The following is a 227,813-nucleotide window of genomic DNA, read 5'->3' as shown; positions in this document are numbered from 1 at the left end:
CCACTCCATGCCGTCGACGATGCCGCTGAGGGTGCCGGAGCCGTCGTCGCCGAGCACCTTGCCGACGAGGAGGTCCGCGCCCGGGGCCATGCCCGCGTACCGGCCGGCGGAGGCGGCGCCCGTTCCGGCGATCGTGGACGCGGTGTGGGTGCCGTGGCCGGTGCGGTCCTGGGCGTCCTGGTTGAGGACGAACACCTTGCTCTGCTTGATCCGGCCCGCGAGGTCGGGGTGGCCGGCGTCCACACCGGTGTCCAGGACGGCAACCTTGACGCCGGCCCCGTCGAGCCCCGCCTTGTACGCGGTGGCGGCTCCGGTGAGGGGGACGGTCGGGGTACCGAGTGCGTCGACGGCGTTCCCCCGGACCTTGGCGTCGAGCCAGATCCTGGTGACGCCGCCGGCCGCACGGGCCGAGTCCTTCGCCGGGGCCAGGTCCTTCCAGGCGTCGGCGGCCGACGTCTTGGTGACGGCCAGTCCGGCGCCGCCGATGGAGTCGAGCGCGGCGGTCGTCCTGACGCCGGGGCGGGCGGTGCGGGGCACGCGGCCCCCGGCGTACTCCACGATCACCGGCATGGTGGCGGAGTGGGCGTCGTCGTAGCCGTCGGCGACGAGCCGGCCGATGTCGAAGAGGCGCACGTCGACGAGTCCGGCGTCGACGAGCTTCTCGACGCCCTGCGGGAACACGTAGGTGCGGTTGCCGTCCTGCCACACGGCGGCGGGGTGGTCGGTGCCGTCCACGGGGCGGGGCGATGCCGAGAGGACCCGGCCGTCGTGGCCGACCCGGGCGTCGACGACGTCACCGGTGACGAGGGTGACGGTCACGGTGCGGGCGGTGTCGGTGCCGCCTGTGACGGGTGCGGTGGCGGCGGGTCCGGCCTGGGCCGCGGGTATGCCGACGCCCAGCAGGGCAACGGCCGCGAGCCCGGCGGCGGTGGTCCGCCATGGTCTGATGCGTCTCACAGGGAACAACTCCTGGTCGAATGGGCGCTGAACCAGAAGCGTCACCAATTCCGTTGCCTCATGGGGGCGTTCGGGCTGGCGAGAGGCCGCCATGGCGTAATCACGACAGGGCGGGCACCGCGGACCCGTACGCCGCTGACGTGCCACGACGGGGGTCCCTGGCCGGTTGTGTACGGGAGCGGCGAGAATGGGCGCATGTCGCCCGTCCCAGGAACACCCTCCCAGCGGCCCGCCGACTCCGCGTCGTCCGGTCCTGCCCTGCGCGCGTCGCTCACCGAGTTGCAGGACCATCTGCGGGGCGCGGACGCCGCGCTGGCCCGGCTGCTCGGACAGTGGGGATCCGGCGCCGGCGGGAGCGACGACCATATCGTCCGGGTCCTGGAGAGCCGGGAGGAACAGGCACGGCGCGTCTACGACATCGAGTACGCCGCCCGCACCACGTTGTGGGGCTTCCAGTCGGGGGCGAACACGGTGGCGCCCGTACCGACGACCCTGCCGGACGGACCGGACGGACCGGACGGTCGGCGGACAGACGGAAGTGGACCGCCGATGCGCAAGGACGGCAATCCGGACGCGTCGTACCGCATCGTCGTGGACCGCGACTTCCTCTCCGAGCCGGCCGCGCTGCGCGCGCTGGACCTGCGGGTGGAACGGGGCCACCAAGTCCGGGTCGTCGACCAGCCGTTGATCAAACTGCTCATCGCGGACGGTGAGACGGCCATGGTCCAGGTGGAGCCGGGGCGGTCGCTGGAGCTGCGGCCGCCGCTCGTCGTGCTGGCGATCGAGCTGTTCGAGTCGGTGTGGCGCCGCTCGCGCCCGTATCTGCGCGAGGACGGCGACCTGAGTCCCACCGACCGCCGCATTCTGCAGCTGATGCTGTCCGGACTCACGGACGCGGCGACGGCCCATCAGCTGGGCACGTCGCCGCGTACGGTGCAGCGCCGGGTCCGGGCGCTGATGGATCTGGCCGCCGTGGCCTCACGCGTCCAGCTGGGCTGGTACGCGATGCGCAACAACTGGGTGTGAGCCCCCGTTGCGACGGCCGTCCGTCTACATCAGGTCCAGGTAGTCCTCCAGCGACTTGCCGCGCAGGCGCTTGACCGGGTCGGTGTACCGGTCGGACCTGCTGTTCTGCGCCAGGTAGTTGTCCTTCACCCAGGCGAGGTCCCTGGCTCCGACGGTGCCGTCGTGGTCGATGTCGGCGGCGCGGTCGGCCGTCCCGCGCGCCGCGTACACGGCGGCCGCGTCCCGGACGTCGACGACGTCGTCGCCGTTCACGTCACCTGCGACGAGGGCGGCCGCCGAACTGGCGGTGTTGCCTGCCACACCCCAGGTGCCGTCCAGGCCGAGGTCGATGTCCTCGGTCCACGTGAAGTGGCCGGGTACCGCCACCCGGAACCGGTACGGCTTGTCGGACGGGGTCAGCCCGCTGACGGAGATCCGGCCGGTCTTGTCCAGGGCCACCTCACGGACGGTGCCGTCGGGTGCGGTGAGGGTCGCCTCGATGCCGTCGGCGGTGTGGTCGCGGACGTTGTCGAACGCGCCTTCCCGGGTCAGCAGGGCCTGGACGGCCGGGCGGGCGACGAAGGTCGAGGTCGGGTTGAGCATCCGCACCGCACCGTAGAACAGGATGTTCAGGTTCGTCTTGGTGCCCGCCGTGTCGACGGCCGAGGTGCTGCCCGTACTCAGGCCCGCGTTCGCCGTCACCGTGCCACCGGTCACCTCGTACGTGACCTTCACCAAAGGCATCGAATCGCCGCTGAGGCCCGCACTGTCGGCGACATCGAAGGAGAGCGTGCTGTACGACGACGATCCGGCCGACACGTCGGTGCGCCGGATCGTGGAGGGGCCGTGGGCCTTCAGTTCTGCGGTCGGTTCGATGGAGACGAGCTTGACGTTCCGGTCGTCGTAGCGGATCTGCGAGGTGAACGTCTTCCAGTTCTTCAGCTCGTGTGCGGTCAGCGTGTACGTGACACGGTCCCCGGCCCGCGCCGAGGACGCGCTCGCGTCGCCGACCACGTAGGGCGTGCCCTTCCTCATGATGTTGATCTGGCGGATGCCGCTGATGTTGCCTGCCGCGTCCGTGGGCCACAGCTTGAGACGCGTGACGGGCGGGCCGACGGGGGTCTTGACCTGCCCGTCCACGGCCCCGTCGGACGCCACCGGCAAGCTGCCCTCGGGTGCGTTCGGGCTGTAGAGCGAGTAGTACAGGCGGTTGTCGCTCTGGCCGATGTCGAGGCCCGCGGCATGGATGGCGTCGGCCTGCGCGTCCAGCAGGGTGCCGGTCACGTTGAACGACGTGGCGTCGGCAGGCTGTTCGACGACGGTGGGGTGGGCCGGGTCCCAGGCTCCGTAGGCATCCTCGTACGCGGGCAGTTCGGAGTCCACGTACACGTCGCGCAGCTCGCTGTCGGTGCCGCCGGCGGCGTCCGTGCCGACGATGCGCAGCTTGTAGTGGCCGTCGTCGATGAAGCGGCCGCGCGGGTCGAACGGGGTGGCCTTGTCACCGGTCGACGGGAAGTACCAGGGACCGACCGTCGCGGGGCCGTAGAGGACGCCCTCGGTGAGACCGACGGTGTTGATGCCGCCGACGTAGCCGAGGTCCTTGCCGTCGGCGTCGGTGAGGAAGATGTCGATGCTGCGCAGCTGTCCGGCCATCCGCAGGTTGAAGGTGGCCGCCCCGGACCCGACGGCTCCATCCTCGGAGCCCCGTCCGGTCGACATGACGGACTTGGTCATGTCGACCTCCTCGAACCCGGACTTGGCGACCCGCAGCCCGAACGGGACGTGCAGCGCGGGCATCCCGCCACTCCGCGGGGTCAGCGTGACCGTGCCCTCGTAGTAGCCGGCCGCGGCACCTGCGGGCACGCGCAGGGCGGTGGCGACGGACTTCCTGCCGCGGGCCCCGACCGTGATCCGGTCGCTGGTGGTCAGGGTGATGTGCGCGGCGTCGGCGTCCGCCGAACTGCCGGAGCCGCGGCTGAAGGCCGTGCGCACGTCGTACGTGACGGGCCTGCCGCTGTCGTTGACCACACGCAGGGTGCGCTTGAGGCTCGTGGCGCGGCCCACCGGCAGCACGCCGAGGTCCAGCGCGCCGGTGACGGCGTCCACCTCGGTCTTCGTGCCGTCGACCGTGATGTGAGGGGTGGTCTCCGGGACCTGAACGGCGGCGGTGGCGTGCACCGCCGCGTACGGGTCGACCGCGCCTGCGCCGGCTTCGAACACGCTGACGTCGCCGGGCAGGGCCGTCGCCGTGTTCATCAGCGCCGTCTTGATGTCGTCGGGGCTCAGGCCGCGGTCGTGCTGGAGCATGAGCGCCGCGGTGCCGGCGACGTACGGGGCCGCCATGGAGGTGCCGCTGAGGCGGGCGTAGGCGTAGGTGTAGTCACCGCCTTCCGGGTCGACGATGTCGGCGGGTACGGACGACAGGACGCTGACGCCGGGTGCGGTGACCTCGGGCTTGATGGCGGAGGTGCCGTAGACGGGGCCGCGCGAGCTGAAGTCGGCCAGCGCGCCGTCGCCGAGCCGGAAGGTTCCGGCCGGGCTGAACGAGACCTCGGCGCCGGATGCCGTCAGTGCGGCGCCGTCGGCGGCGGTCACCGAGAACGTGGGGACGTACCGCGGGTTCTCACCGATGTAGAACGGGATGTGGCCCTCGTCGGCGTTGTCGTTGACGAGGAGGACGGCCGCGGCGCCCTTGTCCTGCGCGCGCCGCACCTTCTCGTCCAGCGGAATGCCGCCGCGCCGGACCAGGGCGGCCTTGCCCGTGACGTCCTTGCCGGTGTAGCCGGCGGCCGTGCCGGTGCCGACGTCGACGACGCCGAGGGAGCCGTCCGCCAGCTTGTCCAGGGCGTCGCCGTAGGGCTGGGCGAGCAGGCGGCCCTCCGCCGTCACCGATCCGGCGCTCAGCTTGTACGCGGGCAGGGTCAGCGGTTCGGAGTGGGCGCCGACCGTCAGCGGGAGGGCGGCGGCGGCCGGCGTGGCGACGGTGCCCGCATTGGGGCCGCTGTTGCCGGCTGCGATGACTGTGGTGACGCCCGCGAGGACCAGGTTGTCGGCGGCTATGGACTGCGGGCTGAGCGGGTCGTTGATGGCGGCGCCCAGCGACATGTTGACGACGTCCATGCCGTCGTCGGCCGCCTTGTCCATGGCGGCGAGGATGTTGCTGGTACTGCCGCTGCCGTAGGGACCGAGAACGCGGTAGGCGTGCACGGAGGCGTCGGGGGCGACGCCGTGCGCGGCGCGCGCCTTCGCGTCGGCGCCCTGCCCGGCGATGATGCCGGCGACGTGGGTGCCGTGCTCGGTGTAGTACGTGGAACCGGCGTTGGTCTCGGCCTGGCCGGAGGCCTTCCAGTCCTCGTACGTGGTCTCCATCGGGTCGGCGTCGTCGTCGACGAAGTCGTAGCCGCCCTTGTACACGCCCTTGAGGTCGGGGTGCCGGTAGTCGATGCCGGTGTCGATGATGCCCACCTTGACGCCCTTGCCGGTGATGCCCTCGGCGTGCAGGCGGGCCACGCCGTCCTCGGCGCCGGCTGCCTCCGGGCCGCCGGATCCCGTCGCCTCCGGGTCCGAGAGCGCCTTCACCGTGCTGTCGGGCCACACCGAGGCGACCTCCGCGTGGTCGAGCAGCTCCGCGACCCGGTCACCGGGCAGGCTGAGGCTGACGCCGTCGAAGCTGTGGGTGTAGCTGCGGTGCAACCGTGGCCGGGGCGCCCGGGACTGCCGGCCGGACTTCCCCGAAGTCGCACCCTTCTCGGTGAACATGCCCTTCAGCACGTCGCGGAAGGCGCCCTGTGCGTCGGTGACCGCGTCGCGCGCGTCCGTCTCGCTGAGGCTGCGTCCCTCCGCGGCGGCGAGCAGGCGGGCGGTCCGGGCCGGCGGCGTCCGCAGTTGCACGATGACGTCGACGGGGTCGGCGGAGTTCAGCGCCGCCTTGTCCGTGACGTGGAGTCCGCCCACGTCCAGCGTCGCCATCCGGTGCAGTGCCTCTCGCTCCTGGGAATCGAGGGAGGCGAGCACGCTGGCGGCGCTCGGCGAGGTGTCCGGGGCCGGTGCGGCGACCGCCGCGGGCGCCACGCCCGCCACTGCGGCAAGGACGGCTCCCGCCATCACCAGGGAAAGGCGTCTCTGTTCCGGGTCACGTGTCATCTTCTGTCTCGCTCCGCTCTGCACAGCGCCGGGGACGTTCGCACGATCATCAGCGCGTGACGGAGCGACGCGGAAGAGCGGCCGGTGGCGGCTTCACGACGTGTCGTCAAACCGCCATCGCGGCCGGGGATCTCGAAGCGGGAGACAGAACGACAGACAGAACGACAGACAGACCGAAGGATCGCCCGCACCGGACGACGCCCCCGGCTGCCCGTACGCCAGAGGGAGTTGCTCGGCCATGCGGCAGTCTTCCCGGCGGGAGGCAGGCTCGGACCGCCCGACGTGGTGGGAGGGTTCGGTGCCGGGCGTGGTGACGCCCCCACTGTCGGGGGGATCTCGCGGCCGCACAGACTCCGCTCGCCCGGGCCGGGACCTGTCGGCACCGGCCCGGTGTGGAGGCCGTGCGCATGCCCTCGACAGCTCCGGTTCGCCTCAGGTGCAGCGCACTTCGGACATGAGTGGTGACACATCACGAAGGGGACCGAACCATGGCATCAGCACTCCCGACGATCATTGTCGTGTTCTTCCTCGTCGCACTGGCGGCGTGGATCATTTCCGCGTTGGCGGGCGGCCGGAAGGACAACGACGGCGGCGGCAGCTGACAGCCGAGGCGGTACGTGCCGAGGCGGGCTCTGCACGACACCTCGGACGTACACGGCCGGCGCAGCCCGCGCGGGGTGCGGGGACGTGGTGTGGCGCCGGGCGGCCCCGGATCGGCAGGCCATCGGCCGGTCCCTGCCTCCCTGGACCCGCTCCTGGGGGCGTTCGAGTGCCGGGACGGGGCCCCGGGCCGGTCCCACCGGCCGGACCCCTTGGCCGGCCCCAGGCACCGCCGGGGTGCCCGCCCGCACCCTGGCCGACGACGCTCCGACGCAGGTCACCAGGACGACCGGGTAGTGTGCGCGCCGGCAGTCCGGTTAGCTGAGGAGGGAAAGCGTGGCCGATACCAGCGAAGCACGGTCCGCGGAGGATGCGGCGCAGGCGGACCAGCAGAGTCGGATGCGTCGCCTCATGCGCTACATCCCGTTGATCGCCCCCGTCCTGCTGTGGGCTGTGCCCTGCTGGGTGCTGCTGCACGCCGGCCAGCACTGGCCGCTCCCCGTGGCAGTGGGCGGCACCGCCCTGTCCGTCCTCGGCCTGGTCGTCATGCCGCTCGCCATGATGCGCGGTCACGGCAGGCGGCAGCAGGACTGGGCGGCGATCATCGGAGACTCCCTCCTCGGGGCAGCGTGGGTGCTGTTCACCTGGTCCGTCCTGCTCGGCGTCCTGCTGCGCGCCGCTCTGACGGTGGCCGGCGTGGGTGACGGACAGAGCCGGGCCCGGATCGTCACCTGGGCCGTCCTCGGCGTAGCCGCCGTGCTGCTCGGATGGGGGTACGCCGAGGCGCGCCGGGTACCGCGGGTGCGCCGGCTCGACGTGCAACTACCGCGGCTGGGAAGCGGCTTGGACGGCACCCGGGTCGTCCTCATCACCGACACCCACTACGGTCCGCTCGACCGCGCCCGCTGGTCGGAACGGGTCTGCGCGAAGGTCAACGCCCTGGAGGCCGACCTGGTCTGCCACACCGGCGACATCGCGGACGGCACGGCCGAACGCCGCCGCGCCCAGGCCGCTCCCCTCGGCACCGTGACAGCCACCCGGGCCCGGGTCTACGTCACCGGGAACCACGAGTACTACAGCGAGGCCCAGGGCTGGGTCGACCTGATGGACGAGCTGGGCTGGGAGCCGCTGCGCAACCGTCACCTGCTGCTCGAACGCGGCGGCGACACCCTCGTGGTCGCCGGCGTGGACGACGTCACCGCCGAGTCCTCCGGTCTGGCCGGCCACCGCGCCCACCTCGCCGGAGCGCTGAACGGCGCCGACCCCGACCTGCCTGTCCTGCTCCTGGCCCACCAGCCCAAGTTCATCGACCGGGCCGCAGCGGGCGGCGTCGACCTCCAGCTCTCGGGCCACACCCACGGCGGCCAGATCTGGCCCTTCCACCACCTCGTCCGGCTCGACCAGCCCGCCCTCGCCGGCCTCAGTCGCCACGGCGACGGCACCCTCCTCTACACCAGCCGCGGCACCGGATTCTGGGGTCCGCCGTTCCGCGTCTTCGCCCCGAGCGAGATCACCCTGCTGGTGCTCCGCTCCCCGCAGCGGCCTTCCGCTCAGCCTCTGTGAGGGGCCCGAGTCCGGCAGGCAGCTGAAGGCGCGCACCCTCGTGCGCGTGTGATCGGCCGGTCGGAACGCGGTCGGCCGTGAGCCGGCCGGCCGCCGGGGTGGCCGCCCCCAGTCCCGACTGACCGGGTGCGGTCTCCGCGTTTGCGGTCCCGGAACCCGCCTCCGGAGCCCAGCGGCCGGATCGCGGGCAACGTCGGTGCGTCCTCCTCCGGACGTCACCGAGCCGGTTCACCGGGCCTCGACGCCCCTTGCCGACAGCGGCGCCCAGGTGTACCGGACGCGGACCCCCCGATCGCGCAGCCAGGCGGCCTCGCGATGCCGGAGTTCGCGCGCGGACTCCGGGGCGATGGCGCTGGGCCAGCGCACCAGTACCGCGGTGACATGGCCCGTCTGCGCCAGCTGACGCACCCGCCGCCACCCTCGGCGCCGGGCCGGGTCGGGCTCACCGAAGGTGTCGGTGACGACCTCGGCGATCGTCAGCCCGCGCTCCCTCGCGAACGCCCGGCCTTCCGTCTGCGCGCGCTGTGTGGCTTCCCCGGGCACGCCGCGAGCTCGGTCGGCGCATACGTACAACACGACGGGAGAAGCGGTTTCACCGTGGGGGGTCATGGGCGCCTTCTGTTGAGGGACCGAGGAAGAGGGGTTCCTCGCCGCGCGAAGGGGATGCAGCGACCCCGTGCGGTCACCGCGGGGAAGGACGGCGTGCTCGGCGTCGCTTCCCGTGCCATGCGTGGCGCGTTCGACGTCATGCGTGGGGCGTTCGGTGCCATGCGCGATGTCGCGTCCGGCAGCATGCGCGGGGCGCTCGGTGACGCATTCGGTATCATGCGTGGCGCTTTCGACGCCATGCGCGGTGTCGCCGGAGGCCGGGGACATCAGGAGTGGGCCGTCAACTCGGCCCAGACGAACTTTCCTTCACTGCGCGTCGAGCGTGCGCAGCCCCATCGGTCCGCGAGTTGCTGAACGAGAAGCAGCCCTCGCCCGCTCTCCTCGTCCGGACCGACATGACGCCCGGGCGGGCGGACCTGCGCGCTGTCCTCGTCGTGGAGCTCGATGCGCAGGCGCCGCTCGTCGTCGGTCAGCGTGAGGCCGCACAGGACCTGACCGCTGCCGGTGTGGAGCACGGCGTTGGTGGTCAACTCGGATACCAGCAGCACCGCGTCGCAGCAGGTGTCGCCGGGCAGCCCCCAGGCGCGGAGCCGGTGGCGCACGGTGTCGCGGGCGGATCTCGCGCTGGTCCGCAGGGCAGGCAGGCCGAACCAGTACTCCCGGTGCGGCGCCGTCCCGGCTAAGGCGGGGAGGGATGCCGGTGCTGAGGGCGTGGACAACGTCACGGATGTCGCCTTCCAGCGCCTACCGGAGGGACGGGCGCGGTGTGGGGGTGCGGGCTGCAACGCGAGCGGTGAGAGGCGCATGCCGAGACAGGCGTCCGGCGGCGGGGTGCCGTCGACGCCATCGGCGTCACACGCCCCCTCCGGGGCCTGATCCTGCGCAGGAAAGGTGGCTTGACCACTCACACCACCACTATGCGCGTGATCGGACGCACGCTGCAACCGACTCCCTGATAATTACAGCAGCGCATGTATCACCCTGGCCTCAACATCAAGTCGGTGTCAGAATGGTTCTGTTGAAGGACCATCAGGAGGTTGGGCGTGAGCGAAGCCCGTTCCGGCACCAGCGCGCCGACAGTCCTGCGCATGATCCTCGGCCGTCGGCTGCAGGAGATGCGGATCGGCTCCGGCGCCTCGCTGGAGGACGCGGCCAAGGCTCTGCGCGTAACGTCCCTGACGATCCGTCGGCTGGAGAAGGCCGAGGTGGCGCTGAAGCCTCTCTACGTCGAGAAGCTCCTGGAGACCTTCGGCGCGGACCGCCAGGAGATCGACGAGTTCGTCGACCTGGCCGAGCAGGCCAACAAGCCCGGATGGTGGCACTCCTATCGCGACGCCGTCCCCAGCTGGTTCACCGCCTACGTCAGCCTGGAGACCGGCGCCAAGACCCTCCGCACGTACGAGCCCCAGTACGTCACGGGGCTTCTGCAGACCCGCGAATACGCGCACGCCGTGCTGCGCGGCGGCCTGCCGAACGGCAGCGAGGAGGAGCTCGCACGCCGTGTGGAGCTGAGGCTGCGCCGCCAGAGCCTGCTGGAACGGGAGAACGCCCCGACGTTGTGGGTGGTGATGGAGGAGGCCGTTCTGCACCGGACGGTCGGCGGCCCTCGGGTCATGCGGGAGCAGGTCGAGCGGCTCCTGGAGGTCTCCGAGCTCGCGCACGTCAGCCTCGACATCGTGCCCTTCACGGCAGGCGCGCACATCGGAGCATGTGCCCCGTTCACGTATTTCCGCTTCGAGGAACCCGAGTTGCCGGACATCGTCTACAGCGAGCTCCTGTCCGCCGCCGTCTACCTCGATCAGCGCGCGGACGTCGTCTCCCACCTCGAAGCACATACCCGTATGGCGTTGCAGACGTCGTCCGAGGACAGCAGGGCGCTCTTGAACCGCATGCGCAAGGAGTACTCATGACGATCACCGACGGGACCATCTACAACGGCATGCCGGCCCGCGACCTCGGGGAGCAGGGCTGGGAACGCCCCTGGAGCGGGCCGAACGGCGGCCAGTGCGTCGAGACGAAGCAGCTCACCGACGGCCGTGTGGCCATCCGGCAGTCGACCGATCCGGCCGGTCCTGCGCTGATCTACGCGCCGGAGGAGATCGCCGCGTTCGTCCGCGGCGTCAAGGAGGGACTGGCCGACCACCTGGCCGCCGGATGACCCGGGGGTGAGCGGAAGAGGCAGCGACGCCGGTCCCGTATCCGCGTTCCGGGCCGACAGACACACAGATGAAGGGGAGAACATGACCACCAGCCAGGCCGGCCGGGATCTCGACACGAGCAGGCCGCACTCGGCCCGGATGTACGACTACTTCCTCGGCGGCAAGGACCACTTCGAAGTCGACAAGGAAGCCGCCCTGGTCGCGGCCGAGGCACACCCCGGTCTCTACCTGACCGCCCGCGAGAACCGGGCGTTCATGCAGCGGGCCACCCGTGTGCTGGCTCAGGAGCACGGCATCCGCCAGTGGCTCGACATCGGCACGGGCATCCCGACCGAGCCCAACCTGCACCAGATCGCCCAGTCCGTGGTGCCCGAGGCCCGCGTCGTGTACGCCGACAACGACCCCCTCGTCCTCAAGTACGCCGAACGCCTCATGCGCAGTACGACGCAGGGCCGTACGGCCTACATCGAGGCCGACGCCACCGACCCCGACGCCCTGATGAGCGCCGTCAAGGACTCGGGGGTCCTGGACTTCGACCGGCCCATCGCGCTCTCGCTCAACGCGCTGATGCACTTCATCACCGACCCGCACGACCCGTACAGCATCGTCCGCCGGCTGCTCGACCCGCTCCCGGCGGGCAGCGCCCTCGCCATGAACCACTGCACGCCCGACTTCGACCCCGACACCTGGAACCAGGTCGCGGAGGTCTACACCAACTCCGGGACTCCGGTGACCTTCCGTTCGCACGCCGACGTCGCCCGTTTCTTCGACGGACTCGACCTGATCGCCCCCGGCATCTGCTGCTGCCACCGCTGGCGGGCCGCCGAACCCGCCGCGGGCGAGCCGGAGATCGCCGACGCCGAGATCAGCCTTCTGGCGGGCGTGGGCATCAAGCGCTAGCGGGCGCAGGGCTGTCGGTCACGGAGGCGGGGAGAGGGAGGGAGGCCGACCTGTCCGGCAGGTCACCGGGCCGGGAACCTGCGGGACCGGACGGCGCGTTCCTCCGCCCGCCGGTCGTCGCCCGTCACTGCGACCCCGCGGCCACGAGCTTCGCGGAAATGGGTTCGAGCAGAGCGACCAGCTCGTCCAGCTCGGCAGGAGACAGGGCTTCGTACGGCGCGGCGGCGAGCTCGTCGGTCAGGTCCTCGATGCGTTGCTTGGTCGCGCGGCCGGCCTCGGTGAACCGGCCGTCGGTGTCGACGAGCCCGCGCTCGCGCAAGCCGTCCATGACCGCGGCCAGCCGCTCCTTCGGCAGATGATGGATGCGCCCGAACGACTCCGGCGGGTGGATGCCCTGCGCCAGCGCGTCGAGCACGTGGGCCTCCGTGCCGCCGACGCGCGCGCCGACGAGGGCGGCGACGTGTCCGTCGCCTCGGTGTTCCCGCAGCATGGTCGCGCAATGCCACAACCGGGCGACCGGTTCGCCCGGCACCGGAAGGCCGCGCATCCCGGCGTACATCACCCGGCCCTCCGTGGGCGCGTTCGTCGCGGCTTTGGCGGTCAGGTAGGCGGCGCGCACCAGGCCCGGCGAGCCGGCCGGCCCGTCCCCGAGAATCCGTCGTACGGAGGCCGCACTGCCGCGCTCCCGCGCGGCGACGGACGCCTCGGGCGGGATCGTCTCCCACGCGCTCGGGATGTGCCGCGCGGCCTCTCCGTCGGCGAAGCTGTAGAAGGCCGCGTGCACGACCTGAGCCGGCACCCGCCCCAACGGCGCGGCGCGGCTCGCGAAGTACCCGTCCCAGTAGGTGCGGTGGCCGAGGGCGGCCAGCTCCTCGTTGCTCTCGCCGGCGAGGAAGGTGACCAGGCAGATCGGCTCCAGGAGCTCGAACATGCGGCGGGCGATGTGCGTCATGGCCTCCATCATGCCTGCGGCCACGCCTCATGCGGGTGTACGAGCCGCCAGGGTCTCGCGTTCGGATCAGCCCCACGTACTTCGACGGGGAACATGCACCGGGTTGCGGCAGGGACTTCGGGGTCTGCGGAAATCCGTTCCGAGCGTTGCCCCGGTGCCTCTACTGTGACGCCGTGATGACTCAGGTGATCGTCCTCAACGGTGGTTCCAGCTCCGGGAAGTCCGGGATCGTCCGGTGTCTGCAGGCAGTCCTGCCCGATCCCTGGCTGGCCCTGGGGACGGACACGCTGGTGGAGGCGATGCCGGTGTCCATGCAGTCGTCGGACGGCGGGATCGGGTTCGCACCGGACGGCGAGGTGATCGTCGGGCAGGAGTTCCGCACGCTCGAAGCGGCGTGGATCGAAGGCGTCGCGGCGATGGCCCGTGCCGGCGCACGGGTCGTCGTCGACGAGGTCTTCCTGGGCGGAGCGGACTCACAGCAGCGATGGCGGAAGGCGCTGGGCACCCTGCGGGTGTTGTGGGTCGGCGTCCGGTGCGACGGTGCGGTTGCCGCGGGCCGCGAGGTCGCACGAGGGGATCGGACGACCGGGATGGCCGCGTCTCAGGCGGACGTGGTTCACCAGGGCGTGGACTACGACCTGGAGGTGGACACCGCGCACACCGAGTCGATGGAGTGCGCGCGAACGATCGCCGCACACGTCACATGAACCGCACCCGTCGAAGCGTGTCGGAACGCCGACGAGCCCCTGCCGGTGGTTCCCGGGCAGGGGCTCCGCACGCCGGATCGCCGGCCGGTCCTCGCCGAGGGCGTCGCCGGGTTCGCCGCGGGTGACGTGGAGAAGCGCTGCCTGATCTCCCGACTCGACGGCGGCACGGGCCCCGTGGCGCCGTCAGCGGCTCGAAGGAAGCGGGCACCACAGCGGCGCCCGCTCGCTCCTGGTGCCTGGTCGTTCCCGGCCCCGGTCGTTCCCGGCCCGGGTCCTTACCGGCCTCGGCCGGACGAGTGGATCAGCGCAGTCCGGCGAAGAGATCCGTCTCGGGTACGGCTGCGCCGGTGGTGTCCTTGACGCGTACGAAGGTCTCCATGCCCATCAGCTCCCCGAACCGCTCCTTGCCCATCTTGAGGAAGAAGATGTTCTCGCCCTGACTGGCGTGCGCGGCCAGCGCATCGAACTTCTGGCCGCTGAACGCGGTGGTCTCCACCCACGTGGTGATCTCGTCGTCGGGGAGGCCGATCTCGGCCATCGCGGCGGCCTCGGCGGGATCCGGCTCCGGCATGTCCTCCTGGAACTCGTGCATGGTCTCCCCGAACCTCTGCATCATCGAGCGGGGCATCGTCGTCCAGTACACCTTCGGCGTCAGCCCGGTCATCTCCAGCGCGGCCGTGGTGATGCGGTTGGCCTGGATGTGGTCGGGGTGACCGTAGAAGCCGTTCTCGTCGTACGTGACGACCACATCGGGCCGGTAGTGCCGCATGAGTTCCGCGAGTCGGGCAGCGCCTTCCTCGACGGGGGTCCGCCAGAAGGATCCGGGGGCGTCGTTGCTCGGCCAGCCCATCATCCCGGAGTCGGCGTAGTCCAGCATCTCCAGATCGCTGATCTTCAGGACATCGCAGCTCTCCTGGAGTTCTTGACGCCGCATCATGGCGACGGCCGCCGGGTCGTGCCCGGGATCGCCCGGCTTGACTCCCCCCGGCCCGTCACCGCAACCGCCGTCGGTACACGTCACAAGAACGGTGCGGATTCCTTCCGCCGCGTACCGCGCGAGGACCCCTCCCGTTCCGGTGGCCTCGTCGTCGGGGTGGGCGTGTACTGCCATCAGCGTCAACGGCCGGTCAGTCATGGGTGGGTCCTCCTGCGGAAAGAAATACGTCTTGATTCGGGTGCGCGGCGGGCTCACAGCGGTCCTGGGGCCTGATCCTGGGGGGCCGGACGACCGTGTGGTCTCCGTGTTCCCCGCCCGCGCGGCACCGGTCCCCCGGTCGGTGCAACGGTGACGGACGGACCGGCTGTTCCCGGCGCGGACAATTGGTCATCCGGGCGCGGCGGGTGCATCGACCACGCGCACGACGGTGGCGGAGCCGCCCACGCGTCCTGTCCCGTCCGGCAGCGTCCCCCTGGACTCCGCCAGAACGGCACACGCCCTCGGCTCCCGCGTGCCGCGCCCGGTCGCGATCACGCGCCCGCCCACCCGTCGCACACACTCTCTCCACACTTGTACGATTTTGAGTCGACGGACGAGGAGAACACGCCCGGCAGTCATCGAGCTCGAATAAGGATTGATCATGGCGCGTGTACAGACCGGCTGCCCGGACTGCAAACGGTGCACCAACAGTGCCATCGGCGAAGGTGCGCGCAAGGCGGGCCGCTGGACCGCGGGCATCGCGACCATGGGTCTCAGCGAAGCAGGCATGGCCTTCACGCGTAACTGCCGAGGCTGCGGGCACGCCATGTCCCTCCATGACCGCAAGGACAACGGCGCGCTCACGCGGGACCCCGGTCACCGGGGCACCCCGGTCGTCCCCGGGCAGGCAGCCCCCTACCCGCCCGCCCCCACCCCCGCATGGGGAGCACCCGCACCCGCATCCGCCGCTCCGGCCTGGGGAGCGCCTGCCCCGGCACCCGCACCCGCCGCTGCCGCACCTGCTCCGACCGTGCCCGCCCAGAGCCCGCAGGAGATCATGGATCTCCTGCGGCAGCTCGGCGAACTCCGTGACGCGGGCGTCATCTCCACCGACGAGTTCGAGGCGAAGAAGGCCGACTTCCTCCGACGGCTCTGACCGGGACCGGCACAGGAACGTGGGCGCGCCACCCGAACCAGGGCACCGGCCGGGCGCGCCACGCGGCCGGACCGGCCGTCAGGGAGGGGACGCCGCCTCACATGGCGGGGCGGGCGTGCACGCTGACGGCGTAGCCGCAGCCCTCTTCGTAGGGATCGCGGCTCCACGTGGCGTAGCGCTGTCGCAGGGTCAGTCCGGCCTGGTCACACCAGTGGTCGAACTCTGCGAGGGTCACCGGCGGTTCCGGCAGCGGCAGATGTGCCGCGTCCAGGCCCATGCCCGTGATCAGCAGGCCGCCGGGGCGCAGGAGGGCGGCCAGTTGCCGGACGACGGCCGGTTCCGTGCCGGAGGCCAGCAGCGGGATGACGTTCCCGGCGGCGAGCACCAGGTCGTAGCCCGGATCCAGGCCGAGAGCGTCCAGGCGGGTCAGGTCGCCGAGGACCCACTCCTGCGCGGGGGCCTCGCGGCGGGCGACGGCGAGCATCGAGGAGTCGACGTCCACGCCGGTGCAGGCGTGGCCCAGTTCGGCCAGCCGGATCGCGATCCGCCCGGTGCCGCATCCGGCGTCGAGCACCCGGGCGGCGGGCTTCAGCAGTGCGGCGCAGAACGCGGCCTCGCCGTGGATGTCGTGGCCCGACTCGGCGAGCCGCGCGAAACGCTCGGCGTATTCCTCTCCCGCCTCTCCCCCGGTCAGTTCCGCCCAGCGGTCGCGTTGCCCAGTCATGTTCCGCATGCCTTCCGGTCGGCCTCGCCCCTGAGGGGCGAAACGAAGAGGTCGCGGGTGGCGCCCTCGTGGGTGCACACCGCGCAGTCCGCTCCGAAGATACGCAGCGCGGGGCGGTGGTGCTCGCCGGGCGGCCTCGTCTCCTGCTCCGGAACAGGCGATGCCATGGGACCGCCGGGCGACCGGTGACCTCGTGTATCCGTCGCGCTGCCGGGTACGGATGCGGCCCCTCCGCGGCCGCCGCCGCTTTGTCGATCATGGTTGGTAGCCTCGAACGATGACTGCGACTTTCGACGAAGCCGTCCGCGCGCGACTGCGGGCCGCCCACATCTGGTACGTCGGCACGGTGTTCGCCGACGGAGCGCCGCAGGTCAGCCCGATGTGGGTGGATCTGGAGGGTGAAGACCACCTGTCGTTCAACACCTCGGTGGGCCGGGTGAAGGAGGAGAACCTGCGCCGCGACCCCCGCGTCTACCTCTCGCACGCGGACGCCGTCGATCCCTTCGACCGCGTGCAGATCAGTGGCGAGGTGACCCGTTTCATCGAGGGCGCGGAGGCACATGAGCGGATGGACCGTCTGGCCCGGAAGTATCTGGGCAGCGAACGGTTCGAGTGGATCATGCCGGAGGAGGAACGGGTCGCCGTGATCGTGCGCCCGGTCAAGGTACGGCACATCCGCGGGGTGGAGCGGTTCCGGCCCGGCGGACCCACACCTTCTCCCTGACCGGCTGCGCGCGCTCCGGCGACGGCCTGGCGGGCGGACCGGGCGCCGGCGCGACGGCCGTACGGTTCCCGGGTGGGGCGAGGCCGGGGGGGCGGGCCTTCGGCACGGCGGCCGTGGCCTCCTGGCCCGGCCAGGTCAACTCCCGTAGCGGGTCGCGAGGGTGCGTACGGTCGCGGCGATACGGTCCCGCAGTTCGGCCGGGGCCACCACCTCGACGTCGGCGCCCAGCCGGAGGAACTCCCCGTGGGCGTGGTCGATCGACTCGATGGGCACCCGGGCTTGCGTGGATCCGCCGTCCGCGGGCGCCACACCGAGACGGCGGGCGCCTTCCGGGGTCAGCCGCACCAGCGCCTCTCCGGTGTGCAGGCGGTCCCGGAAGTCGGCCAGATAGCCGGCCCAGTACGCGGCGAGGTCGAAGCTCTCCGGCATGACGAACTCCTCCAGTGACCGCAGGGCGAGGATCTGGTCGACCCGGTAGGTGCGGGTCCCGGCCGCTCCGCCCGCGACCAGGTACCAGCGGCCGGCCTTCAGTACGAGCCCGTACGGCTCCACACGCCGCTCGATCTCCTCCGGCGCCCGCCACCGCCGGTACCTCAGCGACACCGCCCGCCGCGTCCACACGGCGGCGGCGGCCGCGGCCAGGTGCGGCGTACGGTCGGCGTCGCCGTACCAGCCCGGGGCGTCGAGCAGGAAGCGTTCCTGGATCCGCCCGGCGTGCTCGCGCAGTTCGGCCGGAAGCGCGGCCCGCAGCTTGAGCTGGGCGGTGGCCAGCGCCTCGCCGAGACCGAGGTCGGCTGCGGCACCGGGGAGTGCGGCGAGGAACGCGGCCTGCGCCTCGTCCGCGGTCAGCCCGGTGAGTCTGGTGCGGTAGCCGTCGACCAGGCGGTAGCCGCCCGCGTGCCCGGCGTCGCCGTACAACGGGATGCCCGCGGCGGCGAGCGCCTCGGCGTCCCGGTAGACGGTGCGCACCGAGACCTCCAGCTCTTCCGCCAGTTGCCGGGCCGTCATCCGGCCCCGGTTCTGGAGCAGCAGAAGCAGAGTGACCAGTCGGCTCGCGCGCATGCTGCTCAGTATCCACTGACAGTGGATGTCAGTGGAGTGCCCCTAGCTTGGGGCGCATGAACGACTTCGACTTCCTGCACGGCTCCTGGGACGTGGCCAACCGGCGCCTCACCGCACCGCTCGGACCGGGCCCCGCCACCTGGACGGAGTTCCCCGGTCACGCGGTGGTCCGGCCGCTGTTCGAGGGTGCCGGCAACATCGACGAGATCACGTTCCCCACGCTCGGCCGCCAAGGAGTGACACTGCGCCTGTTCGACCGTGCGACGGGGCGCTGGGCGATCCACTGGTCCGACAGCCGGACGGGACGGCTGGATCCGCCCGTCGTCGGCGCGTTCACCGGCGACCGCGGTGACTTCTTCGGCGACGACACCTACGACGGCCGTCCGGTCCGGGTGCACTTCACCTGGCATCGTCTCGGCCCGGACGCGGCACGCTGGGAGCAGGAGTTCTCCGCGGACGACGGCCGCACCTGGGAGCTCAACTGGACCATGGAGCTCACGCGCACCGGAGGCTCCGGAGCATGAGCATCGTCGAACTCCGGCAGTACACCCTGCACCCCGGAGCCCGGGAGACGCTGATCGAGCTGTTCGAGCGCGAGTTCGTGAGCGGCCAGCAGTCGGCCGGTATCAGCGTCGGGGGCCGGTTCCGCGACCTCGATGACCCGGACCGTTTCGTCTGGCTGCGCGCGTTCCCCGACATGCGTCACCGCCGACGCTCGCTGGAGGCCTTCTACGGTGGCCCCGTCTGGCGGAAACACCGTGCCGCGGCCAACGCCACCATGATCGACAGCGACGACGTCCTGCTGCTGCGCGGCCCGGGGTTCGCGGCGGCGCCGGGCACGCGTGAGGTGGCCGCGACGGTCTGCCATCCGTCCGGTACGGCCTCCTTCGGCGCGTACGCGACCCGGCACCTGCGCCCGGCCCATGCGCTGCACCGCACCGAGCACGTCGCGAACGACTATCCCCTTCTGCCGGTCCGCACCGGAGAGGACGTCCGGGTCTGGTTCGGCCAGGCGGAGCCACCACCCGGGGAGGCCCGGCGGATTCGGCTCGAACCGGTGGCGGGCCCCGCGGGCTTCACTCCGTGACCGGGGATCCGACCGCGTCGAACCGTGAAGAACGCGGGTCGGCCGCAGACCGGTGACCGAGTGGACGGTGCGCGGCCGTCAGGAGGCAGGCCTGCCGGCCAGCGTCCTCTCCCAGAACACTTCATCGCGCCATGCTCCGTCGGCGTAGAAGTGGTCGTGCGCGATGCCCCAGGACCTGAACCCGTGTTTGCGCAGGATCGCCTGGGACGCGAGGTTCTCCAGCTGGGTGTGTGCCTCCAGCCGGTGGAGGTTCAGCTCATCCTCGGCGATCCGCAGCGCGAGGCCGACGGCACGGCTCGTGTGCCCGAGTCCCTGGTGGAGGGAGGAGACCCAGTAGCCGAGGAATCCCTTCTGGAAGGGGCCGCGCAGGATCGAGCTGATGCCGACCTGGCCGATGACGGTCTCGTCGGAGATCACGACGCCGGGCCAGGCGAGCCCGTCGGCATGGGCCGCCAGAAGGGATGCGATGACCGGGGCCTGCCCCTCGGGCGTGAAGAAGTCCGCAGGTCTCGCGGGCAGCCAGCGCGCGTAGGCCTGCCTGTCCCGGGAGAGCAGTGCGGCCAGGGCGGGGCCGTCGGAGGGTTCGATCAGGCGAATCAGCGTGGAGCTCACAGGTGTGCTGCCGTCTCGTCGGCCGGGGACGTCAGCCCGGGCATCGGTCGGGGACGCCGGCCGGTCGCGCGGGAGTCCCGAGGAAGTCTGCGGGCGTTGAGCTCGATGACCGGCTCAAGCGTACGCCGCCCGGTCCGGGACGCGCCCGGCCTCCTCGCCGCCGCCTTCGACGGCGGTTCGGTCAGGGCGTCGCGGCGGAGACGACGTACACGACCGGCGACACCGGGTCGGTCATGTCGACAGTGATGTCCTGGGTGGGCCGCGGGTCCTTGTTGGTGTGGGTGGTGCCCGCCCACGCGACACCGTCGCCGAAGTACCAGCCCGCGATCTTGGTGTCGCGCTCACCGACGGTGACCCGACCGGCCTCCAGTGCGGCGCGCCCCGTGCCCACCTGGGTCAGGAACCGGTCGAGGCCATTGGACGTCGTGCGGAACTGCACGTACATCCGGCTGGCCTTCCAGTTGTTGGTCTCGTAGTACTGGACTTCCTTGGCGTCCCCGGGGATCGGTACCTCGAAGATCCGGCGGAGCATGCGCGACGGCCAGCCCTCGCGGAGTCCCTGCGCCGCCGCCTCGGCGGCCTTGTCCTGGCCGGAGCGCCGGCTCTGTCCTGCGGAGATCAGCAGATAGCCGGCCGGGATGCCGATGAGCAGCACGATGATGGTCGCCGTGATCAGGCGCCGGCGGATGGTCCGGCGCCGCTCCTCGGGCGCCGGTCCCTCGCCGGGCGGCGGGGACTGGCGCGGCACGACGGGGTGCTCGGCTGCGGTCATGGGTGTGGGGATCCCTAGGAAGTGCGGGTGTTGCGCGTGTTACGGATGGTGCTGGCGGCCTGGTCGTAGATCTGGGCGTACCGCTCGTACCGCTCCACGCGTCGGCGGTTGGTACGCCGGAAGCGGCGGGCCACCAGCCTGGCGAGGTCGGCCGCGCCGACCATACCTGCCTCGGGGCCGAGCTGCGCCTTCGCGATCCGGGCCTCGGGGCGGTAGCCGCGGCCGGTGAGGTGCCGTTTGAAGGCGTCCCTGGCCGGTCCGATCAGCAGGTCGTCGGCGGCGCTGACACCGCCGCCGATGACGAAGCAGGAGGGGTCGAGCGCGGCCGCCAGATTGGCGATGCCGACGCCGAGCCACTGACCGATGTCCTGGAGGAGCTCGATGCACATCGCATCGCCCTCGCGGGCGAGTTCGGTGATGAGCGGTCCGGTGATGTCGGGGATATTGCCCTTGACCCGCTCGATGAGTCCGTGGGCCACCGGGGAGTCCGCGGCAGCCAGTTCCCTGGCCTCGCGGACGAGTGCGTTGCCTGAGCTGTACTGCTCCCAGCAGCCGCGGTTGCCGCAGGGGCAGCGGTGGCCGCCGGGCACCACCTGCATGTGGCCGAACTCACCGGCGACGCCGTACTTGCCGCGCTTGACCTGACCGTCCTCCAGGATCGCGCCGCCGATGCCGGTGCCGAGCGTGATCATGACGAGGTGGTCCTCGCCGCGTCCGGCGCCGAAGCGCCATTCGGCCCAGGCCGCGGTGTTGGCATCGTTGTCCACCATGACCGGGACCACGAGCCGGGAGGCGATGGCGTCGCGCAGGGGTTCGTCGCGCCAGGCCAGGTGCGGGGCGAACAGGACCTTCGAGCGGTCGGCGTCGACCCAGCCGGCCGCACCGATGCCCACCGCGTGCACGTCGTGGCGGTCCGAGAGGTCCAGTACCAGCTCGACGATGGTGTCCTCGACGACCTTGGGGCTCTTGGACTTGTCGGGCGTCTCGGTGCGCAGGGTCTCCAGGATGTTGCCGTCGGCGTCGACGACGCCGGCCATCACCTTGGTCCCGCCGATGTCGATCCCGACCGTGGGGACCCGTGGCGCGGTGAGGTGCGAGCGCCGCTCCCTGGTGCCGACGGTCCGCAGGACGGTGGCGCGGGCGGAGCCGCGGTGCGTGAAGTCGCGGTACGTGCTCATCGTCCCTGCGGGGTCTGGGGGGCCGGATCGTCGTGCTTCCGGCGGCGGACGGTGCCCGCCGGACTCGATTCTGCCACTGACGGCCGGGGTCCGTGCCGCGACCCGTCTGCCGCAGCCCGCCCGGCGGGCCCGGAGACCGGGCCCGCCGGGCGGGCTGTACCAGCCGTGGACCGCCTCACGCGGAGGTGTCGTCCTCGTCCCGTCGGCCGGCCGACGGGCCGGGGGCGGCCCGCTCCAGCTCGTGGCTGAGCTCCTCCAGCTCGCTGCCGCCCGCCATCTGGCGGGTCAGCTCGTCCAGCGTGACGCCGTCCTTCGTGTGGCTGCCCGCCATGGCGCCCCGCTTGAGCAGGACGAAGCGGTCACCGACGAGGTAGGCGTGGTGCGGGTTGTGCGTGATGAGGACCACGCCGAGTCCCGCGTCCCGGGCGGCGGCGACGTACTTGAGCACCACCCCGGACTGCTTGACGCCCAGCGCCGCGGTCGGCTCGTCCAGGACGAGGACCTTGGCACCGAAGTGGACGGCCCGCGCGATGGCCACACACTGGCGCTCGCCGCCGGACAGGGTGCCGATGGGCTGGTCGACGTCGCGCAGGTCGATGCCCATCCGCAGCAGCGCGGAGCGTGTCGTCTCCCGCATCAGCCGGACGTCGAGGCGCTTGAAGGGGCCGGCGCCGGTCGTCGGCTCGGAGCCGAGGAAGAAGTTGCGCCAGACCGGCATCAGGGGCACGACGGCGAGGTCCTGGTAGACCGTGGCGATGCCCCGGTTCAGGGCGTCGCGCGGGTTGGCGAGCGTGGTCTCCTCGCCGTCGATCAGGAAACTGCCGGCGTCGTGCCGGTGCAGCCCCGCGATGATCTTGATCAGGGTGGACTTGCCGGCGCCGTTGTCACCGAGGACGCAGGAGATCTCCCCCGCGTGTACCTCCAGTGAGACGTCCTGGAGCGCCTTGATGTTGCCGTAGTACTTGCTGACGTGGTCGAGCTCGACCAGCGCCCGCCGGTCGGTGTCCGCCGGCCCGCTCGATGCCTGGGGGGCCGTCATTTGGTCGCCTCCGCGCGCTTGCGTACCCATGCGTTGAGCAGGGTGGCCAGGAGCAGCATGGCTCCGAGGAAGAACTTGAACCAGTCCGGGTTCCACTCCGCATACACGATGCCCTTGCTGGTCATGCCGAAGATGAAGGCACCGACCGCCGAGCCGATCGCGGAGCCGTAGCCGCCGGTGATCAGGCAGCCGCCGATGACGGCCGCGATGATGTAGATCAGCTCGTTGCCGACGCCCTCGCCGGACTGCACCACGTCGTAGCTGAACAGCAGGTGCTGTCCGGAGACCCAGGCGGCGAAGGCCACCCCGAGGTAGAGCCCGATCTTGGTCCGGATCACCGGGACGCCGACCGCGCGGGCGGCGTCGGCCCCGCCGCCGACGGCGAAGATCCAGTTGCCGAAGCGGGTCCGCAGCAGGATCCAGGTGGCGACGGCGACGAGGACGGCCCACCACAGGATGGTCACCTTCAGCTCGACGCCGCCGACCGTCCAGTACGAGGCGAAGAGCTTGCGGGCCGACTCGAAGCCCTCCATGTTCCCGATCGTCTTCGTCGAGACGGTCCCGCTGATCAGCTTGGTGAATCCCAGGTTGAGACCCGTCAGCATCAGGAACGTACCGAGCGTGATGATGAAGCTCGGAAGTTTGGTGCGCGTCAGCATGAAGCCGTTGAACGCGCCGATGGCGAGCGTGACCAGCAGGGACACGAAGACGCCGACCCAGACGTTGGCCGTCATCTGGTAGCTGAACATCGACGAGATCAGCGCGGAGCTGGTGACCATCACGCCCGCGGAGAGGTCGAACTCTCCGCCGATCATCAGCAGGGCCACCGGCGCCGCCATGATCCCGATGGTGGAGGCCGCGTACAGCACCGTGCCGAAGCTGGTGGCGCGCAGGAAGCTGTCCGCGACGATCGCGAAGAAGAGGAAGACCGCCAGCGCGCCGACGACCGATCCGAGCTCGGGGCGGCCGAGCAGCTTGCGCAGTGGTGAGGTGCGTACCAGCCGCTCGTCCACCGCGGCGGAGGAGGTACCGGGCCCCGCGGTCATCGGGTTCCCCGGTCGGCGTACTCGGCCAGCTGCGCGGCGTCGTCGGAGGTGATGACCTGCGGGCCGGTCAGGACCGGCAGGCCGCCGCCGAGCACGTTGCGGTTGTAGCGGTAGAGCCAGAGCAGGTCGACGGCCTCGTACCCCTGGAGGTAGGGCTGCTGGTCGACGGCGAAGCCGAGGGTCTTGGCCTGGAGCTCGGCCGCGACCTTGGCGTTCAGGTCGAAGGTGTCGATCTCGGCCTTGCTGCCCGCGGTCTGCTTCGCCTTGACGGCGGCGTCCGCGAACGGCGCGCCGAGGGTGACGACCGCGTCGATGTCCTTGTCGGCCTGGAGCTTCGCCTCGATGGAGGCCTGGACGTCCGGCATGTTGGTGCCCTCGACGTACAGGTTCTGCATCTGGCCGTCGAAGGTCTTCTTCGCCCCGGCGCAGCGCTGCTCGTGACCGACGTTGCCCTGCTCGTGCAGGATGCACAGGGCCTTCTTGCGGCCGCGCTTGTTCAGCTCGTCGCCGACGGCCTCGCCCGCGATGGACTCGTCCTGGCCGATGTGGGTGAGCGCGCCGTAGCTCTTGGACTCGGCGGAGCCCGAGTTCACCGTGATCACCGGGATGCCGGCCTTGACGGCCTTGGCGACGACGGCCTTCATGGCGTCGGGCTTGGCGAGCGTGACGATCAGCCCGTCGACCTTCTTGTCGATGGCGGCCTGGACCAGCTGGGCCTGCTGCTGCGCCTCGTCGTTGTGCGAGTACAGGAAGTTGATGTTGTCCTTCTTGGCCGCCATGTCGGCGCCCTTCTGGACGATGTCCCAGAAGGTGTCGCCGTCACCCGAGTGCGTGACCATGGCGAAGGTCCAGCGGGGCGTGTTCACCGCGGACCGGCCCTCGGATGCGGCCTGCGCCGCACGCTCCTCCGCCCGCTTGCCGCCGGTGCTGCTGCATCCCATGAGGGAAGCACCGAGCACCGCCGCAAGCACGGCGCCCATCGCACGTACCCCTGTCCGAACCCTTGCCACGACGCCGTGCCCTTCTTGTGCTGCTCGCTGTGCTGCTGGTGGAGCCGGGGCCCTGTGGTCCCGGCCCGGCTGGGCAAGTATCCCCGAGCCCGCGCCGCCGTCGCCCGGAGGGGCGCGGCGCGTGTGTCGGACCGGGGCGTGTACGGCGGCAGGGCGGCCGGGTGCGGCCGTCGTCACCGTACGAGTAGCCGAGAAGCCTGTGACACCGTACGAGAGCCGGGGCCCCGTGTCACCGTACGAGGAGCTGGAAATCGAAGGCGTAGCGCGAGGCGCGGTAGAGGTGGGAGCCGAATTCCACCGCGCGCCCGGTGGCGTCGAAGGTGGTGCGCTCCATCGTGAGCAGGGCGGCGCCCTCGCTCTCGCCGAGCCGGCCGGCTTCCTCGGCGGTGGCGAGGCGGGCGCCGACCGTCTGGCGGGCGCTGTGCAGGGTGATGCCGGCGCCGCGCATCATCCGGTAGAGGCCGGAGGCGGCGGGCCGGTCGCCGGAGAGGTCGAGGAGTCCGGCGGGCAGGTGGTTGCGCAGGAGGGCGAGGGGCTCGCCGTCCGCGTGGCGCAGCCGCTCGACGTACTGGACCTCGGTGCCCTCCGTGACGCCCAGCGCCGCGGCGACCGCGGCCGTCGCGGGCTGCGGGGCGTTGGCCAGCACGGTGGTCGAGGGGTGCCGGCCGGCGGCCTCCAGATCGTCGTAGAGGCTGCTGAGTTCGAGCGGGCGCCCGACCCTGGTGTGCAGCACCTGGGTGCCGACGCCGCGACGGCGGACCAGCAGGCCCTTGTCCACCAGGGACTGGATGGCCTGGCGGACGGTGGGCCGGGACAGCCCGAGCCGGGCGGCGAGGCCGATCTCGTTGCCGAGGAGCCCACCGGGGGCGAGCCGGCCGTCCTCGATGGCCGCCTCCAGCTGCTGGGCGAGCTGGTAGTAGAGCGGGACGGGGCTGGAGCGGTCCACGTCGAGGGGGAGGACGGAGGCGTCGGCGGTGGATTTCGGCACGCCGGGAGCCTAACGCGCACGTCCGTATCTCCGGAAGTCCGTTCGTCCTGTTGTCCGGACAGCGGAAACCCTGGACCGGAGAGGGGCGGCGCGGGACCGCCGAGGGCCGCCCGGGCCGGAGAGAGTCACCCCCGGCACCGGAGGAGGCCACTCGGGGGCGGACAGGCTCACCCCCGGGAGCGGGCGGGGGGGGCCGACCTGGGACCAGCGCTCCGGAGAGGAACTCGTTTTGTCAGGACATTCGGTTGACATCGTTACGGACGGACGGCACGTTGTAACCATGCGCATCGGACTCCTCGGCACCGGCCGGATCGGTTCCTTCCACGCGGGCGTCCTCGCCCGTCACCCCGGAGTGCGGTCGCTGGTGGTGGCGGACATCGACCCGGCCCGCGCGGCCGCCGTCGCCGGCCGGACCGGGGCGCACGCCGTGGCCACGGCGGCGGAGCTGTTCGGCGCCGGAGTGGACGCCGTGGTGATCACCTCCGCCACCTCCGCCCACGCCGAGCTGATCGGCCGGGCCGCCCGCGCCGGGCTGCCGGCCTTCTGCGAGAAGCCCGTCGCCCTGGACCTGGCGGGCACCCTCGGGGCGCTGCGCGAGACGGAGCGTGCGCACAGCGTGCTCCAGCTCGGCTTCATGCGCCGTTTCGACGCCGGGTACGCGGCGGCACGCGCCGCTGTGCGCAAGGGAGCGCTCGGCCGGCTGCACACCGTACGCACGGTGACCTCCGATCCCGCGCCGCCGCCGGCCGCGTATCTTCCGCTCTCCGGCGGGCTGTTCCGGGACTGTCTGATCCATGACTTCGACATGGTGCGCTGGGTGACGGGCCGTGAGGTGGCGCGGGTGTACGCCGCCGGGTCGGACGCGGGTCCCGGGATGTTCCGGGCGGCCGGCGACATGGACACGGCGGCGGCGCTGCTGACGCTCGACGACGGCACGCTGGTCACCGCGACGGCGACCCGCTGCAACGGCGCCGGGTACGACGTGCGGATGGAGCTCGCGGGCGAGCGCGACCAGTTCGCGGTCGGCCTCGACGACCGCACCCCGCTCACCTCCGCCGAACCGGACGGCCCCGGCGCCCCGGCGAAGCCCTGGCCGGGGTTCCTCGAACGCTTCGGCCCCGCGTACGAGGCCGAACTGGACGCCTTCGTGCGGCTGGTGCGCGGCGAGGCGGCCAATCCGTGCGACGGCCGGGAGGCGCTGCACGCGCTGCGGGTCGCGGAGGCCTGCGAGGTCTCGCGCCGCGAGCGGCGCCCGGTGGAGCTGACGGAGATCCCGTCCGCCTGACCCGGGCGCGCCGGCCGCGGTTCACCAGGTGACGGGCAGTCCCTCCGGGCCCCGGATGAGCATCCCCGTACGCCAGGTCAGCTCCGCCGGGTCCACGTCGAGTGCCAGGCCGGGGCAGCGATCCAGCAGGGACCTGATGGCCACCGCCGCCTCGATGCGGGCCAGCGGCGCGCCCAGGCAGTAGTGGATGCCGTGACCGAAGGCCACGTGCCCGCGGGCGTCCCGGGTGATGTCGAAGCGGTCCGCCTCCGGATAGCGGTCCGGATCGCGGTTGGCGTCGGACATCGCGACCAGGACGAGCTCGCCGCCGCCCGGGATCACCGTGCCGCCGATGTCGATCGCTTCGGTGGTGAATCGGTACGTGGGCGTCTCGACCGGCCCCGCGAAACGCAGCATCTCCTCCACGGCGTTGTCGATGAGACCGAAGTCGGCTCGCAGTGCGGCCAGTTGGTCCGGGTGCGTGAGCAGGGCCAGCACACCGTTGGAGATCAGGTTCACCGTGGTCTCGTGGCCGGCGACGAGCAGCAGCCAGGCCATGCCCATCAGTTCACCTGCCGAGAGCCGGTCGCCCTCCTCGTCGGCGGTGTGGATCAGTGCGCTCATCAGGTCGTCGCCGGGCTGTTCGCGCTTGTCGTCGAGGAGTGCGGCGAGAAAGCCGGACATCTCGGCGGTCGCGGCCCGGCGCGCCCCGGCGTCGACCGAGGACACCGCGATGTTGGACCACTCGCGAAAGCTGCGGCGGTCCAGGAACGGCACGCCGAGCAGTTCACAGATGACGGACATGGGCAGCGGGAAGGACAGCGACTCGACGAGATCGGCCCTGCGGTCCGGGCCCGCCAGCATGGCGTCGAGCAGTTCGTCCGTCATCTGCTGGATGCGCGGGACGAGTTCCTGCATCCGGCGGGCGGTGAACTCCCGGGCCACGAGCTTGCGCAGCCGGGTGTGCGCAGGTGCGTCCGAGCTGAGCATGGAGGTCCCCGCGGAGACCTGGCTGACGCCGAGGGAGGGCGAGGCGTTGCTCCACTGCTTGGAGAACCGCTGGTCCGCGAGCGCGGCCCGGCCCTCCTCGTACCCGACGACCAGCCAGGCGTCCGTGCCCTCCGGGATCCGGACCCGGTGGACGGGGCCGCGGGCCCGTAAGTCCGCGTAGACGGGGTACGGATCGCGGGTGAAGCGCTCACCGAGCGCCCCGAGGTCGAATACGGCTTCGGTGGTCAAGCGGGGCTCCTTCAGGACGAGGCGGCGCTCAGCACCGTGCCTTGGGCGACGGCGCAGAGACTCTCGGTACCGTCCTCCCCCACAACGGACAGATCACAACGCGCGACGGCCTGCCGACGCCCGGTGTGGACGACTTCGGCGCGCGCGACGAGTGTGGCGCCGATGGCCGGACGGAGGTACTGGATCGAGAAGCCGCCGGTCAGCACGGCCGGGCCGAGCGTCGTCCCGGCTGCGAAGGTGAGAGCGTTGTCGGCGGCGTAGGCGAGGACACCGCCGTGCAGGAATCCGTTCTGCTGGCGCAACTCCTCGCGGCTGTCGATCTCCAGCGTCGCCGAGCCGTCGCCGAAGGCGGTGATCCGTGCGCCGACGAGGGCGCTGAACGGCTGGCTGTCGAGCACCTTCTGTGCCATCTGCAGGTCGAGTGCGGTCATCGCGGAGTCCTCTCTGTCTCACTGACGTTTTCTTCTCACCGACGAGTCCCTCGCACCAGCGAGCTTTTCTCACCAGCGAATCCGAGCCGATCAGTGAGTCCTTCTCGGCACGGTGACAGTGACAGGGGTGGGGGCGCCCTCAGTTCTGTGGTGCCAGGGAACGCAGGACACAGAACTCGTTGCCCTCGGGATCGGCCAGGACCACCCAGTTCCGCCCCGGGCCCTGGCCCACATCCGCCCTGGTGGCACCGAGGGCGATCAGCCTGGTCACCTCGTCCTCGGTACTGGCGTCGATCGGGCTGACGTCGAGGTGGAGCCGGTTCTTCACGGTCTTGCCCTCCGGTACCTGCACGAACACCAGGGTGGTCGGCATCTGACGGGCCCGGACCTCCTCGATGGTGGGCTCCCAGGAGCCGATCTCGACGCTGCCCTCGCCCCGGTCGATCACCTTGAAGTCCAGGACCTCGCACCAGAAGGCCGCGAGCCTCTCCGGATCCCGGCAGTCCACGGACAACTCGGTGAACCTACTCGTCATGACTCTCCCAGGCAGTGCGGACGGGTCCCACAGTATGGCGCCCGATCGAACAGAGCGGTGCTGATCCCCTGCCGGGACCCGGACTTCACCTTCCGGTCAGGGAGCCGGAGGGCGGCGCACTCATCGACGACGCCGAGGCGTGCGACTCCGTCGGCCGAGACGTCCACGGCGCGGCCGAATCGGTTCAGGACCGGCCGGTGTCCGCGTCGTCGTCGAGGAGTCCCGCGTCATGGACCAGCAGCGCGATCTGGACCCGGTTGTTGAAGTCGAACTTGGCGAGAATGCGTGACACCTGGGTCTTCACCGTGGCCACGCTCAGATAGAGGGCGGCGCCGATCTCCGCGTTGGAGCGGCCCTGCCCCACGGCGACCGCCACCTCGCGCTCCCGGTCGGCCAGCAGGGCGATGCGCTGCCGCGCGCGTTCGGCGCGGCCCGCCCGCTCCTCGTGGCCGGACCCCGCGGCGCGGCTCATCAGCTGACGGGTGACCGCGGGCGACAGGACGGGGTCGCCGGCCGCCACCCGCCGTACGGAGTCCACGATCTGCGCGGGCGGGGTGTCCTTGAGGACGAAGCCTGCGGCTCCGGCGCGGATGGCTCGGAGCACCTGCTCGTCGGCGTGGAACGTCGTCAGGACGACGATCTCGGGTGCGTCCGGGCGGCTGCGCAGCGCCTCGGTGGCCGTCAGCCCGTCCATGACCGGCATCCGGATGTCCATCAGGACGACGTCCGGCCTGAGCCGGTCGACGAGTTCGGCCACCTCGCTGCCGTCGGCCCCCTCCCCCACGATGTCGATGTCGTCGGCGCCGCCGAGCATGAGGGCGAGCCCGGCCCGTACGAGCGGGTCGTCGTCGACGATGAGCAGCCGGACGGGCCGGGGCGGGGAGGCGGGAGCCGGGGTGGTCATGAGGACCACGGTAGCCAGGCCCGTACCCCGAACCCACCGTCCGGTTCCGGTCCGTGGTCGAGTCGGCCGCCTGCGAGGGTGGCGCGTTCGGTCAGGCCGATGAGGCCCTGGCCGGATCCCGGTACGTGCTCGAAGGGTTCGGTGGGGGCCGGATTGCGCACCTCGACGGTGATCCCCCGACCGGGTCCGCCGGTGACCTCGACGGTGACCTCGGTGCCGGGCGCGTGCTTGCGGGCGTTGGTCAGGCCCTCCTGGGCGATGCGGTAGACCGTGCGGCCGGTGGCGGCGGGTGCGGCGTCCGGGTCGTCGATGCGGTTGTCGAGTGCGACCTTCATGCCGGCCAGCCGGGATTCGGCGACGAGGGTGTCCAGCGTGGCGAGGGTGGGCTGCGGACGGTCGCCGTCGCCGTCGCGGGGGCTGCGCAGGACGCCGATGATCTCGCGGAGGTCCTGGAGCGCCTCGTGGGCACTGTCCCGGATGACTCCGGCGGCGCGGCCGACTTCGGCCGGGGGTGCGTCGGGGCGGAATTCGAGGGCGCCCGCGTGGACGCTGAGCAGCGTGAGCCGGTGGGCGAGGACGTCGTGCATCTCGCGGGCGATGTCCTCGCGGGCCAGCCGCTGCGCCTGCTCCGCCCGGAGTCCGGCTTCGGTCTCGGCCCGTCGGGCGCGCTCGCGCAGCGTGACGACGAGCTGGCGGCGGGACCGTACGACCATGCCCCAGCTGAGCACGAGCAGGACCAGCAGCAGCCCGATGATGGTGGACGCGATGAACGAGGTGGACGGGTCGGGGCGCAGATACGGCTGGACGGGGGCGACCAGCAGGGCCCCCGCACCGACGAGGGCCACGGGGCGGAACGGCCGGTGGACCGCCACGCTGAACAGCGCGACCAGCAGGGCTCCCGCCGCGACGGGCTCCACGGTGGACAGGAGGGTCAGGACGACGGCGAGGCCGACCGGCCATCGCCGCCGGACCCACAGCGCGCAGCAGGCCGCGGCGCCGATGAGCGAGTCGGCGAGCACCACCCCGTCGGGGGTGGTGTGGTCGGCTTCGATCGTGGCGAGGGTCAGCATCCCGATGCCCGCCGCGCAGAGGAAGGCGAGGATGTCGACGGCCCAGTCCCGCACGGTGCGGCGCGACCTGCCGCCCCGGTCCCCGGGCAGCTCGGGGTCGGCCATCGCCGAGGGCAGCAGCCAGGGGTATTCGGTACGCGTCATATCGACAAAGCTACGCAGCCGGGACACGGCTTCCGGTGGTTCCGGGCCGCGCAGCGACCAAAGTCGCGGAAGCGGAGACTTTCGGACCGGCCGCGCAGACGACCGGCCGACGCGGCATCGGCGTACCGCCCGCGAGGCTCGTGACCATGAAGAAACTCTGCGAGACGGTCGGCTTCCTGCTCTTCGTCCAGGGCGCCGCGGGACTGCTCCACGAATGGCTCGACTGGTTCCGGTTCTTCAGCGTGGTGCACCGGCTGCCGTTCGTCGGCGGCCACTCGCTGTTCGTCTGCATCGTGCTGGTGGTGACGGGGGTCGCCGTCATGGTGGCGTCGGACTCGCTCAAGGAGTGACGTGGCGGGAGCGACCGGTTCAAGGAGTGCGGTGGCCGACGGTCACGGGCTCAAGGAGTGACGTGGCAGGCCGCCACCGGCTCAAGGAGTGACCGCGTCCGCGCTGCGGCGCCCCCACGCCGTTCCGGCCAGCACGAGCACCGCGCCCACGACCCCGGGGAAGCCCAGCCGCTCACCGCCGATCGCGATGCCGACGGCGGCGGCCCAGAGCGGCTCCGTACCGAGGAGCAGGCTGACCCGGGACGGTGAGGTGCGGCGTACGGACCACATCTGCACGAAGAACGCGAAGAGCGTGCAGAAGACCGACAGGAACAGCAGCCCGCCCCACTCCCGGACGCCGAACCCGGCAGCGACCGACCAGGGTGACTCCCCCGTGCCGGGGGCGGCGGCCAGCAGGGCGAAGACGGCGACGGCGCTGCCGAGCTGGACCGTCGTCAACGACAGCGAGTCCGCCGACTGGACGGACTTGATCCGCGCCATCAGGAGGACGTGGAGCGTACGCGCGAGGGCGGCGACCAGCATCAGCAGATCGCCCGCCGAGGGGCTGGTGAATCCCCCGCCCTGGGTCAGGAGCACCACTCCGGCGACGGAGAGCCCGGCGGCCGAGAGGAAGGCCCCGGTCGGCCGGGTCCGCGTCACGGCGGCCTCGGCGAGCGGGGTGAAGATCATGGTGAGGCTGATGATGAGCCCGGCGTTGGTCGCCGAGGTGTGCACGATGCCGTACGTCTCCACCAGGAAGATTCCGCTGAGCACCAGGCCCAGCAGCCCCGCCCCCCGCCACTGGGCCGCGCTCAGCGCCCGCAGCCGGGACCTTCCGGCGATCACCAGGACGGGCAGCACGACGGCGAACCGCAGCACCAGGACGGCGATGACGGTCTGCGCCGTGGTGATGCCCTTGGCGGCGAGATAGCTGGACCCCCACACCACCGCGACGAGCAGGACGGGCAGATCGGTCAGCCACGCCCGGCGGGGCGGGGCGAGGGCGGGCACGGCGACAGAGGACACCCGTAACTCCTGGTTCTCCACAGGCCTGATGTGGAGACCTCACTGGCTCGCACGCGGAGCGATCACGCTACCGGGCCCACTCCTACAATGGCGAGCCCCGGGACCGGTCCGACGACAGCCGCCCGCACCTCACGGAGTACGGAGTCGCCAGATGGCGGGAGAACGCCAGGACGGAAGGGTCGAACGGGGCAACCGCACGCGGCAGCTGGTCCTCGCGCGGGCGGCGGTGGTCGCCTCCGTGGAGGGCCTGGAGGGCCTGTCCCTCGGCCGGCTGGCCACCGACCTCCGGCTGAGCAAGAGCGGCGTGTTCGCGCTGTTCGGCTCCAAGGAGGAGCTCCAGCTGGCGACCGTGCGGGCCGCCGTCGCGGTGTACGACGAGCATGTCGTGCAGCCGACCCGCGCCACGCCCGCGGGGCTCGGACGGATCCGGCGGATGTGCGAGTGCTGGATCGCCTACTCGCAGGGCCGGGTCTTCCCTGGAGGCTGCTTCTTCTATGCGGCCATCGCCGAGTTCGATGCCCGCGAGGGCGCGGTGCACGACGCGATCGCGGCCGCGCAGGCGAGCTGGGTCGGCTACGTGGAGCGGCGGATCGAGGAGGCGCGGACGCTGGGCGAGATCCGCGAGGACTGCGACGCCGCGCAGCTCGCCTTCGAGATCATCGCCTTCCTTGAGCTGGCCAACGGCGACTCCGTCCTCCGTGACAGCTCCGAGGGCTACACGAGGGCGGCTCGCGCGATCCTGGGGCGCCTGCGGGCGGTGGCGGTGGACGCCTCCTCGCTGCCTGCCGCGCCGTAAGAGCGGGCACCACCCGGATTCGGCGGGGACGGCGTGCGCTGCCCGGCCGTCCACGTACCCGACCGCGCAACAAGCAGCACGGACGAAACAAACAGCACGACCGTTCGTCTAGTTGTTGTAGGGTGACGAGCACCCGGCGCGGACGGCTGTGCCGGACCATGGAAGGGGTCACGCGTGCCGCACACCCTCTGGAGCACGGCCTGGCAGGACGGCCCGGCCGGCGAGCCACCCGGCCGCGGCACCGACGTGGTCGTCTCCGTCACCGAATTCGTCACGCACCGCCCCTGGACCACCCTCTCCGTCGGGGCGGCCGGCCTGCGGCTGCGCCGCACCTGGCCGCAGACACCCGGCGCGGTCGGCATGTGGCTGTGGGCGGACGTCCGCCCCCGGATGGACCGCTCGGGGTCGATCACGGTCTGGACGACCCGAGAACACCTGCTGGGGTTCGTCGCGCGACCCGACCACCGGCGCATCGTGGACGCGTACCGGGGCCGGGGCACGCTGCGCTCGGCCACCTGGCAGATCCCGTTCGCCGGCCGCGCCGCGCTGCGCGAATCCGCCCGGCGGCTGCTCTCCGGCGCCGACCCGTGGCCCGCGTCCGGCTCCTGAGCCCGCTCGCGCCCCCACCACCCCGGGTACACCTCGCGAAAGGAAACCGGACGATGGACATCGTGCAGCTCGACCGGGCCGCAGTGCTGGAATCGATCCGCGTCGTGGAAAGCGCGGGCCCGGGCGACTGGGACCGGCCGACCCCCTGCGACCGCTGGACCCTGCGGCTCCTCGTCGAGCACATGGGCACCCAGCACATCGGCTTCGCCGCCGCCGCACGGGGCGAGGGGGCCGATCCGGCCGTCTGGCAGACAAGGCCGGCCGGGGACGATCCGGTCGAGTGGTACCGCGGGACGGCCCACGCCCTTCTGGACAGCTTCGCCCGCCCGGACACGCTGGAGAGGCGGTTCACGCTCCCGGAGATCGCCCCCGAGGCGTCGTTCGCCCCGACCACCGCGATCGGGTTCCATTTCATCGACTACGTCGTGCACTCCTGGGACGTGGCGGCCGCACTGGGCGTGCCCACCGTGCTCCCGCCGGCCGTCGTCGAGGCCGCCCTGCCCATCGCCCTGAACGTCCCCGGCGGGGCGTCGCGCGAACGGCCGGACGCGGCCTTCCGACCGGCCCTGGACCCCGCCCTGGACACGGGAGCCGCTACCGACGGACTACGGCTCGTCCTGTCGACGCTCGGCCGCCCGCCGGACTGGAAGCCGCCGCAGGGCAGCTGACGGGCCCCTGACGGGCCGCCGGAATCCGGCGCCGGCGGCCTGCGTCCCGTATCGGATTGAGTGTCCGTTTCCCGCCGGTATCCGGCGTACCGAAGAGCTTTGCTTGTTCCTGCCAGCACGACCGGCAACGGACAGGAGCCCCCTGATGAACAGCACCATCAGCCCGAACACCGGCGTCGGCCGGAACCGCGCCGCGCTCGTCACCGGCGGCAGCCGCGGCATCGGCGCGGCGACCGCCCTGCGGCTCGCCGAGGACGGCGCCGACGTGGCGCTGACCTATGTACGGGACGAGGAGGCAGCCCACGAGGTCGTACGGAAGATCGAGGCGAGCGGCCGCCGCGCCGTCGCCCTGCGCGCGGACTCGGCCGACCCGGAGGCCGTCCCCGCCGCCGTGCACCGGGCGGCGGAGACCTTCGGCCGGCTCGACATCCTGGTCAACAACGCGGGTATCGGCGTTCTCGGCCCGATCGGTGAGCTCACCGACGCCGATGTCGACCGCGTGCTCGCCGTCAACGTGCGGGCGGTCTTCCTGACCTGCAGGGCGGCGGCCGGCGTCCTGGAGCACGGCGGCCGCATCATCTCCGTCGGTACGGCCCTGAGCCGGTACGCGGGCGGTCCCGGCGCCACGCTCTACGCCATGAGCAAGTCGGCGCTGTCCGGACTGACCAAGCCGCTCGCCCGTGAGCTCGGCCCGCGCGGCATCACGGTCAATCTGGTCCAGGCCGGTGCGGTCGACACCGACATGAACCCGGCCGACGGCCCGTTCGCCGCCGGTCAGCGGGCCGCCACCGCGCTGGACCGGTTCGGGACGACCGGTGAAGTGGCCGCGATGATCGCCTACTTGGCCAGCGACGAGGCGGCCTACATCACCGGTGCGGAAATGGTCGTGGACGGTGGCCACGCGGCCTGAACCTGGCAGGGTGAGGACAACGTGCCGTCCGAGAGGCCCTCGTGTCCGCGCCGGGTGAACCGGGTGAACGGGACGACCCGAGGCCGTCAGGGCTGTCCCGTCCGCCCTGGCGGCGCACCACGACAGCCACGCCACCGTGCCGCGTTGCCGGAGCGCCCGGCCGCATCCATCATGCGGCCGTCCCGTCCTCCCCGCGAAGCGCAGCATCCGACGCGGTGCGCTGATCCACCGGGGACGACCGGGCAGCCCTTAGCCTGGGCAGTGATCCAGTACGAAGGGAACATCATGCCCACGCCCCCGGTGCACACCCTCAACGACGGCCGCACGATCCCGGCAGTCGGACTCGGCACCTGGCCACTGGACGACGACGCGGCCGAGGAAGCCGTGGCCGGGGCGCTGGGGCTCGGCTACCGGCTCGTCGACACCGCGCTCAACTACGGCAACGAGACCGGCACGGGACGCGGCATCGCCCGCAGCGGCGTACCGCGGGAGGACGTCTTCGTCACGACGAAGGTGCCGGGCCGGCACCAGGGCTACGAGAGGACCCTCGCCTCGTTCGAGGAGTCCCGCCGCAACCTCGGCCTGGCCTGTCTGGACCTGTATCTCATCCACTGGCCGCTGCCCGGCGTCGGTCTGTACGTGGACACCTGGCGGGCAATGATCCGGCTGCGCGAGGACGGGCTCGTGCGGTCGATCGGGGTCTCCAACTTCACCGCGGAGCACCTCGCACGGCTGGAGGAGGAGACGGGGGTGGTGCCCGCCGTCAACCAGATCGAGATGCATCCCCGGCTGCCGCAGGAGGAACTGCGGGCCGTCCACGCCGCCAAGGGCATCGTCACGGAGAGCTGGAGCCCGCTGGGGCGCGGCCGCGGTCTGCTGGCCGACCCGGAGCTCGTCGCGATCGCCGCGGCGCACGGGGTGACGCCCGGCCAGGCCCTGCTGCGCTGGCACACGCAGCTCGGGGCCGTCCCGATTCCGAAATCGGCCGATCCGGGGCGCCAGAGTGAGAACCTCGATCTGTCCGGCTTCGAGCTGACGCCGCAGGAGCTGGCCCGCATCTCGGCCGGACCGCGGCAGCGCTTCGGCGGGGACCCCGAGGTGCACGAGGAGTTCTGAGCGGTGGCGGCGAACCGCCCCTCGCACCCTACGACCGCGGCTGCACCTCGGCCATGCGGGACCAGCCCTCGCCCGGCACCTCGACGTTGATGATCTCGGGCACCTCGGCCACCAGGTCCGCCATCGTCTCCATCGCCGCCTTGAAGTGCGCCGACTGCACGTGCGCCGCCCCGGCCTCGGGGGAGGCGAACGCCTCCAGCAGCACGAACTGGTCCGGGTTCTCGACACTGTAGGACCAGTCGAAGAACACGTTGCCGGGCTCCTGCCGGGTGGCGAGGGTGAAGTCCTCGACGGCGGGCAGCCAGTTGTCGCGCTCGGCGGTGCGTACGGTGAACCTGACGGCGATGAAGATCATGGCGACTCCTGTGGGGATGTGCGGGAACCCGGGCAGGGTCCCGCATCCCTACGGTATCGCCCGAATACGGACAGCCCCCGGAAGGGGTGTTCAGCCGCCCAGTTCGACGTGGCGGGCGCTCAGCCGCGCGGCACCCTGTCCGGTCAGCGAACCGAACAGGCGCAGGCGCGAGATACCGCCGTCCGGATAGATGTCGATGCGGACCTCGGCGGCACGTACGGCCTCCGGCAGGACGAAGCGGTGAGCGGTGTCGGGTTGCAGCCGGGTCCTGGGCAGCACCTCCGTCCAGTCGCCGCTGCCCGTGTCCCGGGCCGAAAGGCTGGCCCAGCCCGCCGAGTTGCCCTTCAGGTAGGCGGTGTCGATCTCGACGGCACGGATCTCCGCCTCCTCGACGAGGTGGTAGTGGATCCAGTCGTTGCCCTTGTCGCGCCGGCGCCGGGTCTCCCAGCCGTCGTCCATCTTCCGGGAGCGGCCGGGCTGGATGGTGTTCGTCGCCGGGGAGTAGAAGCGGTCGGACGCGTCCTCGACCCGGCCGCCGTTCTCCAGGGCGACGAGGTCGAAGGTGCCGAGCGCCGTCAGCCACGCGGGGTCCGGGGCGACTTCGCCGTACACCCGGAGCCTGGCTATGCCTCCGTCGGGGTGCTGGTTGACCCGCAGGTGGGTGAAGCGCTGCGCGGCGTCGACGGGGAAGCCGTTGGCCGCGTGGCCGCCGACGGCCGTACGGGGGACGAGCGTCGTCCACTTGACGTCGGGGGCGAGGAGGTCCTCGGGGGACGGCGAGCCCGGCACCGAGACGGCTTCCACGGAGACCGCCTGGGGGTAGTTGCCGCGGAAGTGTGCGGTGTCGACGACGATGCCGCGTACGACACCGGGTGCGCCGAGACGGACCAGGGCCCAGTCGTGGTCCTCGTCCACCGGGTGGGGCTGTGCGGCGCTCACGCCGCGGCGGCGGCGGGTCTCCCAGCCGTCCATGATCTTGCCCTTGTGCCCGAAGTGCTCCGGGTCGAAGTGAGCGGGCTCCGGCTTCAGGAGGTTCTCGCGTTCCGCGAAGAACTCGTCGTTGGCGGCGATGACTCCGGCGCCGAGCCGCCGGTCCGCGAGGTCGACGAGATGGGTGAAGGGGAAGTCGGTGGTGCGGTAGTCGGCGTAGGGGTCGCCGCCGCCGTACGGGTTCGCGTCGCCGGTGAAGTGTGCGGTCGCCGTCATCGTGAGGTGTTCCTTTCGAGGAGCCGGCCGACGGGCTCGGCGAGGGTGCCTTCGGCGGCGATCCGTACGCCGCGCAGCCAGGTCGAGCGCACGACACCGTGCAGGGTGCGGCCGGCGTACGCGGTGACCTGGTTGCGGTGGAAGAGCTCGGCCGGGTCGACGGTGAAGGTGGCGTCGGGTGACAGGACGGCGAAGTCGGCGTCACGGCCGGCCTCGATCGCGCCCTTGGCGGTCAGTCCGGCCAGCGCGGCGGGGGCGGCCGACATCCAGCGGGCGACGTCGTCGAGCGAGTGGCCGCGCCTGCGGGCCTCGGTCCAGATGGCGGGCAGTCCGAGCTGGAGGGAGGAGATGCCGCCCCAGGCGGAGGCGAAGTCCGGCGTCTTGAGGTCGGTGGTGCAGGGCGAGTGGTCGGAGACGATGCAGTCGATGGTGCCGTCCGCGAGCCCCTGCCACAGCGCGTCCTGGTTGGCGGCCTCGCGGATGGGCGGGCAGCACTTGAACTCGGTCGCCCCGTCGGGGACTTCCTCGGCGGTCAGGGTGAGGAAGTGCGGACAGGACTCGACGGTGACGCGGACGCCCCTGCGCTTGGCGGCGGCGATCAGCGGCAGCGCGTCACTGGAGGACAGGTGGAGCACGTGGACGCGGGCGTTCAGCCGCTCGGCGTGGGCGATGAGGCCCTCGATCGCGGTGTTCTCGGCGTCGCGCGGGCGGGAGGCGAGGAAGTCCGCGTAGGCGGGGCCGCTGCGCTGCGGGGCGGACGCCAGGTGGTGCGGGTCCTCGGCGTGCACGATCAGGAGGCCGCCGAAGCCGGCGATCTCGGCCATCGACCGGGCCAGCTGCTCCTGGTCCAGCTCGGGGAACTCCTCGACGCCGGAGGGCGAGAGGAAGCACTTGAAGCCGAAGACCCCCGCCTCGTACAGCGGGCGCAGATCCTTGACGTTCGAGGGGATGGCACCGCCCCAGAAGCCGGTGTCGATGTGTGCCTTGGGAGCCGCCACCTGCTGCTTGATCCTCAGGTGCTCGACGGTGGTGGTCGGCGGGAGGGAGTTGAGCGGCATGTCGAGCAGAGTGGTGATCCCGCCGGCCGCCGCGGCGCGGGTGGCCGTGTAGAACCCCTCCCACTCGGTGCGGCCGGGGTCGTTCACATGGACGTGCGTGTCCACGAGTCCGGGCAGCAGGACGTCGTCGCCGAAGTCCTCCACCCGGGCGCCGTCCGGCACCTCGGCGTCGTAGGGCAGGACGGCGTCGATCGTCCCGCCCGCGACGTGGACCGCGGCGGGCCGCGTGCCCCCGGGAGTGACGACGCGCGTCGAGCGCAGTACCAGCTTCACGTCCGTACCGGACACCCGTGCTCCCCACTTCATGAATTCAACGAACTGTTGAAGGAGTCTTCACTCGGGATCGCACCCCGTCAAGACCCCCATCCTCCGCCCGCCCCGGTCAGCCCACCACGCGTGACCACCCCTGGATATTTCCACAAAGTAAAAGACTAATTTCGGAGTACGGAATGTAGAATGGCCCATGAGCGGCACCGTACGGAGCGTCGAACCCGCCCCGGACACCCGGACAAACGAGTCCTGACCGGCCAGGACCGCACCCCTGCGACTGTGGGCCGATCGGAAAGCGCCCGGTAGGCTGCTGCCTTGCTCTTCCGCTTCGAAAGGACCGTTGACGTGCCGCCGTCCCACGCCAGCACTTCCGACTCCAAGCCCGCCGGTTCCAGCGGCGGTGTGCAGTCACTTGAGCGCGCCTTCGATCTGCTGGAGCGGATGGCCGACGCGGGGGGCGAGGTCGGCCTGAGCGAGCTCTCCGCGAGCAGCGGCCTCCCGCTGCCCACCATTCACCGCCTGATGCGCACGCTCGTGGTGTGCGGCTACGTACGCCAGCAGCCCAACCGGCGCTACGCGCTCGGCCCGCGCCTGATCCGGCTCGGTGAGTCCGCCGCGCGGCTGCTCGGCACCTGGGCCCGCCCGTATCTGGCCCGGCTGGTCGAGGAGACCGGCGAGACGGCCAACATGGCGCTGCTCGACGGCGACGAGATCGTGTACGTGGCGCAGGTGCCGTCCAAGCACTCGATGCGGATGTTCACCGAGGTGGGACGCCGGGTGCTGCCGCACTCCACCGGCGTCGGCAAGGCGCTGCTGGCGCACACCCCGCCGGACGAGGTGCGGGCCCTGCTCGCGCGGACCGGGATGCCGGCCGCCACCGAGAAGACGATCACCACGCCGGACGGCTTCCTGGACGCCCTGGAGCAGGTCCGCCGGGTCGGCTACGCGGTGGACGACAACGAGCAGGAGATAGGGGTCCGCTGCCTGGCGGTCTCCGTTCCCAACTCCCCGACCTCCGCGGCGATCTCGATCTCCGGCCCGGCCGGCCGGGTGACCGAGGCGGCCACCGAGCGCATCGTGCCGATCCTCCAGCAGGCGGCCAAGGAGCTGTCCGAGGTGCTGGCCAGCAGCGGGTCGACCGGCTGAGACACGGCGAAGGTGAAGGGGCGGTCCGGGGCGTTCGTTCCCCGTGACCGCCCCTTCACCATGTCCGTACCCCCTGGTCGTCATGCGCCGCGTCCGCGCCCGTCGTCACCCTGCGCCGGGGCCCCGCTCCCCGTCGTCATGCGCCGCGTCCGCGCCCCAGTCGTCAGGTGAGGGCCGGGGCGGTCAGTCTGCCGTCCTCCATCGTGACGGTCCGGTCCATCCGGTCCAGATGGGTCCGGTCGTGGGTGACCATGACGGTCGCCGTGGACCGCTGCCGGGTCAGCGAGACGAGGAGATCGAGCACCGCCGCTCCCCGCTCGTGGTCCAGCGCGCTCGTCGGCTCGTCGACGAGCAGGACCGCCGGATCGTTCATCAGGGCCCGCGCGATGTTGATCCGCTGGCGCTGACCGCCCGAGAGCTGGTGGGGCCTGCGGTCGGCCTGGTCCGCGAGGCCGACCGCGTCGAGGAGCTCCAGCGCCCGGCGCCGGGCGGTCCGGGCCGCGCGGCCCGACAGATGCGTCATGACCTGGAGCTGCTCGGCGGCGGTCAGCGACGGCAGCAGATTGGGCTGCTGGAAGACGATGCCGATCCGCTCGCGGCGCAGCGCCGCCTTGTCCGCGCGGCCGAGCCCGGCGGTATCCGTACCGGCGACGACGACGGCACCCTCGTCCGGGGTGACCAGGGTGGCCGCCACGGCGAGCAGACTCGACTTGCCGGAGCCGGACGGCCCCACGACGGCGGTGAGGGTGCCCGCGGGGACGTCGAGCGCGATGCGGTCCAGTGCCGTGAGGCGTCCGTCGCCGTCGGGGTAGGTGAGGGTGACATCGGTGAGCGTGAGGGTCATCGGGCACTCCGGGGTGTGGTGCGCGGGGTGAGGGGCGGGGTGCTGGTCATCGGGCGCTCCCGAGCGCGGTGAGCGGGTCGACGGCGGTGATCCGCCGGATGGACAGGGCCGCCCCGACCGCGCCGAGGGCGATCATCACGGCCGCCGGGACGAGGACGGTCGACGCCTCCAGGACGAAGGGCACGGCCCCGCCGCTGACCAGTGCGCCGATGCCGGAGGCGAGCGCGGTGCCCAGTCCCGTACCGATCGCGAGCATCACCACGGCCTGCCCGAGCGCGTCCCGCAGCAGATACGGGGTGGAGGCACCGAGTGCCTTGAGGACGGCGACGTCGCCGCTGCGCTGGATCGTCCAGACCGTGAAGAAGGCGCCGATGACCAGGGCGGAGATGGCGAAGAGGAAGCCGCGCATCAGCTGGAGGGAGCCGTTCTCGGCCTGGTAGGAGCCGATGGCGGTGAGGGATCCGTCGAGCGAGAGCGTGCTGGTGCCCGCCGCCCGGTCGCCGGCGGCCAGGTCGGCCCCGCCGGTGGTGGTCAGGGCGATCACGGTGGCGTGCTCCGGGGCACCCTCGCCGTCGGCCCCGAGCCGCTGCCAGTCGGCGAGAGACGTCCACACGACCGGCGTATGGCTGTAGGAGGCGTCGCCGGCGACGGCGGCCACGGTGACTTCGTCGCCGCCGAGCCGCAGCCGGTCCCCGGCGCCGGCCGCCAGGTCCTCGGCCGCCTGTTCGGAGAGCACGACGGTGCCCGGCCCTACCGGCGTGCCCGAGGGTGCCAGGCCGCTGCCGGGCCCGACGCCGAACGCCGAGACGGCCGCCGTCCGCTCCCCCGCCACCGCGGCGGCGTTCAGCGTGCGGATGCCGAGCGGCCGGGCCGCCTCGACCCCCGGCTGCTTCGCCCAGCTCCGCCAGGCGGCCTCGCGGACGCTGGAATCGGTGAAGGACACCGACTGGCCGCCGGGCGGGGCGGCGAACGCGAGGTGGTCGGCGTTCAGCCCCGTGACGGCCGAGGTGTTCTCCCGGGCCAGTCCGGCCGTGAGGCCGGACAGCAGGCCCACGAGCAGCGTGATCAGCACCACGACCGTGCCCATGAGCGCGAACCGGCCCTTGGCGAACCGAAGATCTCTCCATGCGACGAACATGACTCCAGCCTGGGATCCGCCGGCTTCGGAAACATCGCCCGCGGGCCGGTCGAGACATCAACCTTTCGATTGACCGGCCCCGCGCACCCCGCGTCTACGCTGGACGAATCATGGAAAAACGTGTCCATCCCCCGGTCGCCGCAGCGCTGCGGCTGTGTCTGCACGCGCTGCTGCTGGGGCTGCTGGCGCTCGCCGCGGTGAAGGCCGTGAGCAACGACGTCCCGCACGCCGGGGCCGCCGTCGCCGTCGCGGGCGTACTGGCCGCGGTGTACGCGGCGGGGGCACTGATGCCGGCCGTGCAGCCCCGGACCCGGGCGGGGGCGCTCTGGCTCGGGGCGCTGGGGGCGCTCTGGCTGGTGCTGCTGGTGCTCTCGCCGGACGCGCTGTGGCTGGCCTTCCCGCTCTACTTCCTCCAGCTGCACCTGCTGCCGATGCCCTGGAGCCTGCCGGTCGTGGCGGTGACGGCCGCGGCCGCCATCACCAGTTTCCTGCTGCACGGCGAGCCGGTCTCCCTCGGCACGTTCATCGGCCCGCTGCTCGGGGCGGCGGTCTCGGTCGCCACGGTCCTCGGGTACGACGCGCTGTTCCGCGAGAGCGAGCGGCGCCGCGAGCTCATCGAGGAGCTCGTGTCGACCCGTGCGGAGCTGGCGGACGCCGAGCGCACCGCCGGAACGCTCGCCGAGCGCGAACGGCTGGCCCGCGAGATCCACGACACCCTCGCCCAGGGCCTCTCCAGCATCCAGTTGCTGCTGCGCGCCGCGGAACGCACCCTTCCGGCGGACGCTCCCGCCTCGGTCCATGTCCGCCGCGCCCGCGAAGCCGCCCAGGACAATCTCGCCGAGGCCCGTCGGTTCGTACGCGCCCTGACCCCGCCCGATCTGGAGAACGGCTCTCTGGCCGCCGCCCTGGAGCGGCTCTCGGCCCGCACCACGACTCCGTCGCTCACGGTGAGCTTCGCCGTCAGCGGGGCCCCGGTGGAGCTGCCCACGCCGTACGAGGTGGCGTTGCTGCGTACCGCGCAGTCGGCGCTGGCCAACACGGTGCAGCACGCCGGGGCGCGGCGTGCGGAGATCACCCTGAGCTTCATGGACACCTCGGTGGCGGTCGACGTCGTCGACGACGGTCACGGCTTCACCGACGGCTCCGCCGCGAGCACGGGAACGGGGACGGGCGGCTTCGGCCTGCCGGCCATGCGGTCCCGGGCGCGTTCGCTGGGCGGCACGCTGAGTGTCGAATCGGCGCCCGGTCAGGGCACCGCGGTCGCCCTGACCCTGCCGCTGCCGCTGCCGCTGCCCACCGACCGGACCGGACAGGACGCCGCATGAACGGGACCACTCCGATCAGACTGCTGCTCGCCGACGACCACCCGGTGGTACGGGCGGGCCTGCGGGCCGTCCTGGACACCGAGCCGGACTTCCGCGTCGTCGCCGAGGCCGCGACCGCCGAACGGGCCGTGGCCCTGGCAGCGACGGGCGCGTTCGACGTCGTCCTGATGGACCTGCAGTTCGGTGCGGGCCTGCACGGCTCGGAGGCCACCGCCGCGATCACCGCGGCGCCGGACGCGCCCCGGGTACTGATCCTGACGACGTACGACAGCGACGCCGACATCCTGGCGGCGGTGGAGGCGGGAGCGGCGGGCTATCTGCTCAAGGACGCCCCACCGGAGGAACTGGCCGCGGCGGTCCGTACGGCGGCGGCAGGCCGCTCCGCGCTCGCCCCGGCCGTGGCGCACCGGCTGATGGACCGCATGCGGACGCCGGCCCAGGCGCTCACCAAGCGCGAGCTGGAGGTGCTTCAACTGGTCGGCGAGGGACTGTCGAACCTCCAGATCAGCAAGAAGCTCTTCCTCAGCCAGGCGACGGTGAAGTCCCATCTGGTGCACATCTACGCCAAGCTGGGCGTGGACTCGCGCACGGCGGCCGTGGCGGCGGCGACGGCCCGCAGGCTGATCCGCCGCTGATGCCTGGGACCACCGGAGCTTCAGACCGCTGAAGTCCGAAGCCGCCGGAGGCGGGCCCCCGCCCCGCTCCAGCGGCTTCGGATCAGAGCCTTCACCGCCGCGGCGGCTCGCCGAACAGATCGACCGCGATCCGTACGTCCCTGAGCGCCGACGCCAGGGCGCTGACCGAGCCGACCGCCCCCGCGATCAGCAGCAGCGACCGGCGGAGCCGAGGAATCTCGGGCGCGCCGCCGGCCGCCATCGCGTCCAGCGATGCCAGCTCGTCCTCGGCGATCGCGCGGTCCGGGAACTCCGCGGGATGTCCTGCCAGCTCCCGGCGGAGCCGGGAGACAGCCGTACGCAGCTCCGTGACTCTCGGGTCCTCACCACTGCTGGTCACCCGCGCCTGCCCCACGCTCTTCAACAAAGCACTCCCCCTCGCACATCTTTGTGCCGGTGTTTCGACCAAGCCCCGAACCGTGGTCAAGTGTCCGGGGGTGCGGGCAAGTTAACGCCATGACAGGTGTCGGGCGCCACTCCGCGGACGTAACTCGGAGTGTCCCGCACATGGACGCGGACCGGGAGACCGGCCGGGTCCGTGCGGGAACGGCCGGTCCGGTGTATCCAGGCGGGATGACAAGCACACCGCGCACCCCCTCATCACCCTCCCCGTCCGCCTCCCCCGTCGTCGCCGGACTGCTGCTCGCCGCGGGCGGCGGGCGGCGGCTCGGCGGCCGCCCGAAGGCCTTGCTGGCGCACCGCGGCCGCCTCCTGGCGGACCACGCGGTGGGCACCCTCCGGGAGGGCGGCTGCGGCCCGGTCCATGTGGTGCTCGGTGCGGCGGCCGACGAGGTGCGGGCGCGCGCCGACCTGTCGGACTGCACGGTGAGCGTCAACCCGGAGTGGACCGAGGGCATGGGTTCCTCGCTGCGGGCGGGACTCGCCGCCCTCACCGGCACGGACGCGGACGCGGTGGTTGTCCTGCTGGTCGACCAGCCCGGCATCGGCGCCGAAGCGGTGGCCCGGGTGCGGGCGGCGTACCGCTCGCGGACGAGCCTGGCGGCCGCTTCGTACGGCGGGGAGCGCGGCCACCCGGTGCTGTTCGGGGCCGGCCTGTGGACGGACATCGCGGCAGGCGCGGTGGGCGATCAGGGCGCTCGGGCGTATCTGCGGGCGCACCGCGATGCGATCACGCTCATCGAGTGTTCGGATGTGGCTCAGGCCTACGACATCGACACGACGGAGGACCTGGCGCACCTTGAGTGAACACACTGGCACGCTGCGCCAGCGGGGCCCCACTTCTGTCGACCCGGAGAATCTCGACATCAACAAACCATTGAACTTCCACCATGAGGAAACTACTATCCACTGGTCAGAAGCCCTCTGTACCTCGGACGGCGACCACGGCCGTATCCCGGAGCCCTGGCACGCCGTGCCATTTCAGGCGACCCGGCGGCCGTGAGACGTCGCCCGCACCGCCCGCTGAAGGAGTGACAGCTCATGTCCGCACCAGCGCCGTCCTCGCTGGACATCGTCGATGCCGAGCCCCTGCCCCGGCAGGACGAGGTCCTCACCCCCGCGGCCCTCGCGTTCGTGGCCGAGCTGCACCGCCGGTTCACGCCCCGGCGCGGCGAGCTGCTCGCCCGGCGCGGCGAGCGCCGCGCGGAGATCGCCCGCACCTCCACGCTGGACTTCCTGCCGGAGACCGCCGCGATCCGCGCGGACGACTCCTGGAAGGTCGCACCGGCCCCGGCGGCGCTGAACGACCGCCGGGTGGAGATCACCGGTCCGACCGACCGCAAGATGACCATCAACGCCCTGAACTCGGGCGCGAAGGTCTGGCTCGCCGACTTCGAGGACGCCTCCGCCCCGACGTGGGAGAACGTCGTCCTCGGCCAGCTCAACCTGATGGACGCGTACGACCGCGCCATCGACTTCACGGACCCGAAGTCCGGCAAGTCGTACGCCCTGAAGCCCGCCGACGAGCTCGCGACCGTCGTCACCCGCCCCCGCGGCTGGCACCTGGACGAGCGCCACCTCCAGCTCGACGGCACCCCGGTGCCCGGCGCCCTGGTCGACTTCGGCCTCTACTTCTTCCACAACGCCCAGCGCCTGATCGACCTCGGCAAGGGACCGTACTTCTACCTGCCGAAGACGGAGTCGCACCTGGAGGCGCGCCTCTGGAACGACATCTTCGTCTTCGCCCAGGACGAGCTCGGGATTCCGCAGGGCACCGTCCGCGCCACGGTCCTGATCGAGACGATCACCGCCGCGTACGAGATGGAGGAGATTCTCTACGAGCTCCGCGACCACGCCTCCGGGCTGAACGCGGGCCGCTGGGACTACCTCTTCTCCATCGTCAAGAACTTCCGCGACGGCGGCTCGAAGTTCGTCCTGCCGGACCGCAACGCGGTGACGATGACCGCCCCCTTCATGCGGGCGTACACCGAACTCCTCGTCCGCACCTGCCACAAGCGCGGGGCCCACGCGATCGGCGGCATGGCGGCGTTCATCCCGTCCCGCCGGGACGCCGAGGTCAACAAGGTCGCGTTCGAGAAGGTCAAGGCCGACAAGGACCGCGAGGCGAACGACGGCTTCGACGGCTCCTGGGTCGCCCACCCCGACCTGGTCCCGATCGCCATGGCCTCCTTCGACGCGGTCCTCGGCGAGAAGCCGAACCAGAAGGAGCGCCTGCGCGAGGACGTCTCGGTGGCTCCGGGCGACCTGATCGCCATCGACACCCTGCATGCCAAGCCCACCTACGACGGTCTGCGCAACGCCGTCGCGGTCGGCATCCGCTACATCGAGGCGTGGCTGCGCGGCATGGGCGCGGTGGCCATCTTCAACCTGATGGAGGACGCGGCCACCGCCGAGATCTCGCGCTCGCAGATCTGGCAGTGGATCAACGCGGACGTGGTCTTCGAGAACGGCGAGCACGCCACGGCGGAACTCGCCCGCAAGGTCGCCGCCGAGGAACTGGGCGCGATCCGCGAGGAGGTCGGCGAGGAGACCTTCACCACCGGCAAGTGGCAGCAGGCCCACGACCTCCTGCTCCAGGTCTCCCTGGATCAGGACTATGCGGACTTCCTGACCCTTCCGGCGTACGAGCAGCTGCGCTGACACCGCTCGCGCACGCGAGACGACGACGCCCCACCGCCGAGCGTTCCGGCGGTGGGGCGTCGTCGTGCCGCGGTGCGGTCAGCCCCGCGCGGCGGGGACGGGTCAGGAACGGCGCAGCACCGCCCCGCCCGCGTAGCGCGCCGATGCGCCCAGTTCCTCCTCGATCCTGATGAGCTGGTTGTACTTCGCCGTGCGGTCGGACCGGGACAGCGATCCGGTCTTGATCTGGCCGCAGCCCGTCGCGACCGCCAGGTCCGCGATCGTGGTGTCCTCCGTCTCGCCGGAGCGGTGCGACATGACGACGGTCCAGCCCGCGCGCTGCGCGGTGGCGACCGTGGCGAGGGCCTCGGTCAGGGTGCCGATCTGGTTGACCTTGACCAGGACGGAGTTGCCGACGCCCGTGCGGATGCCCTCGCGCAGCAGGGCCTCGTCGGTGCAGAACACGTCGTCGCCGGTGAGCTGGCAGCGGTCGCCGACTCCGGCGGTCAGCTCGCGCCAGCCGTCCAGGTCGTCCTCGGCCATCGGGTCCTCGATGGAGACGATCGGGTAGGCGTCGATCAGCCCGGTCAGGTAGGCGGCGTGCTCGGAGGGGGTGCGGCGCACGCCTTCGCCCGCGTAGACGTACGCGCCGTCCCGGAAGAACTCCGACGAGGCGGGATCCATCACCAGTCCGATGTCCGTGCCGGGCCGGTAGCCGGTGCGTTCGATGGCCGCCATGACGAAGTCGAGCGCCTCCTCCGCGGTGCGCAGCGCGGGAGCGAACCCGCCCTCGTCACCGACGCCCGTGGCGTGTCCGGCGGACAGCAGGTCGCGGCGGAGCGTGTGGAAGACCTCGGAGCCCATGCGGACGGCTTCCGCGAAGTTCTCCGCACCCACCGGAGCGATCATGAACTCCTGGAAGTCCAACGGATTGTCGGCATGGGCGCCGCCGTTGACGATGTTCATCATGGGGAGCGGGAGCAGGCGGGCGTCGACGCCGCCGAGGTAGCGGTAGAGAGGCTGGCGGTGGGCCGCCGCGGCGGCCTTGGCAGCGGCCAGGGAGACGCCGAGCAGCGCGTTGGCGCCGAGGCGGGACTTGTCCGCCGTGCCGTCGAGTGCGACGAGTGCGGCATCGAGGCCCGCCTGGTCGCCGGCGTCGCGCCCCGTGACCGCCGAGGCGATGTCGCCGTTGACGTGGGCGACCGCTCGGTCGACGCCCTTGCCGTGCCAGCGACGGGGGTCCCCGTCCCGCAGCTCCACGGCTTCCCGCGCACCGGTCGAAGCCCCGGACGGGACCGCGGCGCGGCCGAGGGACCCGTCGGCGAGGAGGACATCGGCCTCGACCGTGGGATTGCCCCGGCTGTCGATGATCCGGCGGGCGGTGACGGACTGGATGACAGTGGACTCGACTGCCGTGAAAACCATGGGACGTCCTTCGCGTTGACGCGTGTCGCGGCCTTGCTGCGACAGCGCTGGCGCGTGCCGCGACGACAGCGACTCTACAGCAATGCTGTTCAGTTTGGCTGTTCAGCTCAGCTGCTCAGTTCTGCTGTTCAGTTGCGCTGTTCAGTTCTGCTGTTGAATTCGCGGCATCCACAGGGCGCGCGCTCCCGCTGGTGATCACCGGTTAAAGTGCCTTATGCCCACCCCGGACCCCGCCGCCGTCGCCACCGAACTGCGTAACGCGATGGGCAAGCTCACGCGACGCGTGAAGCACGAGGACCGGATCCCGCACGGCCAGGTCTCCGTCCTCGGCACCCTCGACCGCGACGGCGCCATGACCACCAGCGACCTCGCCGCGGACCAGCGGGTACGCCCCCAGTCCATGGCCCGGGCGGTCGGGCTGCTCATGGAGCAGGGCCTGATCGTCCGCCGGGCGCATCCGACGGACGGCCGCAAGACCCTGGTCGAGCTCTCCCCAGCCGGCCACGCCGCGCTCGACGCGGAGCGCGGGCGCAGGGCGGGCTGGCTCGCCCAGGTCATCGAGGCCGAGCTCACCGGCGAGGAGCGGGAAGTGCTGGCGCGCAGCGCCGCCCTGATGGAGCGGCTCGCCTCGCGCTGACAAGCGGGCGTTCGCCCACCGTCCGGCACGGCGCCACCCCGACGAGCAAGGGCGTTTGCCCACCGTCCGGCACGGCGCCACCCCGACCGGGCTCGCGGAGCCCACAGGACTCCGCGAGCCCGTATCCGATGTCCGCCCGGCCCGGCCTACTTCAGCCCGGTGTCCAGCGCGCCCATCAGCGTTCCCTGCGGAGTGTCCCCCGACATCTCCCAGACCATGACGCCCAGCAGCCCCTTGTCCTTGACGTACGCGGTCTTCCTGCCGATGGACCAGGTGTCGTCGAAGGACCACCATTGGTTGCCGGTATATCCGTATGTCGACACGGACTGCTCATCGTGGTGGACCGCCATCGTCGGGTACGCGCCGATGAGGTTGGAGTAGCCCCGGGTGCCGGCCTCCTCGGCGAACTGGCCGGGGGCGGCTCCGCCCGCGGGCTGCCATTCGCCTGCCGCTCCGCCGTCGGTGACGCTCTGCCAGCCCCGGCCGTAGAACGGGATGCCGAGGGTCAGCTTGCGGGGTTCGACTCCCGCATCCGTGTACGCCTTGATCGCGGTGTCCGCGCTGAAGTGGAAGCCGTACGGGTCCTGTTGGTCGTTGTACAGGTTGGCCTGGTGGCCGGTGCGGTTCGGTTCCCAGGAGTTGTCGCTGCCCGAGCCGTGGAAGTCGTAGCCCTGGACGTTGGCCACGTCGAGGGAGTCGAACACCTTGGACAGGTCCCAGCCCTCGCCGATCTTCTGCGGGTCGGCGGGGGTGAAGGCGGTGAGGAGGCGGTGGCCGCCGCCGAGGGCGTCCAGCTGCTTGCGGAACTCGGCGAGCAGCAGGGTGAGGTTGCCCTTGTCGTTCGCCGAGTAGTGGTTGCCGGGGTGTCCGGTGCCGGTTCCGGGCCACTCCCAGTCGATGTCGAATCCGTCGAAGATGCCTGCCGCGGTGCCGGGGCCGCCCGCTCCGCCGTACTCGGGCAGGTTGCCCTTGATGTACATGTCGATGCAGGAGGAGACGAACTTCTTGCGGGCGGCGTCGGTGGCGGCGACGTCGGAGAAGTACTTCGAGTACGTCCAGCCGCCGAGCGATACCACGATCTTGAGGTCCGGATGGAGCTTCTTCAGCTTCTTCAGCTGGTTGAAGTTGCCGCGGAGTTTGCCCCAGCCGTCGTCGGCGACCCCGTCCACGGACTGGGCGGCGCTGAACGGGCGGGCGTAGTCGGCGTCCGCGTCACCGGCGCCGGTGCCCTGCTCGGGGTCCTGGGGGTCGGCCGTGGTGCCCTTGGTGACGCCGTTCAGGCAGGTGAGGTTGTTGGGGTCGATGTTGGCGAAGGCGTAGTTGACGATGTCGAGCTTCCCGGCGGCGCCGGAGTCGTGGAGGTTCTTGACGAAGTACTGGCGTCCGTAGATCCCCCACTGGACGAAGTAGCCGACCTTCGCGTAGTTGCCCGCGCCGACGATGTCGTCGGTCTTCACGGTGAGGGTGTTGCTCGCGGGCGAGGCGTTGTCGGCGGCGTCCCGGGCCTTGACCGTGAAGGAGTACGAGGTCGAGGGAGACAGGCCGCCGATGGTGGCGGTGCCCGTGGTGCCGGAGACCGTCGTGGCCAGGGTGGTCCCGCGGTAGATGTCGTACGCGGCGACCCGCTGGTTGTCCGTCGCGGCGGTCCAGGCCAGCGTGACGGACGAGGAGTCGGTCGCGGTGGCGTGCAGGGCGCCGGGGGCCGTGGGCGGCGCGGTGTCGGTGGCCGGGTCGACGGTGGTGACGGCCAGCGGGGCGCTCTCGGCGGAGGTGTTCCCTCGGGTGTCCTTGGCCCGGACGGTGAAGGAGTAGGCGGTGGCGGGAGTCAGGCCGGTGACGGTGGCGGTGGTCGCCGCGGTGGCCGAGCCGACCACCTTGCCGCCCGCCAGGATGTCGTACGAGGCCACGGGGAAGTCCCCGGCCGCGGAGGCCGTCCAGGACAGCGAGGCGGTGCGGGCGGTGACGTCGGTCCGCTTCAGGCCGCCGGGCGCGCCGGGCGGTGCGTCAGCGGATCCGTCGCACTTGTCGCCGTTGATCCGGCAGCCGGTCGGCGCGGTGATGGGACCGGTGGCGACGAACCAGAAGCTGTACGGCTCGGTGGTGCTGTGCGCGGCGACGGTCCCGTTGTAGTGGGCGTTGACCGCCGTGATGTGGCTGCCCTGCGTGGTGACGGTGCCGTTGTACGAGGAGCTGATCGCGACCCCGGCGGGCAGGTCGAACGCGAGGCTCCAGCCGGTGACGGCCGTGTCGGTGTCGTTGCGCAGGATGTAGGTCCCCTTCCACCATGGGCCGTTGTCGGCCGAGGTGAAGGTCGCCGTGAGCTTGCCCGCCGCGTGCGCGGGGCCGGCCTGGAGGGACAGCAGGGCGAGGAGGAGGGTGAGGACGGCGAGCAGTGCGGTCGCCGTTCTCCGTCTGAGGGGCATGTGCTCGAACATGGTTCTCCCTTGCGGCTGGGACCGGTGAGGCGGTCCTCGGGGGGAGCGGTTTCGTCGTTCCATGGAGCACAGGGGAAAGTAATTGGTCTGGACCAACTCGTCAATAGGTACAGACCATTTGATGCCACCGGGGCTCACCGCCCGCAGCGCGGGGAGCCCCGGAAGTGCCGCTCAGCCGCCGAGCACGACGGTGCGCGCCGCCGAGAAGTCACCCCACTTGCCGTCCGGAAGCTTGGCGCGGATCTTCATCGAATGACGGGTGCCGCGCGGCTCACCGACGGTGAGCCGGTAGCTCGCCCGGCCCTCGGGCGGTTCGCCGCCCCAGACGATGGTGGTGGTGAGCCGGCCGTCCAGATAGAGCTGGTAGGCGGGTATCTTCCCGCCCGTCTCCGGCTGCTTCCAGTCCAGGTCCACGGCGTACTCCTTGCCCTGGGCGCTGCTCGTGATCCGCAGGTCCGTGGGGGCGGTACTGGCTGGTGCGCCGGGGGCGGTCGCGGTGGTGAGGTCGAAGGTGTTGCTGTCGGGCGACGAGGTGTCGGCCGCGTCGCGGGCGCGGACCGTGAAGGTGTAGATGGTCCCGGGGCGCAGCCCGGTCAGGCGGGCCGTGGTCCGCGTGCCGGGAACGCTGTGGATGCGGGAGCCCTCCTGGTAGATGTCGTACGAGGTGACGCCGACATCGTCCGTCGAGCCGCCCCAGGACAGGGTCGCGGCCTTGCCGCCGTCGGCCTTGCCGCGCAGTTTCACCGGCCGGGTGGGGGCCTCGTGGTCGGCGGGGGTGGGGGCGGGGGTCGTGACGGCCGCGGCGGCGCTCGGCGCGGAGAGGTTCCCGGCGGCATCCCGGGCCCGGACCGTGAAGGTGTACGCGGTCGAGGCCGTCAGCCCGTCGACGTCGATCATCACCTTGGCCGCCGCGACGGACTTGACCTTCCTCCCCTGGCGGTAGACCTCGTACCCGGTGACAGCCGTGTCGTCGGTGGCCGGCTCCCACATGACATGCGCGGAGGTGGCGCTGCTCGCCTGGACGGTCACCCCGCGGGGTGCGGTCGGCTTCCCGGTGTCGGCCTCGGCCTCCGAGCCGCAGGCGGTGAGCGCGGCGAGGAGCAGGGCGGCGGAACAGGCCAACGCGGCGGTTGCGTGGGGGCGTTGCACGGTGGAACCTTCCATCCGGGAGCAATGGTCCAGACCTGTATCGCATGGTGCGGGGGTCGCCGACAAGAGGACGGAGCGGAACGTTCCGCAATGTGCCGGTGTGCACCTCCCGCCGCGCTCCGTACCACCTGACGGGCTGTCGCCCATGCCGTACGTGAGAGGCGTGGTGCCGACCCGGCGCCCCCTTCGCCGCCGGTCCGCCCGCCGGACCGGCGGGATCCGGTCGGCCCGGCCGGATCATTCTGCCGGGACGCGTGGAGCGCCGAGCGATGATTCCGGGGCTCTCGGGCAGTCTGCACAGGTATGGATACGCAGACGAATTCCGCACCCCTCCTCGACCTCGAACCCGCGGTCCGGCAGATCGCCGGCCTGCTCGACGGCATCGACGACACCCGCCTGACCGCACCGACTCCGTGCCCCGACGTGACGGTGGGCGCCCTGCTCGCTCACGTCGAAGGGCTGGCCGTGGCCTTTCGCGATGCCGCGCGCAAGGAGCTCGGCGCGACGACCGACACGGCGCCCTCCGTGGAATCGGGGGTGCTGACGGACGGGTGGCGCGGCACCCTGCCCGTGGCGCTCGACGAGATGGCGGCGGCCTGGCGCGCTCCCGATGCCTGGCAGGGCATGACCCGGGCGGGCAGCGTGGACCTGCCGGGCCAGGTGGCCGGCATGGTCGCGCTCAACGAGCTGGTGCTGCACGGCTGGGACCTGGCGCGGTCGACCGGGCAGCCGTACGGGGCCGAGGAGGCTCATCTGCGCAACACGCTGGCGCTGCTGGCCGACCTGGGTGACAACCCGCCGGCCACGTCCCCCTTCGGCCCGCCGGTTCCGGTCGCGGACGACGCACCCCTGCTGGACCGGGCCGTCGCCCGGAGCGGCAGGCGCCCGGACTGGCACCCGGAGAGCTGAGCCCGGGTGCCACCGCCACCCGTCGGCCGGTGACGAACTCAGCTGGTGAAGAACTCCGTGATCTGGTGGGCGACCTGGTCGGCGTGGACCTGGTGCACCTGGTGGCCGCCTCCGAGGGTGAGGAGGTGGCAGTCCGGGATCAGGGTGGCCATGTCCTGGAGGCGGCCCTGCGGCATGGTGCTGGCCGGGCCGCCGGCGAGCATGAGCGTCGGGGCGACGATCTCGCCGAGGCCCTCCTCCCATGCCGGGTCGGGGTCGGCCAGTTGGTTGCGCACGGCCTCGATCACGGCCTCGTCGTAGTCGACCGGCCCGTCGGACCGCACGTCCGGCCCGACCGTCCCCGGGAAGGGCGGCGGGGTCTCCACCAGCACCAGCCGCTCCACCCGGTCCGCGTGCTGCTGGGCGAACAGGTGGGCGACGACACCGCCCACCCCGTGGCCGACCAGGCCGACGCGGTCGAGCTCGCACGCGTCGAGGAAGCCGAAGAGGTCGTCGAGCATCAGCTCGAAGTCGTACTCGTCGGGCCAGTCGCTCTCCCCGTGACCGCGCAGGTCGAGGCCGTACACCCGCCATTCCTGACCGAGCAGACTCCCGGCCGCCTCCCAGCTCGCGGCGGAATCGCCGAGGCCGTGCAGCAGCACGACGGGCGAGCCGAACGGGTCGCCCCAGGTCCGGTACGCCAGACGTACATCGCCGACATCCACAACAGACTGATCATCCATACCCCTGACGCTACAGCCGAATGAGGGAAGATCACTCCCGCGGCCTGGCAGGCTGGACAGGTGAAGCCCACCCCGCGTTCCCTGGTCAGCCCCCTCGCCGCTCTCGTCATCGCCCTCGCCGCACTGTCCGGCTGTACGGGGGCGGAGCCCGGCGACTCCTCCGGCAAGGGGGCCGCCGATGCCGGGCTCGACGATCCGGCGAAGAAGGACATCGCCATGAAGCTGGTCTCCAGCGCGGAGAACTCGACCCTGGACTGGAAGGCCCAGTACACGTACATCCAGGACATCGGCGACGGCCGCGGCTACACGGCCGGCATCATCGGCTTCTGCTCCGGCACCGGCGACATGCTGAGCGTGGTGGAGCGGTACGCGAAGGCCCGGCCCGGGAACGCACTGGAGCGGTTCCTGCCCGCCCTGCGGGCAGTCAGGGGGACCGACGCGCACACGGGACTCGGCCGTCCGTTCACGGAGGCATGGGCCGAGGCCGCCGATGACGCGGCTTTCCGCAGGGCCCAGGACACCGAGCGGGACCGGTCGTACTTCGACCCCGCGGTCAGGCAGGCGAAGGAGGACGGGCTGAGCGCGCTGGGCCAGTTCATCTACTACGACGCCTACGTGATGCACGGGGCCGGTGACACGGAGGGCACCGTCGGCTTCCGTACGATGCGCCGCGAGGCGCTCGCCGAGGAACCGTCACCGGCCGACGGCGGCGACGAGGAGGCGTACCTCGACGCCTTCCTCGACGCCCGGGTCGCGGCGATCCGCAAGGAGCCCTCGCACACCGACACCAGCCGGGTCGAGACGGAGCAGCGGGTGTTCGTACGTCAGGGCAGGCTCGATCTGGAGACACCGCTGCGGTGGAAGGTGTACGACGACAGCTACCTGATCAAGGATCCGGACGGTTCGTAAACCCATGATCCAAGGGCGCGCGAAGCGTTGACCCATGCGTCCGTGTGCGCCGGTGCGCACCGCATGTGACCTGCGCTTTCACTTCCGGGGGACCCTGTGTCCCCGGCCGTGTCCGGGGCGCCCGCCGACCCGTTGAGGCGGGCGAACGGCACACGCTTCGTGGGCCGGATCACCGAGGAGTTTGCGACATGATGAAGAAGATTCTGCTGGCCGCGGCCATGCTGACCGCAGGCCTGGGACTGGCCGTATCGCCCGCCGCCCAGGCCGCCCCGAGCGCGGTCGCCGCACAAGGCGTCGAGGCGGCACCGACCCTCGTCTGCACGGTCAACGACAACGGGGTGAACTTCCGCGGCGGGCCGGGGACGGACTACCCCGTGCTGGGCCAGGTGAACCGTGGACAGAACCTCGACTACCGCGGCCAGCAGGGCAACTGGGTGATGGGCGACCTGTGGGGCGGCCCCACGGGCGTCTGGATCCATGTGGCCTACCTGAACTGCTGAGCCGGAGTTCCGCCGCCCCGTACCGACCGCTCCGGCGGCCGGTGCGGGGCCCTCGCGATTCCGGGACTCGCCCAACTCGTCGGCGTCGAAGGGGTGTACGACCGTCGTTCGACTCTGATAGGAAAGCTTCCTAACAGAATCATCGGAACGACGAACTCCCTTGGAGGACTGGTGCACGCTCCCCACAAGCGCACCGCACGTCGCAACAACCGATCCGTGCGCGTCGCACTCGTCGCGCTCGGCCTGACCCTCACGGCGATTCCCGCCACGGCCTTCGCCGGCACCGACCCCGCCCCCACGGCGGTTCACCACCAGGAGGCAGCCGCGACCGGGCTCGACGATCCGGCGAAGAAGGACATCGCCATGCAGCTGGTCTCCAGTGCGGAGAACTCCTCACTGGACTGGAAGGGCCAGTACGGCTACATCGAGGACATCGGCGACGGCCGCGGCTACACCGCGGGCATCATCGGCTTCTGTTCGGGCACCGGGGACATGCTCGACCTGGTGGAGCTGTACACGCAGCGGGAGCCGGACAACGCCCTCGCGGAGTACTTGCCGGCGCTGCGCGAGGTGGACGGCACCGATTCGCACGAGGGCCTCGACCCCGGCTTCGACGACGCCTGGGAGACGGCCGCCCAGGATCCGGCGTTCCAGCAGGCTCAGAACGACGAGCGCGACCGGGTGTACTTCGACCCGGCGGTCAGCCGGGGCAAGAGCGACGGACTGGGCACGCTCGGCCAGTTCGCGTACTACGACGCCATCGTGATGCACGGCGACGGCGGCGACAGCACGAGTTTCGGTGCCATTCGCAAGCGTGCCCTCGCGAAGGCGAAGCCGCCGGCCCAGGGCGGCAACGAGGTCACCTACCTCAACGCCTTCATGGACGCGCGGGTCTGGGCCATGCAGCAGGAGGAGGCCCACTCGGACACCAGCCGGGTGGACACCGCCCAGCGGGTCTTCCTGAACAAAGGCAATCTGAACCTGGATCCGCCGCTCGACTGGAAGGTCTACGGCGACAGCTTCCACATCGGCTGACGCCCCCGGGCAGGAAACAGCTGCGGCGCGTACGGCCGCCCTCGCGGGCGATTCCGTACGCGCCACAGTGCTATGACGATCACTCAGTGGACGCCCACCGGAGCCGCGTTGACCGGTTCGTGGTCCTGATGCTCCGGTCCGACCCCCTCGTCCGGCTTGCGGCCCAGGTGGTTGAAGGCCAGGTTGAGGACGATCGCCACGACGCATCCGGTCGAGATCCCCGAGTCGAGGACGACGAGCAGATCCTTCGGGAAGGCGTGGTAGAACTCCGGCGCCGCGATCGGGATCAGCCCTATGCCCACGGCCGCTGCCACGATCAGCGCGTTCTCGCCCTTCTCCAGTGCGGCGCCGGCCAGCGTCTGGATGCCGCTGGCGGCGACCGAGCCGAAGAGCACGATGCCCGCGCCGCCCAGCACCGGAAGCGGCACCAGCGCGATGACGGACGCGGCCACCGGACACAGGCCGAGCAGGATGAGGATGCCGCCGCCCGCGGCGACGACGAAGCGGCTGCGGACCTTCGTCATCGCCACCAGCCCGATGTTCTGCGCGAAGGCGCTGCACATGAAGCCGTTGAACAGCGGGCTGATGGCGCTGCCCAGGGTGTCGGCGCGCAGGCCGCCCTCGATGGTCCGCTCGTCGGCCGGCCGGTCGACGATCTTGCCGAGGGCCAGCATGTCCGCCGTCGACTCGGTCATGCAGACCAGCATCACGATGCACATCGAGACGATCGCGGCGATCTCGAACTGCGGTGCTCCGAAGTGGAACGGGGTGGGGAAGCCGACGACATCGGCGTCCTTGATGGCGCCGAAGTCGGTGATGCCGACCGGAATCGCGATGAGTGTGCCGACGACGAGTCCGAGCAGGATCGCGATCTGCTGGAGGAAGCCGCGCAGCAGCTTCCGCAGGGCGAGGACGATCACCAGGGTGACTGCCGCCATCGTGATGTTGGTGGTGGAACCGTAGTCGTCGGCCGTGGCGTTGCCGCCCTGGGACCAGTTGAAGGCGACCGGCAGCAGGGAGACACCGATCAGGGTGATGACCGTGCCCGTGACGACGGGCGGGAAGAAGCGGACCAGCTTGCCGAAATAGGGGGCGAGGACGAATCCGAGGAGGCTGGCGACGATGATCGCGCCGAAGATCACGGCGATGCCGTCGTCTCCGCGGTCCTTGCCGATCGCCACCATCGGCGTCACCCCGGCGAACGAGACGCCGTTGACGAACGGGAGCCGGGCGCCTATGCGCCAGAAGCCGAGCGTCTGGAGCAGGGTGGCTATCCCCGCGGTGAACAGGCTCGCCCCCATCAGGAAGGCGGTCTCCTTGGCGGTGAGACCCACGGCGGGTCCCACGATCATGGGCGGGGCCACCACGCCCGCGTACATCGCGGCCACGTGCTGGAGGCCGCTGGTGAACATCTTCAGTGGGGGGAGCGTCTCGTCGACCGGATGCTTGCGGTCGGACCGATTCGGTTCCGGGTCGGGTGCTGCACTTGCGTCGTTGCGAAACCTGGGCGTAGCTGCCACGGCGGTTCCTCCGGTCGGGTACACATCTGCGGCGACGTGGGTGTCAGGGAGGTGGTGCCGGGTCCGGCCGCCGGGACATGCGCCAGAGATGTCCGTCGGACCGGGTCCCGTGTGGTGCGTTGATGCAGGTGGGGCAGGTCGTGCAGCTGGTGCGGGCAGCTTGGGTCACCGGTACGGGAGGCGCGTACGTCTGAGGTACGCGCCTCCCCTACCGGTTGCCGTGGACCCCGCTCGGGTCCACGGCGGCCGGCCGAGGGCCGTCCCCCTCGGCCGGCCTGTATCGGGGGGTGCCGGACCGGCGGCCTCTCAGGCTCCGGCGGCGATCTGCGCGAGGCGGCGGGCCTCGTCGCGGGTGGCGCGGGCGATGGCGTCCTCGTCCACGGTGACGAGGCTGCTGGACTCGACGACCGGCTTGCCGTCGACGAGCGAGAGGGTGACGGGGGCGGCGGCGCCGAAGACCAGGGCGGTCACCGGGTCGGCGATGGAGGCGTGGGCGAGCGTGTCCAGCTTCCACAGCACGAGGTCGGCGAGCTTTCCGGGCTCCAGGGAGCCGATCTGGTCCGCGCGTCCGAGGACCTGGGCGCCACCGTACGTACCCAGGCGCAGGGCCTGACGGGCATTCAGGGCGCGTTCGCGGTGCGGGCCGAGGCGGTTGATGAGGAGGGCGTTGCGCAGCTCGGTGTGGAGTTCGCCGGACTCGTTGGAGGCCGTGCCGTCGACGCCGAGGCCGACCGGGACGCCGGCGGCGAGCATGTCCGGGACCCGGGCGATGCCCGCGGCGAGGCGGGCGTTGGAGGACGGGCAGTGCGCGACGCCGGTTCCGGTGCGGGCGAAGGCGGCGATGTCGGAGTCGTTCATGTGGACGCAGTGCGCCATCCACACGTCGGCGCCGAGCCAGCCGGTCGACTCGAAGTAGTCGGTCGGGCCCATGCCGAACAGCTCGTGGCAGAACTTCTCCTCCTCCACGGTCTCCGAGCCGTGGGTGTGCAGCCTGACCCCGCGCCGGCGGGCCAGCTCGGCTCCCTCACGCATCAGTTCGGTCGATACGGAGAACGGCGAGCAGGGCGCGACGGCGATCTGGGTCATCGCGTCGAAGGAGGCGTCGTGATGGGCGTCGATGGTCGCCTCGGTAGCGGCCAGGGCACCTTCGAGCGTCTCCACGGCGAAGTCCGGCGGCAGCCCGCCGTCCTTCTCGCTGCGGTCCATGGACCCGCGGGCGAGGGTGAACCGTACGCCCATGTCGCGGGCGGCGCCGATGATCGCGCCGGACAGGTCGCCGGAGCCCTTCGGGTAGACGTAGTGGTGGTCCATCGCGGTGGTGACACCGCCGCGGGCCATCATGGCGAGCGAGCCCTGCGCGGCGGTGCGGGCCATCGGCTCTTCGATGCGCGCCCACGTCGGGTACAGCGCGACCAGCCACTCGAAGAGGTTGTGGTCCGTGGCCAGGCCGCGGGTGATCCACTGGTAGAAGTGGTGGTGCGTGTTGATCAGACCGGGCGTGACGAGGTGTCCGGTGGCGTCGATCCTGCGAACGACGTTCTCCAGGCCCTCCGGTGCCCGGCCGGCGCCGACGGACTCGATGCGGTTGCCCGCGACGACCACATGACCCGAGGCGTACTCGGTGTCGTCGGCGTCGACGGTCGCGATCGAGCAGTTCTCGATGACGATGCGTTCCACTCGGTCGGACGCTGCCGGTGCTGCCATGGTGCTTCCTTCTCTCATCAGCGATGTGGGCACGGCAGGACCCTAGGAGGATTTGAGTGCCACAGCCGTGCGGCTGTGGGTGCCGAGATGGTGGAAGAACAGGTTGAGCAGGACCGCGACGAGCGCGCCGGCGCTGATGCCGGAGCCGAGCACGGTCTGTGCCCAGGACGGGAATCCCGCGTAGAAGCCGGGCGCGGCGAGCGGGATGATGCCCGCGCCGAGCGCCACGGCGACCAGGATGATGTTGGAGCTGTCGTCGAGCCCAGCCTCGGAGAGCGTCCGGATGCCGCTGACGGCGATCGAGCCGAACAGGACGATGCCTGCGCCGCCGAGCACGGGCATGGGCACGAGCGAGACGACCGCGCCGAGGACCGGGAAGACGCCGAGGACCAGCAGGGCGCCTCCGGCGGCCGCGACCACGTATCGGCTGCGCACCTTCGTCAGCGACACCACGCCGACGTTCTGGGCGAAGGCGCTGGTGGGGAAGCCGCCGAAGACCGGTCCTACGAGGGTGGCGATGCCGTCCGTGCGCAGTCCGCGGGTGATGGTCCGGCCGTCGGTGCGCCGGCCGCAGATCTCGCCGAGCGCGAGCATGCCCGCGGACGACTCGGTCATCAGGACGAGCATCACGATGCAGAGCGAGAGGATGGCGGCGGGCTGGAACTCGGGGGCACCGAAGGCGAAGGGGCTGGGCAGGGCGGCGACCGGCGCGGACCCGATCGCGGAGAAGTCCGCGAGCCCGAACGGCACGGCGGCCAGTGTTCCGACCAACAGGCCGATGAGCAGGGCTACTTGTTTGAGGAACCCACGCCCGAAACGCTGGACGATCAGGATGACGGTGAGCGTGAAGGCGGCGAGGGCGAGGTACTTCATGGCGCCGAAGTCGGCTGCCGTCCTGTCGCCGCCCTGCGCCCAGGCGACCGGGACCGGCATCAGGGTGACGCCGATGAGTGTGATGACGACGCCCGTGACGAGGGGCGGGAAGAACCGCAGCAGTCTGCCGAAGAACGGTCCGACGGCCAGGCAGAACACCCCGGCGACGAGCACCGCCCCGTAGATCGCGGGCAGTTGGTGCCCCGGGGCGCTGGTCTCGGCGATGGCGAGCATCGGGGCGATGCCCGCGGACGAGGCGGCGTTGACGAACGGCAGCCGGTTGCCGGCGAAGCCTCCGATGCCGAGCGTCTGGAGGAGGGTGGCGCAGCCGGCGATCAGAAGGCTCGCCGCGATCAGCCGGGTCATACCGGCCTGGTCGAGGCCGACGGCCTGTCCGATGATGAGAGGTGGGGTGACGACGCCCGCGTACATGGCGGCGATGTGCTGGAGCGCGGCGGGGACGAGCCGCGAGGGGGCGGGCTTCTCGTCCACCGGGTGGACCGGGCTCTCCAGCGGGGTGGGACACGGGCCTTCTGCTTCTGCGGGCCCAAGTGCAGGCTGTGCCATGGGAATTCCCTCCGGGCCGGCCGGCTCCCGTCCGCTGTGGACGGACGGGAGCCGGCGCGGCACCGCGTCAGAGGTTGGTCATGTCGACCGGGATCTGCGGCTCGACGCCGTCCCGCAGCACGGTGGCCTCGATGAGCCCGTACGGACGGTCGGCCGCGAAGTAGACCTCGTTGTCGTTCTTGAGGCCGAACGGCTCCAGGTCCACCAGGAAGTGGTGGTTGTTCGGGAGCGAGAAGCGGATCTCGTCGATCTCGCTGCGGCTGTTGATGATCCGCGATCCCATCTGGTACAGCGTCTGCTGGAGCGACAGGGAGTACGTCTCGGCGAAGGCCTGGAGCATGTGCTTGCGCGCCTGCTCGTAGGACTTCTCCCAGTTCGGCATCCGCTGCTCGTCGCTGGTCCAGTTGTAGCGCCAGCGGGCGGAGACGTCGGTGGCCAGGATGCGGTCGTACGCCTCCTTGAGCGTCGTGTACTTGTCCTTGACGTAGCCCCAGAACTCGGAGTTGGTCGAGTTCATCACCGTCAGGTCCTTGAGACCGGAGATGACCTGCCACTTCTCACCGTCGAAGGTGATCTGGCTGGTGCGGATCTCCTGGTTCTTGCGGACGAAGGAGTGATTGACCTCGTCGGAGCCGATGAACCGCGAGTTGCCGTCGGAGGTGGCGATGCGCTCCCAGGCGTACTCCTCGATCCGGATCCGCGCGGTCTTGATCGGCTCCTGCGACGTCACGAAGTGACGGGCGAGGTGGATGCCGAACTGTTCGGCGGACTCGATGCCGTGCTCCTTGGCGAACGCGAACACCGTGTTCTTGGTGGTGTCCGTGGGCAGGACGTTCGCGTTGGAGCCGGAGTAGTGGACGTCGTCCATGTCGCCGGACAGGGCGACCGAGACGTTCAGGTCCTTGATGTGGTGGGTGTCGCCGTCCCGCGTGATCTTGACGACGCGGTTCTCTGCTTTGCCGTACTGGTTCTGGCCGAGAATCGTGGGCATGTGTCTGCTAGCTCCCTCGGTATACGGAGTAGCCGAACGGGTTGAGCAGCAGCGGTACGTGATAGTGCTCGCCCGGGGTGACGGCGAACGTGATCGCCACCTCCGGGAAGAACGCGCCGCTGTCCCTTACGCGGGGGGCGTCCTGCTGCGCCTCGGCTTGCTTCTTGGCGGTGAAGTACGACTCGGTCTCGAAGTCGAGCCGTACGTGGGTGGTGCCTTCCGGCAGGGCCGGCAGGTCCTTGCAGCGCCCGTCCGCATCGGTCGCGGATCCGCCCAGTGCCGCCCAGGGCGCGTCGCTGCCCGAGCGGGCGGCGAGCGAGACGGCTACGGCTGCGGCGGGGCGGCCGATGCTGGTGTCCAGGATGTGGGTGGACACCGATGCGGTGGCGAAGGTGCTCAAGACCTTCACTCTCCTTCTGTTGCGAGCTCTTACGAGTCGTCCGTGACGAGACGGGTGAGGCGGATGCGGTTGATCTTGCCCAGTTCGGTGCGCACGATCGCTCGCTCCTGCTCCGGCGTGTTCCCGGTCCGGGACTTCACCGCGTCACGCATCTGCTCACCGGTGGCCCCGGTGGCGCAGATCAGGAAGACATGTCCGAACCGCTCCTGGTAGGCCAGGTTGAGTGCGAGCATCTCGGCCTTGAGCTCCTCGGTGGCGCCGGCCATCCCCCGCTGTTCGCGGGAGGAGGTCGGGTCCCCGGGCTTCGGGCGGCCGATCGGCGGGTGACCGGCCATGGCCTCGGCCAGGTCCTGCGCGTCGAGTGCCGCCGTGGCGGTGTCGCTCGCGGAGAACAGGGCTTCGGCGGTGGCGTACGGACGGCGGGAGAGGATCGCTCTTCCCCAGGCCGCACTGGCACAGATCTCGTGCAGCGCGGTGGCCGCCTCGTCGTCCGCCAGGGTGTTGAACCGGGCGAGGCCCGGCGTGGAGCTCGAAGTCACGGGAGCCTCCGTGGCTGTATTTCGCTGTGCGTTGGTCGGGCTGCGGATAGCTAACGCCCTCCACAACACCACGTCAACACTTTGTTGAAATTCCGTTCATGTAAAAAACCGTCGCCCGGTGGTCCGGACGACGGCTCGCGTGTTCATGTGCTGTTTACATCCACCCGGGGGCCCAACTACTCACCTTTGGATTCCCTGTTCAGGTAGTTGTAGACGGTGAAGCGGGAGACCCCCAGGGCCCCCGCCACCGTCTCGACGCCGTGCCGCACCGAGAAGGCACCGCGTGCCTCCAGAGTCCGTACGGCCTCCTGCTTGGCCCTGCGGTCCAGTTCGGCGAGCGGCTTGCCGTGCCGGCGTTCCATCGCGGCCAGGATGTGGTCCAGCGAGTCGGAGAGCTGCGGCAGCCGGACCGCTATGACGTCCTCGCCCTCCCAGGCCAGGACGACATCGTCGGCCTGCGCCTGGTCGGGTCCGAGCAGCTCGGCGCCCATGGCGTCGACGAGCGGCTTCACGGCGGCGACGAGGGGGTGATCCGCGGCCTCGGTCACTTCGGGTCCTCCCCGATGACGTTGACCTGGAGCGAGACCCGGGTGGCACCCGATGCCAGGGCCTTGCGCAGCAGGGAGTCCACCGCGGTGAGCACCTCGTCGGCGCCGCCCTCCGCCGTGTTGCCGAAGGGGCCGACATCGACCGCGTCCAGCTCGGCCGACTGGATCACCTCGCGGGCCACGACCGCGTGGGCCGGTGCCTCGTCGAGATCGAAGGGCTCGGTGGTGAACTCCACTCTCAAGCGCACTGTGTCTCCCTCATGCGTCGCACCGCGTCCGGGGCGACCCGCGGCTCGGGCACGACCCTAACCCGCTCGCGGTCTACAGCGGCAGCACGCAGACCGCGGCCGGGGCGGGGAACGGGGTCCCGGACGGCGTCAGGGCGCCGGTGTCCCCGTCGACCCGGAAGGCGGTGACCGTGCCGGAGCGCTGGTTGGCGGCGAAGAGGAGGGTGCCGTCCGGGGAGAAGGCCGTGTGCCGGGGGAAGTCGCCGCCCACCGGCACGGTGTCCAGCAGCCTCAGCGCCGCCCCGCCGTCCTCGACGGCGTACCGGGTGAGGCTGTTGTGTCCCCGGTTGGCGAGGTAGGCGAAGCGGCCGTCGCCGGTGACCAGGAGCTGGGCGGGGTAGCTGGTGCCCTCGCCCGTTCCGGTGGACTGCGGGGTACCGGGGGTCAGGGTGCCGGTGGCGGGGTCGTAGCCGCAGACCACCACCGTGTTGTCGAGCTCGCACGCGAGGTAGGCGTGGCGGCCGCCCGGATGGAAGGTGAGATGGCGCGGTCCGGCGCCCGGACGCAGTGCGGCGTACGAGAGCTGCTCAAGGGTGCCGCGGTCCTCGTCGAGGCGGTAGGTGTACACCGTGTCGTTGCCCAGGTCGACGGCGAGGACGTGACCGCCGTCGGGGGCGGTGACGATCTGGTGGGCGTGGGGTCCGTCCTGACCGGGGCCGGGCGCGGGCGCGGTGTGGGCGACCAGGTCCGTGCGCTCCCCCACCGATCCGTCGGCGGCGAGCGGGTGCACGGCGACGCTGCCGGAGGTGTAGTTGGCACTGAGCAGCCACCGCCCGCCCGGGTGGACCGAGAGGTGGCAGGGGCCGGCGCCGCCGGTGGACCGCGTCCCCAGCACCCGGAACGTCCCGTCCTCGGCGAGCGACACGGCCGTGACACCGCCGTCGTCCTGCTCGTCGACGGCGTACAGGGTGCTGCCGGTGGGGTGCAGCGCGAGGTACGAGGGGTTCTCGACGCCGGTGACGGAGGTTCGGGAGGTGAGGGAGCCGGTCGCGGTGTCGTACGCGGCGACGCCGACACCCGTGCCTCCCGGGGTGGTCGAGGTGTAGGTGCCCAGGAAGAGCGTTCCGGTCCGGCGCACCGCCCCGTGCCTCACGGGGCGGTGCGCCGGACCGGGGCGGTGTTCGCTGCGGGGAAGCCCGGGGGCGAGGGCGAGGGCGCCGCCCGTCAGGAGTGCTCCGAGGACGGTGCGGCGGCTGGTGGGGGGTGTCATGCGAGGCACCTCGTGGGGGTCGATGGCGTCGGATGTGTCAGACACAGTGGCCTTCCCCGGTGGTCCGCGCAAGAGACGCACCGGCCATTGCGCAGGGCGCAACGGATCGGGGACCGGGCCCGGGGAGCACGGATCAGCCGCCGGACTGGATGTCACCGCGGGTGGACGACGTGATCGGGTCCCCCTGGGCGAAGTCCCCCGGCGGGATCCCCGGATGGTGTCCGCCCTCCACCGGCTCCACGGCGGCCGCCGGGCCGAGGGCCAGCCGGGAGACGATCCGGTAGCGGTCACCGCGGTAGAGCGAGTGCACGTACTCCACGGGGCAGCCGGTCGTGTCCGAGGTCAGGCGCTCGAAGAGGAGGGCCGGGGAGAGCTCCGGTACGTCCAGGAGCCGGGCCTCGGCCCGGGTCACCACGGTGGGCTCGATGGCCTGGACCGCTTCGTGGACGTGCACGTCGTGGCGCTCGCGCAGATGCTCGTACAGGTCGCCGTGCTCCAGTTCCTGGGCGGACAGGCCCGGAACCAGCTCGGCCCGGATGTGCAGGTGCTCGATCGCCATCGGGGTGCCGTCGACCAGCCGCAGCCGGGCCACGTACACGATCTCCGCCGCGGGCGACATGCGCAGCTTGCGGCCGACCCGGGCGCCCGCCTGGAGGGTGGTGAACTCCAGCAGCCGGCTCGACCAGGCCCCCGCCGCCTGCGGGACCGTCAGGGCCAGGTCGGCCGAGATGAGCTCCTGGGTGATCTTCGCAGGTGCGACGAACATGCCGCGGCCGTGCTCGCGCACCAGTAGCCCGACGGCCACCAGCTCGTCGATCGCCGCGCGCAGGGTGGGCCTCGAGACGCCGAGCGTGGCGCACAGCGCGCGCTCCGAAGGGATGGCGTCACCCGGGCGGCGTGACTCGATCAGCTCCAGTACGGCGTCGCGGGCCCGTTCCCGTTTGAGCACCGTTCCCGATGCGTCGGCGTCCATGTGCTGCCCCTCCTGACCTTTCTCTCACTTACCAGTTGAGCAACCAGTGAAGCGAACTCACGCACTGGTCAGGTGAAGTGTAACCGGCCATCGGTGAATCATCCCGGACCGGATTTCCGAGAGATCAATAAAATCCTTGTCCACCAAGGGGGTTGACGGCCCCATTGGTCTATGCCACCTTCATCCACCATCAAGAGGTGAGCTGTCCAGTGGGCTTCACTGGTCAGGTGGTCAGGTCCTTGTCTTCCAGAGGTGAACCGTGAAGTACCGCTTGCTTGCCGGTGGGTCCGCGCTCGTGATGGCCGCCGTTCTCAGTGCCTGCAGCTCGTCGTCCGACTCGGCCGACGCGTCCGGTGACGGACCGACGGACATCGACGTGTGGCTGATGCGCGACAGCGTCTCCGCCCAGTTCCAGAAGGAGTTCGTGAAGGGCTTCGAGGCCGCACACCCCACGATCAAGGTCCGGGTGCAGATACAGGAGTGGGACGGCATCGGTGAGAAGATCACCGCCGCGCTGGCCAGCAACGACGCACCCGACGTGATCGAGAGCGGCAACACGCAGGTCGCCCAGTTCGCCCAGAGCGGCGGCCTGCTCGACCTGAGCGACAAGGTCGACGAGCTGAACGGCAAGGACTGGCTCAAGGGGCTCGCCGAGCCGGGGGCGTACGAGGGCAAGCAGTACGGCATCCCGTACTACGCGGCCAACCGCGTCGTCATCTACCGCACCGACCTGTTCGAGAAGGCGGGAGTCGACGCGTCCGCCATCAAGACGCGCGAGCAGTGGACCGAGGCCACCGCAAAGCTCAACAGGGGGGGCACGCAGGGCATCTACCTGCCCGGTCAGATGTGGTACGCGCTGGCGGGCTTCGTCTGGGACGAGGGCGGCGACCTCGCCACCGAGTCCGGCGGCAAGTGGAAGGGCACCCTGGACACTCCCGAGGCGCTGCGCGGGATGGAGTTCTACGAGCAGCTCCAGGCACTCGGCAAGGGGCCGAAGGACTCCGACGAGGACTCCCCGCCGCAGGCCGACGTGATGGCCCAGGGCAAGACGGCCCAGGTGATCTCCACGCCGGGCGGCGCCAACGTCGTCATGGAGAAGAACCCGGACCTGAAGGGCAAGCTCGGCTTCTTCCCGATCCCGGGCAAGAGCGCGGACACCCCGGGCGCCGTCTTCACCGGCGGCTCCGACCTGGTCATCCCCACGGCTTCCAGGCACCAGGAGGCGGCACTGACCTTCATCAAGGAGCTCACCGGTGACGCCTGGCAGAAGAAGCTGGCCGTGGCCATGAGCTACGTACCGAACCGAACGACGCTCGCCTCCGCCGTGGCGGGCGATCCGGGGGCCGCGGCGATGGCGGTCGGCGCGGCGAACGGGCACGCGACGCCCAACACCCCCGGCTGGGCCGCCGTCGAGGCGGAGAACCCGATCAAGGACTACATGGCCGCCGTGCTGACCGGCGGCGATCCGGCGAAGGAGGCCGCCAAGGCCTCCGCGGACATCACCCGGGCCATGAACACCTCTTCCTGATCCCTCGCCCATCCGCCCGACCACCGAGAGGAGGCGTGCCGTGTCGGTCATCCGGGAACGGACCGCACCCCCCAGCCGCCCGCTCCGCCCGGCGACCGGCACGGCACCGCCGCCGCGCCGCCGGCGCCAGCGGTCCGGAGAGCCGCGCGGCCTCTGGCCGTACGTCCTGATCGCCCCCGCCGTCGGCGGCATGCTCTATCTGCTGCTCTACCCGCTCCTGCGGGCCGTACTGATCTCGCTCCAGGACTTCCGGCTGCGCCAGCTCATCGTGGGCGACGCCGAGTTCGTCGGCCTGCGCAACTACCGGACGCTGCTGTCCGACCCCCGGTTCTGGGAGGTGGTCCGGCGCACCTTCCTGTTCATGGCCGTCAACGTGGCCCTGATCATGGTGATCGCGACCCTGGTCGCGCTGATGACCGAGCGGCTGGGCCGGTTCGGCCGCACCGTGGTGCTCAGTTCGCTGGTGCTGGCCTGGGCGATGCCGGTGGTCGCGGCCACCACGGTCTTCCAGTGGCTCTTCCACTCCGAGTTCGGCATCGTCAACAGCTTGCTGACCGAGGCCGGCTTCTCCTCCTTCGACCGGTATCCGTGGTTCGCGCACGGCACCGCCGCCTTCTCGATCCTCGTCCTGCTGATCGTCTGGCAGTCGGTGCCGTTCGCGGCGATCACCATCTACTCGGCGCTCACCACGGTCCCCGCGGAGCTGTACGAGTCCGCGCGGCTGGACGGGGCGACCGGCTCCCGGATCTTCCGTTCGGTCACCTTCCCGATGCTCCGGCCGATCTTCCTGCTGGTCTTCTCGCTCGAAGTGATCTGGACGTTCAAGGCGTTCGTCCAGATCTGGGTGATGACCCGCGGGGGGCCGGGCGACGCCACGACGATCCTGCCCGTCTACGCCGTGCAGAAGGCACTCGCGGGGCAGCGCTACGACCTGGGCTCGGCCGCCTCGATGATCACCGTGGTCCTGATGTCCGGGGTGCTCGTCCTCTACTTCCGCCAGATGCTCCGACAGGAGGACGCGTCCTGATGACCCTGCTGCGCCCGAGAGTCCGGCGGATCCCGCTGAACGCCGCCGCCGTACTCACCGTGCTGGTCTGTCTGTTCCCCGTCTACTGGATGGTCTCGACCGCGTTCAAGCCGTCGCGGGACATCCAGTCCACCGATCCGAAGCTCTTCCCGCACACCTGGACGCTCGACCACTTCCGTACCGCCGTGCAGGCCGACGGGTTCGAGCTGTTCTGGCGCAACAGCATCCTGGTGACGCTCAGCTCGATCCTGCTGGCGCTGCTGGTCGCCATCGGCTCCGCGTACGCCGTGGCCCGGATGCGGTGGAAGGGCCGGCGGCAGTTCATGCTCATGGTCTTCATCGCCCAGATGGCACCCTGGGAGTCGCTGATCATCCCGATCTACATCATCTCCCGCGACACGGACATGCTCGACCGGCTGCCGACCCTCACGCTCGTCTACTTCATGGTCACGCTGCCGTTCTCGATCGTGGTGCTGCGCGGCTTCATCGCCACCATTCCGCCGGAGCTGGAGGAGGCGGCACAGGTCGACGGGTGCACCCGGACCGGTGCGTTCCGGCGGGTGGCGCTGCCCCTGCTCGCACCGGGGCTGATGGCGACGTCGCTGTTCGGCTTCATCACCGCGTGGAACGAGTTCGCGTACGCCAACTTCCTGATCATCAAACACCAGGACAGCCGCACCCTGCCGGTCTGGCTGTCGTCGTTCCAGAACACCTTCGGCACCGACTGGGGCGCCACCATGGCCGCCTCGACCCTCTTCGCCCTGCCCGCGCTGGTCGTCTTCCTGCTGCTCCAGCGCCATGTCACCTCCGGCTTCGCGGCCGGCGCCGTCAAGGGCTGACGCCCGAGATCCGAACCCGGAGGCTCCTCGTGCCCGCATCACGCCCCGAACAGTCCCTCGTCCCCCGCCCGCGCAAGGTCTCGGCCCGCCCCGGCCGGTTCACCCTCGACCAGGACACCTCGGTGCGGGCCTATCCCGGCGCGGAGGGCGCCGCCGACCTGCTGCGCACCCTGCTCGCCCCGGCCACCGGTCTGCCTCTCCCGCCCTCCGCCACCGGCCGCATCGTGCTGGCACTCGACCCTCAGCTCGGCGGCCTCGGCGAGGAGGGCTACGGACTCACCATCAGCCCGGACGCCATTCTGCTGCGCGCCGCGCGGCTGCCGGGCCTGCTCTGCGGTGTCCAGACGATCCGTCAGCTGCTGCCCGCCGAGGCCCTGTCGGGCACGGCGCAGCGGGACGCCCCGTGGATGCTGCCCTGCGTCGAGATCAGCGACGTGCCCGCGTACCCGTGGCGGGGGTCGATGCTCGACGTCGCCCGGCACTTCCAGCCGGTGTCCTACCTGCGCCGGTACGTGGACCTGATGGCGCTGCACAAGCTCAACACACTCCACCTGCACCTCACCGACGACCAGGGGTGGCGGATGCCCGTCCCCGCCTACCCCCGGCTGACCGGGATCGGTGGTCACCGCAGGCAGTCGATGTCCGGGCCGCCGGGGCGCGGCGACGAGTCCTTCGACGGGATTCCGCACTCGGGGGCGTACACCCGGCAGGAGCTGCGGGACCTGGTCCGGTACGCGGCGGCGCGCGGGGTGCGCGTGGTGCCGGAGATCGAGATGCCGGGCCATGTGCGCGCGGCGCTCGCCGCCCACCCCGAGCTGGGGAACGACCCCGCGCGGCGGCTGGACGTGTGGACCCGCTGGGGGGTCTGCGACACGGTGTTCGGCGTCCACGAGGAGGTCTTCGACTTCTGCCGGACGGTGCTGGAGGAGGTCATGGACGTCTTCCCGTCCCCGTACATCCACATCGGCGGCGAGGAGTGCCCGACCACCGAGTGGGAGACGAGCCCGGCGGCGCGGGCGCGGGCCGCCGCCGAGGGACTGCCCGACGCCCGGTCGCTGCACGGCTGGTTCATGGGCCGGATCGGCTCGTTCCTGGCCGAGCAGGGCAGGCGCCCGGTCGGCTGGGCCGAGACGGGCACCGAACTCCCCCTCGAATTCACGGTGATGACCTGGCGCGACCCGGCCCACGCGCTGGCGGCGGCCCGCCGAGGCCACCAGGTGGTCGCCGCGCATTACCGGGCCACCTACCTCGACTACGCCCAGTCCACGGACCCCGGCGAGCCGGCCACGCAGCCGGGACCGGCCGTCGACCTGCGGGCCGTCCACGGCAACCGGCCGGTGCCGGACGGCTGGGACCCGGCGGACGCGTCCCGCGTGCTGGGCACCCAGGCCCAGTTGTGGACCGAGTACGCGAGCACGCAGGACCGGATCGAGTATCTGACGTACCCGCGGCTGTGCGCCCTCGCGGACCGCGCCTGGTCGGGCGGTCGCAGCGACTGGCCCGGCTTCATGTCCCGCCTCGGCCGGCACACGGCACGGCTCGACGCCCTGGGCGTCGGCTACCGCCCTCTGAACCCCCGGTCGCTCCAGACCACTTCCCCAGGAGCAGCGCCACCCCGGTAGGAACCACTCCCCCACGACCGTTCCGGAGAGGAACAGGTTCATGAAGTCACTCGCGAAGAGCCGGATCCGCGCGGCGGCGGCAGCCGCCGCCACCGTGGCCCTGGGCTGTACGGCCCTGGCCGCCGTCCCGTCGTCGGCGAGCGCCGCCGACGGACCGCTCGCCGTGCAGTACCGCACCAGCGCGTCCGGAGCCACCGCCGACCAGAGCGAACCCTGGCTGAAGGTGCGCAACACCGGCAGTGCCGCCGTACAGCTCAGCTCCGTCAAGATCCGCTACTACTTCAAGGGCGAGGCGGCGGGCGACGCCTACCGGTTCGCCTGCTCCTGGGCGGTGAAGGGCTGCGCGAACATCACCGGCACGTTCGGCACGCTCGCCTCCCCGACCGCCACCGCCGACCGCTACCTGGAGATCGGCTTCACCGCCGGTGCGGGATCGCTCGCGCCGGGCGCCGACACCGGCGACATGCAACTGCGCTTCTACCGGTCGAACTGGCAGACCCTGGTGCAGAGCGACGACTACTCCTTCGACGCGGGCCGGACGGCGTACGGGGACTGGTCGAAGGTGACCGCGCAGCTCGGCGGCGCCACGGTCTGGGGCCAGGCCCCGGCGGGTAACGGCCCGACGGATCCCACCGACCCGACGGATCCGACCGAACCGCCGGAGGGCGCGCCCACGCTCTTCGACGACTTCAACTACAGCGGTCACGCGGACCCGCAGATCGCCGCGCACGGCTGGAGCGTCCGCTCCAACTCCGGCGGACCGGGCGTGCCCGGCGCCACCTGGGCGCCGGAGAACGTGACGTTCGCCGCCCAGGGCGGGAACTCGGTGATGAACCTGGCGACATCCACCGCGGGCAGCGGTGAGTCGACGAAGCAGACCGAGATCCTGACCCAGTCGATGAAGTTCCGCAACGGCACCTACGCGGCGCGGGTGAAGTTCAACGACGCACCGGTCTCCGGCCCCGACGGCGACCATCTCGTCCAGACGTTCTTCACCATCAACGACCTCAAGGCGCCGATGGCGGACGACTACGCGGAGTACGACTTCGAGTACCTGCCGAACGGCGGCTGGGGCGAGAGCGGCAACATCCTCTACACGACCTCGTGGGAGACGTACCGCCCCGACCCGTGGGAGGCCGTCAACCAGCACACCGAGTCGCGGCAGAGCTACGCCGGCTGGCACGACCTGGTCGTGACGATCGACAACAGCGCGATCACGTACTACATCGACGGCCAGCTGTTCGGCACGCACGGTGCGGCGTATCTGCCGGAGCGGGGGATGTCGATCAACTTCAACCAGTGGCTGATCGACCTGGCCGGGCAGACGAGCACGACGCCCCGCTCGTACGACCAGCAGGTGGACTACGTCCTGCATGTGAAGGACCAGGTCCTGACCCCGGCGCAGGTCAATGCCCGGGTGAACGCGTACCGCACGGCGGGGACGACGTTCCAGGACACGGTGCCGGCCGGGTGAGCCGGTAGCGGATGCGGAGGGCGGGGCGGAGGGACGGTGTTCCTCCGCCCCGCCTTCGTCATGTCCGGAGCCCGAATTCCGGGCACCCCCTTGACAGCCCGCCCACCTCCCATGCAATCTTCCGTTAAGCAGAAACTAACTTCCGCAATACGGAAGGAGCGCCGAAACCCTCATGGGCTACCCGGACCAGCGCTTCGATGTGAACCTTTCGATCCTCTTCACGGAACTCCCGCTTCTGGAGCGACCCGCGGCAGCCGCCGCGGCGGGCTTCACGGCGGTCGAGCTGTGGTGGCCATGGACCGAGACCCCCACCCCTCCGCAGGCCGAACTCGACGCGCTGAAGAAGGCGCTCGACGACGCCGGCACCCAACTGGTGGGACTGAACTTCTACGCCGGACAGCTGCCCGGCCCCGACCGAGGCGCGCTCTCCGTGCCCGGCACGGAGTCGGACCGCTTCCGGGCCAACATCGAGGTGGTGGCAGACTTCGCCGCCTCGGTCGGCTGCAAGGCGCTCAACGCGCTCTACGGCAACCGGGTCGACGGCGTCGACCCCGCCACGCAGGACGCGCTCGCCCTGGAGAACCTGGTCCTCGCCGCCCGCGCGGCGGACCGGATCGGGGCCGTCCTGCTGATCGAGACCCTGAACGAGCCGGAGTCGCCGCGCTACCCGCTGGTCAGCGCACCGGCCGGCATCGAGGTCGTCGACCGGGTCAACGCGGCGACGGGCCTCGGCAACGCGAAGTTCCTCCTGGACCTGTACCACCTGTCGATGAACGGCGAGGACCTCAGCGAGGTCATCACCGCGTACGCCGACCGGACCGGTCACGTCCAGATCGCGGACAACCCGGGCCGCGGCGCGCCGGGCACCGGCTCGCTCCCGCTGGAGCAGCTCCTCGACGAGCTGACGAAGGCCGGTTACGACGGCTGGGTCGGCCTGGAGTACAAGCCGGGCGACCGGCCGAGCGCCGAGTCCTTCGCGTGGCTCCCGGCCACCGCGCGGGCCGCCCGCCGCTAGCGGCGGACCGTCACTCGTACACACGCTTATCGGAAGGCACCCTCATGAGCAACAACCTCCCCAAGGTTGCGTGGATCGGGCTCGGCATCATGGGCTCGCCCATGTCCGAGAACCTGATCAAGGCCGGTTACGACGTCACCGGCTACACCCTGGAGCAGGACAAGGTCGACCGGCTGGCGGCGGCCGGCGGCACCGGCGCCTCCTCGATCGCCGAGGCGGTCAAGGACGCGGACGTGGTCATCACGATGGTGCCCGCCTCCCCGCAGGTCGAGGCGATCGCGTACGGCCCCGAGGGCATCCTGGAGAACGCGAGGCGCGGCGCCCTGCTGATCGACATGTCCTCGATCACCCCGCAGACCTCCGTGGACCTCGCGAAGAACGCCGCCGAGAAGGGCATCCGCGTCCTGGACGCCCCGGTCTCGGGCGGCGAGGCCGGTGCCATCGAGGCCGTGCTGTCCATCATGGTGGGCGGCGAGCAGGCCGACTTCGACGCCGCGAAGCCGGTGCTCGACGCGCTGGGCAGGACCATCGTGCTCTGCGGTCCGCACGGCTCCGGCCAGACGGTGAAGGCGGCCAACCAGCTGATCGTCGCGGTCAACATCCAGGCCTGCGCCGAGGCCGTCGTCTTCCTGGAGAAGTCCGGGGTCGACCTCGCCGCCGCCCTCGACGTCCTCAACGGCGGACTGGCCGGCTCGACCGTGCTGACCCGCAAGAAGGACAACTTCCTGAACCGGGACTTCGCCCCGGGCTTCCGGATCGACCTGCACCACAAGGACATGGGCATCGTCACGGACGCCGCCCGCAACGTCGGTGCCGCACTGCCCGTCGGCGGCGTGGTCGCCCAGCTCGTCGCCTCGCTGCGTGCGCAGGGCGACGGGGGCCTGGACCACTCCGCCCTGCTGCGCTCGGTCGAGCGTCTCTCCGGCCAGCCCGTCCGGGACTGATCCGAAGCGGCCGGGCCCTTCGCAGGGCCCGGCCGGCTCCACCCCGCCGGGTGCCCCTCTCCCCGGCCCACAGGCTTCCGGACGGCGTCGACGCTGACACCTGTCCTGTCGCGCCCAGGCGCCGGCGCCGTCCGGAACACCACCCCGTACCACCGCACCGCCCTCTCCACCACGAATTTCAACAAACTGTTGACGTCGGGTTCGGAGCGTACTTACGCTCCTGGAGCCCCCAGGACGTCGCAGTTCAGCAGCTCCCGTACGGAAGGTCGCCCCGACACCATGACGCAGCGTGTGCTTACGACCGAGTCAGGCGCCCCGGTCGCCGACAACCAGAACTCCGCCACCGCCGGCGCCGGCGGCCCGGTCCTCCTCCAGGACGGACACCTCCTGGAGAAGCTCGCCCGTTTCAACCGGGAGCGCATTCCGGAGCGTGTGGTGCACGCCCGGGGCTCCGGCGCGTACGGCTACTTCGAGGTGACCGACGACGTCACCGGTCTCACCCGCGCGGACTTCCTCTCCGAAGTGGGCCGCCGCACCGAGACGTTCATCCGGTTCTCCACGGTCGCCGACTCGCTCGGCGGCGCGGACGCGGTACGCGACCCGCGTGGCTTCGCGCTCAAGTTCTACACGAACGAGGGCAATTACGACCTCGTCGGCAACAACACCCCGGTGTTCTTCATCAAGGACCCGATCAAGTTCCCCGACTTCATCCACTCGCAGAAGCGCGATCCGTTCACAGGCCGTCAGGAAGCGGACAACGTCTGGGACTTCTGGGCGCACGCCCCCGAGGCGACGCACCAGATCACCTGGCTCATGGGCGACCGCGGCATCCCCGCCTCGTACCGCCACATGAACGGCTACGGCTCGCACACCTACCAGTGGACCAACGCCGCCGGCGAGGCCTTCTTCGTCAAGTACCACTTCAAGACGAACCAGGGCGTGCGCTCCCTCTCCGCCGACCAGGCCGCGGAACTCGTCGGCAAGGACGCCAGCTCCCACCAGACGGACCTGCTCCAGGCGATCGAGCGCGGTGTGAACCCGTCCTGGACCCTGTACGTGCAGGTCATGCCGGCCGCCGAGGCCGCGGACTACCGCTTCAACCCGTTCGACCTCACCAAGGTGTGGCCGCACAGCGACTACCCGCTCCAGCGCGTCGGCCGGCTGGTCCTGGACCGCAACCCGGACAACGTCTTCGCCGAGGTGGAGCAGGCCGCGTTCTCCCCGAACAACTTCGTACCCGGTATCGGTCCGTCGCCGGACAAGATGCTCCAGGGCCGGCTGTTCGCGTACGCGGACGCGCACCGCTACCGGCTGGGCGTCAACCACACCCAGCTGCCGGTGAACGCGCCGCGCACGGCAGTCGTCGACAACTACGGCCGCGACGGTCTGCACGCCACGCGCAACGGGGCCCGGCACGACAAGAACTACGAGCCCAACTCGTACGCGGGCCCGGCCCAGACGGACCTCGCGCACTCCGCACCCCTGGCCGTCCAGGGCTGGACCGGCACGCACGAGGCGCCCGCCCACACGAAGGACGACGACTTCTTCCAGGCGGGTGAGCTGTACCGGCTGATGTCGGACGACGAGAAGGGGCGGCTGATCGCGAACATCGCGGGAGGCCTGTCGCAGGTCACCCGGGACGACGTGATCGAGAAGAACCTCGCCCACTTCCACGCCGCCGACGCCGAGTACGGCAAGCGCGTGGAGGAGGCCGTCCGCGCCCTGCGCGAGGACTAGGGTCTTCCGCCTGGATCAGGCCGGACCCCGCGAGCCGTGCCTGATCCAGACGAGAGGCCCCAGGACCCCGGCCTCTCCCCCCGACCCTGCCCGCGTCGTCGCGCCCGCCCGGATGAGGGGTTGCGCGGGGCGCGGGCAGGACGGGGGTGTCCGGCGGATACCCGCGGCCGCGGGTATCCGCCGGACACCCCCGGGGCCGCGGCGGTGGTGCGATGCCAGTGCGGTGGTGTGGGTGCGGCCCGGGTTCCAGACCTGAAGGCCCCGGGACCCGCACCCTTCGCCCCCGCCGCGGCCCCTGTTCATTCCCCTTCGGCCAGGGCGTGGAGTACGGATACGGTCCCGTACTCCACGCCCTTCTCGGGATGCCGGTCACCCACCGGCTCCTCGCCGTCGCTCAGGGCGCGCCGCGGCTCTCCCCGTTCCGAAGGGCTCCGGCGCATCCGCGGACCGAGCGCCTCGGGCGCCGGCTTCGTTTCCGCGACGAGGCGCGTCTGCGCGCCGCACACGTCGATCACTGCCGAGCTTGATCCACCTCTGCGACACGCCTCAGTAGGCGGTGCTGAGTTCCCAGAACCGGAAAACGGTCGAGGTGTCCAGGCAGTTCTGCAGGCCCCGAACATTCTCGTGGGCGACCGCGTACTGCTTGCCCTGCCAGAGCGGCAGGATCGGCAGCTGCTGCGCCACGATGTCCTGCAGTTTCACGTACGCCGTCCGCGTGCTCGCGCGGTCCGTCATGGACGAGGTCCGCGGGATGATCCGGTCGACGATCTCCTTGTTGTCGTAGTTGTTCGACAGGACGTTGCCCTCACCGAAGAACGGCTGGGTGAAGTTGTCCGGATCGGGGTAGTCCGGCACCCATCCCTTGACGTAGATGCCGAACTTGCCGTCGGCGATGCCCTTCTCGTACTCGTCGAAGGGGACGGACTTCATGCGGGCGTCGAAGAGCCCGCTCCGGTTCAGCTGATCGGCGATGGTGTGCAATTCGTCGTCGGTGGCGGGCCCGTACCGGCTCGGGGTGGACCAGAGGGTGAGTTTCACCTTGTCCGCTATGCCGGCCTCCCGTAGCTCCGCCTTCGCCTGTTTCGGCTTCGGGCTGTCCCCGTAGGTGTCGAAGAAGGAGGTGCCGTGGCCGGTGATGCCGACCGGGATGACCGAGTAGAGCGGTTCCGCCGTGGACTGGTAGACCTCGCTGACGAGGGTGTAGCGGTCGACGAGGTAGGCGATGGCCTTTCGGACCGCGAGCTTGCCGACGACCGGGTCGTCCACGTTGAAGACCATGTGCTGGACTTCGGCGCTGTCGCCCTGCACCACCTCGATGCCGCCCTTCTCCGCGGTGGACGAGGTGTCCAGGGCGGCTATCGCCTTGGCGCTGAGGCCGCGATAGGCGATGTCGACGTCGCCGTTCTCCAGTGCCGACTGGAGGGCCTGCTGGTTGCCTCGGAAGAGCTCCAGGGTCACGCCCGAGTTCTTCACCTCGGCGGTTCCTTCATAGCCGGGGTAGACAGAGAAGACGGCTTTCCCCTTGTCGATGGAATTCAGCTTGTAGGGGCCCGAACCCACCGCCTCGCCACCTTCGAGCAGGCTGTCCTCGGGGTAGACCCGACGGTCCACTATGGAGCCGCCCCCCGAGGCGATCTTGCTGGGGAACGTCGCGTCGGGCACCTTGAGGCGGAAGACGACGGTCTTGTCGTCCGGGGTTCTGATCGACGAGATCGTGGAGAGCAGTGGCGCGGGGCCCGCCGGGTCGTTGATCCTGATCGTCCGGTCGAAGGAGTACTTCACGTCCGCCGACGTGAGGCTGTTGCCGTTGCTGAACTTCAGCCCGTCACGCAAGGTGCAGGTGTAGGTCTTGCTGCCGTCGGAGAACCCGCACGCCTGGGCCGCCTCCGGCACGGGAGTGGACGCTCCTGGCGGGAAGCTCAGCAGGGACTGGAACACGTTGTTGAACAGCAGCCAGGACCCCGGGTCGTACCCCGAGGCCGGATCCGTCGCGAGGATGTCGTCGGACATCCCGATGACCATCCTGGCCTCGGAGCCCGGGGAGCTGCAAGCCGTCAATAACATCGCTGCCAGTCCCCCGGCGATCAGGGTCCTTGGCCGCCTTGTACAAACCTTCACAGAACGTTCCTCATGCTCTCGGCCGGCCGCGTGGGGGGTGTCCCCGGGCGCAACCGGATCAGGTCGGAAAACGACGGCGAACACCGCGACCGTCCAGCACTGCCGGCCCGACCGGGCTCGATTGCGGGACCGGCGGACTCGGTGTTCGCCAGGAACTCTTTACATGATGACTGGCCACCAAATGCCGTTTGATGAACCGCAGTTGGCGAGTCGATATCAATCTCGTGGTGATATTGGCAATCTACTTGTACACCGCGATGCGTGCTGTCACATCGCACGAAGAAGTGTCCATCCAGCAGCTCGCGAACCCGCTGAACTCAGCCTTGCGACCTGGACTGTCCGGATACCTCAGCGATTTACCCCTTCAAGCCGGACGCTTCATACCTCTGTATAACCTGTCGGCCTATACGAACAGATTGAGGGTCCCAGGTGAACGCCGGACGATCGGATATCGCAATCGAGTTGCCCGAAGGCTCCGGGTGGGACGGGAATGTCCTCACCCGGGACGGTGGTCCGGTCGCCCTGCCACCGGTGCGGCGGATGTCCCCCCGTACTGGTCCGCCTTCGAAGCGGGCGCCGGCGGGGTGGATCCCGTCACCTGCCCGGTCGCGCGGATTGGCTCGATATCGCGCAGGGGACCGCTGTAAGGGTGACCACGCCGTTCGTCACACAACGGTCTTGGACACCGTCGTCCGCGCCTTTGCAGGCGCCCCTTGGACCACACCACCAAGAGGAACCGGTGTCCTGCCCGGAACGCCTCACCCCCGTGGAGAAGCTCACCGCCGCAAAGAAGCTGTCGAGCCTCCGGCGTACCGTCGTGATCTGCGGCTCCACCCGCTTCACGACCGAGATGACCGAAGCCGGTCCGCGGAGACCGGAGCGGGAAGGATCGTCGTCAAACCGGGCTGCGCCATGAAGTCGCCGCGCGAACTCCGGTCCGGCCCTGTCGAGGCCGAGGCCCTGAAGCTCGGGCGGGTGTCGCAGGTGCGGGTCCTTCCGGAGCACCAGCGGAAAGAGCACCTACGGAAATCTCCGTAGGTGCTCTTCGCGAACGGGCCCGCAGGCCCGGCGGACTCAGGCCTGCGCGAACGGCCGGATCGCCGTCGGGGCGTGGCCCGGTTCCGTCGCCACGTCCTCGAACTCGTTGACCGACGCGATGTCCGTACCGCTCATCGCGATGTTCGTGACCCGCTCCAGGATCGCCTCGACGACCACCGGCACCCGGAACTCCGCCGCCAGCTTCTTGGCCTCCTCGAAGGCCGGCAGGAGCTGGTCCGGCTCGGTGACCCGGATCGCCTTGCAGCCCAGGCCCTCGACGACCTTGACGTGGTCCACGCCGTAGACGCCCAGCTCCGGGGAGTTGAGGTTCTCGAACTCCAGGTTGACCTGGAAGTCGATGTCGAAGTTGCGCTGCGCCTGGCGGATGAGCCCCAGGTAGGAGTTGTTCACCAGGACGTGCACGTACGGGATGCGGTGCTGCGCGCCGACCGCGAGCTCCTCCAGCATGAACTGGAAGTCGTAGTCACCGGAGAGCGCGACGACGGAGCCCTCGGGGTCGGCCGTCGCGACGCCCAGCGCGGCCGGGATCGTCCAGCCGAGCGGGCCCGCCTGGCCGCAGTTGATCCAGTGGCGCGGACGGTAGACGTGCAGCATCTGCGCGCCGGCGATCTGCGAGAGGCCGATCGTGGTGACGTACCGGGTCTCGGGGCCGAACGCCCTGTTCATCTCCTCGTACACACGCTGCGGCTTCAGCGGGACGTTGTCGAAGTGCGTACGCCGCTGGAGCGTGGCCTTGCGCTCCTGCGTGGACGCGGCCCACTGCGAGCGGTCCTTCAGCCGGCCGGCCTCCTTCAGCTCGCGCGCCACCTCGACGAACAGTCCGAGCGCGGCCTTGGCGTCGGAGGCGATGCCGAGATCGGGGGCGAAGATCTTGCCCAGCTGGGTGGGCTCGATGTCGACGTGGACGAACGTCCGGCCCTTCGTGTAGACGTCCAGCTTGCCGGTGTGCCGGTTGGCCCAGCGGTTGCCGATACCGAGGACGAAGTCCGACTCCAGGAAGTTCGCGTTGCCGTAGCGGTGCGAGGTCTGGAGGCCCACCATGCCAGCGTTGAGCTCGTGGTCGTCGGCGATGATGCCCCAGCCCATCAGGGTCGGGACGACCGGGACGCCGGTCAACTCGGCGAACTCCACCAGGAGTTCGGAGGCGTCGGCGTTGATGATGCCGCCACCCGCGACGAGCAGCGGGCGCTCGGAGGCGTTCAGCATCTCGACCGCGCGCTCGATCTGCTTGCGCGAGGCGGCGGGCTTGTGGACCGGCAGCGGCTCGTACAGGTCGGGGTCGAACTCGATCTCGGTGAGCTGCACGTCGATCGGCAGGTCGATGAGGACCGGGCCGGGACGGCCGGTGCGCATCAGGTGGAAGGCCTGCTGGAAGACGCCGGGGACCTGCGCGGCCTCCAGGACGGTGGTGGCGGCCTTGGTGACCGGCTTCGCGATCGAGGCGATGTCCACCGCCTGGAAGTCCTCCTTGTGGAGCACCGCGGTCGGGGCCTGGCCGGTGATGCACAGGATCGGGATCGAGTCCGCGATGGCGGAGTAGAGGCCGGTGATCATGTCGGTGCCGGCCGGGCCCGACGTGCCGATGCAGACGCCGATGTTCCCCGGGCGGGCCCGGGTGTAGCCCTCGGCCATGTGGGAGGCGCCCTCGACGTGGCGGGCGAGCGTGTGATGGACCCCGCCGGAGGCCTTGAGGGCCGCGTAGAAGGGGTTGATCGCCGCGCCCGGCACACCGAACGCGTTGCTGACGCCTTCGCGCTTGAGGATCTCAACTGCCGCTCGGGCAGCGGTCATTCGAGGCATTGAGTGCTCCTGCTCGGACCTGGGTGGAGTCGGGCTCTGTCGCGCCACCTGAGAGCACCAATTCCGCATGACGGAAGTTTGATTCTGCTATACGGAAGCAAATCTAAAGTGCGACCGGACAGCCGTCAAGAGAGGCGGCCCGGGGCGCCACAGCGCGGACAGGCCCCGCGAACTACCCCAAGTCCCTCCCCCGGGCCTCGCTCTTGGTGGAGCATGGGGGTACGGAGCGGAGCGGCCCGGATCCCGTGGGCCTGCCGCATGCCCGTGAGCGGCGATCCGTGGGCCGTGATCCGTGGGCCGGAAGGAGTCCGAGGGTGGAATCAGTGCCGGTACGGTGCCCGGCCTGCCGCCGTGACCACGCGTACGTCACACCCGTCTACCCGTGTCCGTGCGGCGCACCGACCGCCCCGCCCCTGCTGCGCGGCGGTCCTGTCACGCCGATCACCCATCGCACCTGGAACGACGACTGGGTGACCGTGCGCTGCCGCGGCTGCGGGCGGCACGACCAGTGGCCGCAGCCCGAGCTCTGCTGCCCGTGCGGGACCGTGCTGCGGATCCCGGTCCGGCCGGTGGCGGCTCCCGGCCGCGCGGGCGGTTCGGCGCCCCGGTCCACGCGGCCTTCGCACATACCGCTGCCGCGTACGGCTCCGGCCCCGAGGCCCGCATTCCGGCCACTGACGATCCGTACCGCGCGGGACGCGGTGGGCGCCGCCGCGCTGTACCTGAAGTGGCTGGGCTACCGCGACGTCGTACAGCCCGCGGAACGCCCGGCGTCCCGGATCGACCTGCGGGCGGCCGGACTCATCGCCCAGGTCGACTCCACCACCCGGCCGACCGCACTGCGCGATGTCGAATGCCTGTGGCTCAACGGGCTCACCACAGCCGTCTCCAGCGTGTTCTTCTCCCTCGCCGGGTACGCGCCCGATGCCAGGGAGCGGGCGGACGGGCTCGGCATTCCCCTGTTCGTCATGGACCTCACCGGGACTCCGCAGCCGGTGAACAGCCCGGCGGACGAACTGCTCAGCACGGGTGCCTGAGCCCGGCGGAGCAACCGCCTTCCGCGTCCTGGCCGCGTCCGGCCTCACCGACGGGCTGCGCGCTTCGCGCCGAGGAGGCGGAACACGCCCTGTACCGGTGACCCCGGGTCCGTATGCGGCGCGACGTGCCGCACCTCACAGAAACCGACCGGCCACAGTGAGTGCTATCGGTCACGTTCGAGCCAGGGGCCACAGATGTTCGGTCCGATGTCAGCGGCGGGGCCTACAGTGGTGCGCATGGTCTTAACTCCACGACTTTCTCCACCCGCGACATCTTCCAGACCCGCGACACCGGCGACTGACGCGCCGAGCACCTTTCCCGCACAGCCGGCCCACCCCGCCGCCGTCGAGGCGAACGAGGCGATCCGCGCGCTCGTGGACGCGCGGGCCGGCCAGGACTGGTCCCCCGTGGAGTCCGCGGCCTACGAGGTGCTCCTGATCGAATGGGCGGCCGCGACCCAGGGCACCGCAGGCGACATCATCGAAGCCGCCTGACCGCGCCCCGGCGTCGCACCTCGACGCCCCGCTCAGGCCGTCTGCCGGCCGTAGTTCTCCCTCAGCTCGATCTTCCGGACCTTCCCGCTGACCGTCATCGGGAAGGTCTCCATGATCCGGAGCAGGCGCGGGACCTTGTAGTGCGCCAGCCGCTCGTGACAGAAGGACCTGATCTCCTCCAGGCTCGGCGGGTCCGCCGGATCTGCGGGGATGACACAGGCCAGGATCTCCTCGCCGTACCGCTCGTCCGCCACCCCCACCACCTGCACATCGGCGATCTTCGGATGGGCGTGGAGGAACTCCTCGACCTCCCGCGGGTACACGTTCTCGCCACCGCGGATGATCACGTCCTTGATCCGGCCGACGATCTGCACGTAGCCGTCCTCGCGCATCACCGCGAGGTCCCCGGTGTGCATCCAGCGCCCCGCGTCGATCGCCTCGGCGGTCCGCTCGGGCTGCTCCCAGTACCCGAGCATCACGCTGTAGCCGCGGGTGCACAGTTCGCCCGACACCCCGCGCTCCAGCGTCACGCCCGTCGCCGGATCGACGACCTTGACCTCGATGTGCGGCATCACCCGCCCGACCGTGCCGGTCCGGCGTTCCAGGTCGTCGTCGCGGCGGGTCTGCGTGGAGACCGGTGAGGTCTCCGTCATGCCGTAGCAGATGGACACCTCGTCCATGTGCATCTCGGCGACGACGCGCTTCATCACCTCGACGGGGCAGGGCGATCCGGCCATGATGCCGGTGCGCAGCGAGGAGAGGTCGTACGAGGCGAAATCCGGGAGGTTCAGCTCGGCGATGAACATCGTGGGGACCCCGTACAGCGAGGTGCAGCGCTCCTGCTGGACGGCGGCGAGGACGGCCGCGGGTTCGAACGCCGGGGCCGGGATCACGATGCAGGCGCCGTGCGAGGTGATGCCGAGGTTGCCCATGACCATGCCGAAGCAGTGGTAGAACGGCACCGGCAGACAGACCCGGTCCTGTTCGGTGTAGGCGACCAACTCCCCTACGAAGTAGCCGTTGTTGAGGATGCTGTGGTGGGAGAGCGTGGCCCCTTTGGGGAAGCCGGTCGTGCCGGAGGTGTACTGGATGTTGATCGGGTCGTCGCAGGACAGTCCGGCCTCGCGGGCGGCGAGTTGCTCCGCGGTCACCGAACCGGAGACGGCGAGCAGTTCGTCCCAGGAGCGGTCGCCGATGTAGTGCACGGCGTGCAGGGCGGGGCAGTTCGCCCGGACCTGTTCGACCAGGGCCCGGTAGTCGCTGGTGCGGTGCGCGAGCGAGGCGACCAGGAGGGAGACCCCGGCCTGCTCGAGTACGTACTCCAGCTCGTGCGCCCGGTACGCGGGGTTGATGTTGACCATGACGGCGCCGATGCGCGCGGTCGCGTACTGGACGAGCACCCACTCGGGGCAGTTGACCGCCCAGATGCCGACCCGGTCCCCCTGCTCCACTCCCGAGGCCATCAGCGCGCGGGCCAGTTCCTCGACGGCCGCGCCGAACTCCGCGTACGTCCAGCGCCGCCCGGACGGCACGTCGACGAGCGCCTCGCGGCCGGGATGGGCCCGGACCGCCCGGTCGAGGTTGCGGCCGATGGTGTCGCCGAGCAGAGGGGTGGCGCCGGTGCCGTGCGCGTAGGACAGTCCGGTCATGTGAGGTCCCCCTCGCTGTACTCGGTTCCGGCTCCCTGGGCCGTGCGCTCGCGCAGCTCGATACGGCGGATCTTTCCCGAGACGGTCTTGGGCAGTTCGGCGAACTCCAGTCGGCGGACCCGCTTGTACGGGGCGAGCACGGCCCGGGAGTGGGCGAAGAGCACCTTGGCGGTGTCCGGTCCGGGCTCCCAGCCCTCGGCGAGCACGATGTACGCCTTCGGGACGGCGAACCGCACCGGGTCGGGGGCCGGCACGACCGCCGCCTCGGCGACCGCCTCGTGTTCGAGCAGGGCGCTCTCCAGCTCGAACGGCGAGATCTTGTAGTCGGATGCCTTGAAGACGTCGTCGGCCCGGCCGACGTAGGTGATGTAGCCGTCGGCGTCGCGGGAGCCGATGTCGCCGGTGCGGTAGTAACCGCCTGCCATGGCCTCGGCGGTCCGCTCCGGATCGCCGTGGTATCCGGTCATCAGGCCGACCGGGTGGGCCGACAGGTCGAGCGAGATCTCGCCCTCGACGGCGCCGGGCTCACCGCTGACCGGGTCGAGGAGGACCACCTTGAACCCCGGGCTGGGGCGTCCCATCGAACCGACCTTCAGGACCTGGCCGGGGGTGTTGGCGACCTGGACGGAGGTCTCCGTCTGTCCGAAGCCGTCGCGGATGGTGACACCCCAGGCGCGCCGGACCGTCTCGATGACCTCGGGGTTCAGCGGTTCGCCCGCCGCGACGACCTCGCGCGGCGGGGTCGTCAGCTGGGAGAGGTCGGCCTGGATGAGCATGCGCCAGACGGTGGGCGGGGCGCAGAAGCTGGTGACGCCCGAGCGGTCCATCTCGGCCATCAGACGGCCGGCGTCGAAGCGGTTGTAGTTGAAGATGAAGACGGTCGCCTCGGCGCTCCACGGGGCGAAGAGGTTGGACCAGGCGTGCTTGGCCCAGCCGGGCGAGGAGATGTTGAGGTGGACGTCGCCCGGCTTGAGACCGATCCAGTACATCGTCGAGAGGTGGCCCACGGGGTAGGTGACATGGGTGTGCTCGACGAGCTTGGGGCTGGCGGTGGTGCCCGAGGTGAAGTAGAGCATCAGCGGTTCGTCGGCGTCGGTCTCGCGGTCCGCCGTGAAGGTCTCCGGCTGCGCGTCGGCCCCGGCGTACGAGATCCAGCCCTCGGTCTCGGCGCCGACGGAGATCCGGGTGTAGCGGCCGGGCACCTCGTCGAACTTGGCGGTGTCGGTGTCGCGGACCAGGACGTGCCGCACCTTGCCGCGCTCCACCCGGTCGCGCAGGTCGACGGGGCCCAGGAGCGGCGTCGCGGGGATCACGACGGCGCGCAGCTTCATCGCGGCGAGAGCGGTCTCCCAGAGCTCGGTCTGGTTGCCGAGCATGACGAGGATGCGGTCGCCCTCGCGCACGCCCTGGGCGCGCAGCCAGTTCGCCGCCTGGTTGGAGCGGGCGGACATCCGGGCGAAGGACGTCTCGCTGCGGCCGCCGTCCTCCTCCACGATGTGCAGGGCGGTGCGGTCGTTGTTCTCGGCGATGACGTCGAACCAGTCGAGCGCCCAGTTGAAGTGATCGCTGCGGGGCCACCGGAAGCCCTCGTAGGCCGCGGTGTAGTCCTCGCGGTGCCGAAGCAGAAAGTCCCGGGCAGCCCGGAACGTCTCCGTCGCACTGGTCGCCGACATGTGCCCTCCTCATTGCGGACCGGACGCTCCTGACATCATGTAAACAGTGACCCAGGTCTCACCACCCCCGAACGGGGGTGCCTTGGGGGACGATGTGTTCCCCGGAGCCGGGCGGAGAGGCGTCAGCGTGCCGGAATCGGTCGATGCGGTCGAGATGCAAGCGGCGCTGTTGCGGCTGCGCCGGACGAGCGGGCTGCCCGTGGCCTTCGGCGGGCTGCTCTCCGACACCCGCCACGCCAGGATCGCGGAGCTGAACGGGGCGCACACCACGGCGTTGCGCGGGCTCGTGATCTCGGCCGGCAGCGGACTCGGCGGCAAGTCGATCGCCTTGTCGCGCCCGTGTGCGGTGACCGACTACCACTCCTCGCGCCACATCAGCCACGAGTACGACACGGCGGTGGCCGCGGAGGGCCTGCGTTCGGTGGTCGCTGTGCCCGTCGTCGTACGCCGCAAGGTGCGGGGTGTCCTGTACGGGGCGCTGCGCGAGCCCCTCACGCTCGGGGACCGTACGTTCGACGCGGCGGTCGCGGCGGCCCGTGACGTGGAACAGGCGCTGGCCGTCCGGGACGAGGTGCAGCAGCTGCTCGCCGCGACCCGGGACGAGGTCACCGACCCCCGCGCCGTACCCGGGGCGTGGGAGGACGTCCGGGAGGCGCACCGCGAGCTGCGCGCCCTCGCGCCGAAGGTCCTCGACCCGGCCCTGCGCGACGAGCTGCTCGCGGTGTGCGGGCGGCTCGCCTCGGCGGCGGGTGCCCGGGAGCCCGGACCACGCGGGTTCCAGCTGGCGCCGCGCGAGGTGGACGTCCTCGCCTGTGTGGCCTCGGGCGCGACGAACGCGGTGGCGGCGGACCGGCTCGGGCTGCGGCCGGAGACGGTGAAGGGCTATCTGCGCTCGGCGATGCGCAAGCTCGGTGCGCACACCCGGCTGGAAGCGGTCGTCGCGGCCCGGCGGGCGGGGCTGCTGCCGTAGGTTCAGCGGTCGAAGTCGATGAACGACGCGAAGCGGACGTCGGCGCCGCTGCCGTCGGCGGTCGCCTCCGTCATCACGGAGAGCAGGGACACGGCCTCGTCCGTGACCTCGTCCCGCTCGGCTGCGGTGAACGGGCGCAGCTCCTGCACGGTGACCGCCGGCGGCGCACCGGCCCCGCCGTCCTCAAGTCGCCAGATCGCCGCGAGGAACCCGTCGACGAGCACGCTGCCGTACGCCTGGTTCCCCACCCCGTTGCGTCCCTTGAGCGGCGGCGGAATCACACGGGTCCGGTCCGCGTGCCCGAGCAGGACGTTGTCGAACTCGGGCAGGAAGCGCGGCGGGGCGGGGGTGTCCTCGGCGGGGCGCGGGGCGTCGGGCAGGTCGAAGAGCTCGACGCCGTTCCCGTCGCGGAAGGTGACCAGCTGCGGGCGGAGCCGTTCGAAGACCTCCCGCATCCGGGTCAGCCCGGCCCAGGACTGCATGTCCTTGACCGAAGCGGGCCCGAAGGCGGCGAGATAGCGCAGCACGGTGGCGTCGGGCGCCGGAACCGGTTCGGAGGGCCTGCCGAGCCAGTGCTCCGCGGTGGTCAGCGCGACCTGGCCGCTCTTTCCCCACACGCCGCGCGGGGTGGTCTGGACGAGCGGCAGCAGACAGCGGGCGGCCGTGCTCAGCGCCTGCGGGTCCGCGTCGGGCCACTCGGTGAGCAGCCTTTCGCGGATCTCCTTCGGGGTACGGGGCGCTTCCTCGACGTACGCCCTGCTGAGGTCGCGGAGCCGGTCCGGGTCCACTCCCACGAGACCCTTCCGGAAGTTCCTGAGTTCCCGGTCGCGGGCCTCCTGGACGAGGGGCCGCAGGGTCAGGGCGTCGTCGGCGGTGTGGGTGTGGATGGTGGAGCGCAGGGTGACGATGCGGACGACCCGGCGCGATTCCATCAGCGCGGCGAGCCGGCCCGGTGCGAATCCCGCCAGCCGGGCGAGGAGCTGGAAGTACGGCGGCTTGGTGTTCTGCGCCTGGAGGCCGACGAGATGCCGGACGGCGTCCTCGGCGCTCATCGGCGTGCGCCGCAGCAGGAGCTGGCGCTCCAGGGTCGCGCGCCCCAGGGCCCGCGGCGAGAGCACGGCGCCCGGGGCGGCGGCGGAGGTCTTCTTCTTCACAGCCATGGACGGCACGCTACGCGGCCATGCGGTCAGTTTCTGTCCTGATGACGGCTCGGTGCGTTCCGCGCCATGCCGTTCTGTCCTGATGACGGCTCGGGTGCGACCTGCGCCATGCCGCTGCCGACGGGTTCCCGCATTGCGTGGCGGGCACCCGCATCATGGTCCGGTGATCAGCGTCCTGTTCGCCGTCCTGACCGCGCTCAGCAACGGCGCGGCCTCCGTACTCCAGCGCCGCGCCGCGAGCACCGCCCCCGACAGCGAGGCGATGAGGCTGTCACTGATCGGCCATCTGCTGCGCCAGAAGGTGTGGCTGGCCGGCATCGGCCTGGTGATCGTCGCGGCCGTCTGCCAGGCCGTGGCGCTGGCCACCGGGCCGATCGCGGTGGTCCAGCCGATCTTCGTGATCGAGCTGCCGGCGACGCTCCTGATGGCGAGCTTCGTGATGCGGGTGCGGCTGCCCCGGCCCGTGTGGTTCGGGGTGGCCGCCGTGACGCTGGGACTGGCCCTCGGCATGGCGTCGGCCGCTCCGGGCGGCGGCAGCGCCACGGTGCACGGGGCGGCGTGGGTTCCGGCGCTGATCCTGACGGGGCTGTTCGAGGCGGCGCTGATCGGCGGCGCCCTGGCCACCCGCGGCAATCCCCGCGCGGCGCTGCTGGGGCTGGCCGCCGCCTGTGCGTACGCGCTCACCGCCGCCCTGATGAAGGACGCCATGGCCCGGCTCGACAACGGCGGGGTGGCGGCGCTGTTCACGTCCTGGCAGCTCTATGCCACCGCGGTGGCGGGCGTCGGCGCGTTGTTCCTCCTGCAGAACGCGCTGCAGGCGGGCACGCTGGTCGCGGTCCAGCCGTGTCTGACCCTGGGCGACGCCCTGATCAGCATCCTGTACGGGGTCACCCTGTTCGGCGAGGACCTGCGCACCGGCTGGTGGCTGTTTCCGGAACTGCTGGCGCTCGGCCTGATCGCCGCGGGCTGCGTGGAACTGGCCCGCTCGCCCCTGGCCTCCGGGAACGCGACGGCCCCGGCCCGTACGCGGCGGGTCGACTGAAACGCCGCGTACGGACCGGGGCCGGGGCGCTCACTCCGGGCGCCTGCCCGCGGCCGGTGACTACTTGCTGACCGCGAAGCGCATCAGGGCCTGCTCGTCGCCCTGCTTGATCTTCCCCGTCTCGTTGATCACCTCGAGCTTCCAGCTGCCGCCGGCCCGCATGGCCTTGGCCACGGCGCAGCCGTTGTCGTTGCTGAGCAGGCTCGGCCAGATGTCGGCGACCTGCTGGGAGCTGCCGCCCGTCGCGTCGTACACCTTGAAGCTGATGTTGCGCGCGCTCTGGAAGGAGCTGTGCTTCTTGTACGCGGCGGCGATGAAGACGATGGACGTGATGTTCGTGGGCACGCGGGCGAAGTCGACGGTCACGGTCTCGTCGTCGCCGTCACCGTGCCCGGTCTGGTTGTCGCCGCTGTGCAGCAGCGAGCCGTTGCCCAGCGGGTCCAGGGAGTCGAGGCCGGCCAGCCGGACGGGCTCCGCGCCCTGCATCGCGATGGCGATGAGGTCGAGGTCGGTGCCCTTCTTCTGACGCAGCTTCCCCATCAGCCCGCCACTGGCACCGACCGTGGGGTCCCAGGACACCCCGATGGACAGGTGGGTGACCCCGTCCAGATCCGCCGGGCCGTCTTCCTTCTTCAACGTGATCATGCGTGATCCTCTTCGTGGCGAGATTCCTACAGGTTGAGTGTGCCTGGTGTCCTCCGGAAGCAGCCCACCAGGGGCAAAATTTCGACCAAGTGTTTGACGACTCAAACCGAATTGTCCTGCGTCGGCACGATGTCGTCGCAGGCTTCCTCGTGATAAGGCTCTGCGGTCTCCACGATGCCCCGGGCACACAGCGCCTCGATGTCGGAGCGGCTGCGGCCCAGGTCGGCGAGAATCCGCCCGGTGTGCCGCCCCGCCGCCGGGACCGGGTCCATCCGCGGACCGACCCCGCCGAGATCCACCGGTGGCAGGAGTGCCTGTACGGGGCCTGAGGCGCCGGGCACGGAGATATCGCGCCAGCGGTCACGCTCGACGAGCGCGGGATGGCTGAGGAATTCCACGACGGAGTTCACGCCGGCGTTGGCGATGGCGGCCCGGTCCAGGAGCTCCATGGCCTGCGCGCTGCCGAGGTCCGCGAACCGTTCGGCGACGACGGCGTTGACCTCCTCGCGGTGGGCGACCCGGTCGGAGCCGGTGACGAACCGGGGGTCGTCGACGAGACCGGGGCGGCCGAGGACGGTGACGCACAGGGCCTCCCACTCGCGCTCGTTCTGGATGGAGAGCATCACGTCCTTGCCGTCGGCGGCGGTGAACGGGCCGTACGGCGCGATCGTGGCGTGCTGCGCGCCGATCCGCGGCGGCTGGGTCCCGCCGTAGCGCGTGTAGTACGCGGGCTGGCTCATCCACTCGGCGAGGGCGTCGAAGAGGGAGACCTCGACCGTGGGCGCCCGGCCCGTGGTGGCCCGCGTGAAGAGGGCGGACAGGATGCCGCTGTAGGCGTACATCCCACCGGCGATGTCCGCGACCGAGATGCCCGAGCGCGCGGGCTCGTCGGGTGAGCCCGTGATCGACAGCAGCCCTGTCTGGCACTGCACCAGGAGGTCGTACGCCTTGCGTCCGGACCACGATCCGCTCGTGCCGTAGCCACTGACCGTGCAGGTGATGAGGGAGGGATGCCGGGCCTGGAGGGCCGCGGCGCCCAGACCCGTGCGGTCCGCCGCGCCGGGGGCCAGGTTCTGCACGAACACATCTGCTCCTGCGATGAGTTCGTCGAGGATCTCGCGTCCTTCGGGTGCCTTGATGTCCAGGGTCAGGGACTCCTTGGAGCGGTTGAGCCAGACGAAATAGCTGGCCTGACCGTGCACGGTCGTGTCGTAGCGGCGGGCGAAGTCCCCACCGCCGGGGCGCTCGACCTTGATGACCCGGGCGCCGAGGTCGGCCAGCTGACGGGTGGCGAAGGGCGCCGCGACGGCCTGTTCCAGGCTGACGACGGTGATGCCCGCGAGCGGGAGCGGAAACGGTTCGGTCATGCGCCCATACTCCCGGGGCGGTCGCCGCGGGAGCGTGCGGGCGGGCCGGCCGGCTCAGACGCGGGAGCGTGCGGGCGGGCCGGGCGGCTCAGACGCGGGAGCGTGCGGGCGGGCCGGGCGGCTCAGACGGTCGGCTCCGGCACCACCAGGGGCGTTCCGAGGAGCTGGTGCCCGCCGCTGGCGAGCATGCGCACCTCTCCGCGCTCGCTGATCTCCGCGCGGACGATCCCGGTCTCGTCCTCGTAGACCGGGTATCCGCCCGCCCCGGACTGCGCGGTCCGCCGGACGGTCACCGTGTCGTCCTCCACGGCGGACGACTGAAACACCAGCTGATAGCTCTCCGGGTAATCCATGACGGCCTCTCCACGACGGCCTTCGGACGGCCTGCGCCGGCCGGTCCGTACGACGGGCTCCGTCTGCGCGGTCCACGCCGTCCGGCCTGCACCTTCCATCGTCTCGCACACCGGCCGTCCCCGCCCCCGCACCGCCGCACGGTGCGGGCCCCGGCCCCGGCTGCCTATCCTGAAGGGGAATGGGAAGTTCGAAGGCAACCGGGACGATGCGCCCGCTTGCGCCCGCGTCGTACGGCAGGCATGACCCGGGATCCCCGACACCGGGAAGGGAATCGTCATGGAAGGTGCCGACCGGGGCGACGATGTGTACCAGCCCCAGCAGCCGGAGGCCTCCGACCCCGTCGAGCAGCTCGACAAGGCGGACACCCTCGACAACCGGGAGCTCACCGACGTTCTCGACGAGGGCTACTCGCCTCCCGAGCGGCCGTGGGCGGTGGAGGACCGGGGCACCACCACCTCCGAGCAGCTCAGCGGGGAGACGCTGGACGGCAGACTGGCCCGGGAGCTGCCCGAGTCCGCCGATCCGTCCGGCGACGGCGTGGGGGACGTGTCCGACGGGGACGGCGAGCCGTGGGACTCGGAGGTCGGGGACGCACGCGCCGGCCGGCTCACCCGGGAGCTGGATCTGAACGAACCGGACAGCATGGCCGGCGAGGACGTCGGAATCGACGGGGCCGGGGCGTCCGCCGAGGAGGCGGCCATGCACGTCATCCCTGACGGCCAGGGGTAGACACGGTTCCGGGGCCGGGGTGGCTGCGGCTGAGGCCGGCCGGTCCTGCCCTCATGCCTGCACGAATGCCGCGTGACCCGCATACCTGCGTACCCGCAGGCCCGTCCTTACCCCGGAGGTAATCGACGCCTTCCACCCCCGTCGGACATCGTGTTCCTCACGAGCACAGCGCTCCCGGCCCACCGGCCGGGGCCCGATGAGAGGACCTCACGATGACCGCCTACGACGACGCCGTCCAGCGCTACTTCGCCGCCTGGAACGCCGCCACCCCCGAGGAGCTGGAGAAGGCCGTCGCCGCGGCGTTCACCGAGGACGCCACGTACACCGACCCGCTGGCCGACGTACAGGGACACGAGGCGCTGGCCGCCGCGATCAGCGGTGCACAGCAGCAGTTCCCCGGGTTCGCGTTCCGGCAGGACGGGGCGGTGGACGGGCACCACTCCCTCGCCCGCTTCGGCTGGGAGCTGGTCGCCGGGGCCGACGGCTCGGCGCCCGTCGCCGGTTCGGACGTGGTCACGCTCGCCGCCGACGGGCGGATCAGCTCGGTCAGCGGTTTCCTGGACCGCGTCCCGGCGTCCTGACTACACGCCCGGACGCGAACGACGGCGCAGCGCCGGGTCGGTGAGGGCCGCCGGGTGGTAACCGGCGTCACGGGACGAGAGGTTGGTGCCCGGCGGGACGATCTTGTCGATCCGGTCGAGCACGTCCTGGCTCAGCCGCACCCGGTCCGCGCCGAGCTGGCTCGTCAGCTGCTCGAAGGTCCGCGGGCCGATGATCGCGGACGTGACCGCCGGGTGCTCCAGCACGAAGGCCAGGGCCAGTTGGACGAGGGTCAGCCCGGCCTCGTCGGCCAGCTGGGCGAGTGCCTCGGCGGCGTCGAGCTTGGCGGTGTTCTCGGACGACGCGATGTCGAACCGCTCGGCCTGCCGCTCGGCGCGGCTGGACACCGGCTGATCGGCCCCCTTGCGGTAGCGGCCGGAGAGCCAGCCGCCGGCCAGCGGGCTCCAGGAGAGCACCGCCAGGCCGTACCGCCGGGCCGTGGGCAGCACCTCGCGCTCGATGCCGCGGGCCAGGATCGAGTACGGGGGCTGCTCGGCGACCACGCGTTCGCGGCCGCGGCGCTCCGCGGTCCACTGGCCCTCGACGATGGCCGACGGTTCGAAGGTGGACGTACCGATGTAGCGGATCTTGCCCTGGTGGACCAGGTCGGACAGAGCGCCGAGGGTCTCGTCGAAGTCGGTGCCGGGTTCGGGCCGGTGCACCTGGTAGAGGTCGATCCAGTCGGTGCCGAGCCGGCGCAGACTGTTCTCCACCTCCCGGATGATCCAACGACGGGAGTTCCCCTGCTCGTTGGGGTCGGCGCCGAGGCTGCCGTGGAACTTGGTGGCGAGCACGACGTTGTCGCGGCGCCCGCCGGCCAGCGCCTTTCCGACGATCGTCTCGGACTCCCCGGCGGAGTACACGTCGGCGGTGTCGACGAAGTTGATGCCCGAGTCCAGGGCGTGGTGGATGATCCGGATGCTGTCGTCGTGGTCGGGGTTGCCCCGGGCGCCGAACATCATGGTGCCCAGGCACAGGGGGCTGACCTTGACGCCCGTGCGGCCGAAATCGCGGTACTCCGTCATCCTGCGGTCTCCTTGACGAGTTCACTGACATTCAGGTGGTCGACCGGCGTCGCGTGGCCGGTCTCCCGGAAGGCGTCCCACAGCCGCCGGTACGGGCCGTGGGCGGCGAGCAGTTCGGTGTGGGTGCCGGTCTCGACGACGGTTCCCGCGTCGAGTACCACCACCCGGTCGGCGCGGACGGCCGTGGTGAGCCGGTGGGCGACGACGACGGTCGTACGGCGACGGGCCAGCACCTCCGTCGCGGCTGCCACCCTGCGTTCGGTCGCGAGGTCGAGTGAGGCGGTGGCCTCGTCGAGCAGCAGGACGTCCGGGTCGACGAGTTCGGCGCGGGCCAGGGCGAGGAGCTGGCGCTGCCCTGCGGAGAGGTTGCGGCCCCGCTCCCCCACCGGCTGGAGGTAGCCGAGCCGCAGGCCCGCGACCATCTCGTGCGCCCCGACCGCGCGGGCCGCCCGCTCCACCTCGGTGTCCGTGGCGTCGGGGCGTCCGTAGGCGATGGCGTCGCGGACGGTGCCGCTGAACAGGTGAGCCTCCTGCGGGACGACGCCCAGCCTGCGGCGGAATCCGGGCAGGTCGAGGTCGCGCAGATCGTGCCCGTCCACCCGGACCGCCCCGGCGGACGGGTCGTAGAAGCGGGCGAGGAGCTTCACGACGGTCGACTTGCCCGCGCCGGTGGCACCGACCAGCGCGACGGTCTCGCCCGGCGCGATGCGCAGGGAGACCCCGTGCAGGACTTCCTGGCCGCCACCGCCCGCGTAGCCGAAGGACACCGAGTCGAACTCGACCTCGCCGCGCAGGGCGGACACCGGCCGGGCGTCCTTCGCGGGCGGGGTGCCCGTGGGGGTGAGCATCAGGCCGCGGAGCCGGCCGAGGCCGACGACGGCCTGCTGGTAGCCGTCGAAGACCTGGGAGAGCTGCTGGATCGGCGAGAAGAACAGCTCGACGTAGAGGAGGAACGCGATGAGCGTCCCGGCGCTCAGCTCCCCCGAGCGCACCTGTCCGGCGCCGACCGTGAGTACGGCTGCCGAGGAGAGCGTGCCGAGGAACTCGACGAACGGGAAGAACGTGCCCATGTAGCGCTGGGCGCGCAGCCTGGAGTCCCGGAAGGACCGGGCCAGTTCCGCGAAGCCGGCGGCGTTGCGGGCTTCGCGGCGGAAGGCCTGGGTGACCCGGATCGCCGTGACGTTCTCCTGGAGGCAGGCGTTGACGGCACTGATCCGTTCCCGGGCCTCGCGGTAGGCGGGCACGGAGTAGTGGCGGAAGACCGCGGTGGCGGCGATCAGCAGCGGCAGTGCGGCGAGCAGCACCAGGGCCAGTTCCGCGTCGATCACCAGCAGGCTGACGAGGACGCCGAGGACCGTCAGCAGGCTCACCACGGCGGTGATCAGGCCCGTCTGCAGGAAGTTCGACAGGGCGTCGACGTCGGTGGTCATCCGGGTCATGATCCGGCCGCCGAGCTCGCGTTCGTAGTAGTCCAGGCCGAGTCGCTGGAGCTGGGCGAACGTTTTCACGCGCAGGGTGTAGAGGAGGCGTTCTCCGGTGCGCCCGGTCGTACGGACCTGGGCCACCCCGATCAGCCAGTTCACGGCGACCACGAGCGCGGCCACGGCGGCCGCGGCGAACAGCACATGCCCGGCCCGGTGGGCCACCCCCTGGTCCACACCCTGCCGGACCAGGACCGGCACGGCGATCTGGGCGGCGGCGTCGAGCGCGACGAGCAGCAGGCCGAGGAGCAGCGGCAGCCGGAAGGGCCGCAGCAGGGCGCCGAGGCCGAAGTCCGCCTCGGCGGCGACGGCCCGTTCGGTGGGCACCTCGGGGTCGGCGGCGGGCAGCGGGATCCTGGCCAGTGCGGCGATCAGTTCGGGACTCGGCGGGGCGGAGCCGAGCACGCCGCCTCCGGGACCCGCGCGCCCGGGTCCCGAGGTCGCTGCCGCTTCCGCGAGGGCCTGGGCGGCCCGCACGGCGGTGCCCTCCAGCTGTTCGTCGTCGCTTCCCTCGGGGCGCAGCCACAGGTGCGGGGTGGGGCAGCCGGCGGCCGTACCGGCGCCGGGGGCGGTCGTGGTGTCCGGGACGGGGTCCGGCTCCGCCGCGAGGAGGCTGCGGAACAGGGCGGAACGGGCGGCGAGTTCGGCCGGTGTCCCGGTGTCCGTGATGCGGCCGCCGTCGAGGATCGCGACGCGGTCGGCGAGTTCCAGCGTAGATCTGCGGTGGGCGATGATCAGCGTGGTGCGGCGGCGGTCGTCCTGGCGCAGCCGGTGGTGGATCTCCGCCTCCACCCGGGCGTCGATGGCGGACGTGGCGTCGTCCAGGACGAGCACGGCCGGGTCGCCGATCAGGGCGCGGGCCAGGGCGATGCGCTGGCGCTGGCCGCCGGAGAGGGTGAGTCCCTGTTCGCCGACGACGGTGTCGTACCCCTGCGGGAGCCGTTCGATGAACTCGTCGGCGCGGGCGATGCGAGCGGCTGCCCGGACCTGTTCGCCGGTGGCGCCCGGTACCCCGTAGGCGATGTTGGCGCGCACCGTGTCGGAGAGCAGCAGGCTCTCCTCGAAGACGTAGCCGATCCGGGAGCGCAGGGAGGCGAGGGCGAGAGCGCGGACGTCGTGGCCGCCCACCCGTACCGAGCCGGACGGTACGTCGTAGAAGCGGGGCAGCAGGGCCGCGGCGGTGGACTTCCCGGAGCCGGCCGGGCCGATCAGGGCGAGGGTCTCACCGGGCCGGATGTCCAGGGTGAAGCCGTTGAGGAGCGGTGCGGATTCTCCGTACCCGAAGGTGACGTCGTGCCAGCCGATGGCCGGGGGCTCGTCCGGCAGCTGTCGGGCGTGGGGGGTGTCGGTGATGGCCGGCGCCTCGTCGACGACCTCCAGGACCCGTTCGGCGCCTGCCCGGGCCTGCTGCCAGACGGTGAGGAGGGTCGCCACCTGGCGGACCGGGGTGACGAAGGAGCCGAGGTAGGTGGTGAAGGCGAGGAAGGTGCCGAGCGAGATCCGGCCGTGCAGGGCCATCCAGCCGCCGAGGGCGAGGACGGCGACCTGGCCGAGCGCGGGGACCGCCTGGAGCGCGGGGTTGTAGCGGCTGGTGAAGCGGACGACGCGCAACCGCGAGGCGAAGAGGTGGCGGGCACGCTGTTCGAGTCCGGCGAGCTCGCGCTGCTCCTGGCCGAAGCCCTTGACCACGCGGACGCCGGTGACGGTCGCCTCGACGGTGGAGGCGACCTCCGCGGCCTCCTGCTGGGCGTGCCAGTTGGCGGGGAAGAGGTCGCGGCGGCTGCGCAGCGCGATCAGCCAGAGGAGCGGGCCGACGACGAGCGCCACGACGGTCAGCAGCGGCGACAGCACCGCCATGAAGACCAGGGAGAACAGGAACATCAGCGCGTTGCCCGTGAGGTTGGGCAGGAACTGCAGCAGGGTCTGGATGAGGGTGATGTCCGAGATGGACCGGCTGACCACCTGACCGGTGCGCAGGTCGTCCTGCTGGGCGCCGCCGAGCCGGAGCAGGGCGGCGAACGCGTCGTTGCGGAGGTCGTACTGCACGCCGAGGGAGAGCCGGCCGGAGCGGTAGCGGCGGGTGAAGCTCGCGCCGAAGCGGACGGCGCCGAGTGCGGCGAGCAGCATGGTCCAGGGGGCGAGCGAGGCGGTGGTGCCGGCCGCCACCCCGTCCACCACGTGCCGCAGCACGAGGGGCAGGGTGGCGGTGGCTACCGCGGCGAGGATGGCGGCACCGAAGGCGAGCAGCAGATCGGTGCGGTGCCGCAGGCAGTAGCCCAGCAGCCGCCGCGCCCATCCGGGCGGCGGCTGCCGGGGCGTACCGGTTTCCGGGGCCGGACAGTCCGTCACCGGGCCTCCGCCAGACCGATGCCGAAGTGACCGGCGCTGCGGTCGACTTCCTCGAAGAGCCGGTTGGCGGGGCGCGGCAGGCCGTAGTGCCCGCGCAGGGTGCTCGCGGTGTACTCGGTGCGGAACAGGCCGCGTTCCTGGAGGATCGGGACCACTCGGTCGACGAAGACCTCCAGGCCGGAGGGGAGGACGGCCGGCATGATGTTGAAGCCGTCGGCGGCGCCGCTGTCGTACCACTGCTCGATGGTGTCGGCGACCTGCTCGGCGGTGCCGGCGAAGGTGCGGTGCCCCCGGCCGCCGCCGAGCCGCCCGATCAGCTGACGCACGGTCAGCCTGTCGCGTCTGGCCAGCTCCACGATGAGGGTGTAGCGGCTCTTGGCCCCCTCGATCTCGTCCTCGGTGGGGATGTCCTCGGGGAGTTCCGCGTCCAGGTCCAGGTCCTCCGGGGCGATCCTCAGCGTCCGGGCGAGCTGCCGCTTGGCGTACTCGGGGACGATGAGGCTCTCCAGTTCGGCGTCCAGCGCCAGGGCCTCGGCCTCGGTGTCGCCGATGACGGGCACGATGCCGGGCAGGATCTTGATGCCGTCGGGGTTGCGGCCGATGGACTCGGCCCGCTGCTTGACGTCCTTGTAGAAGGCGATGCCTTCCTCCAGGGTCTGCTGGGCGGTGAACACCGCCTCCGCGTACCGGGCCGCGAAGTCCTTGCCGTCCTCGCTCGACCCGGCCTGCACGAGCAAGGGATACCCCTGCGGCGGGCGTTGTACGTTCAGCGGGCCGTCGACGCGGAAGAACTCGCCGCTGTGCCCGATCTTCCGCACCCGTTCGGCCAGGGCGTGCACGCCGCGTTCCTTGTCGGCGATCACGGCGTCGTCGGCCCAGCTGTCCCAGAGCTTGGTGGACACCTCGACGAACTCACCGGCGCGCCGGTAGCGGTCGTGGTGCAGCGGGGTGTCGTCGAGGCCGAAGTTGCGGGCCGCGTCGGCGCCCGCGGTGGTGACGATGTTCCAGCCGGCCCGGCCGCCCGAGACATGGTCGAGCGAGGCGAACCGGCGGGCCAGGTTGTACGGCTCGTTGTAGCTGGTCGACGCGGTGGCGATGAGGCCGATGTGGCGGGTGGCCCCGGCCAGCGCGGTGAGCAGGACGGTGGGCTCCAGCTTGGCGGCGGGACGCCGGCCGGGGTCGCCCATCAGGACGGGGCTGTCGGCGAGGAACAGCGAGTCGAGTCGTCCGCGTTCGGCGATCCGGGCCAGGTTCTTGTAGTGCTCGATGTCGGAGTTGGCCTCGGCCGGACTGCCGGGCAGTCGCCATGACGCCTCGTGGTGGCCGGTGGACATGAGGAAGGCGTTGAGGTGGAGCGGCTTGCGGTCAGGCGTGCGGGGCATGGGATTCCTTCTTCTCGGCCTCTTCGGCCTCTTCGGCAGGGGTGCGGGGCTGTGCGACACCGAGGGCGGTGAGCAGCGTGTCGCGGTACTCCTGGAAGCGGGGGTCACGGCGGGAGCGCGGAGTGGGCAGGTCGACGGCGAGGTCGACGGAGATCCGGCCGTCCTCCAGGACGAGGACCCGGTCGGCGAGTTCGACGGCCTCGTCGACGTCGTGCGTGACCAGCAGGACCGCGGGGCGGTGGCGTTCGTAGAGTTCGCGCAGCAGGTCGTGCATCTTGATCCGGGTCAGTGCGTCCAGCGCGCCGAACGGCTCGTCCGCGAGCAGGAGTTCGGGCTCGCGGACCAGGGCGCGGGCCAGCGCGGCGCGCTGCTGCTCGCCGCCGGAGAGCTCGTGCGGCCAGGACCGGTCGCGGCCCTCCAGGCCGACCTCGGCGAGTGCGGTGAGGCCGCGTTCACGGGTCGCGGAGCCGCGCAGCCCGAGGACCACGTTGTCGATCACCCGGAGCCAGGGCAGCAGCCGGGAGTCCTGGAAGGAGAGCGAGACCCGGTCGGGGACGCTGAGTTCGCCCGAGCCCTCGACGGTGTGGTCGAGCCGGGCCACGGCCCGCAGCAGCGTGGACTTGCCGGAGCCGCTGCGGCCGAGCAGTGCGGTGAACTCGCCCGGCGCGACGGTGAGGTCGAGCTCCTTGAGGATGTCGCGGTCGCCGAACCGGCGGACCAGCTTCCTCGTGCGGATGGCGGGGCGTTCCGCGACAGCCGCCGTACCGGTCCCGCGGACGGGGTTCAGCCCGCCAGGGTGCGTCGCCATGACAGGACCTTCCTCTCGACGGCGCGTACCGCCGCGTCCGATGCGAAGCCGAAGATCCCGTAGGCCACCAGGCCCACGATGATCACGTCGGACTGGGCGTACTGCTGGGCCTGGAACATCATGTAGCCGATGCCGCTGGTGGCGTTGATCTGCTCGACGACGATCAGTCCGAGCCAGGAAGCGGTGACGCCGAGGCGCAGTCCGACGAAGAAGCCGGGCAGCGAGCCGGGGACGACGACCTTGCGGATGAACTGCGCCCGGCTCAGGTCGAGTCCCTCGGCCAGCTCGACGTACCTGCTGTCGATGCCGGTCAGCGAGGCGTACGTGTTGATGTACATGTTCACCGCGACACCGAGCGCGATGACGGTGACCTTCATCTGCTCGCCGATGCCGAGCCAGAGGATCAGCAGCGGGAGCATGGCCAGGGAGGGGATGGCGCGCTTGATCTGGAGCGGCCCGTCCAGGAGGTATTCGCCGGTGCGGCTGAGTCCGGCGGCGACGGCGAGGAGCACCCCGGCGGTCACTCCGAAGAACAGGCCGAGTCCGGCGCGCTGGAGCGAGATGAGGACGTTGTCCTGGAGCCGGCCGCTGGAGAGGAGATCGGACGCGGTGGACAGGACCGTACCGGGCCCGGACAGGATCCGCGGGTCGAGGTAGCCGATGGCCGAGGCGAACCACCACAGGGCGACGACCAGCACCGGGCCGATCAGCCGCCCGAAGGGGATGGCACGGCCGGGACCGAGCCGTCGGCGGGTGGCGCGGGGTGCGGGCGGGGCGGGCACCGTTGCGGACACCCGCCCGCCGGCCGGTTCCCCGGTCTTCCTCGGTGGCACGCCGGCCGTACGCGCACGCCCTGCGGTGCGGGTGTTCGTCAGCAGTTCGGTCATGACGTCTCCCGGTACTGGGCGGCCACGGCCCTGGCCGCGATCCCCTCGAAGCGGCGGTCGAACAGTTCGGCGACGTCCTGCTCCGGCACGAAGCCGCCCTCGGCCATCAGGTCGGCGGTCTCCTGCTCCCACGCGATCGCCTTGTCCCAGCTGACCGGGAACTGCGGCTTGTGGAGCGAGGCGACGATGCGCTTGCCGTCCTCCTGGGTGACGCCCTGGTCCTTGACGTAGTACGCGTCGATCCACTCGTCACTGTTCTGCCAGGCCCACGTCGTGCCGCGCGCCCAGAGCGGGATGAAGCTGCGGACGGCGGCGGCCTTGGCCCGGTCGTTCAGCACCTCGTTGGGCGCCCAGAGGACCGTGAGCAGGTCGACGACGTCGGTCTTCACCCCGTGCGCGCCGTCCTTCCCGTACTGGGTGAGGTACTTGGTGAGGGTCGGTTCGCCGAGCGGTGCCACGTCGACCTGTTTGGACTGGAGTGCGGTGAGGAACTGTGTGCTGGGCAGGGCCACCAGCTCGACGTCCTTGTTGGCGATGCCCGCCTGCTTCAGTGCGCGCAGGACGACGACGCCCTGTGCCTGTCCCTGGGAGAAGCCGATCTTCTTGCCGCGGAAGTCGGCGACGGACCTGATGTCCGAGCCGGGCGCGGTCGCGAAGACGTACGAGGGATGGTTCCGCACCTGCACGGCGACGATCTTCGCCCCGACGCCGATGGCATGGGCCTGGATCGGCGGAATTCCGGCATTGACCGCGAGGTCGATGGAATGGGCCCGGAACCCCTGGATGATATCGGGGCCGGCGCCCAGGTTGGGCCACTGGGAAACGTCGAAGGAAAGGTCCTTCTGCAATCCGGCCGGCTTCAGCTGGAGTTGCGTCGAACGGACCGCTATGGAGAGTTCCGTACCCGGCGGCGGCGCACCCGAGGGGAGTTTTCCGGAAGGTTCGGCGCTTGCCGCTGTTTTGACCTGGGGTGAGCAGGCGGCGAGGGTGCCGAGGACCGACCCGCCGGCGAGCGCGAGAAACGACCTGCGGCCGACGGTCCGGTATGTGTCGTGGCGTGCCATGGTGAATTCCTGATCCGTTGTCGTGGGAGTGGGCGGGTGGTCAGAGCGAGTGGTAGGCGCCGTCGTGGAAGAGGAGGGGGCTGCGTCCCTCGTCGAGCCGGGCGTCCACCACCCGGGCGATGACGACGCGGTGGTCGCCGGCCGGGACGATCTGCTCGGTCTCCAGCCGCAGCCAGCCGGCCACGTTGTCCAGTACCGGTTCCCCCTCCGGCAGGCGGCGCCAGCGGGTGGGGGCGGCGAACCGGTCGATGCCGCTGGTGGCAAAGGTGGTGGCCAGGTCCTGCTGTTCGGCGCCGAGGAAGTTCACGACGGCCGAACCGGCCCGTTCGATGTGCGGCCAGGACGAGGTGCCGGTGCCGATGCCGAACGACACGAGCGGCGGGTCGAGCGAGAGGGAGCTGAGCGAGGTCGCGGTGAAGCCGATCGGGCCGTGGCCCGCGTCGGCGGTGACGACGACGACTCCGGCGGGATGACGGCGGAACGCCTGCTTGAACCGGTCCGGGGCGATTCCTCTCGCGGCGGGCGCGGACGGCGCCAGGTATGAGGGCACGGTGATGGTCAACGTCTCTCCCTGATGGAAAGCGGGAATGGGAACAGAGAAATGCGAGGGGTACGTGGAAGGGCAGAGCGGTGCGCACGGCGGAGCGAGCTCACGCCGGAATTCAACGCGTGGTTATCGGGCACCCGGACAGGGGCGACAACACAGGAGCCGGGCGCACACGCCGCCCGGGACGGCCGAGCGGAAGGCGCGCGTCGTCGAGGACGCGCTTCCTGAATTCCGCTGTCGGCTGGTCATGAATCCATCATCCCGTTCGGCTTCGGCCCCGGTCAACAATGCAACTGCCTGAATTAAGTCGGATACGAGGGCGGGCGCGGGAGGTGAGAGGGCGTCAGGAGACCGCGGGCAGCGCCGGCCAGGGGCCGAGCGGGTCCACGTACAGCGCACCGAGCGCCACCGCGCCACCCGCGGTGGCCAGCACGGTGCCCGTGAAGCTGGTCGGCACCACGGCCCGCTCCGGGTCGTCGCAGACCCAGGAGCGCTCCGCCACCTCCGCGCGGAGATCGGCCAGACACTCCGGGATCCGGCCCGAGCCCGGCTCGACGACGACGAGCACCTCCGGGTCGAACATGTCCAGCAGCAGGGCCGCGGCCCGGCCGACCAGTCGCGCCCTCCGGCGGAACAGCGCCACCGCCCGCGCGTCCCCGGCCAGTGCCCGGTCGAGGAGGTCCGGGAACGAGCCGACGACCAGCCCCTGCGCGGCGGCCCGCCGCACCATGGCGCGCTCCGACACCTCCGACTGGAGGCAGCCGGTCCGTCCGCAGGAACAGGGCTCGGCTCCCCCCGTCCCCCCGGCGCCGAGCGGGAGGTGCGCCACGCTGCCGGCCCCCGAGCGCGGGCCGCGGTGCATGGCCCCCTCGGTGGCGAAGGCCGCGTCCACGACCGCACCGACGAACAGCAGGACGGTGCTGCTGCGGGTCGACTCCTCGCCGAACAGCTGCTCCGCCCGGGCCAGCGCCCGGGAGTGGCTGTCCACGTGGACCGGCAGCCCGGTCGCTGCGGCGAGGATGTCGCGGGCCGGCACGTCGCGCCAGCCGAGCTGGGGGTGTTCCACGATCACCCCGGTCACGGGGTCGACCCGGTGCCCGGTGGCCAGGCCCAGGGCGAGCACGGTGCGTCCGCCGGCGTGGGCGGCCACCAGCCGGGGCAGCCGGGCCGCGAGTCCGGCCAGCATGGAGCGGGGTTCGGTGGTGCGGTGCGGCTGCCGGTCCTCGGCGACGATCCGGCCCCGCAGGTCCATCAGGGAGACGGTGGAGTGGGCGACGGCGATGTGCGCCCCGGCCACCAGGAAGCGGCCGGTGTCGATCTCGACGGGGATGTGCGGCCGGCCGAGCCCCTTGGGTCCCGCGGTCTCGGCGCTCTCCCGGACCAGCCCGCGGGCGAGCAGCTGGCCGACGTGCCCGCTCACGGAGGCGGGCGAGAGGCCGGTGAGCCGGGCGACGGTGGAGCGGGCGACCGGTCCGTGGTCGAGGATCGCGCCGAAGACGGAGCCGGTGCCGGTGTGCCGGCGGGCGGGTACGGCGGCGGGTATGTCGGAGCGGCGCAGCGGGGTGGGGTGGTCCTGACGCGGGGCGGGGGCGGGCGCAGACAGACTCTTCACAGTGTCTTCCAGGTCCTCGGGGGCAGCGGTTGACGCGGTGCGTGCTCCACGTGGGGAGCTCGGGGCAGGCCGCCTGCGACGTGGAGCCGGGGGCGCTGCCTCTTCCGTGGGGAGAGACCCTGCGAGGAACCGGGGCGGGCGTGACCCCTCGGCGCGGGCGTGGTGCTCTCAGGCGCGGTGACACACGGCGGAGCACACACGCTTCAGGTCGATATGACCTCGCGTCGTCAGGTGTGCGGATCGCTGCATGCCGCGCAACGTAGCCGGATCGGCGGAACCCGGTCAAACCATCGCCGCATCCTGGACACCCCCGCACAGGGCGGGCGTTGCCCTCGCGTTGCGGCGGCGTGGCGGGCGCACGGCGGGCGCGTGAACAGCCGGTCCGGCGGCGGACAGGACGGCGGCGAGGAGCGGGCCCGGAGCCGGGCACCCTGCCCTCGTCCCGCCGTACGGCGCGGATCCGGCTTCCGGACCGCGGAACGATTTCTGGAATTAACCTCTGATGCCTTGTCATCGCCGGTTCTACGCGCATAGCTTGTGCTCCCTCATCACACTCTGAGGGGCAGTTTCCGTGCGCATATCCAGATCCCGTTCCGTCCTGCTGGCCGGCGCGGTCGCCGTGACCCTCTCGGCGACCGCACTGCCCGCCGCCTTCGCCGTCCCGTCGTCGACCGCCGTGATCTCCGAGGTGTACGGCGGCGGCGGGAACTCGGGAGCGACGCTCACGCGCGACTTCGTCGAGCTGGCCAACTCCGGCTCCGCCGCGTACGACCTGTCCGGGTTCAGCGTCCAGTACCTGCCCGGGTCCCCGTCCGCGGGCTCGCTGTGGCAGGTCTCGGCGCTGACGGGTTCCGTCGCGCCCGGCGGCCGCTATCTGGTCGCCCAGGCGGCGGGCACCGGCGGCACCGTCGCGCTGCCCGCCCCCGACGCCACCGGCACCGTCGCCATGTCCGCCGCCAGCGGGACCATCGCGCTGGTCTCCGGCACCACACCGCTGACCTGCAAAACGGCGGCCGACTGCGCCGCCGACACCCGCATCGTGGACCTGGTGGGCTACGGCTCCGCGGTCGTCCGGGAAGGCAGCGGACCGGCGACGGGCGCCTCCGCCACCGCCGCCGTGGCGCGCGCGTCCTCGCTCGCCGACACCGACGACAACGCCGCGGACCTGTCCGCGGCCGCCCCCACCCCGGTCAACGCGGCCGGTGAGACGTCGGGCGGCACGGACCCGGGCGACCCCGGCGACCCGACCGAGCCCGGCACCGTGCGCGTGCACGACATCCAGGGCATCACCCGGGTCTCCCCGCTCGACGGCAAGGCCGTGACCGGGGTGCCCGGCGTCGTCACCGCGGTGCGCACCACGGGCTCCAAGGGCTTCTGGATCCAGGACACCGCCCCGGACGCGGACCCGCGCACGAGCGAGGGCGTCTTCGTGTACACGGGCTCCGCCGCCCCGACGGTGGCGGTGGGCGATTCCGTCCTGGTCAGCGGCACGGTCGACGAGTACTACCCGTCGGCCACCACGCAGTCCATCACCGAGATCACCTCTCCCAGGACCACGGTCCTCTCGTCGGGCAACGCGACTCCGGCGCCGGTCGTGCTCGACGCCGCCGCGGTGCCCGCCGCCTATGTCTCCTCGGCGGGTGGCGGGTCGATCGACGCGCTGCCCCTGGACCCGTCGACGTACGCCCTCGACCTCTACGAGGCGCTCGAAGGCACCCGCGTGCAGATCGCGGACACCCGGGTCACCGGTGCCACGACCGCGTACGACGAGATCTGGGTGACGGTCGAGCCGAAGCAGAACCCGACCCGGCGCGGCGGCACGCTGTACTCCTCGTACACCGACCAGAACAGCGGCCGGATCAAGGTGATGTCGCTCGACACCACGCGCCCCTTCCCCGTCGGGAACGTCGGCGACGTGCTGTCCGGCACCACCACCGGCGTGATCGACTACGCCTCGTTCGGCGGCTACAACCTCCAGGCCACCGAGCTCGGCACGCTCACCGACCGCCATCTGCGGCGCGAGGTCACGCGGAAGCAGAAGGGCGGCGAACTCGCCGTCGCCACGTACAACGTGGAGAACCTGGACGCGCTGGACGAGCAGACCAAGTTCGACACGCTGGCCAAGGGCGTCGCGGTGAACCTCTCCTCCCCCGACATCGTCTCGCTGGAGGAGATCCAGGACGACAACGGCGCGGTCAGCGACGGCACGGTCGGCTCCGAGGCCACGCTGAAGCGGTTCACCGACGCGATCGTCGCGGCCGGCGGCCCCCGGTACGCCTGGCGCTATGTCGCCCCGCAGGACGGCCAGGACGGCGGCGAGCCCGGCGGCAACATCCGTAACGTCTTCCTCTTCAACCCCCACCGGGTCTCCTTCGTGGACCGTGCGGGCGGCGACGCGACGACGGCGGTGACGGCGGTGCCGACGCGCAAGGGCGTCACCCTCTCGGTGTCGCCCGGCCGGATCAGCCCGACGAGCGCGGCCTGGGCCGACAGCCGCAAGCCCCTGGTCGGCGAGTTCCGCTTCCACGGGAAGCCGGTCTTCGTCATCGGCAACCACTTCACCTCCAAGGGCGGCGACCAGCCGCTGCACGGCCGCTACCAGGAGCCGTCGCGCAGCTCGGAGACGAAGCGGGTCCAGCAGGCGGCGGAGGTCAACACCTTCGTCAAGTCGCTGCTGTCGGCGGACAAGTCGGCGCGGGTCGTCACGCTGGGCGACCTGAACGACTTCGCGTTCTCACCGACGATGTCCGCGCTGACCGCCGGCAAGGCGCTCAAGCCGCTGATCACGACGCTGCCGGCGAACGAGCAGTACAGCTATGTGTACGAGGGCAACTCGCAGACGCTGGACCACATCCTGACGAGCCCCGGCATCCGGCGGTTCGACTACGACGTGGTCCACATCAACGCGGAGTTCGCCGACCAGGCGAGCGACCACGACCCGCAGATCGTGCGGGTCAAGGTCGACGGCCGCCACTGATCCCGTGAGCGGGGGCCGGGTCGCTCAGCCGCCCGGCCCCGGCAGGACGGGACCTGCCGCGCCCGCGCGCGGGCGCGGCAGCGAGGGCAGCGGCCCCAGGGCAGGCGCGGCCTCCAGGGGGCGGTCGGTGAAGAAGCGGGCCGCCAGGTCCGCCACGTCGTCGGGCCGTTCCAGCACGACCCAGTGGTCGGAGTCGCCGATCGTCAGGAAGCGGCTGCCCTCGATCGTCCCGGCGAAGGCGCGCTGCCGCTCGGGCGAGGTCACGGTGTCGTGCTCCCCCGCGAAGACGAGCGCGGGCACTCCGCTCAACCCGCCGGAGAAGTCGGGCCGGTGGCCCAGCGCCCGCCGCAGCGACTGCGCCGCGTGCGGGGAGTGGGTGAGCGCGTGCACGAACGACCGCCGGACGTAGCGCCGGGCGAGTTCCCTGCGGTGGACCGTGCGCCGCGGGTCCTGGCACATCAAGGCGTCGGTGGTCAGCGTGGCGAGCCCTTCGACGTCCCCGGCCCTCAGCCGGTCGACCGCCCGCCCCCACTGGCCGCGCTGGGCTTCGCTGATGTGCGCGGGTACGCCGCCGAGGACCAGCCGGGCGATCCGGCCGGGGTTCCGCCGGGCGCAGCCGAAGGCGATGGCCGTGCCGTAGGAGAACCCGAAGAGGTTGACCCGGTCCGCGCCCAGGTCGTCGATGATGCCGTCGACGGCGGCGTACAGGAGGTCGTCGCCGGTGCCGGGCGGCAGCGGATCGGCGCCGCCCATGCCGGGCAGGTCCGCCGTGACGACCGGGGCGTGCGGGCCCAGGTGCTCGTCCATCTGCGGCCAGCCGTACATCCCCTGGAGCGCGCCGCCGAGGACGACGACCGGTTCGGTGCGGGGCGAGGGCTGCGTCAGGATGCGGTAGCGGTAGCGCAGCCCGCGCACCGACAGGTGCCGGATGATCTCGTCGGGCATGGTCATCGGTCCTTGCTCCTGTCTGGAGTTCCCCACCAGCGGCCTGACCGCCGCTGCGCGGTCAGGCCCTGGTGAGGACGAGTGCGGCGTTGTGCCCGCCGAAGCCGAGCGAGGTCTTGACGGCCGCGTCGAACACGCCCGGCCGGGCTTCCTTGCTCACCACGTCGACGGGGATCTCCGGGTCGGGGGCGTCGAGGTTGACGGTGGGCGGTACGAGCTGGTGCTGGAGGGCCAGGGCCGTCAGCGCGGTCTCGATGCCGCCCGCCGCGCCCAGGGTGTGCCCGGTCATGGCCTTGGTCGAGGTGACGAGGGGGTGCTCGCCCAGGACCCGGCGCAGCATCGTCGCCTCGATGAGGTCGTTCGCCACGGTCGAGGTGCCGTGGGCGTTGACGTGCCCGATGTCGGCGGCGGACACCCCGGCGTCGGCCAGTGCGGTGCGCAGGGCCCGCTCGATGCCGAGTCCGTCGGGGTCGGGTGCGACGGCGGAGTAGGCGTCGCTGGAGGCCCCGTATCCGGCGACGTGGGCGCGGACGGTGGCGCCCCGGGCCGCCGCGTGTTCGGGGCGTTCCAGGACGAGGAGGCCGGCGCCCTCGCCGACGACGAAGCCGTCGCGGTGGGTGTCGAAGGGGCGGCAGGCCGCCTCGGGGTCGTCACGCCGGGTCGAGACGGCCTTCAGCTGGCAGGCGCTGGCGATCAGCAGCCGGGAGCAGACGGATTCGGCGCCGCCCGCGACGACGATGTCGCAGGCGCCGGTGCGCAGCATCTGGTGCGCGGTGCCGATGGCGACGGTGCCGGAGGAGCAGGCGGTGGAGACGGCCTGGCTCGGGCCGCGCGCGCCGAGGTCGGTGGCGACGCTGCTGGCGGCGCCGTTGACGACGGTGAGCGGGGCGAGTTTCGGCGAGACCCGGCGGGCACCGCGCTCGGTGAGCGCGGTGTGCTGCTCGTCGTAGAAGGGCAGTCCGCCGTGGGCGGAGCCGATGACGACGGCGACGCGGCCGCTGTCCCAGACCGAGGGGTCGAGCCCGGCGTCCGCGACGGCCTCGCGGGCGGCGATGACGGCGAGCTGGGAGAAGCGGTCCATGAGCCGCTGGGTGGCGACCCCGAGCACGGCCCGCGTGTCGAGGCCGGTGATGGTGTACATGAAGTCGCAGGGCAGGTCGTGGAGTTCGGGCCGGTGCAGGACCGAGGGGGCGTCGGCGGCCACGGAAACGCCGCGCCAGGTGGCGGCGGTGCCCACGCCGGCCGCGGTGACCAGACCGATGCCGGTGACGGCGGCGGCGAACGGCTCGGGGCGCCGGGGGGCCGTCACGCCGCGGCCTTGCGGTGCGCGTGCACGGCGTCGACGAGCCGGCCGACGGTGTCGCGCGAGGTCAGCTGGACGTCGTCGAGGTCGACGTCCAGCCGGTCCTCGATGAGGAGCCGCAGTTCCTCCAGGGCCAGGGAATCCATCCTGAGCTGACGGAGCGACACCTCGGGGCGGATCGCTGCCGGATCGGTCCCGAAGTTCGCCACCAGCAAGGTGCTGATCTCGTCTGCCGTGCTCATGGGGCACTCCTCCGCTGTCGTACGCGGTGACGCCTTGCCGCGTGAAGGTGTGAGTGCCATCGGGGGACGCCGGCTGGTCCGGAGGAACCTTTTATACGCCCTGCCGGCGGCAGGTCCGGTCCCCGTTCCCCCGTGCGGTGGGGGGCTGTCCAGGTGTGCGAATCCACTGTTGCGCACGCCGGGGTGCGACGATGGGGCGGAAGGTACACGAGAGGAAGGGACCTGCCATGGCAGTGGAGCACGACGACGAGGCGCCCGCGCAGGTCAGCCCGAGCGCCTGGGTGGCGAAGCAGGCCGAACTGTACGAATCGTCGGGCGGCACCAAGGGGACCACCCAGCTCGGCGTCCCCTGCCTGCTGCTGGACTACGTCGGCCGCCGCAGCGGCGCGCTGCGGCGCACGGTGCTGATGTACGGGCGCGACGGCGACGACTACCTGATCGTGGGGTCGAACGGCGGCTCGGACAGCCATCCCCTCTGGTACCTGAACCTGCTCGCGAACCCGTCGGTCGACCTGCGGGTGGGCCCCGAGCGTTTCCCGGCCGTCGCCGAAACGCTGTCCGCCGAGGAGAAGGAGCGGGTGTGGCCGCATCTGGTGGAGGTCTTCCCCAGGTACGCGCAGTACCGGAGCGGCACCGACCGCGACATCCCGGTGGTGCGGCTGCGGCGGACCGCTCCGGCCGCGGGCTGACCAACGGGCCTCCTCGCGGCGGGGCTTCGCCCGTAAACTCCGTGATCATGACGATCGAATCGACTCAGGCGGCGGAGACGGCCGAGGCCGAGGCCCTGTTCTCCACCATGTCCACGATGCGCGCGATGCGCCGTCTCAAGCCGGAGCCCGTGCCGGACGAGACGCTTGAGCAGCTCATACAGGCCGCCGTCTGGGGTCCCAGCGGCGGGAACATGCAGTGTTACGAGTACGTGGTGGTGACGGACCGCGAGGTGATGGCCCGCCTGGCTCCGCTGTGGAAGCGGTGCGTGGACGCGTATCTGGCGACGACCGGGAAGTACGCGCCGAAAGGCATGGACGACGCGGCGTACGGCCGGATGGTCGCCGCGATCGAGTACCAGCGTGACCACTTCGCCGATACGCCGGCGCTGATCATGCCCTGCTACCGGTTCCCTGAGCCCCGGATGGAGGCGGAGGGCCTGGCCGCCTACGCGCAGGCGCTCGGCCCGGCGGGGGTCGAGCACATGATGACCACCCAGACCCGGTTCCAGGCGCTCGCCGAGGGGTCCTGCGTGTACCCGGGGGTCCAGAACATCCTGCTCGCAGCCCGGGCCCTCGGGCTCGCGGCCAACATCACCATCTGGCACCTGATGCTGGAGCAGGAGTGGAAGGAGGCGCTGGGCATCCCCGAGGACATGGAGACCTTCGCCGCCATTCCCGTCGGATGGCCGCAGGGCAATTTCGGTCCGGTCCGGCGCCGCCCGGTGGCCGACGTCATCCACCGCGACCGCTGGTAGGACCTGCCGTCCGGGGCCGACCCGGCGGGCCGGGCCCGGACGGCCCGCCTTCCCGCTGATCTGTCATCAACTCCATTGGAGTGAAAGGGATTTCGACACGCGGGACCGTCGTTGTCATGCCCTGAACAGATGGATACCCTGAGCGGGCTTCGCGGCCCCTCCGCCCACCCCACCCGGGCGCGGGGCCGTTCTTCTCCCCCACAGAGCAGGAGCAGGTATGCCCACACGCGCCGCCGCCCACACCAAGGCCCGCGCCTCCGTGCTGGCGGCCCTCACCGCCACCGTCCTGGCCGCGACCGGCACCCCGGCCCTCGCCTCGACGGACACCGGGCACCCGATGAACCGGGCGTTCGAGCGGGCGGCCGACACGTTCGACGTCCCGCGCGACCTGCTCGCCGCCGTCGGATACGGCGAGACCCGGCTCGACGGCCACTCCGGGCGCCCCAGCCAGGCCAACGGCTACGGCGTCATGCACCTGGTCAGCAACCCCACGAACCGGACCCTGGAGCGCGCCGCCGCCCTCACCGGGAAGCCCCTGGCCGAGCTCCGTGCCGACACGGCGGCGAACATCATGGGCGGCGCGGCGGTGCTGCGCGGTTACGCGGACGGGCTCGGGCTCGACGCCCGGGACCGCGACGACCTCGGCTCCTGGTACCCGGCCGTCGCCCGGTACAGCGGCACCGAGGGGGCGGCCGCCGCCCTCTACGCCGACACGGTCTACACCTTCCTGGCGGACGGCCTCGACACCCTCGCCCCGGACGGCGAGCGGATCTCCGTGACGGGGCGCCCGGTGTCACCGCACAAGGGTGAGCTCACCGCGCCGGACGCGAGCACCCGGAGCGCCGACTACCCGTCGGCACTGTGGGTGCCGGCCGACCCGAACAACTTCGCCACGGGCCGCTCGGCGGCGATCGACAAGGTGGTCATCCATGTCACGCAGGGCTCGTACGCGGGCTCGATCAGCTGGTTCCAGGACCCGGCGTCCGAGGTGAGCGCCCACTACGTGGTGCGCTCGTCGGACGGCCAGATCACCCAGATGGTGCGCGACAGCGACACCGCCTACCACGCACGGAGCGCCAACGCCTCGGCCCTCGGCATCGAGCACGAGGGCTTCATCGACGACCCGTCCTGGTTCACGGACTCGATGTACCGGTCCTCGGCCGCCCTGACCGCGTACCTGTGCGACCGGTACGGCATCCCGAAGGACCGGGCGCACATCATCGGGCACAGCGAGGCGCCGGGCAACGACCACACCGACCCCGGCCCGTACTGGGACTGGACGCGCTACATGGAGCTGGTCGGCGGGAGCACCGGCGGCAGTCCCGGCGCGGACGGGCTGAGCTTCACCGCGTACGCGACACAGCAGAGCGGGTCGACGGGTGCCCAGGTCAAGGCCGTCCAGACGCTGCTGAACGCGCAGGGCTATCCGGCGGGCGAGGTGGACAGCAGTTTCGGTCCGGCCACGCAGAGCGCGGTGAAGTCGTTCCAGACCGCGCGCGGGCTGGCAGCCGACGGCGTCGTCGGGGCCAGGACGTGGACCGCGCTGCTGTCGGCGGGCGACACCGCCACCCTCTCCGAGGGCGCTTCGGGTGACGGCGTGAAGCGGCTCCAGCGCGCCCTGACCGCGGCGCTCGGCTCGACGGTCGGTGTCGACGGGAGCTTCGGCCCGGGGACGGCGACCGCGGTGCGCGGTTACCAGACCGGCCGGGGCCTGACGGCCGACGGCATCGTGGGCCCGGGCACCTGGGCGGCGTTGCAGGCGGGCCGCTGACGGACGGCCGCGGACCGGACACCGGACGGACGGGCCTCGGGGCCGTGGACAGGCCCCGAGGGCTCTTCGTCACGTTTGGGTAACCTGCCGGAAACCCTTGACGTTTCTCCTGACGCCTTCCTAACCTCCTCGTGTAGTCGCACTTCACGTGCTGCGGCGCTTTCCGCAGTGTTTTGACAGGCACAGACATAGACCACCTGTCGGTGGTTTCGTCATGCCTGTTTTTTTGTGCTCCCCGTGCCGCCGATGGGTCTTCCTCGAAGGCGGATTCATGGCACAACGTCCGAGCGTCAAAGGCGTCGCCGACGTCGTTGCGCTCATCGATGGGCTGGGAAAGATCACCGGCCGGGCGCAAGTCATCTGGTTCCTCGTGTTCGGCGGGCTGTTCCTCGACGCCTATTCGAACGCGGCGCTGAGCGCCGGTCTGGGACCGATGACGTCCCAGATGGAGCTGACCAGCACGCAGGTCTCGATCCTCACGGCCACCGCTCCGGCCCTGGCGATCATCTTCAACCCGGTCGGCGGCTGGCTCGCCACCCGGATCGGCCGGGTCCCCCCGCTGCTCATCGCCAAGGTCTTCGCCATCGCGGGCGCCCTCCTCGCCGCGTTCGCCGGTGACTTCACGGTCGTCTGGCTCGGCCGGGTCCTGGTGGGTGTCGCGTACGGCATCGACTTCGCCGTCGCCATGGCGCTGCTCGCCGAGTACACCCCCGCCAAGCTCGGCGGCCGGCTGAACCTGTGGCAGGCCGTCTGGTACGTCGCCACGACCAGCAACCTCGCGCTGGCCCTGGTCTTCTTCAACCTGGACGTCGGCTCGGACATCTGGCGCTGGTCGGTCGGTTCGGCCGCCGTCGTCGCCGTGGCGCTGCTCCTGGGCCAGTGGCTGATGCTCAGGGAGAGCCCGGCCTGGCTGGCGAGCAAGGGACGCCTCGACGAGTCCGTCCTCAACCTGGACCGGATCTACGGGATCAAGGCCGTCGCGGGGAAGCCAGACGAGGCGACCCGCGCCGCGACCGCCGCACCCGCCATCGGCTTCCGCCAGGCAGGACTGCTCTTCAAGGGCGAGTACCTGCCGCGCACGATCCTCTCCTCGGTGATCTCGCTCGGGCAGTCGATGCAGTACTTCGCGGTCGGCTGGTACCTCCCGCTGATCAGCCTGACGATCTTCGGCGAGAGCTTCGAGAAGGCCACGATCGGCTCGATGGTGTTCAACGCCTTCGGTATCGCGGGCGGGCTGCTGTCCGCGTACTTCGGCCGCCGGCTCGGGCTGCGGCTCAGCTCCGCCGCCGGTTTCGCCGGGGTGTTCGTCGCCCTGATCGCGATGGGGCTGACTTTCGAGAAGGTCCCGACGGCCGTGGCGTTCCTGCTGCCGGTGCTGTTCATCCTCTGCCACTCCGCCGGCCCCGGCGCCAACGGCAAGTCCATCGCCGCGCTCTCGTACAGCAGTGACGTGCGCGCACTCGGCACCGGTGTCACCGGGATGGTGGGCAGCTTCGGCAGTGTCGCCGGGCTGTACCTCTTCCCGCAGATCAAGGAGTCGCTCGGCCTCGCCGACACGTTCCTGGTGCTCTCCGTCGTCCCGCTGCTCGGCATGATCACCTGTCTGGCCATCAAGTGGGACCCGATGAGGGCCGCTTCGCCCGACGAGGCCGCGGCACAGCAGGCGACCGGTGCGCCGGAACACGCGGAGTCCGTCACCGCGCGCTGACCGTCCGGCGCGCCTGCCGCACCACACGATGGTCCCTCTCCCCCTCCGTACAGCTCGCGATGCTCGCAATGAAAGGGCTGCAATGACGCAGACGCTCCCCGGCGCCTCCCCCCGGCGCGGTGTGCTGGCCATCGACGAGGGCACCACCGGCACCAGGGCCGGAGTCGTCCTCGACTCCGGCGCCGCGCACGAGGTGTTCTACCGGTCGATCGCGGTCAGCCATCCGGACGACCTCTCCGTCGAGCAGGACCCGATGGAGATCTGGACCGCCACCCTCGACGTGGCGCGCCGGGCCGTCGGCGCCGCCCGTGCGGAGGGGATCGAGCTCACCGCCGTCGCCCTCTCCACCCAGCGGGCCACCGCGATGCTCTGGGACCGGGTCACCGGGCAGCCGCTGCTGCCCGCCGTGGTGTGGCAGGACCGGCGGTACGCCGCCGAGCTCACCGCTCACGAGGCGCGGTGGGACGCCGCCCTGCTGGCCCGTCAGGGCCGGCCGGTCGGCGCCCGCGCGCCGTTCCTCTGGGCCGCCCGGCAGATCGCCGCGCACCCGGAGGTGTCCGCCGCACACCGCGAGGGCCGGCTGCTGTTCGGCACCGTCGACACCTGGCTGATCTGGCGGCTGACCGGCGGCGCCGTGCACGCCACCACCCCGACCAACGCCGCCTCCAGCGGGGGCTACCTGCTGGAGCGGCACGCCTGGGACGAGGAGTGGATCAGCCATCTCGGCTTCCCCCTCGGCCTGCTTCCGGAACTCCGCTCGGACGACGCCGGATTCGGCACGACCGACCCGGCCGCCCTCGGCATCGCCGTCCCGCTGGCCGCCTCCATGGGCGACCAGCACGCCGCACTGATCGCGCTCGGCGGCCTGGCCGCCGGGCAGGGCATGTGCATGTACGGGACCGGCGCGTTCGTCGACGCGGCGACCGGCACCACGCCCGCCCTGCCCCGGCCGGACATCTCCGGGGTGCTCGCCCAGCCCGGCCGGCGGCAGGGCGGGATCAGCCACTTCAGCCTGGAGGCCTACACCTCCACGGCGGGATCGGCGCTGCGCTGGCTCTGCGACGACCTGGGCCTGTTCGCCTCGCCGAAGGAGCTCGGTGAGGAGGCCGGCCGGGTCCCCACCCGGCCGGGCCGCACCCCTCGTTTCGTCCCGGCGCTCGCCGGGGTCCGTACGCCGGTCTGGCACCCGGAGGCCACCGCCTCCCTCACCGGGCTCACCCTCGCCACCACCCGCGCCGACCTGGCCCGCGCCGTACTGGACGGCATCGCCCACTCGGTGTGCGACCTCGTCGACGGTGTCGCCGCCACGATGGGCGCCCCGTTCACCCGGCTCCGGGTCGGTGGCGGGGTCGCGGGCAGCGACCCGCTCATGCGGATCCAGGCCGACCTGACCGGCCTGCCGCTGGAACGGGTCGCCGACTCGGCGACCGCCAGCCTGCGCGGCACCGCCTATCTGGCCGGGGTCGCCCAGGGCCTGTGGGGCTCGCTCGAAGAGATCGTCGAGGCGCAGCCGCACGGCCGGGTCTTCGAACCCTCCATCGGCGCGGACGAACGCGCCGAACAGCGGGCCGCCTGGCGCGACGTGCTGATCGGCCACCTCAAGGACCCCGCCCTCACACCCCACTGACGGCCCCTCACCGTCAGCAGGCGGCGGCCGGACACCCGACCACGCGGCCGCCGCACCGAAACACCAGGAGTTGATGTTGTGATCACCATGCCCGCCCGGAAACCGCGGCGCAGCGCCGCGGCGACCCGCCGCACGCCCCTGCTGCTCGACCGCGCGGCGGCCAAGCGGCAACTGGCCGACGACACGTTCGACGTACTCGTCATCGGCGGCGGCATCACCGGGGCGTACGCCGTGCTGGACGCCGCCTCGCGCGGCCTGCGCGCGGCGCTGGTCGAGAAGGACGACTTCGCCTCGGGCACGTCGTCGAAGTCCTCGAAGATGGTGCACGGGGGCCTGCGCTACATCGAGCAGGGCAACGTCAACCTCGTACGGCACTCGCTCCTGGAGCGGCACCGCTTCCGCAAGAACGCCCCGCACCTGGTGCACCGGCTGCCGTTCCTCTTCCCGATCCTGGAGAAGGAGGGCATCTTCGACGCCCGCCTCGCCAAGGGCTTCGAGGGGCTGCTGTGGACGTACGACCTGGTCGGCGGCTGGCGGATCGGCAAGCTGCACCAGCGGCTGACCGTCCCGGAGGTCCTCGCGCAGGCGCCGACGCTGCGCGCGGAGCACCTCCAGGGCGGACTGATGTACTTCGACGCCCGCACCGACGACGCGCGTCTCGTGCTGACCATCGTGCGGACCGCCGCGGCGCTCGGCGCGACGGTCCTCAACGGGGCGAAGGCCGAAGGTCTGCTGATGGAGGGCGGCAGGGTCGCCGGCGCCCGGGTCGAGGTGGACGGCGACAGCGTCGACATCAGGGCGCGGGCCGTGGTCAACGCCACCGGTGTGTGGACCGACGAGCTGGACGCGAAGGCCGTCGACGGCCACAAGCCGCAGGTGCGGCCCGCCAAGGGCGTGCACATCGTGGTGCCGTGGGACAAGGTGCGGATCAACTGCACGGTCACCGTGCCGATCCCCGGCCGGGCCCGCCGTGCGACGTGCACCCGCTGGGGCAACAGCGTCGTGCTGGGCACCACGGACGAGGACTACCAGGGCTCCCCCGACGACGTGCACTGCACGCGTCAGGAGATGGACTTCCTGCTGGAGGGCGCCAACACCGCGTTCGAGGGCAAGCTCACCCCGGACGACGTGGTCGGCTCCATCGGCGGGCTGCGTCCGCTGGTCGGCGGCAAGGAGGGCGCGACGCTCGACATGCGGCGCGACCACCACATCAGCGTCGGCCGCACCGGCATGGTCACGGTGACCGGCGGCAAGCTCACCACCAGCCGGCACATGGGCGAGCTCGTCATCGACAAGGTGATGACCGTCCTCGGCCGCAAGGGCAGGAGCCGCACCACGGACCTTCCGCTGCTCGGCGGCGCCGGTTACGACGCCGAGGCCGTGGCCGCCTCCGGTGGCATCGCCGCACATCTGGGCGAGCGCTTCGGCACCGAGGCACGCTTCGTCGGCGACCTGATCCAGGAGGACCCGACGCTGGCCGAGCCCATCGTCGCGGGACTTCCCTACACGAAGGCCGAGGTCGTCTACGCGGCGCGCGCCGAGCTCGCCCGCTCGGTCGACGACGTCCTCTCCCGCCGGATGCGCGCCCGGCTCTTCGCCCGCGACGCCTCCGCCGAGGCGGCGGGCGCGGTCGGCGCGATCCTCGGCCGCGAACTGAACCTCACGGAGGCCGAGGTGGAGCGTTCCGTCTCCGACTACCTCGCGGCCGTCCGTCACGAAAAGTCCGTACTCCTCGAAGGGGCAGCAGCATGATCAGCCGTCAGACCATCACCCACCCGTTCAACCGGGGCAACTACACGATCGGTGCTCCCAGTTTCGCCAAGTGGGCGCAGAACACCCCGATCGGCGACGGCGAGGCCGCGCTCCAGGTCGACCCGGTCGAGGTCCCCGAAACCGTGGTCGCAGCGCTGCGCGAGGCCGCGCAGGCCGTGCACGTGGAGCGCGACGAGGTCGTCACCCGGACCCGTGACTGGTGGGCCGGTTCGATGATCGGCGAGACCGAGGGCCGTCCCGCGACGCCGGACGCCGTGGTCGTCGAGGCGGCCGACGCGGACCAGATCGCGGCCGTGCTGCGGATCTGCCACGAGGCCGGTATCCCCGTCACCCCGTCCGCGGGCCGCTCCAACGTCACCGGGGCGGCGCTCCCCGTCTTCGGCGGCGTCGTCCTGGACGTGTGCGGGCTGAACGAGATCACCGGATTCGATGCCGAGTCGAACGTCGTGGACGTCCAGGCCGGCATGTTCGGCGACCTCTTCGAGAAGCGGCTCCAGGAGGAGTACGGCGTCACGACGGGCCACTGGCCCTCCGCGTTCGCCGTCTCCACCGTCGGCGGCTGGATCGCCTGCCGCGGCGCCGGCCAGCTCTCGACGCGCTACGGCAAGATCGAGGACATGGTCGTGGGCGTGGACGTGATCCACGCGGACGGCACCCGCGCCACGTACGGCGACTACGCCCGTGCCGCCGTCGGGCCGGATCTGCGCCAGCTGTTCATCGGCTCCGAGGGCACGCTCGGCGTCATCGTCGGGGCCCGGCTGCGTGTGCACCCGCTGCCGGAGTACGCGAACGCCGTCGCGTTCGGCTTCGCGACCTTCGCCGAGGGCCTGGACGCGTGCCGCAAGATCATGCAGCGCGGCGCGACCCCGGCCGTCCTGCGGCTGTACGACGCCCTGGAATCGGGCACGCACTTCGGCCATCCGGAGACCAACCTCCTGCTGATCGCCGACGAGGGCGACCCGGCGATCGTGGACGCCTCGATCAAGGTGGCGGCCGAGGTCTGCTCGGCGTACGGCCCCGAGCTGGACTCGCAGGCGGTCTTCGAGCGCTGGCTCGACGAGCGGATGCTGGTCGGCAAGTCCGCGGACGGCTTCACGCCCGGTCCGGGCTTCGTCGCCGACACCCTGGAGATGGCCGCGTCCTGGGCAGGCCTCCCGGTGATCTACGACGAGGTGGTCGCCGCGATCCAGTCGGTGGAGGGCACGCTGGCCGCATCCGCCCACCAGTCGCACGCGTACACCGACGGCGCCTGCGTCTACTTCTCGCTGCGCGGCGAGGTGGCCCCCGAGGCCCGGCGCGACTGGTACCGCTCGGTGTGGGACGCCGCCAACGCCGTCCTCATCAAGCACGCGGCGGCGCTCAGCCACCACCACGGCTGCGGACTGCTGCGCGGCCCCTACCTGCGGGAATCCCTGGGCGCGGGCTTCGCGACGTTCGTCGCGGTGAAGGCGGCCCTGGACCCGGCCGGCATTCTCAACCCTGGCAAACTGGGCCTTCCCAGCCGATTCGGTACGTCTCCGCTGAACTGACCCAGCACTCTTCCAGGCAGGTTGTGCCATGACCCCTTCCCCGTCCCGGTCCGGCGCACCGCTCGATCCGCGGCTCACCTCGGCGTTCGCCGAGGTGCCCGTCATCGCGTCGGTCGTCGGCACCCAGCCGCTGCGGCAGTTCCTGACCGCGCCGGCCAAGGTGTGCATCCTCGCGTCGTTCGCGGTGGGGCAGCTGCCCCAGGTCGTCCCGGCGCTGGGCCGGGCGGGGAAGCTCGTGTTCGTGAACGTGGACAGCAGCCCCGGTCTCGCACAGGACCGGGGCGCGCTGGAGTTCATCAAGAACATGGGCGCGCACGGCGTGGTCAGCACCCGGCTCTCGCTCATAGAGAAGGGCCGCCCGCTCGGCCTGCTGACGATGATGAAGGTGTTCGTCACCGACCGGTCCAATCTGCGCCGCTCCACGGACGCGATCTCGCGCGGGGCGCCGGACCTGGTCGAGATCATGCCCGCCCCGATCATCGCCCGGATGAGCGCGCAGTCCCAGCGCGCGATGTCCCCGTCGGTGGCCGCGGGCTTCGTGGAGTGCCCCGCGGACGTGGCGCTCGCGCTGGCCCTCGGGTCGGCCGCGGCCGCCACGTCCGACCCCCGCCTCTGGCATCTGCGCCGCGACCAGCTGCCGCCGGTCCCGCCGGCCGCGCTCAAGAGGCCCGTCCCACCCCAGGAGTAGTACCGCCGTGACTTACGTAGTAGTAGCCCGCTACCGCACCGATCCGGGCGAGCAGGACACCGTCCTCCCGCTCCTCGACACCATGGCAGCCGCCTCCCGCGAGGAGCCCGGCAACCTCGCCTACCGGGTCCATCAGGGCACCGAGGACCCGCGGACGATCGTGCTCTACGAGGAGTACGCGACCGAGGCCGACTTCACCGCGCACTGCGCGACCCCGCACTTCCGGGAGATCGTCCTCGGCAAGGTCGTCCCGCTCCTGGAGAGCCGCGACGTCCTGCGCTGCGCACCCCGCGACGAGGTGACCGCGTGAGGACCCGGGCCGTCGTCCTGCGCGGAATATCGACCGCCCGGCCCTACACGCGGACCCGCCCGGTCGAGGTGGAGGAACTGGACCTCGGCGCCCCGCGCGAGGGCGAGGTCCTGGTCCGGGTCGCGGCCGCGTCCCTGTGCCACTCGGACCTCTCCGTCGTCAACGGCGACCGGGTCAGGCCGCTGCCGATGGCCCTGGGCCACGAGGCGGTCGGTGTGGTCGAGGAGACCGGACCGGGCGTCCACCGGATCTCCCCGGGTGACCATGTGGCTCTGGTCTTCGTGCCGAGCTGCGGTTTCTGCGCCGACTGTGCCGCGGGCCGCCCGGCCCTGTGCGCGGCGGCCGCCGCGGCGAACGGGTCCGGCGCCCTCCTGCACGGTCCGTCCTTGCTGACGGACGACTCCGGCGCCGCGGTCCACCACCAGCTGGGCGTCTCGGCGTTCTCCTCGTACGCGGTGGTGGCCCAGGAGTCCGTGGTGCCGATCCCCCGCGACATCCCGTTCACCGTGGCCTCGATGTTCGGCTGCGCGGTGCTCACCGGCGCCGGTGCGGTCATCAACACGGCGGCGCTGCGCCCCGGCCAGTCGGCGGTGGTCTACGGGCTCGGCGGCGTGGGCCTGTCCGCGGTGCTCGGGGCGCGGGCGGCCGGCGCGTACCCGATCGTCGCCGTCGACCCGGTGCCGGAGAAGCGCGCGCTGGCGCTGCGGCTGGGCGCGACGCACACGTACGCCCCCGACGAGGCACTCGGCGCGATCCGCGAACTGACGTCCGGCGGGGCGGAGGTGGCGGTCGAGGCCGTCGGCAGCCCCAAGGTCATGGCCGAGTGCCTGGCCGCCGTGGCCCGCGGCGGCAAGGTCGTCTCGGTGGGCCTGCCCGCCCCCGACCGGGTGCTGGAGGTGCCGGCCCTGGCCTTCGCGGGCGAGGGCAAGTCGCTGCTCGGCTCGTACATGGGCGACGCGGTCCCGCGCCGCGACATCCCCCGGTTCCTGGACCTGTGGCGGGCGGGGCTGATGCCGGTGGAGGAGATGCACACCGGCACCCTCGCCCTGGACGAGGTCAACCACGCGATGGAGGAACTGGCCTCGGGCCGGGCGATCCGTCAGGTACTGGACACCTCGGGGCTGCTGGCGGCCTCCTCGCGTTCGTAACGCAGTTCCACGACCCCGCTGCCGAAGGTCCGGGTGCCGGTCAGCCGCAGCGGGGTCGTGGTGTCCGTGACCGGGAACATCGGCCGTCCGCGGCCGATGAGGACCGGATGGACGTACACCCGGTACTCGTCGATCAGGCCGAGCTCCGCGAACGAGGCGGCGAGGTCGGCGCCGCCGACCGCCAGGTCACCACCGGGCTGCTCCTTCAGCGCCCTCACCTCCTCGGGCACGACGTCGTGCAGCACCTCGGTGGCCCAGTCCACGTGGTCCAGGGTGCGGGAGTAGACGTACTTCGGCATGTTCCGCCAGATGACGGCGAAGTCGGCCACCGCTCCCGCGTTCGCCGGGTCCTCGTCGGCGGTGGGCCAGAACTCCGCCATCAGCTCGTGCACGACCCGCCCGTGCAGGAACCCGCCCAGGGCGGCGATCTGCTCGTTGAAGTGGCGGTGGAGCTCCTCGTCGACCCGGTGCCAGCCGATGTCGTGGTCCGGGCCCTCGATGAAGCCGTCTAGGGAGATCGACATGGAGTAGATGATCTTTCGCATCGCGGACCTCACCGGTGGTGTCGGGGGCGGGTGTGCCGGGCCCCTCCGGCGTGGGAGGGCCGGACGCGGCTCCGGGCGCTGCCGACCCTACCCGGCGGCGGTTCGCGGTCCGGGGACCTCGCGGACAGCGGTTCGCGACGTCGGACGACCGGGCTGTCCGGCGTCGGGTGATCGAGGTGTCGGTTTCGGCGCCGAACGCCGTGATCTACGCTGCGGGGCGGTACGCCCGATGCACCGAGGAGTCGTCCAGATGAGAGTCGGATCCGCACGCGCCGGCGCGGCCCGCTGGGTGGCCGCGCACGCCCGCCGCACCCCCGGCTACCGGGGGGCCTACTTCAGCGGGTCCACCGTCGGCCGGCCGGATGACGCCGAGCTGGCGCCCTCCTCCGACGTGGACGTCATGATCGTCACGGAGGAGGACGATCCGCCCCTCAAGCCCGGCAAACTCCGTTACGAGGGCGCCCTGTTGGAGATCAGTCTCGTGCCGTGGGCCGAACTGCGCGATCCGGAGACGGTGCTCACCTCGTACCACCTGGCGGGCAGCTTCCGCACGGACACTGTCATCGACGACCCGACCGGCGCGCTGCGCACCCTGCACGCGGCCGTCGCGCCCCGGTTCGCCGGGCGGGACGCGGTGCGCGGCCGGTGCCTGGACGCCCGGCACCGCGTCGAGAGCCGGCTGGCCGCGCTCGACACCGGCGCCCCCTTCCACGAACAGGTGACGGCGTGGATGTTCCCCACCGGGGTCACCACGCATGTGCCGCTCGTCGCCGCGCTGCGCAACCCGACCGTCCGGCTGCGCTACCTGGCCGCGCGCGACGTCCTCGACGCGTACGGGCAGCCCGAGCTCTACCGGGAGCTGCTGGAACTCCTGGGCTGCGCCGATGTGTCCCCCGGTGTGGTCCGCCGCCATGTCGGCGAGCTGACCCGGACCTTCGACGCGACGGTCCCGGTGGCCCGCACACCGTTCTTCTTCAGCAGCGACCTCACCGCGCAGGCGCGGCCCATCGCGGTCGACGGCAGCCGGGAACTCCTGGAGCGGGGCGAGCACCGTGAGGCCGTCTTCTGGGTCATCGCGACGCTCGCCCGCTGCCACACGGTGCTGGCGGCCGACGCCCCCGCACTGCACGCCGCGCGCCTGCCGGCGTTCCGGGAGGCGGTCGCCGACCTCACCGGGATCGCGTCGCCCGGTGACCTGACGGTCCGGCGGGCGGAGGTCCTGCGGTTCCTGCCCCGGCTCTGGGCGGCCACCGAGTCCGTCATGGCGGCCAACCCGGAGATCACCACCGGCTGAGGGCTGTTCCGCCGAAGTCCCTGTCGAACTTCAGCCGGGTAACGGTCGTCCGAGAAGGTGGCCGTGACGGCCCCGTAGTCGGGCGGTCCGTCGATCCGGTGGCGGTGTGGACGCGTGCTCCGTGGCGGGATCCGCCGTAGGCGTACGGACTGAGGAGGGCGATGTACGGGTACGGGTCCTTCCGCCGCCGGCCGCGCGACGGCACGGCACGCCGTCGCGCGGGATCAACCGGCCGGTGAGTCCTCCGGGATCGAGAGGCTCAGCCCCTCGGTCAGCCAGGCGTGGGCCGCTGTCATGTTCAGCGAGCGCCCGCCGGTGACGGTGTCCAGCAGGCCCCAGTAGCGTCGCAGACGTGGGTCGAAGCCCGACGACCTGGAGACCAGCACGTGCAGGAAGCGGCGGAAGGCCGGGGTGTCCGACTCCCTTCGAGCCCGCGCGTGGGCGGACACGAAGGCGTTGACCGCCTCCCCGGGGCCGGGCGGCAGCCCCTCCTTCACAGCGGCGGCCGTCAGGGCGGCCGCCTCGTCTATCTCGCCGTAGAAGGCGGGCGCGTCCCGCATCTCCTCCTCGTGGTCCCCCGTCCAACGCGTGAAACCGGGCGTGGAGACCAGGACATGGATCTCGGCGTACGCCAGCGCCGCGGCGGGGCCGGGGTCGGGCGGGGGCTCGGGCGACAGCATGGCGACCATGAGGTCGAGCCGCCGCTTGGGCATGTCCGCGGGCAGCTCGCGGTACCAGTGCTCGGTGAGGTCCCGCCGCGCCTGCGGAAGCCGCTGCACCCGGGCGAGGATCTCCAGGCGGCGCAGCCGCTCGCCGTCCGCGCAGTCACCGAGGGCGCGAAGCGTCGCCTGCCGCCATCGCAGCTGCACCAACTGAGCCTGTACGGATCCGAGTTCGGTGTCCACGAGATCACCGAGCCCCTGCTCACCGCTCACGACACGCGCGATGGTCGCGATCGGGGTGTCCAGCGCCCGCAAGCGTCTGATGAGCGCGATCCGCTCCCACGCCGCAGGGCCGTAGCGCCGGTGGCCTCCGCTGCTGCGCTCCGCGACCGGCAGCAGACCGCTGTCCGAGTAGTAGCGCAGCGTCTTCACCGCGACGCCCGTCCCGGCGGCGAGTTCACCGATGCTCCATGTGCGGTGCGTCACAGACCCTTGAACCTCCAGTGCGCGGGAGCTTCTAGCGTACTGAGCACCGGCCGCTTCCGGCCCGGCCCGTCGAGACACTGTCGAGATACTGGAGTGCCTATGTCCTGGATCCCACCACCACGCCCGCGCCGGCGGGGCAGCCTGCGGGCGCACAGCCTCCGACTGCTGCGCGTGGCCGTCCTGTTCGCCGTCGCGGCCGTGTCCGTCACGACGGCGGCCGCGGTACCTCCGCGCGCCGGAGGATCTCGTACGGAAGCTGTCGTACGGACCGATCACGGCCTGGTCCGTGGTGCCGCCCACGGCTCGTACATCACCTTCGACGGCATTCCCTACGCCGCGCCTCCCACCGGCCGGCTGCGCTGGCGGGCGCCCGCACCGGCGCCCGCATGGCGGGGAGTGCGGGATGCCACGGCTCCGGCCCCGCGCTGCGTACAGATGCCGATGCCCGGTACGGACGGCGTGAGCGGATCCGAGGACTGCCTCTACCTCAACGTCACCGCGCCGTCCGCGCGGCCGCCCGCCGGTGAACGGCGCCCGGTACTGGTGTGGTTGCACGGCGGGGCGTTCCTCGGTGGGTCCGGAGACGACTACGGGGCCGAGCAGTTGGCCGTGCGCGGTGACAGCCTCGTCGTCACGGTCAACTACCGTCTCGGCGTGTTCGGTTACTTCGGCCATCCGGCCCTGGGCTCCGCTCCGCCGTTCGGCCTCGCCGACCAGCAGGCGGCGTTGCGCTGGGTACGGGCGAACGCGGAGCGCTTCGGCGGCGACCCCGGCGCCGTCACGCTGTTCGGCGAGTCCGCCGGCGCCCTGAGCGTCTGCGCGCACCTCACCTCCCCGGGCGCGGCCGGGCTCTTCCGGCGGGCGGTGCTGCAGAGCGGTTCCTGTCTCATGTCGTTCCCGCCCGGCGCCCTCGGCCCCGGAACACCGGCCTACGAGCCCTTCGCCGCCGAACGCGACGTCCAGGACAGCGGGGAGCTGGCCGCGAGACAGCTGGGCTGCGCGGCGGACGATGACGCCCGGGTACTGGCCTGCCTGCGCGGGCAGAGCACGGAACGCCTCGCCACCGCGCAACTGATGCAGTCCTTCAACCGCCCCGCCTTCGGCAACCCACTGCTGCCCGCGGCGCCGGGCAGGGCCCTGGCCTCCGGCCGCTTCCACCGGGTTCCGCTCGTCCAGGGCACCAACCACGACGAGATGCGGATGTTCGTCGGCCAGTCACTCGCCGCGTACCCCATCCGGACCGAGGCGGACTACCGCGCCCGCCTCGACGACGCCTTCGGCCCGGCCGCGGCCGACGTGGCCGCGCGCTACCCGGCGGCGGGCTACCCGACCCCGGCGCTGGCCTGGTCCGCCGCGCTGACCGACCGTTCCCTGGCCTGCACCACACTGGAGGCGGGGCGCGAGATCGCCACGAAAGCGCCTCGGCTCCCGCTCTACGGCTACGAGTTCGACGATCCGGGCGCCCCTGTCCTCACCGGCCTGCCGGCGCATCCCGATCTCCCCTACGGGTCGGCCCACGGCTTCGAACTGCCCTATCTCTTCTCCTCCGTACCGACCGAACGGTCCCTGACGGACGCGCAGCGCGTTTTGTCGGACCGGATGATCGGCTACTGGTCGTCCTTCGCCCGCACCGGGAACCCGAACACTCCCGGCGCTCCGCGCTGGCCGGCCCTGGGGACCACGGGCCCCGTACTGTCGCTGGCCCCCGGACCCGGGGCGATCCGCCTCGGCGACACGTACGAGGCGCACCACTGCGCCTTCTGGAACGGTGTGCCGGGCTGATTCCCACTGTCGGCGCCGGTTCCCGTTCACGTACGCCGACCGGGCCCGCTCCTCCCGTCGGAAGGTGCCGCCGTCCGGCTCGCCCCGCACGGCAAGCACGGTGACCACCTCCCGCACATCCTTCAGGGCGCACTGCCGTCGCGGCGTGCGCTCTGATAATTTGCCCGCATGTTCCTTCCTCGTGCGTAGGGCCCCGCACCGCCCGCACCCGTTGCCCGGGTGCGGCACTCCGGTGTCCCCGCATGCCCGCAGCGCCGGGTCTCCGCACTGCCCTCACGAGGAATGTCATCGTGTTCACGTCTTCTTCCGCGCCCTCGCGCGCGCCTTCCTACGCCGCCGTGCTCCGGACCCCGCACGCCGTGCGCCCCTTCGCCGCCGCGCTGCTGGGGCGGCTCTCCTACGGCGTCGCCCCCCTCTCCCTCCTGCTCGCGCTCAAGGACGCCACGGGTTCGTACTCCGTGGCCGGCGGCTCCATGGCCCTGTTCGGGGCCGCGAGCGTCTGCCTCTCCCCGGCCCGCGCCGCGCTGGTCGACCGGTACGGACCGCGCCGGACCCTTCCGCCCATGGCGGGGCTGTACGCCGCCCTGCTCGCCGTCATCGCCCTGGCCACCTGGCACCGCGGCGCCCCGGCGCTCCTGCTGGGCGGGCTCACCACCGCGGCGGGCGCCTGCACCCCGCCGCTCGGCCCGGTCATGCGGGCGGTGTGGAGCAGTCTCGTCCCGGACCGGGAGCTGTTGCAGCGCGCGTACAGCCTGGACGGCGTCGCGGAGGAACTGACGTACGTCACGGCCCCGTTGCTGGTGGGGATCGTCGTGACGCACACCGAGCCGGCGGCCGGTGTCCTGGCCGGTGCGGTGCTCGTGTTCGTGGGGGCGTCGGCGCTGGTGTCGTCGCCCGCGGTGGCCCGCGCGCACACGGCCCGGCAGCCGGACGCCACCCCCGGTGCGCCCCGGCCGCGGTTGCACGGCATCGTCGCGCTGCGGCACGCGGTGCTGGTGACGGCCGCCGTGGGACTCTGCCTCGGGGCACTCGACCTGCTGGTGGTGGCGTTCACCGAGCGGCTCCATCAGGCGGCGGCCGTGTCCTGGGTGCTGGCCGCGCTCTCGGCCGGGAGCGCCGTCGGCGGTCTGGCCTACGGGGCGGTGCGGTGGAGGTCGGCCGCCCGGGTGCGGCTGCCGGTGGTCGCCGCCGCGCTGGGTGCGGCGCTGCTGGCGGCCGGGCTCTCACGGGATCTGTACGTGCTCGCCGCGCTGGTCGCGGCGGCGGGGCTGTTCGTCGCTCCGGCGCTCACGACCGCGTATCTGATCGCCGACGAGTCCGTCGACGCCGGCCGTCGGACGCAGGCGGGCGCCTGGGTCAATACGGCGTTCAACGCGGGGTCCTCGGGCGGCACCGCCGTGATCGGGCTGCTCGTCGACCGGTTGCCGCTCGCCCTGTGCTTCGCCCTGGCGGCCGCCCCGGCGCTGGTGTGTGCGGCGACGGTGACGCACCTCCGTTCCCGCCGGTCCCGGACCGCCGACACGGGGGCAGCGGGCACCGGGGCGGCGAGCAGGGACGCGGTCGGCGGAGCATGATCGCGCCACCGTCCGCTCTCAGGGCGGGAGGGGCCTCGCCACTGCCCGAGGCCCCTCCGGATTCTCTGTGCGTGGCACAGATCAACAGGTGAGCCAGGACTCCCAGACCCGGGTCAGCTCCGCCTCGACAGCCGGGGCGACCGTGTCCAGCAGCCGCACCTGCGCCCCCGGGCCCGCCAGTTCGGCACGGTAGGGGTGCGGTCCGGCGGGGCTCGCACCGAGTGCGGTGACGGCGCCGATGACGCGGTGGGGGCCGAGGATTCCGGGCAGTCGGCGCACGTCCGGGTCGGTCAGGTCGAGGTCCTCCACGAGGAGTTCACGCCCGTCGTACGTCACCCGGGTCGTGGCCCGCAGACTCCCGCCCCGTTCACCGGAGCGGCCGAGGACCAGGGTGTCGCGCCACAGCATCCGGGCCCCCGCGGCCAGCCGCGCATCCATCTCGCGTACGACGTCCGCCCCGTCCGAGACCACGAACGGCAGTCCGTGCCAGAGGAGTTCACCGCCCTCGGCGATGTCGACGCGGGCCCGCCAGCGGGAGCTGCCGCCCCGGTGGTCGTAGGCGACGAGACCGGCCGGTTCGACCAGCTCCAGGCGCGCGCCCGGGCCGACCGTGATCCGCAGCCCCAGGTCGTCACCGGCCAGCAGCCCGGCCCGGGTGCCGACCAGGGCCACGCGTATCCGGTCCTCCGCCGGCATCAGGGGCCGTGGGGCGAGGAATGCGCCGGGCCGCAGCTCGCGCGCCAGGTGGCGGCCGGAGGCGTCACGCTCGACGCCGACGACGACCGGCTCGTTCACGAGTGGCTGTGGGGCGCCATGGGGCCCGGGTCCGTGGGCACATGGGAGCCCGCGCGGTGACGGGCGAGCAAGGACCGTACCCAGTCGGCGAGTGCGGCGACGGAGGCCGGGTCCTTCCTGGACAGGGCGAGCACGGGAAGTCCGCCGCGGGCCGCTTCGGCGTCGGCGACCATCGCGGCCACGTCCACCTCCACATAGGGCGCGAGGTCGGTCTTGTTGATGATCAGGAGGTCGGCGCCGGTGATGCCGGGGCCGCCCTTGCGGGCCACGTCGCCGCCGCCCGCGACATCGATGGAGAAGAGCTGCGCGTCGGCGAGGGCCGGGCTGAAGGTGGCGGTGAGGTTGTCGCCGCCGCTCTCGATGAGGACCAGGTCCAGCGGCCCGTACGCCTCCTCCAGGTCCTCGACGGCGTCCAGGTTGGCACTGACGTCGTCGCGGATCGCGGTGTGCGGGCAGGCCCCGGTCTCGACCGCGCGGATGCGTTCCGTGGGCAGGACGCCCGCCGAGCGCAGGAAGCGGGCGTCCTCGTCGGTGTAGATGTCGTTGGTGACGACCGCCATGGACAGTTCACCGGCGAGCTCACGGCACAGGGTGGCCAGGATGGAGCTCTTTCCGGTGCCGACCGGTCCTGCGACGCCCAGGCGCAGGGCGCGCGGCTGGTTGAGCGGCTCGTGGAAGTGGGGGTTCGGCTGCGGGGCGTGGGTGGTGTCGCTGTCAGGCAAGGAAGAGTCTCCGTTCGCGTCGTGCGTGTTCGAGCGCCCACTGTTCGGTGAGCGGGGCGGTACGGGCGGGCAGCCGGTCCGGGCTCCGCACGGCGAGGGCGGCGGTCACCGCCCGCGCCGCGTCGGGCTCGGCGGCGAGGATGTGGGCGACCGAGTCGAGCGGGTCGCCCGGCAGCAGCTTCAGGGCGGCGGAAACGACGGTCTGGAGCTCGTCGTAGACGACCGCGTGCACCAGTTCGGCCTCGGTGACCTCGAGTACGGCTCCGAGGGCGCCGAGCGTGACCGGCCGCAGGGGCCGGGTGCTCAGGGCGGCCAGCGCGGTGACCGCCGGGTGGTCCGGGGCCAGCCGACGGGCCAGCCGGTGCACGCCCCGGCCGAGCGTCTTCGACGCCTCGCGCTGAGGTGCGGCGGGCGTCCGGGCGGCGAGGGCCCGCTGTACGGGTCCGTAGTCGACGCGGTCCTGTCCGGCGGCCCGCAGGGCGAGGACGGCGGCGGCCGCCTCGGTCACGGCGGTGGTGTGCAGCCGGGCCTTCAGGAGTGCGGGGATCCGGTCGCGGGTGAGGCCGGCCTCGACGGCGGGTTCGAGTCCCGCGCTGTAGGTGTACGCGCCGACCGGAAGCCGTCCGTCGGCGAGCAGCAGGGAGGCGAAGGAGGTCATCAGAACATGGAGTACCGCTGGGTCAGCGGCAGTTCGGTGGCGGGTGACGGTTCGACGAGCTCTCCGTCGATACGGATGGCGAAGGTCTCCGGGTCGACCTCGATGACCGGGAGGGCGGTGTTGTTCGGCAGGTCGGCCTTGGTGAGGTGGCGGGTGGGGCGCACGGCGACCAGTTCGCGTACGAGACCGAGCCGTTCGGCGAGTCCGTCGTCCAGGGCGGCCGGGGAGACGAAGCCGACCGAGAGGTGTGCGGCCGCTCCGGCGGCGGCGGTGGGACGCAGCAGTACGGGCTGGGTGGTGGGGATCGCCGCGTTGGCGTCACCGAGGGGGGCGCACACCACCATGCCGCCCTTGATGACGGCGGCGGGGCGGATACCGAAGAACGCCGGGTCCCAGAGCACCAGGTCGGCGAGCTTGCCCGGCTCGACGGAGCCGATGACGTGGTCGATGCCGTGGGCGACCGCGGGGCAGATCGTGTACTTGGCGACGTAGCGGCGGGCGCGTTCGTTGTCGGCGGGCAGGGCGCTGCCGCGGTCCCCGAAGCGCTGCTTCATGACGTGGGCGACCTGCCAGGTGCGGCAGATGACCTCGCCGATGCGGCCCATGGCCTGGGCGTCGGAGGAGGTGATGGAGAGGGCGCCGATGTCGTGGAGGACGTCCTCGGCCGCGATGGTGGTGGCGCGGATGCGGGACTCGGCGAAGGCGAGGTCCTCGGGCACCCGGGGGTTGAGGTGGTGACAGACCATCAGCATGTCGAGGTGTTCGTCGACGGTGTTGACGGTGTGCGGGAGCGTCGGGTTGGTGGACGCCGGCAGGATGTGGGGGTGGGAGGCCACGGTGATGATGTCGGGTGCGTGCCCGCCGCCGGCGCCCTCTGCGTGGAAGACGTGGATGGAGCGGCCCGCGATGGCGTCGAGCGTCCCCTCGACGTAGCCGGCCTCGTTGAGGCTGTCGCCGTGCAGGGCGACCTGGAGCCCGTAGGTGTCGGCGGCCTTCAGCGCCGCGTCGATGGCGGCGGGTGTGGCACCCCAGTCCTCGTGGACCTTGTAGCCGCCCGCCCCGCCGAGCGCCGCCTCGCGCAGGGCATCTTCGCCGACGGTGGAGCCCTTGGCGAACAGCATGACGTTGAGCGGGACGTGCTCCAGGGACCGGAACATCATCGCGAGGTTCCATGCGCCGGGGGTGACCGTGGTGGCCTTGGATCCCTCGGTGGCCCCGGTGCCGCCGCCGATGACGGTCGTGGTGCCGGTGGCCAGGGCCTCGCGGAGGGTCTCCGGCATCAGGAAGTGGACGTGGGTGTCGACGGCCCCGGCGGTGAGGATGCGGCCCTCGCCGGAGACGACGTCGGTGCCGGGCCCGATCACGAGCTCCGGATGGACCCCGTCGGCGATGTCGGGGTTGCCGGAGCGGCCGAGTGCGACGATCCGCCCCGCCCGGATGCCGACGTCTGCCTTGACGACGCCCCAGTGGTCGAGGACCACGGCATTCGTGATGACCAGGTCGAGGGCGCCGTCGGCGCGCGAGGTGGTGGCCTGCGCCATGGATTCGCGGATGGACTTGCCGCCGCCGAAGACGGCCTCCTCGCCGCCGAAGCAGCGGTCCTCCTCGACCTCGATCCAGAGGTCGGTGTCGGCGAGCCGGATGCGGTCGCCGGTGGTGGGTCCGTAGAGCGACGCATAGGCGGCGCGGGTCAGTTGTGCCATGTCACACGGCCTCCTCTGCCGGGGGGTCCGCCCGGGGTGCGGCGCTGACGACGATGCCGGGCACCGTCCCGCGTCCGCCGAGCGCGACGAGCGTGATCTCCGCACCGACGCCGGGCTCGAAGCGCAGCGACGTGCCGGAGGGAATATCGAGCCGGAATCCTCTCGCCGACAAACGGTCGAAGGAAAGAGCGGGATTGGCGTCGAAGAAATGGAAATGAGATCCCACCTGAATGGGGCGGTCTCCGTCGTTCACCACGGTGAGCTGAATTTTCGGGCGGTCGGAATTAACGTGCAGCACGCCGGATCCGGTCCGGATCTCGCCGGGGATCACGGAATCGGCGAGATGATCGTGACAAGCTTGCGCCCGTCGGGGAAGGTCGCCTCGACCTGGACGTCGCGCAGCATCTCCGGGACGCCTTCGAGCACGTCAGCACGGGTGAGAACGGAACGCCCCGCAGTCATGAGGTCGGCGACGCGAGCCCCTTCACGGGCCCGCTCCATCGCCCAGCAGGCGAGCAGCGCGACCGCCTCGGGATAGTTGAGACGTACGCCCCGCTCCCGCCGGTCACGGGCGACCATTCCGGCCACACTCAGCAGCAATTTCTCCGTGTCGGACGGAGTGAGAAACATGGGAAACCTCCATGGCGGCAGTCCCCGGAATTCCCGGAATCGCCTCGGCCACCCTCCTCTTATAAGCCCCCGGGTCACGCCGTGGCAACTTGCGGCGCACCGCAAAAAGTCCCTTTCTGGCGTTATCGCCTGCCATATACGGGCAAAGCAGGCACATTTTGGTCGCTCTGAAGACAGCAGGAAGGCGGCCGCGCACCTCGGGACCGGGGTGCGCGACCGCCTCAAGCGGACCTCTCAGCAGGTCACTTCAGGCCGAAGGCCCGGATGATCTCCTGGTCCACCGCGAGACCGTCGCCGCCCTCGGCGTGCACCTTGAGCGACACGGCGGTGGCGCCCTTCTTCGGGGTCTTGAACCGGGCGGTCCAGGAACCGGCCGAGTCCTTCTTCAGCTGCACCGCGCTCCAGGTCTTCCCGTCGTCGTAGCTGACCGACAGCGAGGCCTTCGTCGCCTTCACGGCGCCCTCCAGCCACTCCTGTGTGGTGGACGACAGACCGATCTCGGTCCACTTCCCGGCCTTCACGTCACCGGCCAGGTCGGTCGCGACGTCGTAGTCCAGCTGAAGCATCGGAATGTCCACCTGGTACGGGCCCTCGGGATCGGGCGCGCCCGAGACGAACGACCACTCCGAGTGCGTGCGGACGGAGGTCTTCCAGATGTCCGCGTCACGCGAGGCGTCGAGCACCAGCCGATAGGGCAGCTTCTCGTCGGCCAGGTTCCCGACGTACCCGGCGCGGCCGGGGGCCTCGTCGAGCAGCGTGCCACCCTGGTAAACGGCGACCGTCCCGGTGTCGTACTCCTTGTCCGGCATGGAGCCCGAGTGCCCGGCGCCCCCGTCCGTCCACGGCGTGATGTTGTACTGGATGTCGCCGTACTGCGAGCGGTTGGGCCCCCAGTAGCCGGTGCCCAGGCGCGGGCGTACGACCGGTGCGAACCAGTCGGCGGGGTAGGTGCGGCCCGCCGTGTAGTCCAGCTCGGCGCTGCGCTCCTCCAGCGAGGTGTCGGTGCCGGCCTCGTTGTAGACGGCGTGGTCCTCGTACCAGAACGAGGCACCCGGCAGCGGCGTGACCCATTCGGTGCGGGTGGCGGGGTACTTCTCGTACTCGGCGAAGCCGATGCCGTAGCCGTAGTCCGGGATGTCGTAGCGGTAGCCGCCGCCGACGACGTCCCGGTGGCCGTAGTAGGTGTTCTCCACCTTCGCCAGCTGCCGGGTGGACGGGGCGAAGGCGAGCGAGCGGTCCGGGATCGTGCCGTCGTGGCGGTCGACCAGGTCGTACACGTAGGACGCGTACTTGTGCTGGTCGACGGTCAGCGGCCTGCCCCGCTGGGCGGCCTTCACCAGGCCCTCTCCCGCGAGGCGCTGGACGGAGGCGACGGGGATGGCCAGCGTGGTGCCGTAGTCCGCGTAGGACTCCATCAGGACGCCGTCGCCGCTGTTGACGACGAACAGTGCCTTCGCGCCGGCGGCGATCGCGGCCGCGGCCCGGTCGGCGGGTGCCACCGTGTCACTGCTGCGGATCACGACCGCCTTGCCCCTGGCGTCGAGGCCGGCGTAGTCGGCCGGGGCGCCGTTGCCCGCGAAGACGCTGCCGAGCCGCTGCCGGCTGTCCTCGGCGACGGACGAACCGCCCTGCACGGCCACCGGCACATCGCGGCCGTCGGCCGTCAGGTCGACCAGCTTCTCGCCCTGACGCCAGCGGGTCAGGAAGGAGAAGCTGCCCTGGGTGACCTTCTTGGTCGGGCTCGCCCACAGCTGGTCGTACGTCAGCGGGATCTGGTACGCGTCGCGCTGGACGGTGCCGTCCGGCGCGGTGCGCGCCATGTCGTAGCGCAATTGGCGGGTCTCGGTCTCCTCCGGCGTCTTCACGGCCACCTTGTGGGCCGCGGAGGCGTCGAGGGTGACGGTGGTGGACTTGTCGAGGATGATCTCGGGGGCCGCCAGGAAGGCGAGGGCCCGCGAGTCCGCGGTGTCGCCCTTGACGTCGGCGGCGGACCACGCGGTGTAGTTGCCCGGGGGCAGCCGCAGCGTGGTGCTGCCGGACACCTGGACGGGGCTCAGGTTCGCATCGCCGAGCGCGGCGAGGACGACGACGCCGTCCATCGGCTCGCCCGAGCGGTCGCGCAGCTCCAGCTTCAGGTCGTAGAGCTCCTGCTCCTTGGTGAGGGCGAACCCGGTGTGCGCGACGACGGCGCCCGAGGCGTCCTTCGCGATGACCTGCGCGGAGAACGTGGTGTTGACGGCGGCCTTCGACGGGTCGAGGGAGAGCACCGCCTCGGCGGTCGAACCGGCCGGGACGGTCAGCTGCTTCGCCGACAGCGTGTACGCCGCCGAGTCGCTGTCCGTCGCCAGGTCGAGGGTGACGTCCTCGGTGCCGCTGTTGCGGTAGGTGATCGTCCGCTCGGCGACCGGGTCGGACGGGCTGTGCGGCCAGTCGTAGGACGCGACCTCGACGGAGCCGGTGGCCTCGATCTTCGTGTCGATGGCGGCCTTCACGTCGAGGCGGCCGGTGCCCTGCTCGTACGGGGTGTAGGCGGGCAGCACCTTCGACGAGGTCATCAGCGCGTCCTTGATGCGCTGACCGGTCCAGTCGGGGTGACGCTCCTTCAGGATGGCGGCGGCGCCCGCGACGTGCGGGGTCGCCATCGACGTGCCGGACATCGACTGGTACATGCCCTCGATGCCCGGGACCGACTGCGAGGCGGCCGCGTTGATGTCGACGCCGGGCGCGGAGAGGTCCGGCTTCAGACCGTTGGAGCGGGTCAGCGGGCCCATGGAGGAGAAGTCGGCGCGGTTGTCCTGCTTGTCGACGGCGGCGATGGTGAGCGCCTTGTCGGCCGAGCCGGGCGAACCGATGGTGCCGGCGCCGTAGGCGTTGCCCGCGGCGATCACGAAGAGCGGACCGCCGTCCGCGGACAGGGTGTTGACGGCCTGGGACATCGGGTCGGAGCCGTCGTCCGGGATGCTGGAGCCGAGGCTCATGGAGACGACGTCGGCGCCTTCCGCCTTCGCCCACTCCATCGCCTCGATGATGCCGGAGTCGGCGCCCGAGCCCTCGTTGCTGAGCACCTTGCCGACGATCAGGTCCGCGGCCGGGGCGACGCCCTTGTTGACGCCGTCGGACGCGGCGCCGGAGCCCGCGATCGTGGAGGCCACGTGGGTGCCGTGGCCGTTCTTGTCGTCGACCTCCTCGCCCGGCACGAAGCTCCTGGACTCCAGGATGCGGTCCTTGACGTCCGGGTGGTCGGCGTCGATGCCGGTGTCCAGGACGGCGACCTTGATGCCCTTGCCGTCGTACCCCTCGGCCCACGCCTGCGGGGCGTTGATCTGCGGTACGGAGTCCTTGAGCGCCGCCTCGACGCGGCCGTCGAGCCACAGCTTCGCGATGCCGTCGTCCAGCGAACGGGCCGTGGGCGTCTTCGCGATGTCGTCCCAGAAGGCGCGCGCGGTGTCCTTGGCGGCCTTCAGCGCCGCGCCGTGGATGGAATCCAGCGCACGGACGGTCCGGCTTCCGCGCGGGGCGACGGGCAGCGAACGGGCCTTGCCCGCCGGGTAGGTGGCGATCAGCGGGATGCCGCCCGTGCTCTTGTCGTCGTAGCCCATCTTCGCGAGGGCGGTGACGTTGAAGAGGCGGCGGTCCACCGTGCCGGCGGCGATCAGGCTCGCCGCCTCGTCCGGCAGCACGTAGAGGTCGTCCCCGGCCTGCTGGACGTGGACCCCGCCCACGGCGCCTTCGGGGCGGTCCACGGTGACGGTGTCCTGCTTGCCCGCGCCGTCGGCGTAGTGGACGACGTCGCCGGTGACCAGGGTGATGTCGTACTGACGGACCGGGGCGGCGGGGCGGCCGGCGGACGGCGCGGTCCCCCCGGCGGCGGACGCGGAACCCGTGACGGGCAGCAGCGCACCGCTCACCAGGGCGACGGAGGTCGCTATGAGGAGGGCTCGGCGCCGCGCACGAGCGGGTCTCGCCCGGCCGGCGGCGGTGGAGGGAGTCGAAGTCATGCCCCTGATTTACCGGTTGGCGCACCGGTACGTCATCGACCACGGCTGGCGGGAAACCGCCGCGGCGGAGAACCGCCTGTTCCGGAACCCGGACGGGGCACCCGCCGTCAGGCCACGGAGGCGATGCGCCCGACCGGTGCCAGGGTGCCTGAGCGGTGGATCGGGGTGTGGGCGCCGGTCAGTGGGACACCGCTGCCCCCGCGCCGGTCGGCGACTATCTCGGCGGCGATCGACAGGGCCGTCTCCTCGGGCGTACGCGCCCCGAGGTCGAGCCCGATCGGTGAGTGCAGCCGGGCGAGCTCCGGTTCGGTGACGCCCGCGTCGCGCAGCCGGTCGTTGCGCTCCAGGTGGGTGCGGCGCGAGCCCATCGCGCCGACGTAGGCGACCGGAAGTCTCAGCGCCGCCTCCAGGAGCGGAATGTCGAACTTGGCGTCGTGCGTCAGGACGCACAGGACGGTGCGGGCGTCCACGCCGGTCGCGGCCAGGTAGCGGTGCGGCCAGTCGACGACCAGTTCGTCGGCGTCCGGGAAGCGGGCCTTCGTGGCGAAGACGGGGCGGGCGTCGCACACCGTGACGTGGTAGCCGAGGAACTTCCCGGCCCGCACCAGCGCGGAGGCGAAGTCGATGGCCCCGAACACGATCATCCGGGGCGGCGGGACGCTGGACTCCACGAGCAGGGTGAGCGGCTGTCCGCACTGCGAGCCGTCCGCGCCGATGGTGAGGGTTCCGGTACGGCCGGCGTCCAGCATGGCCCGGGTCTCGGCCGCCGCGGTGCGGTCCAGCTCGGGATGTCCGCCGAGCCCGCCCTCGTGACTGCCGTCGGGGTGGACCAGCAGGGGCCGGCCGAGGAGTTCGGCGGGGCCGTCGGTGATCCGGGCCACCGCCGCCGCCTCCCCCCGTGAGGCGGCGGCGAGCGCCGCGGCGAACACCGGGCGGGCGGGGTCGTCCGCCCTGACCGGGGTCACCAGGATGTCGATGACACCGCCGCAGGTCAGACCGACCGCGAAGGCGTCCTCGTCGCTGTAGCCGAACCGCTCCCGTACGGTCGTGCCGTCGTCGAGGGCCTGTTGGCACAGTTCGTACACCGCGCCCTCCACACACCCGCCGGAGACCGAGCCGATCGCCGTGCCGTCACGGTCGACGGCGAGCGCCGCACCCGGCTGCCGGGGCGCGCTGCCGCCGACGGCGACGACGGTGGCGACGGCGAAGTCGCGGCCCTGCGCGGCCCATCGGTCGAGCTCCTCGGCGATGTCCAGCATCTCGGTCTCCTTGGCGGATGGGTGGAGCGGCGGCGTCAGCTGACGCCGAGCCAGCTCTCGATCGGGTGCAGGGCGAAGTAGATGACGAAGATCACCGTCAGCCCCCACATGAAGGCGCCGACCTCACGGGCCCGGCCCTGGGCCGCCTTGATGGCGACGTAGCTGATGACGCCCGCGGCCACACCGGTGGTGATGGTGTACGTGAACGGCATCAGGACCACGGTCAGGAAGACAGGGATGGCGACGGAGCGGTCGCTCCAGTCCACGTGCCGGGCGTTCTGCATCATCATGGCGCCGATGACGACCAGGGCGGCGGACGCCACCTCGGCCGGCACGATCGCCGTGAGCGGGGTGAAGAAGAGGCAGGCGGCGAAGAAGAGTCCGGTGACGACGGAGGCGAGCCCGGTCCGGGCCCCCTCGCCGACGCCGGTCGCCGACTCGACGAAGACCGTCTGGCCGGAGCCCCCGGCGACGCCGCCGATCGCACCGCCCGCGCCGTCGATGAACAGCGCCTTGGACAGGCCGGGCATCCGGCCCCTGTCGTCGGCCAGCTTGGCCTCCGTACCGACACCGATGATGGTCGCCATCGCGTCGAAGAAGCCGGCCAGCACCAGGGTGAAGACGATGAAGCCGACGGTCATCGCGCCCACGTCGCCCCAGCCGCCGAACTCGACGTCCCCGAAGAGCGAGAAGTCGGGTGAGGAGACCGCGGAGCCCGTCAGCTCGGGCGGGCCGCTGCTCCAGATCTTCGGGTCGACGTCGGCGACCTTGTTGACGACGACGGCGACGACGGTACCGACGATGATGCCGATGAGGATCGCGCCGGGGATGTTGCGGGCCTGCAGCATGAAGATCAGCAGCAGGGTGACCGCGAAGACGAGGACGGGCCAGCCGGCGAGTTCACCGGTCGGGCCGAGGGAGACCGGGGTGGCCGTGCCCTTCTGGACGAAGCCGGCCTTGTAGAGGCCGATGAGGGCGATGAAGAGCCCGATGCCCATGGTGATGCCGTGCTTCAGCGGGAGCGGGATCGCGTTCATGATCAGCTCACGCAGACCGGTGACCACCAGGAGGCAGATCACCAGGCCGTACATCACGCACATGCCCATGGCCTGCGGCCATGTCATCTCCGGGGCGACCTGCGAGGACAGGACGCCGGAGACGCTGAGCCCCGCGGCGAGCGCGAGGGGGACCTTGCCGACGAATCCCATCAGCAGGGTGGTCGTCGCCGCCGCGAGCGCGGTGGCGGTGATCAGTCCGGGCTGGCTGAGGAGATTGCCGTCGACGTCCTTGCCGCCGAGGATCAGCGGGTTGAGCAGGAGGATGTATGCCATGGCCATGAAGGTCGTGACACCACCGCGCACTTCGGTCGCGACGGTCGATCCACGCTCGGATATGTGGAAGTACCGGTCGAGCCACGATCTGCCGGCGGGGACGCGCGAGCCGGAGCCCGCGTCCTCCGCGCCGGTCTTCGGTTCCACTGACTGCTGGGTCATGATGCCTGACTCCCAAGGTTCACAGGGGCACCCGCGATGGAGAATCGAAATGCGGGATTTGGGATGACTGCGCTGGCGGCACGACCCGGGGGACGGCCCGAGACGAACTGTTCATGCGGAGTGGAGAGAAACGGGTACTGCTGATGGAGAGCGTCAAGGGCCGCGAGCGGTGCGGAACTTGGGTTCTCCGGGCGGTGCGGGCGGAGGAAGTGTGACGTTCCCTGGAGCCGTGCACCGCCCGGAGAGCTGAGGGGAGCTCCGGTCAGGTGCCGGTGAGGTGCTCCGGGCGGACCGGGGTCCGGTTGAGCTCCAGCCCGGTCGCGTTCCGGATCGCCGCGAGGACGGCCGGGGTTGACGACAGGGTGGGGGCCTCGCCGACGCCACGGAGCCCGTACGGGGCGTGGTCGTCGGCCAGTTCGAGCACGTCGACCGGGATGGTCGGGGTGTCGAGGATGGTGGGCAGGAGGTAGTCCGTGAAGGACGGGTTGCGTACCTTCGCGGTCTTCGGGTCGACGATGATCTCCTCCATGACGGCGATGCCCATGCCCTGGAGGGTGCCGCCCTGGATCTGGCCGATGACGGAGAGCGGGTTGAGCGCCTTGCCGACGTCCTGGGCGCAGGCCAGTTCGATGACCTTGACCAGGCCCAGCTCGGTGTCGACCTCGACGACCGCCCGGTGCGCGGCGAAGGAGTACTGGACGTGGCCGTTGCCCTGTCCGGTCCGCAGGTCGAAGGCCTCGGTGGGCCGGTGGCGCCACTCCAGCTCGATGTCGACCGACTCGTCCTCCAGCACGTCGGCCAGGTCGGCGAGCACCTCGCCGCCGTCGGTGACGACCTTGCCGCCTTCCAGGAGGAGTTCGGCGGTGGCCCAGGCGGGGTGGTACGTGCCGAACTTGCGGCGGCCCATCTCCAGAACCTGCTCCCGGACGGCCTCGCAGGAGTTCTTCACGGCGCCGCCGGTGACGTACGTCTGCCGGGAGGCGGAGGTCGAACCCGCCGAGCCGACGCGGGTGTCGGCCGGGTGGATGGTGACCTGGGAGACGCCGAGTTCGGTACGCGCGATCTGGGCGTGGACGGTGACGCCGCCCTGACCGACCTCCGCCATGGCGGTGTGCACGGTCGCGACGGGTTCGCCGCCGATGACCTCCATGCGCACCCGGGCGGTGGAGTAGTCGTCGAAGCCCTCGGAGAAGCCGACGTTCTTCAGGCCGACCGCGTAGCCGACGCCGCGTACGACCCCTTCGCCGTGCGTGGTGTTGGAGAGTCCGCCGGGCAGCGCGCGGACATCCGCGTGCTCGCCGGCGCTCTCCCACTGGCGCTCCGGCGGCAGCGGCCTGGCCTTGACCCGGCGCAGCAGTTCGGCGACCGGGGCGGGCGAGTCGACCACCTGGCCGGTCGGCAGCAGGGTGCCCTGCTCCATGGCGTTGAGCTGCCTGAACTCGACGGGGTCCATGCCAAGTTCGGCGGCGACCTTGTCCATCTGCGCCTCGTAGGCGAAGCAGGCCTGGACGGCGCCGAAGCCGCGCATCGCCCCGCACGGCGGGTTGTTGGTGTAGAGGGCCAGCGCCTCGATGTCGACGTCCTCGATGACGTACGGGCCGACGGCGAGCGAGGAGGCGTTGCCGACGACGGCCGGGGAGGCGGAGGCGTAGGCCCCGCCGTCCAGCACGATGCGGCACTTCATGTGCGTCAGCTTGCCGTCACGGGTGGCGCCGTGCTCGTACCAGAGCTTGGCGGGGTGGCGGTGGACGTGCCCGAAGAAGGACTCGAAGCGGTTGTAGACGATCTTCACGGGCTTGCCGGTGCGCAGCGCCAGCAGGCAGGCGTGAATCTGCATCGACAGGTCCTCGCGGCCGCCGAACGCACCGCCGACGCCGGAGAGCGTCATCCGGACCTTGTCCTCGGGCAGCCCGAGGACGGGGGCGATCTGGCGGAGGTCCGAGTGCAGCCACTGGGTGGCGACGTACAGGTCGACGCCGCCGTCCTCGGACGGCACGGCCAGACCGGACTCGGGGCCGAGGAAGGCCTGGTCCTGCATGCCGAAGACGTACTCGCCGCTGACCACGACGTCGGCGCGGGCCTTCGCCGCCTCCGCGTCGCCGCGGACGATCGGCTGGCGGTGGACGATGTTGGGGTGCGGTACGTGCCCGATGTGGTGGTCGTCGCGGCCCTCGTGGACGAGGATCGCGTCGGGGGCGGTCGCGGAGGCCTCGTCGGTGATGACCGGGAGCTCGCGGTAGTCGATCCGGATCTTCGCCGCCGCACGGCGGGCCGTCTCCGGGTGGTCGGCGGCGACGAGCGCCACCGGCTCACCGTGGTGGCGGACCTTGCCGTGGGCGAGTACGGGGGTGTCCTGGATCTCCAGACCGTAGTTCTTCATCGCGGTCGGCAGGTCGTCGTAGGTGAGTACGGCGTAGACGCCGGAGGTGGCGAGCGCCTCGGAGGTGTCGATCGAGACGATCTCGGCGTGCGCGACGGTGGAGCGCAGGGTGTGGCCCCAGAGCATGTCCTCGTGCCACATGTCCGAGGAGTACGCGAACTCGCCGGTGACCTTCAGGATCCCGTCGGGGCGCAGCGTGGACTCGCCGATGCCGCCCTTGGTGCGGGTGCCCTGGTTGATATTGGTGGGGGAACCGGTAACGCCCATCGTCTAGACCGTTTCTTCCGCGCGGGCGGCCGCGAGGCGGACCGCGTCGAGGATCTTCTCGTAGCCGGTGCAGCGGCAGAGGTTGCCGGAGAGCGCCTCGCGGATGTCCGCGTCGGACGGCTCCGGGGTGCGCTCCAGCAGCTCGTCGGCGGCGACCAGCAGACCCGGGGTACAGAAGCCGCACTGGACGGCTCCGGCGTCGATGAACGCCTGCTGGATCGGGGACAGCTCTCCCGTGTCGCGGGTCTCCTCGGTGGACGGCTTGGCCTTCCACCGCTGCGCCTTGTCGACCGTGACACCGCAGGCGCCCGACGCGCAGCCGGTGCCCGGGTGGGCCTCGGAGCGGTGGGCGGCGAAGTCGGCGAGGCCTTCGACGGTGACGACGTCGCGGCCTTCGACCTGGCCGGCGGCCACCAGGCAGGAGCAGACCGGGACCCCGTCGAGGCGGACGGTGCAGGAGCCGCATTCGCCCTGCTCGCAGGCGTTCTTGGAACCGGGCAGGCCCATCCGCTCACGCAGGACGTACAGGAGGGACTCGCCCTCCCAGACGTCGTCGGCCTCGTGCCGGCGGCCGTTGACCGTGAAATTGACGCGCATGATCAGGCGGCTCCTTCGGTGCTGCGGCCGTTGCCGCGGTACGACTCCCAGGTCCAGCCGAGGGTCCGGCGGGCCATGATCCCGACCGCGTGGCGGCGATAGCTCGCGGTGCCGCGCACGTCGTCGATCGGGTTGCAGGCGGCCGCGGCGAGCGTGGCGAACTGCTTGGCGATGGAGGGGGTGATGATCGTGCGGCTGTCCCAGAACCCGCCCTCTTCCAGCGCGGCGTTCAGGAAGTCCTCCGCCTCCTTCGCCCGTACGGGTGTCGGGGCGGCGGATCCGATGCCGGTGCGGACCGTGCGGGTCTCGGGGTGCAGGGCCAGGCCGAAGGCGCAGACGGCGATGACCATCGCGTTGCGGGTGCCGACCTTCGAGTACTGCTGCGGCCCGTCGGCCGTCTTGATGTGCACGGCCCGGATCAGCTCGTCCGGCTCCAGGGCGTTGCGCTTGACGCCGGTGTAGAAGGCGTCGATCGGGATCATCCGGGTGCCGCGGACGGACTCGGCCTCGACCTCGGCGCCCGCGGCGAGCAGCGCCGGGTGGGCGTCTCCCGCGGGCGAGGCGGTGCCCAGGTTGCCGCCGACGCCGCCGCGGTTGCGGATCTGCGGCGAGGCGACGGTGTGCGAGGCGAGCGCCAGTCCGGGCAGCTCGGCGCGCAGGTGCTCCATGATGGCGCTGTACGAGACAGAGGCGCCGAGTCGTACGCTCTCCTGGCCCACCTCCCACTCGGACAGGTCACCGATGCGGTTCAGGTCCAGGAGGTACTCGGGCCGCCGGTGGTCGAAGTTGATCTCGACCATCACATCGGTGCCGCCCGCGATGGGCACAGCCGTAGGGTGCTCGGCCTTGGCGGCGAGCGCCTCCTCCCAGCTGGCGGGGCGAAGGAAGTCCATGAGTGGCTCTCTTCTTCTCAATCGGTCGTTCGCTGGGGCTGGGGACGGCCGGCCCTCGACTTGTTCATGTCTTGTTCACGCGGTGTGTGACCCAGTACACAAGCCCTGCTCCACCTGGTGCAGTCACCGAAACCATGAAGGAGTTGGCTGCTCTCCACGCTCGTCTTGTAGATTCGAACGAATGGCGGTGATCGGTGACCTCACCGCAATACCCAGTTTTCACCCGCACCAACGAATGAGATCGGCGGCGACGAGATGCGGCTGCGCGCACTGCTGGAGACCGACGCGCTGGGCCTGCGGCTGCTCGGCGGCGACGAGGAGCTGGACCGGTCGGTTCGCGGGGTGATGACCACCGACCTGCGGGACCCCAGCCGCTACCTCACGGGCGGCGAGCTGGTGCTGACCGGGCTGGCCTGGCACCGGGACGCGAAGGACTCGGAGCCGTTCGTACGGATCCTGTCGGGGGCCGGGGTCGCCGGGCTCGCGGCGGGCGAGGCGGAGCTCGGTGCCATTCCGGAGGATCTGATCGAGGCGTGCCGGCGCCACCGGCTGCCGCTCTTCGCCGTGAACGAGACCGTCGCGTTCGCAACGATCACCGAGTATGTCGTCCGCCAGGTGTCGGGCGAGCGGGCGGGCGACCTGGCCGCGGTGGTGGACCGGCACCGCAGGCTGATGACCTCGGGGCCGGCGGGCGGCGGACCCGAGGTGGTCCTCGATCTGCTCGGCTCCGATCTCGACCTGCACGCCTGGGTGCTCTCGCCCACCGGCCGGCAGATCGCGGGAGCGGGTGCGGCGCCGCTGTCCGGACCGGCCGGCGCGGAGCTGGCCGGACTGCATCTGGCCGCGGTGCGTTCCGGCCGCCGCGCCCCGCACCGGGCCACCGTCGACGGGGTGACGTATTCGCTCTTCCCGATCCGCAACAACGGCCGGGGCGCCGTGCCGGCCTCCCGCGATGTGCGGGAGTCGGTGCTCTCCGACTGGCTGCTGGCCGTCGAGGCGGACGCGGGCGACTGGCCGGCCGCCCGGCTCGACCTGCTCCAGGGCGTCACCCAGCTGATCGCGGTGGAACGGGACCGGCGCGACGCGGCCCGTACGGTGCGCCGCAGACTCGCCCAGGAGGTCCTGGAACTGGTCCAGGCCGGTGCGCCGCCGGCCGAGATCGCCGCCAGGCTGCGGGTCGCCGCCCCGGTCCTGCTGCCCGGACTCGGAAGTGCGCCGCACTGGCAGGTGGTGGTGGCCCGGGTCGAGTGGGACGAGCCGGACGCGCCCGGCGGCGCCGGTTCCGGCATCGCGGGCGGGCCGGTCGCCCAGGCGCTGCTGGAGGAGATCCTGGTCGACCCGGCGGTGGCCGGGCCGGATTCGGCGGACCGGATCGCGGTCGCCCACTCGGGTGACGAGGCCATCGCGCTCGTACCGCTGCCCGCCCTCGCCGACGCCCTGCCCGAAGCGGACGAGGCCGGTGCCGAGGCTTCGAAGAGCGACCCCGCGCTGCACGCCGACGCCGTGCTGGCCGCCGTGCGCGCCCCGCTCTCCGCGGGCCTCGCCGACGACGGGCGCCTGACACTGGGTGTCAGCGCCGCGGTGCACTCGGCCGAGGGACTGCGCGGCGCCCTGGAGGAGGCACGGCACGCCCGCCGGGTGGCGGCGGCCCGTCCGGGGCGGGTCTGCGCGGCCGGCCACCACGAGCTGGCCTCGCACGTCCTGCTGCTGCCGTTCGTCCCCGACGACGTGCGTCGCGCGTTCACCGCACGGCTGCTCGACCCGCTGCGCGATTACGACCGGCGCCACCGCGCGGAGCTGATCCCGACCCTGGAGGCGTTCCTGGACTGCGACGGTTCGTGGACCCGCTGCGCCGCCCGGCTGCACCTCCACGTCAACACGTTGCGCTACCGCGTCGGGCGAATCGAGCAGTTGACGGGGCGTGACCTTTCGCGGCTGGAGGACAAGCTCGATTTCTTCCTCGCCCTGCGTATGAGCTGACTTCCGGGGGTCGGGGCGGCGACCACCGGCTCCCGCCGATTGTGAAAAGTTTCACCTGACATTGCCTCGACCTCTTGGCCCGGCGTGCCATTCCGTGCTGTGATGCGGCCAGACTCAGAGCATCCGGCCCGGTGGCCGGACGCTCTCCACAGCTCGATGGCGCGCTCGGGGAGGGCAATGTGGCGCATACCGCCATGTCTGGTTCCGGAACGACAGCAGATGACGATCCGCCGCTCCAGACAGCGGTATGGCGGCTGCGGTCACGCGCCTGCTGGACGGACGCCGCGGCACTGCTCGAACACGACGCCGCCACCGACCCGGCGGCGGCCCTCCAGCGCACGGCGCTGCTGACCGAGCGGTGTCTGTACACCGGGCAGGGCTGGACGGACGCGGAGGACGCGCTGCGCACCGCTGAGGCGATGGCCCACGACGACGCCGAGCGCGGGGCCGCCGCCTGCGAGCGCGGCTACCTGGCCTACGCCTCCACCCTGCTCGGCGTCCGGGACCGGGCGGACGAGGCGCGGGTGGCGCTGAGCCGCGCCGCGGCGCTCCTGGCCCCGGCCGCCCCGGGCCGTCCGCTGCTCGACTTCCGGCGGGGTCTGATCGCACAGAACATCGCCGACTCGCCGCAGGCCGCGCGCGCCGCGTACCGCAGGGCCCATGCCGGCGCCACGGCCCAGGGGGACGCGCTGCTGCTCTCCTCCACCTGGCGCCATCTGGCCCTGATCGCCCTGCGCGAGGGCGAGTTGGCCGAGGCCAGGCACGGCTTCGCGGAATCCCTGCGGATAAGGGAGGAGCTGGGCTATCTGATCGGTACGGCCCCGGCCCTCATCGCGCTGGCGGACGCCGAGCCCGAGCCGGAGACCGCGACGCGGCTGCGCGCCGAGGCGGGCAGGCTGTTCCGGCTGCTCGGCGGTGTACCCACCTGGCTGGCGCCGCATCTGGACCCGCCGGGTCCGCAGACGGCCGAGGCGAACTGAGCGCGGGCCGGCCACGGCACCCGTCAGACACCGTCCTCCACCGGGTCGCCGGGCTTCCAGCCCGCGTCGCCCCACTCGGGGGTCGGCGTCGGACGCGGCGGAGCGGGCGGTGGGTTCGGACCCCGGTTCGGGTTCTGCGGCACCGAGGCGGCGGGCTTCCCGTGCTGCCCGCCGCCGTCGCGCCGGGGCGGCGTGACCGGGGATTTCACCGGTGCGGGCCGCCGCGTCGGCCGCACGGAGACGAGGGCCTCGGCGGAGACGGACGGGGCCACGGAGGCTGACCGGGTCACGGGGGCGGACGGGGTCGCGGAAGGTGCCGGTGCGGGCGCGGCGGAGTCCGGGGCCGTAGGCGTGGCGCTCGTGCTCGGCGACGGCGTCGCGGGAGCCGATGCTCCGGCGGGCCTGCCGTCCGCACCTCCGGAGCCGGAACAGCCCGCCACCGCCGATGTCAGCCCCAGCACCACCAGCAGCGCCGACGCCCCTCGTAGCCCTCGGTTCCGTGCCATCCCCGCCCCCTGGAAAACGATCATGCGATGAGGGGCACAGAGTACTCACGACGGCCCGCGGCGGCAGCGGCAGCGGCCCCTGCGCGGGAGAGGTCAGCGGTGCGTGGCACCACCGGCAGCCCGCACGGGCGTGATCAGCGGTCCGCGCCGGCGAAGTGTTCGCGTACCAGCGCCTGCACGACGGTCACGTCCTGGGCGACCAGCGCGTCCAGCAGGGCCGTGTGCTCGGCGGCGTCCGCCAGCAGGTCGGCACGGCGAGTGACGGGGTTTCCCTCCAGGGGCCACTGGGAGCGGCGGTGCAGTTCGTCGGCCACCATCACCAACTGGGCGTTCCCGTGGAGGGCGAGCACCGCGCCGTGGAAGGCCCGGTCCGCCTCGGCGTAGCTCGCCCGGTCACCGACGGCCGCCGCGGCGACGGTGGCGTCGGCCAGCGGGCGCAGCGCGCACCAGCCGGCCGGCGGGACGGTGCGGGCGAGCCGGAGCATGACGGGCACCTCGAGCAGCGCCCGCACCTCGGCCAGCTCGGCCAGCTCGGCCGGACCGCGCTCGGCGACCCGGAAGCCGCGGTTCGGTACGACCTCCACGGCCCCTTCCACGGCCAGCTGCTGCATCGCCTCGCGCACGGGGGTGGCGGAGACCCCGAAACGGGCGCCGAGCGCCGGGGCGGAGTAGACCTGCCCGGGAGCCAGCTCGCCGTCGACGAGGGCGGCGCGCAGGGCGTCCAGGATCTGGCCGCGCACCGAGTGCCGCTGCACCGGCGTCCGGGGGGCGGCCGGCTCGTTGTGGGTGTGTTCGCCGCGAGCCTGCTCGGGCACCCGGAGGGACGAGGAGGCGGTCATGGGCGCGGGGGACGCATGCGGTGTCCACATGTCCTCACGGGCTCTGCCCTGCTCCACTGCTACCTCCTCGGCCGGTCGCGTGCGCGGCTCGCGTGCGCGGAGCCCCCTGTGCACGATAGGCGGAGGAGGCCGCAGTTCAAACATCGATTGTGTCGGGTAAGGTAAGGCTTACCTGCAAACGATCGTGATTCGGTGGTCCCTGCATGACCCTGCCCACTCTGCTCCCCGGTACGACGACCTCGGCGGTGACGGACGCGTACGCGCGCCTGGCCGAGGTCTTTCCCGGGCTGCGCGCCGAGGCGCTCACGGACGCCGAGCCCTCCCCCGGCGGCGCCGGCTGGGTGGGCGCCCACGAGCTCGCCGCCGGCGGCAGCGGACTGGACACCTTCCTCGCCTGGGACGACGCGCAGGTGCTGCGGGACTACGGGCAGCCGGCCCGGCCCGACGTGGTCGCCGGCTTCGGACTGCACCGCTACGCGTGGCCGGCCTGCCTGCTGGTGACGGTGCCGTGGTTCCTGCACCGGCGAGTGCCGCGGATCCCGGTCGAGGACGTGGCCTTCCACCGGGGTCTGGGCCATCTGACGGTACGGGTACGGGAATTCGCCTGCCTGCCCGACGATCCGGCGTCGGCGCTGCCGGGCGCCCGCGTGGTGGCGGACGAGGCCGCGCTGCGCGCCGAGGTGCTCGCGTCCGTGGCCGACCACCTGGGCCCGGTGCTCGACGGGTTCGGCCCGCGGATGCGACGCGGCAAGCGGGCCCTGTGGGGCATGGCGACGGACGAGGTCGTCGAGGGCCTCTGGTACATCGCCCATCTCCTCGGCGAGGAGCGGCGCGCGATGGCCGAGCTGGAGGCGCTCCTGCCCGGCACCACGAAGCCGTACGTGGGCACGGCGGGCTTCCGCGAGCTGACCGGACCGGACGGGGAGTCGCTGCCCACCCGGGACCGGGCGAGCTGCTGCATGTTCTACACGGTGCGGCCCGAGGACACCTGTGTCACCTGCCCGCGCACCTGCGACGCGGACCGGGTCCGGAAGCTGACGCCCGCCCCCTGACCGGCGGCCCGCGCGGGGCGGTACGGACCGACGGTCCCTGCCCCCCGCACGAGTGGCGCGATTCGAACACAACTCCTCTTCGACATACGGTCATTCGACCAGATCGCGGTTATCCGGGGCATCCGCCACCCATTGGCGTTCACTTGCCCCGAAACCATCTGAACGCGACGTGATTCCCGGCACGATGGCGCCCGAAACGCCCTATCGCGACGCAAGGAACCGCGCATGAGACTGACCGACATATCGCTTGACTGGCTGCTTCCGGCCGCCGTCCTGCTGGCGGGGGTCCTGGCGGCGGTGGCGGTGGTCGCGCGCGGCAAGCGCGCCTCTGACACATCCGCGGCCGACGACACCTGGGAACGCAGCGAGGACCGTCGCAGACGCAAGGAGGCGCTGTACGCCACCGCTTCGTACGTTCTGCTGTTCTGCTGCGCTGCGGTCGCCGCCGCGCTCTCCTTCCACGGACTCGTCGGCTTCGGCACGCAGAATCTCGGCCTCTCCGGAGGCTGGGAGTATCTGGTGCCGTTCGGCCTCGACGGGGCGGCGATGTTCTGCTCCGTGCTCGCCGTTCGCGAGGCCAGCCACGGAGACGCCGCACTCGGCTCACGGCTGCTGGTGTGGACCTTCGCCGGTGCCGCCGCCTGGTTCAACTGGGTGCACGCACCGCGCGGCCTGAACCACGCGGGAGCACCGCACTTCTTCGCGGGGATGTCGCTCTCGGCGGCCGTCCTCTTCGACCGGGCGCTGAAACAGACCCGGGTGGCGGCACTGCGCGAACAGGGCCTGGTGCCCCGTCCGTTGCCGCAGATCCGGATCGTACGGTGGCTGCGCGCACCCCGGGAGACCTTCGGCGCCTGGTCGCTGATGCTCCTCGAAGGCGTACGCACGCTGGACGAAGCGGTCGACGAGGTACGCGAGGACCGCCGGGAGAACGAACAGAACCGTCTCCGCAGGCGGGATCAGGAAAAGCTGGACCGGGCGCAGATCAAGGCCCTGAACCGGCAGAACCGGGCCTGGGGACGGGTCGGCCGGGGCGCCACCCAGGTGGACGTCCAGGCCATCGCCTCCGCGACGGGCTCCGCGCAGTCCGTCGCGGAGCCCGCCATATCCGAGCCGGGTCAGCTGCCCCTGCGACCCCGGCCATCCCTGCAAGCCGTGAACGGCCCGAACTCGAGGGACGTTCCTGAGCTGGGGTCGACCGATCCGAGAACGGTCGACCTCACCACGGAGGACGACACCCAGGCACTGCCCAGACTCGATTCCCTGGAGCAGAAGCTGAAGGACCTGGAGCAGCAGTTCGGCTGATGCCCGGCCGGCGGACCTGCGGGAGACGGCCCTGACGCTCCGTTCGGAGCGTCAGGGCCGTTCGCCGTCCAGCTCGAACCAGACCACCTTGCCCAGGGCGTGCGGGCTGACGCCCCAGGAGTCCGCAAGGCTCTCCACCAGGACGAGTCCCCTGCCGTGCGTACCGTCGTCGGCGTCCGGTACGTGCGACACGGGCATGCCCGGGACGAAGTCCCGCACCTCCACGCGCAGTTTCTGCGGCGCCACGCTGACGGCGACGACCGCTCCCTCGTCCGTGTGGACCAGCGCGTTGGTCACGAGCTCGCTGAGCAGCAGCTCGGCCACTTGCGCGGGCTCCTCCTTCCATCGGTATCGCAGTAATTCCCTTACTGCGCCCCGCACTTCCGCGACGGCCGCCAGATCGGCGCGGCCGACTCTGCGATGCAGTCGGGCCAAGTCCTGACGCCCCATCGTTTCCCCCGCCCACACAGTGAATCGCCCCCTGTTTCCGAAGGTGCTCACGCAATGCATGCCCCGCCTACGCGCTGTCACGCTTGCCGACGCGTCAAAGGGCGCAGGGCTGCCACGGGAACCACCCCCGCCCGTGGCGGAATCCTGGATCCGGGGCCAGGTGACGGGCGCCCCGCCGCCACGCCGTCAGCCGCCGAACGAGCGGCGCACTCGCGGCGTGCACCCGCTCGCGCGGGTCGCGATGTTTACCTTCTCCTCGGTTAACTTCCCAAAAATTCACTCTTGTTGGCGTTGACGGAACCACATCTACGCGCGTCATCATGGTGGCTATGCGAATCCCCCCACGGATCACCACGCTCGGCGGCGTCGCCGCCCTCCTGTCCGTCCTCTTCGTCGGCGGCCCCGTCGCGGCGACCGCGACCGCCGCCACCACCTCGGTCGGCAGCATCTGCTATTCCGCGCTGCCGTCCCAGGCCCACGACACCCTCGACCTCATCGACGCCGGCGGGCCCTTCCCCTACGACCAGGACGGGACCGTCTTCCAGAACCGCGAAGGCGTGCTGCCCGGACAGAGCACCGGCTACTACCACGAGTACACCGTGATCACTCCCGGCTCCTCCACCCGCGGTGCGCGACGCATCGTCACGGGCGAGGAGGTCCAGGAGGACTACTACACCGGCGACCACTACGAGACCTTCGACCTCGTCGACCACGGCTGCTGACAGGCCCACGGGTCTCCAGCGGGCCGCTCCCCCGGTCCGGTCCGCGCCGTAGTCCCCCACCTGCGGCGCGGACCACCGGAGCGGCGTACTTGTACGCTCCCCCCATGACCGTGACCTATGTGATCGACGGCTCCCGGGTCACCGGCCTGGAGCGGTTCTGGGACGTGATCGGCGAGGCGGTGAACGGGCCCGGCGGCTACTTCGGCCGGAACCTCGACGCCTTCGCGGACTGCCTGAGCGGCGGGATGGGCACGCCGGACGACGGCGACTTCGTCATCGAGTGGCGCGACCACGCACGATCGGCCCGCGCGCTGGGCCACGAGGAGACCGCGCGCCACCTGGGCCGGCTGGCCGGCCGGGCCCATGCGAGCAACCAGCAGCGCCTGCGCGCGGAATCGGCGCAGGCGGCCGCGGGAATCGGCCCCACTCTCTTCGACCGCCTGGTGGAGATCATCCGGGACCGGACGGGCCCGGACACCCTGCGGCTGCTCTGAGACCGCTCCGGGCGCCACGGCCGCGGTGGTCCGCGCCGCGTGACGCCCGGCCCGGGATCAGTAGCGCGTGGACACCTTCACCCCGTCGAAGTCCTGCACGGCGTAGAGGCTGATGTAGTGGGCGCCTGCCGTCGGGTTCTCGACGGTCAGCGTGTGGCTGTTGCCGCTGCCGGCCGCCCGGGATGTGTAAGCACCCGTGGTGGCCCAGCCGTTGGCGTTGTAGTAGAGGTCGGCGTCGCCCGTGCCGCCGCTCGTGGTGATGGTGAGCCGGGTGGTTCCGGCGGGTATGTAGAGGTACAGGTAGGAGTAGTTGCCCCGGGTCGCGCGGCGCCCGCTGCGGGCACAGTCCTGGCCGAGCTCCCGGACATCACCGGCGGTGCACTCGGCCGTCGGTTCGGTCGGCGGGTTGGTGGTGGTGCCGCAGCTCCCGGCCGCGCACGCGGTCAGCCAGGTGTTCCAGTCGGAGTCGTAACGGCTGCCGATGGTGGAGGTGAGCAGGGTGCGGGCGCCGTTCCAGTCGCCGCCGCGGTAGCGGCCCAGGAGCGTGTCCACGTCGGACCGGTGTGACTGGAGCATGTAACGGACCGCTAGGTAGCCCCAGTTGTAGATGCGCGTCTGGTCGGCGTTCTCGTAGGTGGTGTCGAACAGGGAGCGCAGGGTGTAGGTGCGTGCGGCGGCCTGGGTGACGGCGTCGTCGTAGGTCACGTCACGGTAGGAGTAGGAGACGTACTCCGCGAAGCCCTCGACCCACCAGATGGTCGGCGTGGTGAGGCCGTCCTCGAAGTCGCCGGACATGTCGAACCGGCCGTCGAGGTAGTGCGTGTACTCGTGGTTGAGGTTCCAGATCTGGAACGCCGGGCGCACCCATTCGGCCTCGTAGGCGATGAAGCGCGGCTGGTTGCCGGCGGCGGCCGGGTCTCCCTCCAGGTACATGCCGCCGTTGTTGGTGTCGATGCCGTAGATGGCTCCGGCGTAGGTCTGGTAGTCGGTGCTCGAGTCGAAGACGACCACCTCGATGGTGGTGTTGTGGTCGCCGGCGACCGGTCCGTCGTCCCGGGCGACCTCGTGGAAGTAGGCGTCCTGGCCCTTCAGGCTGGTACAGGCGGCGGAGAGGTCGGCCGAGGACATCTGCTGGGCGAGGATGCGGATGCTGTCACTGCAGGTGTACGCGACGGGGAGGACGGCGCTCTTGATCCGTGCCGCCAGGTCGCAGGTGTTGTACGCGGTGCAGTTGGCCCGGTCGTAGTAGTCGGCCATCTCGGCGAGACCGACCCACAGCGGTGCGGTGGGCCCGGTCAGGGAGCTGCGGCCGAGCAGGTCGATGACGAGCGGGCGGGCCTTGGCCCGCAGCGACTCCTCCTGGAGGAAACGCCCGAGCTCGCGCCCGGCGTTGGCGGTCAGGTAGGAACGGTCCGTGCCCAGCAGGTCGAGGTGGTCGCGGGCGAAGCCGGCGAGCGCGTCGAGCAGGCTCGGGTCGGCCTGGACGGCGCTGATGAACTCGGGCACCTGATGCCCCCGGAAGGTCACCGTGTAGACGCTGTTGACGGCGTTGAGCATGTACCAGGAGCTGTTGTACGAGGAGTCGTAGTCGGCGAGCAGGCGCTTGACGACGAAGAGGTAACGGGCGTTCTGTACGGCGCTGTCGATGAGGATGACGGCTTCGGACAGGGTCTCCCCGTTGGCGTCCGTGACGTCGTAGGCGTGGGCGGAGCCGAAGAAGGCGTCGAGTCCGCCCTGGATGGCGGTGCGCAGCGCGTCGCCGTAGTCGCCGACGGTGGCGGGGTCGTAGTACTGCACGTAGTAGCCGGCCCGGAGGAAGAGCACCAGCTGGGGCATGCCGGTGCTGCTGTCGCCCGGGTACGCGGCCGATCCGTCGCGCAGGGCGTGGGCGACGGTGACCATCTGGGCCTCGCGGAAGGCGAGGTAGCCGTCGTTGCCCTTGACCGTGAACAGGGTGTTGACGCAGTCCGTCGTCGACGACTTGATCTGCTGGACCAGGTCGCCGCCGGTACGGCTGGTGAAGTCGGCGACGGAACAGGCGGCGGCGGGGGCGAACCCGGCCGCCTTCGCAGCGGAGCGGGCCTTGGCCTTCATCGAGGGGGCCGGGTGGCTCGGCGCGGTGGCGCGCGGGTCGTCGTAGTCGCGCTTCAGCGCATCCTTGGACGCGGCCTGCGGGGCCCGGTCGGCGGGCTTCAGTGCTGCGCCGCCCAGGTGACGGGCGTCCTCGACGGGTGCGGTGAGGGCCTGCGCGGCGGGGCCGCCCGGCTCGGGCGCCTCGGGGCCAACGGCCTTGCCCGCGGCGGCTGTCGCCACGGCGGCCGGTGCGGCGGGCCGGGGCTCGGCGGCCCGGCTCGGCGCGGCGAGCATGCCGAGGCCCAGACAGGCCGCCAGGGCCACGGTGGACAAGCCGGTGAATCTCTGTCGAACCGTTCGGTTCTTCACGTGCCGCCTCCCAGCGGTGTGGCGCCGCGCGACGTTGCACGGCGGTGGGGGATGGCGCGTTCGAGGTCCGGACCACGGGATCGATTCATGACATGAGCACGACCTCGAACGCGCCGTCAGTACAATGGCACATGTCACATGTTCTGCGAAAGGAGCTGTGCGCACATTCATCCGTGCGCCAACTCCCGTCCACGAGGCCCTGCTTGCCGCTGCCGCCCCTCGGTCCGACGGTTCCGGCTCAGGTTCGACGCGTCACCGCGCGGCGCCCGGGGGAGGATCACCTGCGTGGCGAAGGACGCGGCCGCGGATGCGCATGCAGGCGCGGGCGTGGGTTCGGGTGCTGCCGGCGCGGGATCGGGCGCCGCGCCCACGGATCGCCGGACCGCGCGGCGGTGTCCAGCCGACGGCGCAGATCCTCACTGTCGACGGCTCGGGTGACGCGCACGCACGCCGGGTACGTTCGCCGGCTCCTCGACCAGCCCGAGGCACCCCACACGACCCGCGCCCGGAAGGACTGGATCGCGGCCGAGGCGGGGCGGATGAGCCCTTCCCCCCGCCCGTGCGGCAGCCGCTACGACCGGGTGAGTCTGGCGGCCACCGCGTCGAGGACCCAGTCCAGGCCGGCCACGAAGGACGTCTCGGCGTCCACGTGCGTGCCGTCGTACACGGCCTTGGCCAGCGCCGGGAAGCGGCCCGTGGCCAACGCTTTCGTCACGCGCGGACCGGAGGCGCGCTGCCAGTCGCTCTCGGACAGGCCCGTGGTGCGCTCGGCCCGCAGGTTGGTGATCTCCCGCCTGATCGCGCCGGTGAAGTAGGCACTGACCGTCTCCACGGCGCGCATGGCGGTGTCGACGTCGGCGAGGCCGTCGAGGGAGGCCAGCGTGGCCTCGGCCACCGCGAGGCCGTTCGGGCCCAGGGCCGGACGGCCGCCGAGCAGGTCGGCCAGCCATTCGTGACGGAGTGCGGCCTGCCTCGTGCGGTGGGCGAGGACGCGCAGCGCCTCCCGCCAGTCACCGGGCTCCTCCTCGGGGAGGATCTCGGCGTAGACCTCGTCCACCAGGAGGTCGAACAGCTCTTCCTTGGTGGAGATGTAGCCGTACAGCCGCATCGGACCGGCGTCCAGGCGTGCGGCGACCTTGCGCACCGACACAGCGGCCAGTCCGCCCTCGTCGGCCAGCGCCATGGCGGCGGCGACGATCCGCTCCCGGTCGAGCGGCACGGGGCGATGCGGCGGCTCCGGCCGGTCCCACACAGTCATGGGCCCATCGTACTGTTGCCATACAGCGTAGCGCGGCAATACGGTGTATCGACATGAGACACCGAATCGCTGTGATCGGCGGCGGCCCCGGCGGCCTCGCCTTCGCCCGCGTCCTGCACCGCCACGGCCACCCCGTCACCGTCCTCGAACGCGATCCCGCGCCCGACGCCCGTCCCCCGGGCGGCACGCTGGACCTGCACGAGGGGCTGGGTCAGCTCGCGCTGGACAAGGCCGGGCTGCTGACGGAGTTCCGGGCCCTGTCCCGGCCCGAGGGGCAGGCCATGCGCATCCTGGACACGGACGGGACCGTCCTGCGCGACTGGCGGCCGCGGCCGGACGACCGGGCCCATCCCGAGATCGACCGCCGTCAACTCCGTGACCTGCTCCTCGGCTCTCTCGACGTCCGGTGGGGGCAGGCCGTGACGCAGGTGGTGCCGGGGACCGGCGACGGCGCGCGGGTCCACTTCGCGGACGGGCGGCAGGAGACCTTCGACCTCGTGATCGGCGCGGACGGCGCCCGGTCCCGGGTCCGCCCGGCCGTCTCGCCGGTGACGCCGCACTACACCGGCGTCACCTTCGTCGAGACCTCCCTGGACGACGTCGACACCCGCCACCCCGGCCTCGCCCGCTTGATCGGCGCCGGTTCCCTGGCCGTGTACGGCGTGAACCGCGCGCTCGTCGCCCAGCGCAACAGCGGGGGTCACGTCAAGGTGTACGCGCAGTTCCGCGCACCCCTGGACCGGCACCCGCACCTGGACCCGACCGACGCCGAGGCCGTGCGATCCGGCCTGCTGGCGATGTTCGACGGCTGGGCCGGCCCCGTCCTCGAACTCCTCCGCCACGGGACCGCGTTCGTCCACCGCCCCCTCTACGTCCTGCCCGTCTCCCACACCTGGCGCCATGTGCGCGGAGTGACGCTCATCGGCGACGCGGCCCATCTGATGCCCCCGCTGGGGGCAGGCGCGAACCTCGCGATGCTGGAGGGTGCCGAACTCGCCGAGTCCATCGCCACCGGCTCCGCCGATCCGGACACGACCGTCCGCGCCTTCGAGGAACGGATGTGGGCACGGGCGGGCAGGTGGGCGCAGATGACGACGGCCGGTCTGGAACGCCTCGTGAGCCCGGACCCCGCCGAAGCCCTCGCCCTCTTCGACCAGGTCCAGCCGTCCTGACATCCGAGCACGGGAGCAGGGAGCACGGAAGGAGTACCGGCCGTACGCCGGACCACCGCGGCGTGCCGCCCGGGTCAACAGCCGCCCCCGGAACCGCGCGCGGGTCTCAGACCTGGCCGGCCGGCACCCCTTCGGGCGCCTCTCCGGCGCGCTCGGCCCCGCCCTGACTGCCGCCGGCCCACAGGGACCGGACATGGGACATGTGGGCGAGCATGCAGGCCTCGGCCCCCGGGGCGTCACCGGCGACCACCAGGTCCAGGAGTTGTACGTGTTCCTCAGCGGAGGCGATCAGCTGACCCGATTCGGCCAACCGGTTCAGGCCGAACAGCCTGGACCGCTTGCGCAGTTCGCCGACCTCCTCGACCAGCCGGCGGTTCCCGGCCAGGGCCAGCAGGGCGAGGTGGAAGCGGCGGTCCGCCTCCAGATAGCCCAGGATGTCGTGCCGGCGGGCCGCCTCGACGATCTCCAACGCCACCGGCCGCAGCGCCTCCAACTCCTGCGTAAGGCCCATCCGCGCGATCCTGCCCACGGTGGGTACCTCGATCATGGCGCGGAGTTCGGTGAAGTCGTCGAGGTCCTGCTCGGTCAGTTCGGTGATCCGGAAGCCCTTGTTCCGGACGGCCTCGACCAGTCCCTCACGGGCCAGGTCGAGCATCGCCTCGCGGACCGGCGTCGCGGAGACTCCGAAGTCCGCGGCGAGCGCGGGCGCGGAGTACACGGTTCCGGGCTTCAGTTCGCCGGAGATGAGTGCCGCCCGCAGCGCGTGCGCCACCTGGTCACGCAGATGCTCCTGCGCCGAGATCACGTTGAGCGACGTCAGGCGGGCCATGTCTGTTCCTCCAGCACCGTGCGGAGCCCAAGAATACAATGTGACGTTGTCCGTCACGGCGTCGAAGGGTCACAACAGGAAGCCCTCGGGAAACGGGTCGGCCGGGTCGAGGAAGTACTGCGCTGTCCCCGTGATCCAGGCGCGCCCGGTGATGGCGGGAACGACGGCCGGCAGCGGTCCCACGGTGGTCTCGGCGACGAGCCGGCCCGTGAACTCCGTACCGATGAAGGACTCGTTGACGAAATCGGTGTCCAGGGCCAGTTCGCCCCGCGCGTGGAGCTGGGCCATCCGCGCGGAGGTGCCGGTGCCGCACGGCGAGCGGTCGAACCATCCGGGGTGGATGGCCATGGCGTGCCGGGAGCGGACGGCGTCCGAGCCTGGGGCGATCAGCTGGACGTGCTTGAGCCCGCTGATGGCGGGGTCGAGCGGGTGGACCGGGCGCGCGTCGGCGTTGACCGCTTCCATCAGGGCGAGCCCCGCCGCCAGCAGTTCGTCCTTGTGCGCGCGGTCGAAGGGCAGGCCCAGATCGTCCAGGCGGACCATGGCGTAGAAGTTGCCTCCGTACGCGAGGTCGTAGGGCACGGTGCCGTGGCCGGGGACCTTCGCCGTGAGTCCGAGTCCGGCGCTGAAGGCGGGGACGTTGGTCAGGGTGACGGAGGTGGCGGCGCCGTCCTCCACCCGGACGTCGACGCTCACCAGCCCGGCGGGGGTGTCCAGCCGCACGGTGGTGACCGGCTCGGTGACCTCCACCATGCCGGTCTCCACCAGGACGGTGGCCACCCCGATGGTGCCGTGCCCGCACATCGGCAGACAGCCGGAGACCTCCATGAACAGGACCCCGAAGTCGGCGTCGGGGCGGGTCGGCGGCTGGAGCACCGCCCCGCTCATCGCCGCGTGTCCGCGCGGCTCGTACATCAGCAGGGTCCGCACCGCGTCCCGGTGCGCCATGAAGTGGGCGCGGCGCTCGGCCATGGTGGCGCCGGGGAGCGTGCCGATGCCACCGGTGATCACGCGGGTGGGCATGCCCTCGGTGTGCGAGTCGACGGCGTGGAAGATGTGACGCGTGCGCAAGTGTCCCCCTCGGTCGTCCGGCCGGTCCGGTAGGCGGCTCCGGCCGGTGGATGTCTGGTGTGCTGACGGGTGGGGCGGGAGGTCCGGGAGGGCCGGCGGACGTGTACCCGGCCCTCGGACGCCGGCCCAGGGCCGGCCCTCTCAGTCGAGGCCGTCGGCGAGCGCCTTCTCGGTGGCCGCGCGCACGGCGGCCAGGGCGTCTGCGTCGAGCGGCAGGCGCGGCGGCCGGGTCGGTCCGCCGTGCCGTCCGACGATGTCCATCGACGCCTTGATGGCCTGGACGAACTCCGGTTTGGAGTCCCAGCGAAGCAGCGGGTGCAACCGCCGGTACAGGCGCAGCGCCGTGTCCAGATCCCCGGACACGGCTGCCCGGTACAGCTCGACACAGCCGGCGGGCAGCATGTTGGGGCAGCCCGCGATCCAGCCGACGGCACCCGCCAGAGCGAGCTCCAGCAGGACGTCGTCGGCGCCGACCAGCAGATCGAGCCCCGGGACCTCCTCGGCGATCTCGTAGGCCCTGCGGACGTCACCGCTGAACTCCTTGACGGCGACGACGGAACCGTCGGCGTGGAGCCGGGCGAGGAGTCGCGGTGTCAGGTCGACCTTGGTGTCGTAGGGATTGTTGTACGCGACGACCGGCAGGCCCACGGAGGCGACTTCCGCGTAGTGCGCCCGGACCGCCGCTTCCTCGCACGGGTATCCGTTGGGCGGCAGCAGCAGTACGGAGCCGGCCCCGGCATCGGCGGCCTGCTCGGCGCGGCGCCGCGCTTGGGTGCTGTCGTAGGCGGAGACGCCGGGCATCACCCTGGCTCCGTCCCCGGCCGCCTCCACGGCGACCCGCACGACCTGGTCGCGCTCTTGGTCCGTGAGGGTCTGGTACTCCCCCAGCGAACCGTTGGGCACCACCCCGTCACACCCTTCGGCGACGAGGTCGTGCACATGGGCGGCGTACGCGTCGAAGTCGATGGACCGGTCCTCGCGCAGGGTGAGGGGCGTGGCCACCATGACGCCGCGCCAGGGGCGGTTGCGTGCGGGGATGTTCGTGCTCATACGGGCTCCTCGGGAAGGGGGGCGAAGGGGAAGAGAAGGCGAGGGGTGGGGCGGGCGCCCTCAGGTGTCCTCGGGGCGGGCGGCACGGGCGAGTACGGACAGGGGGACGGGGCAGGCGAGCGGTCGGCGGTCGGCGCCCCCGGTCTCCGCTGCGCAGCCGGCGAGTTCCCGCACGGCGAATCCGCACGTCCGGCCCTGGCACCAGCCCATCCCGGCCCGGGTGAGGAGCTTGACCGTGCGGCTGTCGCCAGCACCGAGTTCCCCGACGGCCGTGCGGACGGCTCCGGCGGTGACCTCCTCGCACCGGCAGACCTCGGTGTCGTCCGCCGTCCACTCGGTCCACCCCGGCCCCGGACGGTGCACGGCGCCCATGAGTTCGGCGAACGCGCGCATCCGGCGCCGGGACCGCACCAGCGCCGCGGTGCGGGGCGTACCCGGGCCGCCGCGGACGTCCGCGAGCACGGAGCGCGCGGCCAGTTCACCCTCGGCCAGGGCGAGACGGACGCCGCCGATCCCGCCGGTCTCACCCGCGGCCCATACCCCCGGCACGGTGGTGCGTAGTTCCTCGTCGAGCTCCAGCGCGGCCGATCCGTCCGCGGCGCACCGGGTGGCGCAGCCCAGCCCGACGGCCAGGTCCAGCTGGGGCACGAGACCGTGTCCGACGGCCAGGGTGTCGCACGCGATCCGGTGGCCGGTCCCGGGCAGCGGACGCCAGTCGCGGTCCAGCCGGCTCACCGTGACGCCCTCCACCCGGTCGGTGCCGTGGACGGCGGTGACCGCCCGGTGCGTCAGCGGCCGGACCCGGTGCCGCGCCAGCGCCGCAGCGTGCCGGGCCCCTTCGGTGAGCCGTCCGGGGCTGGTGGCCAGCACCCTCGGGGCGCGCCCGTACGCCGCGTAGCCGGAGGCCTCCACCAGCGCGGGCACCCGGGCGCCCGCTCGGGCGAGGGAGACCGCGACGGCCTGCAGCAGTGGTCCGCTGCCGGCGACGACGATGCGCCGGCCCGGGAGCACCAGCCCCGATTTCAGCATGGCCTGCGCCCCGGCCGCCCCGACGACACCGGGCAGGGTCCAGCCGGGGAAAGGGAGTTGGCGCTCGTGGGAGCCGGTCGCGACCAGCAGCCGGCGGGCGTCGAGCGTGCCGCTCCCGTCCCGGCCGTCGGGCCCGGTGACCGTGTGCAGCGTCCAGTCCGCTCCCCGCCGTTCGACGGCCCAGACGTGGTGACCGGTGAGAAGCCGGATCCGGCCTGCGGTGCGGTGCCGGTCGAGCCGGGCCGTGAGCGCCGCGAACGCCGCCCAGTTGTGGTGCAGTCGCTCGGGTGTGGCGGCACCGAGGCCGGGGGCGGGGGCGCGGTAGTACTGACCGCCCGGCGTGTGCGCCGCGTCGAGCAGGACCACGTCGAGCCCGCCGTCGGCCGCGGTGACGGCGGCGGCCAGCCCGGCGGGACCGGCTCCCACCACCGCGAGTTCGGTGCGCCCGGGACGGTCGGCGGGCGGTTCAGCGGGCGGTACCGGCATGTCCGTCCCCTTCCTGTGTGGTGACGGCGTCGCCGGGGCCGGCGGGCACGAGGCAGGCGCGTCGGTTGGGACGGCCGTTGATGGTGGCCAGGCAGTCGAAACAGGACCCGATCCCGCAGAAGGCGCCGCGCGGCCGTCCGTTGCCCCGGGTGGTGCGCCAGGTGAGGACGGAGGCGGCCCAGAGGGCGGCCGCGATGCTCTGGCCGGGCAGGGCGCGGACCGGGCGGCCGTCGAAGGTGATCTCGAAACCGGGGCCGGGATCGGCACCGGCCAGACGGGCCGGGGTGCGTGCCGTACGTATGCGGGGACGTCTCACCAGGGCTCCTGCTCGGTCGGCGGTCGGTTGGTCGGTCGGTCCCTGACGGTCCCGGACGGGTCGGCGGTCGCCCGACCCGTGCGGGGGCGGTCCTTACGGGTCGGGCGGTCCGGGCGGTCCCGGACGGGTCGGCGGGCTTCTCGGGGGTGTACGGCGTCACGGCGGCGGCCTCGGCGGCCGACGGGTGACCCCGGACCGGACGGTCAGTCGTCTCGGCCGGGGCGGGCGCCCGTGCCGTCGAACCGGTCCGGACGGAACGGCTCGGGATCCAGGGGCGGTCCCTCCCCGCGGATCGCGGCGGTGACCAGCACCGCCGTGGCGGGCGCCAGTCCGACGCCCGCGCCCTCGTGACCGCAGGCGTGGAAGAGGCCCGGCACCCGGCGGTCCGGCCCGATCGCCGGGAGGTGGTCGGGCAGGTAGGGGCGGAAGCCGTGGTAGGTCCGGAGCACCCGGGTACGGGCGAGCACCGGGAAGAGCGCGGCAGCCGCCGCGGCCAGCCGGCTGACGACGGGGACGGACAACGTGCGGTCGAATCCGACCCGTTCACGGCTGGCGCCGATCAGGACCGGCCCGGCCCGGGTCCCCTCCACGACGGGGGAGGTCTGCAACGCGGCGGATGCGCTCGACACGTCGGCCACGTACTCCGCCGCGTACACCTTGTGTCTGATCAGGGGCGGCAGGGGCTCGGTCACCAGGACGAAGCCGCGCCTGGGCAGCACGGGCAGTTCCACTCCGGCCAGAGCCGCCAGTTCCCCGCCCCGTACACCCGTGGCGTTGACCACCGCCGGGGCGAACAGCTCCCCGGCACGGGTCCGTACGCCGCGCACCGCGCCCGTCGGTCCGGTCAGTACCGCTGTGACCGCCTGCCCGGGGTGGAGGCTCGCTCCCGCGTCGCGGGCGGCGCGGACGAGATGGGCCGCGGCCAGGGCCGGCTGGACCTGGGCGTCCTGTGGATAGAGGACGCCTCCGGCGAGTCCGGAGGCCACGTGGGGTTCGATCGCGTTCAGTTCATCGGCTGCCACCGCGGTGGCACGGACTCCCGCCGCCCGCTGCCCGGCGGCGGTCGCGGTCAGGGTGGCCAGCGACTCGGGGCCCGCCGCGACGACCAGCCCGCCCTTCTGCTCGAACTCGACGCAGGAGGGCAGCACTTCGGCGAGTTCGCCCCAGAGCGCGGCGGACAGGAGCGCGAGGTCCAGCTCCGGTCCCGGCACCTTGTCGGAGACCAGGAGGTTGCCCTCCCCCGCCCCGGTGGTGCCGCCGGCGACCGGTCCGCTGTCCACCACCGCGACCGAGAGTCCGGACCGGGTGGCGTAGTACGCGCAGGCGGCACCGACCACTCCGGCGCCGACGACGACCACGTCGAAACGCTGTCTCGTGAACACGTCAGTAATATGTCACATTGCTCAGAGGCCGCCAAGAGGGCGTCACGCAGCTGAATCTGACGCTTCATCAACCACGCGACCACCCTGCGGCAGGCCCGCCGGGCAATGCCGCGACCCGGATGAAACCGGGCGGAACAGCCCTACGGCCGGGGCACGTTACGCAGGTTGGACCGGGCCATCTGGACCATCCGGCCCACTCCGCCGTCCAGCACGATCTTGCTGGCGGAGAGCGCGAAGCCGGTCACCATGTCCGCGCTGATCTTCGGCGGGATGGAGAGTGCGTTCGGGTCCGTCACGATGTCGACGAGCGCCGGCCCCTTGTGCCTGAAGGCGTCCCTGAGGGCGCTCTCCAGTTGCTTGGGCTTCTCGACGCGGACTCCGTACGCCCCCGAGGCGCGCGCGACGGCCGCGAAGTCGGGGTTCTTGTTGGTCGTGCCGAACGACGGCAGACCCGCGACCAGCATCTCCAGCTCGACCATGCCCAGCGAGGAGTTGTTGAACAGGACGACCTTCACCGGCAGGTCGTACTGGACGAGCGTCAGGAAGTCCCCCATCAGCATGGTGAATCCGCCGTCCCCGGACATCGAGACGACCTGTCGGTTCCGGTCGGTGAACTGTGCTCCGATGGCCTGCGGCAGCGCGTTGGCCATCGAGCCGTGGCTGAACGAACCGATCACGCGGCGCTTGCCGTTCGGCGTCAGGTAGCGGGCCGCCCAGACGTTGCACATGCCCGTGTCTACGGTGAACACCGCGTCCTCGTCCGCCAGTTCGTCCAGGACCGAGGCCACGTACTCCGGGTGGATCGGAACGTGCTTCTCGACCTTGCGGGTGTACGCGCTGATGACCCCCTCCAGCGCGTCCGCGTGCTTCTTGAGCATCCGGTCGAGGAACTTGCGGTCGCTCTTGGCCTTCACCCGCGGGGTCAGACAACGCAACGTCTCGCGGACATCGCCCCAGACCGCGAGATCGAGCTTGGAGCGACGGCCCAGGTGCTCGGGCCGCACATCGACCTGGACGATCTTCACGTCGTTGGGGAGGAAGGCGTTGTACGGAAAGTCCGTGCCGAGCAGGATCAGCAGATCGCACTCGTTCGTGGCCTCGTACGCGGCGCCGTAGCCGAGCAGCCCGCTCATGCCGACGTCGTACGGGTTGTCGTACTGGATCCACTCCTTGCCGCGCAGCGCGTGGCCCACGGGGGCCTTCACCCGCTCGGCGAACTCCATCACCTCGGCGTGCGCGCCGGCCGTGCCGCTCCCGCAGAACAGCGTCACCCGTTTGGCCTCGTCGACCATCCGGCAGAGCTTCTCGATCTCCGCGTCGCCCGGCCGCACGGTGGGCCGCGAGGTGACCAGGGCGTGCTCGACCGACTTCTCCGGTGCGGGCTGCGAGGCCACGTCGCCCGGCATCGACACGACGGCGACGCCGCCCTGGCCGATCGCGTGCTGGATGGCCGTCTGCAGCAGCCGCGGCATCTGCTGCGGGTTGGAGATCATCTCGTTGTAGTGGCTGCACTCCTGGAAGAGCAGCTCCGGATGGGTCTCCTGGAAGTAGCCGAGTCCGATCTCGCTCGACGGGATGTGCGAGGCGAGCGCGAGGACGGGGGCCATGGACCGGTGGGCGTCGTAGAGGCCGTTGATGAGGTGCAGGTTGCCGGGGCCGCAGGAGCCGGCGCAGGCCGCCAGCTCTCCGGTGACCTGTGCCTCCGCTCCGGCGGCGAACGCGGCCGTCTCCTCGTGCCGGACCTGGATCCAGTCGACGTCCGGGTTGCGGCGGATCGCGTCGACGACCGGGTTGAGACTGTCGCCGACCACCCCGTACAGGCGTTTGACGCCTGCCCGGGCGAGGATGTCGACGAACTGCTCCGACACGTTCTGCTTGGCCATGGGTGCGCACTCCCTCTGCCTGTGCTCCGTGCACGTCCGGCTGTCCTCGTACCGGGGCGCGAAACCCCCGCCGGACGGGTTCTCCGGAGACCATCAACCCATGGCGCGCGCGATTACGCCTCCCAGACGCCGACCGCCGTCCGGTCGTCGGCGTACCCCTTCACTCTGAGCTGGGTGTCGGCCAGGAAGGCGCCGAGGCCGGGCGCCTGAGACGGTGCCCAGCGTTCGGCCAGCTCCTCGGCCAGGGCCGGCTCGCCGCGCAGCGGCTCGGCGAGACCGGGGCTGCACAGCAGCAGGGTGTCGCCCGGCCGGGCGACCGACGCGCGGAAGCGGAACGGCTCGGCGGGCGGCGGGACCGGGTCGTCGATGTGCGGGGACGGGGCGGTGGTGATCCCCAGGTCCATGGTCAGCCGTTCGCCGTCCGGCCCGCTCTCGGGCGCGGAACCGAAGCCGGCCACGGCCTCCCCGGCGGGCGCGCCGGTCTGCGGCACGATCGGTTCGAGGTCCTGCCAGCCGCCGTCCCGGAGCCGGAAGAGCCCGCCGCCCCCGACACCGAAGAAGACCCGGGTGCGGCATTCGGGGTCGGCGGACAGGAGGAGGCAGCGCAGACCCGCCGTGTACGCGTGCGGCTCGCGGCCGAGTTCGGCGGCGCGGGCGCGCAGTCTGCCGTAGCCGCGGTCGGTGAGCCGGTGCAGCCCGGATTTGAGATCGCCGCGGCGGCCCGCCCTTATGTCGTCGGAGAGCCGGGCGTGACTGCGTCCTACGGCTTCGCCGATCCAGCGGCAGGCGTCGGCGGCGGCCAGATGGGCGTGCTCGGACGACCGGTCGCCGCCCGCGACGGCGACCAGGACGAGCGCACTGTCCGCGGTGCCGAAGCGCGCGGTGAGCAGCGCGTCGCGCCGGAGCTCTCCCCGGAAGCGGGCGGAGTCACCCCGTACCGAAGCGGCCCGCAGGGTGTACGTGCCGTACCGGGCACCGTCGAGCACGGTGTCGGCGACGAGTCCGCCCAGCTCGCGCGGGTCACTCGCGGGCAGCGCGGTGGGCTCGGCGTCGTACGTGGGCGGCCTCGCGCCCACGTGGACGACCGGGGCATACGGCTCCGGCACCCCGGGCGCGGTGGCGGCCGACTCCCCGGGCGCGGTGGCGGCCGGCACCCCGGGCGCGGTGGCGGCCGACTCCCCGGCGGGGGCGGGGGTGGCCGAGGGGGCGTCCTCGGACCGCTCGACGACGGGGCGTCGGGGCAGGGGCGGCACCGCACCGTCCGGCACACCGGACGGACTGGACACGGCAGGCGTCTGTGCCCCGGCCTCCTGTCCGGCGGGGAGGGCCTGCCCGATGCGCGGATCGGCGGGCGGCAGCGGTGGAGGAGGGGGCTGGGGCAGCAAAGGCGGGGTCGCGAAGGTCCGGGGTCCCGGCGGGCCGGCCGGTGGCTCCCACGGGGCGCGCACGGTCGTGCCGGGCGGCGGAGCCTGCACGGTGTCCGCCATGCGGGTGACGGCGGACGGCGCCACCCTCGGTTCGGGCACCGGGGCGGCGGTCTCGTACGCCCCACCGGTGTCGGGCCCCACCGCGTCCGACGCAGAGTCGAAGCGGTCGTCGAGGCTGTCGGCCGCCTGGCTCGCCCCCGTGTCCGGGGCGGAATCGTCGTACAGCCTGCGCCACCAGTCGTCCTCGTGGGCGGCGGGCCTCTCCCCCTGCTGACTCATGCCCTTATTGTCCACCGCGGAGGCCGTGCGAAAACGGGGCATCCGGAAAAAGTGGCCGAGTCCCGTCCCGGAAAAGGTCCGCCGGGCGGCCCCACCCCCCACGGGAAGGACGCCCGGCGGACCGGTCGGGTGACGCGACGTCAGCGCACGGCGTAGGCGTCGGTCACGGTCTGGAGGACGGAGTTGCCGTTGGCGTCCGTCAGTTCGGTGCGCAGGGTGACCGGCTTGCCGGCGGCGTCCGCGTGGTTCACGGTCGCGGTCCAGCGGCCGCCCTGCTGTGCGGTGGTGGCGGCGGCGGTCCAGGTGGTGCCACCGTCGTACGAGTACGACACCTTGGCCGCGGTGACCTTGCCGGGCGTGTAGCCGGCGTGGCCGGTGACGCCCAGGCCGATCTGCTGACCGTCCTTCGCCGCCAGGGTCTTCATGCCGTCCGAGGGCAGGTCGTAGCCCGGGAAGAGCAGCGGGATGCCCTGCGAGTAGGCGGTCTCGTCACGGTGCGAACGGAACTTCCAGGTGGTCTCGGTCCTGGTGGACCGCTTCCACACCCTCGCGGGCTGACCCGACTTCATCGTCGTCATGGTGAGCTCGTACGCGGCGTCCTCGGCCGGGACGGTGAACACCCCGGACGGCCAGCCGGATGTGCCGAGCACCGTACCGCCGCTGGTGAGGCGCATGCTGCCCATGTCCCCGAAGGAGCCCTGGAGGCCGCCGTGTTCGGTGTCGCTCCAGAAGCCCGGGGCGACGCCGATCAGGTTGTCCTGGCGTTCGGCTGCGAGCAGTTCCCCGCCCTGGTCGTCGCGGGGCGCGGACGGGACGACGACGCCCCGGTACCAGTTCGCCTCGCGCTTCGAACCGGCCTTGTACGTACGGAACTTGTCCACCATGAACTCGCCCCACGGGAAGCTGGACGAGAGCGCCTGCTGCCAGGACCTGTCGCCCGCCGAGTAGTACTCGGTGCGCTTTCCGGGTGCGGGCACGCTGTCGAACGCACCGGCGCCGTACCGGGCGCCGTAGGGGGTGGCGACCAGGAGCGTATCGACGAAGTCGGTCTTGACGCCCATCGATTCGTAGGTGGAGTCGACCGCGCTGAGCGCCCTGTCCTTGACCTTGTAGGTGCGGTCCGAGGTGACGGTGCCCGTCTCGGGGAAGGCCAGGTTGTAGACGAACGGACTGGCCGCGGTGGCCTTCCAGCTCAGCTCCACCGGTCCGGCGGCCAGCGCGGCGGTCAGCGCGGCCGCCTCGTCCGCCTGGATGCCGAGCGAGGGCAGGGGCGCCGTGCCGTATCCGACGGACGGCTTCCACGGACCCGCGGACGGTCGGTGGGCGATGATCGCCACGGCACCGGCGGCCGCCGCGTCGCGTGCCTGGGTGGCCATGGCGCTGCCGTCCGCAACGCGGACCAGGGCGATCCTGCCGGAGACCCCGGCGGCCTTCAGCTCGTCGGGCGTACCGGTCCCGGCGTCGACGAGTACGGCCCGGCCCGTTCCGTCGAGGTTGACGGATCCGGTGGACGCGGCGGTGGGGTGCAGGGTGGCGCCGCCGACGACCGCGAGCTTCTCGATCTGCGGGGCGTACGCGCGCCAGAAGCTGTCGAACGCGAAGTCGCCGTCCCGGGCCCTGCCCTGGATGTCGACCACGTAGTCCTTGACGACGCTGCCGCCGGTGATGGACCCGGAGTGCAGCCAGACGTCGTCCCAGCTGCGGCCGAAGGCCAGCGTCGCGCCACGGGTCTCGGAGACCCGGTCCTCGGTCTTCACCTTGATGCGGTGCGCCTTGCGGGCGTCCAGCACCAGGACGGTGTCCTTGGTGACGTTCAGCTGGGGCCGGGCCAGGTAGCCGACCGACTTGGCGAGCGTTCCGGTGGCGTCGTCGGGGTCGGCCGAGACGATGAAGCTGGAGACGAAGTAGGCGCCGGGCCGCACCTCGTAGACCTGGTCGGCCGAGCCGTCGTTGAAGCGGCGCTCCCCGGTGGCGGTGTCGGTGCCGATGACGTCGACCGAGGACGGGCCGGCCGCGGCCTGTCCGTTGCGGTCGATGAGCTTGACGCGCAGGGTGACGGTCTCGGCCTCCACGTACAGCGAGAACGGGGTGGAGACCTTGACGCCGCCGGCGGCGGTGGCCAGCACCCGGCCGGTGATGTCGCCGTACTGGCTGTCCTGGAGCTTCGCGGTCGGGTCGAGCTTCAGCGGGACCTCGACCGTCGCTCCGGCGGGCACGGTGACGCTCTTCGCGCCGAGCGCGGCGACGGAGGACCGGACGGCCGAGCCGTCGTTGCCCGTGACGCCCTGGAGGGTGAGCGCGAGCTTCACCGGCTTGTCGCCCGTGTTGGTGTACGGGATCTGCACGGCGGTGCGGTCGCTCCTGTCCTGCGGCCAGTTGAAGGTGCCGCCCTGGACCGCGGGTGCGCCGGTGAGCGTGGTGTCGATGGCGGCCTTGACGTCGAGCCGGCCGCCGCCGGTCTCGCGTACGTCCCCGGGGATGTCGCTCTTCGCGGACGACACGAGGGCCGCCTTGATCTGCTGGGCCGTCCAGTCCGGGTGGCGTTCCTTGACGATGGCGGCGGCACCCGCGACGTGCGGGGTGGCCATCGACGTACCGGACATCGACCGGTAGGCGTAGATACCGCGGCCACCTGCCGCGGCGGCGGAGATGTCGACGCCGGGGGCGGCGATCTCGGGCTTGAGGGTGTGCGAGACGATCGCGGGCCCACGGCTGGAGAACTGGGCGGTGGAGTCGTCGCGGTCGACCGCGCCGACGGTCAGCACGCTGGGCGCGCATCCGGGCGAGGAGACGGTGTTGAGCGTCGGCCCCGAGTTGCCGGCCGCGATGACGAACAGGGTGTCCTTGCTCTTGCCCAGTTCCTCGGCGGCCAGGCTCATCGGGTCGGTGCAGTCGGTGGGGGTCTGGCTGCCCAGGCTCATGGACACGACGTCGGCCTTCTGGTCGACGGCCCACTGCATGCCCGCGATGATCCAGGAGGAGTCGCCGGAGCCGCTGTCGTTGAGCACCTTGCCGACGAGGAGGTCGGCGCCGGGGGCGACGCCCTTCTTCTTCCCGCCGCTGGCCGCGCCGCTGCCGCCCACGGTGGACAGGGTGTGGGTACCGTGGCCCTGGCGGTCGTCGGTGGTGTCGGAGTCGGTGAAGTTCTTCGACTCGGTGATCCGGCCCTTGAGGTCCGGGTGTTCGGCGTCCGCGCCGGTGTCCAGGACGGCGACCTTGGTGCCCTTGCCGTCGTAGCCGGCGGCCCAGGCGAGGTCGGCGCCGATCTGCTTCGTGGAGCGGTCGAGGCTGGCCTCGACCTTGCGGTCCAGCCAGAGCTTCTTGAGTCCGGCGGCGGACCGGGACCGGCCGGTGCCGGTGACGTCCGACCAGAATCCGGCGGTCTGCTTCTTGTCGGCCTTGAGCGCCACACCGTCGATGGCCGGGAGCGCGAGGCCGCGCTCGGCGCCGCGCGGGGTGACGGGCGTGCTGCGGGCGGTGTCCTGGGAGTAGGTCGCGATCAGCGGTACGGAGTCCGCGTGCGCGTCGTCGTATCCCTGGCGGATGAGTCCGGTGACGTTGAAGAGTTCCTCGTCGACGGTGCCGTCGGCGAGCGCCTTCACGGCGGTGTCCGGGTAGACGTACAGGTCCTCGCCCGAGCGGCGGGTCTGCACGAGGGGGACGGTGCCGTCCTCGCGGGGCAGCGCGGTGGCCGAGGCGTTCCCCGAACCGTCGGTGCTCACCAGCACCTTGTCGCCGGTGACCAGTGTGACGGTGACCGGCCTGTCCGCCCGGGCGGTGCCGGCCGCACTGCCGGTCAGCGGTCTCTCCGTGCCCACGTCGCCCTGTGGCGCTGCCACGGACGGCGCGATCACCGTGACGGCGAGGACGGCGGCGGTGGCCGCCCCCAGTGCCGTACGCGATATCGGACGCATCGCTCTCCCCAAGTAAAACCGGAACGACAGGCGCAAAAGCCCGCATTCCGGAGGTTGTTGGTGCTGCGGTGGCGCCACATTGGCAGAGCGACGGGCGGTACAGGGATGATGTGCCACGGCGGGTTTACGCCGTGGCCGCTTTCCGCCACGGCCGGCCTGCCGGGCGGTACGAGGTGACAGGGAAGCCAGGCGGTTCGGGGGAGGTCCGGGAATGCTGGGAGCCATAGGTCTCGACGAGACGCAGGAGTCCGCCTATCGCGCGCTGGTGGCGGTGGGAGCCGCGGAGGTCTCCGATCTCGCGCACCGGCTGGCGCTGCCCGAACGGGACACCGAGCGGGCGCTGCGGCGGCTGGAGCAGCACGGGCTGGCCGCGCAGTCGTCGGCCCGTACGGGGCGCTGGGTGGCGGCGCCGCCCGGGGTCGCGCTGGGGGCGCTGCTGACCCAGCAGCGCCACGAGCTGGAACAGGCGGAGCTGGCGGCCGTGCTGCTGGCCGAGGAGTACCGGGTCGACGCCGCCGAGCCCGCCGTGCACGATCTGGTCGAGGTGGTCACCGGGGCGAGCGCCGTGGCCCATCGTTTCCACCAGTTGCAGCTGGGCGCGACCAGTGAGGTGTGCGCCCTGGTCACCGGGAACCCGATCGCGGTCAGCGGCCTCGAGAACGAGTCGGAGGAGCAGGCCGCCACCCGCGGGGTGTCGTTCCGGGTGGTGGTCGAGCGCGAGGTGCTGGGACTGCCGTCGGGGATTCTGGAGCTGTCGGCGGCACTGAGCCGCGACGAACAGTGCCGCGTCGTGGACCGGGTTCCGACGAAGCTGGTCGTGGCGGACGGGGCGATGGCGATGGTGCCGCTGACCCGTCGCGGCGCGGAGCCCGCGGCCCTGGTGGTGCACGAATCGGGGCTGCTGGAGTCGCTGGCAGGGCTGTTCGAGGCGGTGTGGCGCGAAGCGATGCCGCTGCGGCTCGCCGAGAACGGCCGGGTCGGCGAGGACACCACGGGTCCCGATGCGACGGATCTGGAGATCCTGTCGCTGCTGCTGGCCGGTCTGACCGATGCCAGTGTCGCGAAGCAGCTGGACCTGGGGCTGCGGACGGTGCAGCGCCGGGTCAAGGGCCTGATGGAGCTCACCGGGGTGTCGACCCGGCTCCAGCTCGGCTGGCATGCGTACGAGCGGGGCTGGGTCGCTCGCGAAGCGCGCCCCTGACGGGGCCCCCGGCTGTGCCGTCACGTCCCTGAGCTGCGCCTACGGGCCCGGAGCGGGGCGCGACGACGGGCGGGACCGGCCGGACTCCGGCAGGCTGGTCAGATGAGTGTGTGGCAGCTCGTCGCCGTCGGCCTGGTCATGTTGCTCGGCCTGATCGGCGTGCTGGTGCCCGGCGTACCCGGGCAGGCGATCGTCTGGGCCGCCGTCCTGTGGTGGGCACTGACCGACGTGTCGCCGGCCGCCTGGGGGGTCCTGATCGGGGCCACGGCGTTGCTGCTGCTGAACCAGGCGCTGAAACCACTTCTGCCGCCGCGCCGCCCCCGCGAGTCCGGGGCGCCACGGCGGACGCTGCTGCTCGGCGGGATCGGGGCGATCACCGGGTTCTTCGTGGTCCCGGTGGTCGGGGCGATCGCCGGGTACGTGGGCGTGATCTACGGGGCGGAGCGGCTGCGGCTGGGCAGCCGCGGGGCGGGCTGGGCGTCGGTCCGCTCGGTGATGCGGGCGACCGGCTACTCCGTGCTCGTCGAGTTGTTCGCGTGCCTGCTGGTGGCGGGGGCGTGGCTCGGAGCGGTGGTCTGGGGCTGACACCTCTCCACAGCCGTCACGTAGGCGAAGCTCGATCACATGGAGAGAAACACATCGGATCTCTCACACCCTATTGACGCACTGAAAGCTCAAGTCTACGTTCCGTGAGGACATAGCTCGGATGAATTGATGCGCCCGTCTGCGTACGAATCGCCTGGAGACTCCTTGCCCACAGCACCGGACCACGCCTCCTCCGCCCTCCCCGATTCCTCTCCCACCGCCTCCCGGCCCGTCCCTTCCCGCAGAAGCGTCCTCGCCACCGGCACCGCGCTGGGCGGAGCCCTCCTGGTGGGCGGAGCCACCGTCCCCGCCCAGGCCGCGGTCCCGTCGGCCGCCGTCGCGGTGCACTCCCCCGCGGACAGCTGGAACACCGTCCTCGACGACGCCGACCTGCGCTGGCAGCGGATGCCGAAGTCCTGGTACGAGGGCCCGTACCTGGGCAACGGCCGGCTCGGCTCCGGTATCTACGCGGAGCCCGGCGCCGAGGACACGGCGATCCGCTTCAACGTCCAGCACTCCGAGGTCCAGGACCACCGGCCCGAGTTCGGTTCGCTCTTCGGCCTGGCGCGGCTCCCGATCGGCCACTTCACCCTGGAACCGGCCGGCACCATCACCGCCGTCGACTGGCGGATGCGGCTGCGCACCGCCGAGCTGCAGGGCACCGTCACCACCACGGCCGGCACCCTCACGCTCCGCGCCTTCGTGCAGTCGACCGGTGACGTACTGGCCGTCGAGGTGACCCCGAGCGCGGGCGAGAAGGACTTCCGCTGGGTCTTCCACCCGGCCGAGGCGATCAGTCCCCGGGCCGCCTTCAGGCCGCTGCCCGACGGCTACACGGGCAACCCCCCGGCCGTCGTCGAGGAGCACGGCCCGGCGACCGCGGCCGTGCAGTCACTGCTCGCGGGCGGTGCACACGTCACCGCCTGGCGTGAGCGGGCACGCGGCGCCGCCCGCACCCTGTACGTGACGGTCGCGCACTCCCACCCGGGGAACACCGCCCGCGACCGCGCCCTGCGCACGGTCACGGCCGCCTCCGCCCTTCCGTACACGCTGCTGGCCGCCCCGCACCGCCTCTGGTGGGACCGCTTCTACCGCAAGAGCTTCCTGTCGCTGCCCGATGCCCGGCTCCAGCGCTTCTACTGGATCCAGCTCTACAAGACGGCGTCGGCGGCGCGCAGGGACGCCCCCGTGATGGCCACCTCGGGCCCCTGGCTGGAGCCCACACCGTGGCCCAACACCTGGTGGAACCTCAACGTCCAGCTGGAGTACTGGCTGATCCACGGCTCCAACCACCTGGAGCTCGACGCCGTCACCCGGGCCCTGAGCGAGTTCCGCGAGCAGCTCTCCCGCGAGGTCGCCGCCCCCTACCGGGCCGACTCCGCCGGCATCCCCCGCACCACCGACCCGCAGCTCGTCAACGGCGCCGCCGTCGCCGACGGCGGCTACGGCGTCGGCATCCCCGGCCAGGACCCGCCCACCCCCGAGGTCGGCAACCTGACCTGGGCCCTGCACAACGTCTGGCTCTCCTACCGCCACACGATGGACCGGTCCGTCCTGCGCGACACCCTCTTCCCGCTGCTGCGCAAGGCCGTCAACTACTACCTGCACTTCCTCACCCCCGGCGCGGACGGAAAACTGCACCTCCCGGCGACGTTCTCGCCCGAGTACGGCGTCAACGCCCCCGACTGCAACTACGACCTGATGCTGCTGCGCTGGGGCTGTCGCACCCTGCTCGACTCCGCCACGGAACTGGGCGTCCACGATCCGCTGGCCGCCCGCTGGCAGGAGGTGCTCGCCAGGCTCGCCCCGTACCCCGTCGACGGGAACGGCTACATGATCGGCGCCGGGGTGCCGTTCGCGAAGTCCCACCGCCACTACTCGCACATGCTGGCCGTCTACCCGCTGTACGAGGTCACCGGCGCGACGGACGCCGAACGCGCCCTGATCGAGACGTCACTCGCCCACTGGGTGGGCTTCGAGGGCGCGCTGCAGGGCTACACGTTCACCGGCGCCGCCTCCATGTCGGCGCTGCTCGGCAAGGGTGAGGACGCGCTGGCCTACCTGGGTCAGCTGATGAGCCGGTTCATCCAGGCCAACACCATGTACAAGGAGTCGGGCCCCGTCATCGAGACCCCGCTGTCGGCCGCCCAGTCGCTCCACGACATGGTCTGCCAGTCCTGGGGCGACACCATCAGGGTCTTCCCCGCGCTGCCCGCCGCCTGGCAGGACCTGACCGTGCACGACTTCCGCACCCAGGGCGCCTTCCTGCTCAGCGCCGTGCGCGAGGGCGGCCGGACGCGCTGGGTCCGGCTGACGAGTGAGGCGGGCGCTCCCTGCGTCGTACGGCACGGCATCGAGGGCGCCATCGAGGTCCGGGACCGGCACGGACGCCCCCTGGCCCACGAGGAACAGGACGGCGGTGCGGTGCGCATCCGGCTCGGCAGGGGCGAGTCGGCGCTGATCACCGCTGCCGGCGACCGGCCGGACCTGACCGTCCGCCCGGTCGCGGCGAACCAACCCGCACCGAGCTGGGGCCTGCCGGCCTGATCCCGTTACGCGGGCACCCGGTCCAGGGCCTCCGCACGGCGTACGCCGTAGGAGCGCCACGGCCGCCAACGGTCCGAGCCGGGTGTCCCGTACGGGTCCACATCGGGGTCGCCCAGGCTGCGCATCCGGATCAGCTTCGCGGTGGCCGGGGCGATGCCGGGCAGCCGCAGCAGCGCCTGCTCGGCCTCGTCCCGGTCGGCGCCCGCGTCGAGCCGCACCTCACCGTCGGCGAGTGCGACGGTGAGCGCCCGCAGCGCGGGGTCCGACACCGCGCCGGCCAGGACGCCCGGTTCGGGAAACACATGGGTGAGCCCGCTGCAGGGCACGTCCAGGACCTTCCCGTACGTCTCGACCAGTTCCCCGGCCGCCGCCGGGCCCAGCAGCGCCCGCACGGCGAACTCCTCGGGATCCGCCGTACCGGGCGAGCGCACCCCCGGGCGCGCGGCCACCCCAGCCGCGAGCCGCGGATCGGCGCCCAGCAGCTCGTCCACGGCGTACGGATCGGCGTCCAGGTCGAAGAGGCGGCGCAGCCGCTGCACCGCGGTCGTCAGATCGCGCAGGTCCGTGAGGTGGATGCGGGCCTCCAGCCAGTTGCCGGCCGACCGCTCGTCCACGGCGGCGATGCCCGTGCCGTGCGGCAGACGCAGGGTCCGCCGGTAGGTCCGGGCACCGGTCCCCCCGCTGACCTCCTCGATCCGGGCGACCGTCTCCGCGGCGAGCAGATCGAAGACCTCGCGGGCCGCGTACGCCCCCCGGTGGGCGAGCCGGAGCGGGATGCCCGTGGTGCGCCCCTCCCTGACCGCGGCACCGAGCCCCGTCCCCGCCTCGCTGCGCAGCTCGCTCGGGGTGCGGGCGTAGATCTGCCGGACGGTGTCGTTGAACTGGCGCACGCTGGCGAACCCGGCCGCGAAGGCGATCTCGGTGACGGGCAGCGCGGTGGTCTGGAGCAGGACGCGTGCGGTGTGCGCGCGCTGGGCGCGGGCCAGGGCGACGGGCCCGGCTCCCAGCTCGGCGTTGAGCTGCCGCTGGATCTGCCGCGAGCTGTAGCCGAGCCGGTGCGCGAGACCGGGGACGCCCTCCCGGTCCACCACACCGTCGCCGATCATCCGCATGGCGCGGCCGACCACGTCCGCCCGGACGTTCCAGTCCGCGGAGCCGGGCACGGCGTCCGGGCGGCAGCGCCGGCACGCCCGGAAGCCGTTGCCCTGGGCGGCGGCCGCCGTCGGGTAGAAGCGGACGTTCTTACGCTTGGGGGTGACGGCGGGGCAGCTCGGCCGGCAGTAGATGCCGGTCGTCTCGACGGCGAAGAAGAACTCCCCGTCGAAACGCGCGTCGCGGCTGCTCACCGCCTCGTAGCTGGTCTCTTCGTCCATCACACCGTCCAGTGTGCGTCATCACGCCCCCCTGCACTCGCGGTTTTCGGACGTCGACCAGGTCCGGCCGTTCTCACCCGGGTCGTTCTCGCCCGGACCGGGCGAACCCCGTCCGGGCGAGGGGCCCGGGGCGCTCCGGCTACCGCACCCGGCCGCGCTTCGCCTCCATGGCGGCCCGGCCCTCGGCCCCCTTGCGCTTCCAGTCGCGCAGGATCTCCGAGCGGACCCGTGCGTCGGTCTTGGCGACGATGCGCTGGTTCTCGCGCAGCAGCTTGCGATAGCTGTCGAAGCGCCGTTCGGGCAGCGATCCGTCCTCGATCGCCGCGAGTACCGCGCAGCCGGGTTCGGCCTCGTGGGCGCAGTCGTGGAACCGGCACTGCCCGGCCAGTTCCTCGATCTCCGAGAAGACCTGGCCGACGCCGGCCTCCGCGTCCCACAGACCGACGCCGCGCAGTCCCGGGGTGTCGATGAGGACGCCGCCGGTGGGCAGCACCAGGAGGTTGCGGGTCGTGGTGGTGTGCCGGCCCTTTCCGTCGACCTCACGGGCGGCCCGCACCTCCATCGCGTCGTAGCCGAGGAGGGTGTTGGCCAGGGTGGACTTGCCCGCACCGGATGCGCCGAGGAGCACGCTCGTACCGCCGGAGACGAGGGCGGCGAACACGTCGACGCCCTCACCGGTGGCGGAACTGACGGGCAGCACCTGCACACCGGGCGCGAGCCGCTCGATGTCCTGGACGAGATGGGAGAGCGTGACGGCGTCCGGGACCAGGTCGGCCTTGGTCAGGACGACCACGGTCTCGGCGGTTCCGCCACCGTCCCCGGACCCGTCGCGCAGCAGTGCGTCACCGGCGGTGCTGGACATGGCCAGGGCGAGGAAGCGCTCCACCCGCCCCAGGTCGAGCTCGACGGCGAGCGAGACGCAGATGGCGATGTGGTCGACGTTGGTGGCGAGCACCTGTCCCTCGGAGCGCTGGGACGAGGTGGAGCGGACGAAGGCGGTGCGCCGCGGCAGCAGCGTACGGACGAACTGCGGGTCGCCGTCGGGGTCGACGGCGGCCCAGTCGCCCGTGCAGACGATCCGCATCGGGTCGCGGGGGACGACGAACGCGGTGTCCGCACGGACCGTGCCGTGCGCGGTGACGACGTCGCACTGCCCACGGTCGACCCGGACCACGCGTCCCGGCAGGAGCCCCTGCGCGGCGTACGGGGCGAACTCGGCCGCCCAGCCGTCGTCCCAGCCATAGGCGGACAGGGGGTGCGACGACAAGGAGCCCTGGAGAGTGGAGAAGGAAGAAGGAGAAGACGGGAAAGACAAGGGAAACCCTTCACAGGGTGGCCCCGGCAGTGCGCACTGCGGCGCGGAGGTTCTTGAAGTGGGTCAGCCGGCGGCCACGGGGGTGGGAACGATGCTCTTCGGCTTGTGGGCAGCGCCCACCGCAGCGACAGTCATCAATGTCCTCACCTCCGGTTTCACACACGGCTCGGGACAGGCGGTCTCTCTCCGCCGTCCGTAACGCTGCACACGATAGCCCGCGGCGACCGGGCGGCGTCAACCGATTAAACAGGGGTCTCCTTCCCGGCCGGAGCGGAGGCTGCTCGGGTGCCGCGGCCGGAATATCACAGGCCGTCCCTCGATCGAGTGATACGCGGGGAGATCAACCGGTCGCGGACGGTTAGGGTGCCGGACATGACCTCCCCCCAGACAGCCACCGGCTCGTTCACCCAGGCCCAGTTGGGCACGCTCTCCCTGATCGGCTGGAGCGGCGAGCACCCCCACGGCGGACACGACGTCGCCTTCCTGCTCGCCTATTCGCTGGGCGACGGCTCGGAAGGACCGGCCGTCGGCGAGGCCGCCATGCGGATCGCCCTGGGCCGCTGCGGACTCCCGGCCGGCGGCGCCCCGGTACGCGCCGACGAGACGCCGGGTCTCCCGGTGAAGCTCCTCGTCCAGGCCGGCCAGGCGGTCCTGACGCTGCCTCACTTCAAGGCCCAGTACCCCGTACCGCCCCAGTGGCTGGCCGCCGCCACCGAACAGGGCGAGGTGCACGCGATGTTCGCCACCCGCCCCTGGCCGCAGGGAGCGCCGGGACTCCCGGTGGGCGAGCAGGAGCTGCGCCTCTTCGCGGGCGACCCGGACGTCATCGGGAGCTCCGCGCACTGCGTCCTTCCCGTACGCAGCCTGGGCTGAGCCCCGCAACGCACGCTGCCCACCGCCCCCGTGGACACTGGCGAGGAGTCGGTGTTCCATCACTGCGCAATTCAGGCTGGAACCGCGGACTACCCAGCCGTTGTCTCAGGTCAGGTCTTGAGGGTCACGGGCAGCCCGGTTACCGTTCGGGGACCAGTCAGCGCACCTTCAGGAAGTCGACATGCCTCGCCGGACACCGGGCGAGATCAGGTCTCAGCTGCCACTTCGAGACACAAGACACGCCAGACGGACCGTGATACCGGGCCTGTCCGCATCGACGAACCGACAGATTTTCCAGTTCGAACGCGAACGCGGCTTGTCCAGAAGTGACGTCGCGCTCGCATTCCGACGCTGGACTCTGCGAGCCAGCCGCCCTCGTGACGCTGAAGAGTGGCACTACGGATATTCAGACGTGCCAACCGGGCATATCCGGACACTGCTGGAAGTGGCGGCATGGAACCTGCGAGCGCGGGCGCGACGAGAACTGCGAGCCGCACTGGCCCCTGTCGACACACGCGTCCTCAACCGGACGGTGAACGACCCCTTGGCCCCAGAGCACCTGCACTGGTGGCTCCGCCGTATCGAAGTCTGAGGCAGTCAGGACGCGTCCGGCCCCGCCGGGACTCTCTATTCGGTGGCCTGCCTGGACGGCACGCTCCTGCCGATCGACCGGATCGCCGCTGACACACCGTACGACTCGCGGAAACATAAACGGCATGGCATGAACGTCCAGGTTCTGACGGATCCGTTCGAACGGCTGGTGTGGGCATCGCCCGCGCTGCCGGGAGCGACCCACGACCTGACCGCAGCCCGCACCCACGGGATCATCGAAGCGCTGGCCGACGCGGGTCTGAAGTGCTGGGCGGACAGTGATGATGGCTGATGGCGTCACCGACAGATCTGTCCCTTGGGCTGACTGACCGGAACCTCGTGTCCTTGCCTTGATCCGTCGTTCTGCCGGTGGCGCCATCCCACGTGGCCGGCCAAAGGCATCGTGACTTCATAGGGGCTTGTGCGAGAAGACCCGTCACTGTCGTGTCCGTCTGCCTAAGGACTGTCCCACAATTCCTGGCGGGCGCACGACGACAGCTACGGCACCTCGCCGCGTTGTCGAAACGCCCGAATACATCCAGTATGCGGGCGCCCCTCCGCCTTGCGATGCACCGCATCTGACGCCGCGCGCTGATCCACCAGGAATTGCGGGACAGCCCTTAGCCCGGCGCGTTTTGCCCTGTCAGCACGACGAGAAGGCCACACCTTGAGCATGATCGACCAGCAGCCCGAGAACGAAGTCTTCGCCGGGGTCGACACCCACACCGACACTCACCACGCCGCCGTCGTGGACCCCCTCGGACGCCCCATCGCCGACCGAGAGTTCCCCACAACCACCCAGGGATACCGCTCCCTGCTGACGTGGCTCATGCCGTTCGGCTACGTACAAGCGGTGGGTGTGGAGTGCACCGGCTCGTACGGAGCCGGACTGACTACCGTGCTGAGCGCGGCCGACCTGGTGGTGGTAGAGGTCAACGTCCCCGACCGGGGTACCCGCCACGCCCGCGGCAAATCAGACCCGATCGACGCCTATTCCGCCGCTCGCGCAGCCGCCTCAGGACGAGCCACGGCCACCCCCAAGTCCCACACCGGTGTGGTGGAAGCCCTTCGTCAACTCCTGCGCAGTCTTCGAGGATCAGCGGATCGTTGCTGTAGCAGCGTCGGCAGATTGGCCTCTCTTCGCGCCGGGTGACGATCTGCCCGTCCCGGCCGCAGCGGGCGCAGGGGCGAAGTTCCGTGCGGGCAACGCACCAGTCGCGGCAGCGGTCTTCCGGGGTGGCCGGTTGAGGCGGCGGCCGGTGCGGCGGCAGCGTGCACAGGCCAACTGGGTGACTGCGTCGCCGTGCCCAATGGCTTCGAGGTGTTCGAGGAGCCGGACGATCTGGCGCGGACTGCGCGACGAGGGCTCGGTGAGCGCATTCGGGTACGCGGTGAAGAAGTCGTTCAGGGCCCGCGCCGGACCGGGACTCCATGCCCTGGCCTGCTCCAGGGCCGCCTGGGCATCCTCCGCGGTTAATGCAGGCCCTACCGCCCGCTGAAGGCAGGCGATCAGGCTGGCGCGAACCTAGGCGACCTCCCGCTGTCGACGCATTTGTCCTGCCTCACGACTGCCCCGGGCGGCGGATCACTGTGCGGCGGGGTGCGATCAGCAGCGGGCCGGACCTGTCGGCCGGCCGTATTGCCGGCCTGATGCGAGGGCGGGCGCCGTTCTGTCGGTCCGTGGCGGCAGGATGCTTCCAGCACCAATGGGACACAGCAGATGGGGGCGGTCATGCCAGCGACGGCGCTGGACAGGCTGAGAGATCGGCTTGGCAAGCCGGAGTGGTGGGGCCAGGCGCGGCCGGAGTTGTGGCAAGCGTCGGAGGCCTACCTGGGCCTGGCCCTGCCGACCGATTACAAGGCGTTCCTGGACCTCTTCGGGCCCGGCGCTGTAGACGGATACGTGTGGTTGGACCGGCCGATGGTCGGCAGCCACGAGGAGGCTGAGCGGCTCTGGCACCAGGGGCGGCAGGGAATGAATGACCCCGAACTGTACCCATGGCCGTTCCATCCCGAGGAGGGCGGTCTGATCAACTGGGGGCACGACGAACAGGGCAACACGTACTACTTCCTCGCCGTGGAACCGGACCCGGACGACTGGCGCATCATCGTCTGGAGCGAGATCGGAGAGTGGTTCGAGACCGCCGGCACCTTCACCGAGTTTCTGCTGCGGTGCTTCGAGCGGGTGGACCGCCCACCGTTCATCGCCCGCGACTGGCCCGGGAAGAACGCCCGGTATCACCGGAGTACGGCGGGCGACCGGCCCAGCGGAGCAAAGGCCGCGCTGACGAGCGGCGCCAGAGAGCCCACCGGCGGCGCCTGCGCCACCCCGGGCAGGCCCCCAGAACCGAGCACGTTCACTCGTACCTGACTGGGCACATTCATGTGCACGCCGGCAAAGTAAGCGTTCGAGGTGCGCTGACGTGCAGGAACCGGCGATCCGGGGTCGCGGCGGTGTGCTGCCCGAAGGCGCTCGATCTCCTCTCGCAGGTCCGTCTGGGCATAGAGCCAGGACCGGGACACTCCGGCCCGCTTCGCGACGGTCTCGAGGGTCACTGGTTCGCCCGCCAGGTCGAGGGTGCGGAGGGCCTGGACGGGCTTGGCGCGGGTGTACTCGCTGCGGCGACGGGCGGCGTCGACGATGTGCTGGCTGTTGTCAGCTCGCATCGGCAGTCGCCTCCGGCCGTCCGAGGTCGTCTTCCAAGCTGGTACACCTGCTGCGGGACTTCGCCGAACCGCTCCAGGCAGGCGTCGATCCAGCCGTAGCGGGAATCGAGCAGGTACTCCAGAAACAGCTCGATTGCAGAGACCGGGCCGCCTGCTGTCGGGCCCAGCCCTCCTTCATCGCCCCGAAGACGGCAAGGGCCGGGTCGAGGTGTACAACGTCGCGCGCGAGGACGAGGCGCGCCGATCCGGGGGCCTGAGTGGTCACAAGCCCTGTTGCATCAGACGGTGGGCAGCTGTGTATTCAGTGCCTCACCCACAACACCGCGGGCGGCCCGGTACCTCCGGGCCGCCCGCGGTGTGTGTCCGGACTCAGCCGTTGCCGACGCCGTTCCCGGAGAGGACCGGGATGCCGTTCACCAGGTGCGAGAGGGCCTCGTCGCCCTTGGCCTGGGTGGAGTTGTCGGCGCACTGCTGGTTCTGCGGCGAGTGCAGGACGTTGATGTCCTGGACCGCCACGGGCAGCAGGATGCCCACGAGCGAGCCCGCGTTGGCCTTGATCGGCGCTCCGACGCAGAGCTTGTTCAGCGAGCCCTGGACGAGCTGGACCTGCGGGCTGCCGTCGCCCCGGGTCACGCTGTTGCCGAACGAGTCCACGGCACCGTTGCCGTTGACCGACGTGGTGCCCTCTTCGTTGCCGATCGCCATGGCCGAGGGGGCCACCGCGGCCGAGAGGCCGACCAGGGACACGGCCACTGCCGCGCCGGCCATCATCTTCTTCATCACGCTTCACCTTTCGGAGCGTCCCGTTCTGGAACGTACTGATCAACCTCTTACGGAGGCTTCGGTTCCGCAGTTCCACTCAAATGGGTTCGATCCGGCGTAAGTTCGACGTTTCGAAGTCAACCCCGCGATCCCTCGCCGGAGACACGCGCTCCGGGAACGAGGCCGCCCGCGCCGGGCGCCAGGGCCTCCGCGCCACCCGGCGGAGCCGCGTCACGCCGGGTGGCGGCCTGCCACTCCGCGAGGAGACGGTCGTAGATCGGTGTGCCGTCCTGCGGGTACCGGTGCGGGTCCCGCCTTCGTTGACTGTCGCGCTGATCCATGAATGTCCCCTACCCGGTACGACGGAAGCCCTCCACCGCCCCTACGGCAGCCGGCCCAACGGACTCGTTCTTTCGAGGGAGCCTGCGGCCGCGTCACGGAACACGACGTGGGGCCGACACGTCCGGGCGGCCGGAAATCCAGCTGCCACGAGGACGGGTCGGCCCCACGCGTGATGCGGGTACTGCGGGCTTCCCGGGACCGCTCAGTCGTTGGCGACGCCGTTGCCGGACAGGATCGGGATGCCGGACAGGATGTGCGACAGGGCCTCGTCACCCTTGGCCTGGGTGGAGTTCTCGGTGCACTGCTGGTTCTGCGGGGAGGACAGGACGTTGACGTCCTGGACCGAGATCGGGATGGCACCGAGCAGCGAGCCGACGTTGGCCTTGGCGGGCAGCGCGATGCAGGGCTTGTTGAGCGAGCCCTGGATGAGCGCGAACTGCGGGCTCCAGTCGCCGTGGGTGGCGGAGTTGCCGTAGGACTGCACGGCGCCGTTGCCGTTGACCGACGTGGTGCCCTCTTCGTTGCCGATCGCCATGGCCTGCGGCGCGATCGCGGCGGAGACGCCGACGATCGAAGCGGCGACGGCTGCCGAGGCCATAATCTTCTTGATCATGAAATAGCCCTTCTGGGATTTGCTGTTGCCCGCCTGTCCGGAGCGATCTGATCAACTCGCGTCGGCGGGAATGGTTGTGGCACTTCACTCGAACGGTGATTGCACATCCGCACGCTTACGGAATGCGCGGCACCGGAGAAACGCGAATGCCGAGGGGAGAGACGGGAACCGCCGTCGTGGGGGCGGATCAGCCGCCGATCGGGAGGCCGCCCATGAGCGGAGCAGCGCTCTTCGCCGCACCGGTGGCCTGGCCGGCGACCTTGGTGACGGTGCCGTCCTTCTGCAGCGCGTCGGCGGCGCCGCCGACGGTGTCGACCACCGGGTCGACGGCCTGCGGGGCCGCGGCCACCACCTGGTTGACACCGCCGTCGAGGCTGAAGCTGGGGGCCGTGGCGTTGGTAACGGCGAAGGCGGGAGCAGCCGTTCCGAGAGCAACCACGGAACCGGCAACGAACGCAGCTGTCTTCGCGTACTTCACTTTCGGGTTCCCTTCTGCAGCGGCATCCGTTTCGGTCGCGTCCCCGCGCCGCACCAGCCTTCTTTAGCTGTGACGTCTGCCGCTTTCTCCCTGGGTAACGATCGGATTGCGGCGGGGCAACTGGGCCGTTCACCTTTTCTCGGAACGGTTTCGGTGTTCCGCCGCGTCAGGGCGGGCCGCAAACTCCCGGTACCGGACGCAGAAAAGAGGAAAGCCCCGGATCGCAGGAAGTGCGATCCGGGGCAGACCGGTACCGAACGGATTCGGCGAGCGCGAAATCAGAAGTTGGCGCAGAAGTTGCCGAAGGCCGGGTTCAGCAGACCGATGACGTTCACGGTGTTGCCGCAGACGTTCACCGGAATGTGAATCGGAGCCTGGACGAGGTTGCCGGACAGCACGCCCGGGGAGTGCACAGCCGCACCCTCGGCGCCGGAGTCGGCGAAAGCCGGGGCAGCGGCACCCATCGCCATGAGGGTTCCGGCGGCGACGGCGGCAATCTTGGTGTACTTCACTTTCAATCCTTTCCTCGACGGAGTCCGGAGCGGTCACGACTTTCGTGCCGCACGAGCGCGGTCCTGATCACTCGTAACTCCGCCGCTGTAATCCGTAACGATTTCGGACGGTAAGCGAAACTCTCCATCGGGGAGTTTTCTCGGAATCCGCCCGAATGACGCAGTTTCCGGTGACATTCGGTCACCGCACTGTCATCCGGGTTTCTCCGGGCGACCTCGGGAAGGACAGCAGCAGGCCCGGGCCGCCGGACGGTGAACGCCGAAGGCCCGGGCCTACTGACAGCCGGATCAGCTGTTGCCGGCGCCGTTCCCGGAGAGGACCGGGATGCCGGAGAGGATGTGCGACAGCGGCTCGTCACCCTTGGCCTGGGTGGAGTTCTCGGTGCACTGCTGGTTCTGCGGGGAGGACAGGACGTTGACGTCCTGGACCGCGATCGGGATGAGACCGATCAGCGAACCGACGTTGGCCTTGGCCGGCAGGCCGATGCAGGGCTTGTTCAGCGAGCCCTGGACCAGGCCGAACTGCGGGCTGCCGTCGCCGTGCGTCTCGGCGTTGCCGAACGACTGCGAAGCGCCGTTGCCGTTGACGGAGGTCGTGCCGCCGGCGTCGCCGATGGCCATCGCCTGCGTCGCGCCGAGACCGAGGATGGAGGCGGCAACAGCACCCGTAGCCAGGACCTTCTTGATCACGATGAACCCTTCTCGTACTGGACGCCCCGAACCGGAGCACACTGACCAACTGCCTTCCTGGCGTTTGGTTATCTCCATTCACTCGAATGCCGGGCCCGCACGGACGTCCGTGCGAAAGAGGCCGGTCCGTGCGTAATGGAGGTGTCATGCGAACGTGTATACGTAATCCGTCCGGGTGATCACAGGATTCTCACTGGATTCACGTTTCCCTCTCGATTTTGCGTCGTTATGGGTGTCGTCAAGCTCGCCCGCCGGGAGGCACACCCAGCAGGTTCTGGCAGGCCCGACGGTTGCTGCACCGCCTGATGAACGAATTGCGGGTCGATACCGCCCGCGCGAAATGTCCTAGGAAAGGGCAACCCATGCGAAAAACCTTGAGTAAAAGTGTGCTCGTCATGGCGGCGGCGTCAGGCATTCTGACCGCCTCCGGCGGCTACGCCTTCGCCGACGCCTCTGCCGACGGCGCCGCGATCGGTTCGCCCGGCGTGGGTTCCGGCAACGCCGTCCAGGTGCCCGTGCACATCCCGGTCAACCTGTGCGGCAACACGGTCAACGTGATCGGCGCACTGAACCCGGCGTTCGGTAACGAATGCGAGAACGAGAGCGGCGGCGCCGAAGCCGGCGACGCCCAGGGCGCGGACGCCGACGGTGTCGCCGCCAACTCCCCCGGCGTGCTGTCGGGCAACCTGATCCAGGCCCCGGTCGACGTCCCGGTCAACGTCTGCGGCAACACGGTCGACGTGGTGGGTCTGCTGAACCCCGCCTTCGGCAACGAGTGCGAGAACGAGTCGGGTGGGGTCGACACCCCGAAGCCTCCGCACCACCACAAGCCGCCGACGCACCACAAGCCCCCGACGCACCACAAGCCGCCGACGGGCCACCACGACCACGACTGCCCGTGCGGCCACGAGCACAACCCGCCGAAGCCGCCGAAGCCGCCGAAGCCGCACAAGCCGCCGACGCACCACCACGACCACAACTGCCCCCCGAGCCACCACCACAACCCGCCCACGCACAACCCCCCGCACCACAACCCGCCCACGCACAACCCCCCGCACCACAACCCGCCCACGCACAACCCGCCCACGCACAACCCGCCGACCCACAACCCGCCGACGCACACCTGGCACCCGCACAACCCGCCGACCCACACCTGGCACCACACGCCGCACAAGCACCACAAGCCGCCGCAGATGGCGCACACCGGTGCCAACGACAACCTGGGCATCGCGGGTGGCGCCAGCGCCGCGCTGGTGCTCGGTGGCGGCCTGCTGATGCGTCGCAGCCGCGCCGCACAGAAGTGACCTGACTCCACGCGCGAGAAGGTCCGGCCGGACAGCGTGAAGCTGTCCGGCCGGACCTTCTCGCGTCCGCGTGCCGTTCCCGCGGTCGTCAGACCCGGGAGAGTCCCGCGCGGTCGAGGCACTCGGCGATCGTCGCCGTCTCCGCGGCGTCGAGCCGGCGCATCGGCGGGCTCATCACGTTGGTCGCGATGATCCCGCGCAGCATCAGCGCGGTCTTGAACGCGCCGAGTCCGGCCGCCGTGGCCGACGCGGTGCCGGGACGGGCGGCGCGGATGATGTCGAAGAGCGCGACGAGGCGGTCCTGTTCGGCTTTGGCCGCCGCCCAGTCACCGCGGACCGCGGCGTCGTGGAGGCGTACGTACCCGCGCGGATCGACGTTGCCGAGTCCCGGAACGGATCCGTCGGCGCCGCCGAGCATCATCGCGTCGACGACCAGTTCATGACCGGTGAGGACGGAGAAGCCCGGCAGTTCGCGGGCGCCGATGACGAGCCGGCGGAACGAGCCGTCGTCGCCGCTGGAGTCCTTCACCCCGGCCAGCACCCCGTCGGCCGCCAGCGGCAGCAGCAGCTCCGGGTCCAGCTTGCTGTGTACGCAGACCGGCACGTCGTACGCCAGGAGCGGCAGGTCGACGGCGGCGGCGATGTCCCGGAAGTGCCGGTCGATCTCCAGGTCGTGGGTGCGGGTGTAGAAGGGCGCGGTGACCACGACCGCGTCCGCGCCGAGCGCGGCGGCGCGCCGCGCACGTTCGATCGCGCGGTTGGTCGTGGTCTCGATGGCGCCGACGAGGACCGGCACCCGGCCGGCCGCCGCCGCGGTGATGACCTCGATGACCTCGTCCTGCTGTCCGGGGGTCAGATAGGCGGTCTCGCCGGAGCTGCCGAGGGCGAAGAGCCCGCTGACACCGCCGTCGAGGAGATGCCCCACGACCCGCTCCAGGGAGGGGCGGTCGAGCTCGCCGTCCGCGGTGAGCGGGGTGACGACGGGCGGGATCACTCCCGAATAGCGGGGGGTTCGGGCGGTCATGCGGTGCTCCTTGCGGACGGTACGGGGTTCGGGTCCCCGGAGGGGGACGCGGGGGTCTGGGGGTGGACGCAGTGCCAGCGGTGTTCGCCGGGCCCGAAGGTCTCGGCCGGGAAGACCGTGGAGCACGCGTCGTCGGCCTTCCAGCAGCGGGTGCTGAAGGGACAGCCGGGCGGCGGGTTGGTGGCGGAGGGCACCGGGCCGGTGAGCACGATGCGTTCCGTCGTCTCCAGCAGGCTGGGCGTCGCGGAGAGCAGGGCCTCGGTGTACGGGTGGCTGGGGCTCCCCGCCACGTCGGCCGCCCGGCCCTCCTCGACGATGCGTCCGAGGTAGAGGACGGCGATGCGGTCGGCGAGGTAGCGCACGGTCTGGATGTCGTGCGAGATGAACACCATGCCGAGGCCGAGGCGTTCACGCAGGTCGACCAGGAGGTTGAGGACCTGGGCACGGACGGAGACGTCGAGTGCGGAGGTCGGCTCGTCGGCGACGATCAGTTCCGGTTCGAGCGCCAGGGCGCGGGCGATGGCGACGCGTTGGCGCTGGCCGCCGGAGAGCTGCCCGGGCAGTGCGGCCAGGGTGTGTCCGGGCAGGCCGACCAGGTCGAGGAGCTCCTCGACGCGGGCCTCGCGCTCCTCGCGGGTGCCGCGGCGGTGCACGTCGAGCGGGTCGCGCAGGATCTGGCGGACGGTGAGCCGGGGGTTGAGCGCGGTGGACGGGTCCTGGAAGACGACGCCGACGGCGGAGCCGAAGTCGCCCCGGCGCTCGGCGCCCGACATCGCCCACAGGTCGCGCCCGTGGAAGAGGACCTCGCCCTCGGTGGGCTTCTGCAGTCCGGTCAGTACCCGGGCGAGCGTGGACTTGCCGCAGCCCGACTCGCCGACCAGGCCGACGATCTCGCCGCGCTTGACCTCCAGGGTCGCGTCGGTCAGCGCGTGGACGGCGTCGTGGCTGAAGAGGCCTCCGCTGCGTGCCTTGTAACGTACGTGAACGCCGTTGAGCCTGATCACAGGGCGCTCCCTTCCAGCTTCTTCGCGGCGGCATCGGCCGGGTGGTGGCAGGCGAAGCCGTGGTCCTTCGTGGCACCGCGCCCGGTGAGGGCGGGGGCGGTGGTGCGGCAGAGGCCGGTCGCCGCGCCGCAGCGGCCGGCGAAGCGGCAGCCCGCGCCGAAGCCCTGCGGTGCGGGGACGACGCCGCGGATCTGGTGGAGCCGCTCGGCGCCTGCCTCCAGGGAGACGACGGAGCCGAGGAGTCCGCGGCTGTAGTGGTGGGCGGGGTCGGTGAGGACCGAGCGGGTGTCGCCGACCTCCGCGAGCCGTCCCGCGTACATGACGGCGACCCGGTGGGAGAGGTCGCCGACCAGGGCGAGGTCGTGCGAGACCAGCACCATGGCGAAGCCGAGCTCGTCGCGGAGCCTGATGAGGAGTTCGACGACCTGCGCCTGGACGGTGACGTCGAGGGCGGTGGTCGGCTCGTCCGCGATCAGGAGGCGGGGGCTGCGGGACAGGGCCATGGCGATGAGGACGCGCTGGCGCTGGCCGCCGGAGAGCTCGTGCGGGTAGCTGCGCAGGGTGCGCTCGGGCGAGAGGCCGACCAGTTCGAGGAGTTCGGCCGGGGTCTTCGTACCGCCGCGCGAGGTGAGCTGCCTCAGCTGGGTGCCGACGAGAACGGAGGGGTTGAGGGAGGAGAGCGCGTCCTGGTAGACCATCGCGATCTCGGGGCCCATCAGGGCGCGGCGTTCCCTGGGCGGGAGCTTCAGCAGGTCCCGGCCGCGGTAGAGGATCTCGCCGCTGACCTCGGCGTTGCGGGCGAGAAGCCCCATGACGGCGAGGCTGGTGATGGACTTGCCGCAGCCGGACTCGCCGACCAGGCCGAGGGTTTCGCCCTCGTGGACGGTGAAGTTCAGCTGGTCGACGACGGGGATGTCGCCGTAGCGGTCGGGGAAGCGGATCGCCAGGTCGCGCACGACGAGGAGTTCGTCGGCGTCCGCGCGGACCGGGGTGATGGTGGGCTCGGTGGCGTTGATGTGCTGCGCGAGCTTGGTGAGGGCGGCGTCGATGTCGACGGTGGCGGCGGCCTCGACCGGGTCGGGTGCGGTGGTGGCCGTGGGGTCGACGGCCGCGCGGGCGCTCTTGGGCGCGGCGGAGGCGTCGGTGAGGCCTTCGGAGAGGATGTTGAGCGCGAGGACCGTGATCAGGAGGGCCAGGCCGGGGAAGAACGTGGCCCACCAGCCGCCGGCCAGGAGGATCTGCCGGCCGTAGGCGAGGACGCTGCCCCAGCTGGGGTCGGGGTCCTGCACACCGGCGCCGATGAAGGAGAGGCTGGCCTCGAAGATGATGGCTTCGGCGACCATGACCGTCGCGAAGACCATGACCGGGGCCATGCAGTTGACCGCGACGTGCTTGAGCACGATGTAGCCGCGCCGGGCCCCGATGACCTTCTCGGCGGCGACGTAGTCCTCGCCGTACTGGGACAGGACGTTGGCGCGGACCACGCGGGCCAGCGATGGGGTGTAGACGAAGGCGATCGTGAAGATGATCACCGGGATGCTGGTGCCGAACACCGCGACGAGGACGGCCGCGAGCGCGATCGGCGGGAACGACATGACGACGTCGAGGGTGCGCATGACGGACTCGTCGCCGAGCCTGCGCGAGGTGGCGGCGAGCGAGCCGAGCAGGGCTCCGGCGGCCAGGGCGCAGGCGGTCGAGCCGAGGCCGATGATCAGCGAGTAGCGCGAGCCGTGCAGGACGCGGGCGAACACGTCGCGGCCCGCCCGGTCGGTGCCGAACCAGTGGTCGCCGCTCGGGGCCTGGACGGGGGTGCCCGTGGTCAGGGGGTCCTGGGTGAGCAGGGGGGCGAGTCCGGCGCCGAGGACGACGACGATCAGGACGCCGAGGGCGACGCGGGAGGTTACCGGGAGGGCGCGGAAGGCGACGCCCGGTCGGGAGAGCTTCTTGGCCAGACGGCCCGTGGCGAACATGTCACACCGTCCTGATGCGCGGGTTGACCAGCAGGTAGAGCAGGTCGACGATGACGTTGACCACCAGGAACGCGATGGCGATGGTCAGTACGGTGCCCTGGACCAGGGCGATGTCGCCTCCGGTGACACCTTCGAGGATGAGTTTGCCCATGCCGGGCAGGTCGAAGATCGCTTCGATGACGACGGCGCCGCTGAGCAGGTAGCCGACCTTGACGCCGAGCACGGTGAGCGGGGTGACGAGGGCGTTGCGCAGCACGGAGCGGATGACCAGGAAGACCGGCAGTCCGTTGCCCTGCGCGGTACGCACGTAGTCCCGGTCGAGCTCGGTGACCATCGAGGTGCGGATGAGGCGGGCGAGCGAGGCGGCGACGGGCACCGCGAGTGACACGGCGGGCAGGATCATCGTCCGCAGCCATCCGCCGAACGAGTCGGCGATGTTGGTGTATCCGCCGGTCGGGAAGATCTGGGTGTTCAGCGCGAACTGCTGGATGAGCAGGACCCCGAGCCAGAAGGACGGAACGGCGACGCCGGCCATGGACAGGACCCGGAAGAGCTGGTCGGGCCAGCGGTCGCGGTACATCGCGCCCAGGACGCCGCCGGCGACGGCGAGGACGATGGCGATGACGAGCCCGAGGATCGTGAGCTGGAGGGTGAGCGGGAAGGCGGCGGTGATCCTGTCGAGCACGGGCTGGCTCGGCGGGACGGTCGACCCGAGGTCGAAGTGGATCAACTGGCCGAGGAAGTGGAAGTAGCGCACGGGCAGCGGGTCGTTGAGCCCGTTGGCATCGGCGAAGGCCTCCCGGGCCTCAGGGGTGGCGCTCTCCCCGAGCGCGTTGTAGGCCGGGTCGACCGGCGAGAACTGCAGCACCACGAAGACGAGCAGCGCGATACCGAGGATCATCACCGGCATCATCGCGACGCGGCGCACCGCGAGCCGGAGAAAAGCAACCATCGTCGGGTTCCTTGCGGTTGGGCGGTCATCCGGTCAGGGGCACCGGTGGGTGCTCGGTGTTCCGGACCGGGTTGTCGGACGCGCGCGGGGCGGCGCCGGTCTGGGGCTCCCGTCCGGGCCGGCCCGGGTCGGGCCGGGCCGGCCCGGACGGGAGTGCTGGAGGGTCGGGGCCGTACGGCAGCCTGTGCGGGGGCTGCCGTACGGCCCCGGCGGGGGAACCGCCGGTCAGGCGGGGCTGACGTCGAGGAAGGACAGGCCGGTGGTCGGCAGCGGCTTGAAGCCGGTCAGGCCCTTCTCGTTCCAGGCGGTGGGCAGCTTGCGGTGGAGGATCGGGTAGAGCGGCACCTCGTCGGCGACGACATCGGTGATCTGGCCCCACAGCTGCTTGCGGGTCGCCTCGTCGCCGGCCTGGGCGGCCTTGTCGAGGAGCTGCTTGACCTTCTTGTACTCGGCGGTCCTGGACCAGCCGTAGCGGTTCTCCGGCCAGAAGCCGTAGTAGAACCAGCGCAGCAGCAGGTCCGCGTCGTTGCCGAAGACCGAGGGGTCGCCGGGTGCGACGAGGACCTCGAAGTCACCGCTGTCGACCTTGGCGTACTGGGCCGCGGACTGGGCGATGCCCAGGGTGGCCTCGATGCCGGCCGCGGCCCAGCTCTCCTTGATCAGCGGGGCGATGTCCTTGACCCAGCCGGTGTCGGTGGTCAGGACGGTGAACTTGAGGTCCTTCACCCCGGCTTCGGCGAGCAGCTTCTTCGCCTTGGCCACGTCGTGCGTGTAGACGGTGGAGGCCTTGTGGTAGTCGGGGTGCGTGGCGGGGACGTAGCCCGTGGCGGCCGACGCGTTCCCGACCATGGCGGTCTTGATGATCTTCTCGGTGTCCAGCGCGTAGTGCAGGGCCTGGCGGACCCGCTTGTCCGCGAACCGCTTGTCGGCGGTGTTGAACATCAGGAACAGCAGGCCGAACGACTGCACCGACTCGGTCTTCGCCGTGCCGGACAGCCCCTTCACGTCGATGTACGGGACGTCCTCGATGGCCTGGACACGGCCGGACTGCATGGCGCTGACGCGGGCCGACTGGTCCGAGATCAGGCGCCAGACCATCTTCTTGGCCTTGGCGGGGTGCGCGCCGTTGTACGCGCCGAACTTCTCGAAGACGATCTTGTCCTCGCGGGTCGCCGAGACGAACTTGTACGGCCCCGAGCCGACGGGCTTGGCGTCGAAGCCCTTGACGTCCGCCTCGACGATCTTCTTCGGCACGATCCGGGCCACGGCGATGCGGGACGGGAAGAGCGCGAAGGGGTACTTGAGCTTGAACTCGACCGTGCCGGCGTCGACGGCCTTCACGGTGTCGATGAAGGGCACGAACTGTGCCATCAGCGAGGCGTTCTTCGGGTCCAGGATGCGCTCGAAGCTGAACACGACGTCGTCGGCGGTGACGGCCGATCCGTCGTGGAAGGTCGCGCCCTTGCGCAGCGTCGCGCGGTAGGTGGTGGCGTTGATCTTCTTGGGCATCTCGGTGGCGAGTGCGGGCCGTGCCACGAGTGTTGCCGGATCGAGATCGACCAGCCCCTCGAAGATGTGCATATTGGCGGCGTACGGGGTCGCGCCCGAGGTGATCATCGGGTCGAAGCCGGTCGACAGCGGGTAGGACAGGCCGGCCTCGATGAGGTCGCTGCCGCTGCTCTTGCCCGCCGAGCCGTTGGCGGTCGACGACGGGCCGCCGCACGCGGAAAGGCCCGCGGTGATGGCGGCCGCGGCACCCACGGCGCTGGTGTAACGAAGGAAGGTGCGGCGCTCGACACCGGCTGCTCTCAGCTCGGGCACGGGTCCTCCAGGGACTTGAGGTGGGCGTCAGGGGTAAACCGGGGGGTCTGGCACAGGTTCTCGGGGACTGCGGAACCTGAAGCATCAGACGTCAGATGTCTGATGCCTTGATAGCGTGGGAACGTAGCTTGACAATCGAGAGGGGTCAAGAGGTGGGGAGTTCACATATGTCCGGAACGAGGCCCGGCCGGCAGCTGCTCCGGCAGGAAGTCGTCGACGGCATCAAGCGGTACATCCTCGAAGAACGGCTTCGCCCCGGGGATCCGCTGCCCACCGAGCCCGCCCTGTGCGAGGCTCTCGGCGCCAGCCGCTCCAGCGTCCGCGAGGCCGTCAAGATCCTGAACGCGCTGGACATCGTCGAGGTCAGGCACGGGCACGGCACCTACGTCGGCCGGCTGAGCCTGTCCGCGCTGGTGGAGAGTCTCACCTTCCGCGGGCTGCTCTCACCCGACGACGACTTCCAGGTGATGTCCGACCTGGTCGACGTGCGCGAGCTCTTCGAGCGCGGGCGGGCCGACCGGATCGTCTCGCTGCTCACGCCCGAGCAGCTGGACACCCTGGACGGCCTGGTGGCCACCATGCGCGCGACCGGGGCCCAGGACGGACACGGCTTCGTGGCCGCCGACCGCGCCTTCCACGCCCTGCTCGTCGCCCCGCTCGACAACGATCTGATCGGGCAGCTCTCCATGGCCTTCTGGGATGTGTACGCGATCGTCGCGCCGCACCTGGACGGCTTCACGCACGCCGACGAGACGGAGACGATCGCGGCCCACCAGAACATCGTGGACGCCGCCCGGGCGGGCGACATCGCCGGGTTCATCAAGGCGCTCGGCGAGCACTACGCCCCCGTACGGCGCCGGATCTCCGAGGCCCGCGCCCGGCGCTGAACCGTTCACCCGAGCCACCCGGGCCCGGCGGAAGGAGCCGGGCGGACCCTTGACTGCCCACCTGGTGGGTGCCTAGGGTCCGTGTGCCGATAGGACATCTGACGTCATGCGTCTGATGCCCAGCGCATCACCGCGCACACGGCACTTCCCGCCGCGCCCCCAGGAGGGCACCTCCATGCCGTTCACGGACCTCTCGCTCGCGGACTGCCGCGACTACCGGCCGACACTTCCCGTTCCGGCGGACTTCGACGCCTTCTGGTCGCGGACCCTGGACGAGGCCCGGTCCTGCGCGGCGGACAAGCCCGTGTTCGCACCGGTGGACACCGGGCTCATCCAGGTCCGTACGTACGACGTGACGGTTCCCGGCTTCGCCGGACAACCGGTCCGCGGCTGGCTGCGGATGCCGGCCGGGGCGGGCGAACCGCTGGGCTGCGTCGTGGAGTTCCTGGGGTACGGCCGGGGCCGGGGGCTGGCGCACGAGAACCTGTTGTGGGCGTCGGCCGGTTACGCGCACCTCCTGATGGACACCCGCGGCCAGGGCTGGTCGGCCGCGGGCGGCGACACCGCCGATCCGGACGGCGGCGCGGCCGGCGTCGTACCCGGCTTCCTCACCCGGGGCATCGAGAGCCCCGAAACGTACTACTACCGGCGGCTGTTCACCGACGCGGTGCGCTGCGTCGATGCCGTGCGCGCCCGGCCCGAGATCGATCCGGAGCGGATCGTGGTGACCGGAGTCAGCCAGGGCGGCGGCATCGCGCTGGCCGTATCGGGGCTCGTCCCCGGGCTGGCGGGGGTGATGCCGGATGTGCCGTTCCTCTGCAACTTCCGCCGTGGGGCGGAGATTTCGGGACGGCCTCCGTTCACCGAGATCGCCGAGTACCTCAAGCTCCACCGCGACCGGACCGAGTCGGTCTTCTCCACCCTCTCGTACTTCGACGCCGCACTGCTCGCCACCCGGGCAACGGCTCCCGCGCTGTTCTCCGTCGCGATGATGGACGACATCTGCCCGCCCTCCACCTGCTTCACCGCCTACAACGGCTACGCCGGGCCCAAGGACGTGCGGATCTACGCGTTCAACGGGCACGAGGGCGGCGCGGAGTACCAGCAGCGGGAGCAACTGGCCTGGGTGGCCTCCCTGTTCGCAGGCCTGCCGTCGGGGCAGGCCGGCCACTCCTGACCGGAGGCACCTTCCGTGCGCAGACGATCCATGCTTTTCGCCGCAGGCGCGGCAGCCCTGGGCACCCAGCTCGGCGGCCGCTCCTTGGCCGCCGCTGCGGGCAGCGGCCCGGTCCTGGACCACGACACCCCCGTGGACCTGGACGGCAGCGAGTACGTCGACCTGTCGAACCAGGCCGGCGTACTCGCCCCGCTCACCACGGGAACCATCGTCGTCACCTTCCGCACCACGAGCCACAACGAGGCGATGACGCTGCTCAGCGCCTCGGACCCCACCGCCCCCTCCTCCAACATCACACTGAACCTGAGCGGCGGTGCCCTTCAGTTCTCCGTACGCGAGAAGGGCGCGGTCCTTATTAATGTCATGACCAGGACACGGTACGACGACGGGCTGAGCCACACCGTCGCCGTCACCGTCGACGGGTCGGGCACCAGGCTGTCCGCCGGCGGGCGCACCGTGTTCGAGACGGCGCAGCACTCCTTCTTCGGGAACGTCTCCCGGTTGAGCGCCCTCGCACTGGGGCGCAACACCGACAGCGACCACCCCGGCGGCGAGTGGTTCTGCACCGGCACCATCGAGCGGGCAGCCGTCTGGGACCGGGTGCTGAGCGAGGCCGAACTGGTCGCGCAGAGCCCCCGCCCCGATCTCGCCGACCTGGGCCGGATCTCCGTGATCCTCAACAGCAACACCCCGGCCACCTGGGTCGTCACCGGTGACAGCATCACCCACGGCGCGCTGCACACCCATGGCTGGCGCAGCTACCCGGAGCACTGGATGGAGCGGGTGCGCTGGGAGCTGGGCAAGCCGAAGAACCGCGATTTCATGGTCGATTCCGGAGTCAGCGGCGCGACCAGCGCCGAGCTGGTGGCGCGGTTCGGCGAGCGGGTCACCGCCTTCTCGCCGCACGTCGTCTCGATCATGATCGGTACGAACGACATCGCGACGGCCGGACTGGGCCTCGACGCCTACCGGGCCAACCTCGTCTCGCTCGTGCGCTCCGTACGCGCCCTGCCGGGCTCCCCGGTGCCGGTGCTCCAGTCGCCCAACCCGGTGGATCCGGCGAAGTGGCCGGGGCGGGTGAACCTCTCGCAGTACGCCCAAGTCATGGGCGAGGCCGCCACACAGGAGAAGGCCGTCTTCGTCGACCACTACAACGACTGGCGGGACGGCAACGGCGGCCAGGTCCCCCTGTCCCTGCTCAGCGACGGGCTCCACCCCAACGAGCGGGGCCACCACCGCATCGCCCTAAAAATGATCAAGGACCTGCGGATCCACGAGGCGAGCAGCGCGGTCTGCTCCCTGCGCATCCCGTAGTCCGGCCCCTTCTTCCGTCTCCCACCCTTCGAGAAGCCCCACCCCTTCCGAGAAGAGAGATCGTCCATGAAGAGAACTGTCCCTGTCGCCCTGCTCGGTGCCGCCCTGCTGGTGGCCACCACGACGGGCACCGCGCAGGCCGCGTCACCCGCCCCCGGCACGCTCACGTCCCAGGACCTGACCGTCAACGGCGTGGGCTCCCCCTACTACCGGATCCCGGCCCTGACCACCTCGGTCAAGGGCACCGTGCTGGCGGCGTACGACGCCCGGCCCACGCTCGGCGACCTGCCCTCCAACATCGGCGTGACGCTGCGGCGCAGCACCGACGGCGGTACGACCTGGCAGGCGCAGCAGGTGGTCCGCAAGGACGCCGCGCCCCAGGGCTACGGGGATCCGAGCCTGCTCGTCGACCGGACGACCGGCCGTATCTTCCTGTTCTACGCGGCCGGGGTGAACCAGGGATTCTTCGGCTCGGCGACCGGCAACGACGAGAGCGACCCGAACGTCCTGCAGGCCGACTACAGCTACTCGGACGACGACGGTCTGACCTGGACCCACCGCCGGATCACCAAGCAGATCAAGAACCCTGCCTGGGGCGGGATGTTCGCGGCGTCCGGCGAGGGCATCCAGCTGCGCAACGGGGCCCACAAGGGCCGGCTGATCCAGCAGTACGCCATCCGGAACAACGGGGCCAACTACGCGGTCAGCGCCTACAGCGACGACCACGGCGCGACCTGGCGGACGGGCACCCCCGTCGGGCCCGGCGGTGACGAGAACAAGACCGTTGAGCTGAACGACGGCACCATCATGCTCAACAACCGCTCGGCGCCCTACCGGACGATCGCGTACTCCACGGACGGCGGAGTCACCTACACCCCGTTCGTCCAGGACATCGAGCTCCCCGATCCGGCGAACAACGCATCGGTCATGCGCTACGCCCCCGACGTCCCGGCCTCGAACCCGCAGTCGTCCTGGCTGCTCTTCAGCAACACCGAGGCCACGTCGCGCAAGAACCTCACGGTCAAGATGTCCTGCGACAACGGGAAGACCTGGCCGATCAGGAAGGTGGTCGACGCGGGCGCCGCGGCCTACTCGACGCTGACCCGGCTGCCCGACGGCCGGCTCGGACTGCTGTACGAACGGGGCAACTACGAGCACATCACGTACTCCTCCTTCGACCTGAAGTGGCTCGGCGGCACCTGTGCCGACATCACGATCACCCCGCCGGCGGCACTCAGGGCGGGCACGAGCGCCGAGGTGACGGTCCGCGTCGTCAACAGGATGGACGTGCGCCGCAGCGCGGGCACCGTCGACCTGACCGTGCCGGGCGGCTGGACGGCCACGCAGACCGCGATCCCGGCGCTGAGGCCCGGCGAGGGCGCCAACATCAAGGTCCCGGTGACGGTGGCCGCGGGCGCCTCGGGGAACGCCACGCTGACCGCCACCTACCGGGCGGACGGCAAGCAGGCATCGGGCAGCACGACGGTCACCGTCACCCCGTAGCCCGGACGGCGGACCCGCGTCCAGCCGCCACGGGATGGTTGGACGCGGGCTGTCACCACCCCGTTGAATGAGCGCCACACACAGGACCCGGAGAAGGCGGTGGCGGGCTTGGCGGGAGCCGGATTACGCATCGGAGTGGTCGGCGGGAGCGTGGCCGGCTGCGCCATGGCGATCGCCGGGACGAGGGCCGGGGCCGAGGTCACGGTGTACGAGCGCAGTGACGGGGCCCTGGAGGACCGGGGGTTCGGCATCGTCGTCCCGCCGCCGCTCCACCGGGAACTGGTCGCGGCCCGCTATCTGGACGCCGGCATGGAGACGGCGCCGGTGCCCTCGCGGGTCTGGCTCACCCGGGAGCCCGGTCGGCAGCACGCGCGTGAACTGGCTCGTCACGAAAGCGCGGTGACACCCTGTCATTGGGGCCTGTTGTGGCGCACCCTGCGCGCGAACGCCGACGGCGTCACGTACCACCGCGGGCGTCCCGTCACCGAGGTGCTGCGCCATCCGTCGGGCGGCGCGGTGATCCGGACGGCGGACTCCGAGGAGCGGTACGACATCGTCGTCGGCGCCGACGGCTCGCGGTCCGTCACCCGGGCGGCCGTCGCCCCGGGTGTGCTGCCGGTTCCGGCGGGATACGCGGTGTGGCGCGGCACCCTCCCGCTCGACGCGCTCGCCGGACACCCGGACCAGCTGGAACGGGTGCGCACTGCCTGGATCACACTGGGATTCCGGGGCGGACACGGCGTGTTCTACCTGATCCCGGGCCCCGTCGAGGGGTCCCGGCTGCTCGCCTACGCCATCTACGGTCCCCCTCCCCCTCCGTCGTGGACCGCCGGGCGCGAGGAGTACGTGCGGCGCGTCGCCGAGGAGCACTTCCCGGCGGACTGGGCCGGCATCGTCGGCCGGGGCGCGCACACCTCCCTGGCCTGCCACGACGTCACCGACTTCCATGTGTCCCGGGTCGCGGAACCGCCGTTCCTGCTGGCGGGCGACGCGGCGAGCGTCACGCGGCCGCACACAGCGAGCGGCGCGACGAAGGCGTTGCAGGACGCGCTCTGTCTGGAGCGGGTGCTGCGCGCGTCGTCCTCCGCCGACGAGGCGCTCGTCCGGTTCGCCGACGAGCGGTCGGACGAGGGAGCCCGGCTGGTCGCCCTGGGGCGGCGGCTGGGGCACGCCATGGTGGAGCGGACCCCGGACTGGGCGGCGATGGGCGCGGCGGAGATCGAGGAGTGGAGCCGGTCCACGCTGGACGGCGCCGGCAGCTATCTGTACGGCGGCGTCCAGCGGGAGTGACGTCGCTGCGGTCAGCGGCCGGCCGCCGACGGCTCGGCGCCGGCGGTCAGCGCGGCCATGTCCACGACCCGGTCGGCGGCCTCCGCCACGACCGGGTCGTGCGTGGCCACGACCGTGACGCAGTCGTCCCGGTGGGTGCGTTCGGCCAGCAGTGCGGCCAGCTCACCGGCCTGGGAACGGTCGACGGCCGCGGTCGGTTCGTCGATCAGCAGAAGCTCCGGTGAGAGGAAGAGCGCACGGGCCAGGGCCACGCGCTGCCGCTCGCCGCCGGAGAGCTGCTCGGGGCGATGGCGCAGCCGATGGCCGAGGCCCACCCGGGTCAGGGCCTCCTCGGCCCGTGAGCGGTGTACGCGAGGTCGCTCGCCGCTGATGTACACCGCGGCGAGCAGCTGGTCGGTCGCGGTGAGACCGGAGAGCAGATTCCCGCTCTGGAACATGTAGCCGATCCGTTCCCTGCGCGCCTTGGCACGCCGGGCATCGGAGAGCTCGGCGAGGTCCTCCCCGCCCAGCAGGACCTGCCCGGCGGTGGGCCGCAGCAGCGCACCCGCGACGGCGAGCAGCGTGGACTTGCCGGAGCCCGACGGGCCGACGAGTGCGGTCATGCGGCCGGGTTCGAAGGTGACGTCGAGGCTGTCGAGGACGGTGGTCCGGGCGTCGGCGTGACCGAACGCGACGGTGACGCGGCTCAGTTCGAGGCTCATCGGTTGGCTCCCAGCATGGTCAGCGGGTCGGCTCGGGTGACCCGGCGCAGGGTCAGGGCGGTGCCCGCGAGGCCCACGGCCGCGACGGTGCACATGGTGACGAGGAGAGTGGCGGCGGGAAGGCTGAACGGCACCTGGTCACCGACCAGCAGCCCGACCGCTCCGGCGAGCGCGGCGCCCGCCGCCGTGCCCAGGACGACGACCAGGGCCGCCTGCAGGACGGTGTGGGAGAGCAGCCGCCGGCGGGAGGCTCCCAGGGCCCGCAGCAGGGCGAGTTCGGGCTGTCGCTGCACGGTCCACACGGCGAAGAAGGCACCGACCACCAGGGGGGCGATCAGGTAGAGGAAGACCTGGATCGAGTTCATGGTGACGCGCTCGCCGGTATAGCCGGGGGCCGCCTCGTATGCCTTCTCCTTGGTGAGGGTGGTGGTGGAGTACCGCGCGTCGAGGGTGGCGGTGGAGGCCCCGTCCGGCGGGGTGCGCAGGGCCAGGGCGCTGAACTGCCCGGGGGGCGCGGCGCCGGCGGACGCCGGGGCGCCCGGGGTGCTGAAGCGGATGCGCTGCCAGGTCGGCAACGGGACGTAGGCGACCGGCACATGGCCGTAGCTGGACCGCTCGGTCCGCCCGACGACCCGCAGTTCGATGCCCAGCCGGTCGATGACGAGTGTGTCGCCCACGCGCACGCCGTCGTCGGCGAGCTGGGCGGACATCACCATGGTGTCCGCCGCCACGTCGGCGAGGCCTTCCCCCTCGTCGACGGAGGGGGCGAGGAAGGAGCCGGGCTCGACGCCGAAAGCGGCGAGATCGACCTCGGCGCCGCGGTTCGTCGTGCCGCGGGTGATGGAGACCCCCAGCGGGGTCGTCTCGGTGTCCGCGTCCTCGCGCCAGGCGGCGGCGGTCTTCTCGTCGAGGAGACTGCGGGCGAACTGGTCGGACCGCGCGTCCGAGGAGAAGACCAGCTGTGAGGCCGGAAGGCGGCGCAGCGCGGAGATGGTGTCGTCGCCCAGGCCGGTGGTGAAACCGGAGACGATGCCGACGAGTGCGGCGACGAGCACCACGACGGACCCCATGAGCAGGAAGCGCCCCCGGGCGGCGCGCAGCTCCAGCAGTGCGAGGAACACAGCGGTTCCCTTCGATGGATCGATGTTAGGGACAAGGTGTCGCTAACATAGATGATGGGGACGCGGCGTCCCTAAGTGGGGGGCGGTCCGGGCCGCCGCGGCTTCTAGACTGGGCCGGTGCCCCGGATCAGAGCCGCCACCGTCGCCGAGCACCACGCCCAGCAGCGGCTGGCCCTGGTGCGGGCGGCGCGCGAGCTGCTGGAGAGCGGCGACGCCGAGGCCGTGACCTTCTCCGCGATCGCCAAGGCCACGGGCCTCGCCCGCAACAGCGTGTACAAGTACTTCCCCGGCCGCCCCGAACTGCTCGCCGCGGTCGTCGAGGACGCGATGCCCCGCTGGACGGACGCCATCCGGGCCGGCATGTCGGCCGCCGGTACGCCCGAGGAGAAGATCGCCGCCTACGTGTCCTCGCAGCTGGACCTGGTGCGCGGCGGGGAGCACCGGATCGCCCAGGCGCTGGCCGGGGTCCGGGACGCGGCGGTGGTGCGGGAGAGCGCGGTGCGGGCCCACCGGGAACTCCTCACCCCGCTGATCGGCGCGCTGACCGAGCTGGGCGAGGAGGACCCGCGGCGCACGGCGCTGCTTCTGCAGGGCATCGTCAACGCGGCCACGACGGCGATCGAGAACGGTGACGACGCCGCGGCGGTGACGGACCGGGCCGTGCGCATGGCCGTCACCGCGATCACCGGGGCCACGCAGGAACGGTGAGCGGCCGGCCGGGCCCACCCCGCCCGGCTACCGGGCCGGGGCCGGTTCCAGCCGGTCGCGGATGCCGTCGAAGTGCGTACGCATCGCCCGTACCGCCCGCACCCCGTCGGCCGCCGCGACGGCCTCGACGATCTCGCGGTGCTGGGCGCAGGTGACCGACGGATCCTGGTGCCCGTCGTCGAGGTCCTCCCGCACCCGGTCCATGGCCGCCCAGAACGCGTCGAGCACCTCGCTGAGCAGGTGGTTGTCCAACGAGGCGTAGAGCGCGAGATGGAAGGCGCGGTCGGTGGAGCGGGCCACCCGGCCGGCGGCGGCCTCCTCCTCCATCTTCGCGACCAGGGCGCGCAGCACCTCCAGATCCTCCGCCGGGACGCCGGCCGCCACGGTTCCGACGAGCCCCGCCTCCAGAGCCTCCCGCACCTTCATCAGTTCGGCGAGCCCCGGCTCGCCCTGGCGGTGGCGGACGGCCGCGCGGAAGGCGAGGCCCTCGGCGAACGGCGACAGGGAGAGCGAGCCCACGAAGGTGCCGTAACCCCGGCGGATCTCCACGACGTTGACCGCCTGGAGCGATTTGAGGGCCTCGCGCACCGATACCCGGCCGGCTCCGAAGAGCTCCATCAGCTCGGCCTCGGTGGGCAGGGCGTCGCCGGGCGCGAGCCGTCTCTCCAGGATCAGCTCCTTGAGCCGGCGCTCGATGTCCTGAGCCATGGTGGGCCGCGCCACAACGTCCTCCTGAGGTGCCGTGCCCCTTGACCGTTCGCAGGAGCATCTGTTTAAGGTGAAGCCAGACATAGGACATCTTACGTCTCATGTCTCGATCCGGGTAGCCGCTCAGGCCACGGATCGGTGTCCCGACCAGCTGGAGCCTTCACCATGCCTCTGACCGCACCCCTGCACGGCGTCGTCCCGCCGGTCTGCACCCCGCTCGACTCCCGCGGGGAGGTCGACACCACGTCCCTCGTCCGGCTCGTCGAGCACCTCATCGCCGGGGGTGTGCACGGACTCTTCGCGCTCGGGTCCACCAGCGAGGTCGCCTACCTCACCGACGAACAGCGCGCCACGGTCCTGGAGACCGTCGTCAACACGACCGACGGACGCGTCCCCGTCCTCGCCGGTGTCATCGACACCACCACGGCCCGGGTCGTCGAACACGCCAGGGCGGCCGCCGCCCTGGGCGCCGACGCCCTGGTCGCGACCGCGCCGTTCTACACCCGCACCCACGCCAAGGAGATCGCCGGGCACTTCCGGCGGCTGCGCGCCGAGGTGGACCTGCCGCTGTTCGCGTACGACATCCCGGTCGCCGTGCACAGCAAGCTGTCCTCCGCGCTGGTCCGCGAGCTCGCCGAGGACGGCACCCTGGCCGGGCTCAAGGACAGCAGCGGCGACGAGGGCGGGCTGCGCCGGCTCGTCGTCGAGCTCGGCGGCCGCGAGGGGCGCGCCGACGGACCGGTCCCGGGCTTCAGCATCCTCACCGGATCAGAGCTGACCGTCGACGCGGCCCTGCTGGCCGGCGCCGACGGCGTCGTCCCCGGCATCGGCAACGTGGACCCGGCAGGCTACGTACGGCTCTACGAGGCCGCGCGCGCCGGCGACTGGACGCTGGCCGCCAGGGAGCAGGAGCGGCTGATCAAGCTGTTCGCCATGGTCGACGTCGGCCCCGAGGCGGACATGGGGCGCAGCTCCTCGGCGCTCGGCTCCTTCAAGTCGGCGCTCCGACTGCTCGGCATCATCGACTGCGGCGACACCGCGTTCCCGCAGATCCAGCTGTCCGCCGAATCCGTCGCACTCGTCTCCGGACGGCTGCGCGACGCCGGTCTGCCGCCCGTCCGATGACCGCCTCGACACAGCCGGCGCCGGCCGGGCCGCCCGTCGTCGGCCTCGACCTCGGCGGCACAAAGATCGCCGCCGCGCTGCTCGGGGCGGACGGCACGGTCCTGGCCCGGCACAGCCGGCCCACCCCGGCCCAGGAGGGCGCCGCGGCGGTGCTCGACGCACTCGCCGCGGCCGCCGCCGAGGTCGACCCCGGCCACAGTGCCGCGGTGCTCGGCATCGCGGCGGCCGGGGTCATCGATCCCCGTACCGGCATGGTCACCAGCGCCACCGACTCGCTGCGCGGCTGGGCGGGCACCCCGCTGGGCGTCGGCCTCGCCAACCGCACCGGATACGCGGTGGCCTGCGACAACGACGTGCGCGCGACCGCCGGGCCGGAGCTCGCCACGCTGAACGCCGAGACCGGGGGCCACGGCTCCCTGCTCTTCGCCGCCATCGGCACCGGCGTCGGCGGCGCCCTCGCCGCCGACGGGCGGATGCTGCACGGCGCGGCCGGCATCGCCGGTCACCTCGGCCATCTGCCCAGCCCCGAGGCCGCCGGGCTGCCCTGCACCTGCGGGGCCACCGGTCACCTGGAGGTCATCGCCTCCGGCCCCGGGATCGCCGCCCACTACGAGCGGTTGACCGGTGCCCGTGTGGACCGGCTGGAGACCGTCGCCGCGCGCGCCGCGCAGGGCGACGCCCACGCCGTCACCGCCATCACCACGGGCGCGGCCGCGGCCGGCCATGTCCTCGGCGGGCTCGCCAACGCGTTCGGCCCGGACCGGGTCGTCATCGGCGGCGGGGTCCCGCGGATCGGCCCGCTGTACGGGGACGCCCTGCGGGCCGCCTTCGCCGGGGAGCTGATGGGGCCGCTGCGCAGGCTCGTCCCGCAGGCCCCGCTGCTCGGCCACGACGCGGCCGTGCTCGGCGCGGCCGCCCTCACCACCACTCTTCCCCTCCACCACCCGGGAGCTCTCCGATGACCGCGCAGGAACTGGCCACCACCCTCCGGGGCAAGCTGATCGTGTCGTGTCAGGCGCCCCCCGGCGATCCGATGCGGGAGACGTCCACTCTGGTCCGGCTCGCGCAGTCGGCGGTCGCCGGCGGCGGCGCCGCGATCCGCGCCAACGATCCGGAGGTCGTCGCCGCGATCACCGCCGTCGTCGGCCTGCCGGTCATCGGCCTGTGGAAGGACGGCGACACCGGGGTGTTCATCACCCCGACCGTCCGGCACGCCCTGGCCGTGGCCTCGGCGGGCGCCGCCGTCGTCGCCGCGGACGCCACCGACCGGCCGCGCCCCGACGGATCGACGTTCGCCGAGCTCGTCGAGGCCGTGCACGCGGCGGGCGCGCTCGTCATGGCCGACGTCTCGACCCTCGCCGAGGGTGTCGCGGCGGCGGAGCTCGGGGCGGACTTCGTCTCCACGACCCTGTCCGGTTACGTGCCCGGCACGCCGAAGCAGACCGGCCCGGATCTCGATCTGGTCTCGGCCCTCTCCGCCGCGATCGACGTCCCGGTCGTCGCCGAAGGCCGTATCAACACCCCCGGCGAAGCGGCCGACGCCCTGGCGCGCGGCGCCCACAGCGTCGTCGTCGGCACCGCCATCACCGCTCCCACGGCTCTGACCGCCCGCTTCGTGGCAGGCATCACCCGGCCATGACCTGTCCCACCACGCGGGACGGCTGTTCACACAACCGGGCACCGTCCCGCACCCTGGAGTCACCGTGCAGACCACCACACCCCCCACGCTCCCCTGGTACCGCAGGCTGAGCCGCACCCAGTGGAAGTCGTTCTTCGCCGCCTGGATCGGCTATGTACTCGACGGCTTCGACTTCGTGCTGATCACCCTCGTCCTCACCGAGATCAGTGACGAGTTCGGCCTGAGCACGGTGCAGGCGGCCAGCCTGATCTCCGGTGCGTTCATCACCCGCTGGCTGGGCGGCGCCGTGCTCGGCGCCATCGGCGACCGCTACGGCCGCAAGTTCTCCATGGTGCTCAGCATCCTGCTGTACTCGGTGGGCACCTTCGCGTGCGGGTTCGCGTGGAACTACACGAGTCTGTTCGCCGCCCGGCTGGCCATCGGCATGGGCATGGCCGGCGAGTACAGCGCCAGCTCCACGTACGTCATGGAGAGCTGGCCCGCCGGTCTGCGCAATCGGGCCAGCGGCTTCCTGATCTCGGGCTTCTCGGTCGGCTCGGTGCTCGCCGCCCAGGTCTACAACTGGGTGGTGCCCTCGCTCGGCTGGCGCTGGATGTTCTATCTGGGCATCGTCCCGATCGCCATCGCGCTGTGGATGCGGCGCACGCTGCCCGAGGCCGAGGAGTGGACGGAGACCGTGGCGGAGCGGGGGGCCAAGCCCAACCCCTTCCGGCCGCTGTTCCTCACACCTGCCCGCGCCACCGTCAACACGGTCCTCGTCGTCGTCGCCACGGTCTCCCTTTTCCTCGTCTTCACGCCGGGCGGAGCCGGTATGGTGCCGGTGCTCTCGGTGATCGCAGGTCTCACGCTCGCCGCGTTCGCCGTGCAGCTGGGCGGGAAGCGCAGCTGGGTGCTGTACCTGTCGATGATCGTGACGCTGTTCTTCGCGTTCCTGTACTCCTGGCCGATCCAGGCCCTGCTGCCCACGTATCTGAAGACGGAGCTGGGCTACACCACGGACCAGGTCACCGACGTGCTGTACTTCGCCGGCTTCGGCACCATGGCGGGCTGCTGGGTCGCGGGCTTCCTCGGCGACTGGATCGGCACGAAGAAGGCGTACGCGCTGACGCTGCTGGCCTCACTCGCCTTCGTCTACCCGGTCTTCGCGGTGCGGGACAACCTGATGCTGCTCGGCATCCTCCTCTTCCTCCTCCAGGCGACGAGCTTCGGCATCTCGGGGCTGCTCCCCCGCTACATCGGCGGGCACTTCCCGACCGCCAGCCGGGGTGCGGCGCTCGGCTTCACGTACAACGTGGGCGCCCTCGGCGGGGCGGTCGCCCCGGTGCTCGGGGCCCATCTCGCCTCCGGGATGGACCTGGGGCAGGCCCTGGCGGTGCTGACGTTCGCGGGCACGGTGATCGTGGTGGTGCTGGTCGGCTTCGACGTACCGGCGCGGCTGAACCGGCTGACGGACCCGGACGCCGAGCGCGACCACCTGGCGGTGGCGCCGACGCCGGCTGCCGGTGAGCACGCGCCCGCGGACCGGTGAGTAATTCGGTGGACTGCGGCGTGGGGACGGCCTAGCTTCCCGGCGTGGACCTTCCCCGTGCCTTCGTCATCCGCGAGAGCGGCCACCGCCTACACAATCCGTTCACCGAGGAGGATCTGGCCACCCTGGGCCGGGCTCTGCGCCTGGCTCCGGGGACCCGGATCCTCGACCTCGCCTGCGGCAGCGGCGAGCTGCTCTGCACCTGGGCGCGCGATCACGGCGCGACCGGGACGGGGGTCGACATCAGCACCGCCTTCCTGGCCGCCGCCGGGGAACGGGCGGCGGAGCTGAGGGTGGCGGACCGGGTCGCATTCGTGCACGGCGACGCGTCCGGCCATGTCGCGCCGGAACCCGTCGACCTGGCCGCGTGCGTCGGCGCCACCTGGATCGGCGGCGGCGTGGCCGGCACGATCGCCCTCCTGGAGCGCTCGGTGCGGCCGGGCGGGCTGCTGCTGATCGGCGAACCGTACTGGCGCCGTGAACCGCCGGACCTCGCAGCCGTCGAGGCGTGCCACGCGACGGACCGGGACGATTTCTTCGCCCTGCCGGAACTGCTCGGACACTTCGGGGAGCTGGGCTGGGACGTGGTGGAGATGGTGCTTGCCGACCAGCAGGGCTGGGACCGGTACGTCGCGGCTCAGTGGCTCAGCATCCGCCGCTGGCTCGACGCGAACCCCGACGACGAGCTGGCAGGCGAGATGCGCGCGGAGCTGACCTCGGGGCCGGTGCGGCACGCCCGGTACCAGCGCGAGTACCTGGGGTGGGGTGTGTTCGCCCTGATGAAGCGCTGACCCCGGGACGCGGCGCGCGACGTCCCGGGCGCCGGAGGGTCAGGAGTGGTAGAGCACGCGCACGACCATGGTGTCGCCGGGCAGGCCGTCCAGGCAGGACTGGAACATGTGGTCGTACTCCGGGCCCCCGCCCTCCAGCCACCGCCCGTCGAGGGTGAGCAGGGCGGGGGTGGGCAGCACGGCGGCCACATGGCGCGCCACGTACGTCTCCCGGTCCTCGTCGAAGTGGAGGACGGGGTCGGAGGTGAACCGCTCCTCCAGGGCGGGGTCCGCCTCGATCGCCCGGATCAGGGGCTGCGCGCGGAAGGAGGCCACGGCCGCCTCTCTGGCGTGTTCGGGATCCAGGGCCCCGGCGTGCTCGGCGAAGTGACGGAAGGGCAGCGCGGGCGGGTAGCGGCCGGCGAAGGCGTGGTACGCCGTCCAGGTCCCGCCCGCCCGGAGTGCCTCGGCGGCGCGGGGCGTGTCGAGGTCGAGGATGCCGCGCGGGCCGCCGTGGCAGCGTGAGGGCGGCAGGTCGTCGGGGTCATCGGTCCAGTCGTCGTACCGCACGAGCCGGGGATCGTCCTCGTGACCGGGCAGTACGTCGAAGAGACAGCCCGCCCCGGAGACGAACCAGTAGCTCCACTCCCCCACCCAGTCCGGGTGGGGGCGGTCCTCACGGTCGTACCAGAAGGGGGCCATGGCCTCCCCGATCGCCTGCTTCAGCCCGTCGGGGCCGACGGGCGGCAGACAGACGGTGATGCGCTGTTTGCCCATGGGGTCCCCTTGTGCGGTGCGTGTCGGTGCGTCGTCGGCCGCGTCCGGCCGGCTCGCTCATCCGGGGCGGATGACCTTGCCGGGATCCCGGGCGCAGCGGCCTGTGGTGCCGTCAGGTCTCAGGCCGCGATGCGCTCGAAGACCGCGGCGAGGCCCTGGCCGCCGCCGATGCACATGGTCTCCAGGCCGTAGCGGGCCTCGCGACGGTGCAGTTCCCTGGTGAGCGTGGCGAGGATGCGGGCGCCGGTGGCGCCGACGGGGTGGCCGAGGGAGACCCCGGAGCCGTTGACGTTGATCCGCTCCTCGTGGTCCTTCTCGCCGAGGCCCAGTTCGCGGGTGCAGGCCAGCACCTGGGCGGCGAAGGCCTCGTTGAGCTCGATCAGGTCGAGGTCGGCGAGGGTGAGCCCGGCGCGGGCGAGGGCGGTGCGGGTGGCGGGGACGGGTCCGATGCCCATGGTGGCGGCGGGCACACCGGCGCGGGCGAAGGAGACGAGGCGCACCAGCGGGGTGAGGCCGAGACGCTCGGCGGTGGCGGCACTGGTCACCAGGCAGGCGGCCGCCGCGTCGTTCTGGCCGCTGGCGTTGCCGGCGGTGACCGTGGCCTCCGGGTCGGACTTGCCCAGGACCGGGCGGAGCGCGGCGAGCTGTTCGGCGGTGGTGTCGGGGCGGGGGTGCTCGTCCGCGGTGACCACCGTCTCGCCCTTGCGCGTCCTCACGGTGACGGGGACGGTCTCCGCCCCGTACCGCCCCTCGGCCACCGCCCGGCCTGCGCGCTGCTGCGAGCGCAGGGCCAGGGCGTCCTGGTCGGCGCGGCTGATGCCGTACTGACGGCGGAGGTTCTCCGCGGTCTCGATCATGCCGCCGGGGACGGGGTGGTTGACGCCGCCCGCCGTGACCCGGCCGCGGGCCAGCGAGTCGTGCAGCTGGAGGCCGGGGCCCTTGATGCCCCAGCGGCCGTCGTGCGTGTAGTAGGGCGCGGCGCTCATCACGTCGACGCCGCCCGCGACGACCACGTCGCTGAACCCGGCCCTGATCTGCATCGCGGCGTCGAGGACGGCCTGGAGTCCGGAGCCGCAGCGGCGGTCGATCTGGGTTCCGGTGACGGAGACGGGGAGCCCTGCGTCCAGGGCGGCGACCCGGCCGATGGCGGGGGCGTCGGAGGACGGGTAGGCGTGTCCGAGGATCACCTCGTCGATCCGGTCCGGGTCGATCCCCGTGCGGGCGACCACCTCGGCGATGACGCGGGCGGCGAGAGCGGCGGGCGTCTGCCCGGCGAACGCCCCGCCGAAGCGGCCGATGGGGGTGCGCAGCGGTTCGCAGATCACGACATCGTTCGGGTCGGGCACAGCGGGGCCTTTCCGGGAGGGGACACGAAGAAGACAAGGGTGTGACCTGACCCTCGCACCCGACGACTGAGTCGGTCCAATATCCAGTTCCCCCTGATTCAAGACGCTGCGCGTCTCAATGGGTGGCTGCTACGGGGTGGGCAGCGCGTCCTCCGCGACGGCGAGGACCGCGCGCAACGCGGCCGAGGGGTTGTCGGCCCGCCAGGCCAGCGCCGCCTGGCGCCGGATCGGCGGCCCGGCGAGGGGACGGTAGACGAGACCGCTCTGCTGGATGTGCTGGACGGAGGTGACGGTCAGGGTCACCCCGACCCCTGCGGCGACGAGGGCCAGGATCGTGTACGAGTCCGGCGCCTCCTGCACCACCCGCGGATTGAACCCGGCGGCCTCGCAGGCCCCGACCATCGCGTCGCGCACGGTGGAGCCGGTGTTCGCGGGGAACGAGACGAACGGCTCCCCGGCCAGCACCTCCAGCGGAACGCTGTCTTGGGCGGCGAGCGGATGGTCCGAGGGCAGCGCGCAGACCAGCTCCTCCTCGTCGATCACCCGGAAGGTCACGCCCGGCTGCGTCACCGGCAGGCGTACGAAGCCGAGGTCCAGCGAGCCGTCCGCGACCCTGGCGAGCGCGACGTTGGCGTAGGTCTGGCCGGTCATGACGAGTTCGATCGCGGGGTGGGCGGCGCGCACCGCGCGGGTCAGCCGGGGCAGCGTCTCGTGGCTGGAGGCTCCCGCGAAGCCGATGCTGACCCGCCCGTATTCGCCGCGGCCGGCCGCCTTGGCAGCCCGTACGGCGGTGTCCAGGTCGTCGAGCACGGTCCGTACCGGCTGGAGGAACGACTCCCCCGCACTGGTGAGCCGCACCGAGCGGGTGTTGCGCTCGAAGAGCTGGACACCCAGCTCCTTCTCCAGTTGGCGGATCTGCTGGCTCAGCGGCGGCTGGGCCATCTGCAGCCGCTTGGCGGCCCGGCCGAAGTGCAGCTCATCGGCCACGGCCAGGAACGCGGACAGATGACGCAGCTCCACGCCCGCCCTCCTCGGCACCCATTGATTGGAATGACGTCTTGATCCGAGCTTAATTCGGTATTGGACAGCGATCAATCAGTGCTGGCACCGTGGGGCGACGCGCGCCCGCACACGCAGAGGAGCACGGTGGCCCCGACGGACCGGAAAGACAAGACGATGTCCATGAAGGCGGCGATCGCCGCCTTCGTCCACGACGGCGCCACCGTCTGCCTCGAAGGCTTCACCCATCTCGTCCCCACCGCCGCGGGTCACGAGATCATCCGCCAGGGCCGCCGCGACCTCACCGTCGTACGGATGACCGCGGACATCGTGGTGGACCAGATGATCGCCGCGGGCTGTGTGACGCGGCTGGTCTCCTCGTTCGTGGGCAACTCCTCGGCCGGTTCCCTCGGTGAGCTCCGCCGGCGGGTGGAGAGCGGGGACCCGGCGCCCCTCGTCTTCGAGGAGTACAGCCACTACGGAATGATCTGCCGCTATCTCGCCGGATCGCAGCGGCTGCCGTTCTATCCCCTGCGCTCGTACGGCGGCAGCGATCTGCCGTCCGTCAACAGCGACCTGCGCAAGGTCACTTCGCCCTACCCAGGCCCGGACGGCGAGCCCGAGCAGATCTACGTCGTCCCACCCGTCAACCCGGACGTGACGATCATCCACGCCCAGCGCGCCGACCGCGGCGGCAACACCCAGATGTGGGGCCTGACCGGAATCCAGGCCGAAGCCGTGTACGCGGCGGACAAGGCGGTGGTCGTCGTGGAGGAGATCGTCGACGACGAGGTGGTCCGCTCGGACCCCAACCGCACGCTCGTACCGGCGCACGCGGTCGACGCGGTGGTCTGCTGCCCGCGCGGGGCACACCCCTCCTTCGCGCAGGGGTACTACGACCGCGACAACGCCTTCTACCGGGCCTGGTCGCACATCAGCAAGGACCCGCGGCGCCTCCGGGAATGGCTGGACGAGTGGGTGCGCGGCACCGCGGACCACGCGGAGTACGTCGACCGGCACGGCGAGGAGTTCTGGGCCCGGCTCGCGGTCGGCGAGGCGCTCAGCGAGCCGGTGAACTACGGGCGGCGGCTGTGACCGGCTCCGGGGGAAGCACCGCCACGGGACACGAGGAGGAACAGTCCATGACCGCCACCGCATCCGAACTGCTCTCCGTCGTGGCCTCCCGCGAACTGGCCGCCCGCCGCACCGTGTTCGCCGGAATCGGCCTGCCGACGCTCGCCACCGAGCTGGCCCGTCTCACGGTCGCCCCGGACATCGAGGTGGTGTACGAGTCCGGGGTCTGCGGCGCCCGCCCCTCGCACCTGCCGGAGACCATCGCCGACGCGGTCCTGATCACCGGAGCGGAGGCGGTGCTCCCCATGCCCGTGCTCTTCGGCTGCGTGCTCCAGGGCGGCCACATCGACGTCGGCTTTCTCGGCGCCGCGCAGATCGACCGCTGGGGCAACCTCAACACCTCGGTGATCGGCGCGTGGGACAGCCCGTCGGTCCGGCTGCCCGGTTCGGGCGGCGGCGTCGAGGTGATGGCCAACTCCCGCGAGGTCTTCGTGGTGATGCGCCGTCACCACCCGCGCTCCTTCCCGGCGGAGCTCGACTTCTGCACCACCCCGGGCCCGGACCGCGCCCTCGCCGAGGGCATCCGGCCGCTGGGTGCCGGTGTCACCCGGGTCATCACGGAACTGGGCATCATGGCCCGCGCGGGCGTCGGTGAGGAGCTTCGGCTGGTCGCCGTCCTGCCCGGGGTCACCGTGGAGCAGGTCAGGGCCGCCACCGGATGGGAACTGCGGGTCGCCGACACCGTCGACGAGGTTCCGCCCCCGACCTGCGAGGAGCTGCGGCTGCTGCGCGAGGATGTCGACCCGGGCCGCGTGTACCTCCGCTGAGCCGCACCGCCCGCTGCCCCCACCCGCCCCATCGAGAGGACCATGACCCCCATGCGTATCAGGATCGTCGGCGCCGGAGCCATGGGCCGCGGCATCGCCCAGTGGGCGGCCACGGCCGGACACACCGTCGAGCTGGGCGATGTGCGGACGGAGGCGGTGACGGAGGCGGCCGCTTTCGTACGTTCCATGCTGGAGCGGGCCGTGAGCAAGGGCCGGATGTCCGCCGAGGACGCGGCCGCCGCCGTGGACCGGCTGATCCCGCTGGACGACCCGTGGGCCGAGGGACCGGACGTCGAGCTGGCCATCGAGGCCGTGCGGGAGGACCTGGCCACCAAGACGGAGGTCTTCGGCAGGCTGGAGCGGGCCCTGCCCGCCTCGGCCGTGCTCGCGACCAATACCTCCTCGCTGTCGGTGACCCGGATCGCCGCGGAGCTGAAGGACCCGGCACGGCTGGCCGGACTGCACTTCTTCAACCCCGTGCCGCTGATGCGGATCGTGGAGGTGGTACCCGGCGCCGCCACGCGCGCGGAGATCCCGCCGCTGCTGACCGCGCTCGTGGAGAGCTGCGGGCACCGCGCGGTCACGGTCGCCGACACGCCCGGATTCCTCGTCAACCACGCCGGACGCGGACTGGCGACAGAGGCGCTCGCCCTGCTGGAGGAGACGGTCACCGACCCGGCGGGCATCGACCGCATCGCACGGGACGTCCTGGGCCTGCGGATGGGCCCGTTCGAGCTGATGGACCTCACCGGACTCGATGTCACCGCCGCCGTCATCGACTCCATCTGGGCGGGCTTCCGTCATGAGGACCGGCTCCGCCCGTCGTATCTGACCCCGAACCGCGTGGCGGCCGGCCTGCACGGGCGCAAGACGGGACGCGGCTGGTTCCCGTACGGCCCCGAGGCTGCCGCGCCCGCGCCGGAGGCGCCGGTCACCGGCGACCCGGACCGGCCGGTGCACGTCGTCGCCGCTTCCCCGGCCGGCGAAGCGGACGCCACCGCGCTCCGGGCGGCGCTGACGGAGGCGGGGGCCACGGTCGGGTCCGGTCCGCGGCCGTCGGCCGGGGCGCTGGTGCTGGTGCCGGTCTGGGGCACCACGGTCGCCTCGGCGGTGGCCGGGCACGGACTGCCCGCCGGCCGCACGTTCGGCGTCGACCCGCTGCCCGCGGCCGGGCGCCGCCGGGTGCTGGCCGTGACCCCGGCCGCGGAGCCGACGGCGGCGCGGGACGCCCGCGCGGTGCTGGCACGGGCCTCGGACGGCGAAGAGCCGTTCGCGGTGTCGGTGGTGCGGGACACGGCGGGTTCGGTCGCGCAGCGGCTGCTCGCGTCGATCGTGTCGGTCTCGGCGTCGATCGCGGAACGTGCCCTGGCGGCGCCGGCCGACATCGATCTGGCGGTGACGGCCGGCCTCGGCTACCCCGTGGGTCCGCTGGCCTGGGGCGACCGGATCGGCGCGGCCCGGATGCTGGAGCTGCACCGCGCCCTGCACGCCACGACGGGAGACCCGCGCCACCGCCCGACCCGCTGGGTCACCGAGCGCGCCGCCCTCGGTCTGGCGCTGACCGACGCGGGCACGTCGCCGGCGGACTGCCTGGCCGGTGACGAGGACAGCACGGTGTGAGCCGCGGGGCCGGGTGACACGACCGATTCCTTCAAGACCGTGGGCCTGTTCCCGGCCTACGGTCGGATCATGACTCCACGACTCGACGCGATCTCCCTCACCACCGCGGATCTGGCCGCCTCACTCGCCTTCTACCGACGGCTCGGCCTCGACATCCCCGCCGGCGCGGAATCCGCGCCCCATGTCGAAGTGACGCTCCCGGGCGGGCAGCGCCTGCTGTGGGACACCGAGGACGTCGTCCGGTCCTTCGATCCGGAGTGGGCCGGGACCAGCGGCGGGGAGCGGCTCGGACTCGCCTTCCTCTGCGACGGCCCGGCAGAGGTCGACTCCGTCTACGCCGAGCTGACCGGTGCCGGATACCGGGGGCATCTGAAGCCGTGGGACGCGGTGTGGGGACAGCGGTACGCGGTGGTCCTCGATCCGGACGGCTGCGCGGTGTCGCTGTTCGCCGCGGCCGGCGGGACCTCTTAGCGAGTGCCCGGCGGATCGGGGGCGGACGGGCCCCGGTCCCCGAAGTATCCGGTCAGGGTGGTGCCCGCCAGGTCGCGCATCTCCCGCGCGAGGTGGGCCTGGTCGGCACAGCCCGCCAGCAGCGCGGCCTCGGCGTACGGCGTCCCCGCCCGTACCAGCGCCAGCGCCCGCTGCAGCCGCAGGACCCGGGCGAGCGTCTTGGGGCCGTATCCGAAGGCGTACAGCGAGCGGCGGTGCAGCTGACGGGCGCCGAGGCCGACGCTCTGTGCCGTCTGCGCGACGGTGCGGCCACTGTCCAGCTGTGCGGCGACGGACCGCATGGCCGCGTCCGGGGGCCCCGTGTCCGCTGCCCGGTGCACGGCGATGTCCTCCAGCGCGGCGGCCGGGTCGGCGGCCCCGGCGACCCGCTCGGTGAGTTCCCCGACCAGGGCCGCCGGCCACAGGTCGGCCAGAGCGACGCGGCGGTCCCGCAGCTCGTGGGCCGGTACGCCCAGCAGGGCGGGCGCCGTACCGGGGGCGAAGCGGATACCCGCGTAACTGCCGCCGCCCGAGCCGGACGGGGCTTCCGCACGGGTGTCCGGGCCCGCGACGAGCAGCCGGCCGTCGATCCAGAGCAGGTCCATGCAGCCGTCGGGCAGTACCGGATGGACCGATCCCTGCGGCACGGTCAGGGTCCAGACCTTCGCACCGTCGAGCCGCGACGCGCGCTCTTCGTACCTGTCGCCCATGGCACCAGTCTCGTCGACCGACGGAGAACGGGCGGAACCGGCATCCCGCGGGCAGCCGCGGCGGCGGCACCGTGGGAGTTCACCGCCGACAGCGGCGAGACGGAGACGGCGACCGGCACGCCCCGGGTGCGGGCCCGGTCGCGGGCGGCGGTCATGCGCCCGCCCGGCGGAGCGCCCCTCGTCCGACGGACGCCCTCACTCGCCGTGCGGCTGCGGTCTGTCCGTTTCCTTCTCGCGGCTCGGCTGGAGCCGTGACTTCACGTCGTCGGGCGGCAGGAACCGGGACCACCGCTCCGGGAACTCGGACGGCATGTAGGGGCTGTCCCCGTCGTCCATGTCGTCGTCCGGGCCGCCGTCCCAGCTCTCCGCCTGGGTACGGGCCACGAACTCGGCCGCCTGCGCCGCGCGCACCCGGTCGTTGGCGGCGCGCGCCGCCGCCGTCGCCACCGACGGCCAGACCCGGTCGATGGCCGCGTTGACCGCGGCGCCCACCAGCACCGCGAACGCGGAGATGCCGATCCACAGCAGTACCGCGATCGGGGCGGCCAGCGATCCGTAGATCGTGGGCCCCTCGACCGTACTCGTGAGGTAGATCCGCAGCAGGAAGCTGCCGAGCACCCACATCGCCAGCGCCATCAGGGCGCCCGGCATGTCCTCGATCCACGGTGAGCGGACGGGGACGGACACGTGGTAGAGCGTGGTCAGGAAGGCGATGGACAGCAATATCACCAGCGGCCAGTACAGGACGCTTATGAGCTCGGTGCCCCAGGGGATGAACTCCACGACCCGGTCGGGGCCGACCACCAGCAGCGGCAGCACGACCGCGCCCAGCAGCAGCGCCACCACGTACAGCAGGAAGGCCAGCATCCGGGTCTTGACGATGCCGCGCTGGCCGTCGAGCCCGTACATGACCGTGATGGTCTCGATGAAGACGTTGACCGCGCGTGAACCGGACCAGAGCGCGATCGCGAAGCCGATCGAGATGACGTCGGGCCGGGCCCCGGTGGTGACGTCCGCCAGCAGTGGTTTGGCGAAGTCGTTGACGCCGCGCTCGGAGAGCACCGTATGCGCGGCGCTGAGGATGTTGCGCTCGATGGAGGCGACCGTGGTGGTACTCGTCCACTCGTCGACGTAGCCGAGCAGACCGATCAGTCCGAGGAGCAGCGGAGGCAGGGACAGCAGGGTGAAGAACGCCGCCTCGGCGGCGAGTCCCAGGATGCGGTACTCCATGCACGAATTGACGGTGTCCTTGAGCAACTGCCAGGCCAGTTGACGCTTGGACACGTTGCGGTAGAGCACTCTGGCCCGGTGGAGCCGGCCCGGTGGCCGCTCGGGTGTTTCATTTGCTGCCTGCACGTCCATACCGTAGCGGCATGGCAGCCACCACCCACACAGTGTCCAACCAGTCCCCTCCCCTCCTCGGCTACGACGTCTTCGGCGCGGACCGGGTGCTCACCGAAGCCGTGGAGCGGCACCTCCCGGCGGCCGGGCTCGACGAGGCGCGCGCCGGGCTGACCGAGCTCGGCCGGTCCGCCGGGTCCGCCCAGGCCGCGGAGTGGGGAACGCAGGCCAACGAGAACCCGCCGAGGCTGCGGACCCATGACCGCTACGGGCACCGCATCGACGAGGTGGACTTCCACCCGGCCTGGCACCGCCTGCTCGGCCATGCGGTCACCGCCGGTCTGACCGATGCCTGGGACCGGCCGGGCGGGCATGTGCGCCGGGCCGCCGGCTTCCTCGTGTGGACGCAGGCCGAGGCGGGCCACGGCTGTCCGCTCTCCATGACACACGCGGCGGTGCCCGCGCTGCGGACCGATCCGGCCGTGGCGGCGGAGTGGGAGCCGCTGCTGACCTCGCACGTGTACGAGGAGGAGCTGCGGCCGGCCTCGCAGAAGGCCGGGGCTCTCCTGGGAATGGGCATGACGGAGAAGCAGGGCGGCACGGACGTGCGGTCCAACACGACGCGTGCCGAGCCCCTGTCCGGCGAGGGCGAGTATCTGCTCACCGGGCACAAGTGGTTCTGCTCGGCGCCGATGTCCGACGGGTTCCTGGTGCTGGCACAGGCCCCCGGCGGGCTGACGTGCTTCCTGCTGCCCCGGGTACTGCCGGACGGCACCCGCAACACGTTCGCGATCCAGCGGCTCAAGGACAAGCTGGGCAACCGGTCCAACGCCTCGGCCGAGGTCGAGTTCGACGGCACGTGGGTGCGCCGGATCGGTGAGGAGGGGCGCGGTGTGCGCACGATCATCGACATGGTGGCGGCGACCCGGCTGGACTGTGTGACCGGTTCGGCGGCACTGATGCGGCAGGCGGTGGCGCAGGCCGTCCACCACGCCACGTACCGCAGCGCCTTCGGCGGGGTGCTGGTCGACAAGCCGCTGATGCGCAACGTGCTGGCCGATCTGGCGCTGGAGTCCGAGGCGTCGACGGTGCTGGCGATGCGGCTCGCTGCCGCGTACGACGCCGGGACGGAGAGCGAGTCGGCGTTTCTGCGGATCGCGGTGCCCACGGCGAAGTACTGGGTGACGAAGCGGTGCGCCCCGCTGGTGGCCGAGGCGCTGGAGTGCCTCGGCGGCAACGGCTACGTGGAGGAGTCGGGGATGCCCCGGCTGCTGCGCGAGGCTCCGCTGAACTCGATCTGGGAGGGCTCGGGGAACGTACAGGCGCTGGATGTGCTGCGCGCCCTGCAGCGCGAGCCGCTGGCGCTGAACGCGTTCCTCCAGGAGGTCGGATCGGCGCGGGGCGCCGACCATCGGCTGGACCGGGCGATCAAGGACCTGCTGACCGAGCTGGCCGATCTGCAGGGGATCGAGGCGCGGGCCCGCCGGCTCGTGGAGCGGATGGCGCTGGTGCTGGAGGGTTCGCTGCTGGTGCGCTGGGCGCCGCCGGAGGTGGCCGACGCCTTCTGCGCGTCACGCCTGGGCGGGGACTGGGGCTCGGCGTTCGGAACGCTGCCGCACACCCTGGACCTGGCGTCGGTCGTGGAACGGGCCCGCCCCGTGGAGCGTTGACCGCCGCGGGGCAGCAACAGGGGGTGGTGCTGCGCCGACACGGCACCACCCCCCATGCTGTACACACCGGACTTCGAGGCCGAAACCCTGCCGTTCGGTGTTCCGTCACTCTTGTACGGTCAGGGGGCTGTCGCCAGAGTTGCAGAGGGTTGCAACCATTGTGCGTAGTTGCGGTATCGGGGCCCCCACACCGGCAGGATGGGGCCGGTGGCCCCTTGACCGGGTCCGGCACAGGCAAGAGGGGGAGACCGGCATGGAGACAAGCCCTGTCGACGTGATGCGGCTCGCCGCCCAGGAGTCCGGCCGGGCCAACCGCCTGGTCCACCGGGCCCGTGAGGCGAGGATGGCGGGCGACCGGATGCCCGCCGCGCCGCGCGCCGAGATCGGGGCCTCGTGGGACCGGGTGCTGCGCAGCGGGATCGATCCGGAGCAGAGCACCCACAGCGTCCTGCTGGAGCTGGACGAGGTCGAGCACCGGCGCCGGAGTTCCACGCTGGGCGAGGTGATGCCACTGCTCAGCGACGGTCTCGTGAGCATCGCGGACGCCTCGCAGCAGATCATGGTGGTCACCGATGTGGAGGGCCGGGTGCTGTGGCGCCAGGGCAACACGGGGATCCTGCGCCGGGCCGACGACATCTGCCTGGCCGAGGGCGCCGCCTGGTCGGAGGAGATCACCGGCACCAACGCGATCGGTACCGCGCTCGCCTCGCGCGCGCCGGTGCAGGTCCACTCCGCGGAGCACTTCGTCCGGAGTCTGCACGGGTGGACGTGCGCGGCGGCACCGGTGCGCGATCCGCGCGACGGCCGGCTGATGGGGATCGTCGACATCAGCGGTCCGGCGGCCACCTTCCATCCGACGACGCTCGCCCTGGTCGGTTCGGTGGCCCGGCTGGCCGAGAGCGAGATAAGGAACCGGCACCTGCAGTCGATCGACCGGCTGCGCTCGGTGGCGGCGCCGATGCTGTGCCGGCTGGGCGGCCGGGCCCTGGCGGTGGACGGCAACGGCTGGCTGGCCGCGGTCACCGGGATGCCTCCGGTGGACCGGCTGCCGCTGCCGAAGTCGGTGCAGCCGGGCCGGGTGTGGCTGCCCTCGCTCGGGATGTGCCGGGTGGAGCCGCTGCCGGGCGGCTGGCTGGTGCAGGTGGCGGACGGGGCGATGGACAGCCCGCCGCGCCGGGTCGTGCTGGACCTGAGCCTGCCGCGCGGTCTCGCGGTGAATGTCGTCAGCCCGGTGGGCACGTGGACGCAGCGGCTCTCCCCGCGCCACGCCGAGCTGCTGTACGCGCTGGCCCTGCACCCTGAGGGGCGTACGGCGTCCGAGCTGGCGGAGGACCTCTTCGGCGACCCGACCAGGACGGTGACGGTCCGGGCCGAGATCTCGCGGCTGCGGCGCCATCTCGCGGAGGTGCTGGCGCACCGCCCGTACCGCTTCGGCGAGGGGGTCGAGGTGGAGGTGATCCGTCCGGAGCACCCGGGCGATCTGCTGCCGCGGTCGAAGGCCCCGGTCGTGGTGGCGGCGCGGCGCGCCTCCTGAGCGGTGTTCTCGCAGGTCCCGGGCGTCCGCTCGGTGGTCCCGGCTTTGGCCGGGGCCGCGGAGCATGGTTCTCTGGCAGGCATGAGCAACCCCGAGCGTCCATCCGGCCCCGCCCTCGCCGAGGTGACCATCTGGTCCCTGGAGCAGACCTCCCCCGACGACCTGCTGCCCTCGGCCGTGCCGGAGGCGGACGTACGGATCGTCCGGTCCGAGGTGCCGCTGCCGGAGTTCAGCCGCTTCCTCTACACCGCGGTCGGCGGCGACATCCAGTGGACGGACCGGCTGTCGATGACGTACGCGCAGTGGGAGGAAGTGCTGGGGCGGCCGGGCGCGGAGACCTGGGTGGCGTACGTCGACGGGACGCCGGCCGGATACGTGGAGCTGGACCCGCAGGACGACGGCGTCGTCGAGATCATGTACTTCGGTCTCCTCCCGGCCTTCCGGGGACGCCGGATCGGCGGGCATCTGCTCTCCTACGGGGCCGCGCGCGCCTGGGACCTGGCGGAGCGGTGGCCGGAGCGGCCCGCGACGAAGCGGGTGTGGGTGCACACCTGTTCCAAGGACGGGCCGCACGCCATGGGTAACTACCGGCGCCGCGGCTTCCGGCTGTTCGACACCAGGACGGAGCTGGAGCCCGAGGCGGCCACCCCCGGCCCGTGGCCGGAATCCGGCCGGACACTGCTCCCGTAGGCACCTGCGGTCATCCCTCGTAAGAAATGCACGTGGTTGTCCGGTTTTCCGGCCACCTGACGCCCGTCAGCGACGTGACGGGCGCCACATCGTCTCAACTGTCGGGACAGTCTCGTCCACATCATGGATAGTGGTGGACTGCCCAGAGACCCGCGTGACACGCTTCCGTCATGCCTGGAACTGGAATTGCCTTGGTGAGTCGACGCCACGTCGACCTCGGCCGCATGTCCAGCGCCATCTGTCCGGCGAGCTGAGAGTCCCAGCACCGCCGCGATCCCTTTTCCTCTGCCTATCCTGCGCACCGCCGCGCCCAGACGCGAGTGTGCAGTTCAGAGCCGCCCTCCTGCAGTCCCGAAGGACGTACTGTCATGGCCGCTACCCCGGAACAGCCCGCGCCCGCCACGCCCCGCCGCAAGGCCGGACGCCACCGCGGCGAAGGCCAGTGGGCCCTGGGGCACTACACCCCGCTCAACGGCAATGAGCAGTTCAAGAAGGACGACGACAGTCTCAACGTGCGGACACGCATTGAGACGATCTACTCCAAGCGCGGGTTCGACTCGATCGACCCCAACGACCTTCGCGGACGCATGCGCTGGTGGGGGCTGTACACCCAGCGCAAGCCCGGCATCGACGGCGGCAAGACCGCCGTGCTTGAGCCTGAGGAGCTGGACGACCGCTACTTCATGCTCCGGGTCCGGATCGACGGCGGCCGGCTGACCGCGGCGCAGCTGCGGGCGATCGGTGAGGTCTCCGAGAAGTACGCGCGGGGCACCGCCGACGTCACCGACCGGCAGAACATCCAGCTGCACTGGATCCGCATCGAGGACGTCCCGGCCATCTGGGAGAAGCTGGAGGCCGTCGGCCTGTCCACGACGGAGGCCTGCGGCGACTGCCCCCGAGTGATCATCGGCTCCCCGGTGGCGGGGATCGCCGCCGACGAGATCATCGACGGGACCCCGGCGGTCGACGAGATCCACGACCGCTACATCGGCAGCAAGGAGTTCTCGAACCTGCCGCGCAAGTTCAAGACCGCGATCTCCGGCTCGCCCGTGCAGGACGTGGTCCACGAGATCAACGACATCGCCTTCGTCGGCGTCGTCCACCCCGAACACGGCCCCGGCTTCGACCTCTGGGTCGGTGGCGGCCTCTCGACCAACCCGCGGCTCGCCGAACGCCTGGGCGCCTGGGTGCCGTTGAACGAGGTCTCCGACGTCTGGGCCGGTGTGGTCGGGATCTTCCGGGACTACGGCTACCGGCGGCTGCGCACCCGCGCCCGGCTGAAGTTCCTGATGGCCGACTGGGGCCCCGTCAAGTTCCGTCAGGTGCTGGAGGACGAATACCTCAAGCGGCCCCTGCTCGACGGCCCCGCTCCCGAGCAGCCCAGCAGCCGCTGGCGCGACCACGTGGGTGTCCACGAGCAGCAGGACGGCCGCCTCTACGTCGGATTCGCCCCCCGGGTCGGCCGGGTGGACGGCCCCACGCTGACGAAGATCGCCGATCTGGCCGCCGCGCACGGATCCGACCGGCTGCGCACCACCGTCGAGCAGAAGATGCTGATCCTCGACGTGGAGCCGGAGCAGGTCGACTCCCTGGTGGCCGGCCTCGAGGAGCTCGGCTTCCAGGTGAAGCCGTCGCCCTTCCGCCGCGGCACGATGGCCTGCACCGGCATCGAGTACTGCAAGCTGGCGATCGTCGAGACCAAGGCGCGCGGCGCCTCGCTCATCGACGAACTGGAGCGCCGTCTGCCGGAGTTCGACGAGCCGCTCACCATCAACATCAACGGCTGCCCCAATGCCTGCGCCCGCATCCAGACCGCGGACATCGGCCTCAAGGGCCAGCTCATGCTGGACGGCGAGGGCAACCAGGTGGAGGGCTACCAGGTGCACCTCGGCGGCGCACTCGGCCTGGAGGCCGGCTTCGGCCGCAAGGTCCGCGGCCTGAAGGTCACTTCGGCCGAACTGCCCGACTACGTCGAGCGGGTGCTCGGGAACTTCCAGAAGGAGCGCGAGGACGACGAGCGCTTCGCGACCTGGGCGGCCCGGGCCAGTGCGGAGTCGCTGTCATGAGCGAACGCGCCGCGCCGTTCCACTGCCCGTACTGCGGCGACGAGGACCTGCGCCCGCACGAGGCAGGGCACGGGGCCTGGGAATGCGCCTCCTGCAACCGGGCGTTCCAGCTGAAGTTCCTGGGCCTGCTGGCCCGGGGGCTGGAGCGCAACAACGGTGAAGGGGACGGGATATGACGGACACTCTGCAGACCGAGAAGCTCTCCGCGTCCGAGCTCAGGGACCTGGCCGAGCGCGCGGGCCGTGAGCTGGAGGACGCCTCGGCGCTGGAGATCCTCCAGTGGGCCACCCGCACCTTCGGCAAGCGGTTCTGCGTCACGTCGTCGATGGAGGACGCGGTCGTCGCGCACCTCGCCTCCCGGGCCCTGCCCGGGGTGGACGTGGTCTTCCTCGACACGGGCTACCACTTCCCCGAGACGATCGGCACCCGTGACGCGGTGGAGGCGGTGATGGACGTCAACGTCATCACGCTGACCCCGCGGCAGACCGTGGCCGAGCAGGACGCCGAGTACGGGCCGAAGCTGCACGACCGCGACCCGGACCTGTGCTGCAAGCTGCGCAAGGTCACGCCCCTCCAGGAGGGACTGACCTCGTACACGGCCTGGGCCACCGGGCTGCGCCGCGACGAGTCCCCCACCCGGGCGAACACCCCGGTGGTCGGCTGGGACGAGAAGCGGCAGAAGGTCAAGGTCTCGCCGATCGCCCGCTGGACCCAGGACGACGTCGACGCGTACGTCGCCGAACACGGCGTGCTCACCAACCCGCTGCTGATGGACGGTTACGCCTCCGTGGGCTGCGCCCCCTGCACCCGCCGGGTGCTGGAGGGCGAGGACGCACGGGCCGGACGCTGGGCCGGGCGCGGCAAGACCGAATGCGGGCTGCACGACTGATGACGACTGATCAGGAGACTTCGATGAGCGTGACGGAGACGGGAGCCACCGTCTGGCTGACCGGTCTGCCGAGCGCGGGCAAGACCACCATCGCGTACGAACTCGCCGGGCGGCTGCGCGGCGAGGGCCACCGGGTGGAGGTGCTCGACGGCGACGAGATCCGTGAGTTCCTCTCCGCGGGCCTCGGCTTCACCCGCGAGGACCGCCACACCAACGTCCAGCGGATCGGCTTCGTCGCCGAACTGCTGGCGGCCAACGGCGTGAAGGTGCTGGTCCCGGTCATCGCCCCGTACGCGGACAGCCGTGACGCGGTCCGCAAGCGGCACCAGGCCGAGGGCACCGCGTATCTGGAGGTGCACGTCGCCACTCCGGTCGAGGTGTGCTCGGTACGCGACGTGAAGGGGCTGTACGCCAAGCAGGCGGCGGGCGAGATCAGCGGGCTGACCGGGGTGGACGACCCCTACGAGGCGCCCGAGTCGCCCGATCTGCGGATCGAGTCGCACCGGCAGACCGTGCAGGAGTCCGCGGCGGAGCTGTACGCGCTGCTGAGCGAGAGGGGTGCAGCGTGACGACCGTCGCGACTGTGTCGGAAGGCACCGACAATCCGTACGCACTCAGCCACCTGGACTCCCTGGAGTCCGAGGCGGTGCACATCTTCCGCGAGGTGGCGGGAGAGTTCGAGCGGCCGGTGATCCTGTTCTCCGGCGGCAAGGACTCCATCCTGATGCTGCATCTGGCGCTCAAGGCGTTCGCGCCCGCGCCGGTGCCGTTCACGCTGCTGCACGTGGACACGGGGCACAACTTCCCCGAGGTCCTGGAGTACCGCGACCGCACGGTCGCCGAGCACGGACTGCGCCTGCACGTGGCGTCCGTCCAGGAGTACATCGACGCCGGGAAGCTCCGCGAGCGCCCCGACGGCACCCGCAACCCGCTGCAGACCGTGCCGCTGACCGAGGCGATCCAGCAGCACCGCTTCGACGCCGTGTTCGGCGGCGGCCGCCGCGACGAGGAGAAGGCGCGCGCCAAGGAGCGGGTCTTCTCGCTCCGCGACGAGTTCTCCCAGTGGGACCCGCGCCGTCAGCGCCCCGAGCTGTGGCAGCTGTACAACGGCCGGCACGCCGCTGGTGAGCACGTCCGGGTCTTCCCGATCTCCAACTGGACCGAGCTCGACGTGTGGCAGTACATCGAGCGCGAGGGCATAGAGCTCCCCCAGATCTACTTCGCCCATGAGCGCGAGGTCTTCAACCGTTCCGGCATGTGGCTGACCGCGGGCGAGTGGGGCGGCCCCAAGGAGCACGAGAAGACCGAGACGCGTCAGGTGCGCTACCGCACGGTCGGCGACATGTCCTGCACCGGTGCCGTCGACTCCGACGCCACCACGCTGGACGCCGTGATCACCGAGATCGCCGCCTCCCGGCTCACCGAGCGGGGCGCGACCCGCGCCGACGACAAGATGTCCGAGGCCGCGATGGAAGACCGTAAGCGCGAGGGGTACTTCTAAAATGACCACACCCACCCAGTTGGCCGACCAGTTGTCGACCACCACCCTGCTGCGTTTCGCCACCGCGGGGTCCGTGGACGACGGGAAGTCCACCCTCGTCGGGCGTCTGCTGCACGACTCCAAGTCGGTCCTCACCGACCAGCTGGAGGCGGTCGAGGACGCGTCCCGCAAGCGTGGACAGGAGGCGCCCGACCTGGCGCTGCTGACCGACGGGCTGCGGGCCGAGCGGGAGCAGGGCATCACGATCGATGTCGCCTACCGCTACTTCGCCACCACCCGCCGCCGGTTCATCCTCGCCGACACGCCGGGCCATGTGCAGTACACCCGCAACATGGTGACGGGCGCCTCCACGGCCGAGCTGGCCGTCGTCCTGGTCGACGCCCGCAACGGCGTCGTCGAGCAGACCCGCCGGCACGCCGCCGTCGCCGCCCTGCTGCGCGTCCCGCACGTGGTGCTGGCCGTGAACAAGATGGACCTGGTCGCGTACGCGGAGCCGGTGTTCGCCGCCATCGCCGAGGAGTTCACCGCCTACGCGGCCTCCCTCGGCGTCCCGGAGATCACCGCCATCCCGATCTCCGCGCTGGCCGGCGACAACGTCGTGGAACCCTCCGCGAACATGGACTGGTACGGCGGCCCGACCGTCCTGGAACACCTGGAGACGGTCCCGGTCAGCCACGACCTCACCGCCTGCCACGCCCGTTTCCCCGTCCAGTACGTGATCCGGCCGCAGACCGCCGAGCTCCCCGACTACCGGGGCTACGCCGGCCAGATCGCCGCCGGCGTGTTCCGGGTCGGCGAACCCGTCACCGTGCTGCCCTCCGGCCGTACGTCGACGATCGCCGGAATCGATCTGCTCGGCGACAGCGTGGACATCGCCTGGGCCCCCCAGTCGGTCACCCTGCGCCTGACCGACGACATCGACGTCTCGCGCGGCGACCTGATCGCCCCGGCGAACGACTCCCCCGCCGTCACCCAGGACGTCGAGGCGACCGTCTGCCACGTCGCCGACCAGCCGCTCGCCGTGGGCCAGCGGGTGCTGATCAAGCACACCACCCGCACCGTCAAGGCGATCGTCAAGGACATCCCCTCGCGGCTGACCCTCGACGACCTCTCCCAGCACCCGGCCCCCGGACAGCTCGTCGCCAACGACATCGGCCGTGTGGTCGTCCGCACCGCCGAACCCCTCGCACTCGACGCGTACGCCGACTCGCGCCGTACCGGTTCCTTCCTGCTGATCGACCCGGCCGACGGCACCACCCTCTCGGCCGGCATGGCGGGCGCCTCCTTCGCCGCCGTGGCCCCGGCGCCGGCCCCGTCGGACGACGACGCGGAGTGGGACTTCTGATGAGCCAGGACATCTTCTCGACCTTCGCGAAGGAGGGCGGCCGTGTCGGCAGCGGCGCCCTCGGCAGCGGCCAGGGCGGGGTTGCGCGATGTGCGCGGTGACGTACGCGCACTGCCTGCGCGCCCGGCAGCACCAACCGCACCGCCTGTACCGCCAGTTCAGACGAAGACCTGCCGACTTCCCGGCCGCGTCCCCGGAGTTCCGAGGGACGTGAGCACCGGGCCTCCGAGAGGACACCCTCCCGTGCCTGCCCCCCGTACCACGCTGCGCCGCAGCATTGCCGCTGCCGCCGCCCTGCCCCTGCTCGCCGTGGCGCTCACCGCCTGCGGCTACGGCTCCGACGCGAAGGACGACGACGCCGCGAAGGCGAACG

The 227,813-nt window shown here is 71.6% G+C and carries 205 protein-coding genes and 3 pseudogenes (2 of these 208 running past the window's edge); 97 read left to right on the top strand and 111 right to left on the bottom strand.

The genetic code is table 11. The features are described 5' to 3' along the window. A protein-coding gene (locus ACGFZA_RS09165) for a S8 family serine peptidase (protein ID WP_393678424.1) crosses the window boundary here: on the bottom strand, nt 1–957 show its start. 2,793 nt of this gene lie to the left of the window's left edge; the window shows 957 of its 3,750 coding nt (coding positions 1–957); the start codon lies at nt 955–957; the stop codon falls past the left edge of the window. A 195-nt stretch (nt 958–1,152) separates the two neighbouring features. Here ACGFZA_RS09165 and ACGFZA_RS09160 point away from each other — a divergent pair, with 195 nt between their 5' ends. Continuing rightward, nucleotides 1,153–1,983, top strand: a complete 831-nt coding sequence (locus ACGFZA_RS09160; RefSeq protein ID WP_393678422.1) for a helix-turn-helix transcriptional regulator — start codon at nt 1,153–1,155, stop codon at nt 1,981–1,983. A gap of 24 nt (nt 1,984–2,007) precedes the next feature. Here ACGFZA_RS09160 and ACGFZA_RS09155 read toward each other — a convergent pair whose 3' ends face one another. Continuing rightward, a complete protein-coding gene (locus ACGFZA_RS09155; protein WP_393678420.1) occupies nt 2,008–6,105 on the bottom strand; it encodes a S8 family serine peptidase in 4,098 nt (1,365 codons plus the stop codon). 936 nt (nt 6,106–7,041) lie between these two features. Between ACGFZA_RS09155 and ACGFZA_RS09150 the strand changes: the two genes are divergently transcribed. Further along, a complete protein-coding gene (locus ACGFZA_RS09150; protein WP_393678418.1) occupies nt 7,042–8,268 on the top strand; it encodes a metallophosphoesterase in 1,227 nt (408 codons plus the stop codon). Between the two features lie 228 nt (nt 8,269–8,496). On the opposite strand, the gene ACGFZA_RS09145 is transcribed toward ACGFZA_RS09150, so the two are convergent. Next, on the bottom strand, nt 8,497–8,877 hold the full coding sequence (locus ACGFZA_RS09145; RefSeq protein WP_393678416.1) for a hypothetical protein: 381 nt from the start codon (nt 8,875–8,877) through the stop codon (nt 8,497–8,499). A 266-nt stretch (nt 8,878–9,143) separates the two neighbouring features. Beyond that, on the bottom strand, nt 9,144–9,602 hold the full coding sequence (locus ACGFZA_RS09140) for an ATP-binding protein (protein ID WP_385272945.1): 459 nt from the start codon (nt 9,600–9,602) through the stop codon (nt 9,144–9,146). A 318-nt stretch (nt 9,603–9,920) separates the two neighbouring features. On the opposite strand from ACGFZA_RS09140, the gene ACGFZA_RS09135 reads away from it, so the two are divergent. The 3 genes from ACGFZA_RS09135 (at nt 9,921) to ACGFZA_RS09125 (ending at nt 11,936) form a co-directional block, all read left to right on the top strand. After that, the gene (locus ACGFZA_RS09135) at nt 9,921–10,787 is read left to right on the top strand and encodes a helix-turn-helix domain-containing protein (RefSeq protein ID WP_385272947.1); all 867 of its coding nucleotides are present in this window, start codon (nt 9,921–9,923) and stop codon (nt 10,785–10,787) included. Then, a complete protein-coding gene (locus ACGFZA_RS09130) occupies nt 10,784–11,035 on the top strand; it encodes a DUF397 domain-containing protein (RefSeq protein ID WP_385272950.1) in 252 nt (83 codons plus the stop codon). The genes ACGFZA_RS09135 and ACGFZA_RS09130 overlap by 4 nt, the downstream gene beginning before the upstream one ends. An 82-nt stretch (nt 11,036–11,117) precedes the next feature. Then, nucleotides 11,118–11,936 (top strand): SAM-dependent methyltransferase, encoded by an 819-nt coding sequence (locus ACGFZA_RS09125; protein ID WP_393678412.1) that lies wholly within the window; start codon nt 11,118–11,120, stop codon nt 11,934–11,936. A 124-nt stretch (nt 11,937–12,060) separates the two neighbouring features. Here the strand turns inward: ACGFZA_RS09125 and ACGFZA_RS09120 are convergent, their stop codons facing one another. Continuing rightward, nucleotides 12,061–12,888, bottom strand: a complete 828-nt coding sequence (locus ACGFZA_RS09120) for a MarR family transcriptional regulator (protein WP_393678410.1) — start codon at nt 12,886–12,888, stop codon at nt 12,061–12,063. Between the two features lie 176 nt (nt 12,889–13,064). Between ACGFZA_RS09120 and cpt the strand changes: the two genes are divergently transcribed. Then, nucleotides 13,065–13,595, top strand: coding sequence for a chloramphenicol phosphotransferase CPT (cpt, locus tag ACGFZA_RS09115; protein WP_393678886.1), 531 nt, complete (start codon nt 13,065–13,067; stop codon nt 13,593–13,595). Between the two features lie 301 nt (nt 13,596–13,896). Here cpt and ACGFZA_RS09110 read toward each other — a convergent pair whose 3' ends face one another. After that, nucleotides 13,897–14,730 (bottom strand): PIG-L family deacetylase, encoded by an 834-nt coding sequence (locus tag ACGFZA_RS09110; RefSeq protein ID WP_385272959.1) that lies wholly within the window; start codon nt 14,728–14,730, stop codon nt 13,897–13,899. 442 nt (nt 14,731–15,172) lie between these two features. Between ACGFZA_RS09110 and ACGFZA_RS09105 the strand changes: the two genes are divergently transcribed. Continuing rightward, the gene (locus ACGFZA_RS09105; RefSeq protein WP_385272962.1) at nt 15,173–15,667 is read left to right on the top strand and encodes an SHOCT domain-containing protein; all 495 of its coding nucleotides are present in this window, start codon (nt 15,173–15,175) and stop codon (nt 15,665–15,667) included. Nucleotides 15,668–15,764: 97 nt separating this feature from the next. Here ACGFZA_RS09105 and ACGFZA_RS09100 read toward each other — a convergent pair whose 3' ends face one another. After that, nucleotides 15,765–16,391 carry a class I SAM-dependent methyltransferase gene (locus ACGFZA_RS09100; protein WP_393678406.1) on the bottom strand — a complete coding sequence of 209 codons (627 nt, stop codon included), beginning with the start codon at nt 16,389–16,391 and terminating at the stop codon, nt 15,765–15,767. A gap of 277 nt (nt 16,392–16,668) precedes the next feature. Between ACGFZA_RS09100 and ACGFZA_RS09095 the strand changes: the two genes are divergently transcribed. Continuing rightward, complete coding sequence (locus ACGFZA_RS09095) at nt 16,669–17,115, top strand: TIGR03618 family F420-dependent PPOX class oxidoreductase (RefSeq protein WP_385272968.1); 447 nt, start codon at nt 16,669–16,671, stop codon at nt 17,113–17,115. A 135-nt stretch (nt 17,116–17,250) separates the two neighbouring features. On the opposite strand, the gene ACGFZA_RS09090 is transcribed toward ACGFZA_RS09095, so the two are convergent. Next, complete coding sequence (locus ACGFZA_RS09090; protein WP_385272971.1) at nt 17,251–18,177, bottom strand: helix-turn-helix transcriptional regulator; 927 nt, start codon at nt 18,175–18,177, stop codon at nt 17,251–17,253. Between the two features lie 56 nt (nt 18,178–18,233). Between ACGFZA_RS09090 and ACGFZA_RS09085 the strand changes: the two genes are divergently transcribed. Continuing rightward, nucleotides 18,234–18,701: a hypothetical protein gene (locus tag ACGFZA_RS09085; protein WP_393678403.1), complete on the top strand. Its 468-nt coding sequence runs from the start codon at nt 18,234–18,236 to the stop codon at nt 18,699–18,701. Then, nucleotides 18,698–19,264, top strand: a complete 567-nt coding sequence (locus ACGFZA_RS09080; RefSeq protein WP_393678401.1) for an NIPSNAP family protein — start codon at nt 18,698–18,700, stop codon at nt 19,262–19,264. Before ACGFZA_RS09085 ends, ACGFZA_RS09080 begins: the two co-directional genes overlap by 4 nt. Nucleotides 19,265–19,342: 78 nt before the next feature. On the opposite strand, the gene ACGFZA_RS09075 is transcribed toward ACGFZA_RS09080, so the two are convergent. From ACGFZA_RS09075 to ACGFZA_RS09045, 7 genes are all read right to left on the bottom strand, one after another. After that, a complete protein-coding gene (locus tag ACGFZA_RS09075; RefSeq protein WP_385272979.1) occupies nt 19,343–19,876 on the bottom strand; it encodes a GNAT family N-acetyltransferase in 534 nt (177 codons plus the stop codon). A gap of 181 nt (nt 19,877–20,057) precedes the next feature. After that, entirely contained in the window at nt 20,058–20,648 is a 591-nt protein-coding gene (locus ACGFZA_RS09070) for a hypothetical protein (RefSeq protein WP_385272982.1), read from the bottom strand. 14 nt (nt 20,649–20,662) lie between these two features. Beyond that, nucleotides 20,663–21,826, bottom strand: a complete 1,164-nt coding sequence (locus ACGFZA_RS09065; protein WP_123463723.1) for an ROK family glucokinase — start codon at nt 21,824–21,826, stop codon at nt 20,663–20,665. A 175-nt stretch (nt 21,827–22,001) separates the two neighbouring features. Next, nucleotides 22,002–22,865 (bottom strand): ATP-binding cassette domain-containing protein, encoded by an 864-nt coding sequence (locus tag ACGFZA_RS09060; protein ID WP_385272986.1) that lies wholly within the window; start codon nt 22,863–22,865, stop codon nt 22,002–22,004. Beyond that, entirely contained in the window at nt 22,862–23,911 is a 1,050-nt protein-coding gene (locus tag ACGFZA_RS09055) for an ABC transporter permease (RefSeq protein WP_385272989.1), read from the bottom strand. The genes ACGFZA_RS09060 and ACGFZA_RS09055 overlap by 4 nt, the downstream gene beginning before the upstream one ends. Next, nucleotides 23,908–24,891: a substrate-binding domain-containing protein gene (locus tag ACGFZA_RS09050; RefSeq protein WP_385272992.1), complete on the bottom strand. Its 984-nt coding sequence runs from the start codon at nt 24,889–24,891 to the stop codon at nt 23,908–23,910. The genes ACGFZA_RS09055 and ACGFZA_RS09050 overlap by 4 nt, the downstream gene beginning before the upstream one ends. Before the next feature lie 259 nt (nt 24,892–25,150). Further along, the gene (locus ACGFZA_RS09045; RefSeq protein ID WP_393678395.1) at nt 25,151–25,909 is read right to left on the bottom strand and encodes a GntR family transcriptional regulator; all 759 of its coding nucleotides are present in this window, start codon (nt 25,907–25,909) and stop codon (nt 25,151–25,153) included. Between the two features lie 280 nt (nt 25,910–26,189). Here ACGFZA_RS09045 and ACGFZA_RS09040 point away from each other — a divergent pair, with 280 nt between their 5' ends. Beyond that, nucleotides 26,190–27,194, top strand: a complete 1,005-nt coding sequence (locus tag ACGFZA_RS09040) for a Gfo/Idh/MocA family oxidoreductase (protein ID WP_393678393.1) — start codon at nt 26,190–26,192, stop codon at nt 27,192–27,194. A 21-nt stretch (nt 27,195–27,215) separates the two neighbouring features. On the opposite strand, the gene ACGFZA_RS09035 is transcribed toward ACGFZA_RS09040, so the two are convergent. The 5 genes from ACGFZA_RS09035 to ACGFZA_RS09015 form a co-directional block, all read right to left on the bottom strand. Then, on the bottom strand, nt 27,216–28,412 hold the full coding sequence (locus ACGFZA_RS09035) for a cytochrome P450 (protein WP_385272999.1): 1,197 nt from the start codon (nt 28,410–28,412) through the stop codon (nt 27,216–27,218). An 11-nt stretch (nt 28,413–28,423) separates the two neighbouring features. Further along, complete coding sequence (locus ACGFZA_RS09030; RefSeq protein WP_385273002.1) at nt 28,424–28,843, bottom strand: PaaI family thioesterase; 420 nt, start codon at nt 28,841–28,843, stop codon at nt 28,424–28,426. Nucleotides 28,844–28,982: 139 nt separating this feature from the next. Continuing rightward, on the bottom strand, nt 28,983–29,378 hold the full coding sequence (locus ACGFZA_RS09025; RefSeq protein WP_385273005.1) for a VOC family protein: 396 nt from the start codon (nt 29,376–29,378) through the stop codon (nt 28,983–28,985). 184 nt (nt 29,379–29,562) lie between these two features. After that, nucleotides 29,563–30,282 (bottom strand): response regulator, encoded by a 720-nt coding sequence (locus ACGFZA_RS09020; RefSeq protein WP_385273008.1) that lies wholly within the window; start codon nt 30,280–30,282, stop codon nt 29,563–29,565. Beyond that, on the bottom strand, nt 30,279–31,496 hold the full coding sequence (locus ACGFZA_RS09015; RefSeq protein ID WP_385273011.1) for a sensor histidine kinase: 1,218 nt from the start codon (nt 31,494–31,496) through the stop codon (nt 30,279–30,281). Before ACGFZA_RS09015 ends, ACGFZA_RS09020 begins: the two co-directional genes overlap by 4 nt. Before the next feature lie 146 nt (nt 31,497–31,642). Here ACGFZA_RS09015 and ACGFZA_RS09010 point away from each other — a divergent pair, with 146 nt between their 5' ends. Next, nucleotides 31,643–31,846: a hypothetical protein gene (locus ACGFZA_RS09010; protein WP_385273014.1), complete on the top strand. Its 204-nt coding sequence runs from the start codon at nt 31,643–31,645 to the stop codon at nt 31,844–31,846. 81 nt (nt 31,847–31,927) lie between these two features. On the opposite strand, the gene ACGFZA_RS09005 is transcribed toward ACGFZA_RS09010, so the two are convergent. Continuing rightward, the gene (locus ACGFZA_RS09005; RefSeq protein ID WP_385273017.1) at nt 31,928–32,851 is read right to left on the bottom strand and encodes a DMT family transporter; all 924 of its coding nucleotides are present in this window, start codon (nt 32,849–32,851) and stop codon (nt 31,928–31,930) included. A gap of 151 nt (nt 32,852–33,002) precedes the next feature. Between ACGFZA_RS09005 and ACGFZA_RS09000 the strand changes: the two genes are divergently transcribed. The 5 genes from ACGFZA_RS09000 (at nt 33,003) to ACGFZA_RS08980 (ending at nt 36,950) form a co-directional block, all read left to right on the top strand. Then, on the top strand, nt 33,003–33,647 hold the full coding sequence (locus tag ACGFZA_RS09000; protein WP_393678388.1) for a TetR/AcrR family transcriptional regulator: 645 nt from the start codon (nt 33,003–33,005) through the stop codon (nt 33,645–33,647). Nucleotides 33,648–33,821: 174 nt separating this feature from the next. Further along, nucleotides 33,822–34,256, top strand: a complete 435-nt coding sequence (locus tag ACGFZA_RS08995) for a hypothetical protein (protein WP_393678386.1) — start codon at nt 33,822–33,824, stop codon at nt 34,254–34,256. 53 nt (nt 34,257–34,309) lie between these two features. Next, nucleotides 34,310–34,924: a TIGR03086 family metal-binding protein gene (locus tag ACGFZA_RS08990; RefSeq protein WP_393678384.1), complete on the top strand. Its 615-nt coding sequence runs from the start codon at nt 34,310–34,312 to the stop codon at nt 34,922–34,924. A gap of 145 nt (nt 34,925–35,069) precedes the next feature. Next, nucleotides 35,070–35,834, top strand: coding sequence for an SDR family NAD(P)-dependent oxidoreductase (locus ACGFZA_RS08985; protein WP_393678382.1), 765 nt, complete (start codon nt 35,070–35,072; stop codon nt 35,832–35,834). Between the two features lie 285 nt (nt 35,835–36,119). Then, the gene (locus ACGFZA_RS08980; RefSeq protein WP_385273031.1) at nt 36,120–36,950 is read left to right on the top strand and encodes an aldo/keto reductase; all 831 of its coding nucleotides are present in this window, start codon (nt 36,120–36,122) and stop codon (nt 36,948–36,950) included. Between the two features lie 28 nt (nt 36,951–36,978). Here ACGFZA_RS08980 and ACGFZA_RS08975 read toward each other — a convergent pair whose 3' ends face one another. The 3 genes from ACGFZA_RS08975 to allB form a co-directional block, all read right to left on the bottom strand. Continuing rightward, nucleotides 36,979–37,305, bottom strand: a complete 327-nt coding sequence (locus ACGFZA_RS08975) for a putative quinol monooxygenase (protein WP_385273034.1) — start codon at nt 37,303–37,305, stop codon at nt 36,979–36,981. Nucleotides 37,306–37,395: 90 nt separating this feature from the next. Continuing rightward, entirely contained in the window at nt 37,396–38,511 is a 1,116-nt protein-coding gene (gene alc, locus ACGFZA_RS08970; protein WP_393678379.1) for an allantoicase, read from the bottom strand. Beyond that, a complete protein-coding gene (gene allB, locus ACGFZA_RS08965; protein ID WP_393678885.1) occupies nt 38,508–39,857 on the bottom strand; it encodes an allantoinase AllB in 1,350 nt (449 codons plus the stop codon). The genes alc and allB overlap by 4 nt, the downstream gene beginning before the upstream one ends. A gap of 327 nt (nt 39,858–40,184) precedes the next feature. Here allB and ACGFZA_RS08960 point away from each other — a divergent pair, with 327 nt between their 5' ends. Then, complete coding sequence (locus ACGFZA_RS08960; RefSeq protein ID WP_385273040.1) at nt 40,185–40,985, top strand: IclR family transcriptional regulator; 801 nt, start codon at nt 40,185–40,187, stop codon at nt 40,983–40,985. A gap of 163 nt (nt 40,986–41,148) precedes the next feature. On the opposite strand, the gene ACGFZA_RS08955 is transcribed toward ACGFZA_RS08960, so the two are convergent. Together ACGFZA_RS08955 and ACGFZA_RS08950 are read right to left on the bottom strand one after the other, a co-directional pair. Further along, nucleotides 41,149–41,829 carry an ABC transporter ATP-binding protein gene (locus tag ACGFZA_RS08955; RefSeq protein WP_393678376.1) on the bottom strand — a complete coding sequence of 227 codons (681 nt, stop codon included), beginning with the start codon at nt 41,827–41,829 and terminating at the stop codon, nt 41,149–41,151. Between the two features lie 46 nt (nt 41,830–41,875). Continuing rightward, entirely contained in the window at nt 41,876–42,967 is a 1,092-nt protein-coding gene (locus ACGFZA_RS08950; RefSeq protein WP_393678374.1) for an ABC transporter permease, read from the bottom strand. Nucleotides 42,968–43,077: 110 nt separating this feature from the next. Here ACGFZA_RS08950 and ACGFZA_RS08945 point away from each other — a divergent pair, with 110 nt between their 5' ends. Continuing rightward, complete coding sequence (locus tag ACGFZA_RS08945) at nt 43,078–44,292, top strand: sensor histidine kinase (protein ID WP_393678372.1); 1,215 nt, start codon at nt 43,078–43,080, stop codon at nt 44,290–44,292. After that, on the top strand, nt 44,289–44,927 hold the full coding sequence (locus tag ACGFZA_RS08940) for a response regulator (protein WP_393678370.1): 639 nt from the start codon (nt 44,289–44,291) through the stop codon (nt 44,925–44,927). The genes ACGFZA_RS08945 and ACGFZA_RS08940 overlap by 4 nt, the downstream gene beginning before the upstream one ends. Before the next feature lie 91 nt (nt 44,928–45,018). Here the strand turns inward: ACGFZA_RS08940 and ACGFZA_RS08935 are convergent, their stop codons facing one another. Beyond that, the gene (locus ACGFZA_RS08935) at nt 45,019–45,333 is read right to left on the bottom strand and encodes a DUF5955 family protein (RefSeq protein ID WP_326739731.1); all 315 of its coding nucleotides are present in this window, start codon (nt 45,331–45,333) and stop codon (nt 45,019–45,021) included. 206 nt (nt 45,334–45,539) lie between these two features. Here ACGFZA_RS08935 and ACGFZA_RS08930 point away from each other — a divergent pair, with 206 nt between their 5' ends. Both ACGFZA_RS08930 and aceB read left to right on the top strand, forming a co-directional pair. Beyond that, the gene (locus tag ACGFZA_RS08930; RefSeq protein WP_385273055.1) at nt 45,540–46,172 is read left to right on the top strand and encodes an NTP transferase domain-containing protein; all 633 of its coding nucleotides are present in this window, start codon (nt 45,540–45,542) and stop codon (nt 46,170–46,172) included. Nucleotides 46,173–46,406: 234 nt separating this feature from the next. After that, nucleotides 46,407–48,026, top strand: a complete 1,620-nt coding sequence (gene aceB / locus ACGFZA_RS08925) for a malate synthase A (RefSeq protein ID WP_385273058.1) — start codon at nt 46,407–46,409, stop codon at nt 48,024–48,026. A 102-nt stretch (nt 48,027–48,128) separates the two neighbouring features. Here the strand turns inward: aceB and eno are convergent, their stop codons facing one another. Continuing rightward, nucleotides 48,129–49,430 carry a phosphopyruvate hydratase gene (gene eno, locus ACGFZA_RS08920; protein ID WP_385273061.1) on the bottom strand — a complete coding sequence of 434 codons (1,302 nt, stop codon included), beginning with the start codon at nt 49,428–49,430 and terminating at the stop codon, nt 48,129–48,131. Nucleotides 49,431–49,644: 214 nt separating this feature from the next. Between eno and ACGFZA_RS08915 the strand changes: the two genes are divergently transcribed. After that, complete coding sequence (locus tag ACGFZA_RS08915) at nt 49,645–50,067, top strand: MarR family winged helix-turn-helix transcriptional regulator (RefSeq protein ID WP_385273064.1); 423 nt, start codon at nt 49,645–49,647, stop codon at nt 50,065–50,067. A 146-nt stretch (nt 50,068–50,213) separates the two neighbouring features. On the opposite strand, the gene ACGFZA_RS08910 is transcribed toward ACGFZA_RS08915, so the two are convergent. Further along, the gene (locus ACGFZA_RS08910) at nt 50,214–52,502 is read right to left on the bottom strand and encodes a glycosyl hydrolase family 18 protein (RefSeq protein WP_385273067.1); all 2,289 of its coding nucleotides are present in this window, start codon (nt 52,500–52,502) and stop codon (nt 50,214–50,216) included. A gap of 171 nt (nt 52,503–52,673) precedes the next feature. After that, nucleotides 52,674–53,666, bottom strand: a complete 993-nt coding sequence (locus tag ACGFZA_RS08905; protein ID WP_393678365.1) for a fibronectin type III domain-containing protein — start codon at nt 53,664–53,666, stop codon at nt 52,674–52,676. Nucleotides 53,667–53,954: 288 nt separating this feature from the next. Here ACGFZA_RS08905 and ACGFZA_RS08900 point away from each other — a divergent pair, with 288 nt between their 5' ends. Continuing rightward, the gene (locus ACGFZA_RS08900) at nt 53,955–54,560 is read left to right on the top strand and encodes a TIGR03086 family metal-binding protein (RefSeq protein ID WP_385273073.1); all 606 of its coding nucleotides are present in this window, start codon (nt 53,955–53,957) and stop codon (nt 54,558–54,560) included. Nucleotides 54,561–54,598: 38 nt separating this feature from the next. On the opposite strand, the gene ACGFZA_RS08895 is transcribed toward ACGFZA_RS08900, so the two are convergent. Continuing rightward, nucleotides 54,599–55,282, bottom strand: coding sequence for an alpha/beta fold hydrolase (locus tag ACGFZA_RS08895; protein WP_385273076.1), 684 nt, complete (start codon nt 55,280–55,282; stop codon nt 54,599–54,601). A 60-nt stretch (nt 55,283–55,342) separates the two neighbouring features. Between ACGFZA_RS08895 and ACGFZA_RS08890 the strand changes: the two genes are divergently transcribed. The 3 genes from ACGFZA_RS08890 to ACGFZA_RS08880 all read left to right on the top strand — a co-directional run bounded on the left by ACGFZA_RS08890 (nt 55,343) and on the right by ACGFZA_RS08880 (nt 57,726). Continuing rightward, nucleotides 55,343–56,191, top strand: a complete 849-nt coding sequence (locus ACGFZA_RS08890) for a chitosanase (RefSeq protein ID WP_385273079.1) — start codon at nt 55,343–55,345, stop codon at nt 56,189–56,191. A 188-nt stretch (nt 56,192–56,379) separates the two neighbouring features. Then, nucleotides 56,380–56,691 (top strand): SH3 domain-containing protein, encoded by a 312-nt coding sequence (locus tag ACGFZA_RS08885; protein WP_393678361.1) that lies wholly within the window; start codon nt 56,380–56,382, stop codon nt 56,689–56,691. A 171-nt stretch (nt 56,692–56,862) separates the two neighbouring features. Continuing rightward, nucleotides 56,863–57,726, top strand: a complete 864-nt coding sequence (locus ACGFZA_RS08880; protein ID WP_393678359.1) for a chitosanase — start codon at nt 56,863–56,865, stop codon at nt 57,724–57,726. An 83-nt stretch (nt 57,727–57,809) separates the two neighbouring features. Here the strand turns inward: ACGFZA_RS08880 and ACGFZA_RS08875 are convergent, their stop codons facing one another. The 10 genes from ACGFZA_RS08875 to ACGFZA_RS08830 all read right to left on the bottom strand — a co-directional run bounded on the left by ACGFZA_RS08875 (nt 57,810) and on the right by ACGFZA_RS08830 (nt 67,338). After that, on the bottom strand, nt 57,810–59,246 hold the full coding sequence (locus ACGFZA_RS08875) for a nucleobase:cation symporter-2 family protein (protein ID WP_393678357.1): 1,437 nt from the start codon (nt 59,244–59,246) through the stop codon (nt 57,810–57,812). Nucleotides 59,247–59,552: 306 nt separating this feature from the next. Next, entirely contained in the window at nt 59,553–60,950 is a 1,398-nt protein-coding gene (locus tag ACGFZA_RS08870) for an 8-oxoguanine deaminase (RefSeq protein ID WP_393678355.1), read from the bottom strand. 42 nt (nt 60,951–60,992) lie between these two features. Continuing rightward, nucleotides 60,993–62,390, bottom strand: a complete 1,398-nt coding sequence (locus ACGFZA_RS08865; protein WP_393678353.1) for a nucleobase:cation symporter-2 family protein — start codon at nt 62,388–62,390, stop codon at nt 60,993–60,995. A 67-nt stretch (nt 62,391–62,457) separates the two neighbouring features. Continuing rightward, the gene (pucL, locus tag ACGFZA_RS08860) at nt 62,458–63,381 is read right to left on the bottom strand and encodes a factor-independent urate hydroxylase (RefSeq protein WP_385273097.1); all 924 of its coding nucleotides are present in this window, start codon (nt 63,379–63,381) and stop codon (nt 62,458–62,460) included. A 7-nt stretch (nt 63,382–63,388) separates the two neighbouring features. Further along, nucleotides 63,389–63,781 carry a hydroxyisourate hydrolase gene (gene uraH / locus ACGFZA_RS08855; protein WP_385273100.1) on the bottom strand — a complete coding sequence of 131 codons (393 nt, stop codon included), beginning with the start codon at nt 63,779–63,781 and terminating at the stop codon, nt 63,389–63,391. Between the two features lie 29 nt (nt 63,782–63,810). Further along, complete coding sequence (uraD, locus tag ACGFZA_RS08850; protein WP_385273103.1) at nt 63,811–64,320, bottom strand: 2-oxo-4-hydroxy-4-carboxy-5-ureidoimidazoline decarboxylase; 510 nt, start codon at nt 64,318–64,320, stop codon at nt 63,811–63,813. Between the two features lie 176 nt (nt 64,321–64,496). Further along, nucleotides 64,497–64,811 carry a helix-turn-helix domain-containing protein gene (locus tag ACGFZA_RS08845; protein ID WP_385273406.1) on the bottom strand — a complete coding sequence of 105 codons (315 nt, stop codon included), beginning with the start codon at nt 64,809–64,811 and terminating at the stop codon, nt 64,497–64,499. Between the two features lie 53 nt (nt 64,812–64,864). Then, the gene (locus ACGFZA_RS08840) at nt 64,865–65,116 is read right to left on the bottom strand and encodes a hypothetical protein (protein WP_266784485.1); all 252 of its coding nucleotides are present in this window, start codon (nt 65,114–65,116) and stop codon (nt 64,865–64,867) included. A 73-nt stretch (nt 65,117–65,189) separates the two neighbouring features. Next, nucleotides 65,190–66,365 (bottom strand): lactonase family protein, encoded by a 1,176-nt coding sequence (locus tag ACGFZA_RS08835; protein WP_393678349.1) that lies wholly within the window; start codon nt 66,363–66,365, stop codon nt 65,190–65,192. Between the two features lie 133 nt (nt 66,366–66,498). After that, nucleotides 66,499–67,338 (bottom strand): GntR family transcriptional regulator, encoded by an 840-nt coding sequence (locus ACGFZA_RS08830; protein ID WP_385273110.1) that lies wholly within the window; start codon nt 67,336–67,338, stop codon nt 66,499–66,501. A 259-nt stretch (nt 67,339–67,597) separates the two neighbouring features. Here ACGFZA_RS08830 and ACGFZA_RS08825 point away from each other — a divergent pair, with 259 nt between their 5' ends. From ACGFZA_RS08825 to ACGFZA_RS08790, 8 genes are all read left to right on the top strand, one after another. After that, the gene (locus ACGFZA_RS08825; RefSeq protein WP_393678347.1) at nt 67,598–68,866 is read left to right on the top strand and encodes an extracellular solute-binding protein; all 1,269 of its coding nucleotides are present in this window, start codon (nt 67,598–67,600) and stop codon (nt 68,864–68,866) included. A 40-nt stretch (nt 68,867–68,906) separates the two neighbouring features. Continuing rightward, nucleotides 68,907–69,893, top strand: coding sequence for a carbohydrate ABC transporter permease (locus ACGFZA_RS08820; protein WP_385273116.1), 987 nt, complete (start codon nt 68,907–68,909; stop codon nt 69,891–69,893). Then, entirely contained in the window at nt 69,893–70,732 is an 840-nt protein-coding gene (locus tag ACGFZA_RS08815) for a carbohydrate ABC transporter permease (RefSeq protein WP_385273119.1), read from the top strand. The genes ACGFZA_RS08820 and ACGFZA_RS08815 overlap by 1 nt, the downstream gene beginning before the upstream one ends. Nucleotides 70,733–70,761: 29 nt before the next feature. Further along, nucleotides 70,762–72,354 carry a beta-N-acetylhexosaminidase gene (locus ACGFZA_RS08810; protein ID WP_393678344.1) on the top strand — a complete coding sequence of 531 codons (1,593 nt, stop codon included), beginning with the start codon at nt 70,762–70,764 and terminating at the stop codon, nt 72,352–72,354. Nucleotides 72,355–72,394: 40 nt separating this feature from the next. Beyond that, nucleotides 72,395–73,828 (top strand): cellulose binding domain-containing protein, encoded by a 1,434-nt coding sequence (locus tag ACGFZA_RS08805; RefSeq protein WP_385273125.1) that lies wholly within the window; start codon nt 72,395–72,397, stop codon nt 73,826–73,828. Nucleotides 73,829–74,000: 172 nt separating this feature from the next. Then, complete coding sequence (locus tag ACGFZA_RS08800) at nt 74,001–74,843, top strand: TIM barrel protein (RefSeq protein ID WP_385273128.1); 843 nt, start codon at nt 74,001–74,003, stop codon at nt 74,841–74,843. Between the two features lie 44 nt (nt 74,844–74,887). After that, nucleotides 74,888–75,787, top strand: coding sequence for a 2-hydroxy-3-oxopropionate reductase (locus tag ACGFZA_RS08795; protein WP_385273131.1), 900 nt, complete (start codon nt 74,888–74,890; stop codon nt 75,785–75,787). A gap of 279 nt (nt 75,788–76,066) precedes the next feature. After that, nucleotides 76,067–77,524, top strand: a complete 1,458-nt coding sequence (locus ACGFZA_RS08790; RefSeq protein ID WP_393678340.1) for a catalase — start codon at nt 76,067–76,069, stop codon at nt 77,522–77,524. A 299-nt stretch (nt 77,525–77,823) separates the two neighbouring features. Here the strand turns inward: ACGFZA_RS08790 and ACGFZA_RS08785 are convergent, their stop codons facing one another. Continuing rightward, nucleotides 77,824–78,039 (bottom strand): hypothetical protein, encoded by a 216-nt coding sequence (locus ACGFZA_RS08785; protein ID WP_393678338.1) that lies wholly within the window; start codon nt 78,037–78,039, stop codon nt 77,824–77,826. A gap of 31 nt (nt 78,040–78,070) precedes the next feature. Next, the gene (locus ACGFZA_RS08780; protein ID WP_385273137.1) at nt 78,071–79,642 is read right to left on the bottom strand and encodes an ABC transporter substrate-binding protein; all 1,572 of its coding nucleotides are present in this window, start codon (nt 79,640–79,642) and stop codon (nt 78,071–78,073) included. 739 nt (nt 79,643–80,381) lie between these two features. Here ACGFZA_RS08780 and ACGFZA_RS08775 point away from each other — a divergent pair. Further along, nucleotides 80,382–80,608: pseudogene (locus ACGFZA_RS08775) on the top strand (hypothetical protein); the annotation flags it as partial. A 108-nt stretch (nt 80,609–80,716) separates the two neighbouring features. Here ACGFZA_RS08775 and gcl read toward each other — a convergent pair. Further along, nucleotides 80,717–82,492, bottom strand: a complete 1,776-nt coding sequence (gene gcl / locus ACGFZA_RS08770) for a glyoxylate carboligase (RefSeq protein ID WP_385273140.1) — start codon at nt 82,490–82,492, stop codon at nt 80,717–80,719. Nucleotides 82,493–82,815: 323 nt separating this feature from the next. Between gcl and ACGFZA_RS08765 the strand changes: the two genes are divergently transcribed. Both ACGFZA_RS08765 and ACGFZA_RS08760 read left to right on the top strand, forming a co-directional pair. After that, entirely contained in the window at nt 82,816–83,538 is a 723-nt protein-coding gene (locus ACGFZA_RS08765; RefSeq protein ID WP_385273143.1) for a hypothetical protein, read from the top strand. Nucleotides 83,539–83,775: 237 nt separating this feature from the next. Then, nucleotides 83,776–84,033 carry a hypothetical protein gene (locus tag ACGFZA_RS08760; RefSeq protein ID WP_385273146.1) on the top strand — a complete coding sequence of 86 codons (258 nt, stop codon included), beginning with the start codon at nt 83,776–83,778 and terminating at the stop codon, nt 84,031–84,033. Nucleotides 84,034–84,065: 32 nt separating this feature from the next. Here ACGFZA_RS08760 and ACGFZA_RS08755 read toward each other — a convergent pair whose 3' ends face one another. Next, entirely contained in the window at nt 84,066–85,682 is a 1,617-nt protein-coding gene (locus ACGFZA_RS08755; RefSeq protein WP_393678335.1) for an AMP-binding protein, read from the bottom strand. After that, the gene (locus ACGFZA_RS08750; protein WP_393678333.1) at nt 85,679–87,355 is read right to left on the bottom strand and encodes an AMP-binding protein; all 1,677 of its coding nucleotides are present in this window, start codon (nt 87,353–87,355) and stop codon (nt 85,679–85,681) included. The genes ACGFZA_RS08755 and ACGFZA_RS08750 overlap by 4 nt, the downstream gene beginning before the upstream one ends. Nucleotides 87,356–87,482: 127 nt before the next feature. Between ACGFZA_RS08750 and ACGFZA_RS08745 the strand changes: the two genes are divergently transcribed. Then, nucleotides 87,483–88,325, top strand: a complete 843-nt coding sequence (locus ACGFZA_RS08745) for a response regulator transcription factor (RefSeq protein WP_385273155.1) — start codon at nt 87,483–87,485, stop codon at nt 88,323–88,325. A 2-nt stretch (nt 88,326–88,327) separates the two neighbouring features. On the opposite strand, the gene ACGFZA_RS08740 is transcribed toward ACGFZA_RS08745, so the two are convergent. Further along, a complete protein-coding gene (locus tag ACGFZA_RS08740; protein ID WP_393678330.1) occupies nt 88,328–89,485 on the bottom strand; it encodes a winged helix DNA-binding domain-containing protein in 1,158 nt (385 codons plus the stop codon). 163 nt (nt 89,486–89,648) lie between these two features. Between ACGFZA_RS08740 and ACGFZA_RS08735 the strand changes: the two genes are divergently transcribed. Continuing rightward, the gene (locus tag ACGFZA_RS08735; protein WP_393678328.1) at nt 89,649–90,527 is read left to right on the top strand and encodes a DMT family transporter; all 879 of its coding nucleotides are present in this window, start codon (nt 89,649–89,651) and stop codon (nt 90,525–90,527) included. A gap of 60 nt (nt 90,528–90,587) precedes the next feature. Here the strand turns inward: ACGFZA_RS08735 and ACGFZA_RS08730 are convergent, their stop codons facing one another. The 3 genes from ACGFZA_RS08730 to ACGFZA_RS08720 form a co-directional block, all read right to left on the bottom strand. Continuing rightward, nucleotides 90,588–91,172, bottom strand: a complete 585-nt coding sequence (locus ACGFZA_RS08730) for a TerD family protein (protein ID WP_385273163.1) — start codon at nt 91,170–91,172, stop codon at nt 90,588–90,590. Nucleotides 91,173–91,273: 101 nt separating this feature from the next. Next, a complete protein-coding gene (locus ACGFZA_RS08725; RefSeq protein ID WP_393678326.1) occupies nt 91,274–92,539 on the bottom strand; it encodes a CaiB/BaiF CoA transferase family protein in 1,266 nt (421 codons plus the stop codon). Between the two features lie 122 nt (nt 92,540–92,661). Then, nucleotides 92,662–92,892 (bottom strand): DUF6296 family protein, encoded by a 231-nt coding sequence (locus ACGFZA_RS08720; RefSeq protein WP_385273169.1) that lies wholly within the window; start codon nt 92,890–92,892, stop codon nt 92,662–92,664. A gap of 277 nt (nt 92,893–93,169) precedes the next feature. Here ACGFZA_RS08720 and ACGFZA_RS08715 point away from each other — a divergent pair, with 277 nt between their 5' ends. Both ACGFZA_RS08715 and ACGFZA_RS08710 read left to right on the top strand, forming a co-directional pair. Further along, nucleotides 93,170–93,622 (top strand): DUF5709 domain-containing protein, encoded by a 453-nt coding sequence (locus tag ACGFZA_RS08715; RefSeq protein ID WP_385273172.1) that lies wholly within the window; start codon nt 93,170–93,172, stop codon nt 93,620–93,622. 212 nt (nt 93,623–93,834) lie between these two features. Then, entirely contained in the window at nt 93,835–94,203 is a 369-nt protein-coding gene (locus tag ACGFZA_RS08710; RefSeq protein ID WP_393678323.1) for a nuclear transport factor 2 family protein, read from the top strand. On the opposite strand, the gene ACGFZA_RS08705 is transcribed toward ACGFZA_RS08710, so the two are convergent. The 8 genes from ACGFZA_RS08705 to ACGFZA_RS08670 form a co-directional block, all read right to left on the bottom strand. After that, nucleotides 94,204–95,247: an aldo/keto reductase gene (locus ACGFZA_RS08705; protein ID WP_385273178.1), complete on the bottom strand. Its 1,044-nt coding sequence runs from the start codon at nt 95,245–95,247 to the stop codon at nt 94,204–94,206. Then, nucleotides 95,244–99,077, bottom strand: coding sequence for an ABC transporter ATP-binding protein (locus ACGFZA_RS08700; protein ID WP_393678320.1), 3,834 nt, complete (start codon nt 99,075–99,077; stop codon nt 95,244–95,246). The genes ACGFZA_RS08705 and ACGFZA_RS08700 overlap by 4 nt, the downstream gene beginning before the upstream one ends. Next, nucleotides 99,074–100,459: an LLM class flavin-dependent oxidoreductase gene (locus ACGFZA_RS08695; RefSeq protein ID WP_385273184.1), complete on the bottom strand. Its 1,386-nt coding sequence runs from the start codon at nt 100,457–100,459 to the stop codon at nt 99,074–99,076. Before ACGFZA_RS08695 ends, ACGFZA_RS08700 begins: the two co-directional genes overlap by 4 nt. Further along, nucleotides 100,443–101,267: an ABC transporter ATP-binding protein gene (locus ACGFZA_RS08690; RefSeq protein ID WP_385273187.1), complete on the bottom strand. Its 825-nt coding sequence runs from the start codon at nt 101,265–101,267 to the stop codon at nt 100,443–100,445. Before ACGFZA_RS08690 ends, ACGFZA_RS08695 begins: the two co-directional genes overlap by 17 nt. Then, nucleotides 101,243–102,154: an ABC transporter permease gene (locus tag ACGFZA_RS08685; RefSeq protein ID WP_385273190.1), complete on the bottom strand. Its 912-nt coding sequence runs from the start codon at nt 102,152–102,154 to the stop codon at nt 101,243–101,245. The genes ACGFZA_RS08690 and ACGFZA_RS08685 overlap by 25 nt, the downstream gene beginning before the upstream one ends. Continuing rightward, nucleotides 102,151–103,218: an ABC transporter substrate-binding protein gene (locus ACGFZA_RS08680; RefSeq protein WP_393678316.1), complete on the bottom strand. Its 1,068-nt coding sequence runs from the start codon at nt 103,216–103,218 to the stop codon at nt 102,151–102,153. The genes ACGFZA_RS08685 and ACGFZA_RS08680 overlap by 4 nt, the downstream gene beginning before the upstream one ends. Nucleotides 103,219–103,258: 40 nt before the next feature. Further along, a complete protein-coding gene (locus tag ACGFZA_RS08675) occupies nt 103,259–103,780 on the bottom strand; it encodes a flavin reductase family protein (RefSeq protein ID WP_393678314.1) in 522 nt (173 codons plus the stop codon). 328 nt (nt 103,781–104,108) lie between these two features. After that, on the bottom strand, nt 104,109–105,377 hold the full coding sequence (locus tag ACGFZA_RS08670) for an ROK family protein (RefSeq protein WP_393678312.1): 1,269 nt from the start codon (nt 105,375–105,377) through the stop codon (nt 104,109–104,111). Between the two features lie 571 nt (nt 105,378–105,948). Between ACGFZA_RS08670 and ACGFZA_RS08665 the strand changes: the two genes are divergently transcribed. Next, nucleotides 105,949–108,354: an endonuclease/exonuclease/phosphatase family protein gene (locus ACGFZA_RS08665; protein ID WP_393678310.1), complete on the top strand. Its 2,406-nt coding sequence runs from the start codon at nt 105,949–105,951 to the stop codon at nt 108,352–108,354. Nucleotides 108,355–108,378: 24 nt separating this feature from the next. On the opposite strand, the gene ACGFZA_RS08660 is transcribed toward ACGFZA_RS08665, so the two are convergent. The 3 genes from ACGFZA_RS08660 to ACGFZA_RS08650 all read right to left on the bottom strand — a co-directional run bounded on the left by ACGFZA_RS08660 (nt 108,379) and on the right by ACGFZA_RS08650 (nt 110,844). Beyond that, nucleotides 108,379–109,299 (bottom strand): alpha/beta fold hydrolase, encoded by a 921-nt coding sequence (locus ACGFZA_RS08660; RefSeq protein ID WP_393678884.1) that lies wholly within the window; start codon nt 109,297–109,299, stop codon nt 108,379–108,381. A 61-nt stretch (nt 109,300–109,360) separates the two neighbouring features. Continuing rightward, entirely contained in the window at nt 109,361–110,608 is a 1,248-nt protein-coding gene (locus tag ACGFZA_RS08655; RefSeq protein WP_385273205.1) for a beta-ketoacyl-[acyl-carrier-protein] synthase family protein, read from the bottom strand. Further along, nucleotides 110,605–110,844 (bottom strand): phosphopantetheine-binding protein, encoded by a 240-nt coding sequence (locus ACGFZA_RS08650; RefSeq protein WP_385273208.1) that lies wholly within the window; start codon nt 110,842–110,844, stop codon nt 110,605–110,607. Before ACGFZA_RS08650 ends, ACGFZA_RS08655 begins: the two co-directional genes overlap by 4 nt. A 227-nt stretch (nt 110,845–111,071) precedes the next feature. Between ACGFZA_RS08650 and ACGFZA_RS08645 the strand changes: the two genes are divergently transcribed. The 10 genes from ACGFZA_RS08645 to ACGFZA_RS08600 all read left to right on the top strand — a co-directional run bounded on the left by ACGFZA_RS08645 (nt 111,072) and on the right by ACGFZA_RS08600 (nt 122,863). Continuing rightward, a complete protein-coding gene (locus ACGFZA_RS08645; protein ID WP_393678307.1) occupies nt 111,072–111,533 on the top strand; it encodes a nitroreductase family deazaflavin-dependent oxidoreductase in 462 nt (153 codons plus the stop codon). A gap of 47 nt (nt 111,534–111,580) precedes the next feature. Further along, complete coding sequence (locus ACGFZA_RS08640) at nt 111,581–112,309, top strand: nitroreductase family protein (protein WP_385273214.1); 729 nt, start codon at nt 111,581–111,583, stop codon at nt 112,307–112,309. A 217-nt stretch (nt 112,310–112,526) separates the two neighbouring features. Then, nucleotides 112,527–114,080, top strand: a complete 1,554-nt coding sequence (locus tag ACGFZA_RS08635) for a peptidoglycan-binding protein (RefSeq protein WP_385273217.1) — start codon at nt 112,527–112,529, stop codon at nt 114,078–114,080. A gap of 271 nt (nt 114,081–114,351) precedes the next feature. Beyond that, nucleotides 114,352–115,788 carry an MFS transporter gene (locus tag ACGFZA_RS08630; protein WP_385273219.1) on the top strand — a complete coding sequence of 479 codons (1,437 nt, stop codon included), beginning with the start codon at nt 114,352–114,354 and terminating at the stop codon, nt 115,786–115,788. A gap of 82 nt (nt 115,789–115,870) precedes the next feature. Next, nucleotides 115,871–117,415: an FGGY family carbohydrate kinase gene (locus ACGFZA_RS08625; protein ID WP_393678303.1), complete on the top strand. Its 1,545-nt coding sequence runs from the start codon at nt 115,871–115,873 to the stop codon at nt 117,413–117,415. 78 nt (nt 117,416–117,493) lie between these two features. Further along, nucleotides 117,494–119,167 (top strand): FAD-dependent oxidoreductase, encoded by a 1,674-nt coding sequence (locus tag ACGFZA_RS08620; protein ID WP_393678301.1) that lies wholly within the window; start codon nt 117,494–117,496, stop codon nt 119,165–119,167. Next, nucleotides 119,164–120,717 (top strand): FAD-binding oxidoreductase, encoded by a 1,554-nt coding sequence (locus ACGFZA_RS08615; RefSeq protein WP_393678299.1) that lies wholly within the window; start codon nt 119,164–119,166, stop codon nt 120,715–120,717. The genes ACGFZA_RS08620 and ACGFZA_RS08615 overlap by 4 nt, the downstream gene beginning before the upstream one ends. A gap of 28 nt (nt 120,718–120,745) precedes the next feature. Continuing rightward, nucleotides 120,746–121,405 carry a glycerol-3-phosphate responsive antiterminator gene (locus tag ACGFZA_RS08610; protein WP_393678297.1) on the top strand — a complete coding sequence of 220 codons (660 nt, stop codon included), beginning with the start codon at nt 120,746–120,748 and terminating at the stop codon, nt 121,403–121,405. A 7-nt stretch (nt 121,406–121,412) separates the two neighbouring features. Further along, complete coding sequence (locus tag ACGFZA_RS08605; protein ID WP_385273234.1) at nt 121,413–121,715, top strand: putative quinol monooxygenase; 303 nt, start codon at nt 121,413–121,415, stop codon at nt 121,713–121,715. Continuing rightward, the gene (locus ACGFZA_RS08600) at nt 121,712–122,863 is read left to right on the top strand and encodes a zinc-binding dehydrogenase (RefSeq protein WP_385273237.1); all 1,152 of its coding nucleotides are present in this window, start codon (nt 121,712–121,714) and stop codon (nt 122,861–122,863) included. The genes ACGFZA_RS08605 and ACGFZA_RS08600 overlap by 4 nt, the downstream gene beginning before the upstream one ends. On the opposite strand, the gene ACGFZA_RS08595 is transcribed toward ACGFZA_RS08600, so the two are convergent. Continuing rightward, a complete protein-coding gene (locus ACGFZA_RS08595; RefSeq protein WP_385273240.1) occupies nt 122,815–123,408 on the bottom strand; it encodes a dihydrofolate reductase family protein in 594 nt (197 codons plus the stop codon). The genes ACGFZA_RS08600 and ACGFZA_RS08595 overlap by 49 nt on opposite strands. Nucleotides 123,409–123,658: 250 nt before the next feature. On the opposite strand from ACGFZA_RS08595, the gene ACGFZA_RS08590 reads away from it, so the two are divergent. Beyond that, entirely contained in the window at nt 123,659–124,702 is a 1,044-nt protein-coding gene (locus ACGFZA_RS08590; protein WP_393678294.1) for a hypothetical protein, read from the top strand. A gap of 224 nt (nt 124,703–124,926) precedes the next feature. On the opposite strand, the gene ACGFZA_RS08585 is transcribed toward ACGFZA_RS08590, so the two are convergent. After that, nucleotides 124,927–125,850: a MerR family transcriptional regulator gene (locus ACGFZA_RS08585; RefSeq protein WP_393678292.1), complete on the bottom strand. Its 924-nt coding sequence runs from the start codon at nt 125,848–125,850 to the stop codon at nt 124,927–124,929. Between the two features lie 99 nt (nt 125,851–125,949). Here ACGFZA_RS08585 and ACGFZA_RS08580 point away from each other — a divergent pair, with 99 nt between their 5' ends. Both ACGFZA_RS08580 and ACGFZA_RS08575 read left to right on the top strand, forming a co-directional pair. Beyond that, nucleotides 125,950–127,632, top strand: a complete 1,683-nt coding sequence (locus ACGFZA_RS08580) for a carboxylesterase/lipase family protein (RefSeq protein WP_393678290.1) — start codon at nt 125,950–125,952, stop codon at nt 127,630–127,632. Nucleotides 127,633–127,922: 290 nt separating this feature from the next. Beyond that, complete coding sequence (locus ACGFZA_RS08575) at nt 127,923–129,206, top strand: MFS transporter (RefSeq protein ID WP_393678288.1); 1,284 nt, start codon at nt 127,923–127,925, stop codon at nt 129,204–129,206. Nucleotides 129,207–129,287: 81 nt separating this feature from the next. Here the strand turns inward: ACGFZA_RS08575 and ACGFZA_RS08570 are convergent, their stop codons facing one another. The 12 genes from ACGFZA_RS08570 to ACGFZA_RS08515 form a co-directional block, all read right to left on the bottom strand. Next, nucleotides 129,288–130,001, bottom strand: a complete 714-nt coding sequence (locus tag ACGFZA_RS08570) for an urease accessory protein UreD (RefSeq protein ID WP_393678286.1) — start codon at nt 129,999–130,001, stop codon at nt 129,288–129,290. Beyond that, the gene (ureG, locus tag ACGFZA_RS08565; RefSeq protein WP_385273412.1) at nt 129,998–130,648 is read right to left on the bottom strand and encodes an urease accessory protein UreG; all 651 of its coding nucleotides are present in this window, start codon (nt 130,646–130,648) and stop codon (nt 129,998–130,000) included. The genes ACGFZA_RS08570 and ureG overlap by 4 nt, the downstream gene beginning before the upstream one ends. 67 nt (nt 130,649–130,715) lie before the next feature. After that, on the bottom strand, nt 130,716–131,381 hold the full coding sequence (locus tag ACGFZA_RS08560; protein ID WP_393678284.1) for an urease accessory protein UreF: 666 nt from the start codon (nt 131,379–131,381) through the stop codon (nt 130,716–130,718). After that, nucleotides 131,381–133,084: an urease subunit alpha gene (locus ACGFZA_RS08555; protein ID WP_393678282.1), complete on the bottom strand. Its 1,704-nt coding sequence runs from the start codon at nt 133,082–133,084 to the stop codon at nt 131,381–131,383. Before ACGFZA_RS08555 ends, ACGFZA_RS08560 begins: the two co-directional genes overlap by 1 nt. Nucleotide 133,085: 1 nt before the next feature. Further along, the gene (locus ACGFZA_RS08550; protein WP_385273264.1) at nt 133,086–133,415 is read right to left on the bottom strand and encodes an urease subunit beta; all 330 of its coding nucleotides are present in this window, start codon (nt 133,413–133,415) and stop codon (nt 133,086–133,088) included. Continuing rightward, complete coding sequence (locus tag ACGFZA_RS08545) at nt 133,412–133,714, bottom strand: urease subunit gamma (protein WP_393678279.1); 303 nt, start codon at nt 133,712–133,714, stop codon at nt 133,412–133,414. The genes ACGFZA_RS08550 and ACGFZA_RS08545 overlap by 4 nt, the downstream gene beginning before the upstream one ends. Nucleotides 133,715–133,956: 242 nt before the next feature. Then, a complete protein-coding gene (locus tag ACGFZA_RS08540) occupies nt 133,957–137,712 on the bottom strand; it encodes a S8 family serine peptidase (protein ID WP_393678277.1) in 3,756 nt (1,251 codons plus the stop codon). A gap of 107 nt (nt 137,713–137,819) precedes the next feature. Then, nucleotides 137,820–138,971: an XdhC family protein gene (locus ACGFZA_RS08535; RefSeq protein WP_393678275.1), complete on the bottom strand. Its 1,152-nt coding sequence runs from the start codon at nt 138,969–138,971 to the stop codon at nt 137,820–137,822. A 35-nt stretch (nt 138,972–139,006) separates the two neighbouring features. Beyond that, nucleotides 139,007–140,464, bottom strand: a complete 1,458-nt coding sequence (locus ACGFZA_RS08530) for an NCS2 family permease (RefSeq protein ID WP_393678273.1) — start codon at nt 140,462–140,464, stop codon at nt 139,007–139,009. Nucleotides 140,465–140,726: 262 nt separating this feature from the next. Continuing rightward, nucleotides 140,727–143,111, bottom strand: a complete 2,385-nt coding sequence (gene pucD, locus ACGFZA_RS08525) for a xanthine dehydrogenase subunit D (protein ID WP_385273277.1) — start codon at nt 143,109–143,111, stop codon at nt 140,727–140,729. Nucleotides 143,112–143,114: 3 nt separating this feature from the next. Further along, complete coding sequence (locus ACGFZA_RS08520) at nt 143,115–143,708, bottom strand: (2Fe-2S)-binding protein (RefSeq protein ID WP_385273280.1); 594 nt, start codon at nt 143,706–143,708, stop codon at nt 143,115–143,117. 2 nt (nt 143,709–143,710) lie between these two features. Then, on the bottom strand, nt 143,711–144,601 hold the full coding sequence (locus ACGFZA_RS08515) for an FAD binding domain-containing protein (protein ID WP_393678270.1): 891 nt from the start codon (nt 144,599–144,601) through the stop codon (nt 143,711–143,713). A gap of 255 nt (nt 144,602–144,856) precedes the next feature. Here ACGFZA_RS08515 and ACGFZA_RS08510 point away from each other — a divergent pair, with 255 nt between their 5' ends. Continuing rightward, complete coding sequence (locus ACGFZA_RS08510) at nt 144,857–146,581, top strand: PucR family transcriptional regulator (RefSeq protein ID WP_385273286.1); 1,725 nt, start codon at nt 144,857–144,859, stop codon at nt 146,579–146,581. Nucleotides 146,582–146,775: 194 nt separating this feature from the next. Continuing rightward, complete coding sequence (locus ACGFZA_RS08505) at nt 146,776–147,561, top strand: hypothetical protein (RefSeq protein WP_385273289.1); 786 nt, start codon at nt 146,776–146,778, stop codon at nt 147,559–147,561. Nucleotides 147,562–147,584: 23 nt separating this feature from the next. Here the strand turns inward: ACGFZA_RS08505 and ACGFZA_RS08500 are convergent, their stop codons facing one another. Together ACGFZA_RS08500 and ACGFZA_RS08495 are read right to left on the bottom strand one after the other, a co-directional pair. Beyond that, a complete protein-coding gene (locus tag ACGFZA_RS08500) occupies nt 147,585–148,067 on the bottom strand; it encodes a hypothetical protein (RefSeq protein ID WP_393678267.1) in 483 nt (160 codons plus the stop codon). Nucleotides 148,068–148,201: 134 nt separating this feature from the next. Then, complete coding sequence (locus tag ACGFZA_RS08495) at nt 148,202–148,963, bottom strand: GntR family transcriptional regulator (protein ID WP_385273295.1); 762 nt, start codon at nt 148,961–148,963, stop codon at nt 148,202–148,204. Nucleotides 148,964–149,109: 146 nt separating this feature from the next. Between ACGFZA_RS08495 and ACGFZA_RS08490 the strand changes: the two genes are divergently transcribed. Together ACGFZA_RS08490 and ACGFZA_RS08485 are read left to right on the top strand one after the other, a co-directional pair. Beyond that, entirely contained in the window at nt 149,110–149,958 is an 849-nt protein-coding gene (locus ACGFZA_RS08490) for a (2Fe-2S)-binding protein (RefSeq protein WP_393678264.1), read from the top strand. 225 nt (nt 149,959–150,183) lie between these two features. Further along, complete coding sequence (locus tag ACGFZA_RS08485; RefSeq protein ID WP_385273302.1) at nt 150,184–151,263, top strand: DUF2637 domain-containing protein; 1,080 nt, start codon at nt 150,184–150,186, stop codon at nt 151,261–151,263. A 51-nt stretch (nt 151,264–151,314) separates the two neighbouring features. On the opposite strand, the gene ACGFZA_RS08480 is transcribed toward ACGFZA_RS08485, so the two are convergent. After that, nucleotides 151,315–151,713, bottom strand: a complete 399-nt coding sequence (locus ACGFZA_RS08480; RefSeq protein ID WP_385273305.1) for an ATP-binding protein — start codon at nt 151,711–151,713, stop codon at nt 151,315–151,317. Nucleotides 151,714–152,042: 329 nt separating this feature from the next. Here ACGFZA_RS08480 and ACGFZA_RS08475 point away from each other — a divergent pair, with 329 nt between their 5' ends. Further along, nucleotides 152,043–152,435: a ribonuclease domain-containing protein gene (locus ACGFZA_RS08475; protein WP_393678261.1), complete on the top strand. Its 393-nt coding sequence runs from the start codon at nt 152,043–152,045 to the stop codon at nt 152,433–152,435. Nucleotides 152,436–152,539: 104 nt separating this feature from the next. Next, nucleotides 152,540–152,929, top strand: a complete 390-nt coding sequence (locus ACGFZA_RS08470) for a barstar family protein (protein ID WP_385273311.1) — start codon at nt 152,540–152,542, stop codon at nt 152,927–152,929. A gap of 57 nt (nt 152,930–152,986) precedes the next feature. Here ACGFZA_RS08470 and ACGFZA_RS08465 read toward each other — a convergent pair whose 3' ends face one another. Both ACGFZA_RS08465 and ACGFZA_RS08460 read right to left on the bottom strand, forming a co-directional pair. Beyond that, nucleotides 152,987–155,371, bottom strand: a complete 2,385-nt coding sequence (locus ACGFZA_RS08465; protein WP_393678258.1) for a M9 family metallopeptidase — start codon at nt 155,369–155,371, stop codon at nt 152,987–152,989. 571 nt (nt 155,372–155,942) lie between these two features. After that, nucleotides 155,943–156,629, bottom strand: a complete 687-nt coding sequence (locus ACGFZA_RS08460) for a TetR/AcrR family transcriptional regulator (RefSeq protein ID WP_393678256.1) — start codon at nt 156,627–156,629, stop codon at nt 155,943–155,945. Nucleotides 156,630–156,682: 53 nt separating this feature from the next. Between ACGFZA_RS08460 and ACGFZA_RS08455 the strand changes: the two genes are divergently transcribed. Next, nucleotides 156,683–157,801 carry an FAD-dependent oxidoreductase gene (locus ACGFZA_RS08455; RefSeq protein WP_393678254.1) on the top strand — a complete coding sequence of 373 codons (1,119 nt, stop codon included), beginning with the start codon at nt 156,683–156,685 and terminating at the stop codon, nt 157,799–157,801. Between the two features lie 106 nt (nt 157,802–157,907). Here the strand turns inward: ACGFZA_RS08455 and ACGFZA_RS08450 are convergent, their stop codons facing one another. The 9 genes from ACGFZA_RS08450 to ACGFZA_RS08410 all read right to left on the bottom strand — a co-directional run bounded on the left by ACGFZA_RS08450 (nt 157,908) and on the right by ACGFZA_RS08410 (nt 171,467). Continuing rightward, entirely contained in the window at nt 157,908–158,630 is a 723-nt protein-coding gene (locus tag ACGFZA_RS08450) for a GntR family transcriptional regulator (RefSeq protein WP_385273323.1), read from the bottom strand. 69 nt (nt 158,631–158,699) lie between these two features. Next, the gene (locus ACGFZA_RS08445) at nt 158,700–159,701 is read right to left on the bottom strand and encodes a proline racemase family protein (RefSeq protein WP_393678252.1); all 1,002 of its coding nucleotides are present in this window, start codon (nt 159,699–159,701) and stop codon (nt 158,700–158,702) included. Between the two features lie 141 nt (nt 159,702–159,842). Continuing rightward, nucleotides 159,843–160,751, bottom strand: a complete 909-nt coding sequence (locus ACGFZA_RS08440) for a dihydrodipicolinate synthase family protein (RefSeq protein ID WP_393678250.1) — start codon at nt 160,749–160,751, stop codon at nt 159,843–159,845. A gap of 60 nt (nt 160,752–160,811) precedes the next feature. Beyond that, a complete protein-coding gene (locus tag ACGFZA_RS08435) occupies nt 160,812–162,266 on the bottom strand; it encodes an NAD(P)/FAD-dependent oxidoreductase (RefSeq protein ID WP_393678248.1) in 1,455 nt (484 codons plus the stop codon). Continuing rightward, complete coding sequence (locus ACGFZA_RS08430; RefSeq protein WP_393678246.1) at nt 162,247–162,582, bottom strand: (2Fe-2S)-binding protein; 336 nt, start codon at nt 162,580–162,582, stop codon at nt 162,247–162,249. The genes ACGFZA_RS08435 and ACGFZA_RS08430 overlap by 20 nt, the downstream gene beginning before the upstream one ends. Before the next feature lie 203 nt (nt 162,583–162,785). Next, nucleotides 162,786–163,964, bottom strand: a complete 1,179-nt coding sequence (locus ACGFZA_RS08425) for an NAD(P)/FAD-dependent oxidoreductase (protein ID WP_393678244.1) — start codon at nt 163,962–163,964, stop codon at nt 162,786–162,788. A gap of 140 nt (nt 163,965–164,104) precedes the next feature. Then, nucleotides 164,105–165,847 (bottom strand): pyruvate dehydrogenase, encoded by a 1,743-nt coding sequence (locus tag ACGFZA_RS08420; protein ID WP_385273341.1) that lies wholly within the window; start codon nt 165,845–165,847, stop codon nt 164,105–164,107. Between the two features lie 113 nt (nt 165,848–165,960). After that, the gene (locus tag ACGFZA_RS08415) at nt 165,961–167,553 is read right to left on the bottom strand and encodes a protein phosphatase 2C domain-containing protein (RefSeq protein ID WP_393678241.1); all 1,593 of its coding nucleotides are present in this window, start codon (nt 167,551–167,553) and stop codon (nt 165,961–165,963) included. A 140-nt stretch (nt 167,554–167,693) separates the two neighbouring features. After that, nucleotides 167,694–171,467 (bottom strand): S8 family serine peptidase, encoded by a 3,774-nt coding sequence (locus tag ACGFZA_RS08410; RefSeq protein WP_393678239.1) that lies wholly within the window; start codon nt 171,465–171,467, stop codon nt 167,694–167,696. A gap of 211 nt (nt 171,468–171,678) precedes the next feature. On the opposite strand from ACGFZA_RS08410, the gene ACGFZA_RS08405 reads away from it, so the two are divergent. The 3 genes from ACGFZA_RS08405 (at nt 171,679) to ACGFZA_RS08395 (ending at nt 175,800) form a co-directional block, all read left to right on the top strand. Further along, nucleotides 171,679–172,668: a helix-turn-helix domain-containing protein gene (locus tag ACGFZA_RS08405; RefSeq protein WP_393678236.1), complete on the top strand. Its 990-nt coding sequence runs from the start codon at nt 171,679–171,681 to the stop codon at nt 172,666–172,668. Nucleotides 172,669–172,770: 102 nt separating this feature from the next. Further along, nucleotides 172,771–173,253, top strand: a complete 483-nt coding sequence (locus tag ACGFZA_RS08400; RefSeq protein ID WP_385273353.1) for a DUF456 domain-containing protein — start codon at nt 172,771–172,773, stop codon at nt 173,251–173,253. A 165-nt stretch (nt 173,254–173,418) separates the two neighbouring features. After that, the gene (locus tag ACGFZA_RS08395; protein ID WP_393678233.1) at nt 173,419–175,800 is read left to right on the top strand and encodes a glycoside hydrolase family 95-like protein; all 2,382 of its coding nucleotides are present in this window, start codon (nt 173,419–173,421) and stop codon (nt 175,798–175,800) included. 5 nt (nt 175,801–175,805) lie between these two features. On the opposite strand, the gene ACGFZA_RS08390 is transcribed toward ACGFZA_RS08395, so the two are convergent. Together ACGFZA_RS08390 and rsgA are read right to left on the bottom strand one after the other, a co-directional pair. Next, a complete protein-coding gene (locus tag ACGFZA_RS08390) occupies nt 175,806–177,173 on the bottom strand; it encodes a DNA-3-methyladenine glycosylase 2 family protein (RefSeq protein ID WP_393678883.1) in 1,368 nt (455 codons plus the stop codon). A 139-nt stretch (nt 177,174–177,312) separates the two neighbouring features. Next, on the bottom strand, nt 177,313–178,488 hold the full coding sequence (rsgA, locus tag ACGFZA_RS08385) for a ribosome small subunit-dependent GTPase A (RefSeq protein ID WP_393678231.1): 1,176 nt from the start codon (nt 178,486–178,488) through the stop codon (nt 177,313–177,315). Between the two features lie 372 nt (nt 178,489–178,860). Between rsgA and ACGFZA_RS08380 the strand changes: the two genes are divergently transcribed. The 4 genes and pseudogenes from ACGFZA_RS08380 (at nt 178,861) to ACGFZA_RS08365 (ending at nt 182,323) form a co-directional block, all read left to right on the top strand. Then, nucleotides 178,861–179,361, top strand: a complete 501-nt coding sequence (locus ACGFZA_RS08380) for a DUF5949 family protein (RefSeq protein ID WP_385273359.1) — start codon at nt 178,861–178,863, stop codon at nt 179,359–179,361. 637 nt (nt 179,362–179,998) lie between these two features. After that, a pseudogene (locus ACGFZA_RS08375) lies at nt 179,999–180,229 on the top strand (transposase family protein); the annotation flags it as partial. A gap of 396 nt (nt 180,230–180,625) precedes the next feature. Then, nucleotides 180,626–181,105: a transposase gene (locus tag ACGFZA_RS08370; protein WP_393678882.1), complete on the top strand. Its 480-nt coding sequence runs from the start codon at nt 180,626–180,628 to the stop codon at nt 181,103–181,105. Nucleotides 181,106–181,684: 579 nt separating this feature from the next. After that, nucleotides 181,685–182,323 carry an SMI1/KNR4 family protein gene (locus ACGFZA_RS08365; RefSeq protein WP_393678228.1) on the top strand — a complete coding sequence of 213 codons (639 nt, stop codon included), beginning with the start codon at nt 181,685–181,687 and terminating at the stop codon, nt 182,321–182,323. Between the two features lie 101 nt (nt 182,324–182,424). Here ACGFZA_RS08365 and ACGFZA_RS08360 read toward each other — a convergent pair. The 7 genes and pseudogenes from ACGFZA_RS08360 to ACGFZA_RS08330 all read right to left on the bottom strand — a co-directional run. Further along, nucleotides 182,425–182,619: pseudogene (locus ACGFZA_RS08360) on the bottom strand (DUF6262 family protein); the annotation flags it as partial. A gap of 369 nt (nt 182,620–182,988) precedes the next feature. Beyond that, on the bottom strand, nt 182,989–183,399 hold the full coding sequence (locus ACGFZA_RS08355) for a rodlin (protein ID WP_385273362.1): 411 nt from the start codon (nt 183,397–183,399) through the stop codon (nt 182,989–182,991). 119 nt (nt 183,400–183,518) lie between these two features. After that, nucleotides 183,519–183,722 carry a hypothetical protein gene (locus tag ACGFZA_RS08350; protein WP_385273365.1) on the bottom strand — a complete coding sequence of 68 codons (204 nt, stop codon included), beginning with the start codon at nt 183,720–183,722 and terminating at the stop codon, nt 183,519–183,521. 203 nt (nt 183,723–183,925) lie between these two features. Continuing rightward, nucleotides 183,926–184,336 carry a rodlin gene (locus tag ACGFZA_RS08345; protein ID WP_393678225.1) on the bottom strand — a complete coding sequence of 137 codons (411 nt, stop codon included), beginning with the start codon at nt 184,334–184,336 and terminating at the stop codon, nt 183,926–183,928. 187 nt (nt 184,337–184,523) lie between these two features. Next, a complete protein-coding gene (locus ACGFZA_RS08340) occupies nt 184,524–184,814 on the bottom strand; it encodes a hypothetical protein (RefSeq protein ID WP_385273371.1) in 291 nt (96 codons plus the stop codon). 278 nt (nt 184,815–185,092) lie between these two features. After that, nucleotides 185,093–185,326: a chaplin gene (locus tag ACGFZA_RS08335; RefSeq protein ID WP_393678222.1), complete on the bottom strand. Its 234-nt coding sequence runs from the start codon at nt 185,324–185,326 to the stop codon at nt 185,093–185,095. 288 nt (nt 185,327–185,614) lie between these two features. After that, the gene (locus ACGFZA_RS08330; protein ID WP_148016803.1) at nt 185,615–186,016 is read right to left on the bottom strand and encodes a rodlin; all 402 of its coding nucleotides are present in this window, start codon (nt 186,014–186,016) and stop codon (nt 185,615–185,617) included. A 386-nt stretch (nt 186,017–186,402) separates the two neighbouring features. Between ACGFZA_RS08330 and ACGFZA_RS08325 the strand changes: the two genes are divergently transcribed. Then, a complete protein-coding gene (locus ACGFZA_RS08325) occupies nt 186,403–187,320 on the top strand; it encodes a chaplin family protein (RefSeq protein ID WP_393678881.1) in 918 nt (305 codons plus the stop codon). A gap of 88 nt (nt 187,321–187,408) precedes the next feature. Here ACGFZA_RS08325 and ACGFZA_RS08320 read toward each other — a convergent pair whose 3' ends face one another. From ACGFZA_RS08320 to ACGFZA_RS08300, 5 genes are all read right to left on the bottom strand, one after another. Further along, nucleotides 187,409–188,344: a dihydrodipicolinate synthase family protein gene (locus tag ACGFZA_RS08320; RefSeq protein WP_393678219.1), complete on the bottom strand. Its 936-nt coding sequence runs from the start codon at nt 188,342–188,344 to the stop codon at nt 187,409–187,411. Further along, entirely contained in the window at nt 188,341–189,348 is a 1,008-nt protein-coding gene (locus ACGFZA_RS08315; RefSeq protein ID WP_393678216.1) for an oligopeptide/dipeptide ABC transporter ATP-binding protein, read from the bottom strand. Before ACGFZA_RS08315 ends, ACGFZA_RS08320 begins: the two co-directional genes overlap by 4 nt. Beyond that, nucleotides 189,345–191,318 (bottom strand): dipeptide/oligopeptide/nickel ABC transporter permease/ATP-binding protein, encoded by a 1,974-nt coding sequence (locus ACGFZA_RS08310; RefSeq protein WP_393678214.1) that lies wholly within the window; start codon nt 191,316–191,318, stop codon nt 189,345–189,347. Before ACGFZA_RS08310 ends, ACGFZA_RS08315 begins: the two co-directional genes overlap by 4 nt. 1 nt (nt 191,319) lies before the next feature. Beyond that, the gene (locus ACGFZA_RS08305) at nt 191,320–192,270 is read right to left on the bottom strand and encodes an ABC transporter permease (RefSeq protein WP_393678212.1); all 951 of its coding nucleotides are present in this window, start codon (nt 192,268–192,270) and stop codon (nt 191,320–191,322) included. Nucleotides 192,271–192,495: 225 nt separating this feature from the next. Continuing rightward, nucleotides 192,496–194,091: an ABC transporter substrate-binding protein gene (locus tag ACGFZA_RS08300; protein WP_385287087.1), complete on the bottom strand. Its 1,596-nt coding sequence runs from the start codon at nt 194,089–194,091 to the stop codon at nt 192,496–192,498. A 167-nt stretch (nt 194,092–194,258) separates the two neighbouring features. Between ACGFZA_RS08300 and ACGFZA_RS08295 the strand changes: the two genes are divergently transcribed. From ACGFZA_RS08295 to ACGFZA_RS08275, 5 genes are all read left to right on the top strand, one after another. Continuing rightward, nucleotides 194,259–194,978 (top strand): FadR/GntR family transcriptional regulator, encoded by a 720-nt coding sequence (locus tag ACGFZA_RS08295; protein ID WP_393678209.1) that lies wholly within the window; start codon nt 194,259–194,261, stop codon nt 194,976–194,978. Nucleotides 194,979–195,153: 175 nt separating this feature from the next. Next, nucleotides 195,154–196,155, top strand: a complete 1,002-nt coding sequence (locus tag ACGFZA_RS08290; protein WP_393678207.1) for an acetylxylan esterase — start codon at nt 195,154–195,156, stop codon at nt 196,153–196,155. Nucleotides 196,156–196,185: 30 nt separating this feature from the next. Next, complete coding sequence (locus ACGFZA_RS08285; protein WP_393678205.1) at nt 196,186–197,469, top strand: GDSL-type esterase/lipase family protein; 1,284 nt, start codon at nt 196,186–196,188, stop codon at nt 197,467–197,469. 66 nt (nt 197,470–197,535) lie between these two features. Beyond that, complete coding sequence (locus tag ACGFZA_RS08280; RefSeq protein WP_393678203.1) at nt 197,536–198,972, top strand: exo-alpha-sialidase; 1,437 nt, start codon at nt 197,536–197,538, stop codon at nt 198,970–198,972. A 99-nt stretch (nt 198,973–199,071) separates the two neighbouring features. Next, the gene (locus ACGFZA_RS08275) at nt 199,072–200,262 is read left to right on the top strand and encodes an FAD-dependent monooxygenase (RefSeq protein ID WP_393678201.1); all 1,191 of its coding nucleotides are present in this window, start codon (nt 199,072–199,074) and stop codon (nt 200,260–200,262) included. An 11-nt stretch (nt 200,263–200,273) separates the two neighbouring features. On the opposite strand, the gene ACGFZA_RS08270 is transcribed toward ACGFZA_RS08275, so the two are convergent. Further along, the gene (locus ACGFZA_RS08270; RefSeq protein WP_393678199.1) at nt 200,274–200,963 is read right to left on the bottom strand and encodes an ABC transporter ATP-binding protein; all 690 of its coding nucleotides are present in this window, start codon (nt 200,961–200,963) and stop codon (nt 200,274–200,276) included. Further along, nucleotides 200,960–202,084 (bottom strand): ABC transporter permease, encoded by a 1,125-nt coding sequence (locus ACGFZA_RS08265; protein ID WP_385287101.1) that lies wholly within the window; start codon nt 202,082–202,084, stop codon nt 200,960–200,962. Before ACGFZA_RS08265 ends, ACGFZA_RS08270 begins: the two co-directional genes overlap by 4 nt. A gap of 117 nt (nt 202,085–202,201) precedes the next feature. Between ACGFZA_RS08265 and ACGFZA_RS08260 the strand changes: the two genes are divergently transcribed. After that, complete coding sequence (locus ACGFZA_RS08260; RefSeq protein WP_385287103.1) at nt 202,202–202,792, top strand: TetR/AcrR family transcriptional regulator; 591 nt, start codon at nt 202,202–202,204, stop codon at nt 202,790–202,792. Nucleotides 202,793–202,819: 27 nt separating this feature from the next. Here ACGFZA_RS08260 and ACGFZA_RS08255 read toward each other — a convergent pair whose 3' ends face one another. Next, entirely contained in the window at nt 202,820–203,515 is a 696-nt protein-coding gene (locus ACGFZA_RS08255) for a FadR/GntR family transcriptional regulator (protein WP_385287105.1), read from the bottom strand. Between the two features lie 150 nt (nt 203,516–203,665). Here ACGFZA_RS08255 and ACGFZA_RS08250 point away from each other — a divergent pair, with 150 nt between their 5' ends. The 5 genes from ACGFZA_RS08250 to ACGFZA_RS08230 all read left to right on the top strand — a co-directional run bounded on the left by ACGFZA_RS08250 (nt 203,666) and on the right by ACGFZA_RS08230 (nt 208,583). Continuing rightward, complete coding sequence (locus ACGFZA_RS08250) at nt 203,666–204,625, top strand: dihydrodipicolinate synthase family protein (RefSeq protein ID WP_385287107.1); 960 nt, start codon at nt 203,666–203,668, stop codon at nt 204,623–204,625. Continuing rightward, nucleotides 204,622–205,587, top strand: a complete 966-nt coding sequence (locus ACGFZA_RS08245; RefSeq protein WP_393678195.1) for an ROK family protein — start codon at nt 204,622–204,624, stop codon at nt 205,585–205,587. Before ACGFZA_RS08250 ends, ACGFZA_RS08245 begins: the two co-directional genes overlap by 4 nt. Then, entirely contained in the window at nt 205,584–206,264 is a 681-nt protein-coding gene (locus tag ACGFZA_RS08240) for an N-acetylmannosamine-6-phosphate 2-epimerase (RefSeq protein ID WP_393678193.1), read from the top strand. The genes ACGFZA_RS08245 and ACGFZA_RS08240 overlap by 4 nt, the downstream gene beginning before the upstream one ends. Before the next feature lie 64 nt (nt 206,265–206,328). After that, nucleotides 206,329–207,792 (top strand): sialate:H+ symport family MFS transporter, encoded by a 1,464-nt coding sequence (locus ACGFZA_RS08235; RefSeq protein WP_393678191.1) that lies wholly within the window; start codon nt 206,329–206,331, stop codon nt 207,790–207,792. 44 nt (nt 207,793–207,836) lie between these two features. Beyond that, a complete protein-coding gene (locus ACGFZA_RS08230) occupies nt 207,837–208,583 on the top strand; it encodes an SAM-dependent methyltransferase (protein ID WP_393678189.1) in 747 nt (248 codons plus the stop codon). A 39-nt stretch (nt 208,584–208,622) separates the two neighbouring features. Here ACGFZA_RS08230 and ACGFZA_RS08225 read toward each other — a convergent pair whose 3' ends face one another. From ACGFZA_RS08225 to ACGFZA_RS08215, 3 genes are all read right to left on the bottom strand, one after another. Further along, nucleotides 208,623–209,339: a hypothetical protein gene (locus ACGFZA_RS08225; RefSeq protein ID WP_393678187.1), complete on the bottom strand. Its 717-nt coding sequence runs from the start codon at nt 209,337–209,339 to the stop codon at nt 208,623–208,625. Nucleotides 209,340–209,458: 119 nt separating this feature from the next. After that, nucleotides 209,459–210,685: an acetyl-CoA C-acetyltransferase gene (locus tag ACGFZA_RS08220; RefSeq protein ID WP_393678185.1), complete on the bottom strand. Its 1,227-nt coding sequence runs from the start codon at nt 210,683–210,685 to the stop codon at nt 209,459–209,461. A gap of 129 nt (nt 210,686–210,814) precedes the next feature. After that, on the bottom strand, nt 210,815–211,705 hold the full coding sequence (locus ACGFZA_RS08215; protein WP_393678183.1) for a LysR family transcriptional regulator: 891 nt from the start codon (nt 211,703–211,705) through the stop codon (nt 210,815–210,817). A gap of 156 nt (nt 211,706–211,861) precedes the next feature. On the opposite strand from ACGFZA_RS08215, the gene ACGFZA_RS08210 reads away from it, so the two are divergent. The 4 genes from ACGFZA_RS08210 to ACGFZA_RS08195 all read left to right on the top strand — a co-directional run bounded on the left by ACGFZA_RS08210 (nt 211,862) and on the right by ACGFZA_RS08195 (nt 215,676). After that, nucleotides 211,862–212,779, top strand: coding sequence for a CoA transferase subunit A (locus tag ACGFZA_RS08210; protein ID WP_393678880.1), 918 nt, complete (start codon nt 211,862–211,864; stop codon nt 212,777–212,779). Between the two features lie 47 nt (nt 212,780–212,826). Next, nucleotides 212,827–213,585: a CoA-transferase subunit beta gene (locus ACGFZA_RS08205; RefSeq protein ID WP_393678180.1), complete on the top strand. Its 759-nt coding sequence runs from the start codon at nt 212,827–212,829 to the stop codon at nt 213,583–213,585. Nucleotides 213,586–213,636: 51 nt separating this feature from the next. Next, nucleotides 213,637–215,205, top strand: coding sequence for a 3-hydroxyacyl-CoA dehydrogenase (locus tag ACGFZA_RS08200; protein ID WP_393678178.1), 1,569 nt, complete (start codon nt 213,637–213,639; stop codon nt 215,203–215,205). A 69-nt stretch (nt 215,206–215,274) separates the two neighbouring features. Then, nucleotides 215,275–215,676, top strand: coding sequence for a VOC family protein (locus tag ACGFZA_RS08195; protein ID WP_385287126.1), 402 nt, complete (start codon nt 215,275–215,277; stop codon nt 215,674–215,676). Here the strand turns inward: ACGFZA_RS08195 and ACGFZA_RS08190 are convergent. Together ACGFZA_RS08190 and ACGFZA_RS08185 are read right to left on the bottom strand one after the other, a co-directional pair. Continuing rightward, on the bottom strand, nt 215,673–216,404 hold the full coding sequence (locus tag ACGFZA_RS08190; RefSeq protein WP_393678175.1) for a DUF6597 domain-containing transcriptional factor: 732 nt from the start codon (nt 216,402–216,404) through the stop codon (nt 215,673–215,675). The genes ACGFZA_RS08195 and ACGFZA_RS08190 overlap by 4 nt on opposite strands. 195 nt (nt 216,405–216,599) lie before the next feature. Next, nucleotides 216,600–217,703, bottom strand: coding sequence for a YihY/virulence factor BrkB family protein (locus ACGFZA_RS08185; RefSeq protein ID WP_385287164.1), 1,104 nt, complete (start codon nt 217,701–217,703; stop codon nt 216,600–216,602). A 74-nt stretch (nt 217,704–217,777) separates the two neighbouring features. On the opposite strand from ACGFZA_RS08185, the gene ACGFZA_RS08180 reads away from it, so the two are divergent. The 11 genes from ACGFZA_RS08180 to ACGFZA_RS08130 all read left to right on the top strand — a co-directional run. After that, a complete protein-coding gene (locus tag ACGFZA_RS08180) occupies nt 217,778–219,415 on the top strand; it encodes an acyl-CoA dehydrogenase family protein (protein WP_385287130.1) in 1,638 nt (545 codons plus the stop codon). A gap of 253 nt (nt 219,416–219,668) precedes the next feature. Beyond that, nucleotides 219,669–220,949: a GAF domain-containing protein gene (locus ACGFZA_RS08175; RefSeq protein ID WP_393678172.1), complete on the top strand. Its 1,281-nt coding sequence runs from the start codon at nt 219,669–219,671 to the stop codon at nt 220,947–220,949. Nucleotides 220,950–221,030: 81 nt separating this feature from the next. After that, the gene (locus ACGFZA_RS08170; protein ID WP_393678170.1) at nt 221,031–221,639 is read left to right on the top strand and encodes a GNAT family N-acetyltransferase; all 609 of its coding nucleotides are present in this window, start codon (nt 221,031–221,033) and stop codon (nt 221,637–221,639) included. A gap of 170 nt (nt 221,640–221,809) precedes the next feature. Further along, nucleotides 221,810–221,893, top strand: a complete 84-nt coding sequence (locus tag ACGFZA_RS08165) for a putative leader peptide (RefSeq protein WP_310739661.1) — start codon at nt 221,810–221,812, stop codon at nt 221,891–221,893. Nucleotides 221,894–222,007: 114 nt separating this feature from the next. Continuing rightward, nucleotides 222,008–223,705, top strand: a complete 1,698-nt coding sequence (locus ACGFZA_RS08160; protein ID WP_385287136.1) for a nitrite/sulfite reductase — start codon at nt 222,008–222,010, stop codon at nt 223,703–223,705. After that, nucleotides 223,702–223,881 (top strand): hypothetical protein, encoded by a 180-nt coding sequence (locus ACGFZA_RS08155; protein WP_326657033.1) that lies wholly within the window; start codon nt 223,702–223,704, stop codon nt 223,879–223,881. The genes ACGFZA_RS08160 and ACGFZA_RS08155 overlap by 4 nt, the downstream gene beginning before the upstream one ends. Beyond that, nucleotides 223,878–224,594, top strand: a complete 717-nt coding sequence (locus tag ACGFZA_RS08150) for a phosphoadenylyl-sulfate reductase (protein WP_393678166.1) — start codon at nt 223,878–223,880, stop codon at nt 224,592–224,594. The genes ACGFZA_RS08155 and ACGFZA_RS08150 overlap by 4 nt, the downstream gene beginning before the upstream one ends. 23 nt (nt 224,595–224,617) lie before the next feature. Then, nucleotides 224,618–225,163: an adenylyl-sulfate kinase gene (cysC, locus tag ACGFZA_RS08145; RefSeq protein ID WP_328897014.1), complete on the top strand. Its 546-nt coding sequence runs from the start codon at nt 224,618–224,620 to the stop codon at nt 225,161–225,163. Then, on the top strand, nt 225,160–226,095 hold the full coding sequence (gene cysD / locus ACGFZA_RS08140; RefSeq protein WP_393678163.1) for a sulfate adenylyltransferase subunit CysD: 936 nt from the start codon (nt 225,160–225,162) through the stop codon (nt 226,093–226,095). Before cysC ends, cysD begins: the two co-directional genes overlap by 4 nt. Before the next feature lies 1 nt (nt 226,096). Then, nucleotides 226,097–227,440: a sulfate adenylyltransferase subunit 1 gene (locus ACGFZA_RS08135; RefSeq protein WP_385287142.1), complete on the top strand. Its 1,344-nt coding sequence runs from the start codon at nt 226,097–226,099 to the stop codon at nt 227,438–227,440. Between the two features lie 243 nt (nt 227,441–227,683). After that, a protein-coding gene (locus ACGFZA_RS08130; protein WP_393678160.1) for an aliphatic sulfonate ABC transporter substrate-binding protein crosses the window boundary here: on the top strand, nt 227,684–227,813 show its start. Its footprint extends 986 nt past the window's final position; only the first 130 of its 1,116 coding nucleotides appear in the window; it begins with the start codon at nt 227,684–227,686; the stop codon falls past the right edge of the window.

The sequence above is a fragment of the Streptomyces sp. NPDC048211 genome, from assembly GCF_043202315.1.
GTDB lineage: Bacteria > Actinomycetota > Actinomycetes > Streptomycetales > Streptomycetaceae > Streptomyces.
This window is presented reverse-complemented; position numbering and strand designations above follow the sequence as displayed.

Bases quoted from the DNA above. Each gene is read 5' to 3' on its own strand.
- ACGFZA_RS09160 (WP_393678422.1), top strand. From the start codon at position 1,153: ATGTCGCCCGTCCCAGGAACACCCTCCCAGCGGCCCGCCGACTCCGCG.
- ACGFZA_RS09155 (WP_393678420.1), bottom strand. From the start codon at position 6,105: ATGACACGTGACCCGGAACAGAGACGCCTTTCCCTGGTGATGGCGGGA.
- ACGFZA_RS09145 (WP_393678416.1), bottom strand. From the start codon at position 8,877: ATGACCCCCCACGGTGAAACCGCTTCTCCCGTCGTGTTGTACGTATGC.
- ACGFZA_RS09130 (WP_385272950.1), top strand. From the start codon at position 10,784: ATGACGATCACCGACGGGACCATCTACAACGGCATGCCGGCCCGCGAC.
- ACGFZA_RS09125 (WP_393678412.1), top strand. From the start codon at position 11,118: ATGACCACCAGCCAGGCCGGCCGGGATCTCGACACGAGCAGGCCGCAC.
- ACGFZA_RS09120 (WP_393678410.1), bottom strand. From the start codon at position 12,888: ATGACGCACATCGCCCGCCGCATGTTCGAGCTCCTGGAGCCGATCTGC.
- cpt (WP_393678886.1), top strand. From the start codon at position 13,065: ATGACTCAGGTGATCGTCCTCAACGGTGGTTCCAGCTCCGGGAAGTCC.
- ACGFZA_RS09110 (WP_385272959.1), bottom strand. From the start codon at position 14,730: ATGACTGACCGGCCGTTGACGCTGATGGCAGTACACGCCCACCCCGAC.
- ACGFZA_RS09105 (WP_385272962.1), top strand. From the start codon at position 15,173: ATGGCGCGTGTACAGACCGGCTGCCCGGACTGCAAACGGTGCACCAAC.
- ACGFZA_RS09100 (WP_393678406.1), bottom strand. From the start codon at position 16,391: ATGACTGGGCAACGCGACCGCTGGGCGGAACTGACCGGGGGAGAGGCG.
- ACGFZA_RS09095 (WP_385272968.1), top strand. From the start codon at position 16,669: ATGACTGCGACTTTCGACGAAGCCGTCCGCGCGCGACTGCGGGCCGCC.
- ACGFZA_RS09090 (WP_385272971.1), bottom strand. From the start codon at position 18,177: ATGCGCGCGAGCCGACTGGTCACTCTGCTTCTGCTGCTCCAGAACCGG.
- ACGFZA_RS09085 (WP_393678403.1), top strand. From the start codon at position 18,234: ATGAACGACTTCGACTTCCTGCACGGCTCCTGGGACGTGGCCAACCGG.
- ACGFZA_RS09080 (WP_393678401.1), top strand. From the start codon at position 18,698: ATGAGCATCGTCGAACTCCGGCAGTACACCCTGCACCCCGGAGCCCGG.
- ACGFZA_RS09070 (WP_385272982.1), bottom strand. From the start codon at position 20,648: ATGACCGCAGCCGAGCACCCCGTCGTGCCGCGCCAGTCCCCGCCGCCC.
- ACGFZA_RS09065 (WP_123463723.1), bottom strand. From the start codon at position 21,826: ATGAGCACGTACCGCGACTTCACGCACCGCGGCTCCGCCCGCGCCACC.
- ACGFZA_RS09060 (WP_385272986.1), bottom strand. From the start codon at position 22,865: ATGACGGCCCCCCAGGCATCGAGCGGGCCGGCGGACACCGACCGGCGG.
- ACGFZA_RS09055 (WP_385272989.1), bottom strand. From the start codon at position 23,911: ATGACCGCGGGGCCCGGTACCTCCTCCGCCGCGGTGGACGAGCGGCTG.
- ACGFZA_RS09050 (WP_385272992.1), bottom strand. From the start codon at position 24,891: ATGGGCGCCGTGCTTGCGGCGGTGCTCGGTGCTTCCCTCATGGGATGC.
- ACGFZA_RS09040 (WP_393678393.1), top strand. From the start codon at position 26,190: ATGCGCATCGGACTCCTCGGCACCGGCCGGATCGGTTCCTTCCACGCG.
- ACGFZA_RS09030 (WP_385273002.1), bottom strand. From the start codon at position 28,843: ATGACCGCACTCGACCTGCAGATGGCACAGAAGGTGCTCGACAGCCAG.
- ACGFZA_RS09025 (WP_385273005.1), bottom strand. From the start codon at position 29,378: ATGACGAGTAGGTTCACCGAGTTGTCCGTGGACTGCCGGGATCCGGAG.
- ACGFZA_RS09020 (WP_385273008.1), bottom strand. From the start codon at position 30,282: ATGACCACCCCGGCTCCCGCCTCCCCGCCCCGGCCCGTCCGGCTGCTC.
- ACGFZA_RS09015 (WP_385273011.1), bottom strand. From the start codon at position 31,496: ATGACGCGTACCGAATACCCCTGGCTGCTGCCCTCGGCGATGGCCGAC.
- ACGFZA_RS09010 (WP_385273014.1), top strand. From the start codon at position 31,643: ATGAAGAAACTCTGCGAGACGGTCGGCTTCCTGCTCTTCGTCCAGGGC.
- ACGFZA_RS09000 (WP_393678388.1), top strand. From the start codon at position 33,003: ATGGCGGGAGAACGCCAGGACGGAAGGGTCGAACGGGGCAACCGCACG.
- ACGFZA_RS08990 (WP_393678384.1), top strand. From the start codon at position 34,310: ATGGACATCGTGCAGCTCGACCGGGCCGCAGTGCTGGAATCGATCCGC.
- ACGFZA_RS08985 (WP_393678382.1), top strand. From the start codon at position 35,070: ATGAACAGCACCATCAGCCCGAACACCGGCGTCGGCCGGAACCGCGCC.
- ACGFZA_RS08980 (WP_385273031.1), top strand. From the start codon at position 36,120: ATGCCCACGCCCCCGGTGCACACCCTCAACGACGGCCGCACGATCCCG.
- ACGFZA_RS08975 (WP_385273034.1), bottom strand. From the start codon at position 37,305: ATGATCTTCATCGCCGTCAGGTTCACCGTACGCACCGCCGAGCGCGAC.
- alc (WP_393678379.1), bottom strand. From the start codon at position 38,511: ATGACGGCGACCGCACACTTCACCGGCGACGCGAACCCGTACGGCGGC.
- ACGFZA_RS08955 (WP_393678376.1), bottom strand. From the start codon at position 41,829: ATGACCCTCACGCTCACCGATGTCACCCTCACCTACCCCGACGGCGAC.
- ACGFZA_RS08950 (WP_393678374.1), bottom strand. From the start codon at position 42,967: ATGTTCGTCGCATGGAGAGATCTTCGGTTCGCCAAGGGCCGGTTCGCG.
- ACGFZA_RS08945 (WP_393678372.1), top strand. From the start codon at position 43,078: ATGGAAAAACGTGTCCATCCCCCGGTCGCCGCAGCGCTGCGGCTGTGT.
- ACGFZA_RS08940 (WP_393678370.1), top strand. From the start codon at position 44,289: ATGAACGGGACCACTCCGATCAGACTGCTGCTCGCCGACGACCACCCG.
- ACGFZA_RS08930 (WP_385273055.1), top strand. From the start codon at position 45,540: ATGACAAGCACACCGCGCACCCCCTCATCACCCTCCCCGTCCGCCTCC.
- aceB (WP_385273058.1), top strand. From the start codon at position 46,407: ATGTCCGCACCAGCGCCGTCCTCGCTGGACATCGTCGATGCCGAGCCC.
- eno (WP_385273061.1), bottom strand. From the start codon at position 49,430: ATGGTTTTCACGGCAGTCGAGTCCACTGTCATCCAGTCCGTCACCGCC.
- ACGFZA_RS08915 (WP_385273064.1), top strand. From the start codon at position 49,645: ATGCCCACCCCGGACCCCGCCGCCGTCGCCACCGAACTGCGTAACGCG.
- ACGFZA_RS08910 (WP_385273067.1), bottom strand. From the start codon at position 52,502: ATGTTCGAGCACATGCCCCTCAGACGGAGAACGGCGACCGCACTGCTC.
- ACGFZA_RS08905 (WP_393678365.1), bottom strand. From the start codon at position 53,666: ATGGAAGGTTCCACCGTGCAACGCCCCCACGCAACCGCCGCGTTGGCC.
- ACGFZA_RS08900 (WP_385273073.1), top strand. From the start codon at position 53,955: ATGGATACGCAGACGAATTCCGCACCCCTCCTCGACCTCGAACCCGCG.
- ACGFZA_RS08895 (WP_385273076.1), bottom strand. From the start codon at position 55,282: ATGGATGATCAGTCTGTTGTGGATGTCGGCGATGTACGTCTGGCGTAC.
- ACGFZA_RS08885 (WP_393678361.1), top strand. From the start codon at position 56,380: ATGATGAAGAAGATTCTGCTGGCCGCGGCCATGCTGACCGCAGGCCTG.
- ACGFZA_RS08870 (WP_393678355.1), bottom strand. From the start codon at position 60,950: ATGGCAGCACCGGCAGCGTCCGACCGAGTGGAACGCATCGTCATCGAG.
- ACGFZA_RS08865 (WP_393678353.1), bottom strand. From the start codon at position 62,390: ATGGCACAGCCTGCACTTGGGCCCGCAGAAGCAGAAGGCCCGTGTCCC.
- pucL (WP_385273097.1), bottom strand. From the start codon at position 63,381: ATGCCCACGATTCTCGGCCAGAACCAGTACGGCAAAGCAGAGAACCGC.
- ACGFZA_RS08845 (WP_385273406.1), bottom strand. From the start codon at position 64,811: ATGGGCGCCGAGCTGCTCGGACCCGACCAGGCGCAGGCCGACGATGTC.
- ACGFZA_RS08835 (WP_393678349.1), bottom strand. From the start codon at position 66,365: ATGACACCCCCCACCAGCCGCCGCACCGTCCTCGGAGCACTCCTGACG.
- ACGFZA_RS08830 (WP_385273110.1), bottom strand. From the start codon at position 67,338: ATGGACGCCGACGCATCGGGAACGGTGCTCAAACGGGAACGGGCCCGC.
- ACGFZA_RS08815 (WP_385273119.1), top strand. From the start codon at position 69,893: ATGACCCTGCTGCGCCCGAGAGTCCGGCGGATCCCGCTGAACGCCGCC.
- ACGFZA_RS08805 (WP_385273125.1), top strand. From the start codon at position 72,395: ATGAAGTCACTCGCGAAGAGCCGGATCCGCGCGGCGGCGGCAGCCGCC.
- ACGFZA_RS08800 (WP_385273128.1), top strand. From the start codon at position 74,001: ATGGGCTACCCGGACCAGCGCTTCGATGTGAACCTTTCGATCCTCTTC.
- ACGFZA_RS08795 (WP_385273131.1), top strand. From the start codon at position 74,888: ATGAGCAACAACCTCCCCAAGGTTGCGTGGATCGGGCTCGGCATCATG.
- ACGFZA_RS08790 (WP_393678340.1), top strand. From the start codon at position 76,067: ATGACGCAGCGTGTGCTTACGACCGAGTCAGGCGCCCCGGTCGCCGAC.
- gcl (WP_385273140.1), bottom strand. From the start codon at position 82,492: ATGACCGCTGCCCGAGCGGCAGTTGAGATCCTCAAGCGCGAAGGCGTC.
- ACGFZA_RS08760 (WP_385273146.1), top strand. From the start codon at position 83,776: ATGGTCTTAACTCCACGACTTTCTCCACCCGCGACATCTTCCAGACCC.
- ACGFZA_RS08755 (WP_393678335.1), bottom strand. From the start codon at position 85,682: ATGACCGGACTGTCCTACGCGCACGGCACCGGCGCCACCCCTCTGCTC.
- ACGFZA_RS08750 (WP_393678333.1), bottom strand. From the start codon at position 87,355: ATGTCGGCGACCAGTGCGACGGAGACGTTCCGGGCTGCCCGGGACTTT.
- ACGFZA_RS08740 (WP_393678330.1), bottom strand. From the start codon at position 89,485: ATGGCTGTGAAGAAGAAGACCTCCGCCGCCGCCCCGGGCGCCGTGCTC.
- ACGFZA_RS08730 (WP_385273163.1), bottom strand. From the start codon at position 91,172: ATGATCACGTTGAAGAAGGAAGACGGCCCGGCGGATCTGGACGGGGTC.
- ACGFZA_RS08725 (WP_393678326.1), bottom strand. From the start codon at position 92,539: ATGACCGAACCGTTTCCGCTCCCGCTCGCGGGCATCACCGTCGTCAGC.
- ACGFZA_RS08720 (WP_385273169.1), bottom strand. From the start codon at position 92,892: ATGGATTACCCGGAGAGCTATCAGCTGGTGTTTCAGTCGTCCGCCGTG.
- ACGFZA_RS08715 (WP_385273172.1), top strand. From the start codon at position 93,170: ATGGAAGGTGCCGACCGGGGCGACGATGTGTACCAGCCCCAGCAGCCG.
- ACGFZA_RS08710 (WP_393678323.1), top strand. From the start codon at position 93,835: ATGACCGCCTACGACGACGCCGTCCAGCGCTACTTCGCCGCCTGGAAC.
- ACGFZA_RS08705 (WP_385273178.1), bottom strand. From the start codon at position 95,247: ATGACGGAGTACCGCGATTTCGGCCGCACGGGCGTCAAGGTCAGCCCC.
- ACGFZA_RS08695 (WP_385273184.1), bottom strand. From the start codon at position 100,459: ATGCCCCGCACGCCTGACCGCAAGCCGCTCCACCTCAACGCCTTCCTC.
- ACGFZA_RS08690 (WP_385273187.1), bottom strand. From the start codon at position 101,267: ATGGCGACGCACCCTGGCGGGCTGAACCCCGTCCGCGGGACCGGTACG.
- ACGFZA_RS08685 (WP_385273190.1), bottom strand. From the start codon at position 102,154: ATGACCGAACTGCTGACGAACACCCGCACCGCAGGGCGTGCGCGTACG.
- ACGFZA_RS08680 (WP_393678316.1), bottom strand. From the start codon at position 103,218: ATGGCACGCCACGACACATACCGGACCGTCGGCCGCAGGTCGTTTCTC.
- ACGFZA_RS08660 (WP_393678884.1), bottom strand. From the start codon at position 109,299: ATGCCCGACGAGATCATCCGGCACCTGTCGGTGCGCGGGCTGCGCTAC.
- ACGFZA_RS08650 (WP_385273208.1), bottom strand. From the start codon at position 110,844: ATGAGCACGGCAGACGAGATCAGCACCTTGCTGGTGGCGAACTTCGGG.
- ACGFZA_RS08645 (WP_393678307.1), top strand. From the start codon at position 111,072: ATGGCAGTGGAGCACGACGACGAGGCGCCCGCGCAGGTCAGCCCGAGC.
- ACGFZA_RS08640 (WP_385273214.1), top strand. From the start codon at position 111,581: ATGACGATCGAATCGACTCAGGCGGCGGAGACGGCCGAGGCCGAGGCC.
- ACGFZA_RS08635 (WP_385273217.1), top strand. From the start codon at position 112,527: ATGCCCACACGCGCCGCCGCCCACACCAAGGCCCGCGCCTCCGTGCTG.
- ACGFZA_RS08630 (WP_385273219.1), top strand. From the start codon at position 114,352: ATGGCACAACGTCCGAGCGTCAAAGGCGTCGCCGACGTCGTTGCGCTC.
- ACGFZA_RS08625 (WP_393678303.1), top strand. From the start codon at position 115,871: ATGACGCAGACGCTCCCCGGCGCCTCCCCCCGGCGCGGTGTGCTGGCC.
- ACGFZA_RS08615 (WP_393678299.1), top strand. From the start codon at position 119,164: ATGATCAGCCGTCAGACCATCACCCACCCGTTCAACCGGGGCAACTAC.
- ACGFZA_RS08610 (WP_393678297.1), top strand. From the start codon at position 120,746: ATGACCCCTTCCCCGTCCCGGTCCGGCGCACCGCTCGATCCGCGGCTC.
- ACGFZA_RS08595 (WP_385273240.1), bottom strand. From the start codon at position 123,408: ATGCGAAAGATCATCTACTCCATGTCGATCTCCCTAGACGGCTTCATC.
- ACGFZA_RS08590 (WP_393678294.1), top strand. From the start codon at position 123,659: ATGAGAGTCGGATCCGCACGCGCCGGCGCGGCCCGCTGGGTGGCCGCG.
- ACGFZA_RS08580 (WP_393678290.1), top strand. From the start codon at position 125,950: ATGTCCTGGATCCCACCACCACGCCCGCGCCGGCGGGGCAGCCTGCGG.
- ACGFZA_RS08560 (WP_393678284.1), bottom strand. From the start codon at position 131,381: ATGACCTCCTTCGCCTCCCTGCTGCTCGCCGACGGACGGCTTCCGGTC.
- ACGFZA_RS08555 (WP_393678282.1), bottom strand. From the start codon at position 133,084: ATGGCACAACTGACCCGCGCCGCCTATGCGTCGCTCTACGGACCCACC.
- ACGFZA_RS08545 (WP_393678279.1), bottom strand. From the start codon at position 133,714: ATGTTTCTCACTCCGTCCGACACGGAGAAATTGCTGCTGAGTGTGGCC.
- ACGFZA_RS08540 (WP_393678277.1), bottom strand. From the start codon at position 137,712: ATGACTTCGACTCCCTCCACCGCCGCCGGCCGGGCGAGACCCGCTCGT.
- ACGFZA_RS08535 (WP_393678275.1), bottom strand. From the start codon at position 138,971: ATGCTGGACATCGCCGAGGAGCTCGACCGATGGGCCGCGCAGGGCCGC.
- ACGFZA_RS08530 (WP_393678273.1), bottom strand. From the start codon at position 140,464: ATGACCCAGCAGTCAGTGGAACCGAAGACCGGCGCGGAGGACGCGGGC.
- pucD (WP_385273277.1), bottom strand. From the start codon at position 143,111: ATGGGCGTTACCGGTTCCCCCACCAATATCAACCAGGGCACCCGCACC.
- ACGFZA_RS08520 (WP_385273280.1), bottom strand. From the start codon at position 143,708: ATGCGCGTCAATTTCACGGTCAACGGCCGCCGGCACGAGGCCGACGAC.
- ACGFZA_RS08515 (WP_393678270.1), bottom strand. From the start codon at position 144,601: ATGGACTTCCTTCGCCCCGCCAGCTGGGAGGAGGCGCTCGCCGCCAAG.
- ACGFZA_RS08510 (WP_385273286.1), top strand. From the start codon at position 144,857: ATGCGGCTGCGCGCACTGCTGGAGACCGACGCGCTGGGCCTGCGGCTG.
- ACGFZA_RS08505 (WP_385273289.1), top strand. From the start codon at position 146,776: ATGTCTGGTTCCGGAACGACAGCAGATGACGATCCGCCGCTCCAGACA.
- ACGFZA_RS08500 (WP_393678267.1), bottom strand. From the start codon at position 148,067: ATGGCACGGAACCGAGGGCTACGAGGGGCGTCGGCGCTGCTGGTGGTG.
- ACGFZA_RS08490 (WP_393678264.1), top strand. From the start codon at position 149,110: ATGACCCTGCCCACTCTGCTCCCCGGTACGACGACCTCGGCGGTGACG.
- ACGFZA_RS08485 (WP_385273302.1), top strand. From the start codon at position 150,184: ATGAGACTGACCGACATATCGCTTGACTGGCTGCTTCCGGCCGCCGTC.
- ACGFZA_RS08480 (WP_385273305.1), bottom strand. From the start codon at position 151,713: ATGGGGCGTCAGGACTTGGCCCGACTGCATCGCAGAGTCGGCCGCGCC.
- ACGFZA_RS08475 (WP_393678261.1), top strand. From the start codon at position 152,043: ATGCGAATCCCCCCACGGATCACCACGCTCGGCGGCGTCGCCGCCCTC.
- ACGFZA_RS08470 (WP_385273311.1), top strand. From the start codon at position 152,540: ATGACCGTGACCTATGTGATCGACGGCTCCCGGGTCACCGGCCTGGAG.
- ACGFZA_RS08460 (WP_393678256.1), bottom strand. From the start codon at position 156,629: ATGACTGTGTGGGACCGGCCGGAGCCGCCGCATCGCCCCGTGCCGCTC.
- ACGFZA_RS08455 (WP_393678254.1), top strand. From the start codon at position 156,683: ATGAGACACCGAATCGCTGTGATCGGCGGCGGCCCCGGCGGCCTCGCC.
- ACGFZA_RS08450 (WP_385273323.1), bottom strand. From the start codon at position 158,630: ATGGCCCGCCTGACGTCGCTCAACGTGATCTCGGCGCAGGAGCATCTG.
- ACGFZA_RS08440 (WP_393678250.1), bottom strand. From the start codon at position 160,751: ATGAGCACGAACATCCCCGCACGCAACCGCCCCTGGCGCGGCGTCATG.
- ACGFZA_RS08435 (WP_393678248.1), bottom strand. From the start codon at position 162,266: ATGCCGGTACCGCCCGCTGAACCGCCCGCCGACCGTCCCGGGCGCACC.
- ACGFZA_RS08420 (WP_385273341.1), bottom strand. From the start codon at position 165,847: ATGGCCAAGCAGAACGTGTCGGAGCAGTTCGTCGACATCCTCGCCCGG.
- ACGFZA_RS08415 (WP_393678241.1), bottom strand. From the start codon at position 167,553: ATGAGTCAGCAGGGGGAGAGGCCCGCCGCCCACGAGGACGACTGGTGG.
- ACGFZA_RS08410 (WP_393678239.1), bottom strand. From the start codon at position 171,467: ATGCGTCCGATATCGCGTACGGCACTGGGGGCGGCCACCGCCGCCGTC.
- ACGFZA_RS08405 (WP_393678236.1), top strand. From the start codon at position 171,679: ATGCTGGGAGCCATAGGTCTCGACGAGACGCAGGAGTCCGCCTATCGC.
- ACGFZA_RS08400 (WP_385273353.1), top strand. From the start codon at position 172,771: ATGAGTGTGTGGCAGCTCGTCGCCGTCGGCCTGGTCATGTTGCTCGGC.
- ACGFZA_RS08390 (WP_393678883.1), bottom strand. From the start codon at position 177,173: ATGGACGAAGAGACCAGCTACGAGGCGGTGAGCAGCCGCGACGCGCGT.
- ACGFZA_RS08380 (WP_385273359.1), top strand. From the start codon at position 178,861: ATGACCTCCCCCCAGACAGCCACCGGCTCGTTCACCCAGGCCCAGTTG.
- ACGFZA_RS08370 (WP_393678882.1), top strand. From the start codon at position 180,626: ATGATCGACCAGCAGCCCGAGAACGAAGTCTTCGCCGGGGTCGACACC.
- ACGFZA_RS08365 (WP_393678228.1), top strand. From the start codon at position 181,685: ATGCCAGCGACGGCGCTGGACAGGCTGAGAGATCGGCTTGGCAAGCCG.
- ACGFZA_RS08355 (WP_385273362.1), bottom strand. From the start codon at position 183,399: ATGAAGAAGATGATGGCCGGCGCGGCAGTGGCCGTGTCCCTGGTCGGC.
- ACGFZA_RS08350 (WP_385273365.1), bottom strand. From the start codon at position 183,722: ATGGATCAGCGCGACAGTCAACGAAGGCGGGACCCGCACCGGTACCCG.
- ACGFZA_RS08345 (WP_393678225.1), bottom strand. From the start codon at position 184,336: ATGATCAAGAAGATTATGGCCTCGGCAGCCGTCGCCGCTTCGATCGTC.
- ACGFZA_RS08320 (WP_393678219.1), bottom strand. From the start codon at position 188,344: ATGACCGCCCGAACCCCCCGCTATTCGGGAGTGATCCCGCCCGTCGTC.
- ACGFZA_RS08310 (WP_393678214.1), bottom strand. From the start codon at position 191,318: ATGTTCGCCACGGGCCGTCTGGCCAAGAAGCTCTCCCGACCGGGCGTC.
- ACGFZA_RS08305 (WP_393678212.1), bottom strand. From the start codon at position 192,270: ATGGTTGCTTTTCTCCGGCTCGCGGTGCGCCGCGTCGCGATGATGCCG.
- ACGFZA_RS08295 (WP_393678209.1), top strand. From the start codon at position 194,259: ATGTCCGGAACGAGGCCCGGCCGGCAGCTGCTCCGGCAGGAAGTCGTC.
- ACGFZA_RS08290 (WP_393678207.1), top strand. From the start codon at position 195,154: ATGCCGTTCACGGACCTCTCGCTCGCGGACTGCCGCGACTACCGGCCG.
- ACGFZA_RS08285 (WP_393678205.1), top strand. From the start codon at position 196,186: ATGCTTTTCGCCGCAGGCGCGGCAGCCCTGGGCACCCAGCTCGGCGGC.
- ACGFZA_RS08280 (WP_393678203.1), top strand. From the start codon at position 197,536: ATGAAGAGAACTGTCCCTGTCGCCCTGCTCGGTGCCGCCCTGCTGGTG.
- ACGFZA_RS08270 (WP_393678199.1), bottom strand. From the start codon at position 200,963: ATGAGCCTCGAACTGAGCCGCGTCACCGTCGCGTTCGGTCACGCCGAC.
- ACGFZA_RS08250 (WP_385287107.1), top strand. From the start codon at position 203,666: ATGCCTCTGACCGCACCCCTGCACGGCGTCGTCCCGCCGGTCTGCACC.
- ACGFZA_RS08245 (WP_393678195.1), top strand. From the start codon at position 204,622: ATGACCGCCTCGACACAGCCGGCGCCGGCCGGGCCGCCCGTCGTCGGC.
- ACGFZA_RS08240 (WP_393678193.1), top strand. From the start codon at position 205,584: ATGACCGCGCAGGAACTGGCCACCACCCTCCGGGGCAAGCTGATCGTG.
- ACGFZA_RS08225 (WP_393678187.1), bottom strand. From the start codon at position 209,339: ATGGGCAAACAGCGCATCACCGTCTGTCTGCCGCCCGTCGGCCCCGAC.
- ACGFZA_RS08210 (WP_393678880.1), top strand. From the start codon at position 211,862: ATGTCCATGAAGGCGGCGATCGCCGCCTTCGTCCACGACGGCGCCACC.
- ACGFZA_RS08205 (WP_393678180.1), top strand. From the start codon at position 212,827: ATGACCGCCACCGCATCCGAACTGCTCTCCGTCGTGGCCTCCCGCGAA.
- ACGFZA_RS08200 (WP_393678178.1), top strand. From the start codon at position 213,637: ATGCGTATCAGGATCGTCGGCGCCGGAGCCATGGGCCGCGGCATCGCC.
- ACGFZA_RS08195 (WP_385287126.1), top strand. From the start codon at position 215,275: ATGACTCCACGACTCGACGCGATCTCCCTCACCACCGCGGATCTGGCC.
- ACGFZA_RS08190 (WP_393678175.1), bottom strand. From the start codon at position 216,404: ATGGGCGACAGGTACGAAGAGCGCGCGTCGCGGCTCGACGGTGCGAAG.
- ACGFZA_RS08180 (WP_385287130.1), top strand. From the start codon at position 217,778: ATGGCAGCCACCACCCACACAGTGTCCAACCAGTCCCCTCCCCTCCTC.
- ACGFZA_RS08175 (WP_393678172.1), top strand. From the start codon at position 219,669: ATGGAGACAAGCCCTGTCGACGTGATGCGGCTCGCCGCCCAGGAGTCC.
- ACGFZA_RS08170 (WP_393678170.1), top strand. From the start codon at position 221,031: ATGAGCAACCCCGAGCGTCCATCCGGCCCCGCCCTCGCCGAGGTGACC.
- ACGFZA_RS08165 (WP_310739661.1), top strand. From the start codon at position 221,810: ATGCCTGGAACTGGAATTGCCTTGGTGAGTCGACGCCACGTCGACCTC.
- ACGFZA_RS08160 (WP_385287136.1), top strand. From the start codon at position 222,008: ATGGCCGCTACCCCGGAACAGCCCGCGCCCGCCACGCCCCGCCGCAAG.
- ACGFZA_RS08155 (WP_326657033.1), top strand. From the start codon at position 223,702: ATGAGCGAACGCGCCGCGCCGTTCCACTGCCCGTACTGCGGCGACGAG.
- ACGFZA_RS08150 (WP_393678166.1), top strand. From the start codon at position 223,878: ATGACGGACACTCTGCAGACCGAGAAGCTCTCCGCGTCCGAGCTCAGG.
- cysC (WP_328897014.1), top strand. From the start codon at position 224,618: ATGAGCGTGACGGAGACGGGAGCCACCGTCTGGCTGACCGGTCTGCCG.
- ACGFZA_RS08135 (WP_385287142.1), top strand. From the start codon at position 226,097: ATGACCACACCCACCCAGTTGGCCGACCAGTTGTCGACCACCACCCTG.